The organism is Paenibacillus sp. FSL R7-0163, from assembly GCF_037969975.1.
Taxonomy (GTDB): domain Bacteria; phylum Bacillota; class Bacilli; order Paenibacillales; family Paenibacillaceae; genus Paenibacillus_AQ; species Paenibacillus_AQ odorifer.
Genome location: NZ_CP150224.1, coordinates 3,633,300 through 3,863,985 on the forward strand (window position 1 = coordinate 3,633,300; position 230,686 = coordinate 3,863,985).

The window sequence follows — 230,686 nt, forward strand, 5'->3', positions numbered from 1 at the left end:
ACGAAGAGCTGCTGGAGCTGATTCGTACTTACTCTACCGAAGACAAACGAATCTATGTTATGGCGCACATCAATCATCCTCGTGAAATCACACCTGAAGCCAAAAAAGCATTTAAAGCTCTCCACAACGCAGGGGCAATTGTCGTAAATCAGACTCCCATCCTCAAAGGCATCAACGATGATCCCATTATTTTAGGGGAACTACTGGACCGACTTTCATGGGCTGGCGTTACACCCTACTACTTCTTTGTGAACCGGCCCGTTGCCGGAAACCGGGATTTCGTATTACCGCTCGAGCAAGTCTATCAAATTGTAGAAGAAGCCAAAGCTAGAACCTCAGGACTTGGCAAAAGAGTACGCTTATCCATGAGCCACACCTCAGGAAAAATAGAAATTCTCGCCATTGATAACGGGAAAGCCTATCTCAAATACCATCAATCCAGAGATCAGGAATACGGAAAATTCATGATTCTAGATTGTCCAAAGGACGCCGAATGGTTCGATGACCTGCCTGGGAATGAGCAATATTGGACCCCACCTGTGAAAAAAAACGATGCTATTATTTCTGTTAATCATTTATCAGAGCCTGCGGATTTAATCTGTAAATAAATTAATCGGCTCTGTCAGACTCTGTCATAGGATATTTCTTCATCACCAACAACAAAACTCCTCCCTCCCAAAATTAGCCCGAAAAAATCTATGATATAATCACGCTGTAACACGAAATGAACTAATGGGTGGGAATGCACACATGAAATTGGAACGATTGATTTCTATGATCTACAAGCTATTGAACCACGAAGTTTTATCTGCCTCCAAGCTGGCTGAAGAGTTTCAGGTTTCCCAGCGAACAATCTATAGGGATATCGATGTGATTTGTGCCGCTGGCATCCCGGTCGTAACGTATCAGGGTACTAAAGGTGGATATGGCATTATGGACGGATATAAAATGGATAAAAGCCTGCTCCGTTCGTATGATGTCACTTCTCTGATTACTGTACTTAACAGTCTCTCTTCCGTGTTTGAAGATGAGCATACGCAAGGAACCATTGAACGGCTGCAAACGATAGGAACGGAGCCACAGACTTCTAGTCTCGCGGTGGATCTTGAAACCCGGCGTACGGATCCTGACGCACTTCCTCTTTTACGTGCGGCTATAGCGGAACGAAATGTTGTCCGTTTTGATTACATCAGTGTAAAAAATGAACGTACAACCCGTGAAATGGAACCAGTAAAGCTTCATTTTAAATATAGCAACTGGTACATCTATGGTTATTGCCGGGCTCGGCAGGACTATCGAGAGTTCCGACTTTCCCGGATGCTGAATTTGTTCCTGACGCAGGATACCTTTCATTCGCAACATGAGGTACCCAAAGAGGCTGGCTGTTCAAACAGGGCAGATCAGGTGGAGGAAATAGTGATCCGGGTAGGCCCTGAGGCTTTGGCAGAAGCTTTGGATCAGTTTCATCAAGTCGACAAGGAATTTCATTCCGATAAAAGCATGACGATGCGAATTCCTGTGTATAAGCCATTGGAAGCACGTTGGCTTTGGTCCATTCTGCTGAGTTTTGGCAGCGGCGCCGAAGTCCTCGAACCCCCTGCATTGCGAGGTATTTTAAAAGAGCAGCTTCAAAACACACTCAAACTTTATGAAGAAGTATGACAGTCTGATGTCATACTTCTTCTTTTATATTAACTACAGTAACAAAAAACAAATCCATGACCATTCAAAAGGAGAATGTACGAATGACAAATTATCCAGTAGAAATGTTTAAATACCACACATGGGCAAACCAAACTATCCTGGGGAGAATCAAGGAACTCCCGCCTTCTGTGCTAAGTCAAGAAGTGAACAGCCCATTTCCCACCATCGCTCATGCCCTTAGCCATATCTATGCGGTTGATACGATGTGGTATCTTGTATTAACAGGCACTGCCATGCCAGAGGCTTTTCAACAAAGTATCCCGCTAAATTTGAGCATTCTAGATTCTGTGGATGAATACGTAAATATCTTTGCCCAGCTATCAGAACAATACAAAGCATGGTTACACAACCAATCCGATTTGGAGCAAACCATTCTGCTTGACAATCCATTCGCCGGAATCCGCCAAACACGCCTATCAGAAATTGTGTTGCAAGTCGCCAATCACGGGACTTATCATAGAGGCAATGTATCTACTATGTTACGGCAGTTAGGCCACGCTTCCACCATGAATGACTATTCTCTTTTTTGGTATCAGGTAACAGCGGAAGCTATTTAAACACTAATGGGCAATCTGCCCCACTCCATACCTAGAAAGGAAATTGTATTTTAATTATGGAGATTGAAAATCTAATTACAGTAAAAACGAGAGAAGATTTAAGAGTTTGGCTGCAGGAGAATTGTAAGACTGAACAATCTTGTTGGGTACTCGTTTGTATGACGCCAAACCCAGAAACGTTGCTATATTTGGACGTAGTTGAGGAATGTTTGTGTTTTGGATGGATCGATGGAGTGAAAAAGAAAATTTCGGAAACAGAGCTGGCGCAAAGACTCTCTCCCCGAAGTAAAAAAAGCTCTTGGACTGAATTGAACAAAGAACGGGTCCGCCGCCTCGAAAAGCTGGGGTTAATGAGTGCTGAAGGAAAACGGATACTTCCTGATATGAACCCTGATTCTTTTATAGTAGATAAGATTATAGAGCAAAGGCTAAAAGAGGACAGGCAAGTATATGAGAATTTCCGGGCCTTTCCCCCCCTTTATAAAAGAGTTCGGATCGACACGATCCAAAGCAATAAACATCAGCCAGATTTATTTAAGAGTAAATTAGACAAATTCATAACAAACACTAAAGAAAATAAAATGTACGGGCAATGGCATGATAATGGACGTCTGCTCGATTATTAAGCTGCGCTAGATGCATGATCTCCTGCTGAGGCTTTCGGACTCCAATGACGCTATTTACTAATTTATCGCCTCTTCAGCAATCCATCGGACTCCAGCGCAGCTATTCCTTAGAAACTGGCTCTTATAAGGCGTTTTTTTCGCCAATAGGGGCTATGCGGTCCGATAATACTCCAAATGACGGATTTTCCTGCATTTAAGGTCTGCTGAGTCCGATACGCCGAAGAATGATCATTTGCTGGACTCCTGAGTCCGACACCGCCGAAGTATGATCATTTGCTGGGTCAACTGCTATTGCTATTGCTATTGCTATTGCTATTGCTATTGCTATTGCTACTGCTACCACTACTGCTACCGCTACTGCTACTGCTACTGATACCATGATCTCCTGCTGAGGCTTTCGGACCCCAATGACGCTATTTACTAATTTATCGCCTTTTCAGCAACTCATCGGACTCCAGCGCAGCTATTCCTTAGAAACTGGCTCTTATAAGGCATTTTTTTCGCCAATAGGGGCTATGCGGTCCGATAATACTCCAAATGGCGGATTTTCCTGCATTTAAGGTCTACTGAGTCCGATACCGCCGAAGCATAGTCATTCGCTGGGTCAACTGCTATTGCTATTGCTACTGCTACTGCTACTGCTGCTGACACCATGATCTCCTGCTGAGGCTTTCGGACTCCAATGATGCTATTTACTAATTTATCGCCTTTTCAGCAATCCATCGGACTCCAGTGCAGCTATTTCTTAGAAACAGGCTCTTATAAGGCGTTTTTTTCGCCAATAGGAGCTATGCGGTCCGATAATACTCCAAATGGCGGATTTTCCTGCATTTAAGGTCCGCTGAGTCCGATACCCGAAGCATAGTCTTTCGCTGTCTGATGCTACCGTATCCTAATCATCTGCGGATCAAACACCATCGACTCATGATCATCTGTTATTCCGAAAGTGTTAAGTACGCGTGAATGGGATCGGTTCAAACGTTCAGACGAAGTTTAGAGTTGAGAGCAGTGGTTGGTTTAAGTTCAAAAAAGGAGGTGTCCTAGCCATTTTCATGGCTTTTGGACACCTCTTTTTTTGATTATAGCCCCTCAGCCAGAATCCGTTTCAGGAACATCCCTGTGTAGGATTCCCGCACTTCAGCAACCTGCTCCGGTGTACCTTCAGCTACAAGCTTACCGCCCACAACGCCACCTTCAGGGCCAATGTCAATCACCCAGTCGGACTCCCGAATCAACTCTAAGCTGTGCTCCACAACCACGACCGTATTTCCCGTATCAACCAATTTGCTCAATAAGGTATGGAGCTGCCTGATGTCTGACGGATGAAGGCCTGTTGTTGGTTCGTCGAGCAGATAGAGGGTATGGTTTTTGGAAGGTTTGCTCAACTCTTTAGCCAGTCTAATCCGTTGCCCTTCACCACCAGATAAGGTTTTGACAGATTGTCCCCATTTAAGGTAACCGAGACCCACCTCACACAACGTCTCGATTATCCCCGCCATTTTGGCTTCCGACTTAAGAATTGGCAAGCTTTCCTGCACGGACATGTCCAGCAGATCCGAGATGGAATATCCATCATATTTCACCTGGAGAACCTCATCCGTAAATCTTCTCCCCTTGCAAACGTGGCATTTAACCTCCAAATCGGGTAAGAAATTCATGTCTACAGTCAGCACCCCAAGACCCTGACAGGTTTCGCAGCGTCCACCCGGTGTGTTAAAGGAAAAATGCTTGGAGGTCAGTTTTCTTTTTTTCGCCTCCGGCAATGCAGCAAACAGCTGGCGCAGATGTGTGAAAACATCTGTATATGTCGCTACATTAGAACGCAACATCCTCCCCATGGGCGATTGGTCAAAAATCACTATATTTCCAACCTGATCTAAGCCTGCAATCTCCGCACAGCCTGTTTGCTCATGTTCTTTCGCACTACCTTGCGCAAGAATATCAAAGACTAGCGTCGACTTGCCTGAACCCGAAACCCCAGTTACAGAAACTAGACAACCTAGAGGAAATGTAACCTCCGGGATCTCAATGTTCCGGTATTGAGCCTGTCGGATGGTGATCTGTTTTCCGTCACCTTTCCGGCGAACATATGCAGCAGTCTTATGACGCTCTTCTCTAAGATAGGCTCCCGTAACAGAAGTCTCGCTTGCCATCAAGTCCTCAATGCTGCCCTCGCCAACAACTTGCCCGCCGTCCAGACCAGCACCCGGACCCATATCAATAATATGATCGGCAGCGCGCATCATCTCAATATCATGCTCGATAACGAGCACCGTATTCCCCAAATCGCGTAACTCCTGAAGCACACGAATGAGGCCAACAGTATCCCGCGGATGAAGCCCGGTCGTCGGTTCATCTAGAATGTATAACACTCCAGTCAGACCTGACCCCAGCAATGAGGCAAGGCGCAGCCGCTGTGCCTCTCCACCAGATAAGGAGACCGTCTGACGGTTCATAGAAAGATAACCTAGACCAACATCGATAATCCTTTTTAGTCGGGTAGGCATATCGTGAAGGATGGGTTCAAGCAGATGAAGTCCCTCGGCGGGCAAAGCCGCCTCTAAGCCTTTCGTCCACTCGTAAACATCGCTTAATGACCAATCCGATACCTCCGTAATCGATACGCCAGCTACCCGTACGAGACGAACTTCGTTTTTTAAACGAGCGCCAAGACATTCCGGGCATTGCTGCTCATGAAAAAATCCGCCGTCTTTTTCCTGTGTACCAGCTTCTCCTTCCTTCTCCTTGTAACGCCGCCACAAACCAGGAATGACGCCTTCAAATTTGGTGCCTTGAATCGGCTTAACATTGGGAAAATGGCGCTTAAACGCCTCACTTTCCACTCCGTAATACAACAAGTCGCGCTGAATTTCACCGTAATCTTTTAAGGGCTGATCCGGGTCAAACTCAAAGCCAAAATGCTTGCCAGCAGCCACTAATATACGCATCTGTATATCACGATGAACACCATTCAGCGAGGCCACCCCACCCTCACGCATACTAAGCTCTGGATTAAACACTGCCGCTTCATTTATAGTTGCCACAGATCCAACACCACCGCAGGCTTCACAAGCTCCCTCCGGCTTATTAAAAGAAAAGTGTGACATGCCCAGCTTCTCAAGCTCAGCTCCGCAATGCGGACAACCCATCGTTTGACCATGCATTTCCTCGTCTTCCTCGATCAGCAATCCCCTCGCTTCAAAAGAAGGTGGAATGCTGCCACTACAGGAAGGGCAAACCCGCTCGCCTAATCTGGAAAAGATAAACCGGACAAACGTATAGATGTCGGTGACTGTCCCAACTGTCGAACGGGGATTACGATTGGTGACATGTTGTCCAACACTAATGGACGGAGACAGTCCAATAATAGACTCCACCTTTGGTTTGCTGATCGTATCTGACGTCATGCCCATGGAATCCAAATACTGTCTTTGGCATTCCCGCTGAAGTGTATCCATAGCTAACGTCGATTTCCCTGATCCCGAAGGTCCTGTCAGGACAACTAGCTTATACTTAGGAATCGTGAGCGAGACATTTTTCAGATTATTCTCTCTTGCACCTTTAATAACAATAGTCTCTTTCACATCTATTCCCCTCTCATTTCAACCCACTGGTTTGTAGTTATATCTTCTATCCATATGGTTGCCCAAAGTTGTTGTATTGCAATTATTTTGCAAAACATTTCTAATTTCGATAGAATGTATTTGATAAATCACAAAATTTTCAAATAACTTTATAATCTAATATCTTGACTATCAAGATATAATTATTTTAAAAGGAGCGTTATCTTTTGTCAAGCCACGAACAACCTACACCAGAGCAGGAACAATTCACCTTGCTTATGCGCAGTTTGGGAAACCGAACGGTATTGTACCAACAAAATGTAGCCGCCTCACTTGGGTTATACAATAATGATTTCTTATCTATAGATATTCTACGGGAGAAAGGTCCTATCACTGCCGGAGAACTGTCTAAATTAACCGGTCTGACCACCGGAAGTGTTACAGCATTAATAGACCGGCTCGAAAAAAATGGCTATGTCCGCAGACAAAATGACCCGAATGACCGCCGTAAAGTGATTATTGTGCCATTATATGAGAATAAAGATGATGTCATTAATACGTACCAACCGCTCCATACCGCCATGGTTAAGCTCGCAGCTTCTTATACGGATGAAGAGCTCGCCCTTATTTCGCAGTTTTTAGGCAAAGCAAGTGCGGTTCTAGAAGAGCAGATTGATCATCTTGGATCCACTGCGCGCGGCAAATCTTCTTCCTAAGATACTTATTTATACAAAAAAGGACGATATCCAAAAGTCATACGACTCTCTGGATACCGTCCTTTTTCATTTATTTTCTAATACCAATCGTTACAATTTCGCATGGACCGATCTGTAAGTCAAAGCTTCCTTTCTCTTTCTCATCACTAGAGACAGGGTGGCTCTCCTCTTCTAGGATCGTCGTTTTATAGAAATACTGCTGCGGAATACTTGAACGGAAGGACAGGTTGGTGTTCTGCTGACTCATGTTATACCAACGCAGCAGCAAGTCTCCAGTCTGCTCGTTCATTTTTAGTGAAGAAAATGCGAGTTCCTTACTCTCCCAATCGAATGGAGTATAAACCGGCGCAACTACTCCTGCATGTACATCTGTCTGGCATACAATCCACGGAACCTGGAATTGGTAAGCTTCAGCATAAGCACCAGAAGTTATACCCTCACCTGTGTGCGGGATTAGCTCCATACGAACAACGTGCTCTCCAAGACACTGCGCTTCTGGAGTAGGGAATAGCCCCCAGTCACCAAGTTCACCAACAGAACGTAGCAGTGTAATCGCAATAGTGTTACGCCCATCTCGCAGCACTTCATATTCATTTAATCCAAAATTAGCGACGGTTAGACCCGCTTTCCCATCACTAATATCAACAAAGGCTTGCTGATGTTGCGTGTTACTCGGATTCTTCCATTCTGTGGCTGGTTCAATATTCCGCTCAGCAACCTCGAACATCGAATCTACACGATGCGTAGCAGCGTTCAAATCTGTCGGAAACAGTATACGAATCCGGTGATCTTTGGCCTGGTTATCTATTGTCGTTTCGATATGCAATCCCTTTCCGCCCCGCTCCAAGGTGATTAAAGTACGAAGTTTTAGAATGACTGTGTCACTACTGCGCTGAGCTTTGCGCTCCGGATAGTAAACCAGTGCACGCTGCTCCTCATCCAGCTTATCATCTGCCGAAGCTGGAATCTCCCAGTCATGCTTAATTTCTATAGCGGCGCGAAACGATGTATTTTCCAGTACACAAATATTAGCCTTTAGTCCTTTAGTCGTCAGAGCTTGTTCGGCCTCTGGCTGTTTGTACATATATTCATTGCCGATATCCCCGGTGTTTTCATATACGCCAAGATCTTGATAGGTCACTCCACTAGTTTTGTCACTTAGCATAAACGAACCATCATCATTAATAACTACCTTGATAACGTCATTTTCCAGCACCCGATCTCCTTGTAGCAAAGATTCAGCGGCTATTGGCAGTTTTGCATCTGCCCGGCGAACCCAAGCATATGAACGAAGACCTAGCGCAGGAACTTCTACGGCTTCAAAGGTAAGTCTTACCCGGCGGCACATATACGGCTGACGGAACTTGTCATCTGGCAAATCATAACCAAACTGAAGCCCTAAGTCCTCCATCTGGCAGGCAATATCATTCCCTTGATCGTCTACTAACACACGATCGTGCAAGTCAATTCCGGTCATACGGCTAGCCGTTTCTTCCAGAGAGAACCCTTCTCGCAAATATAGACGCGCCACATCAAGTTCTACGCTCACAGTACCCGTGCGACTCCAACCCGTCATATTCATCGCAACTAGTGGAAGCACGTCTTCACCATATGCTGTAAACCCGGTCGTATCCACAGCTTCTGCAATCTCTCGTTTACTACCCTCAACAATGGTCTCTGCCACATGACGGCTTTTGTCAAAACGGGTGACCATCTCACGGTGTACCTCATCCACGCTGCATCCACAAATGCTATCATGCGGATGATTCTGCATTAATGTCTTCCATGCATAGGTGAACAGATGATGGGGGTACTCTTTGCCCAGTAAATGTGCGAACGAAGCAAGTGGCTCGGCCACCTTTTCAAGCAAGATTTGCCCTTCCTGATTCATCTGTTTCAAATAGACACGCGCAGACGCGGTATTCACTAACGTACCCCATCCATCAGTATGCTGGCTCCGCAGTTCGCCCTTTACAGTCGACAGATTGCTGCGATCCATTACACCCTCTACGGCCTTAAGGTAATCAGGAAAGTTCGAATGAATGAACTCCATATCTGGATACAACCGCTTCGCAGTTTCGATAGCCTCTGGCAAATCCAGTTGAGCCGGCTGATGATCGCAACCATTCATGAACAGCAGCTCACCTGTAGAGGCAAACTTCCGCGCATCTGCCAGCTTTTTCTCCCAGAACACTTTGGCTTCTGCTTCATTTACAGGCACTTCGTTTCCGTTAGAATACCAATTAACAAATAGGATGCCGAGCACTTTTGATCCATCAGGACCTTCCCAAATCAGCTCCGAGAATGAGGATTCGTAACCTCCATCTGACACCGTATTATTGAATCCAGTGGGCTTCACACCTCTTCCAAAAAAGGCATTATTGATGCCGGATTGCCGCATTAATTGTGGAGTCTGGCCGACTAGACCAAAGGTGTCCGGAAAATAACCGATTTTGGAGGGTTCCCCGTAACGCTTCGAATCCTGATGGCCAATCTGCATATTACGAACATTGGCCTCCCCACTAGTAAGGAACGCATCCTGCAAAATATACCAAGGTCCTATTAGAAGGCGACCTTCCGTAATATATTTCTGCAGCCGCTCTTGATTTTCGGGACGTACCTGAAGATAATCATCCAGAATAATCGTCTGTCCATCCAGATAGAAACTCTTAAATTCGTTATCCTCATCCAACCGGTTCAGTAATTCATCAACCAGTTTTACTAAGCGTACATGATGCTTCTCATAGGGAAGATACCATTCCCGGTCCCAGTGTGTATGGGAAATGATATGGGCTGTCTGAGGGCTAATTGATTGTTTTGAGCTTTCCAAAGTGAAGACCTCCTTATATGCAATGCGTTCTATCTACCAAGTTGCTTAATGTAGAAGATGTGGATAATTGACATGAATCTCGACTTCCTGCGGGCGATAAACACCAAGCAAATCTCCTTTACTATCCGTGGCAAAAAGAACAGAACGTTCCTGTTCCAACACGAACGAATAAGTTCGGCCAGTGGCCGAATCCTTCACCTCGATCTTTGCATCCTGGGCATATTCCGACACGAAGGTAAAAAGTGCACCCGTAGCAAAGCTCAGTTTTCGTCCGTAGATACCCGCTAAGTCCCCACCACTAATCCATTCAAAATCACGTTCCACAAAAGCAGCATTAACCGCGTAGCGGTAAAGTGCAGCCGTAGTATCCCTACGCTCACTCAATTCAACTGGCAGTGGACTCCATAGGAGTCGACCCTTGCCCAGCGGAAGGTTCACGACAGTGTCTATAGTAGAACTCCCACCATTTTTTTGAATGATCGTTTCCTTCGTCACCTCAGCTATCCGGCGGTGGCCGAAAGAGACAGGCAGTACTTGACCTTGAAGCATAAGCACTTCTTCGCGGCGCACATTACGCAATTCGCGTTTGCCAAGAATATCACTCAACCGATCCGAAGAACGCCAGTAGGCATCAATGCTTAACGGTCCAGTGGCAAGCAATACCGCTCCTGTCTCTTCAACGATATGTAACAACCGTTCCATCGCTGCATCAGCGAAGTTATGCGCGCTTGGCAGTATAATCAGCTTCGCAGGGTTCTTCTCCAAATCATCTAGGTGGTATTCAGAAGCCCCCCGAAAAGACATCTTGAGCTCATAAGACAGAATGCGGGTAAGCTCTGTTGTAGACGCAAAAGCCAACTTTCGATTAGAGAAATCATTCGAATAAGGGAACACCACCGCAATCTCTTCCAATTTCCGATCACCAAATATATCACGGATACCTTCTATAAACTTCCCGAAATCATAAGATACGTCTGCCTCAGGCTTCTCGGTTCCATCCGCTCTCAGTGCTCCGATATGGGACTCATTCGCATTATCCATATAGAAATTCGTATTCCAGATCCAGTGAATAGCTCCCGCACCAGCCGTTCCAAAAGCGTAAGCATACTTGCGTTCCAGCAAATTCCGCAGCTCTTGTTCTGAACGTTTGGCTCGGCCATCTGGAGTTTCTACATACATGACGCCTGTCTCCTGAATTAGGTTTGGCTTATTGGGGGTTTTGGTAAAAATGCCATCCCATATCAAATAGTCGTTAAACCACCAGGAGTGCACAGTAGTGTAATCTACCGCTTCCTCATAGAAAAACGGCGAAGGACGCTGCGCTCCTAGTCCCTCATCCTGGCCAACCGTAACCATCTGAGCTGGACATTGCTCCTTAATGGTATCGTATAATTGCTTCACCCAACGGTTATGCATTTCCATAGAGAACAAACAATAGTCCAACCAGCGTGTCCCCCTCTTAGCACTGTGCATATCTTGTACGTCGAAGTTCATCTCTTTTGCTTCAGGCAGCCCTGCCGAAGCAAAGGCCGGAAGCTGTGCGGGCGTCATATTCCAGCGTTCCTGCAGCACTTCGATTACACCATGTCTTTCTTGTAGCCATTCCCTAAAAGCTTGTCGCTCAAAGCGATCATGGCATGAACTCGGGCCGTCCGAGAAAATACGGTCCGGATCAAACATCGACGGTTCATTAATAAGATCCCAGTCTACATTCGAAGAATCTTTATGACGAGATACAATAGACCGAATGAACCGCTTCTGAGCCTCAACACTTTGTGGGTCCAGATAAGGATTTACCCCACCCCACGTTTCCGGGGTGAAGGAGAAAAACGTGAACGTCACCTGAAGATCATGCTTTTTCGCCGTCATGATGAAGGCGTCGATCGCCCGCAATACTTCTTCCGAGACATGTCCATCGTCTTGCATCACATTGCGATAAGCTGTCCAGATCCCTGTACGGATCCAGTTAATCCCGGCCTTCCGCATCTGGCCCATATCACGATCCCAAACTCCGACGTTCGGCAGAAATAGAAATTTACGCGCCACATCACTCGCCATATAAGTCATGCCGACCACTGGTAGCGGACGCCCATCTTTTATAAAATAATCTCTGCCGCTCGTTACCGGATGGCCTGCTGCCAGCAGCTCAGGAGCATGACCCCAGAACCCTTGGCGCAGAATGCGAACCTCACCATCACTGGCTTCTGCTTCACAGACAATCTGGTAGAGGCCCCTACTTATCTCCAAAGGAATAGGCAGACGCACCATGTTTAGTTCTGCATTCGCCTTCATTTCCAAACTCTGAGACCACTTCAAAGAGGTATCTGATTCATGCTCTACATGAATTGTGAAATTCCATGTATCTTCATTTCGCATAGAAGGTCTCACTCGTTCAAGCTGCTGAATCTGAAGGGTTAGGGAAGCACGTTCTCCTGATTCATAAGACGCGTAATTGGGCTTAACCCACATTTCCGTAACACCCTTGCTGCAGAAACGCGCCCAATTGGATATCGCGGAAGGACCTTTTTGCTCCCAAAAAGAAGCTGTTGCAGGTGTATTTACGAACAGCCAGCGTGAACCTGCATACAAACCGCTCGTATTCTCCCAAAGAACCACTGGGGCAGCGGTTTCTCGACCCTCGGACGTAATTCCCTTTAAGAGCGGGTAAATCCGTGTGCTCATCGGACCTGCCGAGCCCATTTGATGTGGTAAATCACTCGTCTTTGTCGTATGTGGCACGAGGTTCCATGTGTCCGCACTCGTTAGAAAAAGAGATTCTTGACCCTTAAGCAGAGGAATGACATCCAAGGCAAGCAATGAATGGTTGCGTGAGCATTCAACACGAAGTGCCTCATGAATATACAGCTCCTGATGATAGGAAGTCTGCTCCGCTTCGACATGCCATCGGCCATTTTCCCAACGAACAGGTTGTTTGAAGGGTGCGCCTCCAATGCTAATCAACCCGCCACCTCTTTGCAGGTATTCAAGAATGGCTATCCAGGCCGCTTTCGGGAAATAGGGTGCATGCAGATTGATGAAACAGCCGCCTTTCGTTTCGCATAGCGTTTGTGCAAGCTGATTCTCACTTACAATAGATCCGAACTCACTCATGGATGTAATCGCATCGCTAGGAATGGGACTGGAAATTGGAAAATCAGAATCATAAAATATGATTACAGGTCTACTCAGGCTGCTCATAGTAGTCCTTCCTTCATCATTTTATAGACAAGTTGGGAGAACAGACTATTGGACCAGGCGAACCATTTTCTAGTGAACGTATTCGGATCATTAACATGGAATCCCTCATGCATAAAGCCAGTATCCGCATCCGTAGCTTCTAACATCGCAAGCATCTCCAGCTTTTCTTCCTTAGTTGAAGCCGTCAAACCTTGCATGGTTAATGCCATATGCCAGATGTAGTCTTTGGGAGTATGCGGACTGCCGATTCCCTTCGCTGCGGTTCCTTCAAAATAAAAAGGATTCTCCTTGCTCAGAGCAAATCGTCTCGTATTCTGATAAATTTCATCCTCTGCGGTAACATAGCCGAGATAAGGAATCGACAGGAGTCCTGGTGTTCCCGCATCATCCATCAAGCAGTAGTTGCCATAACCATCGGTCTCGTAGGCGTAGATTGGACCGAATTTCGGATGACGATAAATACCATACAATTGAATTCCGTGATCAATCTCAGCTTCTAATGCTTTAAGCTGTTCCAGAAATTCAAGATCACGGAATACCCATTCAGCGAATTCCTGCATATGACGTAATGCAACAACAGCGAACATATTCCCCGGGATGTTGTAATGAAAGTCGCATGCATCATCACTCGAGCGGAATCCCGACCAGACCATACCCGTGTAATTAACAGGCATACCTAGACCGTTATTACGCAGTGTATCTTCAGGAATCCCATTGTTACGCGTAAACCGGTATGGAGATAATTCACTATGGCGCTGTTCAGTTTTGAACAGGTTGAATATTTTGATCATTGCTGCCTTAAATCCGGCGTCGAATATATCAGCCTTTCCGGTTTCTTTCCAATAGGCATAAGCCAGACGCATGGAAAAACAAAGAGAATCGATCTCGAATTTACGCTCCCACACCCAGGGGGACATTTCCGTAATATCGCTAGTGCTCCAATGCCAATCATTCGCTGTCTCATTAAACGCATTGGCGTACGGATCGATATGAATATACTCGATATGACGTTTAATTAACCCGCCAATAATCCGCTGAAGATCGGGATCGTTTTTAGCAAAGGGCACGTAGTGCATAACCTGCTCCACAGAGTCTCGCAACCAAGAAGCTGGGATATCTCCTGTAATTACAAACGTTGTCCCATCATCCATAAGCTTAGTCGTTGTCTCAAGCGTATTGGGAAAACAGTTCTTAAAAAGCTGCAACAGCTTCGGCCGATGAGCTAACTTCTCCTCTGCTTCGTTCAATACTTCTTGAACCGCTTGAGGAAGCGGCAGCTTCGGCATAGAGATGGTGGGAAGTCGGAATTGTTCCATATTCTCACTCCTTCATAATAAATGGGGATAGATAGAGAGACGGGCAGCATAGCTGCCCGTCTCCACTAATCCTATTTGTGTTACCTTTAGTGATTAATCTTAGGCGTGTTACGTTCATTAGCTTATTTCTTTGTCTGGTTCCACTCATCAAGTTGCTTTTGAACTTCTGCAATGACTTTATCAAGTCCAGCTTCTTTAAATTTCTTCGCTGCTTTTGGCAGATATGTTTTAGGATCAACAGAACCTGTGTATAGCGCTGGCATAAATTCTTTAGTTACGTTGTTGATAGCCGCTACTTCTGTTTTTACAGGTGTAGGATCAAATGCAAAACCGAAGGTAGGGGCTTCTTTTGAAGAATCATTAAACTTCTTGAAAGCATCCCATTTATCAGCAGGGTCATCAGCATGCAGATAAGTCAGTAACATGTTCCCAAGTGTGAAGCCTGGCATTGCATAGCTATCTTGCATAGCTGGCAGATCTTCAATGACATTGTCGGAGATTTTCTTATAATGAGTGCCTTCAATACCATAGTTGAGCAAATTGCGTAAGTACTTATCTGTATTCAAAAGATTCAAGAACATCATCGCGCGCTCAGGATCACCTGAGGTTACGGAAATCGCGTGCATCGAACCTGCGGCGGACTGTGTATATACATAAGGCTCATGCATAGGCGAAGTTACAATTTCATAACCTGCTGAACGAGACCAACCTTTTTCTGCATAAGGCTGTGTGATTTCGCGATCGGCAAACCATTTACCGGTCTTAATGTTATCAATACCTTCAAGTGTCGCAACGTCTGGGCGTAAGTAACCTGCTGTGTAAAGTCTACGCATCGTATCTAACGATGTTGCAAGTTCAGGTGTCTCCAGAATATTAACAACCTTGCCATCTGTGGAATCCATATAGACCCCGATAGGTAGCTCATCACCTAGTACATAGTCAAATGGCATGAATGGTTTAAAGCCTTTAGGAACAGCTAGAGGTGTAATATCAGCCGGCTCGTTCTCTTTAATCGTTTTAAGAAGTGGCTCTAGATCATCCAATGTACGGATATTGGAAATGTCCATGTTATATTTATCAACATATTTCTTATTGAAGCGCCATACCCATTGCTGTCCAAGCTCCTTATTTACAGGAACACCATAGATCTCACCTTTAATCTTAGTTCCTTCTAAGAAACGAGGGTCCAAAACTTCTTTCGTTTCCTTACCATACTTATCTAGCAGATCATTCAGACCCAAGAACGTCCCATTAGCAGCGTTACGACGGAAGTCATTTGTCCAAGAAGAGGTAAAGGCAATATCATAAGGCTCACCGGAAGCGGTGATGACTTGCATCTTCTTATCGTAATCGCCCCAATCGAACATCGTAATGTTCAACGTCGCGTTAATTTTTTCTTGGGTATATTTATTAACTTCTTTTAAGACAAGATCTAAATCCTTTTGAGGTCCACCAATTAAATACATCTTCAACTCATATGGCTTTAATTCTGATGTGTTCCCTGCTGAATTCCCTGCTGCCGCTGAATTGTTTGTTTCTTTAGCAGCATTTGTATTATTATTCGAACCACATCCAGCTAGAAGGCCAGAAAAAAGCATTGTCCCTGCAAGAGCGAGTGTTAAGCCTTTTTTCATTTTCATTTCTATTTTCCCCCTTTAGATTAATGAACGCTTTATTTATATCGATTCCTGTCCTAGCGATTCGAATAAATACATCTTAGTAGTGTTACTCCTTTAAAGAGCCCACGGTTAAGCCTTGTACAAAATACTTTTGGAAGAACGGATACGCTAGTGCTATAGGTAAGGTCGCCAGTACAACCATCGCCATACGAACGGTTTCTGTTGGCAAGGTTGCAGCAATCTCAAAGCTTGATCCCATCTGCATACTGTTCTGAATGACAAACTCCATATTATTCTGAATTCGCATCAGCATCGCTTGGAGTGGAACAAGACTCGCATCATCTATATACAGCAGGGCATTAAACCAATCATTCCAATAGCCCAGCGTACAGAACAATCCAATCGTTGCAATCCCCGGTAAAGAGATTGGAAGTACAATTTGCAGGAAGGTCCGAAACTCACCAGACCCATCAATTTTGGCAGCCTCAATGAGTGCATCAGGTATGCTAGTCTGGAAGAAGGTCCGCATTACTAGAATAAAGAATGCATTCATCGCTATGGGCAATATTAAAGCCCATATCGTGTTGTACAAATGTAAAAACTGCGTAGCCACGATATAGTTGGGAACCATTCCGCCTGAGAATAACATCGTGAAGAAGGCGAAGAAGCTGAAATAATTACGATAGCGAAATGATCTTCGAGAGAGAACATACGCATAAGTTGTTATTAGAAATAAACTAATGAGCGTACCTAGTACAGTAACCATCAAAGTAACTCCAAAGGAACGAAGCAATTGATCACCTGTGTTAAAAACAAACTGATAAGCTGCTAAACTATATTTTTCGGGTAACAAGCTAAATCCATTTAGAGCAAGTACTTTCTCATCTGTAAAAGAAATGGCTATGACAAACAAGAACGGAAACACACAAGTAAAAGCGAAGATGCCAATTATAATATTGAGTACCACATTCCATAAAGGAGTAATGGCGTTGTTGTCGATTTCTTTTGGCTTACGTTTGAATACTGCCATAACGTCACTAACTCCTTTCTAGAATATCGCATTCTCTTTGCTGATCTTTTTCACAATAGAATTCGTTACAAGCACCATGATAAATCCAACAATCGATTGATATAGACCCGCTGCTGTACTCATCCCTAGATTACCTGTCGTACTCATGCTGCGATAAATATAAGTATCGATAACATTCGTTACGGAGTATAGAACACCTGAATCCCGAGGGATTTGATAGAATAAACCGAAGTCCGATCTAAAAATACCACCAATCGCTAAAATCGTTAGCGTTACCATTAAAGGTTTAAGCAAAGGAAGTGTAATAAACTTAATCTGCTGCCATTTGCTGGCCCCATCAATCATAGCTGCTTCATAGTAGGACTTGTCGATACCCGCTATAGCCGCTAAGTAAACAACACTTGAATAACCAATTGATTTCCAAATCCCCATGAAAATTAGGATATATGGCCAAAAGCGAGTATCCCCATACCAGGAAATAGGATCGCCTCCGAAGTAAACAACCACTTGATTCAATATTCCTTTATCTACACTCAGAAAGCTGAAGGTAAAGAAACTAATAATGACCCAAGAAAGGAAGTAAGGCATAAACATCGCCGTTTGATAAACTTTAGCCATCCGTTTGTTCACAAGTTCATTTAAGGTGATCGCAATGCCCACCGCAAGAACTAAACCGAGAGAGATCAACGCCAAGTTATAAAGAATCGTATTTCTTGTAATGATATAGGCGTCCTCCGTCGAGAACAAAAAGTTGAAATTTTCAAGGCCAACCCACTTACTATTTAAAACGCTTGCAAAGAATCCATCCCGATGAATCTTGAAATCCTTGAATGCAATTACTGTTCCAAACATCGGTAAGTAGCAAAAGATCAGGAACCATAATGTCCCTGGTAATACCATAAACCAGAGTACTTTATCCTTAATTAAACTTTTGAAAAATGCAGGCATTATTCCACATCCCCCTTCTCTCTATCCCCAAACAACCCCTATATATCCCTTCGATCTTTTTCCCTCGCCCCTTTAACTACCCTTAATTCTGCGCTATAAAAGCGGTTTCATAAAGTTGAAAAACTCCAGAATCAGATGTAAAAATTAAAGATCCACAGCAGAAGGGACATTTAAAAAGTCTATTTCCCCTTAAATTTGAGCAAAAAAAAAGGAAACATTCTCGTTATCAACGTCCATGAAGCCCGTACTTGAACGTGATACTCAGGAACATTTCCTTTATTTTAGGATTTTGCTTTTTTGTACATATTCCGAAGCTCTGTCGGCGATACACCTACTGATTTTTTAAACTGGCGATAGAAATATGCTGGATCCGGATATCCTACTTCAGCTGCAATTTCGTTGGTTAGTAACGTAGTTTGAAGCAGCAATTGTCTTGCCTTTTCAATTCGAAATTGATTAACATAATCAGAGAAACTACGGCCCATTTCCTTCTGAAATAGCTGGCCCAAATAATTAGGATGCATTTCCATACGCTGACTGAGCGTTTTCAGGGATAGCTCTTCTCTATAGTGTTTGCTTACTTGATCAACCATATATCTCATATTCGGACTGAGCTCATCATTTACTAATGATAATTGGTCTAGTGTTTCTTTCACACTTTCCTGCACATGGTGCACCAATTGCTCAATAGTATGTATGCGCAGCAATGGATTAAACACGGCACTAAAATTAGAGTTTTTCTCCATTTTCTTAGCAATCAACATTAACTCAATCGCTACGTTGTAATTATCAATGCGGGTAATCATGCCACAGCCAAACAGCTTTTCGAACGTTTCTGCGATAAATTGGTTCGTAGCCTCCCGGTCTCCAGATAATAATAATTTGGTGAATTCCTCATAATCAATTTCGAGCTTCTCCTCATGCAGAACCATCTTTGATAGTTGTTCCACATCTATAATCGGGTAACCCGGTAGCATAAGATGATCAACATATAAACTCTTCGCCTTTTTATAACTATTTGGGACTTCCTGAAAAGCATGCTCCTTACTTCCTATCGTTATCCAGACAGACTTTTCTAACTCATGCATAATCTCACATTGCACTTGCTCCAGTACACAATAAAGCTCTTCTTTGTTCTCAGCTTCAGCCCGCTCAGCAATAATAAGAACAAGATCACCTTCCATATCTATAAATACAATAACGGTTCCAAGTTGCTCTAATGATTTCACAGCGATACGATAACATTCATCCATAAGCTGATTCCTATGGAGTTTATCCTGGCCCTCATCGTCATCCTGTTCGGTGATAAGCCGAATCGCAGCCACCGTAAAAAATGAACAGTCCAGTGAGATATTTAAGACTTTTGAACGGTGCTGTAGCTCCTGCCGGCCTATATTGCCAGTTACCCAGCGGTTTAGAATATTATTGCGTAGAACTTGCCAATCCTCTTTAGCATGAAATTGTTCAACATCCTCTTGATTCAGCACTTCAACAATTTGTTCAATGGTTGATTCCAACTCATGTATATTAATGGGTTTGAGAATATAATTTTCAATGCCTAGACTCATTCCAGCTTTTAAATACTCAAATTGCTCATACCCGCTCAAGATTATAAACCTCATTTTTGAATCAAAAACCTTTATTTGCTGAATCAGTTCAAGTCCCGTAAGTTTTGGCATCGTAATGTCAGTAATTAATATGTCGATCCCTTCATTATGATTGCGTAGAAATTCTAAAGCTTCTTCCCCATTAGACGCTTGTCCCGCGATTCTCAATCCATATTTTTCCCATTCAATCACTGAACGTAATCCTTCAAGAATAAGAGGTTCATCATCCACGATAAGTATATTGTGCATTATTAGTACTCTCCCTTACTACTGGTATATTCATGATGACTATTGTTCCTTTATTTACTTCACTAGCGATCGTTAATCCATATTCAGTCCCATAATAAAGTTTAATTCGTTCATTCACATTACATAGGCCTACCGAAGAAGGAGGTTCATCCATTCTCATACTGACTTGAAGCATTTGCTGTAGCTCTGTTAGCTTGCTGGGAGTAATTCCATTTCCGTTATCACTTATAGCAATTTGAATTTCCCCGCCAGATTCAGTAACTTCAATACGGATGAGATTGCCAAAACGGTCAGGTCTAAATCCGTGAACAATATAATTTTCAATAACCGGTTGAATAAGCAATTTAACGATAGAACAATTCATGGAAGCTGGACTTATTTGTGATTCGATTTGGAGCCTATCTTTATGTCTAATCTGGAACAACTCCAGATACAAATTACAATATTCAATCTCATCAGATATTGTAACGACCATACTTTTCTTAATCATCGTTCGAAATAATGTCGATAAAATGTAAATCATCTGACCTACATCCTTCGCTCCTTGCGTAATTGCCCGCATCCTAATCGCCTCAAGTGTGTTATATAAAAAGTGTGGATTAATCTGTGATTGAAGTGCAACTAGCTCAGCATTTTTCTGGGTAAGCTCCGAAATATACACTTTGTTAATATAGAGTTCTAGTCTTTCACACATATAGTTAAAATTGTTGGCAATTAGCTGCAATTCATCTTCTCGATTAAGGTGAATACGTGTGCTCAAATCACCTTCCTGTAAGCGCTTCATAGATTTGACAATGATCTTCACTTTTTTAGAGAAACGTAAAATAATTCCGTATGTAAAAGACATTGCAGTAATAATAAGCGCTGTGGTAATCCCGATAATCCAAGTTCGAACCGTTTTCATTTCGTTGTTGACCTGTGACTTCTGAATGATCCCTGCCATAATAAGACCTGAGCTATTCGTTGTATTTAAGTTAACCTTGGAGATCCCATCCAGTGTTGTCCAGCCATCGGCATGAAGCGCATCGATATGTGGATATCGCTGTCCCATATACCTTCCCAATGAATCATATATAACGTCACCGCTTGGGGTTAAGACCAACAATTGACCATTATTTTCTGCAACTTTTGTGCCAAGCCATTTTGAAATAAGTTCTGCGTCAAAATCTACTATGAGCATACCGATCGTTTTCAGTGTAATCGGATCTTTAATTTCCCTAGTCATTGTATATAAATTGTTATTGTCTTCTCTTATTTCCTTAAGCACTAATTTGGTTTCATGCGAGACCCAGCCATTCTTCGGTAAGGATAATTTTTGCTTAGAACCGTCCATGTCGCTCAAGTAGAATTGCCGGGTATTATTTTTATATAAATAATAAAATTCTTTCTCTGTGCTGTACAAAATAACGTCATAAATCCCATTTTTCTGATTCAAATAGGTTTTGAAATACGTATCGAACGTATGAGGAACGGAGCTCCCTATATCTGCATATTGATCTAAACGGTATTTAAGATAATCCCCATAATCATTTTGCAAAAAGTAGGACAAATCCTCACTGACAGAGGCATCGCTATATATTTGCTGGATAGCCACTTGGATGCTTTCGTACTGCTGATTCATATACAAACTTACATAATCCAGCACCTCCCGATTAGCATCTACATGTTGGCGAGTGATCGTCTGTTCATAGTATTTATATACGGTAATGGAAGAGGCTATTAACGTAATTATGATGATTGAAGAGTATATAGCTAATATTTTATTGAACAGTTTTTTCTGCAAATGGTTTTGATAAAATTTCTTTACATTCAACAAAGCCACCTTCTTTCTGAATATCACCTTTAGGATTAGAAGCTTAACATCACACTTCTTTTTCTGCAATGGAAGCGCATGCATTTTTTATTTATAAATTCTAGCGCTCCAACTTTTCTCTCCACCGAGAGTTTACAACTCACAAAAAATCGTCTATAGTTGATTTCTACCCCCCAAACAAACCTATAATAACCCAAATAGATCTTAATTTCCTCGTCCCCCATCAACATATTGGAGGGGCTATTACTCATGTTTCTAACCAAACGCAAACTCAACTCCCAACTAAACGAAATTTCCGAATATCGTTACCGGGATCGTATACACATTCCTTTTTTCAACTCAATGATTGACGAACAAGGTGAAATTGCAGCCGAACCGCCCGTGGATGGAGAATGGTCTGAGCTACGAGTTGGCGATACCTGGAAAGGCCGCGATTTGTATTTATGGCTAACGACAAATATAGACGTACCCGCTACTTGGGCAGGCCGTAGAGTACTGGGTCGATTTGATTTTGGCGAGACGGGTGCTGGAAACAACTCCGGATTTGAATCCTTATTCTTTTTCAACGGCAAACCCTATCAAGGTGTAGATTCCAATCATACCGAAGTGTTCTTGCCAAATGAAACGGTAGGCACTCAGCTTCCACTGACCTTCCGGTTATGGTCGGGACTCGAAGGAGGCGGCCCTAAAAAGGATCAGACACATGGCATTCGCATGGCTGAAATTTGTTGGCTGGATGAAGCAACGGATGATTTCTATTTTACCGCGCTTGCTGTAGTCGAGACGCTGAACGTACTCGATGCCAAAACTCCAGAATATACACAACTTATGAGTACAGTAGACCGCTCCTTTCTTCTGATCGACTGGTCTCGTCCTGGTTCAGACAACTTCTATGCTTCGATCGGGAAAGCCCGCAATTATTTGCGTGATGAAATTAATAAAATGGAGAAGTCCTCACCCGTCACAGTTACCTGTATTGGCCATACCCATATTGATGTGGCTTGGTTGTGGCAATTGAAACACACCCGTGAGAAATGTGCGCGTTCCTTCTCAACCGTACTACGTCTGATGGAAATGTTCCCGGACTATACCTTTTTACAGACTCAGCCGCAACTCTATGAATATATCAAAAATGACTATCCAGAAATCTACGAAAATATTCGTGAACGTGTGGCTGAAGGACGCTGGGAAGCTGGCGGCGGCATGTGGCTTGAAGCAGATTGCAACTTGACCTCAGGAGAGTCTCTAGTCCGTCAATTACTGTATGGAACTCGCTTCTTACGTAATGAATTTGGGGTTGAATGTGACTATTTATGGCTGCCGGACGTATTTGGCTACAGCTGGTCCTTGCCACAAATTCTAAAAAAATCAGGAATTAATACCTTCATGACCACAAAAATTAGCTGGAATCAATATAACCGGATGCCACATGATACCTTTCAATGGCGTGGGATTGATGGCACAGAGGTGTTAACACATTTTATTACAACGCCAGAGCCTTGGTCCGAAGAAGATTCTTGGTTCTACACTTATAATGGCCGGATTATTCCTAAGACTGTAAAAGGAATTTGGGATACCTACCGGGATAAAGAAGTGAATCGCAATCTGTTACTTTCTTACGGATATGGCGATGGTGGCGGGGGTGTGAACCGTGAAATGCTAGAGATGCGCCGTCGGCTAAACGATCTTCCCGGTCTGCCGAAGATTGAAACAGGAACAGCGGGAGACTACTTCCGTAACTTGCAAGAAACTGTTGCAAATACGGATCGTTATGTCCATGTATGGGATGGCGAGCTTTACTTAGAATATCACCGCGGCACCTATACAAGCCAAGCCTACAATAAGCGGATGAACCGTAAGCTTGAACTGCTATACCGTGAGGCGGAATGGCTAAATACACTGCAAAGTGTGATGACAGGTGACTGGTCGAACTATCGTCAGACCGATTTAGACGAGGGCTGGAGAATTATTTTGCGCAACCAATTCCATGATATTATTCCGGGCTCTTCGATTCGTGAAGTATATGAAGACAGTACGATTGAATATGCACAAGCAGAAGCAATAGGTCAGTCTGCCTGGGAGCAATCCAGTAAGGCACTTGTGAGCGGAAATGAAGCCGGTAAATATACGATCTGGAACAATGCTGCTTGGGAGCTGACAGAACTCGTAGAAATTACTGTTGAAGCCGGGATGGAAACAGGACATTGGATAAGCTCAGAAGGAAAACAACTACAAGCTCAACGTGAAGGTGACCGCTGGATCGTTGAAGTATCTAACATTCCTTCTCTCGGATACACAACCATTTCCTTCGTAGAAAATGTAAATTCTGAGTCTCTAAGCGCTCCATTCAAGCTAAATGAATCAGGAGTTTCAACGCCTCACTTCGAAATTGAATGGAACGAACAAGGGCAATTAGTATCCATCTATGATATAAATGAACAAAGACAAGTATTAGCAAACGGAAGTCACGGTAACGTGTTCCAAGTGTTTGAAGATAAACCCCTGGCCCATGAAGCGTGGGATATTGACATCTACTATCAACAAAAAATGCGCGAAGTAATCGACTGCCGCAGCATTGAAGTCATAGAAAAGGGTTCACTGCGATGTGTTGTACAATTCACATGGAGTTATATGGATTCCACGATTAAGCAGCAAATGATCTTACATGCACACCATCGTCGTATCGATTTCGTGACGAAGGTAGACTGGCATGAGCGACAACAGCTAATGAAAGTAGCTTTCCCTGTTGCGATACGAGCTACCGAAGCCACTTATGACATCCAGTTCGGTAATGTTACGCGTCCAACACATTGGAACACTAGCTGGGATTACGCTAGATTCGAGACTGTGGGGCATCAGTGGGCAGATTTATCAGATCGTGGTTATGGCGTTAGCTTGCTGAACGACTGCAAATATGGTTATGACATCAAGGATAATGTAATGCGTCTATCCTTAATCAAATCGGCAACGCACCCTGACCCTGAAGCGGATCAAGGCGAACATACTTTCACCTACTCTATCCTGCCTCATACTGGGGATTGGCTACAGGGTGACACCGTCCGTCAAGCTTGGTCCGTCAACAACCCTCTACGGAGCACCATGGGGCAAGCAGAAGTGACAACCAAGTCGCTTATTCGCCTTTCTACACAGACGGTTATGGTTTCTGCGATTAAGAAGTCTGAGGATGGTCAAAAATTAATCGTACGTGTGCACGACTATTCCGGAAGCCGCCAGCAAATTGATATGACTAGCGACTTGAATATTATTTCGTGGCAAGAGTGTAATCTAATGGAGCGTCCTGAAGGGGAAGTCCACACTGAACCTGTCATTACTTTTATACTTGAACCTTACGAACTAAAAACATTTGAAATCGAAGCAGCAAAACTAATAAAGTAACGTACAAAAATTGGGGTGTCCCTGTAGCCATAGATCAAAGGTTACGTAGGACACCTCTTTATATATTTTCTCACGATTGTTTCTTATGCTTTTAAGTATACACCTTGTGCAATGAGTAATCTTGACGTATACTCCGAGTAAGGGAGAGATGGATATGAGAAAAATGAGGAAAATCACAATATTCACAGGTATTGGGTTATTCAGCCTTGTTTTGATTGCCATGTTTGCAATCAGCGCTTTTGTAATCAAAAGACCGGCGACTACCACCCCCGAAATCGCGGAAGTGAAGCCTTACAAGTGGAATAAAGTCACGCTAGACGGAAATGTCATATCAAGTGATGGATCAGAGTATTTTTTGTGGAATAAAAAGGGTGAAAATAATAACTGGATCATCTTCTTTTCCGGTGGCGGGGCCAGCTGGGATGCCCAAAGTGCAGCACACCCCATCAAGCTTATGAACTTTATTAAAGGTGGAGATACAGGCAACTATTTCCCCAACATCCCCTTCTATATGCTGACATTGCTGAGAGGCATGATGGATACGGATAACCCTGCCAATCCATTTCATGGCTGGAATGTGGTCTACCTTCCCTATTCGACCGGTGACTTCCATATCGGCAACCGCACAGTTGAATATAAAAAAGATGACGGCAGCCCCTTTACTATGCGTTATAACGGCAGCAATAATGTGCGAAGCAGCCTCGATTGGATATATGCCAACGTGGATAAACCCGGCAAACTACTGATTGCTGGCGAAAGTGCTGGTGGCTTTGGGTCCGCTTTTTGGGCTCCCGAGATCGCCTCTCACTACAAGGACTCCGAGATCTTCCAATATTCGGACAGTTCCTTCTTGAAATCAGACAAGTGGCCAAATGTTGTGAAGCAGGAATGGCAGGCAGACTTCGTGAAGAACTTCGGATATGCCCCTGAAGCGGATATCATCGGGGCAGCTTTTAAAGCGAACGGCCATCTACTTCCTGCGAATGCGATAATATTGCAATCCTACTCGGTATTTGACGAGATTCTGATCCACTTTCAGAACAACATCAACGATTACAAGGGGCCAAGAGATCAAAGCATCATTAATGAGTGGTCACAGGAAATGCGGCAATCTGTTTCTTCTTTGGCAGCCACTTTACCTAATTATTATTACTATCTCACCGACTATGGACTGAACGCAAAGACGGGTACAACTCCGCACACTTTTGCCACCAGAGAGACCTTCTTTCAGGCTGAACAGGATGGTGTGAAGCTTCTGAATTGGTTAGGTGATGCGATCAACCGGCAGAACCCCTATTCAGTGGGCAGCAAATTCCTCATGAATTCGAAGCCAGCTCAGAAATAGTGCTAGAAGCAGCGGAAGAGTTGCAACAAGACAGGAGAGAAAATCAATGAATTTGCGGGAAAAGCAAATGCAAATGACAAGGGAGATCATTAAGGATACAGCGCTTAGCTTATTCTGTGCCCAAGGTATTGAGCGCACGGATATGGCACAGATTGCGGAACAAGCCGGCATCTCCCGGCGTACTTTGTATCATCATTATAAGGACAAGGAAGAGTTAGCCGCTCAAATCTATGCCCTTAATCTGGAGCGGATGTTTGGACAGCTGCTGTTTGATTTTGATTTTGAACACCCTGTACAGTCATTGGAGAACATTCTCGATAAATATCTGGCGTTAAGAGATCATCAGGAAGCCCTGATCTACTATGATGCCATTTTTGGAGTTTACTACAGCACGCTTTCCAAAAATCCCGCGGAACTTCCTGACTTTAAGCAGGCTATGGAAGGCTGGTATTCACGGTTAATTCTCCTTGAGACAATTTCAGTCGCTCCGGAGGAAAAAAATAAGTGGCTGGACATTCTGCACAAGTCCACCCACCTGTATTTCATGTATTTACAAAAAGCCGTCATTATTACTCATCAGCGGGGGGGTGTGGTTACGGAGGAAGATCGGGTTATGGACCGGCAATTCAAGGATTTCATTATGTTTGGCGTACGGCAATCCAAGAATGAGACAAACCCTTAATTTCACTTATGGGGCAAACTGACGATAATCGTCGTTCCCGCTCCAACCGCACCGTCCACTTCTATGTTTCCCTGATGCAGGGAGACAATTTTTTTAACGATTGCAAGTCCCAAGCCATTGCCATTGTTGTTTCCATTCCGTGACTTGTCTATTTTATAAAATCTTTGGAATACGGTGTTGAACTCTTCCGGGGAAATCCCGATCCCGTTATCACTGACGGTGACCGATACATCTGCTGCACTGTCATCTATACTGATGCGGATGTTCCCGCCTTCCGGTGTGAACTTGATGCTGTTGCTAAGCAAATTCATCCATACTTGCTTCAGCTGATCTTCATCACCCTTAATTTTGACAGCTTCCGGCAGCTCAAGATCGATAACGATGCCTTTGGCTGACCATTGTGGCTCACAGGTCACAACGATGGTTCTAATCTGCTCGTCAAGATTGAAGGAATCTGCGTTAAAAGGATGATGTTCAGAATCCAGGGAAGCGAGCTTCAGCAAATTATCACTTAACCTCGACAGACGCTCACTCTCAGCAATGATGATATCAAGATATTCAGAACGTTCCTCTTCCATGATTAGATCATTGTTCTGCAATGCCTTAGCAAAGCCGGAAATAGACGTAAGCGGTGTCTGAATTTCATGAGACACGTTGGATACGAAATCCTGCCTCATCTGTTCTAACTGCTTCAACTCCCCGGCCATCTCCACATAGCTTTGTGTCAGTTCCCCTATTTCGTCTACTCGGTTTACTTTAAGCGCTACCTCGAAATCACCCTTGGCTAGCCTTCTTGTCGCATTCGTCAAAGCTTTGATCGGCTCCACCAAATATCTGGCGGCAATAAGAATGCATAGACTACCCAGTAAAAGCACGAGTAAAAGCACAAAGAGCAGCATCCGATTGACGATATTTTCGTTCTCGGCAGAATACTGCAAGAACATTGCTTGCCACTCCCCGTTAAACATAAAGGGCATCCCGATAAAGGTATCCTTATCTTTCGCAGAGGAACGATAGAGTTTTCCTTGCAGCACTTGTTTCACAGCATCGCGGGTGATAGTGACGGCCGGACTATCCTTGAGCCCATAAAAGGTATATTCCCCGGAATGATTATATAGGTGGATAGGGTATGCAGATACCTTAACCATACTATTCAAGAACTCGTCTGTATCCTCAGGCTTGTTGGCGTCATCATAACGGTGAATGATCTCCTTCCCCACTGTGATCATTTCATTCTGTCCCTCGTAACTTATTTGTTTCTGAAAGACATACAAACCAATGAAAAAGGAACAGATCAGACTAAAGATAATGATGCCTAGAAACGTGAGAACGACGCGTACATACAATGTCTTGATCATAGCGCAGGGATCAGCCGGTATCCTAAGCCGCGGGCCGTTTCGATTTGAAATTGCTCGTCGTTACCGCAGAATTTCTCCCTCAACCGGCTTATATGCACATCTACAGTCCGGCCGTCTCCTTCATAGTTCAATCCCCAGATTTGAGAAATCAACTGTTCTCTTGTGAAGATTTGCCTGGGGTGACTAGCCAACAGAAACAGTAGCTCAAATTCCTTCAAAGGAATCGTTACCGGTTCTTCATCACGCGTAACCTGGAAAGTGCGGCGGTTAAGCACCACATTGCCCAACTGCACAGACTGGGAAGAAACGACCAGCGAGCGTTTAAGCAAAGCTTTTACTCGCATCACCAGTTCAAGCGGATCAAACGGTTTGGTCAGATAGTCATCCGTGCCGAGTTGAAAACCTTTCACTTTATGTGCAGATTCTCCTTTAGCCGTCACCATGAGGAGGGGAATGTTGGCATCAGAGCGCCTGATTTCTCTGCACAGATCCCAACCATCCAATCCTGGCATCATAATATCTAGGATGACGAGATCGACTCGCGAGTTCTCTATAATGGACAGCGCTTTGGTACCATCCCTGGCTTCTTTGAGGCCAAAACCTTCTTTTCGCAAAAACAAAGACATTAGCTTTCGGATGTTATCATCATCATCAGCGATAAGTATAGTAGCCACGATTTGCCTCCTCTCTTAAGCTTACATTATATATGATATATTCTTGACAAGAAACGAAGTTATCCGAACTGCCAACCCAACAGGTTCCAATAGTAGAAAAACAGAGTCATCACTACAGCCGAAAGTGCCACTAGTGTATAATGCACATGCTTGAAAGCTGTCCAGTATTTATTTTTCCAAACCAGTATAGCCGAGATTAGCAAAGCTAAAGTCAGTCCAACCAAAAGGATTGGCATAACTAAACTGAGAGAAAGCAAAAGACTGATACCGCTGAACTTCTGCATCGTGTCCATGGACATAACCACCATAAATATCGTGAAGAAAGATAGCAGCGCCCACCCAGCAGTTCCCGCAGATAAGCGGATGGCCCACTTTTCCGGAGGCGTCATCGCCTTGATCTTGCGTCTGGAGAAGATTAGTCCAAGCAATGCAGTGATGAAAATCAACCCCGAGCCGCCAAGTAAAATAAGCCAAAACTTATTCTGATTCAAGAGTGGCGTACGCTCCAGCGGCATTTCCGGCGCCATACCTAAGAGCATATGTGTAACCTTACCGGACTCATCTGTGCGGAAGCCGATTTGTTCGGTACCTCCCTCGAGCTGGAACAGATTAGGACCGATTTCTCTGTACAGCTGTTGTTCACTACCACTTCCCAAAGATAGCTTATTCTCCTCTACCTTAACATTTAGCTGGGCAAAAAAATTGAAAAATTTATCAATATCACTGTGGTTACGGCGTGTGAATTGATAGGTTCCCGCATATTTCTGAACAGATTCCGCAGAAGTGGAGAATTCAGGCTGCTTCGCTTCAGGATCGGGATAATAGCGCTCAAAAAAGGCATGGACTAGGCCTGCCGCGGAATCACCGCCCTGACCGCCGTTATAGGAAACAAAGATACCTATATGCTTGGCAGGCACAAGATAAAACTCGGTATTAAACATGGGGTCGGAACCACCATGAGTAATTAGTCTAAGACCATTGATGCGTTTCTCAGAGAACCCCAGATCTACTCCCGGCAGACGTTTATCGAATTGGTACGCCGTTGAATGCATTAGTTCTGCGGTCTCCGTTCTAAGAATCTGCTGGTCACCATATTTCCCGTTCTGCAGATGGGCAATCATAAAGTGCGCCATATCTACTGCTGATACTGTACCCGAGCCGGCAGGACGAAAGCCGCCCTCGAAGGTAGGTGTGCCAGGAATAAAGCTGCCGTTCTCACTCGTGTACCCTACAACTTGATTGGGTATGAATGACTCCGGCAAAGGCTCTACCACAGTCGAATATTTCATGTCGAGCGGATCGAAAATATACTTTTGTATATAGTCATTGTAAGGAACACCGCTGACTTCCTCCACAATCAGACCCGCGAGTGTAGCCCCGAAGTTCGAATAAGAACTCATCTCTCCGGGGGGTCTTACCCGTGCCAGCATATGCTTATTGAGTGTTTCCGAGATTGATCCCGGCAATTTGGCAGGGTCGGTAGTGATTTGATAACCCACTCCACCCTCTTCAAACCCCGCTGTATGTGTCATCAAATGGCGCATCGTGATCGGCTCAGGATAAGTAGCAGGAATCTTCACTGATTTCAGGTAGGTGTTAATATCAGTGTCCAGATCTATCTTGCCTTGTTCGACCAGCTGCATCACCGCTGTCCAGGTGAACAGCTTTGTCGTTGAAGCGATTCGAAACATGCTGGTTGTCGGATCAACCGGTGCCGCTTCTTCCAGATTAGAACTGCCATAACCTTTGGCTAAAATAATCTTGCCGTCTTTTACAATGGAGATAACCGCTCCCGGAATTTGCAGCCGGTTCATATCTTTTTCCATAATTCCATCAACGAAGCTAGTCAGTCCCGAGGTATCATCGAGATTGGCAAATGCTTCAATTTGCGCTGCCGGCAGTCCGGTTTGACCCGTTTGGTTCTCAGCAGAGGCCCGTTTCCCGGGAAATACCAAGCTTGCGCCAAAGCCGGCACTAATCACAGCCAATAGGGTCAGACCAGCGATCAGCCTTTTTTTCATAGGTGTCAACATTATTATCCTCCGAGTCATCATTTATTGGGGTGGATGATCATCCGCCTAACACTTATAGAGATTATCAGAGTATTATGAATGGAACGTTAACAAGACAATAAAAAAACTAGACAGCAATCCACCCTTAAAAGTGACGGATCATAGTCTAGTTACATCAGAAAAATCTATAAAAAATCCCATAGCGAACGTATGCCTACAACCTTACTGTAGCTCAGTCCCGATCCCTTTTTCTCTAGCCTTCTTCACGAAGTATACCGCTGTTGCGATATCAAAAACCGCCATCCCCATCGGACAAAAGAAAATCGGCTCATCTGCTCTGAGTTCATTCAGGCAATGGCGCGAGACGACATCGGTAATCATTCGGGTATCGGCACGAGTTAACCCATGTTTCAGATGGAGCTGCTGTATGTCAGTATTTTCGCGGCACACCTCATCCCAGTCGTCGACGATTATGGCCTTCACCGAAGCTAATGCCTCAGGCTTATAATCACGCAGTGAAATATTCAGTAGAAGACTACCTTCCGCCGGAAGCATATCGATATATCTATGATTGGATACGGTACAGGTGATAAAGATATTGGACTTTCGATAAACGTCCGCCCACGTCTCCTCCACTTCTATCCTATTCTTATATATAGATGAGATGTCTGACAAATCTACTTCCCTTATATCAAAAATGCGGACACGTTCAACTCGATCTCCGTACAATGCCATAACCATTTGAAAATGATATTGCCCGATTGGTCCCCAGCCGATAATGCCAAGATGAATCCGTTCAAGTGAACGTGCCTGCAAAAAGTAGCCAATCATCAGTCCACTGATGGAAGCTGTCCTTACGATGCTGGGGAGCGGAGAGCTTAGGACGGATATAGGCTCGCCCGTAATGGGATCATTCAAGACAATGATGCTATGCGCGCGGGGAAGACCAACCTGGATATTATCCGGGAAGCTGGAAATCCATTTGATCCCTGCTGCGTTCACGTTCCCCCCTACGTATGCGGGCATTGCAATAATACGATTTTGAGGATTCTTATACCTTAGGTAAGGTTTTACGGGCTGCGCGTAATCTCCAGAATCAAGTATGCGCACCGTAGTTTCTATCGATTCCACGAGAGAAGGCCAATCAAGCCCCACCTCCCGGATGTCCCGATCGTTTAAATACAGCATTCCACAACCTCCTTTTGCCGTTCGTTAAGCAAGGACAATTCCACCGTCAGCCGAGAACTCCTGCCCAAATTCATTCTGAATCCATGGGTCAGAGTATAATGTATCGAGGTAACGCTCCCCTTTGTCATGCAAAATCACCACACAGACAGATCCTGGAGCTAATTCTTGCTCCATATGCCTAACAGCGGCAAGGTTAGCACCTGAGGATGCACCGGCCAGAATCGATTCATTCTGGGCGAGTGCTCGGCATCCTTTTACGATATCCAAGTCTGAGACATGCACGATACGGTCGATTAAATCCGTTCTGCAGAAAGGGGGTACGATGCCAGCACCCAGTCCCGGGAACCGCCGTTTCTCTTTGTTCCCACCAAAAATAGTACTTCCCTCCGCATCGACGGCAACAATCTTAGTCTTCAGACCCTGATCCCTTACATATTCCGCGAGACCACGAATCGTGCCGCATGTACTTACGCTGCAAAACAAATAATCTACTTCGCCAAGCTCAGTCACGATTTCTTTCATGGTCGTATGGTAGTGGGACAAATAGTTATTTGCGTTTGCATATTGATTCGGCCAGTAGCTGCCCGGTATTTCCTCCAAGAGTCGCTGCACTCGATTCAGTCTAGCAGGCAGATATTCACCGGTCTCGGGATCGGGTTCGCTAACAAAGTCAATTTTTGCAGTTAATGCTTTCAGAATCTGCAGATTTGTTGTGGTAGTTCTTGGATCAACCACGCTAATAAAACGCAGCCCTAAATATTGGCAAATCATCGCCAAGCTAATCGCCATATTACCCGAACTCGACTCAATAATAGTAGTTCCCGGCCCGATTTTCCCTTCCTTCCATGCCTCATGGATCATCCGCAGAGCTGGACGGTCTTTCGCACTTCCTCCCGGATTTAGCAGTTCCATTTTTGCGTAGACTTCGAACTCACTGTTCTGGAACAGATTATTCAGCTTGATTAATGGTGTTTTTCCGATAGTCGACAAGATACCGCCTTGGATATTTATGTCCACCTTAGCTTTGTCCATCTGATAATATAACTTCTTGTTCTTGACCTGCCCGCTGGCCAGCGACTCCCCTTTAGCTACTATAATGATCTCAATATCATCAAGCAGATGGTTGCGAATCATCATCCCGATTTCCGGAATACACTCCCTGATTTCCTCTTTGATTACCGGAATAATAGAGGGCTTCACAGATTTACTCTTGATATAAATAGAGAGCGCATTGTTTTTTACCTTGACCCGAATGATCGCATCTTCAATATGACGGTATACGACCTGCTCGATATCGTACAGGCTGATCTTCTCACCGTGCTTCAGTTCTTGACCCACTCTTTTTACAATAGACTCAAAGCTTTGTTGTTCAACCCCGTCTATCATCACAGGCCTAAAATCCCTTACAACGTCATAAGTAACAAAACGAAGAGCTGGCAGCATCTTGCGGACAGTTGAGGTAAGCACCAGAATACTTTCATTGTTCCGAAGTGGCCTTACTTCTTCGTCTAACTCATGAACCCCGATTCCTTCCGCAAAAATTCCGTCGGCAAAAATGTACCTGCCATGATCATGGGAGTAATAAGCGATCGTACCGATTTCAATGGAGCCGTAAGTATCGATGATGTCTCTAGGATCAATACCGAACAAGCCAGCCATATTCCGCTGCCACTCGGGTGGAGCAATTTCCCCTACCAAAATAATCTTGCGAATTCCGAATTCACGCGGGTTTCCGGCAGCATATACGATATGGTCAAGGATGGACGGCATCGTATAGAGCAAGTCAGGTTTAAAAGCTTTAAGCTGTTCAATATGCTGTTCGATTGGCAGTTCAAAGGGGATTGAACTTTTTTCCAATCCTAACCTTTCAAAAATGGTCAGCGCAGTATTTGCTGCATGTCCAGTGCCCATATCCGCCAACGCTCTGTTACATCCGCTTCCCGCAATAAGCTCGCCGAATAGCTTCGTTTTAATATCCACATAGTGTTTGTCATCTTCCTCAGAGTAGAGGATTGCTTTTCTACGGCCTGAGCTTGTACCAGACGTCCTATAAACAGTCCAAGAAAGATCGATGGGTTGGTTATAATAGAAGGTTTCAAGTGTTTTCGAAGATATAAGAGGTAAGTTCTGCAGGTTATAATTCGTTTTCTCCCCATCGATCAGCCCCTTGTACCAAGGGTATTCGTCCATTACTTCTTGCACCTTATTCTGCAATTTCCCGAGCAGCATCATAGCCGCCTCCCGTTGACCGCATGCTGCAGCCCAAGTTTAATAAATGCCTCCAATATTCATATGTAGAATTCTTTGCATGTGTTCTATTATTCTGTGGTTGCCCAAGCAAAAACTGCGTATTCCCGTAATATAGCCTATAGATATATAGAACGGAGGAACAAAATGAAGGAGCCAATACGGCGGATATCCAATAAGCTGACGAAAACAAGGGTACTGCTTAGAAAACAAGAGCTAAGGAAGTATATCCCGGTAACGAAAAAAATGAATAAAAACGTACTCTATGAGATGTTGCAAAAACATAAAATGGTGTACATTAAGCCCTGCTGTGGATCTTTGGGACAGGGTGTAATTCGGATTGAAAGATCACAAGATCATTCCGCCAAAAAACGACCAGCCTACAGCTATCAGTCCGGTACGCATAAACATACATTTTCTGATTACGAGATGGCTTATCGGGCAATCTTTAACGAGACCCAAGGAAAGTCCTATTTGGTGCAAAAGGGGATTTGGCTTTTGGTTTATGAAGGAAGGCCATTTGATATCCGGGTAATGGTGCAAAGAAATCTTAAGGGCGGGTGGGAAGCTACAGGCATTGCGGGTCGCGTTGCTCATCCTCGCAAAGTGGTTACGAATGGGAGCCAAGGGGGAACGATTTATCCGGTAGAGGCATTATTAGAATCCTACACAAACGTAGAGAATAGTAGCGCGTTGATCCGGTCCATGCAACAAATTGGAGTGAACTCCGCCAGACAGCTAAGCACAGCCTATCCCGGCCTGCAGGAAATCGGTGTGGATATTGCCTTGGATCGACGCCTTAAACCATGGATCTTGGAAGTAAATACAGCCCCCGATCCGTGCCCATTTACCAAACTGAATGACACCAGCATGATTGAGCGAATCGTCAAATATGCGAAAGCCTATGGCCGCACATACAATCTTAAATGCATGAAGTCCAAACAGGGTATGGTCTGAACGGATTTGATTGGTGATAATACAAAAAGCCCTGATATATAAAAGTCTCTACCAGGGCTGTTTGTGTTGTTTTAGAATTCGGAGTCGCTCACCTTAACAAGCATCTTCCCGAGGTTCGCACCTTGAAACAATTGCAGGAATGCTTCAACCACTTTGTCGAATCCTTCAACAACTGTTTCTTCATATTTTAATTTACCTTCTGTTAGCCATTTTCCAAGCTCTTGAAGGCCTTCAGACTGGCGGGCTGCGTAATCACTAAGAACGAATCCTTTGATAAGGGAGCGGGTTTTGATCAATCTGCTCTGAATACGGGGACCCATATCTCCATCTGTACTGTTATAGGAAGAAATAGCGCCACATAGTGGAATACGTGCATAATCATTAAGCAAACTCATCACAGCATCTGAAATCGCTCCACCCACGTTGTCAAAATAAACATCAACACCATTTGGACATGCTTCTTCCAAAGCCTGGCCTAAATTTTCCGTTGTTTTATAATTAATGGTTGCATCAAAGCCAAGTTCTTTTTTTAAATAGTCGCATTTGTCATCGCTACCTGCGATCCCAACGACACGAGCGCCTTTGATTTTGGCTATCTGTCCAACAAACATCCCCACTGAACCCGCTGCCCCAGACACTACGACAGTCTCTCCTTCTTTCGGCTGACCGATATCAAGTAAACCGAAATATGCAGTGAGCCCTGTTAAACCTAGAACACTTAAGTAAGCCGATACAGGTGCAATCGAATCATCGATTTTGGTTACTGCTTTAGCATCTACAGTATTATATAACTGCCAGCCCAGCATACCGATGACTTTATCTCCAGCTTTGAATAGCTCCGATTTGGAGTCTACGATCTCTCCCACAAGTCCTCCAGCGATGACTTCATTAAGCTGATACGGAGGAACATACGATTTAGCATCATTCATTCTTCCGCGCATATAAGGATCCACTGACAAATACAACGTACGTACAACAACTTGTCCTTCTTTTGCTTCAACTACAGGAATATCTTTGAACTCGAAATTTTGCTGGGTTGGCATGCCTACAGGACGTGAAATTAACAGGACCTGTTTATTTTTCAACTGATTCATAGATCACTACTCCATTAATATTTATTTTTGCTGCTACCTATAACTATTAACCAAACCCTGTACATGATTATCAAATAGTTATAAAACTATCAAACTATCAAGAAAAAATTATAGGTTTCCGGACATATTATAAACTGTCCAAGAAACCCGGTAATAATTCGCTAAACGTATCCTCTCGAAGCTGGCTAATCTTATTCTGCCCCATACGTGTGACACTTACTAAATCAGCTTCATACAAAATCTTCAGATGGTAAGACACATTGGATTTGTCCATTCCCATAGATTCACCAATGGACCCACATGTATTGTTCTCCTTATGGAGATGAAGATAACGAATCATTTCAATTCGTTTCACTTCTGCTAATGCTTTAAAAATCTTCACTCGCTTTTCATCATCTTTTAAGGAATATTGTTCGATAGTCATAAAACTATTGTATTCTTCTGATTGCGCAAAGTCAATTTACAATCCCATTTCTTAATCGGTTTCATTTTTGTATAATATACCAATCGGTATTAGCGCGGCTCTATTTATTAGGAAGGAGGAGTGGTAGAAATGGACATTACCAAATATGAAAATCTTGTTCCCCGTGTTTTTTTGTTCGTTGATCGCAGATCCTTCCCGGATTGGGAGATTACGAGGAGTAAAATTGATTTCCATGATCTTACCTTCATCGTAGAAGGGAAGTCTGACTATTTTATTAATGGAGAGAAATTCACCGTTGAAGCCGGAGATATGCTCTATGCCCCTTCTGGCAGCATTCGGGAAGCTCAGACCTTTAAGGAGGCACCAATGCGTTCCTTTGCCTTCAATTTCTTCTGGGAGGGTGAGGACAATCATGTGCAGCTCCCTTTTGAGACTGTAACTAGGAATTGGAGAACTAAAGAGATTCTAGAGGATATTAAAGAATTCTCACATGTCTGGATGGGCAAACAACCTTTCTACAAAATGAAGGCCCGGGCCATCTTTCAACTGATTGTGTACCGCTTATTAAGTATCGCCCACCATCAAGAAACACCTCTGATAGATCTAAGAATCCAAAAAGCGATGACCTATATCATGGATCATTATTCGGAGGAAGTCACGATCAAGGAGCTGGCAGATTTGGTTGCCCTAAATCCCGTATATCTTGGTAAGCTATTTAAGCAGAACACTGGCTCCACCTATAAAGAATTTATAAACAAGGTGCGGGTGAACAATGCTGAGATGATTCTATCGGCTGGTGGTTTTAATGTGTCCGAAGTGGCAGCGCACTGTGGTTATCAAGATGTCGCCTACTTCAGCAACGTTTTCAAAAATATAAAGGGTTATCCTCCGTCATCTGCCCTGAAATAACGGAGGATTCGAAGCAACAACCCAGTTGTTCGCCCTTTTAATTCAACCTAACTAAGAATGGACGCCGTCCCGCTAGTATAAAAGCTCTCCTCCGGCCCTAAATAGGAATAAGGAAGCTGGGCAGCGGACAATACAAGCTTTTGCAGAACTAGACCCGCATCCAATCCGTAAAAGCGGAGGGTATGAAGACCCTTCGTTAAAGCATGGCTGGTGGTCACAGCATGAATATTGTCCATAACCGCGCGGCACCACGGTTCATTATCATGATTACCGCCTTCAAAGTTCGTTGGTAAAGTATCCTTAATCACGGGTGCCTGATCATCGAAACCTATCGCATACTTCAACCCACTAGTTTGTGACAGATTGTTTGTCGGCGCAATATACGCGGTTAAGCTATAATCAGTGTCCTGCTGCACTAGAATCCGATATTCCAGATAAGGTGCATCCTCCGGTTGTTCAAAAGATACAGCATCCGGATACATTTTAACCGAGGATAAAGAACGTCCATAGCTGTCAATGGTCTTCCATACCACCCCTGATTTCGAAACACGAGTTATGGTATGCTCCGCTTCAATGGACACAATATTATGGGTCTCGATGAAAGTCATCGGTAGCACATCCGGAATGTCTATCCAATCCACGGCTGCCTTCACCTTAACTATATTCCCGGCACCGGAGATCGTAATTTCGCCCGTCGATGTTTCTTTGACCTTCTCCCAATCTACGGAAACCTGAAGCGTCTCCCCTGCCTCAATCCAGCCGCGTATTTTCTCAAGCTTGATCCAATCCACGCTGCTCCGCACCTGATATTCAAAACCCGCTTCTCCACCGTTACTGATTGTTATGCGATAGTTTTCTTTTTGGAGATTTGTAATTACCGGAAGTTCAGCTGTGCCGGAAACATACGCTTGTTCCGTTCCTTCCACATCGACAATCATTAAAGAACCTTTGGCGGGAGTTTGGGTGTTTACATCCGGATAGTTCCACCCTTCTGCATTCCAATGTATATACCCAACATGAGGGGAACTCATCATTCCCTGCCATTTTCCATCCGAAATTCCGCTATTATAAACCAACTCCAGATACTTATCCCGTTCGATGGTTTCGCGGGTCAGAGCAGCGTAAGTATTTGCCAACATACTATTTCGTTTAGCGTATAGATGGTTCAGTCCAGCATAAATTTGCATTTTGACCACATTGGCCGAGGCAACAGCAGGGAAATATACGAGCTGGAAGTAAGCATCCTTTAGTTGTTCCGGGATTAGCTCATCGTATTTGCCGGCAGCCTTCTCGATCATCACCACTTGCTCCAGAACTCTGTGCGCCTCATTGTAATGGATAGGACTGAAGGTGGACGGATAAATAATTTCAGGCTTGCGCCGACCGTTCATCCGGGTATAATCACCTAACAATTGTGCGATTCCCAGACATGTCTCTTGTTCCAGCGCATATCCGAATTGCTGCTCTACCCAACGGTTGGTGTATTCCACAGTCCGATTGATTGCACCTGTCCCCCATGCCTCAAAATCGTAGGCCAAATCCAGAAAGTAGGAAATGGGCAATTCCATAGGCTTCAAATCCCCGACGTTCACAATCCATACATCACGGATGCCATAGTCGAATGCCATACACATTTGCTCCCAGACTTTTTCAAGCGGGGTCGTATTTAACCATTCATAGGAATGCGGACCACCATGATAGTCAAAATGATAATACATCCCCCATCCTGCGCTGCGGTTACGTTCGTTTTTCGTCGGGATTTTGCGGAGATTGCCAAAGTTATCGTCAGCAAGCAGGATCGTAACGTCATTCAGAACATCCCAGTCCTTCAACCCTTCCACCCCGGTAGTGCCATACCAGTACTTCTCAACTTCCTTATAAACGGCCAAAATTTGCGGTGCATGTTCAAGATTGTATTTCTTCAATAGTTCTTTTTGCGTAAGTATAATGTCCTTCAGCAGATCAATATTCTCCTGGTCGGAGCCCTCCAGCGCAGAGTCACTTTCCCCCCGCATACCTAGAGTAATCAAGTTATCAAAGTCCTGATTGCGCTTGATTCCGTCTTCCCAGAAATCTGTAATCGCCTGTTTATTACGGGCGAAATCCCATAGGTTACTTGTCCCGTATTGGCTGTATACCTTCTGCCATTCACTGCCTGCCCGGAATAAGGGTTCATGATGGGAGGTCCCCATAATAATTCCGTATTCTTGTGCATGCTTGGCGTTGGCAATCGGGCTGCTTTTACCATTCAGGCTGAATTCGGCGCTCCACATCGCCGGCCATAAATAATTCCCCTTCAAGCGAAGAATGAGTTCAAATACCTTGTCATAGAAATCTTCATTAAAGTCACCAAAGCTTTGAGTTACCCAAGAACCTAAAGACGGCCAGTCGTCATTCAAAAAAATACCTCTATATTTAACCGAAGGCTCCTTGGAGATCACATGAAGCTGGTTATCAGGAATGAACAATGCCGGCTTCTTCTCCGGCACAATATCCGCCCAGTACACCCAAGGACTAACTCCAATCTTTTCGGAGATCGAATACAACCCGTAAATCGTCCCCCGTTTATCACTTCCTACAATGACGAGCGCCTTGTCCACTCCCGCTGTGGGTTGTTCAACCACCTGAATTTTATAACATTCTCTTTTACCTTGGATGGCCGATACATCAACGGTTCCCTCCGCGATTAAATCATCGATAAAATCATTGCTACCTATCGATCCAGCGATTATGACTGTTCCATCCAATTCGTTCAATTGTGTATATATCTCAGGCTCTACCTCTGTTACCTGTTTAACATCTGCTGCAAAAGACTGTGCCACCCGGCGTAATCCCTCATAATCTTTCCCCTTGGGGTCCACGTAAATCTTGGCAGCACTGCCCTGCTTCACAAGGTGCAATTCCTTCGTAGGCATGATAATTCTCCCCTTAAGCATCCTATTTTCGTATGACTAGGCACATTATATAAGTAAGCGATTTCAACTTCCATGTGTAAACTAGCAACTTTTTGTAATTATTAAATGAAACTTTGTTTATCGGTTGAACAATCAGGATATTTGGTGTTACTGTTAACAGGTATTCTATCTAACAGAAGTATGTTTTTTGCAAGCGCATCCATAACAAGAAAAGCTTATACAAAAAGCGAGGATGATCAATATGAAAAACAATAACGGGATCATTACAGTAGGCAAGATTGAAGGTCCAAAAGCGCCCAAGGACCCGGCTGAACGCAGGAACGGTTTTTTTGTGCTCTACGAAACAGCGATTGAGGCGACAGCCCGGAACGAAGGTCCACCTTCACAGGAAGTTTATCTGGAAGGTAACTATCTAATCGACAAGGCCAGATATATTGGCGGCGTCACTGATGAGACAATACTGGAGCTGCTAGGAAACTGTGTTGGATTTCGCAAATTAGTCCATAGTATCGGAGTGTCTGTGAGAAGGGATCATGAGCAGAACGAGCCCATCTCTTTTCTATTGCAGAACTGGGGCAAAACCAGCAAATACGAAACAGGCAGCAGCATACGTGTGCCCTGTCCCTCCGACGGTTCTGAGATTCTCTTGAAGTTGGAGGATTTGGAATGGTCTGAAGAGGATGCAGTGCTCGGCAAATTCGCCTTTGAATTTAAACATGAAGGCGAACTGGCCATCGCGAGTATAATTTTTTATTTGCATGACGGTTATTCTGTACCAGAGTTAATCATTGAACCGCCCGTAGCGTTTGATTCTAACGAATACCGGGAGATCATTACCCAATCCTTGCTTCATCTGGGCAATAATAAAAGATTAAAAACTGCCATCCATAAGGCTATAATAGGTGAGGATGTCACGATCGCTTATATTGGGGGTTCCATTACTCAGGGAGCGGGCGCTAAGCCGATCCATAAAGAATGTTATGCCTACCAATCGTATCTGAGATTTAAGGAATTATTCGGTACGAATGGTGGCGAGAACATCCATTTTGTGAAGGCTGGGGTAGGTGGAACACCGTCCGAGCTTGGGGTCATCCGTTATGAAAGGGATATTCTCCGAGAAGGTTCAGTAACACCTGATATCGTGGTGGTAGAATTTGCGGTAAACGACGAAGGGGATGAAACGAAGGGCAACTGTTTTGAAAGCTTATGCCTAAAAATACTTTCCGCCGATAATAGACCGGCAGTAGTTCTCCTGTTCAGCGTGTTTATGAATGACTGGAACCTGCAGGAACGGCTCTCCCCCATTGGCCGGGCTTATAATCTTCCTATGGTTAGTGTAAAGGATGCGGTATCCGGGCAGTTCCGCCTAAGCAAAAATGAGGGGAACATCCTCTCGAAACGGCAATTTTTCTATGATATCTATCATCCTACTAATGATGGTCACCGGGTGATGGCTGATTGTCTAGCTTATTTATTCTCCGAAACCCACAAAACGCTAATGGACGAAGATGATCTCCTATTGGATCAACATCCGGTCATCGGGAATGATTTTGCGGGAACCCTCCTGCTGGACCGCAAAAGCCATATTGACGCAGGCAGGATCGAGGTGGGCGGGTTTTCGGGGATCGATACCGATTTGCAGCGGGTAGAAATGGATGCCAATCCTTTCGGAACTCCGGAATTCCCTCATAATTGGATGCATTCAGCGTCTTCTGGAGAACACAGCTTCAAGCTGACGATAACAAGCAAAAATCTCATCCTCGTATACAAGGATTCTGGCAGCAGCGAATTCGGCAAGGCGAACATTTACGTTGATGGTTGTCTTGTAGTCACCGCTGATCCACATGAGAATAACTGGACACATTGCAATCCGGTAATTCTTTATCAAAATGAGGTTAGCGGGGAGCATCAGGTAGAAATCAGAATGGTGCCGGAAGATCAGGACAAGTCTTTTACTATACTGGGCTTCGGCTATAATGTTTAATGAGTTGACCTAGTGATATATAACCTAAAAAGAAACCCATGGTCTTTAAATGACCTGGGTTTCTCAATATTTTGAGGAATCTTTTTCTATTTGGTGGGCAGCTTTTTATCTAAAATGGCCTTCACATCTTTAACAAGCTGTACGGACGCTTCAATCTCCAACTTACTTGTTGAAACACTTTCAATACTGCAACCAATAGGAATTCCCTTCTCCAGCCCGAAATCTAGTAATTCTTCAAAGATTTTTTGCGATAGCTGGATTGATTTATCCAAAATATCATTCGAGTATTTCAACTCGTTTTCTAACCATCCCGGGATACTGATCCCTAACCACTTCATAAATTGTAATGTTTTCGCTGTGCCGCATGGTGCAAGATTAAATAAAATAGGAACCATCTCAAAACCGTTATTTGTATAGTAATAATATAAATCAGACAATAAATTCTTAGATGCCTCTACATTATAAGTTGCCTGAGTGATAAAAAAGTTGCACCCATTGTTGGTCTTTTCGACAACCCGTATATGCTCATCATTCTTTTTTATATGTCTTTCCGGAATGACAACTCCACCAAAAGTTAAATTACTATTTAACTGTTTACTTAGCTCATAAGCATCTGGTAAATTCAATTTCACCTCTTGTTTACTTGACGAAGCGCCCACATACACTGAAAATCTATCTTCATTTTCGTCAGTTTTAACCCAATCCTCGAACTGGGCTCTTGTATCATTACCGACGCACCGGTAAATTATCTTTGGGACCTCCACCTGTCTTAGATATTTATCACCATAGACAGCCGGATCAATCGTTGGTAAATAGGGATAAGGTCTTTCATGATCCACTCTGTCTACTTCTTCCTGAACGTCGTACAGAATTAACGCATCTAAATCAAGGTTTTTAAGTCTTTCAACCTGTTTCTGGGCGATTTCCGAGACCTTTTCTGGTGCGTGGCTTGCCTTCGGTGGTGTCATCCCATATGTTATAATACCCGGTTTTTTGCTCAATATTTTTTGTTTAAATGTATTCTCTGCCGCTCCCACATTACAAAACCCCTCTACTCGTCGCTTTTAAGATAAGGTTACCATGGCGGGCTTAATATGTGTAACTTCTATTTACTATATCTAGTTATATTTTAAAGCTATGATTCCTTAATGATACTTATGGAGTAGTACATGTTGACAACCATTTGATGTGACTATAATATTAGAAGTCCTGCCAACCTTAAAGTTGGCGATAAGGGGACCGAAAGGTTCATTCTTATTTAAAAAGGGTGAGTATTATGAATAAAGAAGAATTAATGGAAAGCGCACGTAACACAAAGAAAGCTGCTTATGCCCCTTATTCTAAATTTCCAGTTGGAGCAGCCTTATTGCTTAAAGATGGAAATGTTATTAATGGAGTAAACGTAGAAAATGTATCTTTTGGCGCTACTAATTGTGCAGAGAGAACAGCAATCTTCACGGCTATTACAAAGGGCTATACTAAAGGTGATTTTCAGGCTATAGCTGTAGCAGGTGACACAATGGATTTTCTGCCGCCATGTAGTATCTGCAGACAAGTATTATCGGAATTCTGTTTGCCTGACATGCCTGTCTATTTAACCAATGAGAAAAAAGAAATCTTAGAGCTGAGTTTAAGGGATTTATTGCCTTACGCATTCAAAAATTTAGATATGTAAAAATAATTCCTCTCGTAGTGGAATAACAAAAAACACGCGTACCTGTGTTAGACAAGTACGCGTGTTTTTTGTGTTAAAAAGCTTAGCTAGACACGAGTTCACAGACCAGACACACCGCGTAAATACGTTGTTACTTACCAAATCGCAATTCCAACCTTATCTTTTTCTTTAAATACTACCTTTATCATCTCCAAAGCATTTCTTACCCTAAATTCAATAAATTCTTTATCATAGTCTGTATGTAGTTCTATAGTATCTAAATTATCAAGCAAAATAAGGAATTCACTTTCCAGTTTTTCTATTTCTTCATCAAATGCAAAAATATTCGTATTCTTTAAAGAATATATTAACTCACATCCGAGTTCACTAATTAAATCATTTCCCCAGAGAGTTTTTCTGCATGATTCGAAACCAAATAAATTATTGTGTGGTGCAGGTACCTGCTCCTCCAAAAAATTAGTATCTACAATTATACTTCCCTTTTGAATTACACTAATTATCAAACTCATATAGTTAAAACCTCTTAATGAACATCATCAATAATAAAAAAACAAGCGATTCATTGAGATAAAAGATTAACACTTCCTCTCGATGATCGCTTGCTTTTAGTAGCTATGCATAGTCATATTTCTAGTTTTCCCATAAAACACTTATTGGCTCTAACGTTTACCCACAACGACTATACCCGCAATTGCCACAAGTCTTACAGCCCTCAATATTAATCAGCGAGGCGCTGCCGCAGGATGGGCAAAGGTCACGGGAAGCCGTAGAGTGATTATGTCCATGATGACCACCATGTCCATCTTCCGTAGCTGACGGAACGCTCGATTTTATCTCCGCATTTAACGCTTCATTGAAATCCTCCAGCTCCAAAGTTGCTGCAATCGGAGCAGGTACATGATCATCATGAGCATTGTTCAGCACATGTGATTCCAGTGCCTTAGCTACAGCGTCAGCAATGGATTCAACACGATTCGCGCCGAAGCCGATAGCTCCTGATCCGCCAATGCCTTTCAGATGTTTGATCAACAGCTCAACTTTCTCACCATGATCTCCGTAACGGAGGAACAAGGAGCAGACACGGCCTAATGCTTCTGCCATAGCAAAGACGTCAGAACCTGCTTTACCTACATTCAGGAAGATTTCAGCCGGTATTCCATCAAGGTCATTGATCGTAATATATGCCATCCCAAATGGTGTATTGATCTTATAGGTAGCGCCGCGCAGAACCTGCGGACGTTTTTTGTATTGTTTATCCGCCTCTTTTGTAGTCACTTGAGGTGCAGGACTTGCTGCTACAACACTTGTGCTTGCTTCTACAGTAGTTGTAGCTTCCTCTGCCGCAACCGGAGCGGCTTCTTTAGCTGCGGTATCTTTTTTGTCTTCCTTCTTCGTGGTTTCCAGGACTTGAACGTCACGGCTTCCATCGCGGTAGATCGTAACACCCTTACATCCTAGATCAAAGGCCATTTCATATAGCTCAGCCGTCTCTTCAACCGTAAAGTCAGACGGGCAGTTCGCTGTTTTGGAAATGGAGCTATCTACCCAGCGTTGGATCGCTGCTTGCGCACGGATATGATCTTTAGCTGACAGATCCATCGAAGTTACAAAGTAGTCCGGCAGCTCTTCACCTGGATGAGCTTCAAGCCACTCTTGAGCGATTGGAACAAACTGTTCATCATAGCCAAGACGACTTTGACGGAAATATTTGAAGGCAAAATAAGGCTCAATTCCCGTAGAAGTCCCCACCATTGTACCTGTACTACCTGTAGGTGCTTGTGTAATCACTGTAACGTTACGCATACCGTGTTCACGAATTGCTTCGCCAACCTCTGGATACGCTTCGACTATATTTTTCATAAATCCGCTCATTAAATATTTTTCGGTATCAAAAGCTAGGAAAGACCCCTTCTCTCCAGCAATTTCTGCCGATGCAAGGTATGCTTCACGAGCCATAAAGCCGTATAGCTTGTCCAGAAACTCCAACGATTCCGGGCTGCCGTAACGGATGTTCAATTTAATCATCAGCTCCGCCAATCCCATGGTTCCGAGACCCACGCGGCGTTCCTTTTTCTGATTCGCTTCATTTTCCGGGAAATGATAAGGTGTTTTATCAATTACATTGTCCAGAAAACGGACCGAATAACGTGTTGTAGTCGCAAGATCTTCCCAATCCACATCATGATTTTTCTCATCGTAGAACTTGGACAGGTTCACCGCAGACAGATTGCAGACTCCCCAGCCTGGCAGTCCTTGCTCTCCACAAGGATTTGTACAAATAATCGGGTTGAAATACCAGCTGTTAGACATCTGGTTATAGTATTCCATGAACACGACGCCTGGCTCAGCGGATTTCCATGCCGATTCAATGATCGTACGCCACACGTCACGCGCTTTTACGGTGCGATAATGGATAACGTTTTTGCCGGCAGCTTTCCACTTGTCGAGATCGCCATCCCACATTTCGTTATATTCAGGATCGGTTGTATCCGGGAATACGAGATCCCAGTCCAGATCTTCTTTTACAGCCTTCATAAAACCATTGCTCACACATACCGAAAGGTTAGCATTAGTGACTTGGCCCATCGTTTGCTTCACGGTAATGAAGTCCTCAACATCGGGATGCCAGTCATTAATCATCAGCATGAGCGCACCACGACGGCTGCCGCCTTGCTCAATAAGCCCCGTAGTATAACTAAACAAACCGCCCCAAGATACGGAACCACTGGATGAACCATTAACCCCTCTAACAATCGCACGACGAGGACGCAATGAAGACAGGTTAATGCCCACACCGCCACCACGGGCCATAATCTCCGTCATTTCAGACAATGTCTGCATGATGCCGCCACGGCTGTCTTTTGGAGAAGGGATTACATAACAGTTGAACAATGTTAATTCTTCACTAGCACCTGCACCAGCCGCAATACGTCCACCCGGCACAAGCTTCCAATCATCCAGAATTGAACGGAATTTGCCCGCCCATTCTGCTTGAAGCTCAGGTGTCTTCTCTACAGAAGCCATCGCTGTGGATAGACGGTCCCACATTTCCTCAGGAGTTTTTTCTATATTAAGGGTCAACTTTTCAACATCCGATTTCACAAGTTCGCCACTGCGCGTCTTTACAGTTACGATTCGACCACTGCGCTCTACAATTTCTCCGACTTCCTTAGTTGGAAACTTCGGATCATCTTTGGTCAGCACCAATACAACGTCGCCTACTTTAGCATTGTTGCTGTCTGCATCCTTCCAAGCATAACGATCCAAAAATATTTTTTCACTTAGCCCTTCAAGGCGTTGCTTACGTTCCACTTTACTCAATAAAAAAACCTCCCGCATGTGTAGTAGATATTAGTTTCCGGTCCAAGGTATGGGCCCACAACAAAAACTCCCTTACCATCCTCCGCTGCTTAACAGGTGTATGTAGGAAGCTCATCTTGTCAATAACAAATACCAGCTAAGCACTCTATAAAAAATACATTTTCAAGCTTTTGTCACAATATATTGTGTGCGTCAGCTTTTAAACTATACCACATATTGTATCGAAGGTCTTATTCGAAAATAGAGTCAAGTTGCCGAATTATCGCAAACGTTGCTGCTTTTTCTCGCTCTTGCTCTCTTTTTTAAAGGCTATCGTGAAAAATAAGAGGTTATGAATTCTCTCGTTTACGAGCATACTACTCTTACGAATGGTGATATAAATCCGAGCTTGAGGAGGCTGCATTATGACGCAATTATTCCGTAATTCTCTACCCCAGCAAGGGGGAACACCCGCGCCGATACTGCCTGTTCCTCTTTCTTTTGACCGTAATTGGTTGCAAGATCTGGAGCTCAAACTGGAAAAGGGCGGCCCATGGGGAGACTACCGTTTATCTAAGCTTGCCGTACAAGGAGAGGAAACAGGTCTAGTAACGAGCTTCGATGAGCTGCAATGTATGAAGCATTTATCCGGCTTGTCCCCTCTTCCCCATCAGCTGGATACAGCGCATAAGGTTCTGTTCGAAATGTCAGGCCGCGCGATTCTTGCAGATGAGGTTGGACTGGGCAAGACCATTGAAGCAGGACTGGTGCTCAAAGAATATCTCGTACGCGGTCTTGTCTCCAAAGTGCTTATTCTCGTACCTGCTTCTCTAGTATTGCAATGGGTTCGTGAGCTGAATGCGAAATTCGGCATCACTGCTGTCGCTCAGAAAAAAGCCTATTCTTGGGGTAACGCCATAGTCGTCGCATCGATGGATACCGCCAAACGCGATCCGCATAAGGAAATCCTGCTGGAAAATGAATACGATATGTTGATCATTGATGAAGCTCACAAGCTGAAGAATAAAAAATCGACCAATTATCTATTTGTACAGCAATTACGCAAAAAATATTGCCTGCTGCTCACCGCGACTCCCGTTCAGAATGATCTGGGCGAACTCTTTAATCTGATCACTATACTGAAGCCGGGGCAACTTGGAAATCAGGGCGATTTTGCCTCGAATTTCGTGGTTGATAAACGCCAGCCCAAGAATGAAGGTCAACTGCGGGACGAGCTTTCGAAGGTCATGATCCGCAATCGCCGTGGTGAAGGTCCAGTTAATTTCACGAAACGAAAAGTCCGTAATATTCCCTTAGTTCTCTCCCAAGAAGAGAAAGATTTGTATAACAGTGTTACTTCCTTTGTCAAAGACCAGTATCAGGAATCCGGTGGCAATCTTAGCAGCATGCTTTCTCTGGTAACCCTTCAACGTGAGGTGTGCAGCAGCCGGGATGCCGTCTTTATCACTTTAGTTAATTTGATCAAAAAGCTGCCTACGGATTCACCAAAAAGAGACCGGATGATGGAGCTACTACAAACCCTCCGTACTGTTAAAACAAACACTAAAGCTGAAACAACCTTAGCCCTCATTCAAGAAATGAATGAAAAGGTCATCGTCTTCACGGAATATCGCGCAACTCAAGAATATTTACTGCAGTATTTCCGTGAACATGGGCTGATGTGTGTCTCTTATTCCGGCGGGATGAACCGTGGTAAAAAAGATTGGATGATGGATCTTTTCCGCGGCCGGGCTCAAGTTATGATTGCTACAGAAGCCGGTGGTGAAGGGATTAACCTGCAATTTTGCCACCATATGATCAACTTTGATCTGCCCTGGAATCCCATGCGGGTGGAGCAGCGTATCGGCCGTGTCCATCGGTTAGGGCAAGAAAATGACGTAGTGATCTACAACTTGTCTACTCAAGGCACGATTGAAGAACATATCCTGCATCTGCTACATGAGAAAATCAATATGTTTGAAATGGTGATTGGCGGGCTGGATGTAATCCTGGAACGTTTTGAAAAGAAGGAATCGCTGGAGAAGAGTTTATACAAAATCATGCTCGAATCCCGCTCCGACGAAGAATTGCGGCATGAGCTGGACCATATTGGTGAATCCCTCAGTGAATTGACACAGGGTATTAAAAAAGAAAGTGGGACTGCGACATGACCCTCACCGCACAGGAAGTACGCAAGCATGTGATGGACTATCTTGAAGCCACTGAATGCTCCATCATTGAGGCTTCGCCCCTTCACGTAACTGTGAAATTATCACCTAGAGCTGACAAAATGCTCACCGACCGGCCGTATTATTGGGGATTCGTGGAGCGCACAGGTGTAGATCCTGAGACCCTTTCTTTCACCTTTGTTTTTGATCCGGAAAAATACGACAGTCAAGCTGCAGTAGAGGTTCCCCCCATTGCAAATCGTAGTGCTGGCATCTTGAATCAAGTTGTCACCGGAAGCCTAGCTACAGGTGTAACAAACGATGCAGAGGCCAGCGCTGACTTACTCGATCCGGCCTCCTTGGGCTCAGAGGCAGTGAATGCTCCATCTACTGACCCGGAGGAAAGTATTCTAGCCCGCTACTTCGGCATTGTGCCGGCACTCCCACGAATTGGACCCGGGATGATCCGCAGAGAGGATATTATTTACGGAAGCAAGCGATTACAACAAATTTGGAACGCCGCTCGGGACGAAGGTAAATGCCTTTACTTATTTGAGGACCCGGGTAGCAGACAGCGGAACACGCTGTTCTCTGCCGCTTACGAACCATGGCTAAGTGTCTGCTATAAAGTGGAGATGAGCTGCGATTTGAAACGGGAAGAGCTCCATTATCTTGGCATCTCTCTAACAAAGGGAACCATCATTGATGATTTTAATGCAAAAGTTTCCACGAAAGAGATGATGCCACGCTTGCCGGAAAATGTGCATATCCAGCCTTACGAAATGACAGTAGCAGCCGCTACCGACTTATTGGAAACTCATCTTACCGCTCAGCTAGCCGAACTGGACTATACTTGGGCAGAACAGGCGCGTGAGCGGCTAAGGGTTGAGCTGGACATCATTGATGTCTATTATGGAGAGCTGTTGAAGGAGCCTGATGAAGAAAAACGCCTAGCGACACAAGAACAGTATAACCGTCGTCGCCAAGAGACCATTTGGCAATATGAGCCGCAAATCGCAGTTTCTGCGGTAACCTATGGACTGTTTCATCTGCGGAGCCTATAGAATGCGACCCTACTCGCTAAAAGCAGGCAAAAAAACAAGAGAACTTCCGCCTTCCGGCGCGACAGCAAGCAACAGCCTTTTTATAGCTTGTCCTCTACAATAAAAAGGAAGCTTATACTTTCTGATATTTCATAACAAAGAAAGGTGAACGACGCCATGAAAATAAGTGTACGGCGGAGGCTGCTTCTTGCAGGTCAAAGCTGCTTCCTCCTGCTTCTATGCATCGGACTCATCGCAACGAGCTCCGGTTCCTCTTCTGCGCTTGCAGCTTCCAGAGTAAGTGTAGTTGATTCAGTCACACAGGATTTGATACCTGTACTGCAGATGGATATCTTACCTTCACCCGGTACGGTCCAAGAATTTGCCAAGAGTACACTGAACAAGCTCGCAGCAGAAGCTCCATTTACAGCCTGGAAGGACGCAGGAATAGAATATTATCCTCTGGGTCCAGGTACTCATAGCTGGCTTGTCAACGTTATGAAAGGTGAACAGCGGATCGGTTACATGATCATTTCGGCTACGGATCAAGGTGGTTATATGCTTAGCGAATATGGAGCTGGCACTTACGGTCTCCCCTATAGTTTATTAGAACTGCGCCAATTTTTGGTGCAGGAAGGACTTATACCTTCATCTTTTACAGGCAAAATAAAACTTACAGCCTTATATGCACCACTTCTACCCGTATGGAAAATCGTCATTGACGATAAGACGATATTTATCAATGCTTCCGTGCCGCAAGTTTTGCCGTGGACGCTAAGTAAAGCGGAAGAAGTACTTAAAGGACAGCAGACAGAAACGGATGTAATCACTAACCTAACTACTGATTTGTCGCCGCTTTCTGCTTATCAAAGCGGAGGAACAGATGATCCTTATAAAAATATCATGTGGTTGACCTCCCCAAAACTGCTTGCTGTAGGTGGAGACAATATCGCCGCACTAATTCGTCCCAAGGAAAGTATTGCTTATCAATCCGCTGGCCGAAATGATATCGTAGGGGCACCTTTTATGATTACAGGTTATCAGAACTGGTCGATTGCTTCGAATAATACAAAAGCAATAAACAACATGCCCACCGTTTATGCAGCATCAGGACCAGAAGGTAGAAGATATTTACCCCTCACTGCCTTGCAGGCTATCGGAACACTGCACAAGCTGCCCGACAAAAATATCTATAACTAAACATAACAAATAACCTTCCGCTGCCACCCTCAACAAGGCACTGGAAGGTTATTTGTTATTTGTGAAATTCAATCCTTGTCACTGTGGCTCCATTTGCTTCGCCAGATCGACCAACCCAGCGGAAGCATACCGAACCATTTCTGTGACCACGGCTGCTTAGTAGCCGCTCTTCGAGCATGAATGGCACGCGGATCCTCGATATAAACAACTACCTTCTCAGTGATATACTTTACAAGCTCATCGCCGCCGGAAGCCATTTGTAACACCTCCTACATTATAAGTGAATTAAGATAACCAGCGTCGTTCCATGCTCTTAGTGTGCACCAGCGAGCATATATCTAAACTCTTGTCCCGGATTGTTCGAATAGGTTTACCTATTAAAGCACAATCTAACAAAGAATCTAGGGCACGAGGTTATTCACATGCAAGGAGGAGTTCATTTGAACAATGGGAGAAATAAAGCTTATTCCAAGACAGCAGCTGCAATATGCGGCTTACGTATTACTTTAACTACAGTTGGACTTCTAATGCTGTTTGTGGGGAGTGCATATGCTTCTGCAACTCCATCCAAACCCGTAGTGAATGATGAACGTCAGCATCTCTTAAGCCACGGCCACCGTATGATCTTAATTGATGCAGGACATGGGGGGATCGACGGAGGAACTTCCTACGGAAATATTCTTGAGAAGGATATTACATTAGATATCTCACGCCGATTATTTCTGCTGCTGCGCAGCGATGGATTTGATGTTGCCTTAAATCGTAATGGAGATTATGCCCCAAGTGATGAGAACCGCTGGCTGCGCAGTAAATCCCGACATCTGCGCGATCTTGCCCAGCGTAAAGAACTGGCTGAGACATTACCAGCTACCGTAGTGGTCAGCATCCATGTTAACTGGGCACCTTCTCCTTCCAAACATGGTCCGCTTGTATTATATCGCCAAGAAGGCCGCAGCTTTATCCTTGCCCAGACCATTCAGCAACAATTAAACAGTCTCTATAATATCCGTGCTGAGACAAGACCGGGTAAGCCCTTTTATTTACTCAACAAAATAACCGCCACAACTGTAATTGTTGAGGCGGGTTTTGTAAGCAGTCCGACAGATCGCGAAAAGCTATGCACCCCTAAAGGGCAACAAGAAATTGCAGAAGCGATTGCTGGCGGCATAGTAGCTTATCTTATGGAAGTGTAGGATTCGAGTTCCAGTTCATTTCGTTTTTGACTAGATCAGAAATGCCTATAAATTCAACATCATCTTTTATTTGCTCAACACCGCTGCGGATGCCTGCGGCGGTTTCTTTTCCATATACACCAACATGACCAATGGTTACGCAGAATCGTTGATCCTTCGCCAGGTTATTTACGAGGCCCATTTGTTTCAGGACATGATTGGCTGTGTGTGTATCATCCAAAAAGATATGATTCTCTACACGCGGCAGCCCCATTCGATAAGCCATATTGCCAGCAACAGAACGGTAGTTGGTTTTACTGTCCACAAAAAACAATCCCCGCTCTTTGCACACGGATAAGATCACACCCATAATCCGTTCGTCCCCGGTAATCTTAGAGCCCATGTGGTTGTTTATGCCGATAGCATAAGGCACATTATCGAGTGCTGCCTCTACTTTTTGACGGACTTCCTCATCAGACATCTTGGCCAGTACAGCTCCTGGTCCAAGCCATTTAGGATTACCTTGGCGCGGCTCCATCGGTAAGTGGAGAAGAACATCATCTCCGCGTTCATGCGCGCGTGTGGCATCCTTCACAGATGTAGGCAAAAAGGGCATGACCGCCACCGTGAGCTTAATCGGCAGTGAAAACATTTCATCCGTCCCCTTCATGTCATTGCCGAAATCGTCAATAATAATTACGACCTTATTACGTCGAGATGCCTTCTCTTCACTTGGTGTGTTTGTAGGGTTGTCTCTGGACTCGGCAGCTGAAACAGACGGTACCACGGAACCGATTAAAGTAACCATTAGAGCAGCAACAGCAATCCAAATCAGTAAATAACGTTTGAAACTTCGACTGTCCTTCATCAAGAGGAACGCCTCCTTCGTCTTAAACAATTGTTCTCATTGTTTGGTTCACGAAGGTTAAATATGTACGAGGAAGGTTCGCAATAATTTACAGTCGAGTTTTTTCTATTGTCCCCGTGCGTCTGCGGCAAGAATAGCTTCCAGCACATCCAGTGCTTGAATTTCAATTGGCATATTCCAGATGGGGCTATCCTTAGAACAGCTAGCTTCAGCTACAGTCATCAACTGATCGATATCCTTATTTGTAATCCCAAGATCTTTGAGAGTAACGGGAAGGCCGATTTTTTTGCAGAAATCAATCACCTGATCAATCTCTTCATATGGTGCTTTCTCCAGTACAAGCTGAACGATCGTAGCAAAAGCAACCTTTTCACCATGAAGAGTATTCCTGCATTCCTCATGCAGCGTCAATCCATTATGAATCGCATGCGCTGCAGCAAGTCCGCCGCTTTCAAACCCAATGCCACTTAAGTAAATATTGGCTTCAATAATGTGTTCCACCGCAGGAGAGGTAATGCCTTGCTTAACATCTTTTAATGCCGTTTCACCCTCTGCTAGAAGGGTATCCAGACAGGCACGAGCTAATGAAAGGGCTGCAATTGTGCTAGTCCCACCTGCATGGGTAATAGCCCCAGATTCTGAGCAAGCTCTTGCTTCATAAAAAGTAGACAACGCGTCACCCATTCCAGCAACAAGCAATCTTGCAGGAGCTTTGGCAATGATATCGACGTCTACGATAACCAGATCGGGATTTCTTTTTAATGGAAGATAACAGTCAAAGTCTCCTTCATCCGTATACAACACTGATAAAGCGCTGCAAGGTGCATCCGTTGAAGCCACTGTGGGTACAATAACTACCGGGAGGTTACTCATGTGGCTTACTGCTTTTGCCGTATCCAGGGTCTTGCCGCCACCAATCCCTATAATGACTTCCGCATCCTTCAAGCCAAGTGCTGCAACTATCTCATTAACCTGATTACTGCTGCACTCGCCCTTGAATTCAGTCATCACTAGTGGCATTTCGTTCATTTCAAAACTGTATGTGATCTCTTTTTTGTACACAGAGAAAATATAAGGATCAATAATGGCATAAGCTCTTGTCGCTCCAAGCTGCGAACAATAATCTCCCAGCTTACGAATTTCACCATGTCCTTGTATATATTTAGTTGGTGAGCAGATGATCTGCGTCATGGTTCACTCCTCCTTTTATTTACATTCATATTAGAAGGATTGACCACATTCAGCTATTAAAAAGATCCCTTTAGCCACCAGCTTAAATAAATCCACCATTCACACGGATCGTTTGCCCTGTAACCCACTGTGATTCCTTGCTGGCTAAGAACAACACAATGTTTGAGATATCCTCAGGCTCGCCTAAACGTCCAAAGGAATTCATATTTCCCACGGTTGCAATCTCTTCCGCTGATTTCCCTACGGTAAATAACTCCGTATTCACAGGTCCCGGTGAAACAGCATTGATAGTGATTCCTTTTCGTCCAAATTCTTTGGCCAGCTGACGAGTGATTTGTTCCACTGCTCCCTTAGTTCCTGCATAGACGCTGTAGGTCGGGAACATTTGACCCGTAACGGAAGTTGAAAAATTGATAATCCGTCCGTTATCATTCATATATTTAGCTGCTTGCTGGCAAGCAAAAAAGGTGCCTTTCACATTAATCGCAAACTGCATGTCGAAATCCTCTTCTGTCATATTTAGAATCGGCTTCGTGATCATAATACCAGCGTTATTGACGAGAATGTCGAGTTGTCCATAGGCTTCTAGTGTAGTTTGGAATAACTGTTCAAGTTCTGCCACCTGGCTGATGTCTGCCTGAATAGCGACGGCCTCTCCACCCTTTTGCTTAATACCGGTTACGACTTCCTCGGCTTTGCCGGGGTTACTCGAATAGTTAACGACCACCTTCGCACCTTGTTGTGCCAAGTTCTCCGCAATCTCCCGGCCCATGCCTCTCGATGCACCTGTTACTAATGCTACTTTTCCAGCTAAATTGTGGTTCATATTTATTCCTCCTATTACTTTGTCCTTCTTGTTGGTCTGATTATAAATCGATCGATTACAAATTACAAGTGACATTTTTTAATATTTGTCATTCTAATTCGCTTTTCACATATTTTGCAACAGTCGCTCGATTCAGCCTAATCTACGGGATTTATACCGCTCATTCGCTGCTAGTCGCTCGATTCAGCCTAATCTACGGGATTTATACCGTTCATCTGCTGCTAGTCGCTCGATTCAGACTAATCTACGGGATTTATACCGTTCATCTGCTGCTAGTCGCTCGATTCAGCCTAATCTACGGGATTTATACCGTTCATTCGCTGCAAGTCGCTCAATTCAAACTAAACTGCGGGATTTATACCGCTCATTCGCTGCAACTCGCTCGATTCAGCCTAATCTACGGGATTTATACCGTTCATTCGCTGCAAGTCGCTCGATTCAGACTAATCTACGGGATTTATACCGTTCATTCGCTGCAACTCGCACAATTCAGCCTAATCTACGGGATTTATACCGTTCATCTGCTGCTAGTCGCTCGATTCAGCCTAATCTACGGGATTTATACCGCTCATTCGCTGCAAGTCGCTCAATTCAAACTAAACTGCGGGATTTATACCGCTATAAGACACAAAAAAACCTCCTGAACATCAGAAGGTTTTAATTAGATGCTACAAAGAAATCCCGGAAAGGAGCAAATCCCAAACAGAGGCGAAATCCTGATCAATCGTAGCCGACTGCCACTCTATAGCATGTGCTGGATGATGGTACCGCGAAGTAGCATTAAAAATTGCTCTAGCCGTTACCACTGGTTCCACCACTCTATACTCTTTGGATTGTATGCCTTTTTCAATAATGCCTGCAATTTGCCCAATTAATTGATCTACATGTAGGGTAATCATATCCACCGCTTCTAAAGTTACAGCTGCGTACATAGCAAACATTTCGGCATCATCCACAGCATAGGTGCGTTTACTACGAATCAGCGTGTCCATCCATAATCGGAGCTGCTCTTTGGCATTCCCATCAAAATGCTCTGAAATATTCTTTAAAGGCTCTGAAATATTATACTGCAACCATCTTTCGGTTACTGCTTCTCGCAAAGCAGATTTACTGGAAAAATGTCTATACAACGTACCATGACTAACTTTAAGCACCTTCGCTACATCAACAACAGAAGTCTTGTCCGGGCCAAAACGCCGGAGCACTTGTTCAGCCGCGTCCAAAATGTTTTCTTTTGATAATGGAAGATCATTCGACATATGTATTCCCCTCGCTCTATCTCTGGTGGTAATTATCATAGCATATCATGTTCAAAAACGAACTGACAATATTGCCACTTTGTCATTCGTTAAATCATTATCAGTATATACTCACACCCATTTATTAAACTTAGATACACGTCTGGTGTCTAATTCTCCGTAGCCCCCTTCCTACATGAATTCGGACTGAGGAGCCCTTATTTCCGAAAATCACCGTAATTCACCATGCTATCGGACTCAAATGCAGCTATCCACCCAAATCCCCACCTTTTCGGCGTTCTTATGTGCCAATAAGAGCTATGCAGTCCGAAAAGTTAGCCAAACAAGCTAAATTGAGCAAGGAGCTGCAATACGGTCCGTTACGATGAAGAAGCCCAGCATCTAGCAATCCACCTTCTGCGAACCTAACGATTTCGCCAAAAAACCTCCTTGATCTCTCAAGAAGGCGGGTAATATCAGCTGCTTTTTTCCTCAATTCGATCTAGCCTCGTTCTAACAAACTTACCGATATTCGCGATCGCTTCCTGCGCCTCTGGCAGCATATAAGCTAAAAAGTTAAAGACGCTCCACATGTTCTCCCATATTTCCAGTTCTACATGAACATCCGCGGCTTGTGCTCGTTCAGACAACCTCGTTGCATCGCTTAACAATACCTCGTGGTCGCCTACTTGAACAAGTAAATCAGGTAATCCCTGCAAATCCAACCTTAAGGGAGATAATATAGGAGCTAGTTCTGTCCGAGCACCTAGATAAACATCAATTATTCGTTTATTTCCTTCTATGCTGCCTGTTGGATCAAACTCCGCTCGACTCAGATACGATTCACCATCCAAATGGACGAGATCTGTATGCGGCGAGATTAAAAAAGCACCCGCCGGCAATTCCACACCCGCATCCCGTAAAGTAATCAACGTCATCAGCGCAAGGCTGGCTCCAACAGAATCCCCTCCAAGCACGACATTCCCGGCAGAATATCCATTCGCGAGCAGCCACAGATAAGCGTCTATACAATCTTCGTTAGCAGCCGGATAAGTAAACTCTGGTGCCAAGCGATATTCAATGGCTAGGATCTTCGTGCCACTAGCTTTTGCAATTCGTGTAACCAAATCTCGATAAAATTCACAAGTCCCAGAAATAAAACCCCCACCATGGAAATAGAGGATCACTTCATCAGCGGGTGGAGCAGATTTCACAGGAATAATCCACTCTCCACTTACGGGCCCAATCATGACCCGCTCGACGATAACATCCGTAGGAATGGGCATGTTCGCAGCCGTCGCGGCCATCTCCTGCCGTATTTGCCCGATAGACTTGCTATCCAATCGGTTGCTTTGTCGCAGATAATCTTTGATCGCTGCAAGCTGCTCTGTACTTGACTTTTCCATATAGTTAATCCCTCCTACAATTCTTTTCAACTCAGATTGTAAAGTCTGTAGGAGACTACAAGGTCAAGTTAAGAATCCATTTTTAGGATTTCGAGCGTGGACTGTACGCCTGGATGTTTATCTGTGGCTAACAAATTTTTTCTCAAATCTGCGAGGGCTGTTAGTTTTATTTCCTGTTTTGCAATTTCGCCACGAACTCGATCCATTTTCTTATCCACAACAGTTACAAAATCATCTATGCTAATGCCGCTGCTTTCAGATTTAGTGAGTGCCTTCTTGATTTCCTTTAAAGTGAAACCACACAGTTTAGCATTATGTATAAAAACAAGTCGGCTAAGCACCTCATCCGAATAAAGACGATAACCAGCTTCTGAACGTAAGGGAGTGCTAATTAATCCGAGCTCTTCATAATACCTTAACGTCTCCATATTCACATTCGCCATTTTAGCAATTTGGCCTCGCAAGTATTCTGTCATAATCAGCGCCCCCTTAGAATCCCCTATATTATACCAAACAGAGGCTGCAGAGGACATCAAAGGGACATCAAAAGAACGTCAACAAGTAACCAAGCTCCCTTTTAAAAACTCCTTATTTACGCACAAAAAAAACGACATTTCTGCCGTTTTCTCATCAATCATTTCCCAATTTACTCACTTCACTTCGGACTGCATTTTTCTGTATAAGCGAAATCTGTCCGGCATGAATGCCTGTATGATACATAAGCCTGCCTATCGCTTCAAGCGGTGTAGATGTGCCAAAAGCCGACTCCACACTCACATGCCACGCTTCTTCCGGAAATTCCTGCATCGCAGCAGTTAGATTCTCATTGGAAACAGTCAGCAGATCAACGAGTTCATTCAATGTAGAATATGCCGCCTTGTCGCTTTGAGGATTAGGTCTTGCAAAAAAACACTCTGCGAACATAAACTCAACTTCCGCATTATGCTGAATTAATCCCCCAATCGTAGAGTTCCCTAGCTTAAGGTTAAGATCCTCTTCCGGCAATGCCTTCACCATTTTATGAAATCGCGTTTGCACCGCTTGCCAGATTGGCAACACTAAAGTGAAAGTCATAGATTATTTGCTCCCTTGTACAGTGGCTTCTTCGTCTTTTTTCTTGTCGATCACCACATGGTTGAACAGGTTCGCATCTACGTCGATGTCAAAGGCCAAACCAAAACCAACAACATAACGCCCTTGGAGAGGGGTCAATTCAAACAATGAAAAATCCAATCCACGCAGCAAATTCACCATTGCCGCCCCATGATCAGCATTAAACAATTCAAAGATCTCCTCATGCCCGTCATTCCCGATATTGCTTGAAGTGCAATTCCACCGCACACGCTCCGTTGCAAATTTATTATTCGTTGCAGACTCATCTGCAATTAGAAGCGCATCTACAAACTCGTTATTTTCCATATATCGGTAATGCTCGGCGATCTTACTAATGTAAATATAAAGTTTGCCTTCATGCTTAACAAAAGGAGCATAGCTGATAAAAGGTTTTCCTTCGTCATCTATTAAGCTCAAAATCAGATTTTTACGATTCGCAATAAATTGCAAATAGTTTTCTTTATTTTTCTCTACATCTACAGGCTTCTTCATTATAATATCCCTCCATTAATAGGTTATGTAATCTAGCCACGAATCTAGCGAACGGTACTTAGCAAATGAATACGAGGTTTCGTCTCTGCAGGAACATATTGAACTTCGGCATCCATTCGGTATATATTCCGGATCATATCGGTTGTCATAACTTCATTTGGTGTCCCATACATCGCTTTTTCACCCGCCTGCACCACAACAATACTGTCACTATAGGTAGAGGCTTGATTGAGGTCATGCAACACCATCACGACGGTCATCCCCATGTCTTGATTTAGCTCACGTACTAGCTCAAGAACTTCATGCTGATGCGAAATATCCAAGTAAGTGGTCGGTTCGTCAAGCAACATAACCAAAGGGCGCTGCGCCAAGGCCATAGCAATCCAAGCACGCTGTGATTCACCACCGGATAACGAGGAAACTGCTCGATCCTTATAATCCTTTAAATGTGTCTTTTCCAGTGCCCAGTGGACAATCTCCATATCCTCATGATTTAATTTTTCGAACCATTTTTTATGAGGATACCTTCCATAGGAGACGAGATCGATCACGGTCATATCATTAGGCGCTTGGTTCTTCTGGCTCAGCATGCACATTTTTCGAGCCACTTGTTTGGCAGTCATGGACTTTAGATCCGTACCCTCGAGTGTGACCGCACCCGTATGATATGGAATTAGTCGTGATACCGCCTTAAGTAATGTAGATTTACCTGAACCGTTTGGTCCTATAATCGAGACGATTTCACCCTTTTTTACGGAAAAAGAGAAGTTGTTAATAATGTTTTTCTGCTCATACCGAATCGAAATAGAGTCGACAGTAAACATGTTAGAACGCCTTCTTTCTCATCAGGTATAGAAAATATGGTCCACCGATCACCGCCATAAGGATACCCGCAGGAATATCTAAAGGTGCAAATAAGGTACGTCCACCTGTATCTGCTATCAACAATACCAATGCTCCAAGTCCCATACTCATCGGCAAAAGAAATTTATAGTCTGAACCCACCAACAATCGAGCCATATGTGGCACAACAAGTCCAACAAAGCCAATCATCCCTATAGCCGCTACAGAGATAGCCGCTAGAAATACTGCCAGCAAGGAAAGTAGAATACGAATTCGATCCACATTTTCACCTAAATTCGAAGCCACCTGATCGCCTAAACGTATAATATTCGCCTTGCGGATCGCGAAAAAGGATAAGATCCAGCCTGCAATGGCATACGGGAAAACCATCATCAAGGCATTGTTCCCTTTTGCAGCCAAACTGCCGTTCAACCATTGGACTGCTGCCGGAAGTCTGTCGCTGTACATGATGGTCAGGAGTCCTATTAATCCCCCGCAAAGAGCATTCACAGCAACTCCTGATAAAATAATAGTGATCGGCGAAATGCCGGTTCTTCTCCACGCTAATGCATATACAATCCCTGCAGCGATTAGTCCACCAACAAAAGCCGCAATTGGAATAAACTCCGTATATTGTGGTGCTGCAAGCATAATGACAAGCACACATGCAGCCGCTCCACTCGTTACACCGGTCAATCCTGGATCAGCAAGTGGGTTGCCCATCACAGCTTGCAGCAGAGCGCCTGAAACCGCGATATTTGCCCCAATGATCATCGCCAGTAATACACGCGGCAAACGAATATCCCATATGATGGTGGCATTCACCGCTTTTGCCGCTGACCCAAAGATTGTGCTTAGGATGTCTGGTATGGGGATGTATACTGAGCCTAGTCCAATCGCAATTATGGCGGCAACGAGCGCAAGTGCTAACGTTACAATAACAATAATTCTGCTACGAGATGTATTTATCACTTGCTGTCTCCTTTAATTATTCATAGAAGTATTTTGCAATTTCGGTTAAGGCTGTCTCGGCGTTAAGGATCGAAGTAACACCGAATACGCTGTAATCTAGAATGTTGATTTTGTTGTTTGCATAAGCTGAGAGCTTTGTCCAAGTTTCATTTTTCTCTATTTCTTTTTTGAACTTATCCTCTGTCGCTCCGTGGTCGCCTGAAGCGAGTACGAGAATGATGTCTGGATCAGCGGCTACAATGTTCTCCATATTAATAGGTGAGTAAGTGTCAGTAACTTGCAATACAGAAGTTGCGATGTTATCAGCACCAAGCTTTTTCACCAAGCTACCTAAATAAGATTTCTCACTCATGACCATAAAAGAATCCGCGGTTCCGATTACGAGCAGCACGCTTGGCAGCTCTTTGCCTTCGGCTAATTGACTCAGCTCATTTTCTTTGTCCAAGATCTTAGTTAAAGCAGCATTCATTTCATCTTTTTTATTAAAATAAGTGCCTAAAACTTTGAGGCTAAGCTTTAAATCCTCGAATGATTCTGTTCTCAAATATGCTTTTTGTAGGTCGATTCCTTCTAGCGATTTGTCTAATGTGCTGCGAAGTGATTCCGCTCCCAGCAGCAAGTCTGGTTCAAGTTTTGTCACTACTTCCAGATCCGGTGCCATAGGAGATCCAATACGATCAATTGTTTCGAAATCAGCAGGGATTGGATTCGTTGAAGTAGGTACACCTACCGGTGTTATGCCGAGCAAATAAAGCATTTCTGTTAACGGTACAGAAGTTGTTACAATACGCTCCGGTACTGTAGAAGGGAATTGGCTTAAGGCTTCGTTGAACAACGTTTCATCCACACCATCATTCTCCAGACTGTACACCTTGCCGGCAGCTTCCGCTGTATTCGCTACTTCTGTTGTATTTGCTGCATTCGCTTCTTTCGATTCATTAGCAGTTGTATTCGTTACTGCTTCATTTTTTCGATTGTCCGTTGTATTAGTAGACGAACAAGCAGTCATTGCAGTAACCGCTGCAACAACCAGGAGTACTAATAATTTTTTCAAAATCTATCCCTCCGAATATGTATATTTATACGTTTCATGTAGTGATAATGATTTTCATTTTCAATCATCGATTCCTATGATAATCGTTATCAATGAGAAGTGTCAAGAATTTTATTTAAATTTTAAATAAGAAGGGATTTCATTATTGTCCGTTGAAGCGGACTAGCATTTCTAATAAAAAAAGCCACGCCCAATGGGCGTGACTTCAAATAGTGGTGTATGAAATCCAAGCGTTAGTCAGTAGCTCTCGTATTTAAAATCCCATAATGAATAAGGTCCACAAACTCATTTTCTTTATAAATATGCTGTAACAAAACGCCTTCTTTCAGCATGCCAGATTTTTGCATAACCCGTCCCGAACCAGGATTTGTAGCAAAGAATCTGGCATACACTTTGTGATAATGTTTTTCTGTAAAAGCAAAATTAATGACCGCTTTTGTTGCTTCTGTAGCATATCCATTACCCCAGTGTTCCTCACCTATCCAATATCCAAGCTCGCCGTTTCTGTGTGTCCGGTTATTTCTCAGTCCTATAGCACCATACAGCTCGTTTGTATTTTTATCAGTAATAGCGAATTCATATGAATTATCATTATTGAACTCATCTTCATGTGTTTCAATCCATGATAACGCACATTCAATGGGGTATGGATAAGGTAGAGTTAATGTACTTTTGTAAACATTATAATTATTGCAGAGCTCACTGACACGCTGTGCATCAGACAATGCAAAAGGTCTTAAAATCAATCTTTCAGTAGTAATTGTTCTCTTCTCTGGATTGTACAATGGTATCCCCCCGTTAAACTAAATATTATAAAACAAATACAAGCCAGATAAACAGAAAACTTGGCCACCACTGCTTACCCGCTTTCACAAACAGCCAGCCAAACACCAAAGAAAAAGCAGTAATATACAAGCCGCTTTGCAGACCATGTGTCAAATGACCTAATCCCCAAGTCAGCATTAAACCTATTCCGCCATAAGGAAGAGAAGGATTCTTAAACCATACTTCTCCTGCAGACTGCATTAGCGCAACCAATAGTACAACTAGTACAGCTTCCACAATGTAATATATGTTTTGAACCAAGGCAACCCATACGCCCATAAAACCATGTTCTAACTTGAAGTTTTCATATTCTCTATAAATCTGTGGAATGCTCTCCCCATTAATCCAAAATTCCAACACAGCGAACAAAAAGCTTGATATAAAAGCTACAATTAACAAAGGAATGACCTTAGAGCTCCAACGCAAAGATATTACCTTTTCAATCAACTTCCTCTTCCTGAACCAAAGTAGAAATATCATAGCTCCAACTGACCACAATATGGTGACTATGCTCCAATGAACAACTAGTACGTACCAAGGGCTGACAAAAAAGTCGTCTATATTAAACAAATCCCCCCATAACCATTGATCTAATCCCATGATGAACATATCCATTCCTAACATTAAAAATACAAGCAGTCCTAATAAAAAATATTGAATACCTGATATATTCCCTTTTTCTTTCACGAAACCTCTCACCCGCCTTATGTCCATTTTTGTACTATATTCCCAAAATTATGATGCTGAAAGTATGGCATCCCCCCATTCTGTTTGTCTGTAACAAATCACTCACTTGAATCAAAGTTAGAAAAATACATAAAAAAAAGCACGCATCGATATAAAATCGACACATGCTGTTTACTTGACCTGGCTTGTCCAAACTAGAATCTAGCCACAAAAAATTCGCGGTCTGCGGGAACGTTAAAACTTCTTATAGTAGCTCCACTCTCATCTCTTAAAGTGAGAAGATAAGGTACTGATGTTAAGGTACTAATTGTTGGGAATCTAACTACACCAAATTCGTCAAAATCAGCAGTTACCGTTGTAGTTCCAGCTCTCAATGAAGCTGACCACCCCGTAGTATCTTTAGGTGTACCCGTTGCATTTGTACCAATAGCAACAACAATAAATCTATCCAGAGTCTGTCTAATTCTACGTTTCTTTCTCGTAGGAGCTGCTTTCGCTTTTTTAGCCGCGAGAACTTTGCTAGCCATAACTGCTTTCTTGTTAACTGGTTTTTTAATAATTGCCATTTACTTCACCACTTTCTTTTTAGGATACGTTAGTAAATGCAAGAATCGTAATGTTTGACCTCTCTTTCACCTACAAATCTGAAAATGTGTTAAATCCTAGTTTCATAGTTTCGTGTCCACTAGCTCTGCAGTGCATATAATACCTTCAAGAGGTGATTCATTACTAATGAACGGTCAAAAATGGCTAGAGCAATATCATTCGAAAATGCACCATTCTTTGAGAAAAAGAGTTCAACGTTCCTATCTTCCAGCACATAAAGCAAATTCCATTCCAGTTATCATTAAATTCAAACAAAAAATAACTACAGCCCAGCTACAGTCTTTACAAAACCATTTAAAATCCCACGACCTTCCGATCAGACATCATCTTCACCTGCTCAATTCGATATCATCCAAAGTTTCAAAGAACTGCCTGAACCGGATGTGCCGCTGGGATGGTATCGAAAAAATTTATTTGGATCAAGTCAAAAAAACATCCCTTAATATAGCGACACCATCCATTGGTTCCACAGCTGCCCAAAAGAAAAAGCGGCTTACCGGAAAAGGGATTAATATTGCTATTCTTGATACAGGGGTGTATCGGCACCCTGACCTGTTTCGCCCTGTTAACCGCATAGTTGCTTTTAAAGATTTTATCAATCATAGAAAACAGCCCTATGACGATAACGGCCATGGAACTCATATCGCAGGGGATGCAGCAGGCAACGGTTGGATGAGTAAAGGAAAATACAAAAGCCCTGCTCCAGAGGCAGGGATAGTAGGTGTCAAAGTACTCGATAAAAATGGCGATGGATATGATTCCACAATCATTAAAGGAATTGAATGGTGTATTGCGAATCGGAGAAGACTTAATCTTCGTATTCTTTCGATGTCATTCGGAGGTAAGGTGAATCTTCCTTGTTCAGATGATCCACTCTGCCAAGCTGTAGAAAAAGCAATTAAAGCCGGACTGAACGTTGTAATAGCAGCTGGAAACAGCGGACCGGGACGCAGTACGATCGAATCTCCAGGGATTAGTCCTTCAGCAATTACTGTCGGTGCAGTGGATGACCGTCGCACGCTCACGCAAGCGGACGACCGAATCACTTGGTTCTCCAGTCGTGGACCCGCACCGGGAGGAAGGAAGAAACCGGATCTCGTTGCTCCAGGCGAAACGATCATCTCCCTTCGTGCCCCACGATCCAAGCTGGATCGCGAGCTTCCTTATTTGCGGATAGCTAAAGATTACTTTGTACTGTCCGGTACCAGTGTCTCAACACCTATCGTCTCGGGTGTGATCGCGCAATTACTCCAGAAGAACCCTTCTCTTACGCCTAAGCAAGTAAAATCCATACTAAAAAAGAACACGTTTCGCCTTAAACTAAGTCCTAACACAGCAGGATGCGGTGAGATCAATGCGCGGTTTTTATCGTAAATCCGCTTCTTTTTTAAAGGCAGTAATGATTGAAACCGACAATTCCTCTGTAAATATACCTGTAGGCTCTATTTCTAATAAAGCTGATTTCATATCATCTTCAAAACGTTCTAAGTTATCTCTAAATAATCGCTTAGAGGCATAAGACGTAGAATACAAATTTCCTAGAATAGAATCAACAGTCCAAGTGATGGAATAACTCGATAACACCTGTCTTTCAACATCTGTAAAACTGGATCGCTTTACAACATCCTCATGTCTTTCTTGTGGATGTCTATATGTACTGTTCCCGGCTATTCTTTCGTCACCCAACCAGCGTTTCACTACTTCATCTACCTTTTGTTGCCAAGGTAACGGTTCTTGTTGTTCATTAAAAGTATCAATTACAGCAATACCGCCGTTATCATCTAAACTGTGATAGAGAATTTCAAGAATGGATTCTCGGTCCATCCAGTGAAACGCCTTAGCCATCATGATGAGACGAAAGGAACCCCAGTCATTGGATAGTTCTTCCGCTCTCCCCTGTTGCCAGCTAACATTCTCAACCCTGTTGTACTTTGATAACAGCTTTGCTTCTTCTAGCATCTCTAGTTCAGTATCTACGCCAACAATTTTTTCGAACCAATCCGTAAACCTTTGCGCTAACTGCCCAGTACCACAACCTAAGTCTAGCAACCGGCCCTCTCCGTTAAGTGAGAATTTGTTCACTAGATATCGAATCAGTGAGGACGGATATAGCGGGCGATATCTGGTGTAATAGCTTGCAGTATCTTTGAACAGATCCGGACCATAATCATTCATAGCTGAACTCCCCCTTCTTTTTTACCAAGGACAAAATCATAGCATTTATGTAATGCAAATAAAAGGCTATCCAGAGCATTCTGGGCAGCCTTTATTTATGTGGATACAGCCCAAAATAATTAAAAAATATTGACAATTAACTTCGTTGCATATATGGTTAATTACATAACTAACTAACCAATGAAGTTGGCGGTGAATACATGGGAAACTTAATGGATGATACACGACCGATATTTATGCAGATCGCCGAACGAATAGAAAATGACATCATCGAAGAAACACTGCTGGAGGAGTCACAAGTTCCTTCGACAAATCAGTTTGCTGTTTTCTACCAGATCAATCCGGCTACGGCTGCGAAAGGTGTGAATTTGCTTGTGGATCAAGGGATATTGTACAAAAAACGAGGAATCGGTATGTTTGTAGCTTCTGGAGCGCGTGCAGTATTGATGGAGAAGAGAAAAGAACAATTTTATGAACAGTATGTAGTAACCATGATCCGTGAAGCTGAAAAATTAGGAATTACGTTGGATCAATTAACAATTATGATTCAGAGGGGAGACAACAAGTCATGAATGAAGTCGTTGAAATCAAAGGATTGACTAAGTCATACGGAAATGTCACTGCCATCCATGAACTCAGTTTTTCTTTGGAGAAAAATAAGATATACGGGCTACTCGGCAGAAACGGTGCAGGAAAAACCACAATAATGCATATGATCACAGCTCAGCTTTTCCCTACAAGTGGTGTCCTGAACGTATTTGGTGAACATCCGTACGAGAATAACCGGGTTCTCAGGCAGATTTGCTTCATTAAGGAAAGCCAAAGGTATCCGGACACGTACCGAATCATCGATGTACTGGAGGTATCCGAATTATTTTTCCCAAACTTTGATCGGGAATATGCTCACTCTTTAATCAAGGATTTCAATCTGCCATTAAAAAGAAGAATAAAAAAGCTGTCCCGAGGTATGCTCTCGGCTGTAGGAATTGTAGTAGGTCTAGCCAGCCGTGCTCCACTTACCATTTTTGACGAACCCTATTTAGGTCTTGATGCAGTAGCTAGAAGCCTATTTTACGATCGCCTAATTGAAGATTATGCTGAAAATCCACGTACGGTTGTTTTGTCCACCCATTTGATCGATGAAGTAAGTCAGCTTTTAGAGCATGTTATCGTCATCGACAACGGCAAGCTAATAATTAACGAAGATGCTGAAACCCTTCGCGGGCAAGCTGTTACGGTAATCGGCGCGACAGCGAAGATCGAAGATTTTATCGACGGCAAACAAGTCATCTCCCGCGAGTCTTTTGGCGGATTGCTTACAGCCACCATTATCGGCTTCAACGTGAAGGATCAAGCACATGCTGAAAAGTTAGGCTTAGAAATCTCACCTGTATCTTTACAGCAATTAATTGTTCATCTCACAAATAAAAAATCTCTAGGAAAGGAAGTGACCGTGTAATGAATCCTACGGCAGGTATGTTAAAAATGCATTTCAGAGATAAGTGGTTATGGTTGTATACGCCTTGGGTAATCTTGTTATCCAGCTTCTTGGTAAATGTCATCGTCGCTTCTTTCCTCCAAGAACCGATTTATACCGGCGGTCTGGTTTCTATCTTCATTTATATGTTAATCACCGGTATACTCATTTTGGTGCAGACCTTCCCCTTTGCTCTGGGCTTAAGCCAACGAAGAACGGATTATTTCATAGGCACTTCCTTAATGGCTATTATAACTAGCGCCGTCTACTCAATTCTCCTCTACCTGCTCTCCATCATTGAAAGCAAACTGACAGGTGGCTGGGGTTTGGAACTACATTATTTTCATTTGCCCTATTTAAATGATGGTAATGCCCTCGAACAGCTATGGATGTATTTTGCGCTCTTTCTGCATATGTTTTTTCTGGGGCTAATGATATCCAGCATCTTCCGGAGATTTGGCCGAAGCGGTTTGTTCATTTTCTCAGGGGTTACGTTTATCCTGTGCAGTCTCGGCGTATTGTTAATGACCTATAATCAGTGGTGGGTAGACCTCTTTAACTGGTTTGCTGGATATACCGCATTTGAACTTGCCTTGTGGTCCATGCCTCTGACAGTCGTGTACGCTCTTTTATCGTTTTTGATGCTGCGTAGAGCAACCGTGTAATTCATTATCCTATAAAAAAACAGGTGTGTCCCAATAGCCATGCAATGGTTGCTGGGTGCACCTGTTTTATTTCGGGTCTTAGACTTTGATCTAGACAACAAACTTCATTGGATTCAAGCATAGTTGCGCGCGCGAAGTTGCTATGGGACTCAGCGGGTTAAGTAGCGTAGAAGCAAAATTCAGTGTCACTATTGCAGATAGCGAAGGACCAAAACACAGATTAGTATTTCGCCAATCTGCGCGTACGAAGGCGCTATCGGACTCAGCGGGGCGAGTAGCTTAAAGCAGAACGTAGTGCCTCTATTGCAGATAGCGAAGGACCAAAACACAGATTAGTATTTCCCAATCTGCGCGTACGAAGATGCTATCGGACTCAGCTGACCTTATTCGCAGCTTTAGAGCACATTTGGATTCCTATCGGACCCCACAGTCGCTATCGGCATAAAAAACGCCAAATTCGATCCTTTTCCTATGCGATAGCTGCACTGGGGTCCGATACTTTGCTCAAAAGGTGATAAATGAGCAAATAACGTCAGCTGGGTCCGTAAGCCTTAGGTGATGATGATTCCGCGGGGTGAGTAGCTTAGAAGTAAAACACAAATTAGTATTTCTCCAATCTGCGCGTACGAAGATGCTATCGGACTCAGCTGACCTTATTCGCAGCTTTAGAGCACATTTAGATTCCTATCGGACCCCACAGTCGCTATTGGCATAAAAAACGCCAAATTCGATCCTTTTTCCATGCAATAGCTGCACTGGGGTCCGATACTATGCTCAAAAAGCGATAAATGAGCAAATAGCTTCATCTGGGTCCGTAAGCCTCAGGAGATGTTTCTTAAAGATTTCTTTCGCTTAAGCACTACCGTCTGCTGAAAAACACAAAAAAAAGGATTATAAAACTGCTACTGGAGCAGTTCTATAATCCTTCTTAGCTATGCGGTCAAGAGGACTCGAACCTCCACGATATTGCTACCACTGGCACCTGAAGCCAGCGCGTCTGCCAATTCCGCCATGACCGCGTATTATAATGACTCGCTTATTGCGGTCACAAGATAGATCATACCACGCTGAGAATCCAACGTCAATATATTTCCGTCATTTTCTTATCATTCATTAATTTATGGATAATTATTGCTTTTGTTGCCGAATATAAGGTATAATGAGAACAAAAGTTCGCATAATATAAATGAGGTGATTTATAATGGCGACTACGAAGCTAAACACATCCATTATTGATGAAGAAGTAACTAAAGAAGAACTGTCCCTGGTCAGAAGCTATTTGCTGCTAACGTTTATTCATAAAGTTTTCGAACGCGACTGCCGTGTAATCAGTAGAAGCGGCCTGTTTAAGACCCCTCAGCTATATATGGAGCTCGTATCTGGTGCCACTAAGAAGACGTCACTAATGCTTCAAGAGGTTACGCGCGAGCTGAGCTCCCATGATTTGAAGATTACTACCGTTCGCCAAGATCAGCGAGGAGTCGAAGCATTATATTCCTGCAGAGGATTTCAAGGAGAGATGAATATATTATGGCCAGGCTTCCGTAGAGAAATGATGCTGCGCATGCGCGCGTATCTTGGACTGTCCACAGAACTCTCCATACTCTCCAGAGAAGAGAATGCGTCTGAACTTGCTCTAACTATATAGTCCCAAATGACATTACAGAAATAGCTCCCGCCCAGTAGGGCGAGGAGCTGTTTTGTATTATGAAGATTATTACTGCGGATATTATTACTGTAAAAATTATATATTATCCGGATCTTGTCTTGGTTCACTAAATGGCTGGAATAAATAATTGCGATCCAGCTTCACTACTCGTCTATTCTGACGACGTATCATCACCTGAGAATCATCCCATGCAAGAACTATCCCTTTTACGTCGTTACTTTCCAAGCCATCGCGCACTACACGAATTTTCTCACCGGAAATCCGGTAAGCATCCAATTGCTCATCGCTAATCATCATTAATCCCTCCTGTCATAGCTTGTCCTATTTAGTCTCAGAAAAAAGACCCAAATGATAAATCATCTGGGTCTCATGTAGGCAATTAACGACTTGCATGTCTACTAAAGCATTCTTATATCAGCGCTTCATTCTTCTCAAACCAGAAGTCAAGAACTTTAGCGGACATCACACGTTGCTCCAGATACTCCACTTGGTTAGTAGTGAATTTTTCCCTCCAAGGAAAGGATAACTCTTCACACAAACCTTTGATTGTCAGAAGCTCTGACCAGGCTACATAGCGTTTGTACCAAAAAAACTGAGGATGTTCAATCATATAGGGATACAGATCGTCGAATTCCGTGTGTTTGCAGTCCAGCGCACGCTCGAAATGATCCTTGGCCTCGGTTAATTTATCAATAAAAAATTGTTCAGTCACCGGTTCTTTCCCCATTGTGACGCCTCCTCCCTATGTCTAATTTTTATTATAAAGGAAAATCCATAGGGTGAAAAGCAGTTGTTTAAAAAATAGGCCTGTTCTTATTGCCAATTAGGTTATTCCCCAAATTCGATGGTGCCTCCATTTAGAGAGGTAATTCTTACGAGTGACTCCAGACGAATGCCTTGCTCTCTGATCGTCCGAGCCCCTGCCTGAAAGCTTTTTTCAACTACAACACCAAGACCAACTAGCTCAGCGCCAGAACGTTGAATGATCTTAATCAACCCACGCGCTGCATCACCATTGGCAATAATATCATCGATAAAGAGGATTTTATCCTCTGGAGAGATAAATTGGCGAGACAACATAATATCAGTAACGATACCTTTTGTAAAAGACGGAACTCTTTCGCAAAGCGCATCTGGATCAGCTAACAGAGTTTTTTTGCGGCGTGCAAAAACTAGCGGCACCTTTAATTCATACGCGGTGGCAAATGCCACGGCAATGCCCGAGGATTCAACGGTCACAATACGTGTAATTCCTGAGTCCGCAAACCTCCCGGCAAACTCCCGTCCCATTTCCATCGTAAGCTGTGGATCAACCTGATGATTTAGCAGTGCATCCAGCTTCAGCACTTCATCCGAAACGACGACACCTTCTTCCAAAATCCGCTGTTTCAACACTTCCATGACTTTGAACCTCCAATACCCTTTATAATCGCAGACATTCCGTACAAATTAATCACTGATCATAAAGCAATTACGACGGAAGTCATGTCCTACTGATCCTCATCATAACCTGTACTATACAGAGTACACAAGGTTATCCTGCATAGCACTCGTTATGATTTTTCTTTAGCTTCGTAAAACTATTAGGAGGGGAGCCATGAAATCACATGTCCGAACATTACAGATCGCTTTCACTTATATTGGCACCATTGTAGGAGCCGGATTCGCCACCGGACAGGAAATATTAAAATTTTTCACACGTTACGGGCACTGGGCAGTCCTGACCATCCTGCTCTCAACTATATTGTTCATATGGCTGGGTACAAAAATGATGGTCATTGCTCGGCGAATAGAAGCGGAATCCTATGAAGACTTTAACCGCCACCTCTTCGGGGAACAGGTCGGAAGCACCATCAGTTTGTTCACGATGGTCGTCCTGATCGGAGTAAATAGTATTATGCTTGCAGGGGCCGGCGCTATTTTTCAGGAGCATCTCGGACTTCATTATCAGACTGGACTAATTATCACGTTGCTTGGTTCATACTTTCTGCTAAAACGAGGGATTTCCGGTATTCTGCAAATGAACAGTATTGTTGTACCTTTAATGCTTACTCTGTCACTTATCATTATTTTTAATACTTTTCAAATTCCGGGAGCTGGACGGTTCCTGTTCCTTGATAACGATCGCTCTCTCTTTGGCGCATGGATGTCACCGCTGCTCTACACCGCCTTTAATTTAGGGATGGCACAAGCTGTTTTAGTCCCTATGGCTCGTCACACAGAGGAAGAAAAATCCCTTGTATGGGGCGGTATTATTGGGGGTACCGGGATTGGTTTTATGTTGATCGCCGCACATTTCGCAATGAGCTCACAGATGCCAGGGATTCTCAAATTTGAAATTCCGATGGGCAGCATCGCCGTCCGGTTGGGTACTGTAGTGCAAACTATATATCTCCTGCTGATCTTTTTGGAGATCTTCAGCACTTTTGTCGCCGATATTTATGGAGTAGCTGTACAGCTTAAGCAACGGCTTCCCCTATCAACCGCATTGATTACACCACTTCTGATGTTGGTCTGCTATTTACTGAGCCAGTTTGGCTTTAGTTCACTGCTCTCCGTGTTCTACCCAATCTTCGGAGGTTTATCATTGGTCTGGGCTGTCAAGCTGCTGCGCACGCCATGGTCCTCTCCACCAGGTAGTAATACTTCATCGAACTCAAAGGAGAAGGGGAACAGTCTCGTATCCGTAAAACCAATCACCCGAACTACACGGAAATAACCGCTGCTGTAGGAATCATACGTGCTGCCGCTTCCGCCACATGCTTGTGACAGGTCATCATCACAATCTGGCGGGAGATCGACAGTTCTCCAAGAAGTCCAAGCGCAGCATGAAGACGAGACTCATCAAAGTTAACGAAGAGATCATCGAATAACAGCGGCAGCGATACTTGCCGTGACATGGTCTCTGCCAATGCCAACCGGATGGCAAGATACAGTTGTTCTGCCGTCCCTCGGCTGAGCAGTCCGCTGTCTAGTAATCCCCCATTCTTATGTTCAGCTTTCAGCTCTTTATGCCCCAGTGTCATAACAACCCTTTTATATTCCCCTTCCGTCAGCTTGGAGAAATAATCTGAGGCAAGCAGTAATACCTGTGGCTGCTTCTCCTGCTCATACACACGACGAGTTCGCCCGATTAGTTCGGCAGTTATCGCTGCCACTGCATATTTATCAGCCACGATCCGCAAGGCTGCTCTCTGCTCTTCCAGTTGCTGAATATCGGAATCCTCCACGCAGCGCTCCTTCAGATACTCCCTTTCCTGAAGCAGCTTGCCTCGCTGCTCCAGCAGGGTGTTCCAACCCTCTTCCTGCCGTTCCATCAACTCTTCAGCCAATGACCGCTTCAGCTGCAATGCTTCCGCATCATGATGATTTAATAATTCCAGCAGAGCAGTAACTCGCTCTTCCTCCCAACCACCGAACATAACAAGCTCCCACTGGCGAATCGATTTATTCAGATCACTGCGCCGCTGCACAGCTGCTGACCTGCGTAAGAAGTCTTCTCCACCAGTCGCCCCACCTTCTTGTATCAGAAGCTCACGCTGTTCTCTCAGCTCACCTAATATCCTGTGGCTCTCCTTGAGTTCTTCATCCACATCTTGCAATCTTGACTGCATAGTTTCCCGGCGAATCAAGTCCTTTTTCAGATCATCCCACGCTCTTTTTCGCAGTTCCAGCCAGCTTAGTAAGGATAACGCAGATATTCGTTTCCCCTCTTGCGGATCTATTTCAAAACCAGCTGCCGCTACACCAGACTCGTCGCCAAGATCAGCACCCGACTCATAGATAAGTGTGAGCAGCTCCTCCTCAAACATGTTACATTCTGCTTCCAGCTCCTTCAATCGTAAGGAGAGTTTATTCTCTTGGCGCAGCAGCTCATTCCCTTGTTCAACCATAGCAAAAATATCCGGCAGTCCTTCAGGGGATAACCCTTCAGGCAGCCTGCGTTGGCGAAGCCATTCTTCATATTGCTCAGCAGTTTCCGTAAATGCCGCCTCCGCCCGGTGCATTTCTTCAGCGAGCAGCTTCTCTTGGCCTGCCAGCGTCTCCAGCTCCGTGCGGCAGGCATCACGCTCCGCGGCATAGCGTTCGATACGCTGCCGCCAAGCTGACCAAGCCTCCATCAGCCTGCGAAGCTCCCTCATGGAGGCCTCCAGCCCGCCTGCGTCAGGGCTGGACCCCGGGGCGGCCGTCCGCCGCCCCGGCACAACGCTCTCCGGCTCCGCCCCGGAGAGCAGCTGCCCCCGCAGCCGCAGCATCTCGGCTGCGGCTGCGCTGACGTCCCCGCCATGCTCTGGCGGGGACGATTCCTGCCGGCGCGCTCCGCGCAAGCCGGCCCAAAGGGCCAGATCGGCCGCGCCCAGCAGGCCGATCGCAAGCACGGCGCTGGCCGGCGGAGCACCGGTCAGCCACAGCACTGTGGGCAGCAGCACGGTTAGTGCTGCCCCAGCCCACAGCAGGCGCCGGTAGAGCGCGGCCATGCGCTTCGCGCCAAGGCCGTCACTTGCGGCGCCGCGCGCTGGCCCTTCGCTGAGCTGCGCTTCGCGCCAGCGTTCGGCCGCCTGCTGCAGCTCGTCCCACAGCTGCAGCACTTCACGGGCGCTGCGCGGAGCCAGCTGCGCAAAAGATTCCGCGCCGGTAGCGTGCTCACGCGCGAGCGCCCGTTCTGCCGCTTGGAGCGACGCTGAGGCAGCGGCCAAACGGGATCGCAACGACTGCCGCGTTGCACCCTCCGCCTCCATGCGGCGGTCATAACTAGCGAACGCCGCCGCAAACTTCCGTGCAGCTTCACGATCTGCCGCTGCACCGGAGAATGAAGTCAGCTCTGCAGGGCCCCAGCTCACATCAATGCCGCGCAGAATTCGCCGCAAATGCTCATTCAGCGCCGTTAATTCTCCCTCAAGCCGCTGTCTTTCCGTTCTACGGTTCTCATAACTGCTCCGATGCCGGTCCAGCCGCTCCAAAGCAGGCCCCTGCGCTGCTAATACTTCATCTGGAGGGTTCTTTGCCAGTTCAATAGTAAGCTCGCTTAGAAGACGTTCATAACGTACTACTGATCCCTGTGCATTACGAATTTCTCCTTCAAATGCCTGAAAGCGAGTTGCACCTTCTTCAGGAAAGGCTAAAATCAATGGCAATCCTTGCAGCTCTAGCTGAGCCTCGCTCCACTTTAACCACAGCTCACGGACTTCCTGTGCTTTTCGAAACATCACTAGCTGCTCTCCAGTGAGCTTACGCTGTTGCTCCAATTCATCTAGCTCCGACTCCGTTGCCCTCAATGCCACTATATTATCGTTATATCGCGGGAGATAAGAACGGCTCTCAACCATTTGGCGCTCAAGCTTTTCAATGGCTTGCACAACTTTTGCTGCTTCTTGCAGCTTGCCACGAGGTTTGTACAGCTTCTCAGCTTCCTGCACCAAACGGCGTTCCGCACGCATGATTGCACCTCCACCGCCCATACCTGCATGAAAAAGAAAGCTGCTCATCTCCTCAGATTGAAGGGCAGCAAGCTCCTGCAGCTCGTCCAGTGAAACTGCGAACAATTGCTGGAACATACTCCTAGAGATCCCCCCAAGTAAATGTCGTTCCATTTCAGCTTGTCCTAGCTCTTGAGTCGTTTCATTTGGATGATTTACTGTAATGTTCAGCTTTTCATTTCTTCCTGATCCCTCAGCACCTGAAGCAAAACGGCGAATGGTCCACAAACCATCATTACAGTCACGTATCTTCAGGGTCCCCCCATGCAATCCACCTTGCATAGGTTCATACCTTTCCAAGGGATTTCCACGGCTTGGAATTCCAAACAGCATAGAGCGTATGAATTGCAGTGTCGTACTTTTTCCTGCTTCATTACGCCCATAAAGTACGGTCACTCCCTGCGTTAAATGAATCTCTCGATTGTGAAGACGCCCGAAGCCATTGATATGCAAATGTTCAATTTTCATCGTTTTGCCCTCCGGCTTGTAGATACGAAAGACTTTCCGCCGCTTCAACAGTATCATCCATCCCACCAAGCATCGTGATCCCCTGCTCTGCTGCACCACGTAGCCAGCTCAACTTCTCTTCTTGACTAGTCATAGACAACAGCTTACGCAGCTCCTGATTCTCCAATAGCGGTTTAAGCGCACTATTTAATAGTTCTTCGAGCGCTTCCGGATAATGTTCCGTATGCTCTGCAATGCGCAGCATTTCTCCAAGAAAACTATCTTCTTCCAATAAGCGTTGGCGATCAATAGCTAAGCCGGACTCGATGGCGAACCCTTCGGTCCAGATAAGCCCTTTGTAATCTTTACGCTCAGCCCTAATCGCCTCACGGCGCTGGAGTTCTGACAGCAGATCCTCTGCCGCCCCTTTTTCAGCCAATACTTTATGTACGTCCCCTCGTCCAATCAGACGAAATCTGACCACCGACATGAGCTCCGGGAACTCCGCGCGGATGTCTTCAATAACCTGCTCCACTTTCTGTATCCATTCTGCTTCATTGCTTAATCCTTCTATAGATAGGTCTCTAACCTGCCAGCGAACGAAATCCAGTTCATGAAATTGCAGAGCGGATCTTCCAGCCTCATCTACATCCACAATATAACAGCCTTTAGCACCGGTTTCCTTAATGCTGCGCCCTTGTATATTGCCTGGATACACAATCACAGGCTTCTCATGCAGTACACTCCGTTTATGAATATGTCCAAGCGCCCAATAATCAAAACCCCGTTCGATAAGGTCCCTGCGACTGCAAGGAGAATAGGTCTCATGCAGCAAATCACCGTCTACATTGCCATGCAGCATCGCAATATGAAACAGGCGGCTGCCAGGTATACGAGAAAAGGTTTCAGCTGTGTTGTTCGTCACTTTCGCCGTTGGATAAGAGATTCCACTAACGATGGCAACTTCTTGGCCATCTATACGGCGGTAAGCTGTAGCGTGTTCTGGCTTCTCTCCGCCAAATACGGTAACATGCTTTGGCATTTCCGTTGTCAGACGCAGTCCGTCAAGCGGATCGTGGTTGCCATGAATCAGGAACACGTTAATCCCGTGCTCACCGAGTTCTTTGAGCGCTTCCTGAAATCGCAGCTGTCCCTGTAATGAAGCATCTGAAACATCGTACACATCTCCACTAATGACAATAAAATCAACATTTTCTTGGATCGCAACGCGGACAAGCCGCCCGAGGGCGGCAAAGGTAGACTCACGTAAATAAGCACGAATGGCTGGCGAAATATGCGCCAGCCCGGCAAAACGGCTATCCAGATGTAAATCAGCAGTATGCAGAAAGCGAAATGGAATCATAGCTGCTCACCCTTTCGTTCCTGAGGGATACTGTAAATAGGTTTTTTTAAGTTCATTAGCAACTCGTGTCAACGAATATAGGCTTTTTGCTTTATCCCAAGCGGAACGTGAAAGCTCATAACGATAAGCCGGATCAGATATCACCTTCTCTAATGCATCAGCAAGAGCAATCTCATCGTCCGGACTGACCAATAGACCATTCACACCATCTTCAATCTGCTCCGGTATTCCGCCCACATTTGTCCCCACTAAAGCCAGGCAGCTAAGTGCCGCTTCCGCAAACACTGAACCGAACGCCTCCGCCCGAGAGGGCAATACGAAAATATCAAAGAAAGGCATGAATTCTTCAGGGTGCAGCGTATATCCGTAAAAAATTGTTTCATTATAGATCCCTAAATGTTGGGCCATCTTTTCCAGATCCGCACGTGAAGGACCATCGCCAATAATATGCAGTACATACTCATGACCGCGATTTTTAAGCTCCGCGCAAGCTTTGAGTAATATATCTATTCCTTTAGCCGGAACCAGACGTGTCACGGTCACTAGCTGCGGAATAGCATTATCATGCGGAACAGGCTTAAATCTTTTTTCATCAAAACCATTCGGAATAACACCTATATTAGAAGGATCAATAATATAAGGGGCCACATAATCTGCAAAAGATCGCGACACCGTCATTAATCGATCACTAACATGCTCAAGCTCACGATAAAGTGAGACTAGAAAACGATGCTCCAAGCCATCCTCGGAAATCGCTCCATTTAGAATCAATTCCCGCTCGTAACTGGAATGCAGGGTATGAATTAACGGAGTATCAGGGAACACTTTTTTCATTGCTAAGCCCGCAATCGGATGATGAGAATGAATAAGATCATAGGGCTTACTCATCCGCAGTTTAGTCCACCATAAATAATCACGATAGGTCTGAATATATTTCTGAACGATCGGACTTTCTCCATACTGCGTCCAATCAAACGTCTCGAATATTACTTCCTCATGCCCCTTATTGCGAATCCGCTTAGGCAGCCAAAACAAATCCATCTCCCAACGGCTTGAACGGAATCTTTCCTGAAGATAAGGGATCATAGATGATACACCACCGGGTTGCTCCGGCGGGAAGAAGAGCGCTTGCAGCAAATTCATATGGTACATCCCCTTTACAATTGCCCTGTGTACTGTAAGACTTGGCAATTATGATATAGTTGAATATATGTAGAATTTCAGGTACGATTACGTTCCCCATACCTTGATTTTATCGGTATAAACATGAAACAGCAACTAAGAAAAAGGAGAATGAGCTATGAAGGAAGAACAGCTGCCTGCCTCTTACACCGCATCTATTAAAGAAATGCTGGGGCAAGAGGCAGATGCTTTTCTAGAAAGTTATTCAGCACCACGAACTCAAGGACTGCGCTTTAATCCGCTAAAAAGCACCTCAGCCATAGGCCAAGTTGCGGTGGACCGTACAGTCTCACAATTTAATTTGAAACCTATCCCATGGTGCCAGGGCGGGTTTTATTATGATGAGCCCGCTCGACCAGGCAGGCATCCTTACCATGCCGCTGGACTATATTATATTCAGGAGCCTTCCGCAATGTCCGCAGCTGAACTGCTGGCACCTGAACCCGGTGAAACCGTCCTCGATCTTGCAGCAGCCCCTGGAGGTAAAACTACGCATATCGCTGGTTTAATGCAGGGACAAGGCCTCTTAATCTCTAATGAGATTCATCCGGAACGCGCAAAAATTCTAGCAGAGAACGTTGAACGTCTGGGCATTAAGAATACCCTCGTAACCTGTGCAACACCAGAACAGCTATCTGCGCGTTTCCCGCAAGCTTTTGACCGAATTATGCTGGATGCTCCTTGTTCTGGAGAAGGCATGTTCCGAAAAGATCCAAAAGCCATTCAAGAGTGGTCTCCTGCTCATGTAGTTATGTGCGCAGCGAGACAATGGGATATCCTGCAAGACGCCTACATTATGCTTAAACCAGGGGGTACTTTAGCCTACTCTACCTGCACCTTTAACCGTCAAGAGAATGAAGAAACCATTGCTCGATTGACGGCTAGTTACCCCGATATGGAACTACTCACCTGCAAACGCCTTTGGCCGCATTTAGAAAAGGGCGAAGGTCACTTTGTAGCACTCCTGCGTAAGCAAATTGACACTGCATCCGTGAATGATGATGCCAACCGCAACGCCAAAAAACGCCGAAGTAAAAACAACCCAAAAACTAATTCTTCTGTACGCGATGCCTACCAGCTTTTTCAAGACTGGGCTGCGGTAGAACTGCCTGGTCTTTCATGCCAAGGTGTGCCACTGCTCTTCGGCGAATCCCTTTATTTGCTGCCAGAATCCTTTAATGGCAATCTCCATACCGGGCTGCTGGACGGACTGCGTATTCCACGAGCTGGACTACATATCGCCCATTTGAAGAAAAATCGGATTGAACCTGCTCATGCATTAGCTATGGCACTACAGCCCATACAAGCTTCACGAAGCTTTGATCTCAGCAGTGATGGCCCGGAAATACATGCTTGGCTACGTGGTGAAAGCCTGCCTGTCCCCAGCGAATTACATGGATGGACACTTGTAACTTTAGATGGTTTGCCGATTAGTTGGGGCAAAGCGAGTTTAGGGCAGCTTAAAAATCATCTTCCTAAAGGATTACGTATCCTAAAAGCCCATATTGACGAGCAATAGGCCATAGACCAGTACAACAGGCCCTCTTCGGCATATGATGTCATTATCTCAGAAAGCTGCGACATCAGTCACAGCAATTGAGAAGAAGACATAAGTTGAGGAGGAATAAATCATGGGTGAATTTCATGGAGGAGCCTTCACTTCGACCGGAGCGATTTTGGTACTTTTCATCTTGCTGGTCATCATTTCCCGTTCGTTGTTTGTTTAATACCTTCCCGGCTTAAATAGCTGGTGAAACGAAGCGGCTGTGTCGTCCTTTTTGGGGCGGTGCGGCCGCTTTATTTCTTTCCAACATAACATCTCCATTTGTTATTCTCGTGAATATTTACCGTCTGAAAGCCCGATTTCCGAAATAACTGCTCCATCTCTTCGTTCTTAGTGAATTGCTTCATATGATAATTGATTTTATAGATCTCAGAAATAATAACAAATGTACCGCCTGCCATCAGCACCCTAAATGCTTCACTTATATCGTGTTCGAGGTCCGGCCAGAAATAATGTGTCTGAATCGCTGTGATCGTCCCAAAAAATCCATCGTTGAACGGTAACGCTGACACATCTCCCTGACTAATTTTCACCTTACCAGCGATTACAGCCTTATTGTTTTTTTGAATAGATGTCTCTACAGCTTGTTCTGAGTAATCTATGCCGTAAATTTCATGTTGTTTATTTTGTTTTGCTAACGTATGTATAGTTTGACCGCCACCACAGCCTATGTCCAGGATAGGATCGCCGCTCTTAATTTCTATTTTTCTAAGTCCCCATGTTGTGATGCTGGTATGTGCCTGATTCATGATTTTGATCATGATATTTCCTACGAACCCTCTAGGATTCTTGGCTTGCTCAATCAGCGCATTCAATAAACCCATATTTGTACCTCCCAATCAATTGGCCATACCAGCAGCCTGATCACTTGATATATGTTCCGTAAGATTTTCTGCTGTAACTGCCCACTTATCTACTTGATACTCTATTTTATGAATACTAGTATATGAAGTCGGGAAATGAGCATTCTTATTCGTCCACGTTAGCCCTTTTAAAATATGGTATATAACATTAATTACGCCACCATGAGTGACCACAATTACATTTTCATTTGGATCAGTACTCTCCAGTTCATTACATAGTTTTGAGAAACTTGAACTTATTCGCGTAAAAAATTCCTGAGGACTTTCTCCTCCTGGAAATCTCTCATCCATTCTTAAAGCCGAGAAATAAAGACCCGGGTATCGTTCATTTACGATTTCATGGGGCATTCCAGCGATTACACCATTGTTCGTTTCTCTCCAATACTGGCTGCTTTCAACAGGCAAATCAAGCTCTCTGGCGATCTCATTTGCTGTATCTAACGCACGTTGCAAATCACTACAAAGAATACGGGTTATGTTAAAGCTAGATTGATTTTCCTTAAGATAATATCCAAGACGTTCGGCTTGTCTATATCCCTCTACTACAAGTCCACGTTGACTCCAACCCCCACGAAAGCCTTCATCATCTATTCCATGCCTTATAAAATATATAGCCATCGATTGTATACCTCCTGAACAAGATTGTTATACATTTGCATTAAACTTCGAAAACGCTTGTTTTTTAAGTTGATCCCAATTGGGCGTTGCAATGTTTGCTTGTTGCTTCAAAATATCAAATGAATTAAACAAAGCCGCTATTTCGCTGAAAGAACCGTCCACTAATTTCATAAACGGTAATTTATGAATTATTGTCAGACCATAATATACAGCCTGCTTGTGCTTTCGAACAAAGTTAACTTGACCTGCTGGAGTAACAGTATAGCTTAATTGCTCCATGATTTGAAACCCCTCGTCCATTACTGAAATGGCTTGTTTTAATAGCTTCTTATCTTTAGATACCTTTTTTAAATCCCCGTCATGCAGATAACTAAGGGAGTTCAAAGCCACTATTGGCACGATATGACTTTTGAGCCAAGCATCCATATCCTCATGATAAGTTAGCTTATACTTAGCGTTCTCAAACGCTTTTTCCAGTAAGTGTTTTATTGGAATCTCACCGTCTAAACTGCCAAGTACCATTTGCCCTCCTGCGTGTATTTTAATAACACGACCGCTCGTTTCCCGAATTCCTGCACTAAGTTGAAATCCGAAGAGTATATTTTTCCTCACATTGCTCATTTCCTGGAGATCCTTTTGCATGCCAAGAGCATCGCCATTGTTCCCCACAAGAATTATATTCAGACTCTGATTCTCAGCTAGAATAGGTAACACAGATGGAAAATCATTATATTTCATAACAACAAAAATAAGATCATAGAGATCATCGGATCGAAGCGTAGAGATGACCTTTACTGTATCCACAGTGTTTTTAATTTGAAAATAATGGCGAAGCACAAGCCCGTCTTTCGTCAATTGCTCTGCTCGCTTCCCTCTGGCAAGCATGGTGACATCATTTCCCCCACGCACTAGAACATGCGCAAGATAGCTGCCTAATACTCCCGCTCCAAAAACTAAAACTCTCATATTTAGCTCCTCTATCCCTTTTTAGACATTTGTTGAATTTTGATCAACTGTTCGATAAAATCAGATTATCACATCTCCGGTAGGGTTCAATCGTTAGTTTGACCGGTTTTGTTGATTTTTCAACAAAATACAATACATTGTTTAATAAAAAGGGAGTCTTATCATGGATAGAAGAATTAAAAAAAACCAAACAGCCATCATGAATGCATTAATTCAACTGATGGCTGAAAAAGATTTTGAAAAAATAACGATCAACGAAATCGCAGAGCGTGCTGATGTAAACCGCGGAACGATTTATTCCCATTATGCGGACAAATACGATCTGATGGATAAATGCCTGGAGGCTCAGCTCCAGCAACTAATCGAAAGCTGCTCCGCAGTGGAGGATGAAACCGAACCCAATCCCTCGAAGGCGTCATTGCTCCGCACGCTGGAACAATTGGAGGAGAATGCTCTTTTTTATAAGACTTTATTAAGAAACAAAGCTCTGCTCTCCTTTAGAAACCAATTACAAGAAATGATAAATGAGCAGATTAAGGTACAATTTTTAGAAAACAATTTTAATCTCGATGAGCTGAGTAAAGATATATCTGTGCAATTTTTAAGTTCGGCGACTGTCGGAGTGATTGAATGGTGGTTTACCCATAGTAATCCTTGCTCTGCAAAAGAGATCACTGAAAAGTTATGGTCCATGCTCGATCTAAATCTGCAGATGATCCGTTCTCAAGCTTGAATATGTTCTCCCATATCCATCTCATAAATGGAGCTGATAATTTTTTCAATGGGAATCTCCTTAATGGATATATCAAGGATCTCTACCTTTTCGCTAAGAATATGCAGAAACTCGCCCATTTTACATTGCTCGGTATCGATCAGCAGCTCCACTTCGTAATCCGATATTCTTTCCGATATCTGAGTGCCAGGCAGATCAATATTTCCAATAGTTGTGGCGGCTGAAAGCCTAACTACTTTTTGGGCACCCAGATGCAGTCGAAGTTCAGAGAACTTGTCGTCATATACTTTTTTCCCTTGATGAATTATAAGTACTCTTTGAACCAAACGCTCTACATCTTCCAAGTCATGTGTTGTCAGAATAAATGTGGTGCCTTCCTGATTCATTTGCTTAATGAATTCTCTGATTCTTTGTTTAGCTATTACATCCAGCCCGATCGTTGGCTCATCTAAAAAAACCACAGGTGGTGAATGAAGCATCGCCATAATAAACTCGCATTTCATTCGTTCTCCCAGGGAAAGGGTGCGCGTGGGCTTAGTAATAATATCGCCAATCTCAAACATGTTTACAAATTGGTCTAGTCTTGTACGAAAGTCGTTCGTAGGAATATCATAGATTTCCTTGTTCATATAAAAGCTATCCAAAGGGGGAATGTCCCATATTAACTGCGATTTCTGTCCGAACAATACCCCGATTTGTTTTACATATTGATTTTTCTGCTTATGAGGGTTGTACCCTAGAACATTTATTTCGCCCGAGGTAGGATAGAGAACGCCTGTCAGCATTTTAATAGTCGTAGATTTCCCTGCACCGTTTGGACCCAGAATGCCAATGATTTCTCCTTTTCCAACACTAAACGAAAGATCTTCTACAGAGGTAATTATCGATTTTTCACGGTGAAACAGACTTTTAAATACACTTTTTGCATCTTGTCCACGGTGATAGGTTTCATATTGCTTGGTTAAGTTCTTGACGGTAATAATGTCCAAGTGAAATTCTCCTTCTTAGATCTTAACTAATCTTTTATCCTCCGGCGCTTTTGTAACTGCGAAGCATATATGTATAGAGCCAAATTCCGAAGGCAGCAAATAATACACAAGGAATAATCGCTATAAAAAAATAGGGTTCCCATCGGCCAATCAGTGTAGATGCTGGAAAGTAGGCAATCATGGAGACCGGAAACAGAAAAGAACTCACAGCTACGACTGCCTTAGGAAAAATCGTCCCTGGATAACGTCCAAAAGACTTAATGCTCTCAAACATCTCCGGCAAGCGGGAATTCGCCACCCATTTGAAGGAAATCGCTGCCACAATAAGCGCCACACCGAACATAACAAGCAGCCCTGCACCAAACAACAACAGGAACAATAACCAAGAGCCTATGGTCATCCCATCGATTCCGCTAAGTGCGTATACGAACATGATTACTCCTCCACCTAAAAGCCCGATACTTTCGAACTCAAAAGATCTGGCCAACAGCAGAAAAAGGCTCGAGGTCGGTTTAATTAATACCACTTCCAAAGTCCCTTCTACAACATGAGACATCGTATTCCACATAATTCCGTTAAAAAAAATCCCGGCACAAGCCGTAGACAGAATAAAAACGGATTGAATTAACAGCGCCTCTTTAAAGGTCCATCCTGCAAATGAAGCATTCGAATTATAAATAAATACCGTTACTAGAGGAAACAACACATTCCCTATGAGCATGATAAGACTATTAAGAATAAAGTTAACACGATAAGTGATAGCAGAAGCAATATTCGCCTTCATGCAGGTTTTATATATTTGATACATACGTTTCATGCGCCCACCCCCGTAAAATGCTTAAGCGACACCGCATACAGCACCCGGCAGACAACTCCGGCAATAATTACGGCTATGAGCTGCAGCAATAACACTTGAGGAATAGGTAAGCTTATATCAGCTAAAGTATAGCTACCTGTATAGACCATTGCTGGAAGAAAGGCCGTATATTGAAACGGTAAGAAAAAGGACGCCATTTGTAAGGATTTTGGGAAAAATACTAATGGAATCAGCGATCCTGAAAATATCCCTTCGCAGAGATTAAAAAAATTACGAATACTAGAGGATTGCACCATCCAAAAGGCGACCATTCCAATACTATAATGAATGAAAAAATTCATCATAAACGCCATAGCTATTGAAAGAATCGCGTAGAGTAAATTTGCGGGTAAGACATCAATATGAAAAATAAAGAAAAAGATCATAAAGCAGGGTAAAAATTCAAACAAAAGCCCAAGTACCCTATGCCCTGCCTTCTGAGATAAAGCAAAGAACATATGATTTAGCGGTCTTAACGAAAACGTAATGAATTTCCCGGTACGAATAAGCATTTGTAAATTCCAATCGGCAAAATCCATAGTCAGATAGTTGATCAACATCGTAGCACAAAAATAGGAAAGCATTTGGGAGAGTGACATCCCGTTGATGTAAGATTCCCCGCTATAAACAGCGCTCCATATATAATACTGCACTAAAAAGTACACTGGGCCTACAAAAATAGAAACCATCGAATGCGTCCTGTACGCACTCCATTCCTTATAAGTAACAAAAGCAACCGCCCTCATAATGCGAAAGCGGTGCTTTATCATCTCAAACATAAGTCACATCCTGCCTATCTATAGATATCACATAAAAAAGTCTTTTTCTTATTCGAGTCCGGACCAGATCACATTGTTTGTACCGAAAATCCCTCTACCGTCCCATATATTTTTATGAAAAGGGATATACCAAACGGCAATCAGCTTTTCTACCGGATCAACGACCAAAGAACAAGACCCCCATCCTTCGTGAAAAAAAGTGCCTTCAGAATAAGATGTACTTTCATTATATCGAAGGTCTGGCCCAAGACCGTATGGTCTATCCGCTCCTCCATCTCCCCATGCGTAGTTTGGAATTTTTTCAGAATTGAACCGCTTGGTCATTCTCTGAACAGCCATCCGACTTAAGACATGACCCCCTTCGTATTCCCCATGGTTAAGCAGCATGATTCCGAACTTTTGTAGATCATTAACGGTTGAATACAGTCCCCCACCAGTTCCGGGAGTCTTGATTTCTTCCTCAGACCTTTGTTCTTCATCCGTAATTTCCCCGTTTTGCAGCTTCTGAAGATATTCCTTGGCTTCTTCCGAACGAATAGCGATCCTACCAGCTTTCTCAGGCGGTATATCAAAGAAAGTATCTGTCATGCCTAACGGTTTTACAATGTGGTCCATTATGTAATCTTCTGCAAAAACACCTGTTATTTTCTCAATAATTGCACCAAGAACCACGTATCCAAACGAGGAATACATCCATTGAGTCCCTACCGGAAAACGAATGCCATAGGAAAGTCCAGCTTTAATCCAGTTTTCTTTTCCAAGCTCTGATTCATAAATATACCACCATGCACTTTTATAGTAAGTATCACTTATAGTTCCATGATCAGGTGCGATGCCGGAGGTATGAGTCAGTAAATGAGCAATTGTAATCGGCTTAAAAGGGTCGGCATCAAACTCTGGAAGAATAGAACTAACTGGTTGTCCCATAAAAATTTTTCCATCATCTGCAAGCTGCCAGATCGCTGTTGCCGTAAACAGCTTGGTAATAGAAGCGATTCGAAAAATTGTATCCGTTTTCAATTCTTGGTCGCTATCTTCTTCGTAACTGAAGCGTCCCCCCGCTCCATTGGCAAATATTTTTCCATAACGACTAAGAGAATAAATATAGCCATCGGCTACTTTCTTATTACAGAGATCCTCATAAAAATGATTAAGTGCCTCTAATCGGTCCTCCCTGTAATTCACTTCGTTCAGCTTGCTAAGCTCTGTGGATGATAACATTATTCGCACTCCCCCTTATTATTCAATAAAATACATGATGCATAAATATCTTGCAATAAAACCCAAATAATTGAAAGGGTGATTTTGCATATAACTATTTTATACTGCTCCAATAATTCTGTAACAGCAATGCTGTAATCTCGTTAACGGTTTGTCGTTAGAGATTTAACTAGTGCCATTCCACTAACCAGACCAAATACTACCCCATCATGTATGCTTGCAAATTTGTAAATCTCTATGTTCGAAATGTTAAAATACATTACTAAAATCGGATACATAAGCAGAAGAAAACTTGGAAGAAACACAATAAACAACAGCGGCAAATTAACAATAAAAGCTTTAGGTAATCCTTCTAACAACGCCAGATAGATCCCATAGACAAACGGGACAATAGCCGTGATCCACACAGTATTTTCTAATTGATAGTTCTTTTGTGCCTCTTCAGTGTAATGACTAATTAGCGAGTTGCCATAATGTAATAAGAGCGCCCCCACTATGATCCAGACAAGATAATATAAAAATTTTGAATTCCGCATCTTCATGAAATCACTCCGTTTCTTTTTAGATAGTTCATTAGAATGTCTCTATTTAACTTACCATATAATCCATAATTTGGATATTGCATTAAAGTAAACTGGTCCTAACTAAAAAGGCTACCTCCCGGCAGCCCTTAATAAATCCTTTGCTTTTTATGCTGAAAAGATAGTGAATTCTCTACAACTTTAATTGAATTCCAGCTCCTCTGGAGGGTAAGTTTATCTGCGAGGCATGGTGACGCCAACTTTGTTATTATATTTTTCCGTAGCTTCCTTGATAACATCGTTGCCGCCCTTGGAAAGCCACTCTTCCACAACCTTCGGCCAGTCGCTGATAGGTTCCTTGCCATATACCATCTTTACCATGTGCGTCAGCAGTACCGGAGGAGCCGTGTCCGAGTTAGGTGCAATGTCTGGATTCTTCACCAAGGCATCTAGCCGCGGGTCGAACTGAATTCCGTCACGGCCTTCATTAGCCAGAATAGTATCATATACATTGATCAAGCTTCTGCCTTCTTCTGTCATGTTAAGGACACCCTTATTATAAGTAGTATCCTGCACCATCCAGAGGAAAGACTGGCGGTAGCGCTCCTCATCTATAGCAGCGGAATCCGCAGGAGAAGTGTATACGATTTTGCCGTTCTCTTCCTTATAGGTTTCGTCCTTGATCCCAAAGGTAAAGAAGGTCTCAGCCTCTTCGCTCAACATCCAGTCAAAAAATTTCACGATATCCGCAGCATTTTTCGTACCTTCCTTGATAAAGTAGGTGCGCGTAGCGGAGCCGTACAAGTAGGAGCCTCCTTTTCCATCAGTTCCCACTGGCGAAGGAATAATCTCCAGCTTGGCGGATGGCGTCGTAGCCTTCAATTGTTGCTCCCACTGCAGAAGCTCGTTGGCATTCATCGTCCACATGCCCGCTTTTCCTGAGAGAATCGCATTTTTGTAGTTGGTCGGGTTAATGGTGGCAAATTCCTTGTTGATCAAACCCTCTGTATACATGGTGTTGTAGGTCTGTAACGCCTTCATCATATTTTCGCTATCCATAAACTTCGGCTGAACCTGGCCGTTTACTTCCTCGAACATAGTCAGATACGGAAAAACATCATAAGCGCCAAAGAAAGCATCCGCATATTTGAAGTCTTGACGGCCCATGTACGGGTTCTCTATCCCCAGCTTTTTGAAGGCACGCAACACAGTCAAGTACTCATCGACCGTTTTTGGAACCTGCAAGCCGGTTTGATCCAGCAGGTCCTTGCGAATCCAAGTCGCCCGGCGGGAGGGATTGGACAGAAACTCCGGTATTGCGTAAATTTTCCCTTGATAGGTGACGTTCTCCCAAGCTTCCTTCGGGATTACTTTCAAAAGGTTCTGGCCGTTTTGCTGCAGCAGATCATCCAAGGGCATGAACACACCAGCTTCAACCGAACCAGCCATTTCCTTGCCATTTACACCACCCGAGCCTTGAACGACATCCGGAATATCATTAGTGGCGAACATCTGCACCATTTTCTGCTCGAACTCTTTATGAGGAACCAACACTATATCCAAGTCTGTGTTTGTCATCTCCTCCAGCTTTTTCACCCATTTATCCTTGTTCAAGTCGGGTGATTTCTCAACGTAGTTAAAAGCCAGCGTCCGCATCGAGATCGAGAATTCAGTTTTCTTCGGCGTATTTGACGCGCCTCCGGCAGTCTCTTCTTTGTCCTTGTCCGAGCAACCTGCAATAACGGTAGCACCCATTACAGTAACCAGACAGATGCCAATCCATTTTTTCATAATATAACCCTCTCCTTGTACAATGGGGTGTATACGTAAAATGAAGATATCTTAAGACTAATAAGCTTTTGGGATCTCAACCCGGTGGGTAATTCCCTGATTCGTAAAGTAGACATGAACCCCATGGTCCTGATCGTCCATAAAGTACGATACGTAATCCCGGCTTCCTGATTTTTGGGGAATCAGAAGAGTGACGATCCGATGGCTTACAGCCTCTTGGGTAGAGGCAGTCAAATGCCAATGCTCGGGCAGCCCTTCCCATTCTTTCGGATCTACATCTGTAAATTGATTGCTTTGGCTAAGTGTCATTTCTCCCGAGGAACTATAGACAAATCTGCCCTCCATCTGAGCTTTTTTACCATTTACTTTAAAAGATTGTTCCTTCAACTTCATGGGATACAGTGTATGAAACAGCCAATCCAATTTTCCCGGACGTTCCAGCTCGACACTGTCAGCGATAACAAAGTAAGCGCTATCAAAGAAAAATATTTCCCGCACATACCGCTTGATATAGGGTACATTCTCGCGGTAGGCTTCGGTGGCATCCATTTGCGTGTAGTTGATTCCGGGCGTACTATACGCCTTCAACACCTTGCCGTAGGCTGCCATGTTCTTCGACTTGTCCGTGCCAGCATATTGGCCTTTGCCGTCAATAAGAATTGCGTTCTTGGAGCGGGTCTGCCTGCGCCACTGCATATGCATCGTACTGTTGAATGCAACGTAATAGCCGCTTTCAATAGCCAAAGGCTCGCCGAAGGCATGCAGCAGGAAGGCGTTTTGATCCCCATGGCTATGGCTCACAGAGCCGTAACGGCTGCTCTTGGTCAACAGCATGATATGTTCCTGCGGATCCTCCATCCGATGATGCATGGCGACCCATCCCACATCCTGAAACCACTTCAGAGGTTCTGCAGCCACCGGTGGCTCTGAAGAAATCTGCGGATAATCCGTGCGATAAACCATCTCATCGAACCGGAAATCCCACCAGCCGTAGTTATAGAAGATCATCTGGGTGTCAGGGTTCAGTTCCTTAGTTTGCTCAAAATACCATTGGTACTGGCCATTCCCGGTTAAACCGGCGAATTGGCGGATATTGAAGCCCGTCTTGAGATTGACCGGATCTCCCAGTGACGATTGATCGCCGAAGCTGGCCCTCACGGTATCCGGACTGAAGCAATAGAGCGGAAAGTCACCGGTTTTGCGAAAGAAAGGACGGTCATAGAAATTGATTGCCATGTATTTGCGAATTAGATTGAGCGCCTCCGTAACGAATGCCATCTGAGTGGTCCAATACATCGGACCTTCGGCCCACCCGCCATCTTTGCCACCCCATGGAGTATACATGGCGGAGAAGTACTCCAGCGTATAATCAAGCCATTCCTGCGCCTTCTCCTCCTCACCCAACATGGAAATACAACACGGTACGAGTACAGAGGATAAAGAGCGGATCGCATGGCTGTCATAAGGAACTTGATGGATGCGGGAACGTTCGATGACATGGAATGCGATCTGCCCGGTTCTTCGCAGTAGCGCCTGCCTTACCTTAAGGCGTTCTTCTTCCACCAGAGAGCCGTGAAGCCAATCATAGCCCCATGCCAACGCTCCGGCTATGCGAAAGGAGCATTCATCATTGTAATCCCGGCTGGTGGTACCATCCGTGTTCCAGCTTGCCGCATGAAGCAGCCACTCTTTAGCTTTGGCGATAAGCGCCTCGTCCTCCAACACAACTCCAGCTATAGCAAGATGCCGGACAGCATAGAAAACTTCCTGGCAGTCCATATACATCTGCCGCCATAGTGTGGCGACACGCTTATTATCTGGATACGGTGCAGGCTCGGGAATAAGCTCGCGCTTTGTCCAGGGTAAAACGGAATGCTTCAGGAAGTCATCCCAGCCAGTGGAAATGGGGTCTTGGCGGACAACTTCCCGGTAAGACGGAAGTTGCTCCGCTTGAAGCCATAGCCGCGGATGGTGGGCGGAAGCAGTTGAATATCGTTCTGTACGGGAAGGCAGTGGCGTTAGCGGCAATTCATCCTCCACCACAAAAGCTCTTACTTTACTCCACTCGGAACGGATATCATTCTCCCCGATAAGACTGTATCGCCAATAATACGAGCCGGGCGCCAACGGCTTATCCGGGGTAAACAAATTATAGGGAATTCTGCTGTAGGTCAACGTACCTTCCGGCTCAAATCCAGTGTTTGAGGAGATCTGCAGCTCGTACATACTCTCTTCTAGACATGCAGGCATCCAAGTAAACCGCGGAGGATTCTCTCCAACATCTGTATGTTCATCTGGCCCATATGACAGGTCGAGTACGCCGCTGGTAGGTTGAAATAAAGGTTCTAACATCTCTACTCCTCCGTATTCCGGGACTTTTCCTGAATCAGTCCCGCTTTAGGGTCAAGGCAATAGACCACTACTTGCCCAGTTGTTGCTATTTGGATTCGGGGCGGTTCGCCCACCTGACTCACTAGCTTCAGTACAGCAGGTTCGTGACCGTCCCGATAAACCGTAATAAAATTAACCGACGGTCCTTTGTGCCGAAGCATAATACCTCGTAGCAATCTACTCGGGTCTTCGGCATTACCCGGTGTGCGGATTTCATACATAGTGGAGCCGGGCGCCAGTATAGTACTCGTGGATACTTCATACTCCCGGCCGGTGCTCACTCCATCATAACGGATATTCCACTCCGTATTTAACGGACAATCCGTCTCATTTTTCATTGCGGACAGTACTTCTACTGAGCCATAACCTGCTTCCAGACCAAGGACTGCCGGAGAGTCCGTCTGGACACGGTGAAGGTCGAACGGTAACAGCAAATGTCCCGTCGGATGAAACCATAAGTCCACTTCCTGATCCCGCTCCGTCACCTGCTCAACATGAAACCAATCCAACAGCCAACCGCCGGCCAATACAAGATGCCGGTCTAGAACAACTCCTTCATAGGCGCCGTCTGAGCGAATCCATAAGTACGTAGCATTGCCTTCCTGACGGAATTGACAGCAGCTTCCGGTATGTGGAGCTTGGGAGCGCCCTCCGATGGTAACCGTGTTATGGCTCGCGGTTTCGGAATACCATTCCTTCCGCAAAACAGATCCATAAGGAACCATGCCCAGCTCGGGAGCAACCTCCCCCCATCGGTGCATAATCGTGATATGAAGCTTATCAAAATGCCCATGTGATCCGCCATGCTCTCCGAAATCCGCCAGAACGGACAACGGATTGCCCGGGTGGCGGAGCACGGCGAATCCGGAATCCGGCAGTAGAACAGAGTCTCTCACCCTGTAACTGGTCTGAAGTTCCTTACTCTCACCTGCTCCATACAGCACTGCCTCCAGACCAGTCCTTAATTCCTGTCCATATAGATACCTATAAGCATTCGCCAGTATTGGCTGGAGACTCGGGTCTTTGTAAACCGCAATACCTATTTCAAATACTTCAGCAATTTCTCGGGCGAAAGGAACGCGCGCATAAGGACCATCATGCACGGCTGGAAGCTCCCCGTTATCGCCGCTAAGCTCTACCAGCAACTGAAACATGCCACGGATGGATTGTCCCTGATCTCCTTTGGCAGCATAGAGGTCAACCCCAAAGCGCCCGGACATCTCGGCTGCTATGAGATAAGCCCGCAATACAAAAATGTGGTAGTACGTGCTGCCTTCAAATTCAAAGCCATCTGGCTTCACGCCAATGGACAGATGATGATAGAATCCGCCTTCTCCCTCCAGCAAAGAAGCAAGCTTTTCTCTGGTACCTTTGGCGGCATATACACAAGCCAGGCTAGCGTTCAACCATGCGGTATAATTGTTCTCTGCATTCTTCTTCTCGTAAATGAGGATGTGACGGTATTGCTCCATACTCTCCTCCAGCATCGAGAAGAACACTTTCAGCTTTACCTCTTCCTCCCCAGTGAACGTTACTCCATGATCCACAAGCAGCAGATAGGCCCGAATAAGCGTAGTGGACCAGATAGCCTCTGTCAGCGCCTGATGAAAGGCACGGCCACTAAGCATCCAGGGTTGAGCATCGGGATGAACCGGATACAAAGGGAACTGCTCCGCATAACCGACAAGAATCTTCCGGGCTAAGCTGCTGTAGAATTCTTCTCCGTCTGCGGCGAATACCACGGCAGCTTGCAGCGCGTATCGCGCCATTGCCTGATGCCGGTATACCAGCCATGCTCCCCGGTAGGGCTCACCTTCCAGCTTGCAGCCCTTCGGGCAAGAAAAGACAACCGCATCTTGCTCCATAACATCGAAGATTAGCTCAGTATGATGCTGGGGACATACATATTGGTGCCACCAGCCACCAGGTTCTGTCGGGAGCAGAATCTCTTCTCTCCGGAAGGGATCCAGCTCCATTTTCAATTTATCCACCTCAAGACCAACCCAGGAAAAAGTATCTGCTTTCTCCTTAAGGTTCATCATCGCATGAACAAGCCTCCGTTAATTTCAATAATTTCGCCTGTCAGATAATCCGACAGCTCTGAAGCGAGGAAGAGTGCCACATTGCTCACATCCTGTGGAGCACCTTCCCGGCCCAGCGGAATCTTCGCAATCGTTGCCTGTCTTGCCGCATCCGCAGTAAAGGTAGCATGGAAAGCGGTCTGACCGATAAATCCAGGAGAGATAGCGTTTACATTAATCCCGTGAGGACTCAGCTCTTTGGCAAGTCCCTTGGTATAAGACCATACCGCAGCTTTGCCCGCTGCATAAATGGAAGCCCCCGGTCCGCCGCCGTCATGGGCCGCAAGGGAAGATACATTGATGATTTTACCGCTTTTCTTGGCAATCATCCCTGCGGATACGGCTTTGCAGGCAAACACGCATGATTTAAAATTGACGTCCATCACCTTGTTGTAATGCTCTTCGTTCATTTCAGTATTGGGAACCCGATTGATCATGCCGCCTGCATTGTTGACGAGAATGTCGATGGTTCCGCCGAAATGCTCCTCTATTTCCTTTACCATATTTTCCAATTGGGCAGGACTTGTTGCGTCTGCCTGAAAAGCATAAGCTTCTCCTCCGGCCTGACGGATCGCTTCCACCGTCTCCTCCGCAGAACCGAACAAATAGTTTACCGCCACTTTGGCGCCGGAAGCAGCCAAAGTCTCCAAGATTTGTCGGCCTATCCCTGCATTGGACCCTGTAACAAGCGCAATTTTACCAGTCAAATCAATTTTCATTGCCTATTTCCTCCTAATAGTAATTTTTTCTGAAAACATCTTTTTCCTCACTCCGCAGGCATGGATAAGATCAACCGGGTTCCCTCATTCTCCACGCTTTCGACACTTAATCCGTATTGTTCACCGAACACCATTTGAATTCTCCGGTGCACGTTCATGAGCCCGATTCCACCTCTATGATAGAGGGAGTCTCCTTCCGTATCCGCCAGCTGATTCAGATTCAGCTTCTCACGAAGCTTATCAAGCCGTTCGCGGGACATCCCTGCGCCGTTATCCTCTACAAGAACTAGAAAACGATCTCCCTCTTTTCTGGCGTCGATTCTAATATAGTGCTTGTCTTCAATTCCCTCGGGAAACGCATGCTGAAAAATATTTTCGATCAAGGGCTGAAGTGTAAGCCTGACCATCTTAGCCAGTAGCAGCGTCGGCGGAATCACTACGTCAATTTCGAACTCCCTGCCGATCCGGTGCTTGAGAATCGTCATGTAGCTCAGTACATGATTAAGCTCATTGGCAATCGTAATTTCCTCCAGATTAGTTTGGATGGAGTAGCGAAGCATGAATGCCATGGCCTCCACTATTTCTGTGATTTCATCCGAATCCTGAACGACCGCATAACATTTGATAGTCTCTAATGTGTTATATAGATAGTGCGGATTAATCTGCAGCTGGAGTGCCTGGAATTCAGCTTGATGACGCTCCAGAGCCTCCTTCTGGGTGGTAAGCTCCGCTTCGTATACCCGCTCAATCATTTCGGACAGCCGGGTCACCATGAGATTGTAGCTGCGCATCAATCCCCCCAGTTCATCCTGACGGCCGTTCATCTCAAGCCTGCGCCACTTGCCTTTTTCCGTCTCCCTCATGCCCTCCTTAAGAATCAGGATGGGCTTCGTGATGGATCGTCCGAACCAGGCTGCAAGGAGCAGTGTGCCGACAAGCGTGAGAACTCCCACCACCAGCGTGGTCGTACGAATGGTAGAAATAGGCTTGCGCAGCTCACCAACGGGTATGGATACTACAAGCTGCCATTTGGAATATTCGGATTTTCTCGACACGAACAAATACTCTTTCCCGTCTACTTTTTCCACCACAGAGTCATTTGGGTGTTGAAATACATTCTGAATGTGCTCAGCAGATAACCCAGGGTGGTTATTATTCCCTTCCGCCCGGTAAAGGAGCTTGCCGAATTCGTCCATGATAAAATAGGACCCGCCCTGTCCCAGATCAAGAGGTTCCCATATACGGGCCAGATCCTCAGCCTTGAATTCAATGGCGACTATACCTTTGGAACGATAGGAAGAGACCCCTCTGATTCGGCGGACCATCGTAATAATGTTCTTATCCCCTTCATTCATCACATTCGTGTTGAGAATGGTAATGCGGCCGCTCTCCGGCGTATGTTCGCTTAAGAAACGGTAGCGTTCCTGAGGATGAAACTGCAGGCTATGTGCCTGATAGGAGTTATCATCGCTAATGGCCTTGCCGTGTTCACCGATGACGTACATCAGATTAATCTGGGGATACAGAATAAACAAAGAACGAAACAAATACTTCTGAATGTCATTCGTATATTGATAGTAGGAGAAGCTATCCTCCGGGTCCATATCCAAGAACTCCTTGACTTGATTGTAGGACAGGATGGAATCGCTAGCCTTTTCATAATTTTGCAAATACAGATCCGTTTGATAAGACGCACTTCTGATGACTTGAGCAATGGACTTCTCAGAAGACTTATCCAGCTCAGCCGAAGCCTGAAAATAAGAGATAAATCCAACCATGGACAAGGATAGAAGAATGACGGTGAGAAAGGAGGCAAACAGCTTGTTTGACAGACTCTTTCTCATTAATCGATCCCCAGCTGGTTGCGGTACTCAGAAGGAGCCAGCCCGGTGAACTTTTTGAACGTCTTCGTAAAATGAGGATGGTCTGCATACCCGACTTCATAGGAAATATCGGTGATCCGATAGCTTGCATCGGCAAGTAATCTTTTGGCCTTCTCCATCCTGCGTTTTATGCGGTAATGCACAAAGGTCTCTCCTGTTGAGTGCTTAAACATCTGGCTGAAATAAGAGGCATTTAGCCCAAGCACTTCCGCCACTTCTTCCAGCGATACTTCCTGGGCGAGATGCTTTTCAATAAATGCTTTAGCTTCCTCTATCGGATCCTTCGCTTTACCCTTGCGCTTTCTACGAAGCTCTTCCAATATAGCTGCTGACGCTTCTGCGAAGCAGTGAAATAACTGCTCAGGTCCAGCTGCTGCGGACAAGTCTAACACGCTTTTACCGGGTGTAACTGAATTGACAAGCAGCTTCTTCACGAGTAAAGCATAGCCCTCTTCCAGAAGCTCTTTTTGCTGAATTCGGCTCATCTTACGCTGGAGGAAGTCAGTTTCCCATTCCTTCAGTACAAGGTACAGCCTTTCTTTATCCAAGGTCCAGATGGCATCATCCATACGCACGACCCATTCATCGAGCTTAGCGACAGAGACAAAACTCTCTAACTTCTCTCTATGCGCTTCCAGTTTGCCGATCACATTTTGAAGGTTCCCTTTGCTCACGGGTTTCAGGAGATATTCTTTCACTCCATAGGACAAGCATTGGCGGGCGTATTCAAAATCCCCATAACCCGAGATGACAACAGTCTGAATATCCGTCTCCATCTCCGACAGCCGCCGGCACAGCTCCAGTCCGTCTACCTTGGGCATACGGATATCTGTAAAAAGAAAATCCGGCTGCTCCTCCATAATGAGCTGAATTGCCTCTTCGCCATTCTGGGCCAGCTTAATGTTATACGGATGCTCGCCGCATTGCTGGATCATGATAGAAAGTCCCTTTCGAATCATGGGCTCGTCGTCTACGATTAATACACATCTCATCCATGGATACCACCTTCCGATTCGTCTCGCTTAACGCGTTCCTATTCTACCACACTATGATAGATCAGGATTTGACGGATCCGACCATCATTCCTTTAACGAAATGGCGTTGAAGAAACGGGTAAATCATGATAATCGGAATAGTAGCGACAATGATAACAGCCATTTTAATGCCCTCAGGTGAGGTGTGGGCCAAAGAGCTATACACTGAGGAAGCCGGATCAATGCTGATATCGTCCGTCTCGAAGAGCTTCTTCAACATCACCTGCAGAGGCCATAAAGACGGCTTGTTGATATAATACAGAGCGCTCATGTACGTATTCCAGTGCCCGACGGCGTAGAAAATCCCCAATGAGGCCATTACCGGTTTGGACAACGGCAGTACCATATTGACTATGATCCGCAGCTCGCCACACCCATCGATTCTAGAGGAATCTATCAGCTCCTGAGGCAGCTGCATGAAGAAGCTTCTCATCACGAAAAAGTTAAAAGCGCTGATGGCGCCCGGAATCATAAGTGCCCATAAGGAGTTCATAAGCCCCAAATTTTTTATCAGGATAAAATTTGGAATAAGAGGGGCGCTGAATACCATAGTGAACAATACCATCATGACGATGTATTTACGTCCTAGGAATTCCGGCCGCGACACCGGATAAGCGAGAGACGCTGTCGCAATCAGATTAATTGCGGTGCCCAGTACCGTAATATAGACGGAGACACCGAACGCCCGCCAAATGGAATGATCGCTGAAAACGTACTGATAATTGATCGCGGTAAATTCCTTTGGCAGCAAACCTACCCTGCCATTAATAATTGCTTCAGAGCTGCTAAAGGACTGGGCAATCACATTCAGAAACGGCAGAAACATAGCCAAAGCGAGAGCGGTCAGAAACAAAAGATTGAACACATTAAATAGATTCTGGCCGCGAGTATAGCGTACTCTCATCATCCCTACCTCCATAAAGAGCGATTAATACAGCGATTCACCGGTTGTTTTTTTGCTCAAAATGTTGCCGATGAGCACCAGAATGAGTCCAACTACCGACTTGAATAGCCCCACTGCTGTTGTATAGCTGTATTGCTGAGACAGCAGCCCCGCCTTATAGATATAAGTGTCCAGAATCTCCCCGTTCCCGGTATTAAGCGCGTTCAGGAATACCCATACCCGCTCGAAGCCAAGATCAAGAAATCTCCCGATATGGAGAAGGAACAAAATCATAATCGTCGGTATCAGAGACGGCAGTGTAATGGCTAAGGTTTGTTTCCAGCGCCCGGCTCCGTCTACTTCAGCAGCCTCATAAAGATCTGGGTTTATTCCTGCCAACGCGGCCAGATAAATGATCGTACCGTACCCGGAATCCCTCCAGATACCGGAACTGATCAAAATCGTGCGAATGTATGAATTTTCACCAAGAAAATAAATTGGTTCAAAGCCGAAGGCTTGTAAAACCTGATTCACAATCCCTGTTCCTGGGGAGAGGATACCCAAGGCGATACCGCTGACAATTACCCAAGACAGGAAATGGGGCATATAAACCACCGTTTGCAAAAACCGTTTGTAAAACACAAGCCGAATTTCATTCAGCAGAAGTGCAAGCAATATTGGAGCCGGAAAGGCGAATATAAGATCATACAAGCCTAGAAGAATTGTATTGCTCAAGATTCTTCCGAAATCCTGGTATTGAAACATCGTCCTAAAGTGCTCAAGTCCCACCCATTCACTGCCTGTAAAGCCTTTAAAAATGTTGTAGTTTTGAAATGCAATAACTGAACCAGCCAACGGCAAGTACTTGAAAATGATGAAATACAAGATCCCGGGAATCGCTATCACATAGAGTGCTCTGAATTTCCACATGTTTAAAAGCAAGGATCTTTTCGTGTCGGCTTTGTAGTTAATAAGGTCAACCCCAGTTAACTTAGCTTTCATAACCGTTTCCTATAGATCCTGTTTTCAGCAGGTTCGCCGGAGCATTCTCATCCAGGGGAATTTCTTGAAATTCGACGGTAATAAATCGTTCATCCCGTTCAATAATTCGGGATAACTCCCGCGTGAATACGGTGACTATCTCCTCCTTTTGCTCACTCGTTCGGCCTTCGTACATCCTAATCTCAATATGTGGCATCGGCCTTCCTCCATTTCCTTGAATAGTGAATGAATCTAACCTCATTCTACCTACAATAAAGCGCTTGCAATATGGAGTTTCTATGAGTGAGCTTGTGTTTTCTTTAGGGTATATTCGGTAACGGCCAACCCTCTACTACCACATGATCATTTTTGAAATAATTGCGACTTATACTGTCAATAAGATTCCCCTGCAGGATGATCCCTTTTCCAGCAAGAAGTCGAATGCCGTTCGTATTACCAATCAGCGAATTTCCGATCAATTGAACGTCCTGCGGGTCGCCCGCTCCGATATCATTTGCTTTGCTGTCGCCGGGATCATGCTCAAGGGATACAGCCCAATAATTCGACGCAGTATTGTTGCGAATGATATTCTCCTTAATGATTGTACCTGGCCCGTTCAAAATCTGAATGCCTTTGGCGTCCTCTATATGAGTTGTATTTTCAATCACATTTCGCTCGATGACTGTATCCGGAGTGCCCATAGTTACATTGATTCCTTCTCTTGTATTACGAATCGTATTGTCATGGATATAGTTGCGCGGTCCTGACTTACTGTGATTGCTGGGTGCTGTACCCCCGGTGTTTCCCAGTCCGATCGCCGCGCCGTAGGGAATATCGCTAATCACATTGCCGTATATCTCGTTCAAATATTCGAGTTCTCCGTGCAGATCGATGGCATCCAGCTTTGTATTCATAAACTGATTGTTTCGCAGGACATTGTTATGGGCAACAAATTGGATCAGCGCCCCATGCCGCAAATAAGGGCCTTCGAAATGGGAGTCCTCCACAACATTCCAAACCGTGTCGTTCTCATACCCGTTGCGATCCTGCTTGGCCATGCCCTGAATCGACACACCATAGCCAGCACCGCCCGGACCTACATCTGTCGCATTTCGGAACGTGCTGCGGCGTACGACGATATCACGGCTGTTGTCGATACGCACACCCATACGTGAATACTTCTCTACAGTAACTCCATCAACCGTGACGTTGTATGACGGAACTTCACCAAAATTTGCGATGGTAATCATGCTGTCGGGACCACCGGCGTCCGGGTTGTTCACTTTGTGATCCGTCGTGTAGACACCGTTCCATGTAGAAGTCAATGTGAGATTAGTTATGGACAGATCATGCTGTCCGGATACTTTCATCAGGGCGCTGTTTTTTACCTTATTGAGAGATGTCTTGAGGATGGTTGTTGATTGATCCTCACCGCGAAGGTTTACTCCTGACTTGAGCTTCAAATTGACAAGAGTATCCAATGTTGAGTTCAAATTATAAACCCCAGACGGCAAATAGACCTCATCGCCGGACTCAGCACTGTTTATGGCAGCTTGAATAGCAATACCGTCATCTGTGTCGTTATCGGCGAGATCAGCATTATAGTCCAGCACGTTCAAGATGCGCCCAGTGGTTGTAGGTGAGGAATGAACCGGATGCACCGTACCCTCAGGTTCGGTTAATCCGGGAGCTTTGAATGGGATCGGTTCCCGGGGTGGATTAGGCGTGTAGTTCGGGATGCTGGCTACAGGTGTATCGCCATTTGCGAACGGCGCATAGATGTTTATCTCCGATAAACTTGTAAACGCGCTGCCATCAGAATTCCCAAGACCTACGATACGCACATATCTGGCTTCTGTGTCAGGAAAATCAAAAGGTTGCATCTCTATGGTTCTGTACATGCTTGCACCAGTCCATATGGTAGTCCAAGCCAAACCGTCATTTGAAGTTTCGATACTCAATTGAGCCGTACGCGTGTCACCTTTATAAACGGCAATACCTAAATAACTGATCTGCTTCCGTTCGCCTAAATCGTATTGGATCCACGGGCTGTTACCTGCGGCGGACCAACGGGTGAACAAGTTATTATCGATGGTATTCGTTGCGATATTGCCATCGCTGTCGCTAGCTGTCACGTTTGCAATCGCGTAAGGAATGATGGGTTCTGTAAGCGTTGACCGGGTAAAAGAAAGCGGTACGGATGTATTGCCCGACTGATCCACCGCTTCAACCTTAAAACTGTACGCCGTGCTAGGGCTAAGCCCGACGGCTGTATACGTTGCATCGGTAACATTGGATAACAGGGTGCTATCCCGGTATACGCGATAGGAGCCGATACCTTGATTATCGCTGGCGGCCGGCCAAGAAAGTTGAATGAACTCTGTACCTATATTGACAGCTTTCAGAGAACTTCCATCCGGCCAGGAAGGTTTCTCATGGTCGCTTGAAGGTGCAACCGCTTCTTGAACAACCAGCTGTGGACGGGGGTTGCTGTTGCCATTAGCTTCTTTCGAATAGACATTGAGGGAAATTCCAGTGCTTGCCGCATCACCAAGCAGAAAAGCGATATTACCGCCCGATGCGGACAATCTTTCTCTGACAAACTCGGACACATCGATGCTGTAAACCTGTGGAGCTCCTGATTTGTCTGCCGTTACGGTAAATTTCCCACTTAACGAAGCAATGGTCAGATCCGTGACAGGCGCATTGCTCCAAGTCAGCTCCGATTCAGTCCAATTTGTATCCTTTAGGCCGAATAACGAAAGTTCGAGGTCCGCATTGGATGAACCCTTTTTGGCAGCAACATTAAAAATATACCTGTTTGCAGGATTGCTATATGAAGAGACATCAAATTTAAAATACACATATTTCTTGTTCTCGGCGCCAGAAGAAATACTGAACAATCCATTGCTGCTGCCCGTCGCGCTATTGAAGTTTACAGTGGGCTTGCTGCTGTCGATGACTGCATCGTCGCTCGGTGCCAGAATGGCTAGATCGCGATATACAACCTCATCATCAGGTGTTGTTGCCGTTCGATTCTTTACATATTGATCCATAAAAGCCCAAGCCTCGGCGCTTGCTTGCTCAGCCGCTTCGCCTATAAAACCGTGACCTTGTTTAGGTACAATTTTGACATCGACCACTTTCACGCCTGCATCCTTCAATTGATTGGAGAACGTAATACTGTCCGTATATGGGATCGTCGAATCCACATCCCCATGGCGGATGAAAAAAGGCGGATCGTCCGGTGACGCATAAGTGCCAGGCATAGCCAACCTTGCCTGGTCTGGCACAGAGAACGCGTCGTTCCCGCCTAAAAGCGCTTTTACAGATTTATAGCTATTAGCGAAGTTTGTTGTAAAATCCGCTGGACCGTAGAGATCGACAACGGCTTGCACTTGATCAGAATATTGCTGCCAACCGCCATTCCCTGCCAAATCCGGAACATTTACGGTATGTCCTGTATCCAATGTGATTGTCTCGCCTGACTTAATGTTCCCAGTCGTACCGAGTAGTGAGGCCAGATGCCCCCTGATGACGAACCCCATACACCGATCCGACTCGGGTCCAGATGGTATTCTGCCGCATGCGCGCGCAAGTAACGAATAGCAAGCTTCACATCCTGAATTTGCGCCGGGAATGGCGCTTCCGGGGTTAAGCGGTAATCCAGCGATACTCCGATATATCCTCGCTTGGTTACATAGTTGCAGATACTGGCAAGGGCTTGCTTCCGGTCTCCGTGATTCCAACCTCCGCCATGAATGTATACCATCACTGGCACGGGTGCTTGAGGCAGGATCTTGGGTACGGCAATCGAAGTATAAATCGGCCGCGTTCCAGCATTCCCAATCCGCACATCTTCATACAGCTTAACGCCTTCAGGAACCACAAACGGCTTAGGTTCAGCCGGTGTAGGGATTGGCACCGGTGTCTCTGCGGGTGGTATTCCGGGAATCGCTTGAGCTTTGAGGGCGACACTATCAATGTACATATTCGCGCTCATAAGCTCCCCCACACGAACCCGGATTTTGACGTTCGGGTTGTTGTCAGCTCCGCTGCCCAAGTTTTGGACTTTGAGTTGGTTCGGCTCACTGTTCTTTTGTTCCAGCGTTCCTGGGGGCAGCTTAAATTCCTCCAACGTTGTCCAATTTATCCCTCCGTCACCTGACCATTCTACGATGACGCTTCCTCCGATGTAGGAGGATGCCCGTGTATAATAACTCAATTGAAGATTGCGGTACCCCGTCGAATTCACTGGCAGCGCCAATGCATCCTTGCCATCGATTTTCACCAGATTCGGTACGGACGGGGCCGTGGACGAAACCGAAGTTTTCGCCATGCTGTTTCCTTCACCTTCCTGCAGCCAAGGCCCCGGAATGGTAACGCCACCGGTCGATCCAAAATTGTCAGGGTCATCGAAGTTTTCCTCGTAGAGCGTAACATAGTCATCGTTTATTCCGTCTGCATAAACTTTGGTAAGCGCTTGCATTTCCAAAGGCGAGTATAACAAAGCCAACGCCAACAGTACTCTAATGCCCACTCGAAAAGCTTTCCTATATAGTCCGTTTCTCAAATGAATTCCTCCCTGACATGGTATAGGTAATCACAAGCATTATGGAGTTCAAACCTCTTTTGAGATGCAGCTTATTAATGTCGGGACAAAATTACACCGTCGTTATTGTTATAACGTTCTGTTGCTTCCTTGACGACGTCACTTCCCCCTTTCTGCAGCCATTCCTCCACCACCTTCGGATAGTCTGAGATCGGCTTTTTGCCGTATACCATATTGATCACATGCGTCAATATAACAGGCGGCAATTTATTTCACCTGGAGTGATGTCCGGGTTTTTCTGATAGCCTTTTACTTGCGGTTCAAATTGAATCCCGTCGCGTCCCTCATTCGCAAGTACTGTGTCGTAGAGCTTCATCAAATCTTTTCCTTCGGGTGTGAGACTAAGCGCGCCTTTATTGTAGGTAGTATCCTGTACGAACCACAGCAGGATTTGACGGAACGTTTCCTCATCAGCTTCATCGGCTGTTTTCGGTCTGTTATAGTTAATATTTCCGTTCTCTACAGTGTAGTTTTCCCCTTCAATTCCGAAGGTAAAAAACTTTTCCGCTTCGTCACTAACCATCCAGTTGAAAAACTTGACGATCCCGGCAGGATCTTTCGCATCCTTGTTAATTAAATACGCTCGCGGCACCGTACCGACAAGTCGAAGTCCCCCCTTACCGTCAGGTCCTGTGGGCGAGGCGATCAGCTTCATTTTACCAGTAGGCACCTGTTCTCTTAGCTGCTGATCCCATTGGATCAACAGGTTGGCATTCATGTTCCAGATACCCGCCTTGCCTGCAAGAATATCGTTCTTGAATTTCGTGGGATTAATTGTGACGAACTCTTTGTTTATCAGTCCTTCGTCGAACATTGTCTTGTACGTTTGGATCGTCTTTTGCATATTTTCGATATTCATAAATTTCGGGACAATTTGATCCCCTTGTTTCATAAAGAAATTGGCAAAGGTATCGTAAGATCCGAAGAACATATCCGAATATACAAAGTCCTCCCGGCCCATATAAGGATTCTCCACACCCATCTTCTTAAAAGCACGCATGACATTCAGGAAGTCATCGACTGTTTTAGGCTCTGGCAGCCCTGTTTGTTCCAAAAGATCCGCACGAATCCAAGTTGCCCGGCGTGACGGATTGGACAGCCATTCCGGAATCGCGTAGATATTACCTTTCGCATCGGTCTCCTTGTCCCATGCCTCCTTCGGAACTTTCTTGAGAAGATCTTGCCCATACTGCTCAAGCAATTCATTAAGTGGCATGAATACTCCAGCCTCCACGGAACCTGCCAACTGAGGGTTCGTCAGCCCAGAGCTTGCTTGCACGACATCCGGAATGTCGTTGATCGCGAACATTTGAATCATTTGGGAATCAAAATTTTTCTGCTGCATCAAACGGATGTTAATATCTGTATTTGTAAGTTCCTCCAGCTTTTTGACCCATTTGTCATCATTGATATTCGGATGATTGTCTGCATACGAAATGTTTCCGCTCCGGAACGATATGGAGAAAGCAGTGGTTTTTTCTGGACTCTCCCCAGCTTGCTCTTCTCCCCCCTTATTAGAAGAGGAACATCCATTCATAGAGGCGGCTAATAATGAAACTCCCACCATGGTAAGCATCCAACGCTTCATTTCCATCAACTCCCTATTACAAAATTTGGGACACGGCACTAGAATGACTAGAAGTTCGGAGGGGCTCGATCATGGGCCGCAACAGTTTTGCTAAATGCTCGCTCATTAGCGTGTGTCCATAATCGGAAGGATGAATCAGATCGGAGGTCAGCGAGGTAAGATCGCGCATGACTGATGCGCCATCCAGCAGATGTAGTTGTGGATGTTTATTGCTCTCACAGTAACGAAGCAGCACTTCGTTAAAAATCCCCTCTTGGACATGAAGAAGATGGCCTGCATCAAGAAAATACGTTGCACGATTCGGATAAATCGTAGTAACAAACACAGGTTTGTCAGGATGATTTTCGATAACCCGGTCCAGCATGTAAGACACTCTACGCTTGAATTCCTCGGGAGACACTACAGCACGCATATTGACACCAAGTTCCAGAAACAGAAAATCCCAATCCTCACGTTCAGCCAGATGATCGGCAACTACGTCCTCGCAATAACAAGATCCGCTAAGCGCAAGATTTAGCACATCCACACCAAGTCTGCGCGCTGTCTGCTGTAAGTAACCATTGAAATGATGCGTGGATCCCGCGCTCTGGCTGATGGAAGATCCATAGGCGAGCATCGTAAGCTTCGGTACCTCATCCGGTCTAGGCGCACGTGCTTCACAACCAAAAGCATCCACATCGTAGAAAACAGCTCCGAAACGATCAAAATGCAAACGCCATACGTTAGAGGAAAATCCAGACTGATTCAGCCGCTTACTTGATACCTCTGTAAAACGTTCCGGCTCCTCCAAGTGCAGAGTGGTTACCGTACCCGCCTGCAAAAAATGCTGAGAATGAAAAAAATCCCCTCTGCATACCACAACTCGGCCGTTACTATCATTCGATCCGACAGTGACCCTAACATGCTTGGATTCGGTGACAAACCGCAATTCGCAGCCGTTCGATTGTATAGCTTTGGTTCTTCCTTTCTCTGACAAGCCATTGCGCACATGCTGTGGAAAACGCTGGAGATGTAATCCAGATTGATAGGGTTTATGAACCAGCTCCGAAACATTGTGAAAATAAACGCCTTCCTTTTCCATCGTTGCAGCTACACCACCTTAATAATAATTAGTTCGCGTTAACTCATATCTGACTTCTATTGCATCATATAATAATAATAAAAGTATAGTCAACATGTTTTTATGAGTCATATATGAGTCAATTATTGTGCGACAAACAAATACTTCAGCATAACAAAAAGCACAGGTTCAGAATTGAACCTGTGCCGGAATTTTCGAAAAAACTTTCAGCCCTCAAGAGTGCTGAGTCTCCTGATTTACCGTATTCAATATCTCCTCAAGCCTGCGGCATAACTCGTCGTTGTCCAGTAGGCCTGATACAAACATCATGATATCGCGTTGAATCTCTTTCAACTGGAGGTTGCTTAAACCCAGCTCTGTAACCAGACGATAGGTAGGGAAGATCTCACGGTAAAGCTGAAAACGGGCCGGACGATAACCCACTTCCTCACCTTCCCAATCCATCACCAAACGGTTGGCTGCAATATTCAGTGTCTTGCGCCTAATGATCAGTTGCGCCTCGTGTGAGGTGAGAAAATCAACGAGTAGCATGGATGCATCCTTGTTCTGTGATTTGCTGTTAACCGCCAGTCCATTTATAATCAGCAGCGTATCAGCATTTTGCAGCCGAGGCAATGGAGCAATATCGAATGCCAAATCGGATTGACGCAATTGATTCAAGAAATAATAGGTCGTCATTATCATGGACACTTTGCCTTGCAAGAACAAGGCTTCCGCATCCGCATCGCTCTCGGACAATACGGCTGGAAATACATCCTTCATGCCTATCAGCTTTCGGATGGTTCCTAAACTGTCGAGTAGCTTTGAGCCACTGAACCGGTATTTGCCTTCGTCATCCTGTTCTGCCGCAAACGTTGTGCCGCTTTGAAGCAGGAACAACGGCCACCGGTTACGAGAAGGCAAATAAAAATAAAAACCGTACCAGTCATGACCTTCTGCTACCTTTCGACCATTAGCGAACAAATCGTCCCAGGTCCAGCTACTGTCGGGTGGTGATACGCCGGCTTCCTTAAAGTGCTGTTTATTATAACAAAGCACGACTGGAGAATAAATAAAGGGGCGAACACGATTATGGTCACCGTACCGGAACGGGTCGGAAAGAAAACGATACGTGTCCGGCTGTTCCTCCATCGGCTCCAGCAGCTCTGTACAGCCTTGCTCCAAAAAATCCTGGTAATTGTTATTATTCATCAGTACGACATCCATGATTTCCGATTGCAAATATTCTTTCAAAGATGTTGAGTAGTTTCCTGAAGACAACTCGAGCGGCTGAACGTCGATATGCGGATAGCGTTTGCCGAACTCATTCAGTAGCTCTTGCATCTCTACAAGCTTGGGGATGGTGTTCACATATCCGAACTTGATCGTCGTTCTGCCTTCCTCTACCGGAGGGATGACCCGATTGCCAACACGCGGAATTTTCTCAATTAAGCCTTCATCCACCAGCACCTTGAGCCCGTTGCGCACAGAAGCGTTACTAAGTCCGAAACGCACCTCTAAGTCGCTTTCTGAAGGAAGATAACTGCCGATCGCTATACTTCCCGAACGAATTTCATGTCGCAAGGTTTGAATCATTTCCTCTAGCCTAATCCTGAAAAATTTTCTGCTATTCCTTTTCTGCATTGGGTTTCCTCGCCATCTTCCGATTAATCGAGCCCATAGGGACAAGTTTATATAGTATTCATCATACTGAAATCCTTTGGGAACGACAAGTATTCGGAGTCTGGCCCCATATAGCGTATGTTCTGCACCAACGGTGTCATACAGGACAGTCAATACACCGTAATCCTCTTAATACCCCATATAACTCTCCAAACCGGCTGGATCTATAATGATCATTTGCTTGTTTCCGATTAGCTCAATAAGACCTGAATCTTCGAACCTTGAGAATTTTCTGCTAATAGTTTCGCGGGTGACCCCAACATAACTGGCCAGCTCTTCACGAGACAACGGAAGGTCAATATGAATATGAGCGCCACGCTGCTTACCATATTTGTCGCTGAGTTCCATGATCATATAAGCAATTCGTATTTCGGGATCTTTGGTCGCCAGGCTTTGCGCCAGATTTTCCGTATGGGCTAGTCTTTTGGTCACACTCTTCAGTAGCCTGAGCGAAATATCCGGATTATCCCTCATCAGCTGCTCCATATCCGTTCGGGTCAGCATGCAAATGTTAGTGTCTTTCAGAGCATAAGCACTGAAGTTACTCAGCTCATCGCTGTTAAAAATGCTCAGTTCCCCGAAAAAGTCTCCATTCGTCAAGATGTGCAAAATTTGTTCCTTGCCCTCAGGAGTTGTTTTGGATAATTTAACATGCCCTCGCTGAATAATGTAGAGCGTATCCGACGGCGCCCCTTCCAGAATTAAAGGTTGACCTTTAGTAAACTTACGATGCTTGATCATAGCGCTGATCCGGGAGAGATCGTCATCGCTTAACGCAGCAAAAATAGGCACCTTGCGGGTACAAGGTTCAGCAGCGTATCGGCAAGAATACTCCTTCATAACTGTCCCCCCTGTTGTTCATTTTTTTTGTACAACTTTTACTTTCCTTTAGGATACAAAAGTTTTTTTGTCTTCAACCGCTGCAAAATGACTGGTATCTTCACCGCATACCGGACAGACCCAATCTTCAGGCAAGTCTTCAAATGCAGTGCCTGCAACAACATCCTCATCGGGATCGCCTACTGCCGGATCATAGATATAACCACAGGGTAGACAAATGTATTTTTTCATCTTTATCATCTCCTAAAAAGTTAATAGTTTAGTTCAACCTGGCTTGTACTTCAGCCATAATCTCCTCGATGCTGCTCCCGTTAACATCGATCCCCTCAAGGGGGATGCCTTGCTCTACAGCGGTTTTATACCCCAGTGAAGCAGCTGCTCCTTGCCAGGATATCGCACCAATCATTGTGTTATCTTTCACATAGATTCGCGTATACGCCCCATTTTCTTCTCCGCGTACCACCGTATCGCAATACCGTTCATCCACGTTGCCTATCGAAAATAAAGAGATGCCAAAGGCATTAAATAAGGTAACCGGAACAGCTCTACGATACGCAGTCAGATTGGCAACCATATTACTGCCGGCAATCCGGCCCTGCTCAATCGCTCCGCCCCACAGTCCTTCCACATGCCCGTTAACTTCAGCCACATCTCCGGCTGCGTACACATGTGGATCATTTGTTTGCATTTGTTCATTTACGATAATGCCCTGCCGGACTTGAATACTCGAGCCACTTACCAGTTCCGTATTCGGTACAATACCAATGGAGTAGACCACATGGTCACAGGAAAAATGAGATTGGTCGCCCAGCGTAATTCCGGTAACAAACTCTGTTCCTGTAATAGACGCCACATCTGCTTGAAGAATAACCTTCACACCTGCTTGTTCAAGGTTCTCCTTAAGTAGTTGTGAGGATTTCTCATCAAGCTGTCTGCCCATCAACCGGTGAAAAGCTTCGATCACCGTTACCTGATATCCAGCTTCATGCAGCGCCCAAGCGGTTTCGATTCCCTGCACTCCACCACCGATTACGGCTACATGGCTGCCATCCTGCAGGTTTTCTTTCAATCTGTCCGCGTCGTTCATGTCCCGGAGGGTATGAACATTGTTCAGGCCGGAGCCCTCAAGGGAAAGTTCACGATTCTTCGCTCCCATGCACAATAAAAGCTTATGATAAGAAACACTCTGCCCATCTTCTGTCACAATAATTTGCCGGTCCGGATGAACAGAACGGATTCGGGTCGAGGTTTTTACGGATATACGGTTATCTCGGTACCATTTTTCCTTCTTAATCAGTACCTTCTCACTGTGCAGGTCGGTAAACAGCCCTTTAGTCAGCTTAATCCGGTTATAGGGCAGTTGGCTTTCCTCCCCGAAGATCGAAATTTCCGAATCTGCGTCTTGATCACGGATGGCTTTGGCGGCATGGACGGCGGCTACTCCGCCGCCAACAATAACGTAATGTTTTGTCATCCTATGCTCCCCTCCCTAAAATGAACTCAGCAGCAAATCCGATACAAATTCAGCCGCATTTTTAATTTTTTGAACTTTCTCAGGCTCTTTCGGGGAAAACCTGATTCGTACAGGGAACTCTACATGTGTCATCCCCGTGGATTTAATAACCTCAGATGTGCTTTGCACCGTCATGTTTGTTCCATTCAGATAATCCTGAATGACTTCAATGGCTTCACCACTCCAACCGTAGGAGCCAAAGGCTGCAGCAAGTTTGCCTTCCAGATTCATATTGTGCAATTCTTTCAGAATGTTCTCCAGATTCCCAATCATGTCCGCGTATTTAGTGGAGCTGCCAATAAAGACCGCGTCAGCTGACGTTATGCTGTTCAGAATATCGGTGGCACTGCTTTTATCTGCATCCCAGACCTCTGTCTCAATATTATTTTCCTGCAAGCAATCCTGTATAATTTTGGCCATCTTCTTGGTACTGTTTTTGATGGTGGTATAAACGATGGTTGCCTTTTTTCCTTGCGTCGTTTCGCGGCTCAATGTGGCGTACATCCCGATATATTTACGTATGTCCTCCCGGATCACAAACCCATGGGAAGGAGCGATCATCCGGATCTCAAGATCCTTAACAGCCTCTAACAGGGTTCTTACATATCTTCTGTGAGGATGAATAATTGCTGCGTAATAGCCCTGGAAATCTTCCGTAATATCAAACCCGGCTTCATCGCTGAATAGATTCTCCACCGCAACATGCGTGCTGAAAATATCACAAGGAAATAAGATTTGATCTTCGATACAATAGGTGATCATCGTTTCTGCGGTATGGAGATACGGTGTTTCTTTAAACAGCAGCGTTTTCCCGCCAATATCCAGCTTATCTCCGTCTTTAACCACCAGGAAGTTCCGGCTATGAAGCTTGTACATTTCCTGCAATTCGGGAACAGCAATCTCGGTGCATACGATCGTGGCATTTGCAGCCTTGGCAGCGAGAGCTGCCAGTCCACCAGAGTGATCAGGCTCTGTATGATTAATTACAATGTAATGGATATCTAGAAGATCAATCATTTCACCCAGACACTCGGCATATTCACGTCCGAATTCCATATCTACGGTATCAATGACAGTTGGTTTACCTGTTTTTAATAAATAAGAATTATAGGTAGTTCCTTTTGCCAGAATCAGGCGGTGAAATGGAACCTGGCGGTTATCGATTTTGCCTATCCAGTAAGTATCCTCGGCGATTTTTTTGAATTGTGTACTCATTTCTTTAACCTCCAATGTTTGATTGATAATGTTTATCAACAACCTTATTTTATTATGGCTGCCAAACAAAAAAGAGGATTTGAATCAAATTATAAAAGTTTGAAAAAAATGAATACCTTAAATTTAGACGATCTAAATAAAGTGATTATGCGTTGAGTCACATTTTAAATAAAAAGCCATACAAATGTTTGCACTTCGCCTTAAAGAAAGAATAACCCCTAACAACTTTATGCCATATCCTAATGAAAATAATAAAAAGGTGGATATCCATGACTGAAATACAAATAGCTGCTGTGGGAGATCTAATGGTCAAACGTTATATTATTTCGGATGCTAAACAGCCTGACGGAACCTATTCGTTCAGCCCCCTGTTTGCAAAAGTAGCTCCTTATCTGAAACAGGCTGATTTGACGATTGGCAATCTCGAAACCACCTTTGCTGGAAGTGGCCCCGAATGCCGGAAAAGCCCACGATCAGGCGGTCCGATATTCAAATGTCCAGACGAACTGGCCCCTGCACTTAAGGAAGCCGGATTCGACGTATTAGTAACGGCCAACAATCATTGCATGGATTATGGTGCCCCGGGTCTGGTTCGGACGTTACGAGTTCTGGACCGTAATGGAATCGACCACACGGGAACAGCTAAATCATTAGAAGAATCCAAGAGAACGCTTATTAAAAACGTCAAAGGAATTACGATTGGCATCCTCTCCTACACAGCAGGAACTAACCGAATTCCTGTACCAGTGAGTAAGCCATGGCTGGTTAACCGGATATCTACGCCCAAGATCATTCGCGAGATTCGAGATTTAAAAAAGAAAGTCGATCTAGTCTTGCTTTATCTGCATTTCGGAAGCGAATATCGTTACACTCCAAACAAGAGACAAAAAGAACTGGTCAATCTCTTCTTTAAAAATGGCGCCGACATCATACTGGGGTCTCACCCACATGTTCTTCAACCGTTAGCGCTTCGTGGAAAAAAACAATTCGTTATTTACTCATTGGGGAATTTTGTTTCGACTAAACTAATGAATATTCCTTATACACAAAGCGGTGTCATTCTTACGCTTAAAATAAAGAAGGATGAAAAAGGACACACGAGTATAACCAACGTAGGTTACATCCCGACTTGTGTAGATCGAAGAATAAAAAGCGGCAGGAAAATTACAGAGGTCATCCCCATCCGCGACGCATTAAAGAGAAGCGACACCGACATAAAAACAGAGCGGCGAAATCTCATGAATCGAATGTTGAAACATACGACAACAATTTTAAAGAGGGAATAGAAGTCATTACACAAAAATAACGTTCCGCGAAATTTACCGCGGAACGTTATAGATTTAGCGCTCAAAACTGTGTTTGGGTTTAGCGTAAACGATCAGGCATCATTAATTTAAGGAATTCTAGAATACCATTCTCTACTACGAGTTCTTCTCTATCTTGATCAGCAAGTACTCTTCTGATGATATCTTCTTTACCCTCCAGCACTTTACTTGTCCAATGAGGATCAATGATAAGAGATCGTCCTACTGCTACTAATTCAGCATTTGTCAACGTTTCCTCTGCGTCCTGTTTGGTACGGATATCTCCTACCCCAATTAAAGGTACACGGCCATTGATTTTCTCATGTACATATTGCAGGATTGATTTTTCTTTAAAATCTTCTGATGCAGAAACTTTCTTAAAATCCCCTAATGAAATATGCAGATAATCCAGCTTTTTATCAGCTAATTTATCAATAAGATAAAAGGTGTCTGTGATTTTAATGCCAGGCTCTTCATATTCTTCTGGAGAAAAACGATAACCGACAATAAAATCCTTAACCTTTGAATTGTCAACGACAGCAATAACTGCATCCACTAATTGGTTAATGAAATTAAATCTTTTCTCTAAGCTTCCGCCCCATTGATCATCACGACGGTTGGAGTGTGGAGAGAAGAACTGTTGGACTAAATATGTGTTTGCTCCATGAATTTCTACCCCGTCAAATCCAGCTTGAATAGCACGTTGAGTCGCTTTTTTAAAATCCTCAATTACACCGAAAATTTCATCTTCTGTTAATGCTCTTGGAATTTCTGCATTCGGACGTTCGGCAGCAATGGCGCTGGAGGAAACTGGTTGTACGCCACGTAGTATTTTTGAATCTGTCATTCTTCCTGCATGGAATAGTTGTAAAATAGCTTTTGTTCCATTTCGTTTAATAGTAGATGCTAATCGGCTAAGGCTAGGAATAAATTGATCGGAGGAAACACTAAGTTCACCTTCCCATCCTTTTCCACCCTCTTGTACATTTGCTGCCGCAGTGATGACCGCACCTACTTCGCCCGTTCTTAGTGAATAGTATTTCAATTCATCTTGTGTTACTACACCGTCATAAAAGCTCATTCGCGTGGTCATTGGAGCCATAACCACTCGATTTTTTAATGTCAGTCCTCTGCGAAAATTTAATGTTGTGTCTAGTGCTATCATCTTTTCCCCAACTTTCATTAAATTATATTTAAACAAAATATTATATACATGCGCATACATATAAATTACAGCAATGATTTATTCTTGTCAACTAATAAACAACTGCTGTTGAATACAACAAAAAGCGCTGTTCAGCGGAACAGCGCTTTTTGCTCGATATGAATCGTCCTTATTATTCTAGTTCGGCCGGTTTTACAATGGCTGTACCTTTATTATTCTTGGAATATTTAGCTTCAATTTTCGTGGTGTATGTATCTTTGGCTCCGTCACTTACCAGCACATAACTCAGATCGACTGTCAGCTTTTCCGTTTGCCAGGTCTTAGTATTGACGAATAATTTCCACGTTACGCTTTTGGGTTGAACTGTCTCACCATCCCAGAGGTTCTCCTGGTCATAGAGTTTGATTATCCCCTTAGCTGCTGTCGGATCGGTTACCGTGAATTGTAAGACCGTTTGTGCGCCAGCCGTGCTGACTTTCATGGATTTTTTATAACTTTTGACCGAATCAAGCATGGAAACAGGATCGTATTGGCCTTTAGAGTAAAAGGCATCCCATTCCGTTTTCTCCAGTCCAAGCCAATACTGTGCATCAGGATCGATCGGCTCCCCGTCATCGTCGTAACCTTCATCTTCAGATTCATCGATCAGTTCACTTCCGTCTACAAGATAGTAAAACTCCTTGTCATTGGCATATAGACTGTACGATGTTTCTAAAAGACTACTAGCGACAGTGCCTGCTGCGGCAAAATTCGGCAGACGGTTGATATCCAGCTTCAGAGTGTTGGTGTTGCTGATACGCACCCCGCCGCTTTGAATATCCTGTTTTTTGGTCACATCCAGATGGAAATTCTTTATTGCTTTGGAGGCTGCCGTTACTTTGCTGATCATCTGATCCGCGGTTACTACTGTTGAGGTAGCTGCAGACACTACTCCTGGATTAGACATCCATCCGATCGTTCCGGACAGCAATAAAGCACCTACTGCCAAACTAGTACCTATTGTTTTGAAAAAACTATTCATGTACTTCCCCTTTCGGCCCCTTGCGATAATGTAACGCCGTATAGGTCGAAATAATAAAAGAGCTCAAAATAGACTACATATTCTTAGAGCTATCCTTTATGCTTCATAAGACATCCCTATGGCGGCCTGGCGATCATTTCCTTCTGTCGAAAGGCTTTAGACCCATGGCTTTGTGTCATCATCTTTCGATGATTTTACCTTTAACGCGGACATTCAATTAGTTTTAATAGATTAGGGACGCATGTCCCACCGCTAATTTTATCATGGTTATAATTACCTGTAAACGACTTATCTTCCATTCGAATTCGCTATGATACTCAGAAGAAATACTACAATCAAAATGAAAAATGAACGATTACATACGCTTATAAGTCTTATTAATGAGAACAGCAGAGACAGGGGGTGCAGCAAAATGAGTGACCGGGAAATTTTCGAGCTCTATAAAGAACAAGTATATTATTTTTGTTACTACTTAATGAAAAATCAGGCAGATGCGGAGGATATTTCCCAAGAGGTATTTGTAAAAGTTATCTTAGCGGATAAGTCGAAGGTAAGAAACTTGAAAGCTTGGATTTTACGAATTGCTTCGAATGAGTGCAACAGTGTGATCAAAAGGCGTAAGACGGGGTGGATGAAAGAAGTACGTAATTATTTACTATCCAGGTCTGAGGAATCAAACCCTGTAGAAAAACGTTTGGATCGACAGGAAACTAAAAAAGAATTACAAGGGTTATACAGTCAGCTTCCTGACAAAATCAGAATGGTAGTAGTCCTTCGTTTTATAAACGAATTGACTGTACCCGAGATTTCTAAAGTTATGAGCATACCCGAAGGAACTGTAAAATCCAGACTGAACAAGGGACTTAAAATACTAAATAGAATGGGTGGAACCCAACTAAAGGAGCTGAATAGTAATGAGTCTCTATATTGAAAAAGATAAACATATTCCCCGACCAGATTATGATTTGATGTGGACTGCCATAGAACAAGAAGCATATACACGTCAAAGAAATCTGCATGCCTCCCAGAATACTCCTAGGCCTAATAAAAAGGTTATTCCTATCAGTATTGTCTTTTCTTGCCTCTTACTTGTAGCCATTCCTGTATTCGCTAGTATGACGATTAATTGGGATAAAATTGGTGGTCGAAGTGTGAGTAATGCATTAAATAACGGCATCGGTCAACAGTATAATCTTCAAACTTCCAGTTCAGGAGTAACAATGAATTTGAACGGTGTTGTAACTGATGGAGAAAAAATGAAAATGCTGTTATCACTTGATACTAAATCTGATCTATCCCAATATATTGGATTTGCTACAGAGGAAAACATCATCACTAGTGAATCCGGTGCCAAGGCAAAGGTATACGGTTATTTAGAATACGATCCTGAAAGCCAGAAACTCATTGGAGTATATGAAACACCTGATACATTAAAGGATGATAAAAAGGACTACAAGTTTGAAGCACGGAATCTCATTTTTTACCGTGATCAGAATATTCCCTTACAATCTAATCATCAAGCAGGAGATACAATAATTGATACTGGAGTTAAGCAATACCCAAGCATTCAAATCGAATCCGTTCGACATGTTTCCAATCAAACCATTATCCGTTACAAAGTCGCTGCATCACCATCTGACTTAGGACGGGGTAACCCACATTTGGTAGTTAGTACTGGTGGTCAAGAGAATGAAGCAATTCCAACCATCATGCCTAACGAAGGATCGGATTTATTTATTGAACAGGTTTTTAATATAACTGAATCAGATTGGAAGGAAGCTAGTCTTCATTTTAGTTACATTGAAGAAGCGAAACGATTTTCAGGTACGTGGAAGTTCGATTTTAAAGCAGATGGACAAAAAGCAAGTGAGGCGATTTACACTAAGAAACTGTATAACAGTCCTGAATTTCAAGAAAAGACCGGTATAACCTTAGATCAGCTAGTGGTTACCCCTTTGGATATCCAAATTCTAATAGATGAAAATGATTCGCTTAAAAAAGGAATTGTCCACTATAATACCGCTCAGTTGGTTATAGGTGATAAAACAATCACTGGGGGTTGGAATTTGAAAGGTGATCATTCCGAAAGCTACCAGCATTTATTTCAATTCGAATCTCCGGAATGGTATAACGACTGGTCCGATGTTCCAATGAAACTTATATTAAAGGATGCTGTTATTGAGAAACGTGATACTACTAAGAATTGGATCACTATAAACAAACCTAAAGAAGAAAAGCAGTTCACTTCACTTGATGTCGATGGGTTAAAAATTGAATTCACTTACTATACTGAGGGCGAAAATTTGATTGTCGAATCAACATCCAAATCTTCTGGCTTCAAAAGTGTTAACCAAACTACGTTACGGATTAATGGCAAAGAGGTGGTGCCTGAAATTACGCCTAAGGGCATGATATCTGCAGGAACTAATATTGATAGCTACAAAGATATTCCTTTCGACGAAAAAATCGAACTGAACCCTGGTATCTATAAATATAGCGATCCTAGCCGGAACGAGGAAATTAAACTTTAATACAGGAAGTTAATCTATGTCCCGCCCTTTCTAGTTAATCCTAAGGGCGGGTTATTTTTGGATAGAATCATTTCTGTTTATGTATCTCTTTTATTTCCTTCACACCAAAAAAAGCATAGAACGGACTCAAGTCCGCTTTATGCTTTCCATTATTAAGATAAACAATATTTAACCAGCGCATCTCGCACACCATGCTCGTTGTTTGACCCCGTGACAGCATTCGCTGCCGCTTTGACCTCAACCGGAGAATTATCCATTGCAACGCCCATACCCGCGTATGTAAGCATAGAAATATCATTAAAATAATTACCGATCGAAAGAACTTCCTCTTGCGGAATTCCCAGCTTCACAGCCAGATTCTTTAAGGCGTTGCCCTTGGAGGCTTCCGGATGCATCAAATCAACGAAAAATTCACCACTGCGCAAAATATTGTACTCATGGGTCCAAGTACGCCATTCACGTTCAGCTTCGTCAAGGATTTCTGGTTGTGTAAATACAGTAAACTTAACAACCGGTTCACGGAAATCTTCCCATGCTGGCAGTGTAGCCGGCACGATACGGAAGTGTTCATACATATAATTGGCTTCTTTGGTCAGGTTTTCTACATTATCTACATACATATCAAAAGCCGTATTCACATCATAATGAATATCATGCTTTCTACAATAATCAATATAAGGGTCAAGACCACGAGCATCCATACCGTATTGATGCAGCACTTCCCGATCTTTCACACGAACCGTTGCAGCTCCGTTATGACCTAGCACATAACCAGACAACCCCATTTCCTCCATAAAAGGAATCGAGTTCTGCGGACTGCGGCCGGTACATAACACGATTTGCCCACCAAGACGCGTAACCTCAGCAATGGCTTCTTTATTCTCAGTGCTCAAGTGGTGATCATCATTCAACAGTGTACCATCCACATCTAGTGCAATCAGTTTGTATCTCATACTCCCACCATCCTTGTCTTTCTTTTTCTATATATATTGAACCTGGCTATTTGAGTTAAGTTTCAGTCGCAACTGCGGTGAATATTTGGACTTCCAGCCGCTGTTGTTTCCAGATTTCTTGATTTATACCGTTTAATAGTGGTTGAAATCCGGAAACAAAGGCGGTCGCTATCGCTCTTACAGTTCCAAATTTCCCCTCCGTCACTCCATTCCCTTATCCCAAGTTTCCAAATTCAATTTATATACCATTTTTTCTATATATTATTGTTCTGGTGCTTCTGTACTTAAGAGTGCCAGTTCCTCTAGCGTAAGTTCCCGGCTAGCTCCCAGTGGCAGACTTTCGTCCAGCCTCAATTCTCCCATAGATACTCGTTTCAGAAAAGTGACTTTTTTGCCGACAGCTTGGAACATTCGCTTCACCTGGTGAAACTTTCCTTCTGTGATGATCAGCGAAATATGTGAGATTACTTTACTGCCACGTTCTCTTCCCAATATAGTTAGCTGTGCAGGTAAAGTAACATATCCATCTTCCAGCTCGACACCTGCCGCAAAAGCCGCTACATCGTCTGCATCTACGTCTCCCTCAACTGTAGCTTCATAAGTCTTAGGGACATGCTTGCGTGGCGATAGTAGTTCGTGGGCAAGCTGTCCATCATTGGTGAGCAGAAGCAGCCCTACTGTGTCCTTATCTAACCTTCCTACAGGAAAAGGTTCAAACTGTACATATTCCTGCTTTAAAAGATCCAGAACAGTCCGATCCCGCTTGTCCTCTGTTGCCGACAGAACTCCCGGTGGCTTATTCATCATAAGATAAATAAATTCACGATAGGTAACAAGCTCGCCGCCAACCACAATTTCATCGTGATAAGGGTCTACATGAAATCCACTATCCTTGACGACTGCACCATTCACGGTAATTAAACCTTGCTTGGCTTGTTTACGAATATCGCTGCGTGATCCTACCCCCATATGGGACAATACTTTATCTAAACGCTGCTTTTTTGCAGTTTTCCCTGATAGGCTCATTCTTACATCCACCTCCAGCCTGCGGGATATTCATTCTTGAGCACACCGTCCTGCCACTTCCCCCAGCCTGCACTATAACCATCTATGCAGACCAGTACGTATCCTTTTTGGGTAGTTCCTATTTTAATAGAGAGACGTTCTTGACTAATCAACAATGTCTCTCCTTTAAGATAGGAAATAGCTTCATTACTCGTACTGGAAAGTGAGACACTTCGGCAGCTCTCTTCAGGGTGTAACGCGGTAGCCATTGGATGTCCTGGGATAAATCTGCCGTTACGGACATGTCCTACATACCATCCTGGACGAATCGCCTTTAATCCATTTAATCTTTCCTTAGGTAGTGGGGAGATGTACAGATGATCACCGAAGAAAATCGGATACCCTTTTGGCTCCCAGCCAAGCTGATCTTTTATAAAATCTCCATATGCAGCCAATGCTTGCTCTTCTCCTGAACCTTGACGGCCACGTTCAGCGCCAGCAGCAGATTTATTAGAGAACTTACCTTCTTTCCCTCGTCTGGCTTCTGGTTTGTTTGAGGATTTAACATGAGCAGTGCCTTTTTTATTCGTATTCCGTGTAACTGCGCTCAACTTAACTTCGGCTTGATCACGTTCCTCCGCAGATACCTTTGGCCCTACATGCTGCAGCACAGCCATGAAATGTCCTTCACCTTTTACTTTATGCGGCCATAGTCTTGCCGTCCCTGATAATTCTCCAAAACCTGGAGCAAACGAGCCAGTGCCTCCAACTGTAATCACCGAAAACTGTGGATGTTCAGAAATAAACTCCGCTATAATTTCCTCATTTTCTTCGGTAGCAAATGTACAGGTGGAATAGACAAGTGTACCTCCCGGTGCCAACGCTGTTGCAGCAGAACGTAAAATATCCCGCTGCATGGCAGCATATTTGGCAGGTGTACCTGAATCCCACTGCTTCACCATGTCTTCGTCTTTACGGAACATCCCTTCACCTGAGCATGGAGCATCAATCAAGATTTTGTCAAAATAAAGCGGGAATGCCGCTGCAATATGATCTGGACTTTCGTTTAATACGATACCGTTGCGCACCCCATACAGCTCTAGATTTTTGGCTAAGGCTTTCGTGCGTTCTGGATGAAGATCATTGGTAACCAACAAGCCTTCTCCTGAGAGCTTGGCAGAAATCTGTGTGGATTTGCCCCCAGGTGCAGCGCATAAATCAAGGACACGATCTCCTGGCTGTACATCAAGCAGTTCCACAGGTGCCATAGCGCTTGGCTCTTGAATGTAATACAATCCCGCGTGATAATGTGGATGTTTACCTGGTCTAGCCCCATCCTCTGTATAGAATCCGGTTGGACACCACGGAATGGGTTCCAGCTCTAAAGTGGAAAGAGCTTGCAATTTCTCCACTGAAATTTTCAATGTATTAACACGAACGCCTCCGTTAGGGGTCTCCTTGTACGAATCCGCAAATTGATTATAATCCGTTCCCAGCAAGTCCATCATACGCTCGCTGAAAGAACTGGGCAGTTGTGCCGCCATGATGCCGTCCTCCTGATAGTACTGCTAAAATTTAGGTGTTTAAAGATTCAAGGAACACCCTTACGGGTGTCCCTTTGGCAATACTCATTTATAGAGGATCATTATTTACGATGAGAAGAGGTCGGTCTCTGAGGACCTCGTCGTTGAGGATTATTCGGTGTGATCGCCATAGCCGCAGAGTTCACTTCGTCCGCCAGACCTTGATCAATGATTTCTATAGTCAGATCATAATAAGAAAATGGCTGCTGCTCACACGACTCCAAGCGGCGAACATAATCCTTCACTTCCACCACTAGCTTAGCCAAATTAATGCCAAGTGTCACTGCTGAATATTCTTCCAGCTTGGCAGCAGCCCCACTTAGCATAATCGTTGCACCACGCATATTATTATTGCGGCAATGGTACAACCCAACAGCTACTTGGAGAAGTGCTTTGTACAATGGGTCGCGTTGCTTGGCAAGCCATAGCTCTTCGAGCACCTCGTGACATTCGAAATAATCCCGGTCACGATTAAAGTACACTAGATAAGCCAAGTACAACGGATCATAAGCCATCCGGCAAACTATCCTTTTTAGCTGCGGAGAGAAGTCCCCGTACATGATCCAGAAGCTCCTTCATCGCTTCCATGTCCTGAGCCTGCCATATTTCGTTAAATCGAGCCTGAGTATCTATAGCCTCATTCACCAAATGATAGAAATACAATTGATGAATAGATTTGAGAATTTGAGTCGTCATATTCGAGTTTTCCTCGAAGGTCTTTTGCGCTTCCAGAATTTCATCACGAATACTGGACATTTCGCTGTCCAAGATGGAGGCTGCTTCAGCTGCGGTTTTCAGGCGCACTCGCATTTCATCCGGCAAGCTTTCCCGATATTTATAATTCAGAGAGTGCTCTATGGTTGCCCAGAAATTCATAGCTAGTGTACGAATTTGGATCTCTGCGAGCACTATTTTTTGTCCCAGAGCTGTCTGCACAGGATATTTAATAATCATATGAAAGCTGCGATAGCCGCTCTCTTTATAATTGGTGATATAATCCTTCTCATACAGGACTTCAAGATCCTTACGAGCCCGGATATATTCAGCCACTCTGCGGATATCCTCCACGAACTGGCACATAATCCGGATCCCGGCTATATCTTCAATGCCCGTCTCCAGATCTTCCATCTTCACATTCAGGCGCTTAGCCTTTTCCAAAATGCTTGACAGCCGCTTTACACGACCAGTTACGAATTCAATCGGCGTGTATTCCTCTCTTTTCTTCAACTCCGAACGCATTGTTTTGAATTTAACTTTCAATTCTTCCACTGTCTGTTCATATGGAAGCAAAAAAGTTCCCCAGTCCCTGCCGTCCATCGCCTTCGTCCTCCTGTCCTTTCGACTCCTTCAATCAGTGATGATCAGCACCCACTGCTTCAGAGATATGACTGAATCCGTCCCGCCGTAAGAGCTGCCGTAATCCGGCATGCAGCCTGCGGTTAACCTCCGGTCCTTCGTAGATAAGTGCTGTATAAATTTCGACCAGACTTGCGCCTGCTCTTATCTTGTCATACGCATCCTGACTGGTGAATATGCCCCCTGAACCTATGATCGGCATCTTCCCTTCAGTCTGGCGATAAATCCTACGAATAATTTCCGTTGACCGGTCACGAAGTGGCTTACCGCTTAATCCACCTGTCTCATTAGCCTTTTCATGACTAAGTCCATCCCGGTTCAATGTAGTATTCGTAGCAATAATACCATCCATACCAGCTTCTGTCAGTGATTGAACCATATACTCCAATTCAGAATCACTTACATCTGGAGCAATCTTAACCAACAAGCTCTTATTCATGCCGGTGGCTTTACGCTGAATCTCCATTTCTTCCTTTACTTGTGCTAGTAGGAACGCTAATTCGCTGCCATGCTGGAGACTGCGCAGCCCCGGTGTATTTGGTGAGCTGATATTGACCACAAAAAAATCACCGTACGGATAAAGCGTACGGATACACTGACGATAATCTTCATGAGCCGCTTCATTACTAGTTATTTTATTCCGTCCAATATTTACTGCTATTGGAACTCTGCGATTTTTTAATTTTTTTAGACGCTCTGCCATAGCGTCAGCCCCTTCGTTATTGAAGCCCATACGATTGATCAGAGCTTCATCAGAGGGAAGACGGAACAAACGCGGGCTATCATTTCCCGGTTGACCCTTAGGGGTAACCGTCCCCACTTCCATAAATCCGAATCCGATCGAAGAGAATCCAGAAACGGCCTCGGCATTCTTATCCAAGCCTGCTGCCAGTCCAACTGGAGTCGGAAAATGTATGCCAAACAGATCAACTGCTAAATCTGCCGTTTCAGGAACGCCATACATTAAACGCAATGCCGCGCTTCCCCCTGGAACTGATGATGATTTATCCAATCCACCTATGACGAGATGGTGAGCCTTCTCAGGGTCCAGCTTAAAGAAAATTGGTTTACCAAAATTACGATACAACACCGTTCTCGCTCCTTAAGGGGTACTTCACTAATCCACGTGTCTACCCGATTCTGTAGGTTTCTTCTTAATTTTAGCCTTTTCTTGAACAAAAGAAAAGCATTTTACCCTGTAAGTGTGCAGAGAGCTTAACCCAAAGTATAGTAATTTTCTTGTAAACGCATTACAATATAGGGGTAATCAGCGATTAAGAGAGAAAGAAGGTATGCTGGATGTCAACTAAACGTAAACCACCAACTTTGCAGCAAAAGAAAGAAGAAGTTAATCGTAAAGCGCTAATGTGGATCGGCGTAAGTTTAACTTTACTAATTCTTCTCATCATCGTTCTGTTTATAGTTGCCGGGAACTAATTCAGCCAGTGATATAATTTGTGGGGGTTGGTCTGATCATACGGAGCAGCAGGGTTGAAGCGTTTCGCCGGCAGCAGCTGCTTTTCAGGCAGAACCCCTTTACTGATCACCACTTTTGTTCCTTTTGGAATCATAGCGAATAGTTCTTCCACATCTTCTCGACTCATCCGAATACAGCCAAGGGATTCATCCTTGCCGACACTTTCTGGCTCATTGGTGCCATGAATAGCGTAATTACTATCTGAAAGTTGTAGTCCGCGGCTTCCGAACTCCCCATTATCATGACCGTTTGGATTGACCACTTTATCTGTAATGATGAAGTTGCCTTCTGGAGTCTTGTCTCCCCCAAGACCTACCTCATAATTCCGCAGAATAACAGAGCCGCTGACTACTGCCAAGCGGTGTTTTTGTTTATCCACAATCACTCTAAGCGGCTGGTCAAAAAAGGGAACGCCCTTTCCATTACTTCCACTCTCGCTTAACGCCGTCGGTATGCCCATTCCCGCCTCAACAATTGAGCTTGGAGGCTCCTCCGCAACTTCTGGTATCCCAAGTGCCTTAGCAGTTGCTACTTCCTTTAGAGAATTGAAATCACGCTTCATGACTGGTGTCGTCCCGCCAATCCAATTCTCCGGAAAAGGTCTAGTCAATTCCGCCAAGGAAACCGGAAGCTTGCCTTTATGATTCTGATAAGCCCTCATTGCACTCCATAATGTAGCTAGCTCCTCTTGATCACCCTGCCACTCAGCTGCATCCTCCGCAACTTCCCCTTGCTCTGGCGGTTCGCATGCACATGCCGCTGAATCATAGGATTGGTATACCAACCGTCCATTCCCATTCTTCTGCAGTGTGGAATTAAGCGGAAGCTTCTCTTTCCACAGCAGCCACTTCCCTTCCCGCTCCATGCCCAAAATAGCAGCTTCAAACGGTTCCTCGCGCATTAGCATAGTTGCCATCAGCTTCCCTGACGAAGCCGAAGCTCCACTCTCTTGCGCTGTATACATCATTTTTCGTGCCTCTAGAACGGGTTCCTTCTCAATATCTTTTTGATCAAGCGGATCTTTAACTTCAGAAGTAACCGTGTCTTGGACCGTATCCTGATCTCCCGCAATATCTAGACCCGGAGCCACAGCCGATGGCACCATAACCAGTAATAGAAGCATCAGCCCAAGCATAATGTAGCGGAATCTTTGCTGCCTTCGGTCCCGCTGGCGGCTTGCCTGAAGCAGCCCTTCCTCATATTCCCGCAGCGTTTCCGCAGGCACCTTACTATGCTCGAAAGCTTCATATACTTCTCCAGCCTGATTGAAGCAATAGTTAGCTTTCCCCTGTTGACCGTTCTTATAGTATTCCTTACCCAGCAAGTACCATGCCATCTTATTGTCTGGATGCATCTGTACATATGCTTTGAGGTGCTGAGAATTTTTCATCGGAACCTCCGAAATTTTATAATTCCTTCCTACATTAATATCGGTCAGACATCGCAAAAAAGACATCCCTAGCTGAACAAAAGTTCGCAGGAGATGTCTTTATGTTGTGCTGGAAGTTACAAAATCCCGGTTAATTAGCCCTCTTTGTTAAAAGGCTCATCCGCAATTTTAATAGAATCGGTTGGGCATCCATCACAAGAATCCTGGAGATCATCAAACAAATCATCCGGAATCGCTGTGATGCCGTGGTTTCCGTCATTTTCATAAATAACTTCTGCCAAACCTTCATCATCGTAATCAAAAATATCAGGAGCCGTTGCGCCACATGCACCGCAAGCGATACAAGTGTCTTTTTCGACCCAAGTGTACTTAGCCATTTTATCTCTGCCTCCCGTTGAGCAATACAGCGCTGTTGTACCAGCGTCTTATTTTTCTCATATTAATATAAAAAGAATACAATTTCAATCGATTTTCAATACGTTTGCATTTCTGACGCATTCTACGACACCTATTTTGACATGTCATAGAATGTTCTTGTCACTCTTTATCAGACTCGACAGATAGAAGATTATCCTTTTGCAGTGAAGTGCCCCGTTCTTTATGATTGCGGAGCCTTGCAGAGTGAGAATCGCTTAACATCCCGGCAGTTAACACTGCATTTTCACCGAATTTATTACGCAGCATATCCATAGTCTTGTTAAGAGACTCTTTCTTAGGCTGACGTTCGTAATCGAACAAATCAAGCTGAATGGCGGAATCCTCTTTAGCAATCAAGCCCTGCAGGGTCACACCCAGCAACCGCACAGGCTTCTCCCCATTCCAATGACGAACATATAGATCGCAGACGGACTTGTAGATATCCTCCCCACTCTCCGAAGGAGCCTCTAGCTGACGCGAGCGGGTTATAGTCTTCATATCGGGCGTCCGAATAGTCAGCTGTACCCCTGAGGCAACAAGACCTTGCTTACGCAATCGCCGAGCTACCTGATCACTTAAATTCAGCAAAATCGGTCGTACCTCAGCAAGACCTACGACATCCCGCGGCAATGTTGTGGTGTGCCCAATCGACTTACTCTGCTCCCGCTCAGGGTTAACGATCCCATGATCAATACCGTTGCCGGCACGCTTTAGCCATGAGCCCATAACTCCGAAATTCTCAACCAGCATATTTTCATCAGCCGCTGCTAATTGACCAATACTGTAAATGCCCAGTTTGCGGAGCTTTTCTGCTGTTTTTCCACCAATGCCGAACATTTCATTACAGGGCTTGTCCCATAAAATCTTAGGCACATCCCGCAGCCGCAGCACCGAAATGCCGTTTGGCTTTTTTAAATCGGAAGCCATCTTCGCAAGCAGCTTATTGGGAGCGATCCCCACTGAGCATGGCAAGCCCAATTCTTCCATTATACGGCGCTGAATCGTCTCCGCTATTTCCATGGGTGTACCGAATTGTCTGGAGCCAGTTATATCAAGGTAACATTCATCGATGGACACTGCTTCCAGTAACGGAGTATAGCTATATGCAATCTGCATAAAAGCATTAGAATATTTGCGGTATAAATGGAAGTCCGGTTTAATAACGATAAGCGATGGACAAATACGAAGCGCCTTCTGAACTTGCATTCCCGTCGAAATCCCCATTCTGCGGGCGACGTAGGAACAAGTCACTATGATCCCTTTCCGCAATTCAACACTACCCGCAACCGCTGTAGCTTTGCCTCTATATTGGTCAGGGTCCTCTGCCTCATGCACAGAGCAGTAAAAAGCATTCATATCGACATGCAGGATAACCCTGCCGCTCGTTGGATAATACTGATCAACATTCTGCACAATATCTACCTTCTTATCCTCAGGTTTTCTATTGTCCAATTTAGAATAACTCTCCGCTGCGGTTAGGTCAACTTAAGAGGCTGTAAAGTTCTTTGTTACATTCCCGCGTAAAAATGCTATAATATATAAATTCATTTCCCTATAAGGAGGACTCTCATGTCTAAGTCCATCTCCATCTTCGATACTACATTACGCGACGGCACCCAAGGTGAAGGCATCAGTCTGTCGGCTGACGACAAACTGAAGATTGCCAAGAAACTCGATGATCTGGGTGTGCACTATATTGAAGGTGGCATCCCGGGAAGCAACAATAAAGACATTGAATTTTTCAAAAGAGTCAAGGAGCTTCATCTGAACGCCAAAATTACAGCGTTCGGCAGCACTCGGCGTAAGAATTCCTTGGCCGAAAACGATGACAATTTAAAACGTATGATTGACGCAGGGGTTCCTGCTGCTACACTCGTCGGAAAATCTTGGGATTTTCATGTACACACTGCATTACAGACTACGCTTGAGGAGAACCTCGCCATGATCGGCGACTCCATATCCTACTTGAAACGCCAAGGCCTTGAAGTGATTTTTGATGCCGAGCATTTCTTCGACGGATACAAGAATAATCCTGAATATGCAGCAGCTGTTCTGTCCAAAGCCCGGGAAGCCGGAGCAGATTGGCTTGTAATGTGCGATACCAACGGTGGAACCTTACCTTATGAAATTCATGAGATTGTTACCGCTCTAAATCAACAATTACCCGGAGCCAATTTCGGAATTCACACTCATAATGACTGTGAGCTGGCGGTTGCCAATGCACTTAGCGCCATCGGAGCTGGAGCACGGCAAGTACAAGGTACCATTAATGGTTACGGTGAACGGTGTGGCAACGCCAACCTATGTTCTATTATTCCTACACTACAGATCAAAATGGGTTATCACTGTATTCCAGGCGATTCATTATCACAGCTTACCAACACTGCCCGCTATATTAGTGAAGTGGCCAATGTTAATCTGCCGGTAAATCAGCCTTATGTCGGAAATGCAGCTTTCGCCCACAAAGGTGGAATCCATGTCTCCGCCATCATGCGTGATTCACGGACCTATGAGCATATCGCTCCTGAGCTTGTCGGGAACAAGCAGCGTGTGCTGGTCTCCGAACTGGCTGGACAGAGCAATGTACTCTCCAAAGCGCAGGATATGGGTTTAAATCTGGATCCAAGCAGCGAGCAGGCTCGCCGGGTGATCGAGAAGATTAAAACGATGGAACATCAAGGTTATCAATTTGAAGGTGCCGATGCCTCACTGGAGCTACTCCTTCGGGAAGCTACCGGCGAGATGAATGAAACCTTTACCTTTGAATCCTTCAAGATGTTAGTTGAGAAAACCGCAGAACATCCAGTAGTATCTGAAGCGTTCGTTAAACTGAAAGTTGGCAGTGAGAATCTTTATACTGCTGCTGAAGGTAACGGTCCAGTCAACGCACTCGATAACGCGCTTCGTAAAGCATTACAGACCTATTTCCCACAATTAAAGGAAATGCATCTATCCGACTATAAAGTCCGTGTAATAGATGAACAGGATCAGACTGCAGCGAAGGTAAGGGTATTGATTGAATCCAAGAACTTCACAGACACCTGGAGTACGGTTGGTGTCTCCAGTAACGTAATTGAAGCCAGCTGGGAGGCACTTGTTGACAGTATGCGCTACGCGCTTCTCAATGAGCTCTCATTGGAGAATGAGAAGACAACCAGCAATGAACCTAGAGGCCTGGTCAATCATTAATTGATCACTTATAGACTTTTGTAAGACAAAAAAAGAAGCTTCCCAAAAGTAGAATTCTACTTATAGGGCAGCTTCTTTTTTATTAAATAGGCTATATAACGGACTATTACTTTAGCCCATAGACTATGGGTGGTGGGCAGTGGGCGGCGCGGGATGTACGGATGCGCGGGGTGCGCGGAGTGCGGGTGCGGGTGCGGGTGCGGGTGCGGTAGAGTAATTAGGGAAAAACTCCCTGAAAGTAGCCGATATTCGCTATAAATGAACAGAAATAGGGAATTCCTCCCTAAAAATTAGGGTGATTTCATTATTTTTTACCAAAACAGCTAAATTAGAGGGATATTTTCCCTAATTATTCGTTGAATGACCCGAGATCTCAAATTTATGGGGAGAAATTCCCTAATTGTTCTAACGCGGCTTTCTTCGGGGTTCCAGCCATTTCTGCTCCACGGTATAGTGAAATTAATGCTTGTGGTCCACTAAAGCAAATCGCGTATGACCAAAAACGCAGATCAGCGATCCTCCAATAAGAAGAATCGCTGATCTTTAGACTTTTGCTGTTTGGAGAAAAAAGCAGATCTGTCTCTTATATGGACAGCCCGCTTCATGATTCGGTAAGCTTGATTATTTTCTTTTCCAACTCTTCAGGGCTAAGAATACCTAAAATAATCTCGGAGATCACTCCATTCTTATCTATGAGCACATTGGTGGGAAAAACAGCTCCATTATATTTGCTGTACACCTCATCTTTTACATCAAACATAACCGGAAACACAAGACCGTATTTCTTGATAAAACGTTCAGCATTGGGTTTATAATCCTGACTGCTCACATTAATACCGTAAATATCTAGAACATCCTTATACTTAGTGGCCATGGTATTAAGTTCAGGAGCTTCCTGCTGGCAGGGATCACACCATGAAGCCCAGAAATTAAGGATTACCGCTTTATCTCTGGGGCCATCAACAACATAGGTAGTCCCATCTGTTCCCTGAAGTGAAAACGAAGGTGCACGCAGTCCAGCCTTAGGTCCACTCTTCATCGGCAGCTCATTTTGCTGCGCAAGCACAGCTTCTGCTTTTGGCTCACGATTATGCCACACCGCAAACACAGCAACACATACAACTATGAGCAACACTGTTATATTTAATTTGTTACTTGCTTTCATAGTCATCTGTTCCTTTACAATTGGAATAGTTTTCTACTATTGTACCCTCATTAGGTTAAATTTCAAACCATTCATATTTTACACAATAATATATACTTTTATAATAAAAAAGAGGGTTTCGTCTGCGACGAAACCCTAAAGAAGAGAGAGGGGTGAACAAATGGCAGCATTCCAGGGAAATGTCCAGCCAATAAGACTGAAATATTCCGTACAGCAAGCACTGGGGAAGCACCTGCTATCCTGTTATCCGCATGAAGCATGCGGAATCCTGCTGGGTGCTGCCGCAGCGGGTGGCATGCTCATTGATACTTACGTACCCTTGCGCAACGTAGCGCCAGACCCGCTGCACACCTTCACTCCCCACCCCGAAGAGTGGATTAATGTTCTTTACAACGAACCGACAATCATCGGTCTATTTCATTCCCACCCACATTCAGCACCTATCCCTTCAGTTGCCGATTATAAAGGATTAACAGCACTAGGACCTGAGTTTGCCCTCTATCTTATAGGTTCTCCCAACACCAAAGACAGCGGCAATCCAATTCTGAACGGATTTTATATTGAGCGTTTGCCTGATGACCACGGTAATTTGTCCCGCGGTTTATCCCAAGCCCCGCTTCACGTTCTACTTAAATAAGCATAGAGATCTCCCAAGGTATCCACTTGGCCGCGCTCCGAAATTTCCCGAAGGTAGATCACCCACAGCTGCGCTGTCATCTTTGCGTCTTCCAAGGCATGATGACGGCCATGAATCGGAATTTCGTGCACATATAGCAGCTCATCCAGCGAATAATTACTTCGTTGTGGCTCAAGCCAACGCGCTAACATCATCGTGTCCAGCACACGGTGTGTAAGCTGAACTTTAGAGGTTTTCCATAAAGCAGCATTAAGAAAAGCCTTATCATGTGAGCTTGCATGTGCCACCAGCACATTCTGACCTACAAAGGACATAAAATTATGAAGACCATCCATTAAGGAGGGAGCGGATTGTGTCATTTCTTCCGTAATCCCAGTCAGCCTTGTAATATCCTCCGGAATAGCCGTCTGACAGTTCACCAGTGTATAAAAGCATTCTTCTTCTTTAATCTGCTCTCCAACAACCTTGACGGCTCCAAAAGACATAATCTCATCCCCATGCTGATGGGAAAAGCCTGTCGTCTCTAAATCAAATATCACTGTCTCTAGCTCAGACAATGGGGTATGCAGGACCTCAGGACGCCGCTTCTCTCGCATCAAAGATCGAATAAAGGCCATTTGCTGCGCAGTCTGTTGCGCAGTTTCCCCACCTCTCATCGAAGCGATAGCCGAGGGCATTCCACCTTGTCTTAGATTACTCCAGAATCCTCCGCTTTTGTTCGGCTCCCTCATGACCGCCACCTTTCCGCTGAGCGGAGCTGACGCTGCAGCGCCCGGTGAAGGCGTCTGACAAGCAGCAGGCTTTCACGCAGCTCAGACAGCAGCTGCTTATTCTTCAATTCACTCTCAGCTACATAATCACTGCTGATTAACAATCCATCCTGAACACTATATGGCGTGTTCACTCGCAACCGCATTGCTAATAAGAAAGCTCTGCGAATATCCTCTAAATGTTGATATTTCCCAAGCCTATCAAGCGCTTCAATCCGCTCTAATGTCGAGCCAGCTCTAATGCCATGTAGTAAGGACAACCGTCTAACAATGTTCACTAACGGAATATAGACCCCATACTTAACATCAAATCCGCCTGCATAATCACCAAACCGCTCTGTTAACACCTGTCCCAGTAAATTCAAAGTCGCTTTATGGCGTACTGTATTGCGAAGAACAGCATTAGACAGCTGCTCATTGTCCGCAAAGCCTTCATAGAAAGCTTCTTGCCACTTCGCTGATAACTCCACGCTTCCTGCCACATGACGCATATCAGAAGAGATAATAAGATACCGGATCGGCTCCCATTCCAACTGATTTCTCCAGCTATCAAGCTGCTCTATCCATTCAGATAATGTCTTACGCCACATAACTTGGGAGCACATCACCTTCCCCGCACATTTCTCATACCCTACTTCTTCAAGCATATCGGATAACAAAGTTCCGAAAAATTCGAAATAGCGATTTTTTTCCCCATCAGGCTCTCCTTCGACTATCAGGCCATTATCCTGATCGCTCCAAAGCGTTGCCTCCTGTCTCCCACTGCTGCCAAACACAATAAAGGAATAAGCACAGGGAGGCGGGCCATAGCCCGCCTCTTTCATCTGCGCCTCACATATGAGTACTGCGGTTTGGGCAATAAGATCATGCATAGTATTCACACGGAACATCCATTCCTCTATAGGAATAACATTCAACTGTTCGAGAAGTACTTTTTGACAGGCAACACGCCTCTCCCTAAGCTCCTCTGACGAACCGGCCAATACGATGGTCCTAAAGCTTTCTTCATTATACTCATCTGTTAACTCCATCGATGCCACACGGTCCGCCTCCCTGTCCGAGGTGAAATATTATTGTTTAAGGGTTTTGGATTCCGAATCTGCGATCAATTTCATTTGTTCAGGGTATCCGTAAGTACCATGCTCACTGATATCCAGACCCATCAATTCTTCTTCTTCTGTAACACGAAGTCCGATAGTTACCTTCATTACATACAAGATGATGAAAGAAAGAACGGCTACGAAAACAAATGTTCCAACCACACCAAGCACTTGAACCCCTAGTTGATGGAAACCGCCACCGTAGAACAACCCAGCTTCACCTACCAAGCCGCCTTTAGTAATAAGCTCAGGTACAGCGAACAGACCCGTTGAAACTGCACCCCACATCCCCGCAATACCATGCACCGAGAAAGCATAGATTGGATCATCAAGCCCTGCACGTTCCAGCCATTGGGAAGTCATGAATGTAAAAGCACCGGCTACAAAGCCAATAATGATTGCTGCCCATGGATCAACGAAAGCACATGCTCCTGTGATTGCAACCAATGCAGCTAGAACACCATTCAGCATCGCTGGAATATCAGATTTACCAAAATACAACCAAGATGCAATTAGAGCTGCCAAACCACCTGCTGCTGCTGCAATGTTCGTTGTTAGGGCTACGTGACCGAAGAAACCGCCCATTGGGGACAAAGCACTACCTGGATTGAATCCGAACCAACCAAACCAGAGGATAATAACACCGAGTACAGTAAATACTTGGTTATGACCTGGAATAATCACTGGTTTTCCTTCTTTATTAAACTTACCAAGCCGAGGCTTAAGCAGTATGGTTGCTACCACTGCTGCCGTTGCACCTGTAAGATGGACAACTGTGGAACCTGCATAATCTTGCATTCCCAGCTCAGCCAACCAGCCACCGCCCCATACCCAGTGAGCTACAACTGGATAAATTACGACGGAGAACAAAATTCCGAAAATGATATACACGCTTAGCTTCGCACGTTCTGCCATACCACCAGATACGATAGCCAAGGAAACTGCTGCAAAGGCCATTTGGAATAAGAATTTAACATTTAAAGTAACATCAGAAAATGCAAGTGATTCAAAAGAAGCTGCGGTTGAATCTCCTCCGTACAAGAAGCCTGTAGTACCGAAGAAGCCATTGCCGTTACCGAAACCAAGTCCAAAGCCGATAGCCCAGAAGCAAAGACTTGCGATAGCCAGGGTAAGTACTGTCTTACCTGCTACGTGCCCTGCATTCTTCATCCGAACCGAACCCGCTTCGAGCATTGCAAACCCTGCTTGCATAAAGAATACTAAAATGAATGCCAGGAAGGTAAACGCTGTGTCCAATCCGACTTGTAAGTCAACGTTCGTCGGACCATCCGCTGCAAAAGCACTTACCGGATAAATCATCAGTGTAATCATGGCCAGTAACATCATCAACCATTTCTTTTTCATTTTTACCCCACTCCCCAATGTTATATTTTCTAACAAAGCGTGAAACTCTTAATGTCATTATAATCAGAAGTCAGGTAAATTGACAAGACTATTTTGGGAATGTTTTTATTTTATTTTATTTGAGCACACGAAATTTTCACAGTACTAATGGACTGGAGGTCCTAAAGGCCTGATTCTAGCTGCATTTTCATTAAAATAACTACGTGTACAATCTCAATTATATTACCTAATTATTGAACGCATCTTTTACCAAAATTACAAAATACATAACATTTAATGTTATGTATTGGGGTAACTTATAGTTTTCATCCCCAATCATTCTTCAAATTTGATATCCCTTTGAGTTTGAGTGTATTGTATAGAAACTACAGATCACCGTTCATGAATTAACCCTTCTTTACTGCATATACTTTATGAAAGTATGACGTTTGACTGTATGGTTTCCAGTTTGTTATCATTACAGATAGCATAAGAAACCATCAATTTAGAAGATGACCGCCACTTATCGGCAGTCGTATTCAATTAGTGAGGCGAGATTAAATGGGGATATGATTTTGTATCGAATTGGAGAATTAGCTAAGGCTGCTCACATTAGTGAACGAACTATTGATTATTACACGAAACTGGGATTAATCTCCCCGGAATCTAGAAGCACCAAAAATTATCGGCTATACAGCCATGAAACCTTGGCTGCTTTAGAACGTATTACTCAATTAAAGCATGACAAGTATTCATTGGAAGAAATCAAATCTATGCTAGGCAAATGGAATGAGGCAACACCAGAAACCGACGTCTCTGATAAATTAGTCGAGTTAGAGCAGCAAATGCAGCGGCTAGAACGGGAAGTAAAAGCCCTTGAACCTCTTATAAGTGGTTTGAAGCCAGGACAGGCCAGTCGCGTACTTTCAAATCTGCTCCCTCAGGGATTAGCCTGCATGGAAGCGATCCGGCTATTGCTTACGCAAGGACCGCCAATGTAAATACCATATTTACAATACAGTGGAGGAATGCACCTATGTTTATGTACCTGTTAGTAATTATTGCCTTTCTTTTCTCATTGTGGGCACAGTTTAGAGTTAAAGGAACCTTCAGCAAATGGTCGAAGGTAGCTAATTCGAACGGCCTGACTGGATATGAAGCAGCTAGACGTATGCTCGACGCCAATGGCTTACACGATGTTCCGATTGAACCTGTAAGAGGCACACTTTCAGACCATTATGACCCCATCCACAGGGTTGTACGCTTATCAGAGCCTGTGTATTATGAAAGCTCCATCTCTGCAATCTCCGTCGCTTGTCACGAAGTAGGCCACGCGATTCAGCATAAAGTAAGTTACCCTATGTTGACACTTCGTCACCGGATGTTCCCGGTAGTTAATTTCGCATCAGGTGTCGCGCCTTTCATGCTGATGGCAGGTTTCATCTTCGGTTACTTTAATCTTATAGGCTTGGGTATCATTTTCTTCTCAGCTGCTGTTGCATTCCAGCTCGTAACCCTGCCTGTAGAATTCAACGCCAGTAACCGGGCTCGTCAGGTCATGGTAGAACAAGGTTTCATCCGTAACGAAGAAGAACGCGGAATAGCAAAGGTTCTCAACGCCGCTGCATTAACTTATGTTGCCGCTGCTCTAGTATCCTTGCTTGAACTGCTTCGCTTAATCACCGTCTTTTTAGGCAACCGCGACTAATATCGCATACCTCTAAACAACAAAAACCCCGGAAGGCTAAGAGCCGACCGGGGTATTATTTTGTCTAGCTTTAAAGTAGGAGATTAAAAAAGTCCGAAAGGAACGTGCCACCAGCGGCAATTTACTATCTGTACGGTAGATCAAGCCAACCGTTCTCGTCACCGCAGGCTCCACAACCCTCACCTGAGCTGGTTGAAGAGGATTCGTCTGATAGAACGCCATCTCCGGAAGCAGGCTTACACCCATCCCTGCGGCCACCAAACCACGAATGGTATCGGTCTCTCCGCCTTCAAATGCAATCTGCGGTTGAAATCCCGCCTGCAAGCAAGCTTGCCAAACGATAGGTCTTAACGAATAGCCTTGGCTGAATAGAACAAACTTCTCTTTTTGCAGCTGTTCCAACCGGATCTCAGACTCTCCTGCCAACCTGTGATTCTGAGGAAGAATCGCAAACAACTCTTCAGTCATTACAATATCCCCCGAGACATGCTCATCATTCTCCGGAAAAGGCGAAATGAAAGTTAAATCCACTTCTCCAGACAATACGTCTTTTATCAAAGAAGGGTAAGATCCTTGTTTAAAACGAAATTTGACATGAGGATAATATTTACGAAAATCTGCAACGATAGTCGGGATGAGATGTGTGCCAAGACTATGCGGGAATCCGATCCGAATCTCTCCACGCTCAGGATCCAGAAATTCATGCACCTCATTTACCGAATGCTCCAACTCTTTAAGGATACTCTCAACCTTCTTGCAAAAGAGCTGTCCAACAGGCGTAAGCTGCAGATTGCGCCCTTTTTGCATGAATAGATCAACCCCAAGCTCTTGCTCCAGCTGATGAATCTGACGGCTTACCGCAGACTGCGCTACATGAAGCTCTTCTGCCGCTCTTGTTACGTGTTCTTTTTGAGCTACCTTTAAAAAATATTGCAGCTGTCTTAGCTCCACTCCATCATCGCCCCTGTCTTAGGCTTTTTTTGAATATACGAATAATTAGCCCATATACGAAAAAGCCAGAAACCAAACCTCCGAGATGCGCAACCCAATTCACATTTGGTGTAGCAAACGACATAATGATCCCGATTATTAACAATCCATATAAAGTTTTACGCGAGCCCTCATCCATCATGGCCCGTTGAATAACTGCAATGTATAAAAATGCACCATAAATGGCGTAGATTGCTCCAGAAGCACCAACCGAGACCGTACCAAACTCTACTACTGAGCGAGCACTAATCGCAATTGTAAGCACATTTGCCAGAAATCCGCCCGCCAGATAGAGCAGCGCATAACGCCACCAGCCCAGCAATCGCTCCAGAGGCGGTGCAAACACCAGGAGAGCGAAGCAATTAAAGAACAGATGGGAAAACCCATTATGTAAAAAAATAGCGGCTAGATAGCGCCACAGTTCCTCTTTGTACGGACTCACATCAACTATAGCACCAAAATCAACAAGCGTTTGAATATTTGTTGATCCTCCGTTAACTGCCATAAGGATAAACATGATCACATTGGCCAATATGAGCAGACAGGTTACCGGATAATACCGGACATAACTTTTCCAATTTTCGTACCGAATAAATATCATAACACCCATCCCTTTACATATATATCTTGTCCGGTTGGACATCTTCCTGCTATTAAGATTATAATTTATTGTGGCAGTAAGAATCCAATATTATAATTCGAGGAGGAAAACAAGGATATGACGCAAGAAAAAACAGGCGTAGCTACTTTTAAAGGCAACCCCATCACTCTCGTAGGACCTAAGCTAACAACTGGTGATCCTGCACCCGATTTTGTTCTGAGCAAAAATCTCCTGGAAGACGTGTCTCTAAGTGATTATGCCGGTAAAATCAAGCTGATCAGTGTTGTCCCTTCTCTTGATACCGGGGTATGTGACGCACAGACCCGCCGGTTCAACAGTGAAGCCGCAGAGCTTGGTGACGATGTGGTAATTCTCACTGTAAGCACGGACCTGCCGTTTGCCCAAGCTCGCTGGTGCGGTGCTGCCGGCATCGATCGAGTTATTACTCTATCCGATCACAAAGCAACCTCATTCGGACAAGCCTATGGTGTGCTGATTAAAGAATTCCGCTTAGATATGCGCTCCATTTTTGTTCTGGATAAGAACGACAAGATCGTATATGTTGAATATTTGAGTGAAATGACCGAGCACCCTAACTATGAAGATGCTATTGCTGCTGTGAAGAAGCTGCTCTAATTCTCCAATCAGTAGTGGTTATTACAACAATACTTAATAATCTCTGTTAAAAAAGCGGCAGAAGGTCCATCCTTCTCCCGCTTTTTTTGTAATAGAAAGATTTATCGATAACACACTGAGCAGCTCACCGTTTACGTAAACGCATTCATACTATCCCTAAGCAAGAAGGGTTTGACGGGCCTCTAAAAATCAGTCTGCTTTGTATTTTCCTAATTTTTTGTCCAAAGATGCATACAAGCGTTGAATCACACGGTAATTCGCCCCGAGATCACCAAGTGAACCTCTAGATGCAGAATACATATCTACACCACAACGAACAGGCGTCGTATTAAGCACCGATACCGTAATGTCCAGCGTACGGCCAAATGCCGTTCTCTTCTCAAGAGTAATCTCACCTACAGACTCCACTTCGTGAAGCACCTTAAATCCAGGAACTTTCTTTAAAGTCGATGAAACTTCTTCCCATGCTTTGTCTTTAGTTAGATTGTAATAACGCGTTTTTAATGTCGGATCTTTGGCGCGGTCGCTTGTTCCATCATGACTGCGGAATAAGCCAACCAAGGTTCTTTTTAACGACAAAATTCTTCCCCCTCTACAAATCCCAAGTTCATTATTCTAAGTGTAACACTCTTGTCTCAGGAACAAAAGGGTATAACTCACTTTCCCTTTATTCCAGACATACAAAAAAGCGCCCGCTCCCATTATTCACGGGAAACAGGGCGCCTTGGCTTAAACAAGAGAAAACCCGCTTATGCCGTCCGGCTACAGTGTCTTCTGAACCTGCTAGAGCAGGTGGGTGATCGCAGAAAACGTTTTTGAATTCCCCAAGTCATATAGACAGGGCGGTTCAGCTGCGCTTCGTGTAGATCTCCCAAGACATTATCATTGGTTCAAAACAACGAGTAACCGTAACGTACATCGCAGGATTTGTTATTATTATATTGCGTTTTAACGAAAAAGTAAACCTGTATGCGCTTTATTTTTACACAGGAATTAATTACCTGGAAATATCCAACGCTAATCCAGTTTTTTGTTAAATGCGTTTGGTGTCCTTTTCATCAATTTCATCCTCGTAGTCATCATCATCGTCGTCATCGTCGTCATATTCATTCCGATTGTTCAATGCTGCTGCTTCTGCTTCTTCCTGCTCTTTCAGCTTCTTCTTTTCTACTTGCAGCTGTAGCTTATTATAAGTAGCGTAGAAGTTAAAGAAGGCCGCCATTGCAATCAACGTTGGAATACAAATGAAATAAAGAGCCGGATATCTAAGACCGATATAAACAAGAACTGCGGCTGCAATCAATGTAGAGAACACACGAATTGGGCGTGCTATAGTCAGCAATATAGAATTGGTCATCACTTGCTTGAAGCCCATTTGGTAATGAACCACAATGGAAAAGAAGTTAAACATGGATACCGACAAAAGTATCATCAGCACCAACATCAAAATACCAACAATTCTGAAGTTAGGCATTTGTGTCATGTAAACTGTTACATCAACGTACATAACAACGAACATCAATGTATAGATAACTCCTCCGAGCATACTTTTTACATAGTTCTCTTTATACCCCTGAAAAAATGTACGAAAAGTTCCTACATCCGTATTCCCCATTACCCATTTACGCACTACGGTAAATAAAGCGGCTGAAGCTGGAAACACCGTAAAGGGCGCTAAAATCCCCATTGCCCAGTTCAATGTAATTTGCTCGTTCGCTCCACCTGCGCCTGTCCCTAACATAATCATCTTTAAAACACCAAAAAACAAAAACGGGGCGGAACATAGTGCCCATAAGATATTACTGCCTGCGATACGTGAAATCCATTCTGTCACGCGGTATAAGCCGCCCATTGCTCCTTTAAACTCCAATTCCCTTCCTCCTCTGTCTCTTACATACTACATATCTTAACTATACCTCATTTGACCTCCTCATTTCCATAGCCCAACTTTCTGAATTATAGACTATCGTCTATACGTAAAGCCTTTATAGTCCATATATTAGGATTGTAACCATAAGAAATACCAAAATCCCCACATTCTAAAGGAGGTTATCTCATGTCTACACCTGTTGGCTTCGGCGGTTGGACTTCTACAGGCACGATCCTCGTATTGTTTATCTTGCTCGTTATCATCACTCGTACATTCGGATACTAATATCACACAAAACAAATTCGCGCCCTACTAAGGACATAACAATTCACCAAACATCCTTATATTTCAGCAAAAAGAAGACGAGAACCGCAATGCGGCATCTCGTCTTCTTTGGCATCTTGACGAAGTATTAATTATCGAAATCTTCACGTTTTGCAGGACGAGTGCTCGTGCTGCTTGGACGAGTGTATGGTTTACGCTCTGCGCTGCGGTTTGCACCACCGTCACGAGCTGGTGCGCCATCACGGTTGCCTTTATAGCCACCGCCATAGCCGCCACTGCCGCTACCGTAGTTGCTGCCACCGCTGCTATAGCCACCACGACTACCGCCACCGTTATTATCACGGTTACCACGGTATCCGCCACCGCTACCGCTGCCACCGGAAGTACCACGGTTTCCGCCATAACCACCATTAGGTTTACGGCCACTGCGGATATCGTTTTTGCCACCACGACGTTTAGCACGAATTGGATCTTCAGGAGTCAATTCAATTGCGGAATCCTTCTTGTCGCCAGTGAGAAGCTTCATAGCTGCGGACAACAATTGTACGGAATCATATTGCTCAAGCAATTGAATAGAAATTCCTTTGTACTCGTTCAACTCTCCACTTTCTACCACTTCAAGCAAACGCTCAGCAGTAACGCGTTGTTTACCTTCAATAGCTTCAGCCATTGTTGGCAAAGGTTTACGAGTAATCCGGTGACGAGTAACACGTTCGATCAAATGCAGGTGATCAATTTCGCGTGGAGTAACGAATGACCAAGCCGTACCTTCTTTACCTGCGCGTCCTGTACGACCAATACGGTGTACATAGCTTTCAGGATCTTGTGGCAAGTCAAAGTTAATTACGTGAGTTACGCCGGATACGTCCAGACCACGTGCTGCTACGTCAGTAGCTACCAGCACGTCAATGCTGCCATCACGGAATTTACGCATTACAGCATCACGTTGGTTCTGTGACAAGTCACCATGCAATCCATCAGCAGAATATCCGCGTTTTTGCAAAGCTTCAGCAAGCTCATCAACCCGGCGCTTAGTACGTCCGAATACGATAGCTAATTCAGGTGATTCCATATCAATCAAACGACTAAGAGCTTCAAACTTTTGACGCTCAGGCACTTCCACATAAGCTTGATCAATCAGTGGGGCACTGATTTGTTTCGGAATAACGGAGACATGTTGCGGGTTGTTAAGAAATTGTTGAGCTAGGCGTTGAATGTTTGGTGGCATTGTAGCAGAGAACAACATGGTTTGACGTTCTACAGGAACGAGCTTCAGGATAGTCTGAATATCTTCCATAAAGCCCATATCCAGCATTTCATCTGCTTCATCCAATACAACGGTTTGAACATCATCCAAACGGATCGTTTTACGGTTGATGTGATCGAGCAAACGACCAGGTGTACCAATAATGATTTGTGGTTTCTTTTTCAATCCACGGATTTGACGTCCAATATCCTGTCCGCCATAAATCGCCAACGAGCGAAGACCTTTGAAACGGCTTAGTTTGCCAATTTCTTCTGACACTTGGATGGCCAACTCACGTGTTGGTGCCATAATAAGGGCCAAGATTTTTTCGTCTTCACGGTTAATCTTCGAAATGAGGGGGATACCAAAAGCAGCAGTCTTACCTGTACCAGTCTGAGCTTGACCGATCAGATCCGACCCAGTCAATGCTAATGGGATCGACTGTTCCTGTATCGGTGTTGCCTCCTCAAATCCTAACTCTGTGATTGCTTGTAGCACTTTTGGCTCCAAGCCAAATTCTGCGAATGTTTTCAAATTATTCATGCTCCTTCTATACAGTGGACATTCCACATGCTTGTCTGTATTCTTAAGTAGCGGTAAACACATTTATAGGCTGTCCAATCATGCTCTATTTTCTGCATGATATAGCGCTTTTGGGACGAAAAGCCTCCCTAATCATCAGGTACCTTGTTGTACCTGAGCAACTGTAGCTTTACATCCGATGCAATGCAAAAATACCATTGTAACGTTCTACTCAAGAATATCCTATACATTATATCACAAACACATGTGAGAATACCAGTGGGTTCCTTTCTTTTCATTGCTTTCATGTTTTATTTTTTAAAATATATATATAAGGGTGGATTTACTTGTTAAGACAGATTTTGAATTGTTTGGTTGTTTTTTTAGGGGCAGCACTGATCGCCAGTGGATTTAATCTATTTTTAATTCCACACCGTTTACTAAGTGGTGGTGTATCTGGGCTTTCCATGTTAGTGGGTTATTTCACCCCATTAAACATAAGCCTTCTATACTTGCTCTTTAATATTCCTCTGTTGGCTGCAGGCTGGTTCCAGTTAGGCCGGAGATTTATTATTATGAGCATGTTGTCTGTTGTGTTTACAACCTGGTTCTTAACGGTGATTCCCGAGTATCTGGTAGCTACAGATATGCTGCTGTCCTCTGTATTTGGCGGAGTTCTCGTTGGGATTGGCTGTGGTATCTCCTTCCGTGCAGGAGGTTCTTCCGGAGGTTTTGACATCTTGGGTTCAATTATCACTAAATACCGAGATTTCCCGGTCGGCAATGTAGTAGTAAGTTTAAATGGACTTGTTATCCTGGCGGCCGCTTATCTTGACCAGAACTGGAATTTAGCACTTTCATCAATGGTATCTATATATGTAACAGGTAAAGTGTTGGATATGATTCATATCAGCCACTTAAAGGTAACCGTATATATTGTAACAAACCGTACAGATGAATTACTGCAACATCTAATAGGCCTTCAACGAGGTGTCACAAAGATTAAAACAGAAGGCGCTTATTCTCACGTTGAAAAGGACATGCTAATGACGGTAACAACCCGCTACGAACTTGCAGAGCTGCAACGTATCATCCGCACGACAGATCCTCAAGCTTTTGTAAATATTGTTGAAACAGTTGGTGTTATGGGTTCCTTCCGGAAAGACAAAATGAGGAAATAAAAATTCCTAGTATTGGAAAATGCACCAACCTCAGAATTATGATATATTATACACACGCAGAACCCTAACAATTTCATAAAGATTGAGATTTACCCCTCTTTTTTCCAAAGCACTTCGTTTTCCGATGAACACTGAATCTATTCAGAACTATCGAAAAAGGAAAGGGTGATTTTTGTGGAAATGGAAACGGTAAAACTGTCAGCAATCGTCATGAGGTGGTATCCTGATATGATGCCGTTTCTCAAACAGGACGAATTAAATTCAGTAATCGTTCTGCGAGACGGGCTAAGTATTCTGGAACCTGCAGATGCCATGGATATTATCCATTACAGCATCTGTGAACATCAGAATTCTGCGTATCTTCAATGAGCAAGCCGCAAGAGAAGTCTTGATAGTTGCCGCCTTGGGTTCGGCCCTGTTGCCGATTTAAGGCGGCATTTACTTTTTTCATACCGTTTCGAATCCATACATCTCGTTTATAAACAACAAAGGCGGTTTTTTATTCCCAATCTGAGCTAATATTGTTACAACACTGTTCTTTTTGGGAGCAACCGTTCCTATATAATTTAGGGGAAAGTACATAAAGGGAGAGAAAAACGAATGAACATCACCTGGGCTCTACTGATGATGGCCTTGGGAAGCGTAGGCGTACAACAGAACCAACATGACGCTGAAGTGGCGATCGCTTTGAAGTCCGCCATGAATCCCCCCATCATTGCACAACAAAACAACAATTCGAATGTAGCAACTCCAGCTCCAAGCGCTTCACCTGAAGCAACAAACTCAGAAAGTATGTTACACACCGATCCACAACCAGACGCACCCAAAGTAAAAGGCATTTATGTTACCGCCTACAGTGCTGGTGGGGAACGAATGGAAAAGCTGCTTACATTGCTTGACCAAACCGAACTTAACTCAATGGTTATAGACATTAAGGACGATGCGGGTTATATCACGTATAAGACCGATAATGCCGACCTCCAGAAGCTCGGTAACCCTCAGCCTTTTATTGGAGATATCAATAAGTTAATGGAACGTTTGAAGAAACATGATGTTTATCCTATCGCCCGGATTGTTGTTTTTAAAGATTCTATTCTTGCCAAGAAGAACCCGCAGATGTCTTTTGTTAATACTGACGGCACTGTATGGAAGAATAAGGGCGGCGACAGCTTTGTTAATCCTTATAATGAAGATGTGTGGAAATACAATGTGGATATCGCCAAGGAAGCTGTTAAGCTCGGCTTCAAAGAAATTCAGTTCGACTATGTTCGCTTTCCGGAAGGATTCGAAAAACGTGCTGATACCCTTAAATACACTAAAACCACTGACTCACGCGTAGAAATCGTATCTAATTTTGTTAAATATGCCAAAGCAGAGCTAGCTCCACTTGGTGTCCGTGTGTCCGTAGATATTTTTGGATATGCCGCATCTGCCCCTGCTGAGGGTATCGGCCAGGACTTTGTTAAAATATCCAAGAATGTGGATGTTATCAGTCCAATGGTTTATCCAAGCCACTATTCAACGGGATGGTTTGGCGTGAAAGAGCCCGACTTAGATCCTTACGCTACAATCAAAGGTTCCATGGTTGATACACATAAGAAACTTGATCCACTGGGCAGCTATAAACCCGTTATTCGACCTTGGATTCAAGACTTTACAGCAAGCTGGCTCGGAAGTGGTCATTATGTGAAATATGGTAAAAAACAGGTGGAAGATCAAATCCGCGCTTTAAAAGATGAGAACGTGGATGAGTTCCTTCTATGGAACGCCAACAATCGCTATACTGCCGATGTTGATTACGAAAAACAATGAATACAGCCCTTATTATTTATAGCTGATCTGATATACGTATGCTAAAGACCCGGCGTCTGCCGGGTCTTTTAACGGAAACTTATTGAACTATTTAACCTATTCCTTGAAAAACCATAAAGAATGAGGCACATAATTATGATACAGACCACCTCTTTAAAACAAAAGGCAGGACAATTTTTTCATATTTTATTCCCAATCCTTGTTACACAAATTGCTTTATCCGCGATCACCTTCTTTGATACTAATATGTCCGGTAAATTCGGAACCGTCGATCTGGCAGGAGTTGCGATAGGAACTAGTCTTTGGATTCCAATCCAAACCGGTCTCAGCGGTATTCTTATGGGGATCACACCTATTGTTTCACAGCTCATCGGGAGCAAAAAGGATAAGGATGTTGCCTTTCAAGTCACACAAGGTATTTGGCTGTCACTGATTGTTTCGATCATCGTCTTGCTAATTGGCAGCTTTGCCTTGTCACCTATTCTTAATTTTATGAACTTGGAGTCTGGTGTAAGAGATGTTGCTTTCCGCTTTCTCAGTGCTATTTCGTTCGGAATTATCCCCCTGTTTGGATATACGGTACTTCGTAGCTGTATAGACGCTTTAGGGCAAACACGCGTATCCATGTGTATTACACTAATAGCTTTGCCTGTAAATGTAGGTTTGAACTATTTGCTCATCTTCGGGAACTTCGGATTCCCTCGTCTCGGGGGCGTTGGTGCTGGGGTCGCTTCAGCTATTACCTATTGGGTTATATTTGCCGTTGCTCTACTGTTCATATATCGTTCTCAGGCCTTTGTAAATCTCAGATTATTCCGTAAGTTCTATTTTATATCGTTAAACAGCATTAAAGATTTGCTCAAAATCGGAGTACCCATCGGTTTCTCGATTTTTTTCGAAACAGCTGTCTTTTCCGCTGTAACCTTGTTAATGAGCCGATTTGATACCGTAACAATTGCCGCGCATCAGGCAGCAATCAATTTTGCAACAACACTTTATATGATTCCGCTCAGTATTTGCATCAGCCTTACCATCCTCGTCGGCTTCGAGACCGGGTCTGGCAGACAAAAGGATGCACGCCAATATGCCATAATGGGTATCGGACTGGCGGCAATCCTTTCACTGGCCACAGCTTTATTACTCTTGTTTGCCGGAAATCATGTAGCTGGTCTATATTCAGATGAACCCGATGTCATCTCGTTAATTCAGCATTTCCTGATCTATGCAATCTTTTTTCAAATCTCAGATGCGATTGCTACACCTACTCAAGGTGCGCTTCGCGGATATAAGGATGTTAACCCAGCCTTTATCATTTGTTTTATTGCCTATTGGGTAATTGGCTTACCTACAGGTTATGTACTTGCAACTTACACAGATCTAGGAGCATTCGGCTACTGGATTGGTCTTATCACCGGTCTTGCCATCGGTGCGACCCTGCTATTGTCTCGGCTTATCAAGGTTCAAAGACGTTATGCCGCACAATACGCACAGGAACAACTTCAGAGTTAACGATCCATATTACACAAAAAAGGAACAGTGCGAATCTCGCAGCTGTTCCTTTTTATATATAGTCGCTAATTATTGGGAAAGACGGGAAGCCAGCTCATACAGCTCCAGGTCAAAGCCCTTTTTCGTATTTACTACGAGATCAATATCCGTAAGGGTTAATTCACCTTTGATGATACCACAAGCCTTGTCGGATTCACCTTCGATTAGCTTACGTACGGCAAAATCGCCAAGACGGCTAGCCAGATTCCGGTCTCCAGGAGTTGGTGTTCCACCACGTTGGATATGTCCGAGTACAGTAACACGCGCATCCAGAGAAGCATGACGGTCTTTCAGAGCTTGAGCCACATCTTCACCTTTGCCAACGCCTTCGGCAACAATTACGATACTGTGGCGTTTACCTCTGATAAAATTATCGCGCATCCGGTCAGCAACTTCATTCAAATCATAAGGCATTTCCGGCACAAGGATTGTTTCTGCTCCGGAAGCCAGTCCAGCATGCAGCGCGATATCGCCACAGTGGCGTCCCATAACCTCTACAATCGAAGAACGTTCATGGGAGGACATAGTGTCACGCAACTTGTTAATAGCGTCTACAACAACGCCAACCGCTGTATCAAACCCGATAGTGTAGTCTGTGAAGGAGATATCGTTATCAATCGTACCTGGCAAAGCCATAGTCTTGATACCGAGTTTACTTAATTTGTTAGCTCCTTTATAGGAACCATCTCCACCGATAACTACTAGACCATCGATACCCAGTTCATTAAGGATATCCGCGCCTTTTTGCTGTCCTTCCGGTTTCGTGAACTCCAGACATCTTGCAGACTGCAGAACAGTACCGCCACGTTGAATAATATCTCCTACACTGCGAAGATCCATTGGGAAGATATCGCGATTCAGCAGACCTTGATAACCACGTTGCACCCCAAATACCTCAATACCGAAATAAAGTGCGCTTCTTACAACCGCACGAACAGCGGCGTTCATTCCCTGTGAATCTCCACCACTAGTCAATACTGCGATTTTTTGAATTTTAGACATTCTGTTGTTCCTCCTTAAAATTGTGCGAAGCCTGATACTTCTTATAAAAATAACTTCGCGACATGGTTACAAAAAGCGTTTGCGTATCCAACGGCTGTTAGCGAAGAAGAACAGTCTTGTAAGCGGACTGCCTTTCATCAGGCTTTTAGATACAGAGCGAACTTCCCGCTGTTCGCTAACTTTCGGATCAGATAAATAAAGTGCCAGCAATCCCTCAATCACCATACGATGCATCGAAGACTCTGGAAGATTACGAACATCCTTACGGGCCCACTCAACCATTGCAGCGATCCGACTCAGCATGGTATCCGTGTCATCATAATAATTGCAGAAATTAAGATCACCGCCTGCTCGGTCCTCTTCCTGATCAATCAGATAATCCAGCATAATGTGCAGACCACATACATGCGGAAAATACGCGGCTCGAATCGAAGCCGCAGAAGCTTGGTTCAGCTTCGGATCACATGCGGATAGAAATAACATAAATACACCTAGCGTTGATCCCGTTGCAGCCGAAAATTCATTCCATTGCAGATGTGGTGCTCGACTGCCCTGTTCCTCCCACCACTCCTTCAGGGCTGTTTCCCTGAGTTCCGGGCGGATGTGCTTATACACTTGTAAATCTGTATAGAGCACAGCCAGTTCTCGAATCTCCGCTGCAGCAGCGGAATAACCTGGCAACAAAGAAATCATCTCTTGGCATTTGCGAACCAGCCTGTACAAATATCCGCCGTCATTCTGTTCACTTCGAAGCGCATAATAATTACCTGGCTCAGCATTTGGATCAATAGCATCCAGCATAGATTGATGCAGCAGCCTGAAATCTGCAGGATCAAGCGAAGTACTGCGATCACATAAGTTGTCCAGATAATCACTGATAGTTTGATAAGCAACAATTAGCGGAATCAGTATATGTTTCATCGATAAATTGCCGGCGGCATAAATACCACCGCCTATGCAATGAAACTCTTTAGTTTCAATGCTGGCAAGTGCTTGCTTCCGGAGCTCGGGATCGGGAATCCCGTTCGCATCTTGGCGCCAGAAATGGAGACATTCTCTCACTTCCGGCAGCACGTACTTATAGACCCTGTTCATAAGTCCCAGTGGACCACGCGGGCTAAGGTAACGGCCTTGCTCTAATTCACTCAATGACAGTGCCTCCACATTGTTGTCTCCTTATCCAAATCACCACTTATTATAATATGATCAGGCGTATTTGTACAAACAACAAAATCACTTTCGTAAAATCATGAAAGATTCAGAAATACAGCAGTTTTTAAAAACATCTCCCCATTGCTTTATGCTATACTAGGCATATTTCAATTTCGGAGGAGTGCAATCCATGTTTTCAAAACGGACCGGCAGCCTTTACAGCGATCAAAACTGGCTGCGTTCCTTTCTCTTTACCATATATGGTACCAGCGTCCTTGTAGTATCCTACTTTCCTTTATTCTACACACATTTAGGGTTTAGCAGTTCTCAGATAGGCTACTTGTATTCCCTCGGCCCCCTTATCTCCATCCTATCCAATCTATTCTGGAGTATGATAAGCGATAAGTTAGGCACCATTCGAAAGATCATGTTCATATTACTTGCGGGTCAATTAGTAACTGGTCTTCTATTAGCCAGAGCGACGGAATTTTCATCTGTCATGCTTATTTTGTCCTTCTTCTACTTCTTCTATTACCCAGTTTTTCCGCTTGCCGATACAATGGCTATCAAAGTTGCCGAAAGACACGGACGGAACTTCATTACCATTCGCGTTTTTGGCTCCTTAGGCTATTCTTTCTTTGCTCTAACCGTTGGCTATGCATTAAGAGCATTGGGCTCTACTTGGAGCTTGACCCTATGTATCATCATCATTATTGCTGCACTTTTAATTACCCTAGGACTTAAGGATGTTAAAAGACCTGCTGTTATAGAAACAACGAATCAAGATAAGGACACAGCTGAAGCTGATAATAGCAAAAATGGACTTAAAGATATATTGTTGCAAAAAGAGGTGCTGTGGTTCTTCGGGTGTGTGTTTGTACTCGCGTTAGGCCATAGAATGAACGAAGCCTTTCTGACGATCAGTCTAAAACAACTAGGCGCTGGTGAGGAAATCATTGGCTGGGCACTGCTCGCGTCAGCTCTTAGTGAGATCCCTGTATTATTTATCCTCAGCAGATACGGCGACAAATTCAAAGAATTGCCCTTGCTGGCCTTGGGGAGTCTGATGTATGCTCTGCGTTTTCTTTTGATGTCCCTAGCGGATCATCCAGGCTCAATGATTGCCATTCAAGCCATGCACAGTATATCATTTGGTGTTTTTTATGTAACATCTGTCCGTTATATCACCCGGATTATTCCGGATCGCCTTCGGGCAACAGGTCTTGCCATTTTCACCGTCGTTTGGTCAAGTGCGTCTGGGCTGCTTAGCGGTACCTTTGGCGGCATTATTTATCAAGAGGCGGGGCGTTATATTTTTTATATAGTGGCTACGGGTTTCAGCTTACTCGCTTTTGCAGGGTTTCTGGGACAGCATTTATTGAAATCCAACCTGGATCCGATCAATTATTTCAGAAAAAAGAACAAAAAAGCCTCCCTATAATTAGGGTTGGTATTATTTCATAATACAAAAAGGTCGTTGCACTCCCCTTCACTGGAGTGTAACGACCTTTTTCATTTTGGATAACTTCTATAGTGGGCGTAAAAAAACACAGTTCCCGAAAGAACTGTGTTCTGTAAGTTGGTAACCACTCTTGCAAGGGCTTGCCAAGTAAATTATATATTTGTAGCAGACAGCTTAACTGTCCTGCTGTTTCTTATAATTTTACTACGTTTTCAGCTTGCGGTCCACGACTACCATCAGTGATGTCGAATTCTACTTCTTGACCTTCGTCCAAAGTCTTGAATCCTTCACCTTGAATTGCTGAGAAGTGTACGAATACATCTTCGCCGCCTTCTACTTGAAGAAAACCATAACCTTTTTCTGCGTTAAACCATTTTACTGTACCTTTCAATTGAACAACCTCCTAAAAATAACCGCCATATATGGCGTATAACTATAGTATACTGCAATCTTCTGTTCAAATCAATCAAACCCAACCCTTAATATATGATTTAATTTGCTTTTCCCTTCTCCAGTGCGTTATCATTGAGCCAAAAGCCAAAAATCGCCAGGGTGGTAATGATAATGATCAAAAAACATGAAATATACAAAACAGACAAATGGAATATGATGACGGTAGAAGTTCAAGGCCGCTACATTGTACTCCGCGAAATTTCCGATCAATGGGGAGAAGAAACACATACCTTCCTGAGTCGTCCAGCGATGATGCAATGGGTGAATAACCGCTTCAACAAAGAATCTTATAAAGACAATGAAGAAGAGTACAAAAACATCATTGCAGCTTTCAAACAGGTATAACAGGAAATGAATAACGAAAATCTCACGATTTATGTTGTCCTAGTCCTCTGTCTAGGCGCAGTATTAATTATGACCAAGGATCGTGTCCCGCCGAAATTAAAGCGGGGCATGGCCATGGCTGCGGTCGTAATGATTCTGTTTGCTTTCATCTTTGTTATTTATAGCTTGTTGGCATAACTACCATATAAAGAAGACTAAATATTAATAATCAGGACTTAGCAGGACATAATAAGCTGACTCTACTTTTCAAAGAGGAGGACGTCATGCCTATTACACTCAAGTCCATCCCTCTTCTACTTGTGCTCAGCTTGCTACCGGGTGAAATATCATCCACAGTATTGCCGAGGGAGATTATGCCTACTACATCTCATCATTCTAGGAGGGTTTCTATGGAACAATTATTGAAGAGAAGTGAAGTACCTGCTGAGAATCGTTGGAAGCTTGAAGATATATTTGCCTCTCAGAAGGATTGGGATGCAGAATATGCTGAAGCTAAATCACTGATCAAAAAAGCTGCTGATTTCCAAGGTAAACTTGATTCCGCAGAAGCTGTGAAACAATGTTTTGAGCTGGATGACAAGCTGTCCGTCTCCACTGAGCGACTCTTTGTCTATGCTCATATGCGTCAGGATGAAGACACTGCTAATCCTGAATATCAAGCTTTGTCCTCCAAAGCGAAGAAGCTTGGGATCGAAGCAGGCGAAGCCTTTTCTTTTGTAACCCCAGAAATCTTGGCACTGCCTATTGAGAAGCTGGATCAATTTATTGCTGATCCTGAACTGTCCGCTTACACCTTCACTTTAAAAGAGATGAAACGTGAGAAAGCGCATGTATTGTCCAAGGCTGAGGAAGCTCTGCTTGCCCAAGTTGGAAACCTAGCACAAGCGCCTCAGAACATTTTTAGTATGCTGAACAACGCAGATCTGAAATTCCCTAAGATTAAAGATGAAGATGGCAAAGAGGTCGAGCTGACTCACGGCAACTATATCAAGTTCTTGGAAAGCTCCGATCGCGAGGTTCGCCGAAATGCTTTTAAAGCAGTCTATGACACCTATCGTAAGCAAAAAAACACCATCGCAGCAACGCTTAGCGCCAATGTGAACAAAAACGTCTTTTTCTCACACGTCCGCAAGTATCCATCTGTAATGGAAATGTCTCTTTACGGTGATAACATTCCAAAAGAGGTATATACCAACCTGATCGATACGATTCATGAGAGTCTTCCTTTAATGCACCGTTACATGAAGTTGCGTCAAAAGCTGCTTGGTGTGGATGAGTTACATATGTATGACCTATTTGCACCACTAGTAGATGAATATAAGCTGGATATCACGTACGAAGAAGCGAAGAAAATTACCAAAGAAGGCCTCAAACCGCTGGGTGAAGATTATCTGAATGTGCTGCAAAAAGGCTACGACAATGGCTGGATTGATGTCTATGAGAACGAGAATAAACGCTCTGGAGCTTACAGCTGGGGCCCTTATGGCACACACCCATACGTCCTGCTGAACCATAACGATAATCTGAACAGTATGTTTACTCTGGCACATGAGATGGGTCATGCTCTACACTCTTATTTTTCAGACAACGCTCTGAACTATCGGGATGCACAGTATACCATTTTCCTTGCAGAGGTTGCCTCGACTACCAATGAAGCTTTGCTTATGGATTATCTACTCAAAAAGTCTACAGATCCTAAGGAAAAAATGTATCTGCTCACCTACTATGCCGATCAGTTCCGGACAACGATTTTCCGGCAAACGATGTTCGCAGAATTCGAAAAGATCATTCATCAGCGTGTTGAAGAGGGCGATTCGCTTACCCCACAAGATCTTTCGAGTATCTACTACGACCTGAATGTCAAATACTACGGCAAAGAAATGGTTGTAGATCAGGATATCGAGATGGAATGGGCACGAATTCCGCATTTCTATAACAGCTTCTATGTTTACAAATATGCAACAGGCTTCTCGGCAGCGACTAGCTTTGCCAAACAAATCCTTGAAGAAGGTAAACCGGCGGTAGATCGTTACCTCGGCTTCCTGAAGAGCGGTGGCAGTGATTACTCCATCAATATTTTGTCAAAAGCAGGCGTTGACATGTCGTCTCCTGAGCCGATTCGCGAAGCGATGAGTGTGTTCGAAAGTGTTATCGCGCAAATGGAACAGTTGACCAAATAAGGCAGAGAGCTTAGTATTACATTAATCCCTTGCCCTATCTGGGCAGGGGATTTTATATTGTTATATCCCCCTGAGGAGGAAGAATTCAATGAGAATTCAATGGTCACTAATTGCGGGTCTAATCTTCGCGCTGCTAACCGCCATATTCGCAGTCATCAACGTTGATCCCGTTCAAGTCAATTTCGGTTTTGATGTGGTTAATATACCACTTATACTCGTTATTCTTGGCTGCGCGTTAATTGGCGGAATCATCGTGGGCTCTTACGGCATTTTTCGTCAATACAAACTACAAAAGCAAATTAAAAGCTTAACTGCTGAGCTTACCAAGCTTCGTGATGCCGACACTTCACTGGATTCTTTTAACACAGACAATGATGGCTTAACAGGAGGGCTTAACTAATGATTACCATTCAACCTAATGAAGACTACATACTTTCCATCCTAAAAAAATTACTCGATACCCCCAGCCCAAGCGGTTTCACCGCACAGGTAATGACACTAGTTGCTGAAGAAGCAGCTGCGCTGAACATACCTTTAAGCTGGAATGAAAAAGGCGGCGTAATTCTTAACGTCCCGGGCCTAGATCCCTCTCGTACTATTGGCATCAGCGCTCACGTGGATACACTTGGTGCCATGGTCCGCTCGATTAAAGCTAATGGTACACTGCGTCTGACCTCTGTGGGTGGCTTCGCCATGCACAGCATTGAGAATGAATACTGCACGATCCATACCCGTAGCGGCAAAACTTATACAGGAACCATCTTAACCAGCCATCCATCTGTTCACGTATATCCAGACGCTCGTGACTTCAAACGATCAGAGGAGAACATGGAAGTACGTATTGATGAGCTGGTATCTTCTAAAGAAGACGTACTCAAGCTTGGCATTTCCGTCGGAGATTTCATTTCTTTCGATGCACGTGCAGTGATTACGCCTAGCGGCTACATTAAATCCCGTCATTTAGATGACAAGGCAAGCGTGGCTGCCCTTCTCGGATTGCTGGAAAGTATTAAACGTGAAGGCTGGAAACCTCTCCACAACCTTTCTTTCCTCATCTCTAACTACGAGGAAGTGGGACATGGTACAGCTTGGATTCCTGGTGAAATCAATGAAATGATTGCTGTCGATATGGGTGCCATGGGTGATGATCTCAGCTGTAAAGAAACCGATGTATCCATCTGTGCTAAAGACTCTTCCGGCCCTTACGATTATGTTATGACAGGTCGTTTGATTGAACTGGCAGAAGCACTAGCAATTCCTTATGCCGTTGATATTTATCCTATGTACGGCTCCGATGCTTCCGCAGCGCTCAGAGGCGGAAACAATATCCGTGCAGCATTGATTGGCCCAGGTGTACATGCCTCTCACTCCATGGAACGTACGCATAAGCAAGCTGTAGTGAACACTGCTAAGCTTCTCGCTGCTTATGTGGGGACAAACTGAGGGTAGCTCTGGCAAGCTGAACCAGCTCTGGAGGCGCAGACAGGGACTTATCGTCTCACTTCTGGTGTTATTGATAGTGGGGTTAGCGCTATCGTTGTTTCTGGTATTTAGAAATCATAAGGAAGATCCCTTTAAAGGTCTTCCTCACGCCTATAGCTTTTTGGAAACAGTGAGTACAGATAACGTGCAGCTCTATATGATGTCACTTTCACCTGAGGATATTAAGCTCAGGGCCGCGGGTGTCCCTTTACGGCAAGTTAATGCATATGGGATTAACGGTGGTTTTTTCTATCAAGATGCGCTTTTATCCATGGCTATCATGAATGATACTCCAGTCAACGGAGCCCAGAAGGGTTATGGGTCTGGCTGGTTCAATGCTAAGTACGCACGTGGAACCCTTGTCTGGGATGGTGCCAGCCGTAGCTTCTCCGTACAGGTTGTCTCTTCTGGAGAAGAATTGAAGATTACTGATCGCCAGCATTATTTTGCGCAAGGTGGCATTAGTATGAATCTGGGACACGAAGACTTATGGGAAGCGGCAGTAGCTGAAGAGCATCTTCCTTACGCTGATGAGAAACGCCTGCGCTCAGGCATGGTGTATGACAACACAGGAAAGCTCTGGCTGATTGTTACCCCAACGCTCTCAACAGCGGCAGAGTTCCGTTCAGCGATCCTCCAGACAGTTCCTGCTAAGGGTCTGGAAGGCATCTTCTTGGACGGAGATGGCTCTTCCCAGATGAATGCGAAGGAAATCATTGTACCTGGCGATTCTCGGTCTGTAGTACAAATGATTGCTGTGGACGGAACGATATAAATAAGTAGAAAAATAAAAGAGTAGAATTCTCCAATTAGTGGAGGATCCTACTCTTTTTTTATTGGTGGTTCGCTTGTTCTTCAACAGACATTGCCGGAATTTCCGGTGGTCATCACTTTCGCCTGGTGCTTACGGACCCAGATGATGTTATTCGCCAATTTTCAGCCTATGGGGCACTGTTTCGGACCCCATTGACGTTATTAGCTTGAAAAGCTACGTATTAGGAGCTTTTTGTGCTAATAGTGACTGCGGAGTCCGTAAACATTCCAAATGTGCAATAATGCTGCGTTTAAGGTCAGTGGTGTCCGGATAGTACTTCGTAAGTATTAATGCGATATAAAAGCTAGCATCAATCCCAGACTTGCTCCAGCTTATCTGAATAATAAGAAATGGCCTTACTGTAACTTCTTATCCCTTCATCCGCAGAGGTTTCTGCCAACAGCTTAAGCAGCAGCTCCATCGCTTGACTATGCTCTCCAAGATTGTGCAAGGTCATGGCTAGGAACGCCGGAAATTCCTTATTCTCCGGGTACTCCTGAACAGCCTGCATCAGAAGACCTTTTGACTTCTCGTATTCTCCGAGTGTCCGGTAGGTGCTGCCCAGTCCCAATAGAGCGCCAACTCTCTGCTCAGAGGGTAATCCTAACGCCAAGCTTTTCTCATAAAAGGGTACTGCCGCCCGCTCCAAACCCAGCACATCATGCGTCCAGGCCAATTGATATAGAAGTTCAGCGTCCCCAGCATTCTGCTCATATAGCTCAAACAGCATCATTTTGGCTTCTTCCGCTTTACCAGCGTTGCGTAGGGCTACGGCAGCTTTAAGTTTATCTTCCACACAGAGCCCTCCCATATTTTCATTCAAAACCATCCAACGGGTTTAAGCCTTACCAGCGATTTTCTCCGCAAGCTCGTTCAGATAGGTCCAGCGTTCCATAAGACGCTCCAGCTCTGCTTCGGCTAGGCGTTGCTCCTCTACTAGCTCCTGCAGCCTTCCAGAGTCAGCAAAAGCCGCCTCCATCTGTACACTAATATCCGTCAAACGTTGCTCTGCAAGCTCAATTTGCTCATCAATGCCCTCATATTCACGCTGTTCCTTGAAGCTGAATTTGAGTTTTGTTTTGGGAGCCGTTGAAGGTGCAGGGTTGCTGCCAGTGTCCGCGGCCTCTTTTCGCTTTGAGCTTCCATCTTCTTTGTTCGATTCTCCAATGCGTGGCGGTACATTTTTGGCCAGCCATTCTTCATATTCCGTATAATCGCCCACATGAATCCGGATATCGCCATTTTCAAAAGCAATCAGCTTATCTATCGTACGGTCCAAGAAATAACGGTCATGGGATACGGTAAAGACGACACCCGGAAATTCATCCAGATAATCTTCCAATACAGCCAATGTGCCGATATCCAAATCGTTCGTAGGTTCATCCAAAAGCAATACGTTAGGTGCTCCCATCAATACACGAAGCAGATACAAGCGTCTTTTTTCGCCACCGGACAGCTTCGAGATCGGTGTCCACTGCATCGCAGGAGGGAACAAGAAGCGTTCCAGCATTTGACCAGCCGTAATCACACTGCCGTCTGCTGTCCGTATCACTTCTGCTTCTTCCTTCACGTATTCAATGGCACGCATACTGTCATCCATATCCTGATGCTCTTGTGTAAAGTAACCAAGCTTAACCGTAGCGCCAAGCTGAACTTCACCTTTATCGGGTTGCAGCTGACCTGCAATCATATTTAAGAGTGTTGATTTGCCGCTGCCGTTCGGGCCGACGATGCCCACTCTATCCTGGGGTACAGCGATATAGCTGAGATCTTTGATTAGCTGACGACCATCCAACGCTTTCGACAGGTCATTAATTTCAATGATCTTGCGACCTAAACGTGTAGAAGCCACAGAAATATCCAACGAACCGTTCGAGCTGCTTCCTGTACTCTCTTTCAGCTTTTCGAAGCGGTCGATTCTTGCCTTCTGTTTTGTTGAACGGGCTTTGGCACCGCGACGAATCCAAGCCAGCTCTGTACGCAGCAGGTTCTTACGCTTCTGTTCGGCAGAGGCTTCTCGTTCTTCGCGATCGGCTTTAAGCTCTAGAAACCGTGAATAGTTAGCTTCATAACGATAAAGCTGGCCACCATCTAGCTCTAGCATGACACTAGCCACACGCTCCAGGAAGTAACGATCATGCGTCACCATCAAAAGAGCGCCGCGCCGTTTCTGCAAATATTGCTCCAGCCAAGCCACGGAATCCGTATCAATATGGTTGGTAGGCTCATCAAGAATCAGCAGTTCAGAGGGGGTAATCAGTGCAGCTGCCAGAGCTACACGTTTACGTTGTCCACCAGAAAGTGTGTCCATTAGCGCATCAAACTTTAAGATGCCTAGCTTGGTAAGCACGCTTTTGGCTTCACTCTCCAAATGCCATGTTCCCGCAGCGTCGATCGCCTGCCCAATCTTTACTAGTTTTCCTTCCAGTTCAGCATTACCAGGCTGCTGTTCAAGCTGGGACATAGTCTCCATATACTCACGCATGGTAGCAAGGTCTGGATCATCCCCGGCGAACACTTGCTGCAAAACTGTATTCATAGGATCATAAGGAGGATTCTGCGCCAAATATTGTACTCTTACATTATTCCCGATGGCAATTTGCCCACCATCCGGAGTATCCAGACCGGCAATAATCCGTAAAAAGGTTGATTTACCCGTTCCATTCACACCGATCAAGCCAATTTTATCCCGATCGTCCATACCAAATGAAGCGTCGCTAAAGAGTACTTTCTCGCCATAACTCTTGGAAAGATGTTCCACGGTCATAATATTCATGCTATTTCCTCGCTTGCCTTATATTTTCATAAAACCGGCCGCATCTAACCAATGCTATTTATCCGGTCTATCATCCTATCCAAAATTCAGGTGATCATGGCCCCTCTAATAAAAAGACCAGCAGCGAAATCAGCGCGTTTATACGCGTCCTCCTCCGTAAAAGACGGATCAAATAAGATATCCATCTTCAAACGATCCAACATCCCTATGTAGGACTGTGCCATAAGCTCAGGCTCGGATGCTCCACCTTCTAATAATACCTTGACCACATCTTGCATGTATTGCTCCATAAATTGTGTCATATACGCCACTAATTCAGGATTATTGTTAGGGGCACGGAAAAAGAGCTTCGTATGCCTCTTGCGTTCATAATAATAATTCAGGTGATGTTTAGCAATGATCGACAGTTTACCGGCCAAAGTATCACTAGCCTTCAGCCTTTCCTGTAATTGCAGGAGAAATCCCTCACAATCGCGGCGCGTCACTGCCATGAATAATTCTTCCTTGCTCTTGAAGTATAAATAAACGGTGCCCTTTGCTATCCCGGCTTGCTCCGCCACTTCCGACATCTTCGTTTCGTAAAATCCACCTGAACCGAAGAGCTCGTATGCGGCATCCAGAATAGCAGTATGTTTTTGATTGGATGCGCTACTCATCGGTCCCTCCCTAAACTGTGCCGTTCAAAGCTTAAATTCAAATGCTAAATGATCATGCTCAGCAGTAAGGCAGCTGCACCGCCGAGGATAGAGCTGATGGCATTGACTGCATCATTGCTCATCCACTTCCAGCCTCTTGCGTGTACAGCTGGAGCCCCACAATGCTGTGAGCCTTCCACTTCGCGGCCGCATACCGTACAGCGGTTCATCTGCTGCACGGTTGCACCAAGGATAGAGTCGGCAAAGGCGCCGACTAGTCCTCCGGCAAGTCCTGCTAGGGTAAGCAGCACGAAAGAGTGATCCGGCATGCCGGATATCATTCGCAGCAGCCAAGCTGACGCACCGATGAGTGCGCCTCCTGCTGCTGCCGCCAGCGTACCCAAGCTGGATACACCTCCCGAAGCTCCGGCAGCAAGAACTTTACCCGTAAGGACAGAACGAGGCGGTTTCTTGCTCAGTGTTCCGATCTCCGTAGCCCATGTATCCGAGGTTACTGTAGCCATTACACCAATAAATAGGAACCCCCACAGCTCATGCGGGAAGATCGCATTCAGGAGAACCAGAACCATGCCAAGTCCACCGTTAGCAAAGACCTGCCCGGCATCGCGGCGGCCCGTCTTAGCATACGTCAGCTCTAATTCTGCTTTATTATCATGATGAAGTTTGGACAGCAGGCTTGAAGTGATGAAGAAGATCAGCAATATCCCAAACCAAAAAGCATTTCCGGCACCAAAATAAATAGTGCCCATCACTACCGCGGCAATCATGCCAGAGAGACTTAAAGACTGCTTCCAATATGCCGCTCCCGCAACAATCAAAGCGCCTAAAGCGCCAATAACCCACTGCATAGATTCATCTCCAACAGATCTATTAACCGATCAGGCAAGTCCCCATCAGCTTGTCGCCCCAGTACAGCTCGAAAGCGTCGCCAGCTACAGTAGGACCCACGCCTGCCGGAGTACCTGTAAATATCACATCGTCTTTCCCTAACCCGTAGCGCTCGGCGATAAAATCAACAATTTTTTGAAGTGAAAAAATCATGTTTTTAACATTGCCGCGTTGTACTTCCACCCCATTTTTCACCACTGTAAAATCAGTTCCCTCCAGCTCTTCCTTATCTGGAAATGCTATGTAAGGGGTGAGTGGTGCGGCATTTTTAAAGCCTTTAGCTGGCGTCCACGGCAAACCTTTCTTCTGCAGATCATTATGCACATCACGCAGCGTGAAATCCAGTCCCAGTGCCATTACATCTACCAGATCCTCCACGCTCATGCCGGGTGTATAATCACGTGCAATACGCAGTACAAGTTCACCTTCATAATGAATCTGACCCGCATCCTTTGGCAGCTTAATTACTGCTTTATCGAGGGAAACAGCCGCATGTGAGGGCTTCATGAAGATGAGCGGCTCCACTGGCACATTGTTACCCAATTCCTCCGCGTGTAGCTTGTAGTTGCGTCCAACACAATATAGATTATTAACAGCAGCGCACATAAACAGTCAGCTCTCTTTCCCATCGATTTGGATTATTTATACCTTCAGAAAGGTGTCGCCCCATATATCCGGGCGGTTTGTACAGATCATTATATCAGAATGCATGTCGGCTAAGCGACGCATCTCTTTCGCTTTGTTCACAGTCCAAGCCATAATTTCCACCCCACGCTCGGACAAAAGCTTAGCCAGTCTAGGATTCAGACGCGAGAAGCTAATCGAAAGTAAAGAGCAATCCAGTTCATGCAGCCTGCGTGCAGGATTGCCAAATCTGGAATCAAAGATCAATCCGGTGCGAAAACGGGAATCAATTTCCTTGACTTTTTTTAATGCTCCAGTATCAAAAGAGGTCAAGATCACGTCGTCCCGCATACCTTTTGCAGAAATAAGATCCGTCACCGTCTTCTCAATGCCAGGATACATATCTCCCACTGTTTTCAGTTCAATATTCAGACGCAATCTTCCGGAGGCTAGTGACAGCACCTCTTCCAAAGAAGGCACCCGCTCGCCCTGAAAAGAACGCCCTTTCCAGCTCCCCGCATCCAGACGCCGGATATATTCCCAGTCCATGTTCTTCACCTTGCCATGACCATTGGTCGTCCGGTCCAACGTATAATCATGAATGACAACAGGAACGCCGTCTTTGGAGAGCTGGACATCAATTTCCATCCAGTGCACATAGGGCATGGCAATCGCCATCCGAATGGCTGCCAATGTATTCTCTGGAGCTTTACCGGAAAACCCTCGATGGGCTACACACAAATTGTTCATCATAAGGACCTCCCAGGAACCCTATTTGGTAACTTGAGTGACTTTACCGTCGCTGCCGATCTTTACCCGTCCTGCGGATAGAGCTTCTACTCTTTTTAACAAAAGTTGTCCATCCACTGTGTTCATCGGCACAGGCTGTGCTAGCTCGGCTTTCATAGGCTTCAGCTTTAGGGAACATTGACCTTTTACACTACATTCCGCCTGAAAAACCGCAGTTTCCCAAGTGGCAGGCACTGTAGATCTCGTAAAAATAAAATTCCCGGTGCTGTAGGCAATCCATTTGCCCTTATATGGCTCCACGCCTTGTAGCACGTGTGGATGGCCGCCAATGACAAGATCGGCTCCTGCATCGATAAAGCTATGGCCCAGCGACTGTTGCGTTTTATCATATTGTTCTACCCGTTCTTTACCCCAATGGACAACTACGACCACCAAATCGGCTTTCTTTTTGGCTGCAGCAATAGCCTTCAGTCCTTCTGCACTATCGTATACGGAGGCAAGTCCCGGCTTATTTTTTCCTGCCATCCAATCCGACGCAGGAATCACCCGGGTGAATCCCAGCAAAGCGATCTTAATGCCCTTACGTTCAAAATATTGCGCCGAATATGCTTCTTTACTGTTAAGCCCCGCACCCACATAAGGAATTCCTCTTTCAGCAAGGTGGTTAAGGGTATCCCGCAAGCCTTGCTCTCCTTGATCAAGCGTGTGATTATTCGCCATATTTACTGCGTCCACACCAGCTGACTTAAGCGCATCCAGAGCGAGTGGTGATCCTTTGAATACAAATTGCTTATTAGTGGCACTTACGCCACCTGTGGTCACTGGAGTTTCCAGATTCAAGATCGTAAGATCATCTTTCTTGAACAGACCATCCAATGCGGCATACGAATAATCATAACCTTTCTTCTCCAGCAGTTCTCCAGCTTTCCCGGAAAATATAACATCTCCACCAAAATTCAAAGTCACCGTCTTACCAGACGCGTCATCATCTGACGGCAGACCAGACACTGGATCATTATTTGCTGCTTCCGAGCTGTCCTCATCCTTCGCAGGGGTCGCTGTCGCTTCAGGAGCTTGTGTTTCAATGATCTCTTCGGGCTCCTCCTGCGGTGTAGGCGTTGGCTCTGGAGTTGCCGTAGGAGAAGGGCTTGGCGTGTCTGTAGCTTCAGGCGTTGCAACTGCAACCACCGGAGGTGCTGTCTGAGGCTGATCACTACTCTCCGGTATAGGCGTAGCTGTCGCTTCTGCAACCGGAGGCGGTGAGGCGCTTTTCTTGTCAGGGTCATTCGTAAAGCTATAAGTCAATAACACGGTAATCATCAGAAGAAGACCTGCATTGATCCAAGCCCAGGCCGTTCTGCGCTTGCGTTTGCTCTTATGTTTGTTCTTTTGTCTAGAACGCGATCGCGGCGGATACATGGTTTCTGTGATCTCCTCTACTCTCAAATTGTTTTTATTATAGCATATCTATCACAGCACCCTACAAATAAGAGAGTCGATAGAAATAGAAAATTTTACTAACTAAAGAAAAACAGTGAAGCGCCTCATGCTTCGCTTCACTGTTTTATTTAGTCATCGTACTCACATTTCATTCATTAGCTGTTTAGCAACGCTTTCCGCAATAAGCTTGGACTGCTTGATGCAATCCGGCATTGCTATGCCATTAAATCCGGCGCCAATGACATACACACCAGGAAGCGAAGCCGCTAATTCTTTGCGGAATTCGGTAATATTATCAAGATGTCCTATAGGATACTGCGGCATGGAATGCTCTAAGCGGGTGATTTCCGTAAATATTGGATTCGCAGTAATGCCCATGATCTCTCGCAAATCTTTAAGTACAAGCTCCGTCAAAGCCTCATCAGGCAGCTGAACATTCTGTTCATCATCAGAACGACCCACATAACAGCGTAAAAGCACCTTATCATCAGGAGCCGTATGCGGCCATTTCGTAGATGTCCATGTGCAGGCAGTAATATTTCGCCCTTCTTTACGAGGCACAAAAAAACCCGATCCATCATATTCGTTAACAATATCCTTTTTGTTAAAAGCCATGACTAGATTCGCCACTGAAACATAATCCACCGCTTCCAGCGCTGTAACATCCATATAGGGACGAAGTAAGTCAGCAGCCGAAAAATTAGGCGCAGTGATATATACATCATCCGCAAGCAACCGTTCGCCATTCTCCAGCTCTACCTCATAGATAGAAGGACTCCCAGCAGCCTGAATAGAAACTACGTTAGACTCCGTCCGTTGTTCTACATCATGCAGCTCATAAATCAGACTATGCACGAGACTTTGCAGCCCTTTGCGGAACGTGAGGAAGGTACTCTGTGTAGTACCTTCCTGTGCCTTTTTATTCTTTCGCCCTGTGCGCATTCCACGAATAAGGCTCCCATACTGCTGCTCTAATTCTCCAAATTGCGGAAATGTAGCTTGCAGGCTAATCTTTTGTATATCTCCGCCGTACATGCCAGAAAGGAGCGGCTCAGTTAAATTCTCCAGCACTTCAGATCCTAGACGTCGCGCAATAAGCTCACCAAGCGATTCGTCCTCATCATTACGCCGCGGAGGAAGAATAAAATCCATCATCGCACGTATTTTGCCCCCAAACGAAACTAACCCACTTGATAAAAAAGGTTTCAGTTCGGTAGGGATACCGAGTACAAGACCGGTTGGCAGAGGATTAAGCTTGTCCCGCTGCAAGATATATCGCTTCTTAGCAAGAGGGTTGGAGGATACCAGCTCGTGATCCAATTCCAATTCCTTAGCCAGCTCGCACATCTCCGCCCTTTCCGCTAGAAATGAATCTGGACCCTTTTCAATCACAAAACCATCGCGATGTAAGGTTTCAATCTTTCCACCGAGGTTTTTCTCTTTCTCAAGCAAGACTATATCAGGCTTAATACCCGCTTCTTTATAAAATTTACGAATATAAAAGGCGGCGCTGAGTCCGCTCAGCCCTCCGCCTATGATAACAATTTTTCTTGTGGGGCCAATCATGATTGAGCGGCCTTCATCTGCTCCAGTCGTTTACGAATTACATCGCTCAATACAGACATATATGCGGGATCACTATTCAGTGAGTCAATCCGCATAAGACGCATATCAAGCTCTGCAGCTACGGCTGTTGCCTCAATATCGAGATCGTACAGTACCTCTAAATGATCGGATACGAATCCGATAGGGGCCACCAATACGTATTCCACCTGTTCTTTACTAAGCTGTTGCAGCGTGTCCAGAATATCTGGACCAAGCCACGGTTCAGCTGTGCGGCCAGCACTTTGCCAAGTAAACTGCCAGTTGGTTACGCCTGCTTGAGCTGCAATTGCCTGCGAAGTTTCCAGCAGCTGATCCCGATATGGATCACCCATAGCCAGAATACGTTCTGGAAGACTATGAGCGCTGAATAATACGCGAATCTCATCACGGGTCGCGCCTGCTTCAATATATTGATCCAGCTTCGCCGACACTCTTTGGCTTAACACATCGATCAATTCAGGATGCATATGGTAACTCTCTACAAAACCCATGTCAATCTTGCATGCATCAGCCTTTTCCTGAGCACGCTTGATGTAGCTCCCCACACTCATACTGGAATAGTGTGGCGCCAAAACAATACCCACTGCTTGAGTAATGCCATCCTTCGCCATAGCCTCAACGCCGTCCTCAATAAAGGGACTGGCATGCTTCAAGCCTTGATAGCAGACAAATTCAACATCTGCTCCCGCTTTATCCGCATTTAATGCTGCTTGTAAAGCTTCTACTTGCCGGTCTGTATTCTCCCGCAGTGGGAATACCCCCCCGACGATTGCTTCATAACGGTCGGTTAACTCTTTAAGCTGCTCCGCTGATGGCGGATTCCCCCGTCTAATATGCGTGTAATAAGCCTTAACATCTTCTAGGCTCTTAGGAGTGCCATACGACATGACGAGAACACCTATTTTTACTGTCACGGATTCCGTCCCCTTTACAATTTAATAGCGTGGAACATATAAATTCTTATATTTTTACGAACGTTGCTTGGACGTTTTTTGTAATACTTCCTGAGAATAAGCGTGAATATACTCCGTCAATTCTCTAAGTTTGTCTAATGAGGCCTCCGGGAATAATCCATGGCCCAGATTGAAGATATAACCTGGCTCAAGTACACCTTCATCGATCAGTGCTTTCGCGCGTTCCTTCAAGAGGTCCATCGGAGCTGTAAGCAAATATGGATCAAGATTTCCTTGAATCGCAAATTTATTGCCTATTCTGCGTCGGCCTTCAGTCAAGCTAACTCGCCAATCCAGCCCGATTACGTCTGCTTGAAGCTTCGTAAGACTTGGCAGCAATTCTCCAGAGCTTACGCCAGGAAAGTATATTTTCGGTACATCAAGATCAGATAATTCGGAAAAAATACGAGAAACCGTCGGCAGCACATACGTTTCAAAATCGCGTGGAGCAAGCGCACCAACCCAACTGTCGAACAATTGGAAGGCCTTTCCTCCACTCCGCACATGACTTCGGAGGTACGTGATAATCATATCGCCCAGCTTGTCCATCAGCATTTCCCAGACACGGGGTTCACTGTACATTAGCTCTTTCGTACGGATATATCCTTTGGAAGGTCTACCTTCGATCAAATAGCTGGCAATTGTAAACGGCGCGCCTGCAAAAGTGATCAAAGGAACGTCCAGTTCCTTATCGAGAATAGCAATCGTTTCCAAAATGTGGCTCAGATCACCCTCCACATCAATGGGTTTTAGTCTCTCCACATCAGCTGCACTACGGATCGGATTCTCAATCACTGGACCGATATCCTTAACGATATCGAATTTCACTCCGATTGAAGCAACTGGATTCATAATGTCGGAATACAAAATGGCCGCATCCACACCCAGCTTGCGAACGGGCATCATGGTTACTTCTGCCGCCAGCTCAGGCTGCTTGCAGATTTCAAGCAATGAATACTTTTCCTTAATTTTACGGTACTCGGGATCATAACGGCCGGCCTGCCGCATGTACCATACGGGAACGTGCTCCGTGTCCTGCTTTCTGCAGGCGCGGATAAAAGTGTCATTGTAGGTCATGATAAGATCTCCATTATATTTTATTAGATTTTTTTAATCGGCATATCTACTATTATGCCCTTTTTAAAAGCTTGTAACAACTAATACGAAGAGTTTGGAATGACAATCCTATGACATTACTATGACATGTGTTGCACACATTAAGCTGCAAAAAATGATATACTGATAAAATGGCATTTTTTCCGTGAATCATATATTCTCTGAAATTCTTTGAAAGGATGTGAAAGCACTATGAAGAAATGGGAGACCTGGAAGGTCAACCTCTTAGTGCTTTGGTTCGGGCAATTTTTGGTGAATGCTGGAATGACAATGATTACACCCTTCCTGACCTTGTACCTTGCGAAGGATCTTGGTGTCCAGGGTGAACATGAAATTGGAATCTGGGCGGGACTTATTTTTGCCGCAAACTTCTTAACCTCTTTCATATTCCAGCCATTATGGGGCAAGCTTGCAGACAAGTATGGCCGTAAGATCATGTTGCTGCGTTCCAGCTTTGGGATGGCTATTGTCATGGTATTAATGGGCTTCGCACAATCCCCTTTACAGCTGCTCCTGCTCCGTCTCTTAAACGGTACAATCTCTGGCTTCAATCCCGCCTCCATCGCACTGGTGTCAGGTACTACCCCCAAAGAACGTATGGGCTTCTCCATGGGATTAATGCAATCAGGATCTGTAGCAGGAACAATTCTAGGGCCACTGATTGGTGGCTTACTTGCCGATTTAATCGGATTTCGGCCGATTTTTTATGTCGTTGGGGCCTTGCTCTTTATCGCCTCTCTCCTGGCATTATTTCTTGTTAAGGAAAAATTCGACCGCGCCGAAGCTGCACAGGAGCCGCAGGTTTCTGTACTCGCAGGTTTGAAGGAATTAATCAAAATCCCTCAGCTGCCAGCTCTATTCGGTGTAACCTTTCTGCTGCAATTTGCAATGATTAGTCCTATGGCCTTGTTGCCACTTTATGTAGAAAAATTAAATGGACCCGCCGAGAATATAGCCTTCTTGGCCGGAATGGTCAGTGCCGTTACAGGGATCTCCAATATGCTGGCTTCTCCCTTGCTTGGTAAGCTAAGTGACAAAGTCGGCGCACATCGTATTCTGACCTATGCGTTAATTGGCGCTTCACTATTCCTAATTCCGCAGGCATTCGTAACTAGTGTCTGGCAGCTGATTATAGTCCGTTTCCTAATGGGAGTCTTCATGGGTGGACTGTTGCCCAGCGTTAATGCGCTTATCCGCTCCTATACCCCTGACGGAAAAGAAAGCCGCGCATTCGGCTTCAACAGCAGTACATTGGCGCTAGGCAATATGCTGGGAGCTATCTTGGGCGGCTTTCTATCAGGTTACATCGGAATTGAGGGGCTTTTCATTATATCCGGCTGCTTGCTGCTGGTTAATACGATTTGGGTTCGATTGAAGCTGTACAAAGTAACAACACCGCGGTTATTTCGCTAATCAGCTATTTCACCATCGCTAGCGCCAATCCATCATAGGCAGGCAGACATGTACTGATAAGACGTTCATCCGTGGCGATCATCTCATTGAAGTGGCGCACAGCCAGGATGGCAGGACCATTTCTATCTGTATTTAAGGTCCGTCCACGGAGAAAAATATTATCACCCGCAATGATCGCTCCTGGATTGGCCAGCTTGATGGCATATTCCAAGTAGTTAGTGTAGTTCAACTTATCTGCGTCAATGAAAAAGAAATCGAACCTAGCGCCCTCTGCTTCCAGTGCCTTCAGGCTGTCCATTGCGGGTCCTATTCTATACTCCGTAGTATCGCCGAAGCCTGCCAGCTCTAAATTACGTCGGGCAAGCTCGGCATAGTCGGCTCTCAGCTCTAGCGATGTCAGTGTGCCACCTTCAGAGAAACCGCGGGACAAGCAAATTCCGCTGTAACCGCCAAGTGCGCCAATTTCCAAAATACGCTTAGAGCGAGACAGTCTAACTAGCATGGTGAGCAGTCTTCCGTACCCCGGCTCGACAGACACCGGCGGCATGCCTGCTTGGACGATTGCTTCTTTTACTTGAAGCAGAATTTCGTCCTCTGTATAAAGTTGTTCACTGTATTCTTCTTGCGTAAGCATAAAGATTCTCCTTTGAGGATCCCCCGTTTGCTCATAGTAAGGGATGACGGGGAACATTTTATGATTTATGGAATGCCGGGCATTGTGAAGTGTCCCACATTCCCCTATACTTGTATGGATGCTTTAAAGGACGACAATGTCGTCTCTTCTTATTGTACTGGCTTTTTGTATTTATCTACAAGTTAAACGGAGTTGAGAGTATTTGAGCAAATTACAATTAATCGCTACTGCCCCTATGGGTTTAGAAGCTGTGGTAGCGCGCGAATTAAACGAACTGGGTTATGAGACCAAGGTCGAGAACGGACGAGTATTATTCAGCGGTGATTACATCGATATCTGTCGCTGTAACTTGTGGCTGCGTACATCTGACCGCGTATTGGTTAAAATGGGCCAATTCCCTGCTAAAACCTTTGACGAGTTATTCGAAGGGGTTAAAGCTTTGCCTTGGGAAGACTGGATTCCAGAGAATGGAGAATTCCCGGTTGAAGGACGGTCCCATAAATCACAACTAACGAGTGTACCCGCTTGCCAAGGGATTGTCAAAAAAGCCATCGTCGAGAAGCTGAAGCTTTCGTATCATACAGACTGGTTCCCGGAGAACGGTCCTCGATATGTGATCGAAGTGATTTTATTAAATGACATCGCTTTGATCACATTAGATACCACAGGACCCGCACTTCACAAACGTGGTTACCGCAGACATGCAACAGAGGCTCCACTGAAGGAAACAATGGCTGCTGCACTAATCCAGCTTAGCCGCTGGAATGGCCATCGGCCGCTGTTCGATCCATGTTGTGGTTCGGGAACACTGTTAATTGAAGCCGCCATGATCGCTTGGAATATTGCACCAGGACTACGCCGCTCATTTCCATCTGAACATTGGCCAGTCATTCCGAAACATCTTTGGGAAGAGGCTCGCGAAGAAGCTTTCGATGCTGTGCGCGACGATTATCCTTTGCAATTAACGGGTACGGACATCGATCCAGAAGCAATTGAAATTGCTGAAGCCGCCGCCAAGAGTGCTGGACTGTCCGGAGAAATCACCTTCAAAGTGATGGCTGCCGCCAAAGCAAGACCTGAAGGAGAATATGGTTGTATCATCACCAACCCTCCATATGGTGAACGGATCAGTAATGACAAAGAAGTGGAGAAGCTGACCCGCCAGTTTGGTGAAATGATGATATATCTGCCAACATGGTCATTTTTTGCGATTAGCCCTTACAAGGAATTCGAACAATTTTACGGTCGTAAGGCAGACAAACGCCGCAAACTGTATAACGGACGTATCGAGTGTCAATATTATCAATACTTGGGTCCACTTCCACCTAGAAATCCGAAATAATTAGGATCACCATTGGTTTGAATGCAGAACGGACATCTACCTCGTATCGTATGAGGAGGGTGTCCGTTTTTCTCCGAGTATAAGACAGTTTTAGTTTAACACCCATCCTTTACGCTCTTATATTTCTAAGAGAAACGTTTGTCATCTAAAAAAGACAACAACGTTGTTTCTTCTCGTTTTATTTATTTTCTGTGCTAGGAGGCTTCAAAATGTCAGTTTTTCCATCAAGTCGGAGCAGCACAACCGTAACAAGTACAATAGCTTCTGTGATTCGCTCCCGATATATCGGTTATCTCCTTTTTCTTGGCATCATGCTGGCCAAGTTATTATTTCTGCATAGTGGGCTGCATGCTCCCAATATAGATATGAACCAGCAGGACAAATGGATCGCTGTAGGTTCAGTCATGTTATTGTCTTTTTGGACCCTGTGGCTTCCCCGCCGGGGACAGACGATAACGTTGTTAAGTATAAACTTGCTTCTGACGCTGCTTATTTATTCGGATATCGTCTACTATCGTTATTTTAAGGATTTTATCACGGTACCCGTATTGTTTCAGGCTGGACAGATGGATGCGCTTGGTGGAAGTATCTTCGCCCTACTGCGTCCTTCCGATCTTTATTTGTTCGCTGACTGGCTATTTCTTATTGCATACGGAATCGGCGTAGGATTATACCGCCGCAAATCCCATACATACTTGTCTAATGCCGTCCCTCGCCGTTATGGGCAATCTCACTCTTATTCTCAAACCGGTTATTCCCGCCGCTCTTCACGCCTAAGCAGGACGCTAAAAAGAAGCGTGAATGGGATCGTTGCTCTGGTGCTAGGTTGCGTGCTGACCTTTGGACCTATCCACACCTACGCTACTACCTGGGCTAAAGATCTATTCACTGGCAACTGGTGGAGTCTCGCCATGTATAACGTAACCGGACTAATCGGTTTTCACGGTTATGATATTTACTTATATGCTAAAGATCATCTTGGTCCGCAGCCCGAGCTTTCACAAGAAGAAGCCACCTCGATGCAGCTCTGGTTCAATGAACAAAACACTGAGCAAAGTGCCAATAATGACAGCTTTGGAGAATACAGCGGAAGCAACATTGTTGTTATTCAAGCTGAAGCTTTTATGAACTTTGTAGTTGGACGCTCAATATCCGGCCAGGAGATCACGCCTAATCTGAACGCTCTAATCAAAGAAAACACCTATTTCAGCAATTACTACCATCAGACCTCACAAGGCCGAACTTCCGATGCGGATTTCACGTCCAACGCTTCCCTGTACCCGCTGGTCTCCGGCTCGGTATTTGTCCGTTACCCGGATCATCAGTTTGACACGCTGCCTGCTATTTTGAAATCAAAGGGCTACAGTACCAATGCTTTTCATGCGTACGAAGGTAGCTTCTGGAATCGGCAGATTATGTATAACGCGATGGGTTATGACCATTTTTATAACAAAAAAGACTATACAATAGACGAACCTCTAGGCTGGTCTCTGGGTGACAATTCTTTTTTGCGGCAATCCCTCGATATTATGGACACTTCAGAAACGATACAGCAGCCCTTTTATTCATTTTTGACTACACTATCCAGCCATCATCCTTATTCTCTCCCTGCAGATAAACAAGGGCTTGATACTGGAGAGTTCAAGGGCACGATCTTCGGAGATTATTTGCAGGCTGTTCACTATACGGATGAAGCTTTAGGGGAAATGGTCAAAGAGATGAAGCAGCGTGGGCTGTGGGATAATACCCTTGTTGCTTTCTATGGAGATCATGATAATTCGATCCAGGAGATCGCTTATTACGAACAATTTCTCGGCAAAAGCCTTAGCGCACTCGATATGCAGCAAATAATGCATCAGGTTCCCTTGCTCATTCATCTGCCAGGCTTTAACGCCTCTGTCCTAGATTCAGCTCCAGCTGGTCAGTTGGATCTTACACCTTCCTTGCTCCATTTGCTCGGGATCTCACGTGATCCTTATTATCTCATGGGCAATAATCTGTTTAGCGGGCATGAGCGTCTTGTAACGCTGCGATCCGGCGCCTATGCCGATGCAAAGCTGTCTTATCTCCCCAGCGAGAATGGGCAATTTGCCAGCGGAACCTGTTATAGCCTCGAAAGCCGCGAAGCCGTGGACGTAGGGGAGTGCAGCATCGGGTATGAGACCAGCAAGCTCCGCCTACAGATCTCCGACGATATCATGAAATATGATGGAATCAAAAAGCTTAAGAATACACAATCTGCACCTTAAGCTTATATCCCGGTAAATGAAGAGACTGTCCACAAAACTATCGAAAAGGGCTGCTGCGACATCCTCTCTATGTTGGACATTCACTCCTGATCGTTGTTGGAAGCACGTTGGGTTTTCCGACTTAGATACGCGAAGTATCTCACTAACGGACACAGCTGACCTTAAACCCAGCAATATCCGAGGTTTGGAATGCTAACGGACTCCAGAGCAGCTATTAGCCTGAAAAACGCCGATATGAGCCTCTTTTCTGAGGAATAGCGTCCATGGGGTCCGAAATCTTGCATTAACAGCTAAAAACACGCAAATAACGTCATCTGAGTCCGTAACCCTTGTAGGATGAGGAGATGGTGGGATGGTGGAATGATAGGATGATGGGATGAGGAGATGAGGAGACGGTGGGATGATGAGATGGTGAGATGATGGGACGATGGGTCGATGAGATGAGGAAACGGAGAAATGATGGGATGATGGACACGATTGAAGTAAGCCACCAATGACCAAAAAACACAGAGCAGCGATCCTCCAAATAACAGGAGAATCGCTGCTCTGTTTACTTTTACTTATTCTGAGAATGAAGAGGGATCGACCCTATTATCTTAGTTGATAAGAACTCAGTATTATTTCTGAACGGAGGGCTGTTTGATAAAAGCTTCTGCTTTCTTCAACACTTCATCCTCCGTTGGAGCACTCACATAACGACCATTCACATAAACAAAAGCCCGTTTGCCACATGGACCGCAGTACGACTTGCAGCCGACCTTGATCTCGGCATCAGGTGCCATTTTTTGCAGCTTAGGGATAATACTTTTCAACTTCATGAAATTACATTCATCGCACACTTGTATTTCGTTAGCCATGGAGCAACCCTTCTTTGTGTTCGAAATTTACAGGCGAGTGTTTAGTGATCGCCGTGATTACCTTTAGAGGGATTCGTAATGACAAAACCTTCTTGTGGAAGATACAAATAATCAACGACCACGCCATCAAGGAGTGGTTGACTCGGATCAAGAATAACATCGATTTCCTTATCTGTCGACACTACAACATCGTTCTCTTTAGGCGTGTCCAAGTCCAGTCCGTAGTGAGCATGATCACCGTGTGCATGTGTAATTGCTACGCGCAGCTTCAACTCGCTGTTTCCTTCAAGCTCCATTTGTTTCTTTATCACTTTAGCCGCATTGCGGGTAATTTTGACCTTCATCTATATTCCATCTCCTAGTCCGAAAATTAAATACTCAATTACTTATTTTAAAGGTAAATGACATCTAAAAGCAACTATATTAGCTAATTAGCTCTGAAGTTCTTGTCGAAAATGTGTGGTGCGATCCTATTCACCCTGCTGAAGTGTAGGATATTTCCGCCCCATTCGTGACACGAACCAGCCCATTAGCAGCATGGTCACTCCAATATCATCGATCGGAATAAATGGCATGAAGTCCGGCAAGACCCAATAGAGCAGTACTGGAATTGTAAATAACAGCTTGTCCCCCATTGCTACTTTAGGGGAGCGGATGTATTGCCAGGAGCTACTGAAGATATGGGACCATTGTTTTAGTGACAGTATTTTTTTCAGTTTCATGGTGACCCTCCTCCCAAGTAAAAAGGATACAGCCGCGGATAACGTGTAGTGACGACAGCGGCCATACCCCATGTTTTATTTTACGCAAGTTTACTGCAAATGTTTCATAATTATTTCACATTAGAAAGGAGCGTTGCCAATATAAGTCCTGTTTCCAAGGCCATATCTTCAAAATCTGCTAGTGGCAGCGGATTTTTGCCGATCCCCAGCTCCACCGTAAATCCAGGTTTGCGGAAGGTCTGAATAAACCAATCCTTATATCCGGCATCACTTCCAGTCAGCTCCACTGCCCGGTAACTGCTCGCAACTGCCAGCTGCGCGGCTAATTCACGGCTCTCGGGAGGTTCATACCCCCGGTAGTTCCAATAAATCTCTCCTCCTTGGCTATGCAGAGACACTGCAGCTTCGCCAGGCGCTGCCTCAGCCAGGGCAGCCAGAGCGGCTGCTTCTGGCTCACTCAGCGGCTCAGGGCCGCTGTAATCCCGCGGTGAGGGCAGCCTTACTCCCCGACGTTCCCGCTCCTCTTCCCAATGAGCGGGAAATTGATCCCCAAGATCCACACCGCGGATGTTAGCTTTCCAATGCCGGAAGCTGCTTCGTCCACCATTCCATTTCATGAGGTCATCATAAAACGGATGGTCTGGCAAAACCCCTTCCTGAACCAGCTCCACGCCATCTGGATTAGCCATAGGCACGACCCATAATGTCCAGTTTTGGAACCAAACCTCAGGACTGTGTCCATTCCATTCCAAGCCTTCAGCATAAGCTGTTGCATACTCCTCTATGAAGGACATCAAGCATGGCGAAGTCAGCCATTCATTGGCATGCAAAGCGGCGTTAACATGCAGATGACGAGTGCCATTCCCGATCTTGAGTACATGGAGCGGCTTGCCGAGCACGCTCGTGCCTATTGTGGCTGCTTGTATAAACGGGTATTGGACAAGCAAGCTGTCAATGTCGCTCTCAACCTCAGCCGGACCGTACTCCCCGCGCAGAAACACCACGCGGTCTGGAATTGGGGGTGGAATGACAAGTATTTTTCCAGGTGTACAGCAGCGCCCTGAGGTCACACCAGGATTAAGCTTCTCCAAATCCTCTAAATTCACCTTAAATAATGAGGTTATCCGTTCTGGAGTGTCCCCTTCCTGCACAGCATACCTTTTACGCGGCGAAGATGGCAGAAATAAAACCTGACCTGGGTATAAATAAGATTGTCTCCCAACCCATGGATTACCTTGAATAACATGCTCAGGAGTTAATCCATGTAGAGCGGCAATTCGGCTTACGGTATCTCCCCTGTTTGCAATATATTGTCGCATTAGGTCTCATCCTCTCGGCCTTAAATTGCTGATACAGCAATACAAAAACAGCGGCATACAGCACTTAACTCTATTGTATGCAAGCGCCACTACCCGGCATGAAGGAGAAATGAATCACAAGAAAAAACAACGTCATCGCCCTTTATAGATGGCAACCGTTTCTCATGAAAAATAAGGATATTACAGTTCCGCAGCATATAAGTGCTTATATTTCAAAAAAACAGACTGGGAAATGTGCTTTCCCAGTCTGTTTTTCTTTTACACTCCCATGGAGTTTGTCCCTATTCAATTCAACATTGCTCCTGCTTATAACGTGGATACTTGCCACACTACTGGGGTGCGTCTAATTTGTTCTCCAAGCCAGTCTCGCGCGATGCTTTGAAACATCTCAGCATCACCGCTGCAGAAAAACTGGTGAATTGGACTTTCATCCCCGATGGACAGCTTGCCTTTATCATATAAAATTGTGCTGATCTCACGAGCGGTCTCATCTGCAGAACTGATCAGCTTGACTCCCGATCCCATAGTCTCACCAATGGGTTCTACAAGAAATGGATAATGAGTGCATCCTAAAATTAAAGTATCGATGTTAGTGTCTTTAATGCCTTCTAGTGCCTCTTCTACGATATCGTAACTTTTCTCTGAGCGGAACTTGCCTTGCTCGACGAGTGGGACAAGCGCTGGACAGGCTTGACTTACAACCTCAACAAAAGGGGACAACTGCTTTAATGCGTTAGTATAAGCACCGCTGTTGATAGTTCCTACCGTACCGATCACGCCGACATGTCCGCTTTTGGTTGCGCTAATTGCTGCGCGGGCTCCGGGATGAATCACCCCAATTACAGGGATGGAGACCTTAGCTGAGATATAATCGAGTGCCGCAGCTGTTGCGGTATTACAAGCGATAACGATCATTTTAGGATTAAACTGGATCAAATAATCTACAATTTGTTCAGTAAACAGTTGTACTTCCTCGGTCGAACGGGGTCCGTACGGAGCTCGGGCAGTATCTCCGAAATAAATGATCTTCTCCCGCGGGAGTTGCCTCATCACTTCTTTGACAACTGTTAACCCTCCCACACCTGAGTCTAATATTGCTATAGCTTGCTGCACGAACACACCGCTTCCTTCTACTTGTTTTGTGTAGCTTATGTAAGGTGAAAACAAAATGTACCTGGCTTTCAGCCCCAATTGCAGATATTACTCCTTTTGCCCTCTGAGTTCAAGACTAGTCTTCTTCCATCATTTAACAAGCGGGTGCAAACTAATTAAAAAAGCCACCCTCCGCCCAATGCGAAAAAGCGGCTCTATTATAAGAGAATGAGTACTCTTTTACCACTGAAACAGAGGATTTAAACCACGGTTCCATTATAGAATTTCTTTATTAACCTTGTCATCTTGAACGACTTCTTCAAAGCTGGCTTCTTCACTTACATCTTCACTTATAGTGGCCTCAACCAACTCAGTTTCCACTTCCAAAGTGGCAGTAGCCTCTTCAACAGCTTCTACAGCGTCAACTGCTTCTACAGCTTCTTCTGTAGCGATGCCGCTGACAGTTACTGTAATTTTTTCTTCTTCATCAACAGCATTCGCACATGATTTGCTCCATTCCCGAACTTCATGCACTACATGCCCAATCGAATCTTTTGCCTTGTCATAAATCTCAATGCTCTTATCTCCCGCTTGAACGGCAAGTTCTTGAACCTTTTCAATACCAGCGGTAGTTCCTTCTGCAATATCCTTGCGCAGCTCTTTACCTGGTTTAGGCGCGAACAGCAATGCTGTCACCGATCCAACCACACTGCCGACTAAAGCGCCCCATAATAAACCTTTGGTGTCCTTTTTCATCGTTTCATCTCTCCTTTAAATTCATTGCTCCCCGCTCTACCGGGCTAATGCCTATATCTGCTATATCATAAGCAGCAGGGGATTGTCTTGTGACTAATTATTATAACTTTTCAGAAGTTTTGTCTGTAACATTTTTGGGTACGATAGCGTAGCGGCAGCAATGGCCGCCCTCTGCCATACATTCATTACGTGTTACCTTAGCATCCAGCAGTTCTTCGAAAAGACTATGCTCACATTGGCAAGCCTTACGATACTGGGTAGCCACTTGGCGAATCGGGCAATTGTACTCCCTTATGACATATGAGCCATCCTCTTCACGGTTCCATTCTGCCATATATCCACCGGCATTTTGGATAGAAGATAATTCGGCGACGCGTTCTTCCAAATTGCGCCGTTCCATCATCGGAGCATACTGAGCGAGCATCCGGCGGCGGCGGCCTTCAAATAATGTATTAACAGCATCCAGTCCACTGCCGTAATCCAATTCACGCAGAAGCTCCAAAGCCAAGTTGTGATAACTTTTTGGAAAATATTCTTCGGCTCTCTCCGTTAATGAGTACATATGTAAAGGCCGCCCCATCGCTTGCCGGACCACTTTTGTCTTTGCAAGCCCTTCTTGCTCCAGCTGAAGCACATGACGACGGACACCCATCTCTGTAATTCCCAACTCTTCTGCCAGCGCGCCGATGGTCAGTGTTCCTTTCGTCTTCAGGAGCGTCATAATCATTTGTCTTGTCGATCCGTTTTCCTGCCCCATCTTCATCATAAAGGAACCCCTCTCTTTCACGGCTATCGCCTATTCTATGTGATTCTATCCTATGCTATTATAGCGGTACACTGGCTCCAAGCTCCTGGTCCAAATATTTCCGTACCTCAACGGCAAACTGCTCAAGCACTTCCGAAAGAATGGGGGTAAGTGGATGCAGATCACCTCTCTCCCAGGCATAATAATCCTGAACGAGTGGCTTACGCAGAGCAACTAATTCTATCAATCTTTCATAAATCTCACTTTGACCTAGCACTTTCTCTTCATGAATAATAGAAATTATATCCTCATAACTTCCAGCATCACGCATAATAAACCCGTCAATGAGACAGCTACCAACGTCTGTTACAACCTCTATTGCCAGATGGAGGCTGCGTTCCTGTATTAGTCCGGTTAGTGTTGTACCATCCCAGGAAGCTGCTACAGTCCGAAGACCAGCGGTAATATCAGGGATTTGAGCAAGAATGGTTTCGATTTGATTGCGGTTGACATAATACACAGCAATACCCCCATATCGATAATAGTTAGAGAATCGTCCTAATCTCTACTTACCGCGTTTGCCACGGCGTTTCAGCCAGAAGAACATTACGAAACATGCTCCGAGAAAAACGACTAAATAAGTTAACGCTTCCATTGGATACTCAAGCTCACGCATTCCTGTCACCGCTTCCGGTATAAAATGATGATACTATATTCAAGCAGCAGCTTAAATTTCGTAATCTACAGCAATTGAGAGCTCTTTGACTTCATTAATGTGAGCAATAACTTCTTTATGAGCCGGATGAACCTGATACGCCTGTAAATCCTCTAGAGAAGCCACTTCTGTGACTAGAGCAATATCAAAGGAACGATCGGAATGAATGATGTCAGCACCCACCTCGATGGAGAGAAGCTGCGGAATCTTGCCTTCCATATTACGCAATACCGCTACCGTTGCCGCTACGCTTTCTTCGGACCGATCTTTTAATTTGAAAAACACAATATGTTTGATCATTCTATATCGCTCCCTAATGTAATATTGTAATTAGATATTAAAAATATATCATAAGCGTAGCTGTTCTGAAAGAAACTTAAACAGTGTTGTCAGAAATAGCAGCATTAACCATTGCCGATATACCAGAAAGTGTTGTAGTATATTTTTAAAAAATCGGAGGAATTATGCCTAATAACCAACAAGAAACTCATAATATCCAGGCGTGGTCTCTGATCAATCGCAAATACCTTGGACAAGGCGTTCGAGTCAAAAGATTTCGCCGTCCAAAGCGCAGCCAGATTAGAAACCGTGTGCTGCTTGCTGTATTGATGGCTAAGGATATCAAGCTGTCACGACTCGCAGAAGAGCTTGGTATATCCTCACGCAGTGTAAGCGCTTGGGTATACGAAGGTCGTATCCCTTCCAACAATAACATTGACAAGACCTGCCGCCTATTGGGGTACCCACCCCACATTCTGTTCAATGAAGCATTGATTCGTCAAAGCCCCATTGTATGTCAGCCTACACCCTCACGATTTATGAAAAGAAGTATTACCAGTTCACCGCGCAGCAATGTTATCCTGACCGGACTTTGTATGGTTTACGATTTCTCAGTAACGGATGTAAGTATTTGGATAGGCGTCCATCCCGGAACGTTTCGGAAATGGCTCCACAACAGCCATCTGCCGACCCCTGCTCTGCAGGAAAAAGCCGAAGCTTTCTTTCGGATTCCACGCCATATTCTATTTGCAGACTGCGGAACGCTCTAATACAATCCTCTCACAGAACACGTTTAACACAGCCCTTCTTCAAGAAATCATGAGAAGGGTTATTTGCCATACCTTTTTTTCTTAAAAAGAGGTCATACTACTGTATGTAGATACATTGTGTAGTACTAAAGAACGGGTCAGGAGGCGCAAGATGAAACTTAACGGAATACTGTCAAAGGGCTATACCGATACTTGGAATGTGGCCCCTGGTGTCATTGGACTTCGCACTATGTTTGTAAATGTCGCATTAATTGGCCAGCCCTCTTCGGATTGGGTTCTTGTAGATACTGGTCTTAGCTCATATACAGGCAATATTATTGATTTTGCTACGGAGCATTATGATAAGCCTCCGGTGGCAATTATCCTGACGCATGGGCATTTTGACCATATTGGGGGTGTGAAAAGGCTTGTTGAGGAATGGAACGTGCCTGTATATGCTCATCCGCTAGAACTACCTTTTCTGACAGGTAAAGAAGATTACCCTCCAGCCGATCCGGCCGTAGGCGGCGGGCTTATGAGCATGATATCCCCTTTATTTTCACATCATGGCATTGATCTTGGTTCAGCCGTTCACCCCTTGCCGGAAGACGGGACTGTCCCTGGTGCGAAGGGCTGGGAATGGATCCATACCCCTGGACATAGTCCCGGGCATATCTCCCTGTTCAGGCCTGAGGATAGAGTCCTGATCGCTGGTGATACGTTCCTTACGGTCAAACAGGAATCCGTATTTGCAGTGGCTACGCAGCATCAGGTGGTGCATGGCCCACCCTCTTATTTCACGACAGACTGGGAAGATGCCGAGAAATCAGTCCGTACCCTTGCCTTGCTGAATCCACATCTTGTTCTTTCGGGACATGGAGTACCCATGGAAGGTGAGGAGCTGTCTACCCAGCTTGCTCATTTATGCAAAAATTTCAAAGAAATGGCGCTACCGGTTCAAGGTAAATTTGTGTAAATAAGGTATTCCTGATCATCGAGCAGAGGTCTAGGGAAAAAGTCCCTATAATTCATTTGATATAGCCGATTCTACGGATATTCAACGAAATTATAGGGAGTTCCTCCCTATATTATTTGCTAAGTGCAGATTTACGTGCGACTATATATCTCAGTATGTATTGATGGTTTTTTCCAAGCGGCCCACATAAAGTCTCCACACATGAGCCGGTCGTAATTATTTTCGTACCTGCAAAATGTTGTCTTAAATCTTCATCACTAAAAAAATGGGCATATTTTCCCTCTTTGTATTCGTAGGTTCCCGGTTCCAAAAGTGTTCCACAGCCGTTGTTCGCATCCTCATCGGAAAAACTGGTAAAATAGAGCAAGCCATCCGGCCGCAGCTGTTCCAGACAATTAGCTACGAGCCTGCGGCGATCCTCTTCGAGAAATAAATGCAACACGTCATAGCAGTAGACAGCATCAACCTGTACTTCAGAAATAGTATCTAATACGGAACCTGAGATAAAATGGCTCTTGGGATCCCATTCTGCCGCCATCCTTAACGCATCCTCGCTTAACTCAACGCCTAAGGTCTTAAACTCATCTGAGAACACCTTCGTATTTCTTCCGTATCCCGCACCCGGGACTAAAACTGATTTCACGTCATATTGCCGAAATATCTCCCTTGCTGCCTGGGCTGTAGGACTAGGTTCACTCCCCCAGATCATGCCTTCCTGAGCAAATCTTCGACTCCAGTATTCGGACATAGATTAGACCTTCTTTTTAAATTTATTCGCTAATTTCATCGCAAGGAATTGAGGGATCAGGTTTAGCATACTAAAAAATAAAAACGATCCTGTAGGTCCAAGTGGTTTGAAAAACGTCCCGTCCCAACCGCCTTCTCCTGACAATTTGCTAATAAAATAATACGAAACAAACGCAGAAGCGATATTCCCAATGACTACAGCAATTATATTATTAGACCATTTTCCCAAAAAAGCTATTAGCGATGTTATGACGATCATCATTAAATAACCAACCATTGAACCATTATTGAAATCTTTATCCATCGCGAAATATACAAATGGAAAACAGTACACACTAATGATCAGGAGATTTAATCCTAATTTTCTCACCGCATCCCCTCCTCAGCTAGTTTTTCACTCTATACCAATACTGATAAATCTCCTTAAAACCCAGCTTGTCATACAAGGCTGAAGCCCGCGTATTCGCTTGCACAACTTGCAGAAAGGAAGTTGTTGCTCCCTTTGCTCTACCCCAATTAAGCAACGCTAGCAGCAGCTGTTCCGCCATTCCCTTTCTACGATGAGCAGGGGAAGTGACAATATCATACAGACCCAAGTATCCATTCTGAATCACACCAAGTCCGCAGGCGGCAGGAACACCATGATTAAACAACAGGACATAACCCTGCTGCAAATGTGATGCAGACAACATTCTAGTTAAGGTTTCCCGGTTCTTGCCAGACAACCCGGTAAGCTCACTGAAGGCGTGCAGCCACTCTTCAGTCAAGCTCTCCTGCATCTGAACCGTATAACACAGATCGGGGCTCGCTAAGCCCCCCAGATCAAGAAGCCTTACCGATGAAGGCTCGACAATTGTATAACCGCGATCCGCAAGCATCTCATCAAGCTTTGCCGGCTGGATATAGGGGGTTATTTTGAACACTGGCTGTAGTCCAGCATGCTCATAATACCGCTCCGCAAGCTTGATTTGTTCTGCGAGATCAACCTGAGAGCTGTCAGCCCCGTATAATGGATTGACCGAATTGGCCCTTTTTGTATAACCAGCTGCCGTACGTAGAATCCAGCCCTGCAGGAGAACACTTTGCTCCGCCGGCCAAGTATTAAGTGTGATTTCTTCTATGAATTTATACAGCTTAATCCGCTCCTTTTGAAGCACGTTTGTTACGCATCGCAGGCAGTAATTTCACAGCTCCATCCCCTTGGGAGGTAAAATAGTCATATTCGGGAGACTCTTTGCCATAGAGAGCTATTTTCCCCTCACCGTTATAATGAATACCCCAACCAAAACGCTTTGGCAGCAGTGAAGCCCTTAGACAAGGATGGTTTTTGGAAAATAGTTCTTTCCATATTTCTTCCTTACGGACCAAACGTTCTTCCTGTGGAATTTGTTTATGGCGCACATGAACCTCGTACAGAAGTTCTTCATGATTGTATTTGTAGGGCTCATTAATTAACAGTTCATATTGAATCACACGTGCAGGCGGGAGTGTTCGGCAAGACATCGGAGGAACTCCGATTTCCTCAGGGCAGTCCTCTGCTACACGAATAAAAGTATCGGTATAGCTCATTTGCATCACCTCCATATTAAATAGAAATATATTCCTTCTATGATAAATCATTTTCCTATTCTTAGCATAGCCGAATTTTCTAAAGTCCATGATGGATGAACAGCAAAAACGGCCAATCCTCTAAACTACGGAGGATTGGCCGTTCTCATTTACCAACTCGACTTGGTAATACCCGGAATCTGGCCTTTATGCGCCAATTCGCGGAATACAATTCGGGAAACATTAAATTTGCGCAAATAACCTCGAGGTCTGCCAGACACTTGGCATCTATTTTTTTGACGAGTTGCGGAGGAATCACGTGGCAGCTTTTGCAAAGCCATATAGTCCCCTTGTTCCTTTAGTTCTTTTCTTTTAACAGCGTATTTGGCGACTAGTGCTTGTCTCTTCAATTCTTTCACAACTTTAGATTTCTTGGCCATGTTCGTTCTCCTTCCATCCTTTAAATCTACTCGTTCAATGCACTCTTCAAGGCTTCCAGGTTCTGACGCATGATTCCTAAATAATCCAGGTTTTGACTGCGATCTTCCTCTGTTAATCCTTCAATTGGGTTTAGAACGGCTGCTTTGGCACCAATCTCTTTTGCTATTGTGTCTGCCACACTGGAGGATACAAGTGTCTCGAAGAAAATCGTCTTCACTTTATGCTCTTTCGCAAACTCCACAATCTTACTCATATTTGCGGCAGAAGGCTCCTGCTCCGGAGATAGTCCGGCAATCGGGACCTGAGTTAATCCATACTGCTTGGCAAGGTAACCAAAAGCCGCATGCTGAGTGATAAAATCCTTGCGTTTAGTATCCTTAAGACCGTCCTTAAATTCTTGATCCAGTTGCTCCAGCTTAGCTACATAAGCATCTGCATTTGTCTTAAAATCCTCGGCATGTTCAGGTGCGGCAGCAGCTAAAGCTGCTTCAATGTTACGCACTTCTTGAATGGCTAGTGTAGGATTGAGCCACACATGCGGATCTAATCCACCGTGATCATGCGAATGCTCTTCATGAGCATGTTCTCCTTCTTCATGCGCATGTTCTCCTTCTTCATGAGCATGCTCCCCTTCTTCATGAGCATGCTCCCCTTCTTCATGAGCATGCTCTCCTTCTTCATGAGCATGTTCTCCTTCTTCATGGTGGTGGTCAGCTTCTTCCTCTTCCGTGCCTTCCATGATGTCCAGACCCTTGCTCGCTTCTACAGTAATTAACGGAGTGCCAGATACACTTTCCAGCACCTGGTCTACCCAGCCTTCCATTCCTGCGCCATTATAGATCAGCATATCCGCATCTGAGATTTCTGCCATATCTTGTGCAGTCGGTTCCCAATCATGGGGTTCGATTCCTGCCGGTATGAGTGCTTCCACGTCCGCCAGATCTCCTGCCACATTTTTGGTAAACTCGTAAATTGGATAGAAACTGACTTTAATATTTAGTTTAGATGACTCTGGAAGGGCTGTGGCTTCTGCGGCTCCAGAAGCATTCGTAGTAGTAGAAGAATTACTGGCATTATTATTACCGCAACCTGCGGCAATAAGTAACGCGGACAGGGACAAAATGGCTAAATGATGGATTCTAAATTTCATTGAGAGTTGTAACTCCTTTTCTGGAAATAGATTTATGAATTCGCCGACGATTTCTAAGTCGGATCAGCTTCTGTACCAAAATTGCGATTAATAAGAACGATAGCAGTATAAGAGCAATCGTCCCACCAGGCGGTGTATTGATGTAATACGAGGCACTTAGGCCACTAAAAACGCCGAGTAACCCTACGCCAATTGATATCAATATAGCTGTCGTGAAACCAGACGCTATACGCAAGGCAATCGAAGCTGGCAAAACAATAAGCGCTGAGACTAACAGCACTCCAACAACTGGCATCGCAGCAGCTACTGTCATTCCAGTTAGTACAGCAAACGAAAATGATAACCAGCCCACATGAACTCCACTAATACTAGCGGTCTCTTCATCAAAGGTCAGATTATATAAAGATCTGCGTAACACAATAAAATAGACCAGACCGATTACAGCAACCGCAGCGATAATCTTTAGTTGAGTGTCGCTGACCGCAACGATGGAACCAAACAGATAGGAACTGAAGCTTTTACTTAAATTCTGCTTTAAGCTCATAAGTACAACTGCCAATGCTAATCCAGAGGTCATAATAATAGCTACCGGAAGCTCGCTATATGTACGATAAGAACGTCGAAGCTGTTCGATGACAATACCACCGAGAATCGCCACCATGAAACCACTTAGTGCCGGATTAAGCTGAAGTATTGAGCCTAGTGCTACTCCTGCAAGCGAAACATGAGAGAGGGTATCCGCCATTAGGACCTGACGGCGAAGCATGAGATACACCCCGAGCAGCGGACCAATAATGCCAATTAAACCACCGGCCCAAAATGCACGTTGCATGAATTCGTAACTAAACATTGCCAACCCTCATTCTCCTTTCGTTCCAGGCTGATCAACGTATCCAGATAGGAACTGGTCTCTTCCAGGCCATGCGTCACCATGATTACGGTCCGGCCGTGTTCACTGACATCATGGCGCATCAGCTTATAGAACCCAATGCGACTGTCCAGATCCATTCCCGTAGTAGGTTCATCGAGAACCAATATCTGCGGCTGTTGTGCCAATGCTCGAGCGATGCAAATCCGCTGCTTCTGGCCGCCTGACAGTTCTCCTATCTTCCGGTCTCGCAAATGCCACATATCCACCTGCTTTAAACTTTGCTCGACGATCTCGTCCTGCTCAGGTGTAAAGCGTCTAAATAATCCCAGCCTTGGATAACAACCCGAGCGAACCAGTTCGATCACCTTACTTGGGAATCCTGCGTTAAAAGAAGCTACCTGCTGTGGAACATAGCCGATAACCATCTTTCCGTTATCTGATAACTCTTTATTCAACTGAACCGTTCCACTCCATGGACGAAGCAGGCCGAGCATTAGCTTCAGCAGGGTGGTCTTAGCAGCTCCATTGGGTCCCGTTATACCAATAAACTGTCCGGTATGAATATCTAATGAAATGTTATCAAGGACAGCTTCATCCCCATACCCGAACACTACATTCCGCATGGATGATAGGATCATCGTGCCTCGCCTCCCTTCTGACTGATGTTATGTCCATCTCGGATTAAATAGTAAGTATTACGATTTAACAAATTTGATAATATCGTAATCATTACGATTTGTAAACCCAAAATTAAAAATTAATCGTAATAATAACTATTAGACCTCTTTTTCATACAGCAAAAATCCGGAATCCCACCTTCTGGATTCCGGATTTCCATCGCTAATTTACTAAGTATCTATTCCTCAGCAGCCGCAAGGAGTTCTTCAACAGGCCACGGAAGTGGATTGTTGAACTTTGTCCAATCCTGCTTCAGCTCCTCCACCGTCAGCAAACATCTGTCCAATCTGGCTTCGAGTTGTGCCTGATCTATATTTACACCGATAAATACGATTTCATTTATTCTATCGCCCCACTGCTCGTCCCATTTCGCCTGCAGCTCAGGTTCGCTTTCCAGTACCTCCAGCTGCTGATCCTTAGGCATTGTAGCCAACCAGTAGCCAGCAGGTCCGAACTGAATAGAAGGTCCTGCCTGACTTATAGTAGCTGCAAGATCACCTTTTGCAGCTACCCATGCCACACCTTTTGCCCGAACGACCTCTTCCGGCCAGTTGCTAAAGAAAAAACTTAATCTTTGCGGGTGGAAAGGTGTTCTCCGGCGATAAACAAAGGAAGAAATTCCGTATTCCTCCGTTTCAGGGGTATGGGTCTCTTTATTCAGCTCCGCGATCCAACCAGAGGATAAGCTTGTTTTCTCAAAATCAAACAATCCGGTATTCAGAATTTCCTTCGGATCTACTACGCCGTTAATCGTTCGGATCAGCTTGGCAGACGGTTGAAGCTTACGGAGCACAGCTTCAAGCTTGTTGAGTTCATCTTCTTTCAACAGATCACACTTATTAAGCAGCAAGACATCACAAGTTTCGATCTGATCAATAAGCAGATCCACAATATCGCGGAAATCTCCTTCGCCAGCCGTTTGGTTGCGGTCCATCAGACTATCACCAGAAGAGAAGTCATGCCAGAAACGCCCAGCATCCACAACAGACACCATCGTGTCTAATTGAGCAAGCGAAGTCAAATCAATATCCAACTCGGGATTGGCATAGGTAAAGGTCTGTGCCACTGGTACAGGTTCGCTAATGCCTGAGGATTCAATCAGGATGTAATCAAATCGCCCTTCCGCAGCCAGCTTTTGTACTTCGACAATCAAATCATCACGAAGCGTACAACAGATGCAACCATTAGACATCTCAACTAATTTCTCTTCTGTTCTAGAAAGCGTATTTCCGGACTTCACCAGATTCGCATCCACATTGACTTCACTCATGTCATTTACAATAACAGCTACTTTAAGCCCGTCACGGTTGTGCAGAATATGATTCAGCAGCGTTGTTTTCCCAGAGCCCAAATATCCACTGAGCACGGTAACAGGGAGCTTTTTCATCTATACCACTCCTATCGTTTATAAAATCAAGATTAAAATCCTCCGCCCTTAACGGGTTTCGCGATGTAAGGTTACTCTCTTTAGGCGTGGACAATATTTTTTCATTTCCATACGCCCTGGATGATTTCGCTTATTCTTGGTAGTGGTATAGTTGCGATCTCCTGTCTCCGTACATGCCAAAGTAATGATTACTCTCATCGTTTCCATCTCCTTTTGATCAAATCGTAATAATTACGATTAACACATCGTACACGGTTTATTCACAATCTGTCAACTATGATCTTGTAAAAATTTCAACTCTCTTAATTTTGTGGTCTTTCTGGTGGACAAATTACGTATAGATGGAATTATAAAAAATATGATTCTTGTAATTCCTAGAGAATCAGGCAGGAGTGGAGATCATGAAGATACCAGTAATTATTTTGAGCGGGTTTCTGGGGAGCGGGAAGACAACTCTGCTGTTGTCCCTGCTGAAAGAAAGCAAGGTAAGAGGGCTGAATCCAGGAGTAGTAATGAATGAACTGGGCAAACGGGATGTGGACGGGTATATTCTGCAGGAGCATACCGGTACAGCTGTAACTAAACTGCTGGACGGATGCGTATGTTGTAGCCGTAAAGAGGATTTGGCAGATAGCCTGATGGTGCTGCTGAGAGGACGTCCAGATGCCATTTACATGGAGTTGACCGGCGTCGCCGATCCTGAAGAAATCGCCAAAACGTTGCAGGAAACCCCTCTACAGGATCTGGTGGAGCTGCACTATACCATCACTCTGTTAGATGCGGAAAATGCTCTGGAATATAACAGCAGACTCTCCTCTGACAAACAGCTCGTTCGGACCCTGCGTAAGCAGCTCTCCACAGCTGATCTTATTGTCGTTAATAAAAGCGATCTCGTAGAGCCGGAAACCTTATGGAGAATTGAAAAGGGAGTTCGTAAACAAAATACGGAGGCTGAAATTGTATACACCCATTACAGTGAAATCAACCTGTCTCCGATATTGTCAGGAATAATCCCACGTAAAATTATAGCTCCGGCTCCACAGCGAGCGCCTCAAACCTTCAAAGGAGCATCACTGAAACAAATGCATTCAGAGCATGGGGGAACCGCTGTAAAAGAGCTGCATGAGGAGCAGCACGCTTCTTTCTCGCAGGTAACAGCCATCACGTTAACCATTCCGCAGGTAAGGACAACTATGCCTTCTAAAGAACGCCTAGAGGCCTTCTTCCAAGAATGGGGTGACAACCTGTTACGTGCCAAGGGGCATATTCTTTTGTCCGAACAGGAGCCGGTTCAGCTTGTTCAATATGCGGGGATGCGTACTACCTGGGAAGCCTCTCGTTATCCTGGTATGCCTTATGTGGTGTTCATCGGGATGAATATAGATGAAGAACAGCTGGCAGATCGGTGGTCCGCCTTATTCGAGTTTTGACTACCTTTTCACCATTAAAAATACTGCCGTTGCTCCTCCCGATCTCGTTCCTGATTATCATTGGCTTTGTATGGCTGCCGAATCATCTGGAGCTGCTGGATAATGCATACATCGACACCTTCAAAACCGCTTTTATCGGCATATTGCTGGAAGCCTTGCCGTTTGTATTAGCAGGAGCATTGTTATCTTCACTGCTTCGCGTCTTTATCCCGGATGAAATGATTTCCCGGTGGATTCCGCGGCGACCTCTTCCGGCCATTCTGTTCGCATGTCTGCTCGGAATTATTTTTCCGGTCTGCGAATGTGGAATGATCCCGCTCGTCCGCCGACTTATCCATAAAGGTATGCCTGTTTACGTGGCTATCGTGTTTATTTTGTCCGGACCGATCCTAAATCCTGTCGTCTATGGGGCGACCATGACAGCATTTCGCAGCCACTCGGAGCTGGCCTATGCCCGTATGGGTCTGGCTTTTGTTGTAGCCTGTCTCATAGGTTTGATAATCTACGCAACGGTTAAAAAATCTCCCATCCGCCTAAATGTTCAACGTGAAACAGGGGAAGCTCATCACAATAATTCTCGTGGGGGAAAAATAGCCGCTGTCTTCGTCCATACCTCAGATGAGTTTTTTGAGATGGGAAAATATTTAATTATCGGTTGCTTATTAACCGCTGGCATTCAGACATTTATGGTTCAAGACAGTCTGGCTGCGATCGGAGCCAAGCCGCTGGGTTCATATTTTTTCATGATGGGACTGGCATTTGTGCTCTCACTTTGCTCCACCTCAGATGCCTTTGTAGCTTCCACCTTCGTACATTCTTTTCCATCTGGTGCTCTGCTCGCTTTTATGGTATTCGGACCGATGCTGGATTTCAAAAATTCATTGATGTTGCTCTCACTGTTTAAGACCAAATTCGCTCTTTATTTGTTCTTTCTGATCTTCGCAAGCGTGTTTATTGGGGCGGTATTCATGTCCTTGTGGCTGTAATTCATAGAGGTGGTAAGCTGTTGCTTACAATATGGGTAGGAGGATAGAGCATGAATGACTCTCGAAGCATCCGGTTTCACTATTTGTTAAGGGCGGTCATTCTGCTCGCTTTCGCCCTCTATATCGGGCATCTGGTACAGCAGGACGCTTTGCATTATTATGTAGCGCCCAAGCTGGCACGCTGGGTTCAATTATGTCCAATCCCGCTGACACTTATGGCGCTCAGTCTGGCCGTACAGGCTTTATTTGGCAAGGGTAGTGTTCTCTGTGACTGCGAGCATCGGCTTCCACATTCTTTTTTCAAAAGTACAGCGCTATATGGATTATTCCTTTTTCCACTGCTGCTCGGATTTCTCCTTCCGGATCGCGCTTTGGGAAGTATGGCCGCTGCTAAAAAAGGAATCTCCCTATCCTCCTTGCCCACTGAAGCTAAAAATTCCGCGAGATTCGAGTCCATTGATCCTTACCATGAGGAGCTTACCGAGCTGGCCAAGATCCTTTATGCACAACCTGTGGTCCCAGTTTATTCAGCGATTTTCTCCGAAACCTTAGGTGCCCTTGAGATGTATAAACAACAATTTGCAGGCAAAGAAATTACTATTTCCGGCTTTTTATATCGTGATCAAGGTGAACATTCAGAGAATTCTTTTGCCATAGGTAGATTTCTGGTCCAATGCTGCACTGCCGATGCTACACCCTTTGGGATATTAGTGGATTCCGGCAAACTAAAAAGCCTGCCTACCGATACCTGGATAGAGGTCCGGGGCAAGCTTCAAGTTGTTCCCTATAAAGGTCAAGAAATTATGCAAATTAGTGCTGAGTCTATTACACCTATCAAACAACCCGCAACACCTTACATTTACACCAGTCCTGACTCTATCACCGCATGGAAAGAGTTAGAAGGTTCAACTAAGATTACTAAATAATCGCATCTAGCTCATCCTCATCATTCTCAGACTTATTAGGATTAAATACTTCTACCATAATACGGGCTGGAATACAAATAATTTGCTGTTTGGGTCTTGAGATGAACCCCATTTCCAAAGCGATTCTCAAGGGAGCATCAGAATAGGTCATTTGGATTCCATAATCAAACACCTTTAGTGTATTGTGGCCGAATTTCGTTTGAATATCTATAATTTGTTCTTCTTTAGTCAAAGAAACGGTTTTGTACTCTTTACCATCCACCGTAATTATAGCTTTCAAATCCCCTTGCTGATACTGCTCATTGCTGCTGTCCCACCACTTCATGCCATAAATCAAGCCCGCAGCTAACAAGGCTATCACAATAATTAAAATATCCCCGCGCTTCATTGTTAACAAGGTAAGAGTCCTTTCATGACAAATAATATACGTAATGATTACGATTAATATCAATATATTAATCATAACCCTATTTGTCAATGATGCTCACCTAAACGAATTTGGGCAGACCATTCTCTTAATACCCGGTCGAGCTCTTTTATCGAGATGGGTTTAGAAATGAAATCCTGCATTCCAGCACTAAGACACATCATCTTATCTTCATCTCTTGCAAAAGCTGTAGCCGCAATGATAATTGGAGTCAGCCCAAGCTTCTCACGTATGATTCCCGTTGCTTCAATTCCATCCATAATAGGCATCTGAATATCCATAAATACCAGATCATAATGATTGGAAAGCACAGCCCGAACCGCTTCCTCACCATTTAAAGCGATGTCAGGAACATATCCCCTCTTTTTCAGATAAGCCTGCATAAGCTGCTGATTCACAGGATGATCTTCAGCAATAAGAATGGACATCGGTCCATACTCACCAGTAGTTAACTCTTTAACAGCAGATTTATCATTTCTGACCACATCTGTTGAGGCGTTGACGGTTACTTTCTGATCCCATTCCTCTTTGGGTAGAGAGACCTCCACTGTAAAATAAAACTCCGAGCCTTCATCCTCACAGCTATTGACACCGATAGATCCGCCAAGAAGCTCGGCCAGCTTTTTACTTATGGCAAGTCCAAGCCCAGTTCCACCATATTTACGATTGATCGACGGATGCAATTGCGAGAAGGATTGAAATAATAAACCTTGGCTGGAAACTGGAATCCCCAATCCTGTATCTTTTACGATAAATTTCACGATAAGATTTCCGGATGCCTCTGAAGCTTCTAACATAACAGAGATACTGATTTCACCTGTCTCCGTAAATTTCACTGCGTTCCCAACCAGATTTACGAGAATTTGACGCAATCTCGCCCCATCAGTCATGATGACGGCTGGAAGCTCAGGAGATAGCTCGCTAGTAAGTAAAAGCCCTTTCTCCTTAACCTTCGGATAAAACAGTTCACAAACGTTCTGTATCACTTCATGCAAATCCACCATTTGTAGTTCAAGCGTCATCATGCCTGCTTCAATTTTGCTGAAATCCAACACTTCATTCAGAATATGAAGCAATGCCTCACCGCTTTTGTTAATGATCTGTGTGTAGTAGCTTTGCTCTTCATCCAGCTCCGTCCCAGATAAAAGATCAGCCATCCCAATAATGCCGTTCATAGGCGTGCGCAGCTCATGGCTCATGATCGCTAGAAACTCCGATTTTGCCCGGTCCGCTTCCTCGGCAGACTCCTTCGCCCGCACAATCTCCTTCTCCTCCGTAATATCTCGAAAGACGACAACCGCCCCAATCCGTTCATCACCATCAAACAGTGGGGTCATTCGATATCTGACTAAAAAGCTTGAACCATCCTGCCTCCAAAACACACCCTCCCTATCTTCAATAGTGAGATTACTGGAGCGTGAAGGAAGCAGCGTCTTCTGAATTCCTGTAAAAGACTCGTTATCCAGCCAGGTTTGGTGAATCGCATGAAATTTGCTGTTTCCCCACTCAGTAGGATCGAATCCCAACATAGTAATGGCTGCTGGATTAATGAACATCGTGTTGCCTTCAAGGTTCATCCCAAATATGCCTTCAGAGACCGAATTCAAGATCAGCGCATACTCGTTACTTAATTTCTGTATTTCTTCAAAATGACGCGTACGTTCCCCAATGTCGCGGGTTACACAGACAAGCTCCTGATTCCCGCAGGTCTCAGAGTAAATATACCGCAGAGTCGTTTCTGTCCAAATAAAGGTTCCGTCTTTGCAAAAAAACCGGAGAATAACAGGCTCAAGCTTCTTCCCTTCCATACAATTGCTGAGATATGAAGTTAATTTGATTCTGTCCTCCGGATGTATGTAATCAATCCCTCTAGTTCCGCACATTTCTTCTGGTGCATAGCCAAACATAGTCTGGCAGATGGGTGAGGCATACAGATAGGTAAAGCTCCCGTCCGCTGCATTACGTGAAATGAAGTCCATAGAATTTTCTGAGATCAGACGATAGTTCTGCTCACTTTCCCGCAGTTGTTCTTCCATTCGTTGACGTTCGGTCACATCCTGGGCTATCCCGCTGATCTGCAGCAGTCTTCCTTCTTCATCTGTAATCACTTCCCAGTGCACATCCAGAAACTTCAGCTCTCCATCCGCACTATGAATACGGACCGTTGCTTCGCCATTAGTCCCATTCTCCATGGATTGATGTACTAACTGTTCAAGTCTGATGAAATCGTCAGGATCAATGCAAGCAAAAACACGTCTGTAATCAAAATAAGAATGATTGCTCTCATCTTCCAAAAAGCCAAAAATATTACGCATCTCTCTGGAAACCGTCAGCCGTGATTTTGTCATATCCCATTCCCAGGATCCCATCTTCGCAAGGTGTTGAGCTTTAGCCAGCATATCCTCGTATTTCTTGCGCTGAGTAATATCGCGACCAATGGTTAATATCTGTTTAATGTTCCCCTGCTCATCACGTACCACTTGGGAAGAACTCTCGATCCACAAATAATGTCCATCTTTATGACGGGCTCTACGAGTAAATACGTCCGTATCCGAATATAGCTTGCCTTGTTCAATCATCTCAAGAGCATCATCTACGTGATAATACTCGGGTCTTTTGGTACCTATCATTTCTTGTGCAGAATAACCTAACAGCAGCTCCACTGAGGGAGATACGTAGTGCAGTGTTCCGTCAGGATCGCCAAAAGAAATCATATCCGGTGTATTTTGCGTGATCAAATTATATAAATGCTCATCTTCCTGAATCTTCTGTTCAGCAAGTTTTCGGTCAGTGATATCCGTTAACTCAGAAATCAGGACATAGGGTTCACTGGAATTCTCCTGATAGATTAAAAATATATGTTGGGCTACCCAGATGATTTCGCCATCCTTACGCAAAAACCGCCGTTCTTTCTCCAATGCAGTCCCAGGCTCAGCTAGCAGATCGTTCAGGATAACGGAATGATCGTTATTAGTTTTATCTTCCGGATACACAAGATCCAGATAATTTATATTCAAAAGATCTTCTTCTGCATAACCAAACATTTGGCATAGCGCAGGATTCGATTGTAATAACGTCCCATCCTTCGGAGAGACTACCGCAATCCCGATAGAAGACCGTAAGTATAGCTGCTTAAAAAGAAAATCAGACACCTGTAAGCCTCCTCTTTTGAAAATGGGGGACTATATTAACAAACTTGTAATAATTTCAGTATACCTTTTTTTCGGTAAATAAGCTTGATAGTTGAGTCCTAAATGATAGACTGGTAAATTTCGCAGTAAAACTGCGCAAAAATAAACAGCAAGTCTCCCTTTGAAAAGGAAACTTGCCGTGTGTGCATGTTACAACTCTAAAGTCCTATTCTATTATCAAATTTTCCAGCTGAAGCTTCTTAATTTTCTTACGGATAGGTGCACCAATAATTAAAAAAACAAGACCTAACAAAATCAACATTCCGCCCATTATTACGTTTACTATACTGAGATCCTGTGATGAAAAAGAATAATTTATTACACCAATCATCACATTAAATAGACCTAAAATCAACTCTAGCCACATTACAGATTTCCATAACCTGTTGATTCGCTTATAGTGTTTTATTCTGGATTCCAGATCTGTGTAAATATCAAACGGACCTTCTCCCGACTTCTTTCTAAGGTAAACCCAGCGCATGTAAGTACTAACACAATCTATACCGTTTTCCTCTAAAAACTTGAGATATTTGATGCTATCCGGATGATCAGGCATGTTATCTAAAAGCTCAATTCTATACGTGTACTCATTATTGGGGGTCTCTGTAAACACATATTTGCACCAAGATAATTCTGATAGAGCCATCCCCTTCGCAGACATTTCATTAAGCCACTTTTCTTCCTTCTCATAATCCCAAATCAGCTTGCGAACCACATGTTTCATTTGGACTCACCTCCAGCTATTCTCTTCCCATTCGCTATCAATTCTTCCAGACGGATAATCTCTCCCTGAATCACTGACTTTCCTAAGTCGGTAATTTCGTATTCTTTTCGACGGGAACCTTGCTCCCCTTCCACTGCTTTTATCCAGCCTTTTTCCAGTAAAGTGTTAAGTGCTCCGTATAAAGTGCCCGCGCCCAGATCAACCCGACCGTTACTTAAGTCCTTCACATTCTGCATAATTGCGTATCCGTGCATTGCTGTATATAGAGACAATAAGATATAAAATACAGCTTCAGTTAATGCGCCTCTTTCTGTGCTTTCAGGCATCATTTCATCCCCATTCTATTACTGTTGTCGATATATCGGCTTCCGTAATACCATTATTACGGAAGCCGATATAATTGTCAATACAAAAACACCCATTTTATTCTTCGCAGCGATTATGAGCGCAACAAAAAAACCGCCCAGCACTTAGCTAAGGACGGATTTGTTGGGGGGGCTACTCAGCAGCTAGATACTCCCACGTGGAAACTATTCCATCCTCATTATGATGTATCGGACTGAAACACGCTATTTCTGAAAAATAGCGAGTTTCAGCTTACATTCGGACTCAGATGCAGCTATTCGTCTCCAAACACTCGCTTTCACACGATTCCTTAGCAATAAGAGCTATGCAGTCCGAAACCCCTGTAAAATGTGCAAAATATCAATAATAGCGGCCATACGGTCCGTTAGTTTAACACCGTTCACCTAGGTTCCGTTTATGGACCTTAAGAACACCATGCGCTCTGGCGGTGACTGTATTTAGAGATAGTTTCGTTAATTTGTTTGAGAACGCTGAGATTCATCAGTTGGATGCTATTGATCTACATGACTGCTGCTCAGCTACATAATTGCTAATTTAGCTACATGATAATTGCAAATAAGAAAGCCCCCAAATCGCCATAGGAGCGAATTTAGGGGCTTTCTATTAAGCTATGATGCGGTCAAGAGGACTCGAACCTCCACGATATTGCTACCACTGGCACCTGAAGCCAGCGCGTCTGCCAATTCCGCCATGACCGCGTATTATGTAACTGGCGACCAAAACCGCCTGTACATAATACTATACTCCCTTTGCATATAAAACGCAAGGTTTTTGTATTATTGAATTGGACTATATATAGACCTCATAGGCACAACCAATCAATATTATTCAGTTTATATATTTCTATTATAAGATCTCATATGGTACAACATAGATAAAGTATGGCGTTATGACGGAGATGTCTGAATAATCTATCAATAGAAAGGATGAATACTTATGAACCAGCAGTGGAATACCCAAACCTATGATACTGATATGGCCTTTGTGTCTCAGTTTGGAGAGTCTTTGATTGAGCTGCTTCGCCCACAGCCTGGCGAACAGATTATCGATTGGGGCTGTGGAACCGGAGATTTGGCGGCAGCCATTGCTGCTAGAGGCGCCACTGTGACAGGTATTGATGCCTCTGCCGAAATGATTCAGACAGCCCGTGACAAACATCCCCATCTAAGCTTTGTCTTAGCTGATGGGCAAACTTATGTCGCGGAACAGCCAGTCGATGCTGTGTTCAGCAACGCTGCCCTTCACTGGCTAACAGACGCAAACGGAGCGGCGGCGTCCATCGTTGCCAGCTTGCGGGTAGGCGGCCGTTTCGTGGCCGAGTTCGGTGGACTGGGCAATATTGCTTCCATCGTCGCTACACTTCCACAAGCTTTTGCAGCCATTGGCTGTAGTCATAAGCTGCATTTGCCCTGGTACTTCCCCAGCATTGGCGAGTACGCAACTCTACTAGAGAAGCACGGACTGACCGTGGACCTCGCTCTTTGTTTTGACCGGCCAACACCACTGGAAGGCTTGGAGCAAGGATTTCAGCGGTGGTTGAATACTTTTGCCGATGGAATCTTAAGTGTGCTCACACCCATTGAACGCGCAGAAGTTCTCTCTTCTATGGAACAGAAACTGAAACCCACGCTATATCAGGACGGCCGCTGGGTAATGGACTATCGTAGAATCCGGGTTGTTGCTTACAAACGAAGCTAATATAGATGAGAATTACTGCCCATGTTCAATAATCAAAAAAAGAGTGCACTGGCGCTTAGTACGCGTTAGTACACTCTTTTTACACGGGATCCTATTTTCTATCTCCAACGTACCGATCACTGCCAGCACCAAGTCCGACAACCATCAACAGCACACTTGCACCCAGCAGTAAAATCAATGGCACCGTCCAGCTGTTCGTTACATCATGCAGCCAGCCGAATAATGCCGGTCCCATTGCTGCCAGTACATAACCCACAGATTGGGCCATTCCTGACAGCTCCGCCGCTTCTTGCGTGCTTCTTGTTCTTAGACTGAAGAACATCATCGCAAGACCGAAGGCAAATCCCCCGGCAATACCAAAGCATATCGCCCATACAGCCATTAAAGCGCCGCTGCCTTGCCAGATGCCACCTAATGCGATGAAATAAAGAACAGCAGTGATTATAACTAGAATACGTTGGTTTTTCATCCGGCCTGCCCACAGCGGTACGAAGAAAGTAAAGGGTAGCTGTGCCAATTGCATGAGCGAGAGAAACCAACCCGCATTACTCGACGACATTCCCCGTTCACCGAGGAGAACCGAAAACCAGGCAATAAAGACGTAATAAAGCAGTGACTGTAAGCCCATAAAGATCGTGACTTTCCAAGCAAGAGATGAACGCCACATATTTTTGCTTGAGGCTGCACTCTTAGAGCCGGTTCCTTGATTAAGCTTACGCATTTGCGGAATCCAGAACACTGTTGCTAGAGCTGCGATCATAAACCAGATGGCCAAGGTCCCTCTCCAACCGAATCCAGCATTCGTTGCCAGCGGTACACTAATTCCTGAGGCAATAGCTGCGCATAAATTCATAGAAACCGTGTAGATACCTGTCATTAGCCCGATTTTGTGAGGAAACTTCCCCTTAATAAGACCTGGAAGCAGGACATTACACACGGCAATAGATAATCCAAGTATAGCAGTACCTGTGAACAACAGACCTGCTCCAGATCCCGAGCGAATTAGAATTCCCATAGCCAGCATGACCATGGCAACTAATAACACATTAGCCAAACCAAAACGGCGGGCCAGCTTTGGAGCAAACGGGGACAAGATGGCAAAAGCTAATAATGGTAAAGTAGTAATAGCTCCCGCTAAAGTATTGGATAAGCCGAGGTCATCCTGAATCAATTGTATTAATGGACCCACAGAAGTAAATGGAGCCCGCAGCGCTGCAGCGATAAAAATAATTCCCAGCACAAGCAGCCAGCGATCATATTTGCTATCCATTAAGCTATTATTCTGAATCTGTCCTTCGCGTTGTGATGCTTTCATCGTGTATCCTCCTAAATTACAAACAAATAACCCCGCCAAGCAGAAAGCTTGTCAAGGATCTGAAATATTTAAACACTATGAACCATCATCTACTATTCTATTAGAAGTTACAACCCTTAAGTAATTTTATACCCGAATTATTGACAAAACCGCTGGCCATCTTTAGTATCCATATCATCGGGTAGTTGAGAATTAATTTCAATTGGACTCATATTTAAACCACAGAAAAGAGTGAACAGAATGCTTCGAAGGTTTTTTTCCTACTATCGTCCGTATAGAAAACTATTTATATTGGATTTCTCCTGCGCTGTTTTTGCGGGACTGCTAGAACTGGCTTTTCCGGTAGCCGTCAATAAATTTATTGATGATTTACTTCCTGGTCAAGATTGGCCGCTTATTCTTATCGCTTGTGTTGCGCTGCTGGCGATTTACGCCTTAAATACAGTGATGCAGTATATTGTCACTTACTGGGGTCACATGCTGGGCATAAATATCGAAACTGATATGCGCAAAAAAATGTTTGACCATATTCAGAAACTCTCGTTCCGATTCTTTGATAATAATAAAACAGGCCATCTAATCGGACGAATCACCAATGACTTAAATGATATCGGCGAAGTTGCGCATCACGGTCCTGAGGATGTATTTATTGCAATCATGACCCTTGTCGGAGCCTTTCTCCTAATGGCTGATATTAATCTGAAGCTGGCGATCATTACTTTTATTATCGTTCCAATTATGGCTTGGGTAATCATCTACTTCGGGCGCAATATGACTTCCACTTATCGTCAGCTATTTGGAAATGTAGGCAGTTTCAATGCCCGTATCGAAGACAATGTCGGTGGGATTCGGGTCGTGCAATCTTTTGCCAATGAGCAGCATGAACAAGAACTATTCGCAGTAGATAATCAAATGTTCCGCAAAACAAAACTTCTGGCTTATAAAATCATGGCTAGAAGCTTGTCCGTCAGCTATATGATGACCCGCCTCATTACCATCCTGGTGATGATCTGCGGCGCATGGTTCTTCATCAATGGCGAGCTGCAAATCGGTGAATTTGTGGCGTTTATCTTGTTGTCGAATATCTTCTTCCGCCCTATCGAGAAAATCAATGCAGTGATCGAAAGTTATCCTAAAGGAATTGCCGGCTTCAGACGTTATCTGGAGATCATTGACACGGAACCTGACATCAGTGACAAACCGGATGCCGTGGAGATCAACGCTTTGCGCGGTGATATTACATTCCAGGATGTATCTTTTGGATACGAAGAGAATCGTCCGGTTCTGCAAAATATAAGCCTTAACGTAAAGGCTGGCGAAACCATTGCCTTTGTTGGACCGTCCGGCGCAGGTAAAACAACAATCTGCAGCCTGCTTCCGCGCTTCTATGATGTCACAGCCGGGGCCATCACGATTGATGGCATCGATATCCGTGACATGAAGCTGGAATCGCTGCGCAAACAAATCGGGATCGTGCAGCAGGATGTTTTCCTGTTCTCCGGGACAATTCGCGAGAATATCGCCTATGGGAAACTGGATGCAAAGCTGCCTGAAATCTGGGAAGCCGCGCGACGTGCTCATCTGGAGGAGCTCATTCAGAATCTGCCAGATGGAATGGAGACAGTCATCGGGGAGCGCGGTGTGAAGCTGTCCGGTGGACAAAAGCAGCGCCTGGCTATCGCTCGCATGTTCCTCAAGAATCCGCCGATTCTGATTCTGGATGAAGCTACTTCCGCGCTGGACACAGAGACCGAAGCCGCGATTCAGCAATCCCTGGCTGATCTGTCCGTAGGCAGAACCACACTCGTCATCGCTCACCGTTTGACGACGATCAAAAATGCCGACCGGATTATGGTCGTGAATGAAGAAGGAATCGCTGAGCAAGGCAGACATGAGGAATTAGTCCATGCTGGTGGAATTTACAGCCGTCTGCATCAGGCGCAATATAACTTTTAAAAAGTAATTTGCCACAGCTGGGCAAAAATGAAGCAAGCCTAGTCACCATGTTTTTGGCGACTAGGCTTGCTTTTTCGCGTAACTCCTCTATTTGCAGCAAACGTGATGCTTGATTAAGGAATTCCTCCCTGATTTTCTTTGGTTTTTTGCTCTAATCCTTGCAATCAGGGAAAACCTCCCGCAAATTCACCCCTATTTGCTCATAATAGTGGAATTCAGGCGATATTTAGGGAGGATTTCCCTGAAAAGCTAAGTAACCAGCATAAATCAGCTATTTTCAGGGAGGTTTTCCCTAAAAATTAAAAACGGCACAATTAAAGCTCAGTTCCCCTAGTTTCGCTATTGCGGCTCTGTTCCCCATACCAGCACTCCGTTCCGATAAAGGGTCACCTTGTTCCAATCCGCATAAGCGGTCTGAAGTGAATTAAACGAATAATCATTGGCCTCGTTAAAATTGCTCCAATCTGTCTTGTGTATCCGGGTCTGAATATCCCCGGAAGCACCTCCAGCTGCAAGCATGCCCGCACCTGCGTTGAATTTCACTTCCAAATAGTAATCTGCTCCCGTTCGAGGCGTGTCCAGCTTTACAAAACTACCTGCTACCTTGCTGTTGCCGATCTGGGCATAATCGCAGAAAAAGGATTGCGGCTTGTCTCCATCGATCGTATACCAGTAACGGATGCTCAGCTCGCTAAGATCGACTGCAGTTGTGCCGTTATTTTTAATATTAAAATAGGGCTTCATCTGGTTGTCATTTGGGTTAGTATCCGCTGTCCGATACGCCACTGCAAGCCCGGTGAACGGTTCGACAGGCCCCGAGCCTTGCGGTGTAGCCATCGCTTGTACAGAATTGCTGCTCGTACCCGCACTATTGACAGCATTCACAACATAATAATAAGTCGTTCCGTTCCTAACGGCCGCATCGCTATAGCTCGTCCCGGTAGCCGTAGTCAGAGTGGTATAAGGGCCACCACTCGTAAGTGACCGTTTCACCGTATAGGAAGTTGCGCCCGCCGAGGTGCTCCAGCTAAGATTCACGAGCCCATTGCCTGCAGCTGCATTCAAGTTAGCAGGAGCAGCTGGAACTACGGGAGCTGCCACTGTCTCCAATACGGACCAGTAGGCCGGCTTAGATTGAAGGCGCTCATCAAATAATAAAGGCCAATTGTTGCGGGCTACCGGATAAGTGCGCAGCCAAGTATTACTGTCATCCTTCCCCCAGAGAGTAACATTCGTGACCGTATCCGTGTGCCTCAGGAAGATTTCAAATAATGATTTGTATAAAGCCGCTTGGCGCTGCTTCAAATGATCAGGGAAGGTCTCATAGGCTTGTGAATTATCAGAATACACACTAATATCCAGCTCAGTAATATGAGTTTCCAGCCCTAAAGCCTTGAACTTGATAATCGAATTTTCGATTTCAGAGAGCGAAGGATAATACAAGCTGATGTGCGTTTGATGCCCTACTCCGTCAATAGGAACCCCTTTAGCCTGAAGTCGTACAATCAGATTGTATAGTGCTTGGCTTTTGGCTGGCTCATGCGTATTGTAGTCATTGATGAATAGTTTTGCGTTAGGATCAGCTTCATGAGCGAACTGGAACGCCTTCTCAATATACTCTTCACCCGCGATCTGGTACCACAGGCTGCGGCGCATGCCATCAGATTGCGAAGTGTCAATCACTTCGTTGACGACATCCCAAGCATAGATTTCACCTTTATAACGTTCCATAACGGTCTTAATATGACTCTTCATCCGCTCATATAACACCGTTTTGGAGACCAAATTACCACTGGCGTCACGGAACACCCAATCCGGTGTCTGCGAATGCCAGACCAGGGTATGTCCACGTACCTGCTGCCCATTTGCGGTAGCAAAAGCTACTGCCGTGTCAGCGTCAGCGAAATTAAACACACCTTCCTGCGGCTCCGTGCTGTCCCATTTCAGAACATTTCCTGGCGTTACACTATCAAAATGCTTGGATAACAATTGCCGATCCGGAGCTGTCAGCAGCTCACTATTCGTAAAAGCCGAGCCGATCAGAAATTTGTTTGCAAACACATCCTTCAGCGAAGGAATCGCATCCTCGATGACAATTGGACCGAGATCCGGTAGCTTTTCCAATCGAAAATCATCCAAATAAAAAGAAGTTGTCGCGCTACCCGGCACTTCAAAATAAATAGAAAGTTGATCTGCCGGCTCCAATAGCTTGTACTGCGCCTGAAGCTTCACCCAACCGTTCGCTGTCACTGCACCAAAGGTCAAATTGTCATAATGAATGGTAGAAGGTAATGTCCGCTGCAATGACATATAGATATTCGCGTTAGATGATCCGGCCGGCAGCTTCACCCATCCAATAAACACATAAGTTTGTCCCACTTCTAGCTGGCTAGTCACATCCAGTGAAGGTCCATGCCACGTTTTTGTTCGGCCGCTTACCTCCAGGCCATATGTGCCGCTGCGTGCCGCATCTGTTTTGGCCGTAAGCACCTCAACTTCCCCACGTCCACTCCAGCCCTGAACAGTACCATCTTCAAAATCGCTTTGCTGAATAAGCGTGTTCTCCGCATGTGCGGGTGCAGCCCAATACACAGGTACAAGCAAACATAAAACCAAAACAAAATTAAGCGCTTTCAAAAAAGTTCCTTTTTTCATCGCTTCGATTCTCCCTTCTGAATTAGGTTCGAACCTTATTGCTTCGTTTCTTCCTGTCCCCGATACCGCTCGGGCCACACCACCTTCCTCATAAAAAAATCAGAGCCTATCCTCAGGAGGAACCAAGCTAGGCAGGTCATCCGTGAAGTATGGGCTCTATATCGCCATAATATCACATTTGTTTCCATTTATGGAACTAAAATTAATTATTTTCGATCTTATTTTACTTAAGCTGAACGGATCTGCGTTATCAGATCCGTTTAGCGTCGAAAAAACCCAAGAGACGACACCATTATGGTGTTGTATCTTGGGTTACATAATATGCTGGCTGAATGTACGGGATTTCTACCGTTCATTTCGCCACTTCCAGCTGGATCAGCTCATTATACGGGAGTTATACCGTTCATTTCGCCACTTCCAGCTGGATCAGCGCATTGTACGGGATTTCTACCGTTCATTTCGGCGTTTCCAGCTGGATCAGCGCATTGTACGGGAGTTCTACCGTACATTTCGGCGTTTCCAGCTGGACCAGCACATTGTACGGGAATTCTACCGTACATTTCGCCACTTCCAGCTGGATCAGCGCATTGTACGGGAGTTATACCGTACATTTCGGCATTTCCAGCTGGATCAGCTCATTGTACGGGAGTTATACCGTTCATTTCGCCACTTCCAGCTGGATCAGCTCATTGTACGGGAGTTATACCGTTCATTTCGCCACTTCCAGCTGGATCAGCTCATTGTACGGGAGTTTTACCGTTCATTTCGGCATTCCTAGTGCGTACAAGAAAATTATGCTAGTCAGCTATTGATTTTTTCTTTCGTTACTATCATGATCAATAGTAAAAAAATCAAAACTAGTTGAATACCTAAATATATTATAGGGAAAAAATAAATAAGACTTATCTGATCAAAGTCAGGCTTCATATCAAAAAACCTTAAATCAACAACCCCTGAACCTCTAGACTCTTTTCCTTGTAATTCTTTTAAATAAAATAGAATTCTCGTGCTAGGAACAATACTAATAACTAACCAAGAAATGTTGTACCTAAGCTTTTGCGTCTTTAAAGCTATCTTGCAAGACACATTCAGAAGAATTATTGGTGCTGCATACATTATAAACATTTGTTTTACTACTTCTACTTCCAACTTCCCCGTTTTCATTCCCAAAAGGTAGATAATTATTAAATGTAAGAAAATAACAATGGTAACTTGTAGGATTGCTTTCATCCTTGTGCTTCTAGATTCAGCTTTCAATCTATCACCTCTCACAAGTTATATTCTAATTTCTATAATTTCACAACGAAAACATAGAAATGCTGAGATAAAACAACAAATTAAAGAAGGAGCCGTGTAGTGAACACGACTCCCTCTTCCTATAAACCGCATCAGTAGCGGCATATTTGCAAGGAGCTTAGCAATAAGCTGTCATCCTTGATTTATTTTTTCGCAATATGAACCTTCAGCTGCTTGCCCTTTACGGTGGTCTCTCTCATCGCTTGCAGCACCATTGCGCCTTTACCGTTCAAAATATCCACGTAGGTCACATTGTCCTGAATCGAGATAATCCCGATATCTTCGGCGGAAATACCTTCAAGCTTTGCTATTGTGCCGACAAAATCCACGGCTCTTAGCTTCTTTTTCTTGCCGCCGTTGAAGTATAGCTTCATAATCTCTTTGTTTAAGCTTTCGCTTTTGTCCTTTTTGCGGACAGGCTGCTTATTGATCTTCTGCTCGAACGCTTCCTTTGCGTAGGCAACTGCGTCGTCCGAAGGAGCTTTCATATGCGGAATGCTGAAGCCAATATAGCTTTCAATTTCAGTTACCCACTTCTGCTCATTCGGAGTGACAAAAGTGATCGCTTTACCCGTCTTGCCTGCACGCGCGGTTCTGCCTGTACGATGCACGTAGCTTTCTTTTTCCAGTGGAATATCGTAATTAATCACATGGGTGATATTCTCGATATCAATCCCTCTAGCCGCCACATCGGTAGCGATTAAATAGCGGAATTGCCCTCTTTTAAAAGCATTCATGACCTCAAAGCGCTCATCCTGCTCCATACCCCCATGGATCTTATCACAAGGATATTCCAGATCCGCCAGTCCTCTGAATACAGCATTCACCTGCTCCTGCGTACGGCAAAAAATAATACAGCTATCCGGATTCTCCACCGTTATGATATCGCTTAGCAAAGAGAATTTGGCAGCTTGTCTCACTTCAATCAACGCATGTTCAATCGTAGCCGTCGTAATTCCACTTGCCTGAATCTCGATATCCGTTGGATCGTTCATATATTTTCGGCACAAATTCTTAATGACTTCGGGTAAGGTAGCTGAGAATAACATGGTTACTCGTTCTTTGGGCAGCTGCTTGATGATCTTCTCGATCTGCTCAATAAAGCCCATGCTCAGCATTTCGTCAGCTTCATCGATGATCAAATATTTGATTCGATTTAGCGGAAGTGTGCCTCTTTCAATATGGTCAAATACGCGTCCAGGCGTACCTACGACAACATGTGTTTTTTGCGTAAGCTCTATCTTTTGGGGGGCAAAGGGCTGCTTGCCGAAAAGAGCAACTGCCTTAATCCGTTTAAAACGTCCGATGTTCGTAATATCCTCTTTCACCTGCATCGCAAGCTCTCGAGTTGGCGTAAGAATCAAAGCCTGCGGCTTATTCTCCACCCAATCCACCAGATCGCAAAGCGGAATACCATAAGCTCCCGTCTTGCCACTGCCTGTTTGCGATTTCACAATCAGATCCTTTTGCTGCAAAGCCACAGGAATTACCTTGCTCTGTACCTCCGTAGGTGTCATAAATTTCAGAACATCCAGTGCTTTAATTATCTCTTCGTCTAACTCATAATCTCTAAATTGCAATTCACTCATCGTTCAACCTCTTCTATGCCGATTGTTCTGGTTAAAGCGGAAACTCCGCGATCCTTCCATCTTGTGCATACTTATCATTATAACAGTTATTGGCGTCCTTGATTCCATTCCTTATAGAACTGGTCCAGAAAATTCAACATGAAATCATGCCGTTCTTCCGCTAACTTGCGTCCATAAGCCGTATTCATTAAGAATTTTAGTTTCAACAGCTTCTCATAAAAATGATTCACAGCCGTCCCCTTGCTATAATCCCTGTATTCCTTTTGCAGCGACTCCTCGCGTGGAGCCACTTCTGGATCATAAGCCGGACGTCCCTTTGCACCTGAGAAAATAAAGGTTCTGGCAATGCCAATCGCGCCAAGTGCATCTAGTCGATCTGCATCCTGCACCACTTGACCTTCCAGAGTCTGCATAGGTTCTCCTCCACCACCACTAAAGGACATCGTTTCAACGATCAGCATGATATGACGAATTTGCTCCTCCTCTGTAAGGTTTGCCGTGAGCCAAGTGTGGACTTTAAGCAGACCTGCTTCTTTTGACGGATTAAGCTTCTCGTCTGCAACATCATGCAGCAAGGCTGCCATCGTACAGATAAACACATCCGCACGCTCGATCTCAGCAATTTCACATGCCGTGCTGCGGACCCGATGGGTGTGCCACCAGTCATGACCCGTAGTATCTTGTCCCAGTTGTTCTTTAACAAATTCTTCCGCCCGGGCTATTATTAAAGGTTGATTCATCGTCAACAAGCTCCCTTCGCCTATGAAATATCGAAGCCCTATTATAGCTGATTGCCTGTCCATTCGCCTACTAAAAATCTTCGTTATAACAAATTCTTACTTGCACGACTCCAAATGATCCGCTATAATCGGCAGTAATCAAAATGTCGAAGGGAATTGATTCTGATGAACACCATAACAATCATGCTGAATCAACTTCATTATTATCACAAACAGCGTTAGCAACCCTGAAATTCTCAGGGAGGCTAACGCTACTCGCGTTGGCCTCCCTGCGGCATAGATCACGCGCAGGACCATGAGGTCCTGCGCGTTTTTTTATTCTCTAAACTATGCCAATTCAAAGGAGCTACTAATGATGCAAAACATTAAAGGAACTTATGATTACTTCGGAAAAGAGCAGGCGCTCAGAAAGAACATTCAAAATACGCTGCAGGATTTGTTCGAACTCTATGATTTTGAATCCATGGACACCACATTATTAAATGAACTGGATTTATTAACCTCGAAATATGCAGGTGGGGATGAAATTCTCAAGGAGATGTACCAACTAACCGATCAAGGCAACCGCAAGCTGGGCTTACGATATGATCTGACCATCCCTTTTGCCAAAGTGATCGCTTTAAATCCTGGAATAGAGTTTCCCTTCAAGCGTTATGAGATCGGAAAAGTATTCCGTGATGGTCCCGTGAAACGTGGGCGCCTGCGTGAATTTCTGCAATGCGATGTTGATGTCGTTGGTATTTCAGGACCTGAGGCGGAAGCTGAATTGATGCAGCTGGCCACAGAAGCTTTTCGCAAGCTGGATATCCCGATCATCCTAAAATGGAACAACAGACGTTTTCTCGGTGAGATTCTGGAATCGATTGGTGTACCTGCTGAGGACCAGTTGTCCGTTATGCTAACCTTGGATAAATTAGAAAAAACCACCCTCAGCGGCGTGAAAAATGAATTGATCAGCAAGGAAATCAAACCTACAACCATCGCTGCTATCCTAGAGCTTATCGAAACGGACAATCCAAGCTTTGAGCAGTTATGCGAAAAATATAGTCTTACCGGACAACCGGGAGCGATGGAGGTTCTTGTCCTGCAAAAGCTGCTCCAAGACATTCAGCTGCAACAGACTTGTCGTTTCGATCCTTTTTTATCCCGCGGGCTTTCTTTCTACACTGGAACCGTCTACGAGATCTTTGATGCATCCGGTTCCTTTACCTCAAGCTTGGGGGGTGGAGGCAGATATGACGCTATCATCGGACAGCTAGTGGGCAGAGAGGATATTCAATATCCTACGGTTGGCTTATCTTTTGGTATGGAGTCTATCATGGCGCTCCTTGCAGAACGTCCTATCCAAGAGCACAAGACAGCAGAGGTTATGGTCATTCCGATTGGCGAGACGCTCCCACAGGCTTTAATTGCAGCCGCCGAGCTCCGTGCCTGTTCTATCCGAACCACTCTGGTATCCGGTAAAAGAAAACTTAAAAAGCAACTCGCCACAGCCTCATCCAAAAAAATTCGTTACGTTATTCTGATCGGCGAGAGTGAATCCAGTGTGGATAAGGTGCGGCTGAAGGATATGAAGGAACAAACAGAGGTTATAGTTCCATTAGATGAAGCCATCTACCTTATTACTGGCTAAACTACTGCCTGATATTCTTTTAGAAAGATTCGCATAAAAAAAAAGACCCCGCCGGCGACCGGCGGGGTAAAGTCTATATATAGGGGAGGTTATACATGTACTATAACCCTGCAAGCTTAATATTTTATGAAAAATAGATAAGGATTCCCTTAATTCATTTCAAACCCTTAGATCTTAAACTTATCTACTAACCCCTGAAGTTCTTTGGCACTTTGAGTATTTTCATCAGCCATAGTAACCTCTAGGAATGTTTTTTCCACGATATCCGCCGTTTTCACCGCGATATCCTGAATCCCTATAGCTCCTTCGTTTACTGTAGCAGCTACTTCATTAACGGCAATATTAATACTTGATATGGCCATACTCAAATGATCGGCTGCGCTCTCGAATTGTTTTAACAGCGTATTTACAGTAGCAGCATCACTGTTGTATTGCTGACTTACCTCAGTTAATCGTTCATAATCTGCTAGAACATTCTGGTCAATAAAAGAAAGTAATGCCTCAGAATTCTCCTTCATGGATTCAACAGAGGAATATACACCTGTTACCACACCTTGAATTCCAGCCGCAATCTTAGACGATTTCTCAGCCAACTTCCGAATCTCACCAGCTACAACCGCAAAACCTTTACCTGCCTCACCCGCTCTTGCCGCTTCTATAGCTGCATTCAGGGCCAGCAGATTGGTCTGACTGGCAATGGATAGAATCGTATCTGTCAGTACATTAATCTCTGCAATCGCGCTCGACTGCTCAATCGCTTTTTCCATATCGATTCGCACGGATTCATAAATTTGTTTAGCATTCGTCGTAGATTCTGTTGCCTCATCTTGGAGAGTCAGCGCCCGCTCACTAATTTGTCTAGAAACGGCAACGCCTTCCTTCACATTATTGGTGATCCCGGATACATTGTTATCAATTTCAGTAATTGCTGCTGTCATTTCCTCTGTGGAGGCTGCGGTCTCTTCCATACCTGCCGATAGCTGCTGCGTAGTCGCTGAATTATCGTGGGCATTTTCCCGCACATCTATAGACAGCTTCTCCAGCGTTTCTGCATTTTCAAGCACTTTGGACGAGATCGTAATTAAGCTTCCAGCCATCTCACGAAGTGTAGCCCGGGTGCGGAACATCGCTTTGGCGATCGTCCCTGTCTCATCTTTGTTTTTAGTCAAATACTCATACTCTGAGTCATGCGTCAAATTCAATTCTGCCGTTTTATTAATCATGTCCGTTAGTTTAACAATCGGAGAAGAGATTTTTTTAGCAAAATAAAGAGCAATCAGCAAGGCAATAATTAAACTTCCCACACCAAGAAATAAGTTGAAATTTCTCATATCAGTGACAGGTTTCACGATTTCATCAAGGTCTGCGGTTAATACAAGCAACCAGTGCGTCTCAGGCAAAACTGTATAGGTAGATTTTTTTTCCACACCATTATATGTATTATTTAGCAGGCCATCCGCTACCTTCTCACCAGATTTCACACGCTCCATAACAGCTGCGATCTGCGTATTCTCAATAGGCTGACCAATTTGTGTTTTATCCGGATAATATAATTTATTGCCGTTCTCATCCAGTAAATAAGCGTAAGAGCTCGTCGTGTTTACCACTTTGGTATCGGCCAAATACTTAATCATACTATCTGCGGAAACAGCTGAAGCAATAAATCCAATCATCTTTCCATTACTCTTTACGGGCTGTACAAAAGCCACTACATAAGCTCCTGTAGATTTTGATTTCAGCGTTTCACTGATCACAGGCTCAGCCGTCTCCATTACTCTTTTCGTATAATCTCTTTCACTAAAATCTGTCCCTATAAGCTTAGTATCACTGTCAGCCACACTAATACCTTTCATATCACTGACAAGAATGTGCTCAAGGTTCCCTGCTTCCTCCACAATGCTTTGAAGACTGGCGTTCACCTCATTCTGAAGCTTATCACCTTTACTAACTCCACCATTCCCAGCTTGCAGCAGTAGATCAACAATTTCCGAGCGGCTCGCAATAAGCTCTGTGCTTCTCTGCTCTTTTGCTATCATGGCTGATATGGTCTGAGCTTTGTTCGTATTGACCTGCTTCATAGAATTCTCAGTAAGATTCACAATCGCCTGAGTTGATTTCAAATACGTAAATATCCCCATTACAGAAATACATAAAAGGGTCACACCTATCATAACAAGTGATAACTTTAGGCGAATCTTCATATTCTTTTCATCCTTCCGACTCCTTGTTCATTTGCGAACAATGAAATTGTAAATAATACAATTACTATCGGGTGGCAAAGTTGAATAGTGAATATAAATCGCGCAAAAATAAGAAATATATCATAAAATGTCGAAAATTTTCATGTAAATGAATAAAATATCACAGCTTTTAGGTCATATATCCTTCACAAACCGGCTAACAAGACCTATCATCTGTCCTAGAAGAAGCAGAGGGTTCTATCTGAGAGGCAGTATTCACTTGCATTAATGCACCCTCACTTAACAGTCGTTTAGTTCTACTACGTAAAAATAGACCAGACATCGCAGCGAGTATTTGTTGGAACAACATCCCCGAAATTACTGGAAGCGCGACAGCAGGAGGAAAATATTTCACTGCTAATACAGCTCCCGCACTTAAATTCCGCATACCCGAATTAAACTGCACCGCCACGGAATCTTCATAACTAAAGCGGAAACGGCGTGACACCAAAGCTCCGATTACATAGCCAAGCACAACGGTTATGAAGGTCACTCCAATTATGATCGCTAATTTGCCATCCGGATGTTTCAGATAACGGGCAATACTGGCCCCATTAATAGAAACAACTATAAACAATCCGACTTTAACAAACGGAGCAAGCGGCGGTCCACATACCGTATTGACTTTCCCTTTTGTCCATTGATTCAGCAGCATCCCAACTACAGAAGGAATGACTACCATCCATAGCAGCCCTTTCATCATATCAGCTAGCTGAATTTCCACACTCGCTCCCATCAGCAAATATAAGGTACCCGGGACAACAATTGGCGACAAGAGCGTATCAATCAGAATAAGGGCTAATGTCAATGCAATATTTCCTCCGTACATCGACACCCATACCACACTTACAACACCTGTAGGAATCGCGAACAGCAATACATAACCAGTCACTGTATATGGATCTCCCGGAAAAAAAGCCATGGCTGCAAGCCAGCCGATCAGCGGCATTACAATATGTAAAATTACCATTAGAATAATCAGCTTCTGGGGTTTCAGAAGTACCCCTAGCAGGTCCTTTAGGTTGGACTTCAAGCTACCGATCAGCGTCATTACAGCGAAAATCCAGGGCACGAGACCTGTGAACGGCAGCAGTCTGCTTTCGTTAAGCACACCGACCACGATGGCTGTGGGTGTTAATAACGGCATAATCTTTTCTAGAACAACATTAGATTTGATAAGTCCATTTCTTATATTAGCAAACACTTGGCAGTACACCTTATGTATGAAGCTCATACATTCCTTATCTGTGTTTTTTATTAAGTCTACCATAAAAAAATAGGAACCAATTCTTAAATTGGTCCCTCGAAGTAATCTATATAGAGTGTTAAACTTCTAAGCCTTGTGGAAACAATGCATCCAGCGCTGGGCAAGGTTGCTTATCCAAAAACTGTGCCAATGGCGCTGGCATATTATTGTATAAATCTTTTAGTGAAGTTCCTTGATAAATGTTGCCGATAATCACCGGATGGCAAAGCTCTGAAATCAAAATGTCGCCATTTCCATGCAAATGAAGCTGCTTCTTCCCCTCTATACAGTGAGGAAAATACACACCCGGCTGCTCTTCGAACCCAAGGGCGTCCATAAAGCGGTCCATGCAGGTGAAATACAGAATCGTATCTTCTTTCTTCCGTGCGATCAGCTCACTCACTGCATTCTTTAATTGTTCCCGCGCAGCTATCGACTTCCACCCTGTATGATCCATGATAATACTGTTCTGAATTTCATGTGTGCGCACGCCCATTGCGTAGACATGATCGCTGATCTCCTTCATATTATCCTGGGTTTCACTGAACAGCAGCGTCTCCAGCACAGTATCTACACTTGTTGCGGCGAACAGGGTAATATTTTCTCTTATTTTCTCATAAATGCTTGGATGAATATTATAATATTTTGAGAAAGCTTCCGCAGTAGTAAAATTGAAGGAAATATGTATGGTCGTTAATCCTGCGGAAACCAATTGGCCAATTCGTTCAGCATTTAAAAGACTGCCGTTGGAATTCAGTTGTGTCTGAATCCCTCTGGATGCGCAGTAGGTTACAATCTCCACACAGTCATCGAACTTCAGCGTCACTTCTCCACCTGATAAACGTACTCTTTTAAGGCCTGGAAGTTCGTCCAGAATGCGGATGACCTCTTTGGCTTTGATGCTTTGTCCATCATTTCTATTATATGCACAGCAATAATCGCAGCGGAAATTACAGTTCGAAGTTACCCCTATTTCTAACCCTTCCAGCTCATAAGTAAGCGGTTTGTCGAGCTCTAATGCTTTATATCTCATACTCTAAAGTCCTCCTGAAAAATAATGAATTTAGTTCAAAAGTTCAACCTTAGAGATTATATAGGTTTATAGCTTAGGTTAATGTGAGTTTTATAACATTCGAGTGTACGGTTTGATTAACGAATACTGATCTGCCGCTGCTTATTTCCAGATTTCTATGATCTCACTTGATAAACGAGTCCATTGAACAACACTCAAATTTTCACCATAATCGTAGTCGGAAGCGCATGCGTAATCACTTTCAGATACGCGTAGTAACCTGTAACGGACTCCAGTGCACCTATTGACCGAAAAAACGCCCAATAAGTGCCTTTTGCAATGAATAGCGTCAGCGGAGTCCGAAATCATGTTTTGATAGCTGATAACATACAAATAACGTCATCCGAGTCCGGAAGCCTCGTGGAGTGATGGATAAACCGATACGCATTCAGGCATGTATATTACAGGTTATCTTCAAACTGGTGAAACCTATAAAACCTGGGGTTATGGGCTTTACAAGGATATAGTTAACGAACCCAATATTAAAGATGCTTATTCACGAGTATTTACTACCATTTCGTCCATCGAGAATGGAACTGTAATCGAGTAGTAGAGTTTGTTTTTAATGTCCACCGACACTTTTTATAGGGATATAAAGATCAACTTTTGCTTTACCTTCAGGGTCTGTATATGGATCATTCATACAAAATTCGAGCGCATACCGATCATCCGGTTCATAATCACTATTAGGTAGCCATTGACCGTACACACTTTGATAGGCAATAGCCAATTTGTCGATCGTATCATAAAACGGATATAAGGCATAAAGACCACCAGATAAAGTTTTGAACTCTACGCTCGAATCACCCTCTTTAACAAACTCTTCTGGAATGGTTATGCAGGCATCATATCTACAAGAGTATTCGTCAGTCACGCTGGGATCATCTAAAGAAATACCAATGAAGTATTCTGTTGAGGGTAAATCATTTTTCTCAACCCACTTGCTGAGTGTTCCCCATGCCTTATACGTTTCAAGATAGCTGCCAACATGCCTTACGTATGCCACTTGATAACTTGGAAGTTCTTTTACCTCAATGTTCATTTCCCATACTCTCCTTAAAAAATTATTATTTATGTTGATACTCACATCATAATTTTTAGAAGGAGACAATTCTTCCTGATTATTGCTGGACATTAACTGATAATTGCTATGTTCTTGCATTGACCTTCTCATCTCGCTTGGGGTTGTCTTAAACAGTTTCCTAAAGGATGAATTAAAACTTGAGATGGAACTAAAACCGCATAGAATTGAGATATCTAGCATGGTTTTATTGGTTGTTTCAAGATAGGTAACCGCGTGATGTAGACGTCTTTCCGTCAGATAGGTCATTGGTGTTTTATTTGTAATTGCAGAAAAAACTCTAGAAAAATGATACTTAGAAAAATTAGAAACTTCAGCTAGCGTTTCTAGATTTATCTCTTGATCTAAGTTGTCCTCGATAAAATGAAGAACCGTCTGAATACGCACCCTGTAATCATTGTTCACTAGACCTACCTCAATCCCGTGATGATAAAATGATTTTTCCTTATTTATTTTCTTCGCCCTATATACAACAGATGAGAGGAAATCCCCAAAATGGATGGATCCTTTGCTGCGTTAATGAGAAATTCAAAGAGCTCCTCATGCTCACCCCGGTCTGTCCAGTATTGTTTCTGCTCATTTGTCAGTAATGCTCCGAGGCTAGAAGAACCAATTAAATCAATGGTTCGAAATCCATTCTCCTCCATGAAAGGTTTTATATCCTCAATATTGAAGTAATAAGCTCCCGTAAACCTACCTTCATCTTTATGATTAAAAATCCCGCTATCATAAAACTCTTGTATTGAATCCATGTTGTCATTAGGCTTCCAATGTTGTGGGAACTGTAAGGATGTAAGAGTCATTCTCATCCGACTTTGAAAGGCTACAAATACGATGCCATTCTTCCTTGTCACACGAAACAATTCCTTAACTGCTAAAATCCGATCCTCTTCTTCTTGCAAATGATATAAAGGGCCTAACATCAGAGAAGCATCAAAGCTTTCGTCAGATACTCCCTCTAAACTAGTTGCATTCAGCACATGAAAACCTTTAAATTGCTCAGTTAATCCTAATTCATTAACCTTCTGCTGAGCTATTTCAACTAACTTAGGGGTAAGATCCGATAACGTTACGTTATAGCCCAGCTTCGCCAGCTCCATGGCATATTTACCGGGCCCAGCACCATTATCCAGTATAGATTGTGCGGTAGTTAAATACTGTTTTATATAATGCAGATTAATGATGAACTCCAGCGGCTCCCTATCCAATCTTCCCCACTCATCAAATTGGGAGTAATATTCAATAATATTGCCCATTACCAAAACACCGACCTTCAATTGTATTTTTTACTGTAGAGAACAGAAAAAACCTATCGCCTCCAAAGAGGCGATAGGTTTAACCTTCGCGGTACCACTCTTTTTGATCGTTGCGTATTGCTTATAATAAACAACGAATCTTAGAACCCGATTACGGAGGGTTAGCCGTTAAGATCTACTGAGGTTCGATCTTACCGCTCATGGGTGAGTTGGGGAACCTACTCCGCTGTCTTGCACCAACCGGCAGCTCTCTGGGCAGTAGTTATTCCTTAATACTCCCAATCATTACGTTTATTCCGTATTGTATTTTGACCTAGTATATATTTAGAAATTATTCCCTGTCAATACAAATTCCACTTACAGCTCTACTGACTTACCCATTTCGTTCCAGACAGGCTGTCCGATCAGACCTAAACGCCAGATCGCAATTCCTTTAAGACCATAACGTTTAGCAAGTCCTACCTTCGAATTCACTGAAGATTCGTTTTCGCTATACACAGAGATCCCGAGGATCAGCTTATCCTTACTCACTTGCTGAAGCGCAAGCCGGATGCCTTCATCAACTAAACTCATCGGCTCTGGAACTTTTTTCTCTTGTAAATAATCGTACGCCATAATGACCAAATCATCTGCAAGTGTTCCTAAAGTTTTGTAATCATATCCTTTATAAGAACTATTTAATGGATGAAGAATAACGGTAAGTTTAAGTCCTGCTGCATGTGCTTTTTGTGATAGGTTTTTAACAAAAGCATTGTAATCTGCTTGCACCTTCGCCTTATCACCTGTTAGACCTAGGCCCTCCAGATCCAGGGTAATGCCTTGGAATCCTTTTTGCGTTGCAAGATCTACGATTCCAGTAATCGTCTGTTCTTGAAGCTGCTTATCTTCCAGGTTCTTAGTTAACTCTGATGCGGTATCTCCAGAGAAGACCATCAGATAAGGAGCTGTTCCACCTGCCGCTGCATTCGTGACAATCGATTCTGGCGTTACGTCACCAGCCGCTTGAGGCCATTTGAAATCAGTCCCCGTTGTGGTGAATTGCCCGCTTTTATCAATCCCACTCCAACCAAAGGCCACAGCATCAAAATTAGGAAGTAAGGAAATCTCACTATAAGAACTCAGAGCATAGAAACCAAGAGTGTACAGCTCAGTCTTCGGCGAAGTAATAGATACGGTCTTCGTAGATTGATTCCAAGCTACACCCGCACCAAACTGCTGGCCGAAGAAGCTAAGGGGAATCATCGTTGTATCCCGGATCGTCTGCGGAGCAACTCCTAACTTCACAACCGCGCCGTTAACACCTGCATTTTTGCTGCCAAGGGTCAGGGTTACCACTTTGGTCCCTGCAGTATCTGTTTTGGTAGCCGTAATTTTCTTCTGCGCTTGATTCCACTCGACATTAATTCCCAAAGCTTCAGATATAGCTCGGAATGGCACCATCGTTGTTCCGCTCATCACAACAGGTTCTACTGGAAAGGGTAGTGGATAACCATCCAGCACAATACTAACTCCACCAGCTGTGGCTGCCTGTGTGGTATTGTGGAATAAAGCCGTGGTGCCTCCTAGCGAAATAGCCAAACATAATACTAATTTACCGATTCGCTTGTTCATGAATGATAAGTCTCCCTCTTCTATGATATGAAGTCTAATCTTGTAAACTCTTATATGTCCTCTACCATTTTACCAAAGATTATCCAATTGTAAAATTAATAGATTGTCATCTATGAGCTTCGAAATTATTTTTCATATTAGAAGAGGTCGGCAAAATTACATAAACACGCTCAAAAAGGTTCCCACTGCTCGTTCAACATCTACATCCACTGCAACTTGTATAGGTTTACCTACTTTTGGCTGAGCCCGCAAGTCCGCTACGACCATTCCCGATGTAAACTCACCTTTGTGCTCCACACGAACATTCATCTCTTTGTAGGTTACTAGATCTGGTTGCAGCGCAACCATAAGTGCGAGTGGATCATGCAGCGGTGCGCTGTTGATCAAAAAGTTCGCTTCACGATAGAAATTAAAATAATGAGTAAGCGATTGTTCCATGAACGAAATGATCGCTTTATTTTCTTCACGTCCAAAACGGTTTAATAAATCGATATGCTCTTGGGTAATCCGCGTCTTAAGCGTAACGTCTAGACCCACCATCATAACAGGAAGTCCAGATGTAAATACATGATCAGCAGCTTCCGGATCCCCAGCAATATTCGCTTCCGCAACCGGTGTTCTATTGCCGGGATTGAAGATCGTACCGCCCATCACCACTACTTTTTTCAAAGTATTCTTAATACCAGGGTCCATGTCAAGCGCCATAGAAAGGTTAGTTAGATGTGCCAGTGTGACTAATACAATCTCTCCGGGATTCTCATTAGCCATCCGAACAATAAACTCAGATGCAGTTTCGCTAATGGGACGCTGGCTGGCTGGAGCAATTTCCACATTACCAATACCGTTCTCACCATGCACATGAGTGGCGTAGCCTGAGTGCTCACGAACAAGTGCCTTGGATGCTCCGATCGCTACAGGAATCTCATAACCAGGCTTAGCAAGCTCAATTAGCCGCAGTGAATTGTCCGCCGCCTTTTCGACATCAATATTCCCAAAAACGGTTGTAATTCCTTCTACAATTACGTTTGGAGCGCGTAAGGCATATAGAATCGCCAGTGCATCGTCAATACCTGTGTCTGCATCAATAATAATTCGTGTTTTGCTCATTTATGTTCTCTCCCATTATGCTTTTTTCATAAAAGTTATCATATCACGGCCAACGAGGATCGCTCAATTCTTATTCAATTCCTGTTCTTTAAAGGCTTCAATAAACCGCTCGGGATCACACTCTATCAAATAAGCATACACACCCTTACTCGTGTGCAGATAGAACATGCCGCCCATATCCCCCATTGAACGATAAGACATATCGAAAATATCTTTTAGCGGGAATTCCCGATGACGAGTTACAATTCTATCTTGATATAGATACATTAGCCGATTGGAAGCAACACTTCGTTGTTCTCCATCCCTAATTTCTCGTTGTATCTTATAATACGGAAGCTGGGCTACCCATTTCATTTGCAGTCCTCCTGCTTGTCGTAATGGACTCCATTTTATTATTCTTTTTACCCTATTGCAAAATAAAGAAGCTTAACGACCCCATTAGCGGAATCATCAAGCTTCAGTAATCACCGTTTATTTCTTTGTATAAGCTGCGGCTGCCTTGCAAAAGCGTTCCAATGCCTCAACTAACGTAGATCTCGGACAAGCCAGATTGATCCGCAGATGGCCTTTGCCCTCTGTTCCAAAAACAGAACCTTCATTAAAAGCAACTTTAGCCTCTTTGTGCATCAGCTGCTTCAGACCGTCTATTTCCAAGTTCAGTTCGCGGCAATCTACCCATAACAGGTAGGTTCCTTGCGGCTGCATCACATGAACCTGTGGTAAATGCTCCGACAAATAGCTAATAGTATAATCCACATTATCTGATACATATTGTAACAGCTCATCCAGCCATTCTTCTCCGTCGTTGTAAGCGGCTTGTACTGCTCCTTGCGCGAAGAAACTAGCCATATGTAAGCTCAAGGCTTTCATTTTTTGATCAAATTTACGTTTCAATTCCGGATTCGAGGACACGATAAAAGAGGATTGAAGCCCCGGAAGATTGAAGGTTTTGGTCGCGGCAAGTGTGGTTAACGTAATATTGGCAATTTCCTCAGACAAAGATGCAAAAGGAATATGCTCATACCCTGGAAGCGCCAAATCACAATGGATCTCATCAGAGATAACTGTCACTCCGTGGCGCAAGCACAGTTCACCGAGCTTCAACAGTTCTTCTCTTTCCCATACTCTACCGCCTGGATTATGCGGACTGCATAACAGCAGCAGCTTAGCTCCACCCAACATCAGCCCTTCCAACTGCTCATAATCCATCTCAAAGCGCCCATTACGGACGATAAGCGGATTCTTGGCAACCTTCCGGTCATTCATCTGGATGACATCATAGAAGGGATAATAAACTGGCGATTGTAAAATAACCTCGTCCCCAGGCTCAGTAAAAAGTTCAACAGAGAGGCTTAAGGAAGTTACAATTCCGGGAGAATCTGAAATCCACTCCGGTTTGATCTGCCAATCATGCCGTCTTTTAAACCATGACGTGATGGCTTCTTTATAAGTATCACTAGGTACACTGTAACCGTAAACTCCTTGTTCTGCGCGGCGCAGAATGGCTTCCTTCACTGCGGGAGGACTTTCAAAATCCATGTCTGCCACCCAAAGCGGCATAATATCCTTCTCACCAAACAACTTCTCGGATTGGTCCCATTTGTAAGAGCTAGTATTACGGCGGTCAATTACGCGATCGAAATCATACTTCAACTAAAGTCACCTCATCCTTATAAACTTATCTTTTATTGTATCATGAGGAAAGCGATATGGCATCTTAAGATAGAATCAAAAGAATTCACATAAATAGATGATTAATTTCAAGTCGTTAGACGATAGAAAAACAATAGAATGTTAATAGTAAATACTCTGAATAAAGAGGAGGACCTTCGTTCGTCCTCCTCTTTACAATAATCATAAGTAAAATCACCAATATTAAGGTGACCAACTTATCTATACGAAATACACCTTATTACGCTAATTGTGTAATAACGAGATGTGCTGAAACAGATCTTGTTCCTCCAGCGAGAGGAGTAATAGTAAGTGCAGTAGAGTTACCAGCAGGATTCCGAACGGTCAGGATGGTGTTAATAACCGTTGTTTGCACTATAGCCATTTCTACGATTTGTGATGTACCTGTTGCGCGTCCAACTACAGTATAGGCGAGATCCGCGCCATTAAGAGTCAAGATGAGTTGTCCTGCTTCGGTTACACTAACCTGAAACAACACCTGATAAGTCCCTATTGCTGCTAAATTAAAAGAACTAGGACCCGTTCGTGCAATTGTCGTCCCGCTGGTAGGTCCGTTTTGAGGAAAACTTACGTCTGTGCCCGGTGCTACAGTTGCTGCATTATCAGGAGGCATTAGGGCAAAAAAATCAGCAAAACCTAATACACCTCCTGGTGCTCCGGTTGCCCCCGTTGCTCCTGCTGCTCCCGGTGCTCCCGCAGCTCCTGCTGCCCCCGGTGCTCCAGCTGCTCCCGGCGCTCCGGTTGCTCCCGTTGCTCCTGCTGCTCCCGGCGCTCCTGCTGCTCCCGGTGCTCCCGGTGCTCCGGCCGCTCCCGGTGCTCCGGTTGCTCCAGCTACTCCTGGTGCTCCTGGTGCTCCTGGTGCTCCTGGTGCTCCTGTTGCTCCGGTTGCTCCCGGTGCTCCCGGTGCTCCCGGTGCTCCTACAAAACCTTGTGGTCCTATAGCTCCTGCAGGACCAGGTAAACCTTGCGATCCCTGAGGACCTACAACTCCTTGGGCACCCGGCACGCCTTGGGCACCCTGAGGACCAACGGGTCCCGCTACACCCTGTGGACCAATCGCTCCCGCTGGCCCTGGTTCACCTTGAGGTCCTTGGGGTCCTGGAGGTCCGCCGGCGGGCCCTGGAGGTCCTTCAGCTCCTTGGAGTCCTCGTGCTCCTTGAGCTCCGGGAACGCCTTGGGCCCCTTGTATTCCTTGGAGACCTTGTGCTCCTTGCGGCCCTTGCGGTCCTGTAGCACCAACGACTGTCGGTGTAGTAACATTCACTTCTGGTGGAGGACAAGTGACTTTTACAATCTTCTTAATAACTTTTCGACGATGTTCTTTTCTTTTTCTTTTCGAAGGAAATACAGTGGCGACTTTTTTCTTATGACACTTTTTATCGTCTGGACAACTCAATGCGTACACCTCCCTATAAATATAGTTCAGTGTACGCATCTTACTAATTTTAGACATGGATCAATAACTAGTTTCTATTAGACTGGAACCTATTTTCATAAAAAAGGGCTAATAAAGTAGGAGGTGGCCCTTAAGTACATTACAATGTCCACACCATTTTTATTTACTTTTCGTATTTTATGATTAGGACAACTGACACTTCCCTATTAGGCCCAAATCATAGATTTGGGTCTTTTTTATGAGCACATAAAAAAACAACCCCCAAACCACGGGAGCTGCTAATCATCAACTATTATATTTTATCAACAGGCTTACGAATGGTGTTGCCTACCTTCGTGAGAATATCCGCCATTGATGCCGAGTCATTTACGTCATAATCATCAATGTTCAGACGAAGCACTGGGCAAGCTGTAAACTCATTGATCCATTTCGAATATCTGCCATGCATATGCTCCCAGTAGGACACGTCCGTTTGAATTTCCATTTCACGGCCGCGTTCATTAATTCGCGCTAAAATAGAAGGAAGACTGCCTTCAATATAAATCAGCACATCAGGGTGTGGGAAATAGGGTGTCATGACCATGGCTTCATACAAGCTTGTATAGGTTTCATAGTCTGTCTTGGACATCGTGCCTTGATCCGCATGCATTTTAGCAAAAATACCAGTGTCCTCATAAATCGAGCGATCTTGAACAAAACCACCGCCCATTTCGAACATTTTCTTCTGTTCTTTAAAACGTTCGGCTAGGAAATAAATCTGTAGATGAAAACTCCATCTCTCAAAATCATGATAGAACTTTTCAAGATAAGGATTATGATCAACTTGCTCCAGCGAGGTTTGAAAATCTAACCTTTTAGCCAAAGCACCTGTTAAAGTGGATTTCCCCACCCCCACGGTTCCTGCCACGGTAATTATGGCGTTAGCTGGGATGTTATATGGATTCATTTCATTAGCTCCTTTATGTGAGAGGCAATTTCGACGAAGTGTTCTGGGTTCTCCACGAAATCGACTGCATTTCCATCTATGGTAATAATAACGGTAGACGGCTCTTGAATCGCTAGAGAGCCCATCGCATCATCATAATCTTCTATCAATTGCTGCAAATACGCAGTATCCATATCCCCTTCAAAAGGGCGTCCGCGTTTGGCGATTCTTTTTAACAAGGTATCGAGATCTGCTTTTATATAGAGAATAATATTTGGCTTCGGCAGGTCATCCGTCAGCACATGATAGATTTGTCGATACTTTTCTCGTTTCGTTCCCTTCAGCGTTCGTTCCCCAAAGATAAGGTTCTTATAAATATGATAATCCGAGATCACCGGTTTACCTTTATCTATGTACTGAGTTACTGTATCTTCAAGCTGCTTGTACCGATTACAGAGAAAAAACATCTCCAGTTGAAAGCTCCAGTCATCCATGTTCTGATAAAATTTAGCCAGAAACGGATTCTCATCCACAATCTCCTTAATAATCGGTAAGTTTAATTCCTCTGCAAGCATCGAAGCTAATGTTGTTTTTCCAGCCCCGATCGGGCCTTCCACTGCAATAAACGGTGCATGTTCCATTGATGCTGACTTCCTCCTCAGATACGGACCCTTCAATAACTAATTTTAAAAAACAGACTAAATTATTGTATCACATGAGACCTTACTTGTGAGCGGCTAATTATGAAGAAACTTTTCCAGTAATACAAGTGTCCAACTGTAAGATAAACGCATATATAAGAGAGTTATTCCTCTGAAAAATCGGTTCGACATCTATCTTCTCCCCACGAGGATGAATCGGACCGAGGAGACTCTATTTCCGAAAAATCGGCTGTTTCAGCATACAATCGGACTCAGTTGCAGCTATTCTACCAAATGCGCCCTAATAATAGTCACTATCCGACCAATAAGAGCTATACAGTCCATAACCTTAGCTAAATGAGCTAATAAACACCAATAGTTGCCATACGGTCCTTTAGCATCACTTCTCTTTTCCTAGATGTAATTGTGCATTCAAAGGACTGGAACCATAGCAAAAAAAGGTGTCCCTGAAGGAACACCTTTTTAGATCATTCTATTAAGATAAACGTCCGCTGAAATCTTCGAAAGCGAACTGTTTAATTACTTTAATTCCCTCTTCGTCATTGTAGCTGACGATAGCTGGCAGATTCACGCCGTTAAACATATGGTTCTTCACCATAGAATAATGCGCCATATCTAGGAATACGAGTCTATCGCCGTATTTCAAAGGCTCCTTGAAGGAATAATCTCCAATAACATCTCCGGCTAGGCAAGTCATTCCACCTAATCTGTACGTATAAGGATATTCCCCAGGTTGTCCAGCATCGATAATGTTCGGACGGTATGGCATAGCCAGTACATCTGGCATGTGGCATTCAGCCGAAGTATCGAGAATCGCAATGTCCATTCCGTTATGCATAACATCCAGAACGGTAGCTACCAAATATCCAGTATTAAGCGCAACGGCCTCACCTGGCTCCAGATAGATTTCCACACCGTAAGTCTCTTTCATATGCAGAATGCAGCGGACAAGGGTCTCCAGATCATAATCGGGACGTGTAATATGATGACCGCCACCAAAATTAAGCCATTTCATCCCTTTGAGATAAGGTCCGAACTTCTCTTCGACTACCTTGAGCGTACGCTCCAGTGTGTCTGAATTTTGTTCGCACATGGTATGGAAATGTAATCCATCAATTCCCTCAAGCTCTTCAGGTCTAAAGTTAGGGAGAGTTACTCCCATTCTGGAATAATTGTAGCATGGATCATACAGCGGAACTTCGATCTCGGAATACTCCGGATTCACCCGAATGCCGCAGCTGATATGCTTCGGTGCATTTTTCACACGATCCTTGAATCGATTCCACTGGTCAAAAGAATTGAACACAATGTGATCGGAGTATTCAAGAAGCTCATCGAATTCACTTTCCACATAAGCTGGTGCGTAGACATGAACCTCTTTGCCCATTTTTTCATAGCCAAGTCTGGCTTCGAATAAGGAGCTGGAAGTTACGCCATGCAAGTACTTGCCAACTAGCGGATACAAGGAGTGCATTGAGAAGCCTTTTTGCGCGAGCAAAATCTTAGCTCCTGTACGTTCTTGTACAGAATTCATAATCTCAAGATTGCGGGTAAGCAATCTTTCATCTACAAGGTAACATGGTGACGGGACAACGCTGATATCAATATCCATCAATCGCGCCTTAGTCTAGCAGCGTTGGCGAGAAATCTTCTTGCCAAGGCAGACCATGTTTATTCAAAGCTTCCATGAATGGATCTGGATCGAACTCTTCTACGTTGTACACGCCTGGTTTCTTCCAGATTCCTTTTATAATTAACATTGCTCCGATCATTGCAGGAACGCCTGTAGTATAGGAAATGGCTTGGGAGCCAACCTCTGCATAACATTCTTCATGATCGCAAACGTTGTATACATAATAAGTTTTTGGCTTACCGTCTTTAGTACCTTGGATGATACATCCAATGTTAGTTTTACCTTTTGTTCTTGGTCCCAGGGAAGCCGGGTCAGGCAGCATTGCCTTCAAGAATTGCAAAGGAACGATCTCTTTGCCTTCGTACATGATAGGCTCGATAGAAGTCATACCCACATTCTCAAGCACTTTCAAGTGAGTCAGGTAGTTCTGCGAGAAAGTCATCCAGAAACGGATCTTTTTCACGCCCTTGATGTTAACAGCCAAGGATTCCAACTCTTCATGGTACAAAAGATAAATATCTTTAGGTCCGATTTCCGGAAGATCGTAAACTTTCTTCTCAGAAAGTGGTGCGGTTTCAATCCACTCGCCATTCTCGAAATAACGGCCATTAGCTGTAATTTCACGAATATTGATTTCAGGATTAAAGTTTGTAGCGAATGGATATCCATGATCGCCAGCGTTGGCATCTACAATATCAATGGTATGGATCTCGTCAAAATAGTGTTTTTGCGCGTAAGCCGTGAACACGCCAGTTACACCTGGGTCAAATCCACTGCCGAGCAAAGCGGTAAGGCCAGCTTTCTCAAATCTTTCTTTGTAAGCCCACTGCCAGGAATATTCGAATTTCGCTGTATCTTGTGGTTCATAATTGGCAGTATCCACATAGTGCACTCCTGTTGCCAGGCACGCATCCATGATCGTCAGGTCCTGATATGGGAGAGCGACATTAATAACGACATCCGGCTCAAAGCTCTTGATCAGTTCAATGACTTCGTCCGTGTTATCTGCATCGAGCTGAGCAGTAGAAATCTTCGTGCGGCCTCCGGCTAATTTATCTTTCAGAGCGTCACATTTCGCGACAGTTCTGCTGGCAATGCAGATCTCTTCAAATACATCCGGGTTCTGGCAGCATTTATGAACAACAACACTTGCTACGCCGCCAGCGCCAATAATTAACGCTTTTCCCAAAATAAAAACCTCCTAAAATTCCATTTGCAAAATCAACAAGGCTGATTATACATAATATTTTTGAATAAATCAATAAAAACCGACAAAAAATGATGTGTTTTGTGTAAAATCTCTAAGAAATCTTGTTAATACTCTTAAATGCTCATATTTCCTCGATTATCCACGTGTATAGATCAGGTGTTTTGCTGGAACAGAGTGGATTTTCAGAAACTAGAGCAACTAGATTATTCTATCACAAGAGGGTTATACTTCATACGATTTATTTTAAAATCAATGAAAAACCTCACCATCCTTTCAACTCCGCCTAAAAACGTTCGGTTTCCACCATTCCAATCAACAGCACTGCAACAAATACAAAGAGGCCGTAATATATACTCTTACCCGTTTTTGTCGCAATATTAATCGTTGTTGCTATGCCCATCCGTTTCGCGACCAGAATTGAACGATCATTGGGATAATTATAAGTTGTCCCATTTTTCCAATATTCATCATCATCCGTATAAAGAATCCTCGAAAAGATTCCCGCTTACATTCTTCAAAATCGCATACGCTTTGTTTACCGTTATTGCATTTCCCTCTAAATCTTCTGCGCTCCACGCAAAAAGCTGAACTCTCCAGAAGGAGAATTCAGCCTAAAGCTTCTAATAAATAGTCAACTTATTTATTGGAATTTATTCGAACTGCATAAGCATCTGCATCCCATTCTACCTGCGCCCCCAACATTTCGCTTATCAATCTGAGGGGTACATAAACGCTATCATTAATGAAGACCGGTTTTTGATCTGTTGCTATTACCTTTCCATTAACAGTCGTTTGTCCAGTTACCGAATTCAAGATCAGAGTTGTAGATCCCTTTACAGCGACCACAGCTCTCGATGGAACATCCCAACGAACATTAACTCCCATCTGCTCGAAGACTCCTCTTAAAGGAACATATGTCGAATTATTAATTAGTAGTGGCGGCATAGTCAGTTCCATTTCATTCCCATTCAACAATACTTGAATAGATTTCTTCACGAGCTGAGGCGTATTCACCTCGATCTCTCTGACCCCCAGACCCGTCTGCCCAAATTCATTTGCTCCCCAGGCAAGGACATGACCATCTTTTAAGAGTACATAATGATTTCTGCTCCCTTTAGAAATGGAAACTGCATTCTGAATACCCTTTGACTGTGTAACATTAATCTTGTTCTTATCGCCAACCGTCCACTGCCACACGGTCCCATCCGCCTTCACCGCGGAATCTGTTGTCAGCGAAATGACGTCTGAAAGCCCTGGAATCTGAACGGGTTTTAGAGTTTCTCCCAGATATGGATCTATGTAATTATTCCAAATCCATACTGTACCATCCCATCTCAATGCTGCCCCATAGAGCCCATAGGCTCCGTCCATATCAACCGCTCTATATTCTCCGCTTCCTTTAATAAGCGTAGGCTTTAAGATTACGCCTTTTTGCGTTCCCAGCGGTTGCTGCGATCCCCACACCCATACCTCTCCACCATTACCAAGCGCCACTGAATTATTCGATCCCGCTGCTATAGACAGGACAGAGGGTAGTCCCTTTACCTGCACCGGGGTTAGCTTGTTTTTCCGCGAATCGTCACCGAGTTCACCTTGTTCATTGCCTCCCCATGCCCAGACCGTTCCATCTTTAAGAAGAGCTAAGCTAAAGGTGCCCCCCGCAGAAACAGCTTTCACATCTGTTAGCCCTTGCACTTGAACAGGCTCTACAAGAATCTTAGAGGACTGTGTTCCAATGCCAAGTTGTCCATGCTCGTTCCCCCCTACTGCCCACACTGTTCCATCGTCCTTCAACATCAAGTTATGACGATAACCACCTGAGATTTGCTTTACATGATCGATATGCATTTTGACGGGAGTATACGCTGGTGTGGTCGCCCCATTACCAATAGAGCCGTACCCACCACCCCACGCCCAGGCTGTTCCATCCGCAGTGACGGCATACGCACTTCTGTCACCAGCGTCCAGTTGGGTGATGCCAGACAATAATTTCTTTTCTTCAGGTGAATTCACATTATCTGCTGCTGCCACTAAGGGTGAGACCATAGCCAAGCTAAGAACAGTCCCGACAACAACTCTACATATCCGCCTTACCTGCACTTTTGACATCAAACTTTGTTTAAACACTTGAGATCACTCCTTTTATTAATAAATAGATAACGCAACAACTCACGGTCCCGTTCCAAAACCTCCAATCTTCCAGCCGTTAGCGTGTTTGGTCAACACTGCGAAGCGAGTCTCCCGGCCATCTGGGGTATTGAAGACGGGATTTAGTGATTTCATATACAGATCGACCACAATATTTAACGTTGTGCGATCACCGATGTCTTTGATTTCAGAGCCAGTATCATAATCCATCACTTTATAAGAGGTAGGCTTAGCCTCAACAATACTTTCACTGAGAGCATTTTCACCACCAAAACCCGGGTTATAGAGTTGATGCTCTTGACGGTTAACCGTCAATGCAGTGAGTAAGGCATTAGGATTCAAACATGCGCGGGCGCGGGTATGATTACCCACCTGTATAGCCTGGAAAAAAGCATCCAGCAGCTCGAAATGGCCTAATGAGGCTAAATCACCATTCTCACCTTCCTTAGCAAACAAACCTTCTCTCTCCGTCCACTCCTCAAATGTATATCCTGTAATGTCGGTCAAGCTACGCTTCTTAATAGAAGGGCCGATACTTTGAATATTAAATTCCAGCCAAGCCCCAACGGTATTTCCTGATTGAACAAGCAAAACGAGATTGGAGGGATAAGAAAATTCTTTTTGTTCGCCAGAACCAGGTAAACCATCGACTAAGGAATACCGCTGTACCTCTACCGTGGCACCCTTCAGGAGGGTCAAATCCAATCCGGCATCTTTAGAGAACTCATTCGCTAATCGCCAGTAAAGTCCCACTGGATACTCCCCCAGCTTAACCTCCCAGTTCTGTGGTACCTCAACTGCAAATGTATCCGGATGGTTCTGAACTTTATAATCCAGTGTTAGCAAAAAGTCTTCGGGAACCTGTGGTACAGACGTTGAAGCTATAGAGCCAGAAGGCTCCACACCAATGGAGTTCTCCCCTTGATTACAACCTGAATTTAAGAGCACAAGAAAACAAATCGTTACCATCGTTATGAACTGCCGCTGGGTCATCTAATTCCCGCCTCTCTAATCACTCCTCTATATTTAGACTGAGGAATATTATACAAAGTTGCGGGAAACTGGAAATTATTAAAATCATTTTATACGCATAGGACCCTGTAGTTTGGGATTGGCGTTGATTTTACCTGCTTATGCGGCATAAATCGCTTGTTGCTTCACTCTAGGACTCTCGTCCACCTTTTGACACTTGATAACTTCGGGAGCATAATAAGCTTCGGCATATTGCAACGGATTTCCATGAAATACAGGTATATGCAGGACCTTGGTGTAATTGCATCAGAGAGGATGATAACGAGTGAAAAAAGATTTTGATATAAAAAACAAACCCTTCCTAGTCTTTAGCTTCGTCCTGCTGCTAAAATGCGCAGTGGCCTGGTTCGTAGTTTTTAGCGACGGTCCTAACTGGAGCATGCTGCTGACAGAGATCCCATTTTTCTTTATCGTATTTGGACTTATTGAATGGATGGCTTCCAAACGAAAATTTCTGTATTACATGATAGCCAACCTATTGATTTCAGTCATATATTTCGCCGTCCTAATGTATTACAAATATTACGGTGTAATTGCTACTTATCATGCCTTGGAACAAGCAGATAAAGTAACTAAGGTGGGAGAAAGCACATACTCGTTGCTGGACCCTTACTATTTGTTCATTTTTGTGGATATTGTAGTGTTCATGTTTTTTATGTTCCGTCCGAAATATATTGCGATCTGGAAAGAAAGAGGTATGAACCGCCGCATGAACCGGACCGCTTTGTTTGGGATCATCAGTGTTTCCTTAGCAGTTTGTGTCTTTAATGTTTGGCCGAATCATGCCAGT

General features: G+C 44.4%; 207 protein-coding genes, 2 tRNA genes, 1 other RNA gene, 1 riboswitch and 1 other annotated feature (2 of these 212 only partly in view). Of the genes, 60 read left to right on the plus strand and 150 right to left on the minus strand.

Annotated features, from left to right (window positions below; genetic code table 11):
- The 4 genes from NST45_RS16250 to NST45_RS16265 form a co-directional block, all read left to right on the plus strand.
- Positions 1-608, plus strand: partial view of a KamA family radical SAM protein gene (locus tag NST45_RS16250; RefSeq protein ID WP_339823176.1) — the 3' portion only. It extends 559 nt beyond the left edge of the window; only the last 608 of its 1,167 coding nucleotides appear in the window; its start codon lies beyond the left edge, outside the window; the stop codon is at positions 606-608.
- A gap of 142 nt (positions 609-750) precedes the next feature.
- The gene (locus tag NST45_RS16255; protein WP_076225158.1) at positions 751-1,662 is read left to right on the plus strand and encodes a YafY family protein; all 912 of its coding nucleotides are present in this window, start codon (positions 751-753) and stop codon (positions 1,660-1,662) included.
- A gap of 83 nt (positions 1,663-1,745) precedes the next feature.
- The gene (locus NST45_RS16260) at positions 1,746-2,261 is read left to right on the plus strand and encodes a DinB family protein (protein ID WP_076225157.1); all 516 of its coding nucleotides are present in this window, start codon (positions 1,746-1,748) and stop codon (positions 2,259-2,261) included.
- A 56-nt stretch (positions 2,262-2,317) separates the two neighbouring features.
- A complete protein-coding gene (locus tag NST45_RS16265) occupies positions 2,318-2,887 on the plus strand; it encodes a YdeI/OmpD-associated family protein (protein ID WP_076225156.1) in 570 nt (189 codons plus the stop codon).
- Between the two features lie 1,079 nt (positions 2,888-3,966).
- On the opposite strand, the gene uvrA is transcribed toward NST45_RS16265, so the two are convergent.
- On the minus strand, positions 3,967-6,471 hold the full coding sequence (uvrA, locus tag NST45_RS16270; RefSeq protein WP_339823183.1) for an excinuclease ABC subunit UvrA: 2,505 nt from the start codon (positions 6,469-6,471) through the stop codon (positions 3,967-3,969).
- A gap of 257 nt (positions 6,472-6,728) precedes the next feature.
- On the opposite strand from uvrA, the gene NST45_RS16275 reads away from it, so the two are divergent.
- Positions 6,729-7,166 carry a MarR family transcriptional regulator gene (locus NST45_RS16275; RefSeq protein WP_052097458.1) on the plus strand — a complete coding sequence of 146 codons (438 nt, stop codon included), beginning with the start codon at positions 6,729-6,731 and terminating at the stop codon, positions 7,164-7,166.
- Positions 7,167-7,236: 70 nt separating this feature from the next.
- Here the strand turns inward: NST45_RS16275 and NST45_RS16280 are convergent, their stop codons facing one another.
- The 8 genes from NST45_RS16280 to NST45_RS16315 all read right to left on the minus strand — a co-directional run bounded on the left by NST45_RS16280 (position 7,237) and on the right by NST45_RS16315 (position 21,776).
- A complete protein-coding gene (locus NST45_RS16280) occupies positions 7,237-9,996 on the minus strand; it encodes an alpha-mannosidase (protein ID WP_339823184.1) in 2,760 nt (919 codons plus the stop codon).
- Positions 9,997-10,041: 45 nt separating this feature from the next.
- Complete coding sequence (locus NST45_RS16285) at positions 10,042-13,194, minus strand: beta-galactosidase (RefSeq protein WP_339190531.1); 3,153 nt, start codon at positions 13,192-13,194, stop codon at positions 10,042-10,044.
- Positions 13,191-14,510: a glycoside hydrolase family 125 protein gene (locus NST45_RS16290; RefSeq protein WP_339190529.1), complete on the minus strand. Its 1,320-nt coding sequence runs from the start codon at positions 14,508-14,510 to the stop codon at positions 13,191-13,193. Before NST45_RS16290 ends, NST45_RS16285 begins: the two co-directional genes overlap by 4 nt.
- A gap of 122 nt (positions 14,511-14,632) precedes the next feature.
- Entirely contained in the window at positions 14,633-16,150 is a 1,518-nt protein-coding gene (locus tag NST45_RS16295; RefSeq protein WP_076129999.1) for an ABC transporter substrate-binding protein, read from the minus strand.
- Between the two features lie 85 nt (positions 16,151-16,235).
- Positions 16,236-17,159, minus strand: coding sequence for a carbohydrate ABC transporter permease (locus NST45_RS16300; protein ID WP_339823187.1), 924 nt, complete (start codon positions 17,157-17,159; stop codon positions 16,236-16,238).
- 18 nt (positions 17,160-17,177) lie between these two features.
- Positions 17,178-18,107: an ABC transporter permease subunit gene (locus tag NST45_RS16305; protein ID WP_076129998.1), complete on the minus strand. Its 930-nt coding sequence runs from the start codon at positions 18,105-18,107 to the stop codon at positions 17,178-17,180.
- A 281-nt stretch (positions 18,108-18,388) separates the two neighbouring features.
- Positions 18,389-19,963, minus strand: coding sequence for a response regulator transcription factor (locus tag NST45_RS16310; RefSeq protein ID WP_076195203.1), 1,575 nt, complete (start codon positions 19,961-19,963; stop codon positions 18,389-18,391).
- The gene (locus tag NST45_RS16315) at positions 19,938-21,776 is read right to left on the minus strand and encodes a sensor histidine kinase (protein ID WP_170914166.1); all 1,839 of its coding nucleotides are present in this window, start codon (positions 21,774-21,776) and stop codon (positions 19,938-19,940) included. The genes NST45_RS16310 and NST45_RS16315 overlap by 26 nt, the downstream gene beginning before the upstream one ends.
- Before the next feature lie 249 nt (positions 21,777-22,025).
- Between NST45_RS16315 and NST45_RS16320 the strand changes: the two genes are divergently transcribed.
- The 3 genes from NST45_RS16320 to NST45_RS16330 all read left to right on the plus strand — a co-directional run bounded on the left by NST45_RS16320 (position 22,026) and on the right by NST45_RS16330 (position 27,199).
- Positions 22,026-25,172, plus strand: a complete 3,147-nt coding sequence (locus NST45_RS16320) for an alpha-mannosidase (protein WP_339823191.1) — start codon at positions 22,026-22,028, stop codon at positions 25,170-25,172.
- A gap of 154 nt (positions 25,173-25,326) precedes the next feature.
- Positions 25,327-26,517 (plus strand): pectin acetylesterase-family hydrolase, encoded by a 1,191-nt coding sequence (locus NST45_RS16325; RefSeq protein WP_339823193.1) that lies wholly within the window; start codon positions 25,327-25,329, stop codon positions 26,515-26,517.
- A 46-nt stretch (positions 26,518-26,563) separates the two neighbouring features.
- Positions 26,564-27,199, plus strand: a complete 636-nt coding sequence (locus NST45_RS16330; protein ID WP_051491631.1) for a TetR/AcrR family transcriptional regulator — start codon at positions 26,564-26,566, stop codon at positions 27,197-27,199.
- A 2-nt stretch (positions 27,200-27,201) separates the two neighbouring features.
- Here NST45_RS16330 and NST45_RS16335 read toward each other — a convergent pair whose 3' ends face one another.
- The 5 genes from NST45_RS16335 to sbnA all read right to left on the minus strand — a co-directional run bounded on the left by NST45_RS16335 (position 27,202) and on the right by sbnA (position 34,663).
- Positions 27,202-28,557, minus strand: a complete 1,356-nt coding sequence (locus tag NST45_RS16335; RefSeq protein WP_339823196.1) for a HAMP domain-containing sensor histidine kinase — start codon at positions 28,555-28,557, stop codon at positions 27,202-27,204.
- Positions 28,554-29,231, minus strand: coding sequence for a response regulator transcription factor (locus tag NST45_RS16340; protein ID WP_076140963.1), 678 nt, complete (start codon positions 29,229-29,231; stop codon positions 28,554-28,556). Before NST45_RS16340 ends, NST45_RS16335 begins: the two co-directional genes overlap by 4 nt.
- A 59-nt stretch (positions 29,232-29,290) precedes the next feature.
- Positions 29,291-31,264, minus strand: a complete 1,974-nt coding sequence (locus NST45_RS16345) for a serine hydrolase domain-containing protein (RefSeq protein ID WP_339823199.1) — start codon at positions 31,262-31,264, stop codon at positions 29,291-29,293.
- 201 nt (positions 31,265-31,465) lie between these two features.
- A complete protein-coding gene (locus NST45_RS16350) occupies positions 31,466-32,431 on the minus strand; it encodes a 2,3-diaminopropionate biosynthesis protein SbnB (protein ID WP_076129992.1) in 966 nt (321 codons plus the stop codon).
- Positions 32,432-32,455: 24 nt separating this feature from the next.
- Positions 32,456-34,663 carry a 2,3-diaminopropionate biosynthesis protein SbnA gene (gene sbnA, locus NST45_RS16355; RefSeq protein WP_306068413.1) on the minus strand — a complete coding sequence of 736 codons (2,208 nt, stop codon included), beginning with the start codon at positions 34,661-34,663 and terminating at the stop codon, positions 32,456-32,458.
- A 162-nt stretch (positions 34,664-34,825) separates the two neighbouring features.
- On the opposite strand from sbnA, the gene NST45_RS16360 reads away from it, so the two are divergent.
- Positions 34,826-35,635: a YheC/YheD family protein gene (locus tag NST45_RS16360; protein ID WP_038569944.1), complete on the plus strand. Its 810-nt coding sequence runs from the start codon at positions 34,826-34,828 to the stop codon at positions 35,633-35,635.
- Positions 35,636-35,706: 71 nt separating this feature from the next.
- Here NST45_RS16360 and NST45_RS16365 read toward each other — a convergent pair whose 3' ends face one another.
- Together NST45_RS16365 and NST45_RS16370 are read right to left on the minus strand one after the other, a co-directional pair.
- Positions 35,707-36,729: an NADP-dependent oxidoreductase gene (locus tag NST45_RS16365; protein WP_339823204.1), complete on the minus strand. Its 1,023-nt coding sequence runs from the start codon at positions 36,727-36,729 to the stop codon at positions 35,707-35,709.
- Positions 36,730-36,856: 127 nt separating this feature from the next.
- Positions 36,857-37,153: a metalloregulator ArsR/SmtB family transcription factor gene (locus tag NST45_RS16370; RefSeq protein ID WP_038569940.1), complete on the minus strand. Its 297-nt coding sequence runs from the start codon at positions 37,151-37,153 to the stop codon at positions 36,857-36,859.
- Between the two features lie 129 nt (positions 37,154-37,282).
- Here NST45_RS16370 and NST45_RS16375 point away from each other — a divergent pair, with 129 nt between their 5' ends.
- On the plus strand, positions 37,283-38,062 hold the full coding sequence (locus NST45_RS16375; protein ID WP_076274987.1) for a helix-turn-helix domain-containing protein: 780 nt from the start codon (positions 37,283-37,285) through the stop codon (positions 38,060-38,062).
- 47 nt (positions 38,063-38,109) lie between these two features.
- Here NST45_RS16375 and NST45_RS16380 read toward each other — a convergent pair whose 3' ends face one another.
- Positions 38,110-40,977 (minus strand): glycosyl hydrolase 115 family protein, encoded by a 2,868-nt coding sequence (locus tag NST45_RS16380; protein WP_076274988.1) that lies wholly within the window; start codon positions 40,975-40,977, stop codon positions 38,110-38,112.
- A gap of 241 nt (positions 40,978-41,218) precedes the next feature.
- Here NST45_RS16380 and NST45_RS16385 point away from each other — a divergent pair, with 241 nt between their 5' ends.
- Positions 41,219-42,961, plus strand: a complete 1,743-nt coding sequence (locus NST45_RS16385; protein ID WP_339823208.1) for an SGNH/GDSL hydrolase family protein — start codon at positions 41,219-41,221, stop codon at positions 42,959-42,961.
- Between the two features lie 86 nt (positions 42,962-43,047).
- Here the strand turns inward: NST45_RS16385 and NST45_RS16390 are convergent, their stop codons facing one another.
- Positions 43,048-43,998, minus strand: coding sequence for a methylenetetrahydrofolate reductase (locus NST45_RS16390; protein ID WP_249267666.1), 951 nt, complete (start codon positions 43,996-43,998; stop codon positions 43,048-43,050).
- Positions 43,999-44,237: 239 nt separating this feature from the next.
- Here NST45_RS16390 and NST45_RS16395 point away from each other — a divergent pair, with 239 nt between their 5' ends.
- Entirely contained in the window at positions 44,238-44,636 is a 399-nt protein-coding gene (locus NST45_RS16395; protein WP_036689594.1) for a cytidine deaminase, read from the plus strand.
- Positions 44,637-44,770: 134 nt separating this feature from the next.
- Here the strand turns inward: NST45_RS16395 and NST45_RS16400 are convergent, their stop codons facing one another.
- Together NST45_RS16400 and NST45_RS16405 are read right to left on the minus strand one after the other, a co-directional pair.
- The gene (locus NST45_RS16400) at positions 44,771-45,145 is read right to left on the minus strand and encodes a hypothetical protein (RefSeq protein ID WP_076143249.1); all 375 of its coding nucleotides are present in this window, start codon (positions 45,143-45,145) and stop codon (positions 44,771-44,773) included.
- Between the two features lie 157 nt (positions 45,146-45,302).
- Positions 45,303-47,975 carry an adenosylcobalamin-dependent ribonucleoside-diphosphate reductase gene (locus tag NST45_RS16405; RefSeq protein ID WP_076100819.1) on the minus strand — a complete coding sequence of 891 codons (2,673 nt, stop codon included), beginning with the start codon at positions 47,973-47,975 and terminating at the stop codon, positions 45,303-45,305.
- Between the two features lie 386 nt (positions 47,976-48,361).
- Here NST45_RS16405 and NST45_RS16410 point away from each other — a divergent pair, with 386 nt between their 5' ends.
- The 3 genes from NST45_RS16410 (at position 48,362) to NST45_RS16420 (ending at position 52,347) form a co-directional block, all read left to right on the plus strand.
- Positions 48,362-50,107 carry an SNF2-related protein gene (locus NST45_RS16410; RefSeq protein ID WP_076100821.1) on the plus strand — a complete coding sequence of 582 codons (1,746 nt, stop codon included), beginning with the start codon at positions 48,362-48,364 and terminating at the stop codon, positions 50,105-50,107.
- Positions 50,104-51,168, plus strand: coding sequence for a YqhG family protein (locus NST45_RS16415; protein ID WP_076100822.1), 1,065 nt, complete (start codon positions 50,104-50,106; stop codon positions 51,166-51,168). Before NST45_RS16410 ends, NST45_RS16415 begins: the two co-directional genes overlap by 4 nt.
- 156 nt (positions 51,169-51,324) lie before the next feature.
- Complete coding sequence (locus tag NST45_RS16420) at positions 51,325-52,347, plus strand: hypothetical protein (RefSeq protein ID WP_076100824.1); 1,023 nt, start codon at positions 51,325-51,327, stop codon at positions 52,345-52,347.
- A 68-nt stretch (positions 52,348-52,415) separates the two neighbouring features.
- Here the strand turns inward: NST45_RS16420 and NST45_RS16425 are convergent, their stop codons facing one another.
- Positions 52,416-52,604, minus strand: a complete 189-nt coding sequence (locus NST45_RS16425; RefSeq protein WP_036689445.1) for a YqzE family protein — start codon at positions 52,602-52,604, stop codon at positions 52,416-52,418.
- 183 nt (positions 52,605-52,787) lie between these two features.
- Here NST45_RS16425 and NST45_RS16430 point away from each other — a divergent pair, with 183 nt between their 5' ends.
- Complete coding sequence (locus NST45_RS16430; RefSeq protein ID WP_235219580.1) at positions 52,788-53,540, plus strand: N-acetylmuramoyl-L-alanine amidase; 753 nt, start codon at positions 52,788-52,790, stop codon at positions 53,538-53,540.
- Here NST45_RS16430 and NST45_RS16435 read toward each other — a convergent pair.
- From NST45_RS16435 to NST45_RS16445, 3 genes are all read right to left on the minus strand, one after another.
- Complete coding sequence (locus tag NST45_RS16435) at positions 53,527-54,387, minus strand: divergent polysaccharide deacetylase family protein (protein ID WP_076100825.1); 861 nt, start codon at positions 54,385-54,387, stop codon at positions 53,527-53,529. The two genes, NST45_RS16430 and NST45_RS16435, sit on opposite strands and share 14 nt — an antisense overlap.
- A gap of 105 nt (positions 54,388-54,492) precedes the next feature.
- Entirely contained in the window at positions 54,493-55,578 is a 1,086-nt protein-coding gene (locus NST45_RS16440; protein ID WP_339823214.1) for a glycerol dehydrogenase, read from the minus strand.
- Between the two features lie 82 nt (positions 55,579-55,660).
- Positions 55,661-56,404 (minus strand): SDR family oxidoreductase, encoded by a 744-nt coding sequence (locus NST45_RS16445; protein WP_036689442.1) that lies wholly within the window; start codon positions 56,402-56,404, stop codon positions 55,661-55,663.
- Positions 56,405-56,472: 68 nt separating this feature from the next.
- Here NST45_RS16445 and NST45_RS16450 point away from each other — a divergent pair, with 68 nt between their 5' ends.
- Positions 56,473-57,048, plus strand: a complete 576-nt coding sequence (locus NST45_RS16450) for a hypothetical protein (RefSeq protein ID WP_339823220.1) — start codon at positions 56,473-56,475, stop codon at positions 57,046-57,048.
- A 24-nt stretch (positions 57,049-57,072) separates the two neighbouring features.
- Here the strand turns inward: NST45_RS16450 and NST45_RS16455 are convergent, their stop codons facing one another.
- From NST45_RS16455 to NST45_RS16505, 11 genes are all read right to left on the minus strand, one after another.
- Entirely contained in the window at positions 57,073-57,663 is a 591-nt protein-coding gene (locus NST45_RS16455) for a TetR family transcriptional regulator (RefSeq protein ID WP_036689440.1), read from the minus strand.
- Positions 57,664-58,118: 455 nt separating this feature from the next.
- A complete protein-coding gene (locus NST45_RS16460) occupies positions 58,119-59,048 on the minus strand; it encodes an alpha/beta hydrolase (protein ID WP_051491620.1) in 930 nt (309 codons plus the stop codon).
- 68 nt (positions 59,049-59,116) lie between these two features.
- Positions 59,117-59,524, minus strand: coding sequence for a MerR family transcriptional regulator (locus NST45_RS16465; RefSeq protein WP_051491619.1), 408 nt, complete (start codon positions 59,522-59,524; stop codon positions 59,117-59,119).
- Between the two features lie 154 nt (positions 59,525-59,678).
- On the minus strand, positions 59,679-60,122 hold the full coding sequence (locus NST45_RS16470) for a DinB family protein (protein WP_036689438.1): 444 nt from the start codon (positions 60,120-60,122) through the stop codon (positions 59,679-59,681).
- Positions 60,123-60,125: 3 nt separating this feature from the next.
- Positions 60,126-60,653 (minus strand): pyridoxamine 5'-phosphate oxidase family protein, encoded by a 528-nt coding sequence (locus NST45_RS16475; protein WP_036689436.1) that lies wholly within the window; start codon positions 60,651-60,653, stop codon positions 60,126-60,128.
- A 44-nt stretch (positions 60,654-60,697) separates the two neighbouring features.
- Positions 60,698-61,477 (minus strand): ABC transporter ATP-binding protein, encoded by a 780-nt coding sequence (locus tag NST45_RS16480; RefSeq protein WP_036689433.1) that lies wholly within the window; start codon positions 61,475-61,477, stop codon positions 60,698-60,700.
- 1 nt (position 61,478) lies between these two features.
- Positions 61,479-62,468: an iron ABC transporter permease gene (locus tag NST45_RS16485; RefSeq protein ID WP_051491618.1), complete on the minus strand. Its 990-nt coding sequence runs from the start codon at positions 62,466-62,468 to the stop codon at positions 61,479-61,481.
- A gap of 16 nt (positions 62,469-62,484) precedes the next feature.
- Positions 62,485-63,522 carry an ABC transporter substrate-binding protein gene (locus tag NST45_RS16490; protein WP_051491617.1) on the minus strand — a complete coding sequence of 346 codons (1,038 nt, stop codon included), beginning with the start codon at positions 63,520-63,522 and terminating at the stop codon, positions 62,485-62,487.
- A gap of 233 nt (positions 63,523-63,755) precedes the next feature.
- On the minus strand, positions 63,756-64,307 hold the full coding sequence (locus NST45_RS16495; RefSeq protein WP_076214314.1) for a GNAT family N-acetyltransferase: 552 nt from the start codon (positions 64,305-64,307) through the stop codon (positions 63,756-63,758).
- A 25-nt stretch (positions 64,308-64,332) separates the two neighbouring features.
- Positions 64,333-65,034 carry a hypothetical protein gene (locus NST45_RS16500; protein ID WP_076214312.1) on the minus strand — a complete coding sequence of 234 codons (702 nt, stop codon included), beginning with the start codon at positions 65,032-65,034 and terminating at the stop codon, positions 64,333-64,335.
- A gap of 194 nt (positions 65,035-65,228) precedes the next feature.
- A complete protein-coding gene (locus NST45_RS16505) occupies positions 65,229-65,600 on the minus strand; it encodes a hypothetical protein (RefSeq protein ID WP_051491616.1) in 372 nt (123 codons plus the stop codon).
- A gap of 166 nt (positions 65,601-65,766) precedes the next feature.
- Between NST45_RS16505 and NST45_RS16510 the strand changes: the two genes are divergently transcribed.
- Complete coding sequence (locus tag NST45_RS16510) at positions 65,767-67,014, plus strand: S8 family peptidase (protein ID WP_076140946.1); 1,248 nt, start codon at positions 65,767-65,769, stop codon at positions 67,012-67,014.
- On the opposite strand, the gene NST45_RS16515 is transcribed toward NST45_RS16510, so the two are convergent.
- Entirely contained in the window at positions 67,006-67,815 is an 810-nt protein-coding gene (locus tag NST45_RS16515; protein WP_036689424.1) for a class I SAM-dependent methyltransferase, read from the minus strand. The genes NST45_RS16510 and NST45_RS16515 overlap by 9 nt on opposite strands.
- Before the next feature lie 200 nt (positions 67,816-68,015).
- Here NST45_RS16515 and NST45_RS16520 point away from each other — a divergent pair, with 200 nt between their 5' ends.
- Genes NST45_RS16520 through NST45_RS16530 form a run of 3 tightly spaced genes read left to right on the plus strand, consistent with a single transcriptional unit; the run spans position 68,016 to position 69,957 of the window.
- On the plus strand, positions 68,016-68,387 hold the full coding sequence (locus NST45_RS16520; protein ID WP_036689422.1) for a GntR family transcriptional regulator: 372 nt from the start codon (positions 68,016-68,018) through the stop codon (positions 68,385-68,387).
- Positions 68,384-69,274 (plus strand): ABC transporter ATP-binding protein, encoded by an 891-nt coding sequence (locus tag NST45_RS16525; protein WP_076204727.1) that lies wholly within the window; start codon positions 68,384-68,386, stop codon positions 69,272-69,274. The genes NST45_RS16520 and NST45_RS16525 overlap by 4 nt, the downstream gene beginning before the upstream one ends.
- Entirely contained in the window at positions 69,274-69,957 is a 684-nt protein-coding gene (locus NST45_RS16530; RefSeq protein ID WP_038569897.1) for a hypothetical protein, read from the plus strand. The genes NST45_RS16525 and NST45_RS16530 overlap by 1 nt, the downstream gene beginning before the upstream one ends.
- A 935-nt stretch (positions 69,958-70,892) precedes the next feature.
- Here NST45_RS16530 and NST45_RS16535 read toward each other — a convergent pair.
- Positions 70,893-70,976 (minus strand) — tRNA-Leu (locus NST45_RS16535).
- 182 nt (positions 70,977-71,158) lie between these two features.
- On the opposite strand from NST45_RS16535, the gene NST45_RS16540 reads away from it, so the two are divergent.
- Positions 71,159-71,605, plus strand: coding sequence for a hypothetical protein (locus tag NST45_RS16540; protein ID WP_051491615.1), 447 nt, complete (start codon positions 71,159-71,161; stop codon positions 71,603-71,605).
- Positions 71,606-71,701: 96 nt separating this feature from the next.
- Here NST45_RS16540 and NST45_RS16545 read toward each other — a convergent pair whose 3' ends face one another.
- The 3 genes from NST45_RS16545 to NST45_RS16555 form a co-directional block, all read right to left on the minus strand.
- On the minus strand, positions 71,702-71,920 hold the full coding sequence (locus NST45_RS16545; RefSeq protein ID WP_036689413.1) for a hypothetical protein: 219 nt from the start codon (positions 71,918-71,920) through the stop codon (positions 71,702-71,704).
- 115 nt (positions 71,921-72,035) lie between these two features.
- Entirely contained in the window at positions 72,036-72,353 is a 318-nt protein-coding gene (locus NST45_RS16550) for a hypothetical protein (protein ID WP_036689410.1), read from the minus strand.
- A gap of 101 nt (positions 72,354-72,454) precedes the next feature.
- A complete protein-coding gene (locus tag NST45_RS16555) occupies positions 72,455-73,027 on the minus strand; it encodes a xanthine phosphoribosyltransferase (protein ID WP_038569895.1) in 573 nt (190 codons plus the stop codon).
- 196 nt (positions 73,028-73,223) lie between these two features.
- On the opposite strand from NST45_RS16555, the gene NST45_RS16560 reads away from it, so the two are divergent.
- On the plus strand, positions 73,224-74,345 hold the full coding sequence (locus NST45_RS16560; RefSeq protein WP_038569894.1) for a membrane protein: 1,122 nt from the start codon (positions 73,224-73,226) through the stop codon (positions 74,343-74,345).
- On the opposite strand, the gene NST45_RS16565 is transcribed toward NST45_RS16560, so the two are convergent.
- From NST45_RS16565 to NST45_RS16575, 3 genes are read right to left on the minus strand one after another with little or no spacing between them, the layout of a single operon-like run.
- Entirely contained in the window at positions 74,332-77,571 is a 3,240-nt protein-coding gene (locus NST45_RS16565; RefSeq protein WP_339823225.1) for an AAA family ATPase, read from the minus strand. The two genes, NST45_RS16560 and NST45_RS16565, sit on opposite strands and share 14 nt — an antisense overlap.
- A complete protein-coding gene (locus tag NST45_RS16570) occupies positions 77,561-78,913 on the minus strand; it encodes a DNA repair exonuclease (protein WP_339823227.1) in 1,353 nt (450 codons plus the stop codon). Before NST45_RS16570 ends, NST45_RS16565 begins: the two co-directional genes overlap by 11 nt.
- A gap of 6 nt (positions 78,914-78,919) precedes the next feature.
- On the minus strand, positions 78,920-80,056 hold the full coding sequence (locus NST45_RS16575; protein ID WP_036689393.1) for a glycosyltransferase family 4 protein: 1,137 nt from the start codon (positions 80,054-80,056) through the stop codon (positions 78,920-78,922).
- 157 nt (positions 80,057-80,213) lie between these two features.
- Here NST45_RS16575 and NST45_RS16580 point away from each other — a divergent pair, with 157 nt between their 5' ends.
- Positions 80,214-81,614 carry an RsmB/NOP family class I SAM-dependent RNA methyltransferase gene (locus NST45_RS16580; RefSeq protein ID WP_339823229.1) on the plus strand — a complete coding sequence of 467 codons (1,401 nt, stop codon included), beginning with the start codon at positions 80,214-80,216 and terminating at the stop codon, positions 81,612-81,614.
- A gap of 112 nt (positions 81,615-81,726) precedes the next feature.
- Positions 81,727-81,822 carry a sporulation protein YjcZ gene (locus tag NST45_RS16585; RefSeq protein WP_197069771.1) on the plus strand — a complete coding sequence of 32 codons (96 nt, stop codon included), beginning with the start codon at positions 81,727-81,729 and terminating at the stop codon, positions 81,820-81,822.
- 70 nt (positions 81,823-81,892) lie between these two features.
- Here the strand turns inward: NST45_RS16585 and NST45_RS16590 are convergent, their stop codons facing one another.
- The 3 genes from NST45_RS16590 to NST45_RS16600 are packed head-to-tail and all read right to left on the minus strand — an operon-like array spanning position 81,893 to position 84,106.
- Complete coding sequence (locus tag NST45_RS16590; RefSeq protein WP_076100850.1) at positions 81,893-82,483, minus strand: class I SAM-dependent methyltransferase; 591 nt, start codon at positions 82,481-82,483, stop codon at positions 81,893-81,895.
- Positions 82,484-82,498: 15 nt separating this feature from the next.
- On the minus strand, positions 82,499-83,140 hold the full coding sequence (locus NST45_RS16595) for a histidine phosphatase family protein (protein ID WP_036689381.1): 642 nt from the start codon (positions 83,138-83,140) through the stop codon (positions 82,499-82,501).
- 27 nt (positions 83,141-83,167) lie between these two features.
- Positions 83,168-84,106 carry a 2-dehydropantoate 2-reductase N-terminal domain-containing protein gene (locus tag NST45_RS16600; protein ID WP_339823231.1) on the minus strand — a complete coding sequence of 313 codons (939 nt, stop codon included), beginning with the start codon at positions 84,104-84,106 and terminating at the stop codon, positions 83,168-83,170.
- 163 nt (positions 84,107-84,269) lie between these two features.
- On the opposite strand from NST45_RS16600, the gene NST45_RS16605 reads away from it, so the two are divergent.
- On the plus strand, positions 84,270-84,839 hold the full coding sequence (locus NST45_RS16605) for a TetR/AcrR family transcriptional regulator (protein WP_036689376.1): 570 nt from the start codon (positions 84,270-84,272) through the stop codon (positions 84,837-84,839).
- On the opposite strand, the gene NST45_RS16610 is transcribed toward NST45_RS16605, so the two are convergent.
- From NST45_RS16610 to NST45_RS16725, 24 genes are all read right to left on the minus strand, one after another.
- Positions 84,830-85,828, minus strand: a complete 999-nt coding sequence (locus NST45_RS16610) for an ATP-binding cassette domain-containing protein (protein ID WP_244886461.1) — start codon at positions 85,826-85,828, stop codon at positions 84,830-84,832. The genes NST45_RS16605 and NST45_RS16610 overlap by 10 nt on opposite strands.
- A gap of 34 nt (positions 85,829-85,862) precedes the next feature.
- Entirely contained in the window at positions 85,863-86,645 is a 783-nt protein-coding gene (locus NST45_RS16615; RefSeq protein ID WP_036689373.1) for an ABC-2 family transporter protein, read from the minus strand.
- Positions 86,642-87,463: an ABC-2 family transporter protein gene (locus tag NST45_RS16620; RefSeq protein WP_036689371.1), complete on the minus strand. Its 822-nt coding sequence runs from the start codon at positions 87,461-87,463 to the stop codon at positions 86,642-86,644. Before NST45_RS16620 ends, NST45_RS16615 begins: the two co-directional genes overlap by 4 nt.
- 48 nt (positions 87,464-87,511) lie before the next feature.
- The gene (locus NST45_RS16625) at positions 87,512-88,684 is read right to left on the minus strand and encodes a serine hydrolase domain-containing protein (RefSeq protein WP_038569878.1); all 1,173 of its coding nucleotides are present in this window, start codon (positions 88,682-88,684) and stop codon (positions 87,512-87,514) included.
- Positions 88,685-88,827: 143 nt separating this feature from the next.
- Positions 88,828-89,226 (minus strand): hypothetical protein, encoded by a 399-nt coding sequence (locus NST45_RS16630; protein WP_339211764.1) that lies wholly within the window; start codon positions 89,224-89,226, stop codon positions 88,828-88,830.
- A 213-nt stretch (positions 89,227-89,439) separates the two neighbouring features.
- Positions 89,440-90,996, minus strand: a complete 1,557-nt coding sequence (locus NST45_RS16635; protein ID WP_076316551.1) for an extracellular solute-binding protein — start codon at positions 90,994-90,996, stop codon at positions 89,440-89,442.
- A gap of 57 nt (positions 90,997-91,053) precedes the next feature.
- Complete coding sequence (locus NST45_RS16640; RefSeq protein WP_076272643.1) at positions 91,054-93,348, minus strand: DUF4962 domain-containing protein; 2,295 nt, start codon at positions 93,346-93,348, stop codon at positions 91,054-91,056.
- Between the two features lie 2 nt (positions 93,349-93,350).
- A complete protein-coding gene (locus NST45_RS16645) occupies positions 93,351-95,429 on the minus strand; it encodes a heparinase II/III family protein (RefSeq protein ID WP_076316550.1) in 2,079 nt (692 codons plus the stop codon).
- Complete coding sequence (locus NST45_RS16650) at positions 95,426-96,187, minus strand: glucose 1-dehydrogenase (RefSeq protein WP_076186672.1); 762 nt, start codon at positions 96,185-96,187, stop codon at positions 95,426-95,428. Before NST45_RS16650 ends, NST45_RS16645 begins: the two co-directional genes overlap by 4 nt.
- 47 nt (positions 96,188-96,234) lie before the next feature.
- Entirely contained in the window at positions 96,235-98,031 is a 1,797-nt protein-coding gene (locus NST45_RS16655; RefSeq protein WP_076316549.1) for a sensor histidine kinase, read from the minus strand.
- Positions 98,031-99,062 carry a response regulator gene (locus tag NST45_RS16660; protein ID WP_076316548.1) on the minus strand — a complete coding sequence of 344 codons (1,032 nt, stop codon included), beginning with the start codon at positions 99,060-99,062 and terminating at the stop codon, positions 98,031-98,033. The genes NST45_RS16655 and NST45_RS16660 overlap by 1 nt, the downstream gene beginning before the upstream one ends.
- A gap of 64 nt (positions 99,063-99,126) precedes the next feature.
- A complete protein-coding gene (locus NST45_RS16665; protein ID WP_094902792.1) occupies positions 99,127-100,011 on the minus strand; it encodes a carbohydrate ABC transporter permease in 885 nt (294 codons plus the stop codon).
- Positions 100,012-100,032: 21 nt separating this feature from the next.
- Positions 100,033-100,989: an ABC transporter permease subunit gene (locus NST45_RS16670; protein ID WP_036689353.1), complete on the minus strand. Its 957-nt coding sequence runs from the start codon at positions 100,987-100,989 to the stop codon at positions 100,033-100,035.
- Positions 100,979-101,185 (minus strand): tautomerase family protein, encoded by a 207-nt coding sequence (locus NST45_RS16675; RefSeq protein WP_051491612.1) that lies wholly within the window; start codon positions 101,183-101,185, stop codon positions 100,979-100,981. Before NST45_RS16675 ends, NST45_RS16670 begins: the two co-directional genes overlap by 11 nt.
- Positions 101,186-101,288: 103 nt before the next feature.
- The gene (locus NST45_RS16680) at positions 101,289-104,516 is read right to left on the minus strand and encodes a DNRLRE domain-containing protein (RefSeq protein ID WP_339823237.1); all 3,228 of its coding nucleotides are present in this window, start codon (positions 104,514-104,516) and stop codon (positions 101,289-101,291) included.
- Positions 104,417-105,541: an alpha/beta hydrolase gene (locus tag NST45_RS16685; RefSeq protein WP_339823239.1), complete on the minus strand. Its 1,125-nt coding sequence runs from the start codon at positions 105,539-105,541 to the stop codon at positions 104,417-104,419. Before NST45_RS16685 ends, NST45_RS16680 begins: the two co-directional genes overlap by 100 nt.
- A gap of 74 nt (positions 105,542-105,615) precedes the next feature.
- Positions 105,616-105,786: a hypothetical protein gene (locus NST45_RS16690; RefSeq protein ID WP_339823241.1), complete on the minus strand. Its 171-nt coding sequence runs from the start codon at positions 105,784-105,786 to the stop codon at positions 105,616-105,618.
- Positions 105,768-107,168 carry an extracellular solute-binding protein gene (locus tag NST45_RS16695; protein ID WP_339823244.1) on the minus strand — a complete coding sequence of 467 codons (1,401 nt, stop codon included), beginning with the start codon at positions 107,166-107,168 and terminating at the stop codon, positions 105,768-105,770. Before NST45_RS16695 ends, NST45_RS16690 begins: the two co-directional genes overlap by 19 nt.
- A gap of 16 nt (positions 107,169-107,184) precedes the next feature.
- Positions 107,185-108,249 carry a GDSL-type esterase/lipase family protein gene (locus NST45_RS16700; RefSeq protein WP_038569861.1) on the minus strand — a complete coding sequence of 355 codons (1,065 nt, stop codon included), beginning with the start codon at positions 108,247-108,249 and terminating at the stop codon, positions 107,185-107,187.
- Positions 108,250-108,462: 213 nt separating this feature from the next.
- The gene (locus tag NST45_RS16705; protein ID WP_170914164.1) at positions 108,463-109,824 is read right to left on the minus strand and encodes an extracellular solute-binding protein; all 1,362 of its coding nucleotides are present in this window, start codon (positions 109,822-109,824) and stop codon (positions 108,463-108,465) included.
- A 216-nt stretch (positions 109,825-110,040) separates the two neighbouring features.
- The gene (locus tag NST45_RS16710; protein ID WP_076104615.1) at positions 110,041-110,751 is read right to left on the minus strand and encodes a Crp/Fnr family transcriptional regulator; all 711 of its coding nucleotides are present in this window, start codon (positions 110,749-110,751) and stop codon (positions 110,041-110,043) included.
- 48 nt (positions 110,752-110,799) lie between these two features.
- A complete protein-coding gene (gene rd / locus NST45_RS16715; RefSeq protein ID WP_076140931.1) occupies positions 110,800-110,982 on the minus strand; it encodes a rubredoxin in 183 nt (60 codons plus the stop codon).
- Positions 110,983-111,010: 28 nt separating this feature from the next.
- Complete coding sequence (locus NST45_RS16720) at positions 111,011-112,225, minus strand: FAD-dependent oxidoreductase (protein WP_076140930.1); 1,215 nt, start codon at positions 112,223-112,225, stop codon at positions 111,011-111,013.
- Between the two features lie 15 nt (positions 112,226-112,240).
- Positions 112,241-113,479: an FprA family A-type flavoprotein gene (locus NST45_RS16725; RefSeq protein ID WP_076100878.1), complete on the minus strand. Its 1,239-nt coding sequence runs from the start codon at positions 113,477-113,479 to the stop codon at positions 112,241-112,243.
- Between the two features lie 269 nt (positions 113,480-113,748).
- Here NST45_RS16725 and NST45_RS16730 point away from each other — a divergent pair, with 269 nt between their 5' ends.
- Complete coding sequence (locus NST45_RS16730; RefSeq protein ID WP_076140929.1) at positions 113,749-114,765, plus strand: CapA family protein; 1,017 nt, start codon at positions 113,749-113,751, stop codon at positions 114,763-114,765.
- Positions 114,766-114,844: 79 nt separating this feature from the next.
- Here NST45_RS16730 and NST45_RS16735 read toward each other — a convergent pair whose 3' ends face one another.
- Positions 114,845-116,008 (minus strand): NADH-dependent flavin oxidoreductase, encoded by a 1,164-nt coding sequence (locus NST45_RS16735; protein WP_256719395.1) that lies wholly within the window; start codon positions 116,006-116,008, stop codon positions 114,845-114,847.
- A gap of 112 nt (positions 116,009-116,120) precedes the next feature.
- Positions 116,121-116,969, minus strand: a complete 849-nt coding sequence (locus NST45_RS16740; protein ID WP_036689342.1) for a DUF6612 family protein — start codon at positions 116,967-116,969, stop codon at positions 116,121-116,123.
- A 117-nt stretch (positions 116,970-117,086) separates the two neighbouring features.
- A riboswitch (cyclic di-GMP riboswitch) is annotated at positions 117,087-117,178 on the minus strand.
- Between the two features lie 203 nt (positions 117,179-117,381).
- On the opposite strand from NST45_RS16740, the gene NST45_RS16745 reads away from it, so the two are divergent.
- Together NST45_RS16745 and NST45_RS16750 are read left to right on the plus strand one after the other, a co-directional pair.
- Positions 117,382-117,900 (plus strand): RNA polymerase sigma factor, encoded by a 519-nt coding sequence (locus NST45_RS16745; RefSeq protein ID WP_036689341.1) that lies wholly within the window; start codon positions 117,382-117,384, stop codon positions 117,898-117,900.
- A complete protein-coding gene (locus NST45_RS16750) occupies positions 117,884-119,500 on the plus strand; it encodes a DUF4179 domain-containing protein (protein WP_076104610.1) in 1,617 nt (538 codons plus the stop codon). Before NST45_RS16745 ends, NST45_RS16750 begins: the two co-directional genes overlap by 17 nt.
- 152 nt (positions 119,501-119,652) lie before the next feature.
- Here NST45_RS16750 and NST45_RS16755 read toward each other — a convergent pair whose 3' ends face one another.
- The 6 genes from NST45_RS16755 to NST45_RS16780 all read right to left on the minus strand — a co-directional run bounded on the left by NST45_RS16755 (position 119,653) and on the right by NST45_RS16780 (position 125,487).
- Positions 119,653-120,453, minus strand: a complete 801-nt coding sequence (locus NST45_RS16755; RefSeq protein WP_036689337.1) for a Cof-type HAD-IIB family hydrolase — start codon at positions 120,451-120,453, stop codon at positions 119,653-119,655.
- A gap of 261 nt (positions 120,454-120,714) precedes the next feature.
- Entirely contained in the window at positions 120,715-121,479 is a 765-nt protein-coding gene (locus NST45_RS16760) for a pseudouridine synthase (RefSeq protein ID WP_036689333.1), read from the minus strand.
- Positions 121,480-121,481: 2 nt separating this feature from the next.
- The gene (locus tag NST45_RS16765; protein WP_036689330.1) at positions 121,482-123,002 is read right to left on the minus strand and encodes an RsmB/NOP family class I SAM-dependent RNA methyltransferase; all 1,521 of its coding nucleotides are present in this window, start codon (positions 123,000-123,002) and stop codon (positions 121,482-121,484) included.
- A 101-nt stretch (positions 123,003-123,103) separates the two neighbouring features.
- Positions 123,104-123,556 (minus strand): DUF309 domain-containing protein, encoded by a 453-nt coding sequence (locus NST45_RS16770; RefSeq protein ID WP_036689328.1) that lies wholly within the window; start codon positions 123,554-123,556, stop codon positions 123,104-123,106.
- Positions 123,546-124,358, minus strand: coding sequence for a GTP pyrophosphokinase family protein (locus tag NST45_RS16775; RefSeq protein ID WP_036689325.1), 813 nt, complete (start codon positions 124,356-124,358; stop codon positions 123,546-123,548). The genes NST45_RS16770 and NST45_RS16775 overlap by 11 nt, the downstream gene beginning before the upstream one ends.
- A gap of 34 nt (positions 124,359-124,392) precedes the next feature.
- Complete coding sequence (locus NST45_RS16780) at positions 124,393-125,487, minus strand: quinone-dependent dihydroorotate dehydrogenase (protein ID WP_036689322.1); 1,095 nt, start codon at positions 125,485-125,487, stop codon at positions 124,393-124,395.
- 209 nt (positions 125,488-125,696) lie between these two features.
- On the opposite strand from NST45_RS16780, the gene NST45_RS16785 reads away from it, so the two are divergent.
- On the plus strand, positions 125,697-125,834 hold the full coding sequence (locus tag NST45_RS16785) for a hypothetical protein (RefSeq protein ID WP_167348489.1): 138 nt from the start codon (positions 125,697-125,699) through the stop codon (positions 125,832-125,834).
- Here the strand turns inward: NST45_RS16785 and NST45_RS16790 are convergent.
- From NST45_RS16790 to NST45_RS16800, 3 genes are all read right to left on the minus strand, one after another.
- The gene (locus NST45_RS16790) at positions 125,831-127,264 is read right to left on the minus strand and encodes a L,D-transpeptidase (RefSeq protein ID WP_339823251.1); all 1,434 of its coding nucleotides are present in this window, start codon (positions 127,262-127,264) and stop codon (positions 125,831-125,833) included. The two genes, NST45_RS16785 and NST45_RS16790, sit on opposite strands and share 4 nt — an antisense overlap.
- Positions 127,265-127,398: 134 nt before the next feature.
- Positions 127,399-127,641 (minus strand): ferredoxin, encoded by a 243-nt coding sequence (locus tag NST45_RS16795; protein WP_036689316.1) that lies wholly within the window; start codon positions 127,639-127,641, stop codon positions 127,399-127,401.
- 160 nt (positions 127,642-127,801) lie between these two features.
- Positions 127,802-129,094 (minus strand): DNA polymerase IV, encoded by a 1,293-nt coding sequence (locus NST45_RS16800; RefSeq protein WP_036689656.1) that lies wholly within the window; start codon positions 129,092-129,094, stop codon positions 127,802-127,804.
- A 156-nt stretch (positions 129,095-129,250) separates the two neighbouring features.
- Between NST45_RS16800 and cimA the strand changes: the two genes are divergently transcribed.
- Entirely contained in the window at positions 129,251-130,870 is a 1,620-nt protein-coding gene (gene cimA / locus NST45_RS16805) for a citramalate synthase (protein ID WP_339823254.1), read from the plus strand.
- A 601-nt stretch (positions 130,871-131,471) separates the two neighbouring features.
- Here cimA and NST45_RS16810 read toward each other — a convergent pair.
- Positions 131,472-132,035 carry a TlpA disulfide reductase family protein gene (locus NST45_RS16810; RefSeq protein WP_076100887.1) on the minus strand — a complete coding sequence of 188 codons (564 nt, stop codon included), beginning with the start codon at positions 132,033-132,035 and terminating at the stop codon, positions 131,472-131,474.
- A 160-nt stretch (positions 132,036-132,195) separates the two neighbouring features.
- Here NST45_RS16810 and NST45_RS16815 point away from each other — a divergent pair, with 160 nt between their 5' ends.
- Positions 132,196-132,672: a M67 family metallopeptidase gene (locus NST45_RS16815; protein ID WP_076140922.1), complete on the plus strand. Its 477-nt coding sequence runs from the start codon at positions 132,196-132,198 to the stop codon at positions 132,670-132,672.
- On the opposite strand, the gene NST45_RS16820 is transcribed toward NST45_RS16815, so the two are convergent.
- Genes NST45_RS16820 through NST45_RS16830 form a run of 3 tightly spaced genes read right to left on the minus strand, consistent with a single transcriptional unit; the run spans position 132,654 to position 135,907 of the window.
- Entirely contained in the window at positions 132,654-133,403 is a 750-nt protein-coding gene (locus tag NST45_RS16820; RefSeq protein ID WP_038569828.1) for an exonuclease domain-containing protein, read from the minus strand. The genes NST45_RS16815 and NST45_RS16820 overlap by 19 nt on opposite strands.
- The gene (locus NST45_RS16825; RefSeq protein WP_076107547.1) at positions 133,400-134,473 is read right to left on the minus strand and encodes a DUF294 nucleotidyltransferase-like domain-containing protein; all 1,074 of its coding nucleotides are present in this window, start codon (positions 134,471-134,473) and stop codon (positions 133,400-133,402) included. Before NST45_RS16825 ends, NST45_RS16820 begins: the two co-directional genes overlap by 4 nt.
- Before the next feature lie 39 nt (positions 134,474-134,512).
- On the minus strand, positions 134,513-135,907 hold the full coding sequence (locus NST45_RS16830) for an ammonium transporter (RefSeq protein WP_036689307.1): 1,395 nt from the start codon (positions 135,905-135,907) through the stop codon (positions 134,513-134,515).
- A 548-nt stretch (positions 135,908-136,455) separates the two neighbouring features.
- On the opposite strand from NST45_RS16830, the gene NST45_RS16835 reads away from it, so the two are divergent.
- Together NST45_RS16835 and NST45_RS16840 are read left to right on the plus strand one after the other, a co-directional pair.
- On the plus strand, positions 136,456-136,887 hold the full coding sequence (locus NST45_RS16835; protein WP_036689305.1) for a MerR family transcriptional regulator: 432 nt from the start codon (positions 136,456-136,458) through the stop codon (positions 136,885-136,887).
- Positions 136,888-136,922: 35 nt separating this feature from the next.
- Positions 136,923-137,594, plus strand: coding sequence for a zinc metallopeptidase (locus NST45_RS16840; protein ID WP_339823257.1), 672 nt, complete (start codon positions 136,923-136,925; stop codon positions 137,592-137,594).
- Between the two features lie 36 nt (positions 137,595-137,630).
- Here the strand turns inward: NST45_RS16840 and NST45_RS16845 are convergent, their stop codons facing one another.
- A complete protein-coding gene (locus NST45_RS16845) occupies positions 137,631-138,545 on the minus strand; it encodes a LysR family transcriptional regulator (protein ID WP_036689300.1) in 915 nt (304 codons plus the stop codon).
- A 4-nt stretch (positions 138,546-138,549) separates the two neighbouring features.
- Positions 138,550-139,185: a rhomboid family intramembrane serine protease gene (locus NST45_RS16850; protein ID WP_038574339.1), complete on the minus strand. Its 636-nt coding sequence runs from the start codon at positions 139,183-139,185 to the stop codon at positions 138,550-138,552.
- Between the two features lie 117 nt (positions 139,186-139,302).
- Between NST45_RS16850 and tpx the strand changes: the two genes are divergently transcribed.
- Positions 139,303-139,821 (plus strand): thiol peroxidase, encoded by a 519-nt coding sequence (tpx, locus tag NST45_RS16855; RefSeq protein ID WP_038569826.1) that lies wholly within the window; start codon positions 139,303-139,305, stop codon positions 139,819-139,821.
- A 189-nt stretch (positions 139,822-140,010) separates the two neighbouring features.
- On the opposite strand, the gene NST45_RS16860 is transcribed toward tpx, so the two are convergent.
- The 3 genes from NST45_RS16860 to NST45_RS16870 all read right to left on the minus strand — a co-directional run bounded on the left by NST45_RS16860 (position 140,011) and on the right by NST45_RS16870 (position 141,691).
- The gene (locus NST45_RS16860; protein WP_036689295.1) at positions 140,011-140,400 is read right to left on the minus strand and encodes a DUF1499 domain-containing protein; all 390 of its coding nucleotides are present in this window, start codon (positions 140,398-140,400) and stop codon (positions 140,011-140,013) included.
- A gap of 159 nt (positions 140,401-140,559) precedes the next feature.
- Positions 140,560-140,751, minus strand: a non-coding RNA gene (ssrS, locus tag NST45_RS16865) — 6S RNA.
- Positions 140,752-140,854: 103 nt separating this feature from the next.
- Entirely contained in the window at positions 140,855-141,691 is an 837-nt protein-coding gene (locus NST45_RS16870) for a DUF624 domain-containing protein (RefSeq protein WP_036689293.1), read from the minus strand.
- 186 nt (positions 141,692-141,877) lie between these two features.
- On the opposite strand from NST45_RS16870, the gene NST45_RS16875 reads away from it, so the two are divergent.
- Positions 141,878-141,976, plus strand: coding sequence for a hypothetical protein (locus NST45_RS16875; protein WP_036689290.1), 99 nt, complete (start codon positions 141,878-141,880; stop codon positions 141,974-141,976).
- A gap of 127 nt (positions 141,977-142,103) precedes the next feature.
- On the opposite strand, the gene NST45_RS16880 is transcribed toward NST45_RS16875, so the two are convergent.
- The gene (locus NST45_RS16880; RefSeq protein WP_036689288.1) at positions 142,104-143,756 is read right to left on the minus strand and encodes a DEAD/DEAH box helicase; all 1,653 of its coding nucleotides are present in this window, start codon (positions 143,754-143,756) and stop codon (positions 142,104-142,106) included.
- 335 nt (positions 143,757-144,091) lie between these two features.
- Between NST45_RS16880 and NST45_RS16885 the strand changes: the two genes are divergently transcribed.
- From NST45_RS16885 to NST45_RS16900, 4 genes are all read left to right on the plus strand, one after another.
- Positions 144,092-144,925 (plus strand): YitT family protein, encoded by an 834-nt coding sequence (locus tag NST45_RS16885; protein ID WP_076140920.1) that lies wholly within the window; start codon positions 144,092-144,094, stop codon positions 144,923-144,925.
- Positions 144,926-145,105: 180 nt separating this feature from the next.
- On the plus strand, positions 145,106-145,294 hold the full coding sequence (locus NST45_RS16890; protein ID WP_036689649.1) for a hypothetical protein: 189 nt from the start codon (positions 145,106-145,108) through the stop codon (positions 145,292-145,294).
- A 231-nt stretch (positions 145,295-145,525) separates the two neighbouring features.
- On the plus strand, positions 145,526-146,737 hold the full coding sequence (locus tag NST45_RS16895) for a putative glycoside hydrolase (protein ID WP_076098402.1): 1,212 nt from the start codon (positions 145,526-145,528) through the stop codon (positions 146,735-146,737).
- 135 nt (positions 146,738-146,872) lie between these two features.
- The gene (locus tag NST45_RS16900; RefSeq protein ID WP_038569819.1) at positions 146,873-148,246 is read left to right on the plus strand and encodes an MATE family efflux transporter; all 1,374 of its coding nucleotides are present in this window, start codon (positions 146,873-146,875) and stop codon (positions 148,244-148,246) included.
- A gap of 69 nt (positions 148,247-148,315) precedes the next feature.
- On the opposite strand, the gene pfkA is transcribed toward NST45_RS16900, so the two are convergent.
- Entirely contained in the window at positions 148,316-149,287 is a 972-nt protein-coding gene (gene pfkA / locus NST45_RS16905) for a 6-phosphofructokinase (protein ID WP_036689277.1), read from the minus strand.
- A 66-nt stretch (positions 149,288-149,353) separates the two neighbouring features.
- Positions 149,354-150,436 (minus strand): tetraprenyl-beta-curcumene synthase family protein, encoded by a 1,083-nt coding sequence (locus NST45_RS16910; protein WP_036689648.1) that lies wholly within the window; start codon positions 150,434-150,436, stop codon positions 149,354-149,356.
- A 193-nt stretch (positions 150,437-150,629) separates the two neighbouring features.
- On the opposite strand from NST45_RS16910, the gene NST45_RS16915 reads away from it, so the two are divergent.
- Positions 150,630-151,880 (plus strand): MFS transporter, encoded by a 1,251-nt coding sequence (locus tag NST45_RS16915; RefSeq protein ID WP_076107451.1) that lies wholly within the window; start codon positions 150,630-150,632, stop codon positions 151,878-151,880.
- A 214-nt stretch (positions 151,881-152,094) separates the two neighbouring features.
- Here NST45_RS16915 and NST45_RS16920 read toward each other — a convergent pair whose 3' ends face one another.
- Positions 152,095-152,292 carry a cold shock domain-containing protein gene (locus NST45_RS16920; protein WP_036689272.1) on the minus strand — a complete coding sequence of 66 codons (198 nt, stop codon included), beginning with the start codon at positions 152,290-152,292 and terminating at the stop codon, positions 152,095-152,097.
- Positions 152,293-152,465: 173 nt separating this feature from the next.
- Between NST45_RS16920 and NST45_RS16925 the strand changes: the two genes are divergently transcribed.
- The 6 genes from NST45_RS16925 to NST45_RS16950 all read left to right on the plus strand — a co-directional run bounded on the left by NST45_RS16925 (position 152,466) and on the right by NST45_RS16950 (position 157,136).
- Entirely contained in the window at positions 152,466-152,699 is a 234-nt protein-coding gene (locus NST45_RS16925) for a hypothetical protein (protein WP_036689271.1), read from the plus strand.
- A 6-nt stretch (positions 152,700-152,705) separates the two neighbouring features.
- Positions 152,706-152,876, plus strand: a complete 171-nt coding sequence (locus NST45_RS16930) for a hypothetical protein (protein WP_036689267.1) — start codon at positions 152,706-152,708, stop codon at positions 152,874-152,876.
- A 212-nt stretch (positions 152,877-153,088) separates the two neighbouring features.
- Complete coding sequence (gene pepF / locus NST45_RS16935; protein ID WP_036689265.1) at positions 153,089-154,879, plus strand: oligoendopeptidase F; 1,791 nt, start codon at positions 153,089-153,091, stop codon at positions 154,877-154,879.
- An 88-nt stretch (positions 154,880-154,967) separates the two neighbouring features.
- Complete coding sequence (locus NST45_RS16940) at positions 154,968-155,279, plus strand: lipopolysaccharide assembly protein LapA domain-containing protein (RefSeq protein WP_042126298.1); 312 nt, start codon at positions 154,968-154,970, stop codon at positions 155,277-155,279.
- A gap of 2 nt (positions 155,280-155,281) precedes the next feature.
- Positions 155,282-156,322 (plus strand): M42 family metallopeptidase, encoded by a 1,041-nt coding sequence (locus NST45_RS16945; protein ID WP_036689645.1) that lies wholly within the window; start codon positions 155,282-155,284, stop codon positions 156,320-156,322.
- Positions 156,323-156,398: 76 nt separating this feature from the next.
- Positions 156,399-157,136, plus strand: coding sequence for a hypothetical protein (locus NST45_RS16950; protein ID WP_256715968.1), 738 nt, complete (start codon positions 156,399-156,401; stop codon positions 157,134-157,136).
- Between the two features lie 349 nt (positions 157,137-157,485).
- Here NST45_RS16950 and NST45_RS16955 read toward each other — a convergent pair whose 3' ends face one another.
- The 10 genes from NST45_RS16955 to hemE form a co-directional block, all read right to left on the minus strand.
- Positions 157,486-157,971 (minus strand): tetratricopeptide repeat protein, encoded by a 486-nt coding sequence (locus NST45_RS16955; RefSeq protein ID WP_249267663.1) that lies wholly within the window; start codon positions 157,969-157,971, stop codon positions 157,486-157,488.
- Between the two features lie 42 nt (positions 157,972-158,013).
- A complete protein-coding gene (locus NST45_RS16960; RefSeq protein WP_076140917.1) occupies positions 158,014-159,951 on the minus strand; it encodes an ABC-F family ATP-binding cassette domain-containing protein in 1,938 nt (645 codons plus the stop codon).
- An 86-nt stretch (positions 159,952-160,037) separates the two neighbouring features.
- Positions 160,038-160,607, minus strand: a complete 570-nt coding sequence (locus tag NST45_RS16965) for a TetR/AcrR family transcriptional regulator (protein WP_076098408.1) — start codon at positions 160,605-160,607, stop codon at positions 160,038-160,040.
- Positions 160,608-160,651: 44 nt separating this feature from the next.
- Positions 160,652-161,455 (minus strand): DUF92 domain-containing protein, encoded by an 804-nt coding sequence (locus NST45_RS16970; RefSeq protein WP_076140916.1) that lies wholly within the window; start codon positions 161,453-161,455, stop codon positions 160,652-160,654.
- Between the two features lie 22 nt (positions 161,456-161,477).
- Positions 161,478-162,101 (minus strand): fumarylacetoacetate hydrolase family protein, encoded by a 624-nt coding sequence (locus NST45_RS16975; RefSeq protein WP_036689251.1) that lies wholly within the window; start codon positions 162,099-162,101, stop codon positions 161,478-161,480.
- Between the two features lie 36 nt (positions 162,102-162,137).
- A complete protein-coding gene (locus tag NST45_RS16980; protein ID WP_244886457.1) occupies positions 162,138-162,872 on the minus strand; it encodes a glycerophosphodiester phosphodiesterase family protein in 735 nt (244 codons plus the stop codon).
- Positions 162,873-162,890: 18 nt separating this feature from the next.
- Positions 162,891-164,288 (minus strand): CapA family protein, encoded by a 1,398-nt coding sequence (locus NST45_RS16985; RefSeq protein WP_339823266.1) that lies wholly within the window; start codon positions 164,286-164,288, stop codon positions 162,891-162,893.
- Positions 164,289-164,450: 162 nt separating this feature from the next.
- Positions 164,451-165,875: a protoporphyrinogen oxidase gene (gene hemG, locus NST45_RS16990; RefSeq protein WP_076143308.1), complete on the minus strand. Its 1,425-nt coding sequence runs from the start codon at positions 165,873-165,875 to the stop codon at positions 164,451-164,453.
- Complete coding sequence (gene hemH / locus NST45_RS16995; RefSeq protein ID WP_076143310.1) at positions 165,872-166,828, minus strand: ferrochelatase; 957 nt, start codon at positions 166,826-166,828, stop codon at positions 165,872-165,874. The genes hemG and hemH overlap by 4 nt, the downstream gene beginning before the upstream one ends.
- 54 nt (positions 166,829-166,882) lie before the next feature.
- Positions 166,883-167,944, minus strand: coding sequence for a uroporphyrinogen decarboxylase (gene hemE, locus NST45_RS17000; protein WP_339823272.1), 1,062 nt, complete (start codon positions 167,942-167,944; stop codon positions 166,883-166,885).
- A 231-nt stretch (positions 167,945-168,175) separates the two neighbouring features.
- Between hemE and NST45_RS17005 the strand changes: the two genes are divergently transcribed.
- The gene (locus NST45_RS17005) at positions 168,176-169,396 is read left to right on the plus strand and encodes an MFS transporter (protein WP_038569803.1); all 1,221 of its coding nucleotides are present in this window, start codon (positions 168,176-168,178) and stop codon (positions 169,394-169,396) included.
- A gap of 4 nt (positions 169,397-169,400) precedes the next feature.
- On the opposite strand, the gene NST45_RS17010 is transcribed toward NST45_RS17005, so the two are convergent.
- Positions 169,401-170,030 (minus strand): O-methyltransferase, encoded by a 630-nt coding sequence (locus NST45_RS17010; protein ID WP_036689230.1) that lies wholly within the window; start codon positions 170,028-170,030, stop codon positions 169,401-169,403.
- A gap of 202 nt (positions 170,031-170,232) precedes the next feature.
- On the opposite strand from NST45_RS17010, the gene NST45_RS17015 reads away from it, so the two are divergent.
- Positions 170,233-171,372, plus strand: a complete 1,140-nt coding sequence (locus NST45_RS17015) for a class I SAM-dependent RNA methyltransferase (protein ID WP_036689227.1) — start codon at positions 170,233-170,235, stop codon at positions 171,370-171,372.
- A 209-nt stretch (positions 171,373-171,581) separates the two neighbouring features.
- Positions 171,582-173,621 (plus strand): LTA synthase family protein, encoded by a 2,040-nt coding sequence (locus tag NST45_RS17020; RefSeq protein ID WP_339823275.1) that lies wholly within the window; start codon positions 171,582-171,584, stop codon positions 173,619-173,621.
- 617 nt (positions 173,622-174,238) lie between these two features.
- Here NST45_RS17020 and NST45_RS17025 read toward each other — a convergent pair.
- The 9 genes from NST45_RS17025 to NST45_RS17065 form a co-directional block, all read right to left on the minus strand.
- Positions 174,239-174,478 carry a DUF1450 domain-containing protein gene (locus NST45_RS17025; RefSeq protein WP_036689224.1) on the minus strand — a complete coding sequence of 80 codons (240 nt, stop codon included), beginning with the start codon at positions 174,476-174,478 and terminating at the stop codon, positions 174,239-174,241.
- Positions 174,479-174,519: 41 nt separating this feature from the next.
- Entirely contained in the window at positions 174,520-174,822 is a 303-nt protein-coding gene (locus NST45_RS17030; protein WP_036689223.1) for a heme biosynthesis protein HemY, read from the minus strand.
- A gap of 126 nt (positions 174,823-174,948) precedes the next feature.
- On the minus strand, positions 174,949-175,200 hold the full coding sequence (locus NST45_RS17035; protein WP_036689222.1) for a hypothetical protein: 252 nt from the start codon (positions 175,198-175,200) through the stop codon (positions 174,949-174,951).
- A 110-nt stretch (positions 175,201-175,310) separates the two neighbouring features.
- Entirely contained in the window at positions 175,311-176,519 is a 1,209-nt protein-coding gene (locus tag NST45_RS17040) for a M14 family metallopeptidase (RefSeq protein ID WP_036689219.1), read from the minus strand.
- Positions 176,520-176,825: 306 nt separating this feature from the next.
- Complete coding sequence (gene racE, locus NST45_RS17045) at positions 176,826-177,632, minus strand: glutamate racemase (protein WP_036689641.1); 807 nt, start codon at positions 177,630-177,632, stop codon at positions 176,826-176,828.
- 255 nt (positions 177,633-177,887) lie between these two features.
- Entirely contained in the window at positions 177,888-178,367 is a 480-nt protein-coding gene (locus NST45_RS17050) for a YtxH domain-containing protein (protein WP_339823278.1), read from the minus strand.
- 100 nt (positions 178,368-178,467) lie between these two features.
- A complete protein-coding gene (locus NST45_RS17055) occupies positions 178,468-179,133 on the minus strand; it encodes a metalloregulator ArsR/SmtB family transcription factor (RefSeq protein ID WP_038569796.1) in 666 nt (221 codons plus the stop codon).
- A gap of 58 nt (positions 179,134-179,191) precedes the next feature.
- A complete protein-coding gene (locus tag NST45_RS17060; RefSeq protein ID WP_038569794.1) occupies positions 179,192-179,632 on the minus strand; it encodes a HepT-like ribonuclease domain-containing protein in 441 nt (146 codons plus the stop codon).
- Between the two features lie 207 nt (positions 179,633-179,839).
- The gene (locus NST45_RS17065; protein WP_036689213.1) at positions 179,840-180,127 is read right to left on the minus strand and encodes a Dabb family protein; all 288 of its coding nucleotides are present in this window, start codon (positions 180,125-180,127) and stop codon (positions 179,840-179,842) included.
- Between the two features lie 164 nt (positions 180,128-180,291).
- On the opposite strand from NST45_RS17065, the gene NST45_RS17070 reads away from it, so the two are divergent.
- Positions 180,292-180,876 (plus strand): helix-turn-helix transcriptional regulator, encoded by a 585-nt coding sequence (locus NST45_RS17070; RefSeq protein ID WP_036679391.1) that lies wholly within the window; start codon positions 180,292-180,294, stop codon positions 180,874-180,876.
- 151 nt (positions 180,877-181,027) lie between these two features.
- Positions 181,028-181,831 carry an MBL fold metallo-hydrolase gene (locus tag NST45_RS17075; protein ID WP_339823280.1) on the plus strand — a complete coding sequence of 268 codons (804 nt, stop codon included), beginning with the start codon at positions 181,028-181,030 and terminating at the stop codon, positions 181,829-181,831.
- A 112-nt stretch (positions 181,832-181,943) separates the two neighbouring features.
- Here the strand turns inward: NST45_RS17075 and NST45_RS17080 are convergent, their stop codons facing one another.
- The 10 genes from NST45_RS17080 to rpmG all read right to left on the minus strand — a co-directional run bounded on the left by NST45_RS17080 (position 181,944) and on the right by rpmG (position 188,851).
- Positions 181,944-182,579, minus strand: a complete 636-nt coding sequence (locus NST45_RS17080) for a class I SAM-dependent methyltransferase (protein ID WP_038569790.1) — start codon at positions 182,577-182,579, stop codon at positions 181,944-181,946.
- A 3-nt stretch (positions 182,580-182,582) separates the two neighbouring features.
- Positions 182,583-182,948, minus strand: a complete 366-nt coding sequence (locus tag NST45_RS17085) for a hypothetical protein (protein ID WP_038569788.1) — start codon at positions 182,946-182,948, stop codon at positions 182,583-182,585.
- 16 nt (positions 182,949-182,964) lie between these two features.
- Entirely contained in the window at positions 182,965-183,735 is a 771-nt protein-coding gene (locus NST45_RS17090) for a GNAT family N-acetyltransferase (protein ID WP_081383585.1), read from the minus strand.
- On the minus strand, positions 183,713-184,147 hold the full coding sequence (locus tag NST45_RS17095; protein ID WP_339823283.1) for a DUF6157 family protein: 435 nt from the start codon (positions 184,145-184,147) through the stop codon (positions 183,713-183,715). Before NST45_RS17095 ends, NST45_RS17090 begins: the two co-directional genes overlap by 23 nt.
- A gap of 149 nt (positions 184,148-184,296) precedes the next feature.
- A complete protein-coding gene (rpsN, locus tag NST45_RS17100) occupies positions 184,297-184,566 on the minus strand; it encodes a 30S ribosomal protein S14 (RefSeq protein ID WP_038569786.1) in 270 nt (89 codons plus the stop codon).
- A 26-nt stretch (positions 184,567-184,592) separates the two neighbouring features.
- Positions 184,593-185,717, minus strand: a complete 1,125-nt coding sequence (locus NST45_RS17105) for a metal ABC transporter substrate-binding protein (RefSeq protein WP_076140913.1) — start codon at positions 185,715-185,717, stop codon at positions 184,593-184,595.
- Positions 185,707-186,573: a metal ABC transporter permease gene (locus NST45_RS17110; protein ID WP_036679378.1), complete on the minus strand. Its 867-nt coding sequence runs from the start codon at positions 186,571-186,573 to the stop codon at positions 185,707-185,709. Before NST45_RS17110 ends, NST45_RS17105 begins: the two co-directional genes overlap by 11 nt.
- Complete coding sequence (locus NST45_RS17115; RefSeq protein ID WP_038569783.1) at positions 186,519-187,226, minus strand: metal ABC transporter ATP-binding protein; 708 nt, start codon at positions 187,224-187,226, stop codon at positions 186,519-186,521. The genes NST45_RS17110 and NST45_RS17115 overlap by 55 nt, the downstream gene beginning before the upstream one ends.
- A gap of 218 nt (positions 187,227-187,444) precedes the next feature.
- Entirely contained in the window at positions 187,445-188,653 is a 1,209-nt protein-coding gene (locus NST45_RS17120) for a GTP-binding protein (RefSeq protein WP_339823286.1), read from the minus strand.
- Between the two features lie 48 nt (positions 188,654-188,701).
- A complete protein-coding gene (gene rpmG / locus NST45_RS17125) occupies positions 188,702-188,851 on the minus strand; it encodes a 50S ribosomal protein L33 (protein ID WP_076098468.1) in 150 nt (49 codons plus the stop codon).
- Positions 188,852-189,054: 203 nt separating this feature from the next.
- Here rpmG and NST45_RS17130 point away from each other — a divergent pair, with 203 nt between their 5' ends.
- The 3 genes from NST45_RS17130 to NST45_RS17140 are packed head-to-tail and all read left to right on the plus strand — an operon-like array spanning position 189,055 to position 191,995.
- A complete protein-coding gene (locus NST45_RS17130) occupies positions 189,055-190,083 on the plus strand; it encodes a GTP-binding protein (protein ID WP_036679372.1) in 1,029 nt (342 codons plus the stop codon).
- Positions 190,080-191,069, plus strand: coding sequence for a permease (locus NST45_RS17135; RefSeq protein ID WP_038569780.1), 990 nt, complete (start codon positions 190,080-190,082; stop codon positions 191,067-191,069). Before NST45_RS17130 ends, NST45_RS17135 begins: the two co-directional genes overlap by 4 nt.
- A 50-nt stretch (positions 191,070-191,119) precedes the next feature.
- Positions 191,120-191,995, plus strand: a complete 876-nt coding sequence (locus tag NST45_RS17140; protein WP_038569778.1) for a TIGR03943 family protein — start codon at positions 191,120-191,122, stop codon at positions 191,993-191,995.
- On the opposite strand, the gene NST45_RS17145 is transcribed toward NST45_RS17140, so the two are convergent.
- From NST45_RS17145 to NST45_RS17165, 5 genes are all read right to left on the minus strand, one after another.
- Positions 191,988-192,383: a NusG domain II-containing protein gene (locus NST45_RS17145; RefSeq protein ID WP_036679457.1), complete on the minus strand. Its 396-nt coding sequence runs from the start codon at positions 192,381-192,383 to the stop codon at positions 191,988-191,990. The two genes, NST45_RS17140 and NST45_RS17145, sit on opposite strands and share 8 nt — an antisense overlap.
- An 86-nt stretch (positions 192,384-192,469) precedes the next feature.
- Complete coding sequence (locus NST45_RS17150; protein ID WP_038569776.1) at positions 192,470-195,574, minus strand: PAS domain-containing hybrid sensor histidine kinase/response regulator; 3,105 nt, start codon at positions 195,572-195,574, stop codon at positions 192,470-192,472.
- 205 nt (positions 195,575-195,779) lie between these two features.
- Positions 195,780-196,337 carry a DUF2812 domain-containing protein gene (locus tag NST45_RS17155; RefSeq protein WP_036679361.1) on the minus strand — a complete coding sequence of 186 codons (558 nt, stop codon included), beginning with the start codon at positions 196,335-196,337 and terminating at the stop codon, positions 195,780-195,782.
- A complete protein-coding gene (locus NST45_RS17160; RefSeq protein ID WP_036679357.1) occupies positions 196,334-196,663 on the minus strand; it encodes a PadR family transcriptional regulator in 330 nt (109 codons plus the stop codon). Before NST45_RS17160 ends, NST45_RS17155 begins: the two co-directional genes overlap by 4 nt.
- A gap of 654 nt (positions 196,664-197,317) precedes the next feature.
- Positions 197,318-197,401, minus strand: a tRNA-Leu gene (locus NST45_RS17165).
- 238 nt (positions 197,402-197,639) lie between these two features.
- Here NST45_RS17165 and NST45_RS17170 point away from each other — a divergent pair.
- Positions 197,640-198,401, plus strand: coding sequence for a methyltransferase domain-containing protein (locus NST45_RS17170; RefSeq protein WP_076107474.1), 762 nt, complete (start codon positions 197,640-197,642; stop codon positions 198,399-198,401).
- 91 nt (positions 198,402-198,492) lie between these two features.
- On the opposite strand, the gene NST45_RS17175 is transcribed toward NST45_RS17170, so the two are convergent.
- The gene (locus NST45_RS17175) at positions 198,493-199,671 is read right to left on the minus strand and encodes an MFS transporter (protein ID WP_244886503.1); all 1,179 of its coding nucleotides are present in this window, start codon (positions 199,669-199,671) and stop codon (positions 198,493-198,495) included.
- 285 nt (positions 199,672-199,956) lie between these two features.
- Between NST45_RS17175 and NST45_RS17180 the strand changes: the two genes are divergently transcribed.
- Positions 199,957-201,672 (plus strand): ABC transporter ATP-binding protein, encoded by a 1,716-nt coding sequence (locus tag NST45_RS17180; RefSeq protein WP_036679350.1) that lies wholly within the window; start codon positions 199,957-199,959, stop codon positions 201,670-201,672.
- Between the two features lie 339 nt (positions 201,673-202,011).
- Here NST45_RS17180 and NST45_RS17185 read toward each other — a convergent pair whose 3' ends face one another.
- A complete protein-coding gene (locus tag NST45_RS17185) occupies positions 202,012-204,327 on the minus strand; it encodes an endo-1,4-beta-xylanase (RefSeq protein WP_076140909.1) in 2,316 nt (771 codons plus the stop codon).
- A gap of 142 nt (positions 204,328-204,469) precedes the next feature.
- Here NST45_RS17185 and NST45_RS17190 point away from each other — a divergent pair, with 142 nt between their 5' ends.
- The gene (locus tag NST45_RS17190; protein ID WP_339823289.1) at positions 204,470-205,105 is read left to right on the plus strand and encodes a hypothetical protein; all 636 of its coding nucleotides are present in this window, start codon (positions 204,470-204,472) and stop codon (positions 205,103-205,105) included.
- A 23-nt stretch (positions 205,106-205,128) separates the two neighbouring features.
- On the opposite strand, the gene NST45_RS17195 is transcribed toward NST45_RS17190, so the two are convergent.
- From NST45_RS17195 to NST45_RS17205, 3 genes are all read right to left on the minus strand, one after another.
- On the minus strand, positions 205,129-205,584 hold the full coding sequence (locus NST45_RS17195; RefSeq protein ID WP_076140907.1) for a hypothetical protein: 456 nt from the start codon (positions 205,582-205,584) through the stop codon (positions 205,129-205,131).
- Between the two features lie 182 nt (positions 205,585-205,766).
- On the minus strand, positions 205,767-207,212 hold the full coding sequence (locus tag NST45_RS17200; RefSeq protein WP_036679344.1) for a DEAD/DEAH box helicase: 1,446 nt from the start codon (positions 207,210-207,212) through the stop codon (positions 205,767-205,769).
- Between the two features lie 86 nt (positions 207,213-207,298).
- A complete protein-coding gene (locus NST45_RS17205) occupies positions 207,299-207,952 on the minus strand; it encodes an HD domain-containing protein (RefSeq protein ID WP_036679342.1) in 654 nt (217 codons plus the stop codon).
- 352 nt (positions 207,953-208,304) lie between these two features.
- On the opposite strand from NST45_RS17205, the gene NST45_RS17210 reads away from it, so the two are divergent.
- Entirely contained in the window at positions 208,305-209,585 is a 1,281-nt protein-coding gene (locus tag NST45_RS17210) for a histidine--tRNA ligase (RefSeq protein ID WP_305953602.1), read from the plus strand.
- Positions 209,586-209,752: 167 nt separating this feature from the next.
- On the opposite strand, the gene NST45_RS17215 is transcribed toward NST45_RS17210, so the two are convergent.
- From NST45_RS17215 to NST45_RS17290, 16 genes are all read right to left on the minus strand, one after another.
- Positions 209,753-211,786: a methyl-accepting chemotaxis protein gene (locus tag NST45_RS17215; protein WP_339823294.1), complete on the minus strand. Its 2,034-nt coding sequence runs from the start codon at positions 211,784-211,786 to the stop codon at positions 209,753-209,755.
- A gap of 196 nt (positions 211,787-211,982) precedes the next feature.
- Complete coding sequence (locus tag NST45_RS17220; RefSeq protein ID WP_235219427.1) at positions 211,983-213,029, minus strand: bile acid:sodium symporter family protein; 1,047 nt, start codon at positions 213,027-213,029, stop codon at positions 211,983-211,985.
- Positions 213,030-213,150: 121 nt separating this feature from the next.
- Complete coding sequence (locus NST45_RS17225) at positions 213,151-214,104, minus strand: radical SAM protein (RefSeq protein ID WP_036679337.1); 954 nt, start codon at positions 214,102-214,104, stop codon at positions 213,151-213,153.
- A gap of 601 nt (positions 214,105-214,705) precedes the next feature.
- A complete protein-coding gene (locus NST45_RS17230) occupies positions 214,706-215,629 on the minus strand; it encodes an AraC family transcriptional regulator (RefSeq protein WP_080742455.1) in 924 nt (307 codons plus the stop codon).
- 44 nt (positions 215,630-215,673) lie between these two features.
- Positions 215,674-216,480 (minus strand): class I SAM-dependent methyltransferase, encoded by an 807-nt coding sequence (locus NST45_RS17235; protein WP_036679449.1) that lies wholly within the window; start codon positions 216,478-216,480, stop codon positions 215,674-215,676.
- Positions 216,481-216,543: 63 nt separating this feature from the next.
- Positions 216,544-216,775: a binding site (T-box leader), on the minus strand.
- A gap of 62 nt (positions 216,776-216,837) precedes the next feature.
- The gene (locus NST45_RS17240; RefSeq protein ID WP_036679335.1) at positions 216,838-218,091 is read right to left on the minus strand and encodes a stalk domain-containing protein; all 1,254 of its coding nucleotides are present in this window, start codon (positions 218,089-218,091) and stop codon (positions 216,838-216,840) included.
- A gap of 156 nt (positions 218,092-218,247) precedes the next feature.
- Entirely contained in the window at positions 218,248-219,198 is a 951-nt protein-coding gene (locus NST45_RS17245) for a nucleoside hydrolase (protein WP_036679333.1), read from the minus strand.
- A 63-nt stretch (positions 219,199-219,261) separates the two neighbouring features.
- The gene (locus NST45_RS17250; RefSeq protein ID WP_036679330.1) at positions 219,262-219,552 is read right to left on the minus strand and encodes a hypothetical protein; all 291 of its coding nucleotides are present in this window, start codon (positions 219,550-219,552) and stop codon (positions 219,262-219,264) included.
- A gap of 117 nt (positions 219,553-219,669) precedes the next feature.
- Positions 219,670-220,851: a MalY/PatB family protein gene (locus tag NST45_RS17255; protein WP_036679326.1), complete on the minus strand. Its 1,182-nt coding sequence runs from the start codon at positions 220,849-220,851 to the stop codon at positions 219,670-219,672.
- A 259-nt stretch (positions 220,852-221,110) separates the two neighbouring features.
- Positions 221,111-222,295 carry a collagen-like protein gene (locus NST45_RS17260; RefSeq protein WP_339823298.1) on the minus strand — a complete coding sequence of 395 codons (1,185 nt, stop codon included), beginning with the start codon at positions 222,293-222,295 and terminating at the stop codon, positions 221,111-221,113.
- Positions 222,296-222,578: 283 nt separating this feature from the next.
- Positions 222,579-223,232: a deoxynucleoside kinase gene (locus tag NST45_RS17265; RefSeq protein ID WP_036679320.1), complete on the minus strand. Its 654-nt coding sequence runs from the start codon at positions 223,230-223,232 to the stop codon at positions 222,579-222,581.
- Positions 223,229-223,852, minus strand: coding sequence for a deoxynucleoside kinase (locus tag NST45_RS17270; protein ID WP_036679318.1), 624 nt, complete (start codon positions 223,850-223,852; stop codon positions 223,229-223,231). The genes NST45_RS17265 and NST45_RS17270 overlap by 4 nt, the downstream gene beginning before the upstream one ends.
- A 496-nt stretch (positions 223,853-224,348) precedes the next feature.
- Complete coding sequence (gene nspC, locus NST45_RS17275; protein WP_036679316.1) at positions 224,349-225,485, minus strand: carboxynorspermidine decarboxylase; 1,137 nt, start codon at positions 225,483-225,485, stop codon at positions 224,349-224,351.
- A 10-nt stretch (positions 225,486-225,495) separates the two neighbouring features.
- Complete coding sequence (locus NST45_RS17280; protein WP_036679313.1) at positions 225,496-226,695, minus strand: saccharopine dehydrogenase family protein; 1,200 nt, start codon at positions 226,693-226,695, stop codon at positions 225,496-225,498.
- 657 nt (positions 226,696-227,352) lie between these two features.
- Positions 227,353-228,843, minus strand: coding sequence for a stalk domain-containing protein (locus NST45_RS17285; RefSeq protein WP_076107489.1), 1,491 nt, complete (start codon positions 228,841-228,843; stop codon positions 227,353-227,355).
- 42 nt (positions 228,844-228,885) lie between these two features.
- Positions 228,886-229,857 (minus strand): DUF4830 domain-containing protein, encoded by a 972-nt coding sequence (locus NST45_RS17290; RefSeq protein ID WP_076107491.1) that lies wholly within the window; start codon positions 229,855-229,857, stop codon positions 228,886-228,888.
- Between the two features lie 304 nt (positions 229,858-230,161).
- On the opposite strand from NST45_RS17290, the gene NST45_RS17295 reads away from it, so the two are divergent.
- A protein-coding gene (locus NST45_RS17295; RefSeq protein ID WP_076107493.1) for an LTA synthase family protein crosses the window boundary here: on the plus strand, positions 230,162-230,686 show its 5' end (the start). The gene runs 1,353 nt beyond the window's last position; the window shows 525 of its 1,878 coding nt (coding positions 1-525); its start codon is at positions 230,162-230,164; the stop codon falls past the right edge of the window.

Excerpts from the sequence above, each read along its gene's own strand:
- NST45_RS16255 (WP_076225158.1), top strand. The coding sequence starts at position 751 with ATGAAATTGGAACGATTGATTTCTATGATCTACAAGCTATTGAACCAC.
- NST45_RS16260 (WP_076225157.1), top strand. The coding sequence starts at position 1,746 with ATGACAAATTATCCAGTAGAAATGTTTAAATACCACACATGGGCAAAC.
- NST45_RS16265 (WP_076225156.1), top strand. The coding sequence starts at position 2,318 with ATGGAGATTGAAAATCTAATTACAGTAAAAACGAGAGAAGATTTAAGA.
- NST45_RS16275 (WP_052097458.1), top strand. The coding sequence starts at position 6,729 with ATGCGCAGTTTGGGAAACCGAACGGTATTGTACCAACAAAATGTAGCC.
- NST45_RS16285 (WP_339190531.1), bottom strand. The coding sequence starts at position 13,194 with ATGAGCAGCCTGAGTAGACCTGTAATCATATTTTATGATTCTGATTTT.
- NST45_RS16290 (WP_339190529.1), bottom strand. The coding sequence starts at position 14,510 with ATGGAACAATTCCGACTTCCCACCATCTCTATGCCGAAGCTGCCGCTT.
- NST45_RS16295 (WP_076129999.1), bottom strand. The coding sequence starts at position 16,150 with ATGAAAATGAAAAAAGGCTTAACACTCGCTCTTGCAGGGACAATGCTT.
- NST45_RS16300 (WP_339823187.1), bottom strand. The coding sequence starts at position 17,159 with ATGGCAGTATTCAAACGTAAGCCAAAAGAAATCGACAACAACGCCATT.
- NST45_RS16305 (WP_076129998.1), bottom strand. The coding sequence starts at position 18,107 with ATGCCTGCATTTTTCAAAAGTTTAATTAAGGATAAAGTACTCTGGTTT.
- NST45_RS16310 (WP_076195203.1), bottom strand. The coding sequence starts at position 19,963 with ATGCACAATATACTTATCGTGGATGATGAACCTCTTATTCTTGAAGGA.
- NST45_RS16320 (WP_339823191.1), top strand. The coding sequence starts at position 22,026 with ATGTTTCTAACCAAACGCAAACTCAACTCCCAACTAAACGAAATTTCC.
- NST45_RS16325 (WP_339823193.1), top strand. The coding sequence starts at position 25,327 with ATGAGAAAAATGAGGAAAATCACAATATTCACAGGTATTGGGTTATTC.
- NST45_RS16330 (WP_051491631.1), top strand. The coding sequence starts at position 26,564 with ATGAATTTGCGGGAAAAGCAAATGCAAATGACAAGGGAGATCATTAAG.
- NST45_RS16335 (WP_339823196.1), bottom strand. The coding sequence starts at position 28,557 with ATGATCAAGACATTGTATGTACGCGTCGTTCTCACGTTTCTAGGCATC.
- NST45_RS16345 (WP_339823199.1), bottom strand. The coding sequence starts at position 31,264 with ATGTTGACACCTATGAAAAAAAGGCTGATCGCTGGTCTGACCCTATTG.
- NST45_RS16350 (WP_076129992.1), bottom strand. The coding sequence starts at position 32,431 with ATGCTGTATTTAAACGATCGGGACATCCGGGAGGTGGGGCTTGATTGG.
- sbnA (WP_306068413.1), bottom strand. The coding sequence starts at position 34,663 with ATGATGCTGCTCGGGAAATTGCAGAATAAGGTGCAAGAAGTAATGGAC.
- NST45_RS16360 (WP_038569944.1), top strand. The coding sequence starts at position 34,826 with ATGAAGGAGCCAATACGGCGGATATCCAATAAGCTGACGAAAACAAGG.
- NST45_RS16365 (WP_339823204.1), bottom strand. The coding sequence starts at position 36,729 with ATGAATCAGTTGAAAAATAAACAGGTCCTGTTAATTTCACGTCCTGTA.
- NST45_RS16370 (WP_038569940.1), bottom strand. The coding sequence starts at position 37,153 with ATGACTATCGAACAATATTCCTTAAAAGATGATGAAAAGCGAGTGAAG.
- NST45_RS16375 (WP_076274987.1), top strand. The coding sequence starts at position 37,283 with ATGGACATTACCAAATATGAAAATCTTGTTCCCCGTGTTTTTTTGTTC.
- NST45_RS16380 (WP_076274988.1), bottom strand. The coding sequence starts at position 40,977 with ATGCCTACGAAGGAATTGCACCTTGTGAAGCAGGGCAGTGCTGCCAAG.
- NST45_RS16385 (WP_339823208.1), top strand. The coding sequence starts at position 41,219 with ATGAAAAACAATAACGGGATCATTACAGTAGGCAAGATTGAAGGTCCA.
- NST45_RS16395 (WP_036689594.1), top strand. The coding sequence starts at position 44,238 with ATGAATAAAGAAGAATTAATGGAAAGCGCACGTAACACAAAGAAAGCT.
- NST45_RS16400 (WP_076143249.1), bottom strand. The coding sequence starts at position 45,145 with ATGAGTTTGATAATTAGTGTAATTCAAAAGGGAAGTATAATTGTAGAT.
- NST45_RS16405 (WP_076100819.1), bottom strand. The coding sequence starts at position 47,975 with ATGCGGGAGGTTTTTTTATTGAGTAAAGTGGAACGTAAGCAACGCCTT.
- NST45_RS16410 (WP_076100821.1), top strand. The coding sequence starts at position 48,362 with ATGACGCAATTATTCCGTAATTCTCTACCCCAGCAAGGGGGAACACCC.
- NST45_RS16415 (WP_076100822.1), top strand. The coding sequence starts at position 50,104 with ATGACCCTCACCGCACAGGAAGTACGCAAGCATGTGATGGACTATCTT.
- NST45_RS16420 (WP_076100824.1), top strand. The coding sequence starts at position 51,325 with ATGAAAATAAGTGTACGGCGGAGGCTGCTTCTTGCAGGTCAAAGCTGC.
- NST45_RS16425 (WP_036689445.1), bottom strand. The coding sequence starts at position 52,604 with ATGGCTTCCGGCGGCGATGAGCTTGTAAAGTATATCACTGAGAAGGTA.
- NST45_RS16435 (WP_076100825.1), bottom strand. The coding sequence starts at position 54,387 with ATGAAGGACAGTCGAAGTTTCAAACGTTATTTACTGATTTGGATTGCT.
- NST45_RS16440 (WP_339823214.1), bottom strand. The coding sequence starts at position 55,578 with ATGACGCAGATCATCTGCTCACCAACTAAATATATACAAGGACATGGT.
- NST45_RS16445 (WP_036689442.1), bottom strand. The coding sequence starts at position 56,404 with ATGAACCACAATTTAGCTGGAAAAGTAGCATTAGTAACAGGTGCATCG.
- NST45_RS16455 (WP_036689440.1), bottom strand. The coding sequence starts at position 57,663 with ATGTCGAATGATCTTCCATTATCAAAAGAAAACATTTTGGACGCGGCT.
- NST45_RS16460 (WP_051491620.1), bottom strand. The coding sequence starts at position 59,048 with ATGGAAAAGTCAAGTACAGAGCAGCTTGCAGCGATCAAAGATTATCTG.
- NST45_RS16465 (WP_051491619.1), bottom strand. The coding sequence starts at position 59,524 with ATGACAGAATACTTGCGAGGCCAAATTGCTAAAATGGCGAATGTGAAT.
- NST45_RS16470 (WP_036689438.1), bottom strand. The coding sequence starts at position 60,122 with ATGACTTTCACTTTAGTGTTGCCAATCTGGCAAGCGGTGCAAACGCGA.
- NST45_RS16475 (WP_036689436.1), bottom strand. The coding sequence starts at position 60,653 with ATGAAGAAGCCTGTAGATGTAGAGAAAAATAAAGAAAACTATTTGCAA.
- NST45_RS16480 (WP_036689433.1), bottom strand. The coding sequence starts at position 61,477 with ATGTTTACTGTCGACTCTATTTCGATTCGGTATGAGCAGAAAAACATT.
- NST45_RS16505 (WP_051491616.1), bottom strand. The coding sequence starts at position 65,600 with ATGGCAATTATTAAAAAACCAGTTAACAAGAAAGCAGTTATGGCTAGC.
- NST45_RS16510 (WP_076140946.1), top strand. The coding sequence starts at position 65,767 with ATGAACGGTCAAAAATGGCTAGAGCAATATCATTCGAAAATGCACCAT.
- NST45_RS16515 (WP_036689424.1), bottom strand. The coding sequence starts at position 67,815 with ATGAATGATTATGGTCCGGATCTGTTCAAAGATACTGCAAGCTATTAC.
- NST45_RS16520 (WP_036689422.1), top strand. The coding sequence starts at position 68,016 with ATGGGAAACTTAATGGATGATACACGACCGATATTTATGCAGATCGCC.
- NST45_RS16525 (WP_076204727.1), top strand. The coding sequence starts at position 68,384 with ATGAATGAAGTCGTTGAAATCAAAGGATTGACTAAGTCATACGGAAAT.
- NST45_RS16530 (WP_038569897.1), top strand. The coding sequence starts at position 69,274 with ATGAATCCTACGGCAGGTATGTTAAAAATGCATTTCAGAGATAAGTGG.
- NST45_RS16540 (WP_051491615.1), top strand. The coding sequence starts at position 71,159 with ATGGCGACTACGAAGCTAAACACATCCATTATTGATGAAGAAGTAACT.
- NST45_RS16545 (WP_036689413.1), bottom strand. The coding sequence starts at position 71,920 with ATGATTAGCGATGAGCAATTGGATGCTTACCGGATTTCCGGTGAGAAA.
- NST45_RS16550 (WP_036689410.1), bottom strand. The coding sequence starts at position 72,353 with ATGGGGAAAGAACCGGTGACTGAACAATTTTTTATTGATAAATTAACC.
- NST45_RS16555 (WP_038569895.1), bottom strand. The coding sequence starts at position 73,027 with ATGGAAGTGTTGAAACAGCGGATTTTGGAAGAAGGTGTCGTCGTTTCG.
- NST45_RS16560 (WP_038569894.1), top strand. The coding sequence starts at position 73,224 with ATGAAATCACATGTCCGAACATTACAGATCGCTTTCACTTATATTGGC.
- NST45_RS16565 (WP_339823225.1), bottom strand. The coding sequence starts at position 77,571 with ATGAAAATTGAACATTTGCATATCAATGGCTTCGGGCGTCTTCACAAT.
- NST45_RS16570 (WP_339823227.1), bottom strand. The coding sequence starts at position 78,913 with ATGATTCCATTTCGCTTTCTGCATACTGCTGATTTACATCTGGATAGC.
- NST45_RS16575 (WP_036689393.1), bottom strand. The coding sequence starts at position 80,056 with ATGAATTTGCTGCAAGCGCTCTTCTTCCCGCCGGAGCAACCCGGTGGT.
- NST45_RS16580 (WP_339823229.1), top strand. The coding sequence starts at position 80,214 with ATGAAGGAAGAACAGCTGCCTGCCTCTTACACCGCATCTATTAAAGAA.
- NST45_RS16585 (WP_197069771.1), top strand. The coding sequence starts at position 81,727 with ATGGGTGAATTTCATGGAGGAGCCTTCACTTCGACCGGAGCGATTTTG.
- NST45_RS16590 (WP_076100850.1), bottom strand. The coding sequence starts at position 82,483 with ATGGGTTTATTGAATGCGCTGATTGAGCAAGCCAAGAATCCTAGAGGG.
- NST45_RS16595 (WP_036689381.1), bottom strand. The coding sequence starts at position 83,140 with ATGGCTATATATTTTATAAGGCATGGAATAGATGATGAAGGCTTTCGT.
- NST45_RS16600 (WP_339823231.1), bottom strand. The coding sequence starts at position 84,106 with ATGAGAGTTTTAGTTTTTGGAGCGGGAGTATTAGGCAGCTATCTTGCG.
- NST45_RS16605 (WP_036689376.1), top strand. The coding sequence starts at position 84,270 with ATGGATAGAAGAATTAAAAAAAACCAAACAGCCATCATGAATGCATTA.
- NST45_RS16615 (WP_036689373.1), bottom strand. The coding sequence starts at position 86,645 with ATGAAACGTATGTATCAAATATATAAAACCTGCATGAAGGCGAATATT.
- NST45_RS16620 (WP_036689371.1), bottom strand. The coding sequence starts at position 87,463 with ATGTTTGAGATGATAAAGCACCGCTTTCGCATTATGAGGGCGGTTGCT.
- NST45_RS16625 (WP_038569878.1), bottom strand. The coding sequence starts at position 88,684 with ATGTTATCATCCACAGAGCTTAGCAAGCTGAACGAAGTGAATTACAGG.
- NST45_RS16630 (WP_339211764.1), bottom strand. The coding sequence starts at position 89,226 with ATGAAGATGCGGAATTCAAAATTTTTATATTATCTTGTCTGGATCATA.
- NST45_RS16635 (WP_076316551.1), bottom strand. The coding sequence starts at position 90,996 with ATGAAAAAATGGATTGGCATCTGTCTGGTTACTGTAATGGGTGCTACC.
- NST45_RS16640 (WP_076272643.1), bottom strand. The coding sequence starts at position 93,348 with ATGTTAGAACCTTTATTTCAACCTACCAGCGGCGTACTCGACCTGTCA.
- NST45_RS16645 (WP_076316550.1), bottom strand. The coding sequence starts at position 95,429 with ATGATGAACCTTAAGGAGAAAGCAGATACTTTTTCCTGGGTTGGTCTT.
- NST45_RS16650 (WP_076186672.1), bottom strand. The coding sequence starts at position 96,187 with ATGAAAATTGATTTGACTGGTAAAATTGCGCTTGTTACAGGGTCCAAT.
- NST45_RS16655 (WP_076316549.1), bottom strand. The coding sequence starts at position 98,031 with ATGAGAAAGAGTCTGTCAAACAAGCTGTTTGCCTCCTTTCTCACCGTC.
- NST45_RS16660 (WP_076316548.1), bottom strand. The coding sequence starts at position 99,062 with ATGAGATGTGTATTAATCGTAGACGACGAGCCCATGATTCGAAAGGGA.
- NST45_RS16665 (WP_094902792.1), bottom strand. The coding sequence starts at position 100,011 with ATGATGAGAGTACGCTATACTCGCGGCCAGAATCTATTTAATGTGTTC.
- NST45_RS16670 (WP_036689353.1), bottom strand. The coding sequence starts at position 100,989 with ATGAAAGCTAAGTTAACTGGGGTTGACCTTATTAACTACAAAGCCGAC.
- NST45_RS16675 (WP_051491612.1), bottom strand. The coding sequence starts at position 101,185 with ATGCCACATATTGAGATTAGGATGTACGAAGGCCGAACGAGTGAGCAA.
- NST45_RS16680 (WP_339823237.1), bottom strand. The coding sequence starts at position 104,516 with ATGGGGTTCGTCATCAGGGGGCATCTGGCCTCACTACTCGGTACGACT.
- NST45_RS16695 (WP_339823244.1), bottom strand. The coding sequence starts at position 107,168 with ATGAAGCGTTGGATGCTTACCATGGTGGGAGTTTCATTATTAGCCGCC.
- NST45_RS16700 (WP_038569861.1), bottom strand. The coding sequence starts at position 108,249 with ATGGAAAAGGAAGGCGTTTATTTTCACAATGTTTCGGAGCTGGTTCAT.
- NST45_RS16705 (WP_170914164.1), bottom strand. The coding sequence starts at position 109,824 with ATGATTCAAACCTTGCGACATGAAATTCGTTCGGGAAGTATAGCGATC.
- NST45_RS16710 (WP_076104615.1), bottom strand. The coding sequence starts at position 110,751 with ATGAAGGAGTATTCTTGCCGATACGCTGCTGAACCTTGTACCCGCAAG.
- rd (WP_076140931.1), bottom strand. The coding sequence starts at position 110,982 with ATGAAAAAATACATTTGTCTACCCTGTGGTTATATCTATGATCCGGCA.
- NST45_RS16720 (WP_076140930.1), bottom strand. The coding sequence starts at position 112,225 with ATGACAAAACATTACGTTATTGTTGGCGGCGGAGTAGCCGCCGTCCAT.
- NST45_RS16725 (WP_076100878.1), bottom strand. The coding sequence starts at position 113,479 with ATGAGTACACAATTCAAAAAAATCGCCGAGGATACTTACTGGATAGGC.
- NST45_RS16730 (WP_076140929.1), top strand. The coding sequence starts at position 113,749 with ATGACTGAAATACAAATAGCTGCTGTGGGAGATCTAATGGTCAAACGT.
- NST45_RS16735 (WP_256719395.1), bottom strand. The coding sequence starts at position 116,008 with ATGTATGCGCATGTATATAATATTTTGTTTAAATATAATTTAATGAAA.
- NST45_RS16740 (WP_036689342.1), bottom strand. The coding sequence starts at position 116,969 with ATGAATAGTTTTTTCAAAACAATAGGTACTAGTTTGGCAGTAGGTGCT.
- NST45_RS16745 (WP_036689341.1), top strand. The coding sequence starts at position 117,382 with ATGAGTGACCGGGAAATTTTCGAGCTCTATAAAGAACAAGTATATTAT.
- NST45_RS16750 (WP_076104610.1), top strand. The coding sequence starts at position 117,884 with ATGAGTCTCTATATTGAAAAAGATAAACATATTCCCCGACCAGATTAT.
- NST45_RS16755 (WP_036689337.1), bottom strand. The coding sequence starts at position 120,453 with ATGAGATACAAACTGATTGCACTAGATGTGGATGGTACACTGTTGAAT.
- NST45_RS16760 (WP_036689333.1), bottom strand. The coding sequence starts at position 121,479 with ATGAGCCTATCAGGGAAAACTGCAAAAAAGCAGCGTTTAGATAAAGTA.
- NST45_RS16765 (WP_036689330.1), bottom strand. The coding sequence starts at position 123,002 with ATGGCGGCACAACTGCCCAGTTCTTTCAGCGAGCGTATGATGGACTTG.
- NST45_RS16770 (WP_036689328.1), bottom strand. The coding sequence starts at position 123,556 with ATGGCTTATGATCCGTTGTACTTGGCTTATCTAGTGTACTTTAATCGT.
- NST45_RS16775 (WP_036689325.1), bottom strand. The coding sequence starts at position 124,358 with ATGGACGGCAGGGACTGGGGAACTTTTTTGCTTCCATATGAACAGACA.
- NST45_RS16785 (WP_167348489.1), top strand. The coding sequence starts at position 125,697 with ATGTCAACTAAACGTAAACCACCAACTTTGCAGCAAAAGAAAGAAGAA.
- NST45_RS16790 (WP_339823251.1), bottom strand. The coding sequence starts at position 127,264 with ATGAAAAATTCTCAGCACCTCAAAGCATATGTACAGATGCATCCAGAC.
- NST45_RS16795 (WP_036689316.1), bottom strand. The coding sequence starts at position 127,641 with ATGGCTAAGTACACTTGGGTCGAAAAAGACACTTGTATCGCTTGCGGT.
- cimA (WP_339823254.1), top strand. The coding sequence starts at position 129,251 with ATGTCTAAGTCCATCTCCATCTTCGATACTACATTACGCGACGGCACC.
- NST45_RS16810 (WP_076100887.1), bottom strand. The coding sequence starts at position 132,035 with ATGAAAGCAAGTAACAAATTAAATATAACAGTGTTGCTCATAGTTGTA.
- NST45_RS16815 (WP_076140922.1), top strand. The coding sequence starts at position 132,196 with ATGGCAGCATTCCAGGGAAATGTCCAGCCAATAAGACTGAAATATTCC.
- NST45_RS16820 (WP_038569828.1), bottom strand. The coding sequence starts at position 133,403 with ATGAGGGAGCCGAACAAAAGCGGAGGATTCTGGAGTAATCTAAGACAA.
- NST45_RS16825 (WP_076107547.1), bottom strand. The coding sequence starts at position 134,473 with ATGGAGTTAACAGATGAGTATAATGAAGAAAGCTTTAGGACCATCGTA.
- NST45_RS16830 (WP_036689307.1), bottom strand. The coding sequence starts at position 135,907 with ATGAAAAAGAAATGGTTGATGATGTTACTGGCCATGATTACACTGATG.
- NST45_RS16835 (WP_036689305.1), top strand. The coding sequence starts at position 136,456 with ATGATTTTGTATCGAATTGGAGAATTAGCTAAGGCTGCTCACATTAGT.
- NST45_RS16840 (WP_339823257.1), top strand. The coding sequence starts at position 136,923 with ATGTTTATGTACCTGTTAGTAATTATTGCCTTTCTTTTCTCATTGTGG.
- NST45_RS16850 (WP_038574339.1), bottom strand. The coding sequence starts at position 139,185 with ATGATATTTATTCGGTACGAAAATTGGAAAAGTTATGTCCGGTATTAT.
- tpx (WP_038569826.1), top strand. The coding sequence starts at position 139,303 with ATGACGCAAGAAAAAACAGGCGTAGCTACTTTTAAAGGCAACCCCATC.
- NST45_RS16875 (WP_036689290.1), top strand. The coding sequence starts at position 141,878 with ATGTCTACACCTGTTGGCTTCGGCGGTTGGACTTCTACAGGCACGATC.
- NST45_RS16890 (WP_036689649.1), top strand. The coding sequence starts at position 145,106 with ATGGAAACGGTAAAACTGTCAGCAATCGTCATGAGGTGGTATCCTGAT.
- NST45_RS16895 (WP_076098402.1), top strand. The coding sequence starts at position 145,526 with ATGAACATCACCTGGGCTCTACTGATGATGGCCTTGGGAAGCGTAGGC.
- NST45_RS16900 (WP_038569819.1), top strand. The coding sequence starts at position 146,873 with ATGATACAGACCACCTCTTTAAAACAAAAGGCAGGACAATTTTTTCAT.
- pfkA (WP_036689277.1), bottom strand. The coding sequence starts at position 149,287 with ATGTCTAAAATTCAAAAAATCGCAGTATTGACTAGTGGTGGAGATTCA.
- NST45_RS16915 (WP_076107451.1), top strand. The coding sequence starts at position 150,630 with ATGTTTTCAAAACGGACCGGCAGCCTTTACAGCGATCAAAACTGGCTG.
- NST45_RS16925 (WP_036689271.1), top strand. The coding sequence starts at position 152,466 with ATGATCAAAAAACATGAAATATACAAAACAGACAAATGGAATATGATG.
- NST45_RS16930 (WP_036689267.1), top strand. The coding sequence starts at position 152,706 with ATGAATAACGAAAATCTCACGATTTATGTTGTCCTAGTCCTCTGTCTA.
- pepF (WP_036689265.1), top strand. The coding sequence starts at position 153,089 with ATGGAACAATTATTGAAGAGAAGTGAAGTACCTGCTGAGAATCGTTGG.
- NST45_RS16940 (WP_042126298.1), top strand. The coding sequence starts at position 154,968 with ATGAGAATTCAATGGTCACTAATTGCGGGTCTAATCTTCGCGCTGCTA.
- NST45_RS16960 (WP_076140917.1), bottom strand. The coding sequence starts at position 159,951 with ATGAATATTATGACCGTGGAACATCTTTCCAAGAGTTATGGCGAGAAA.
- NST45_RS16965 (WP_076098408.1), bottom strand. The coding sequence starts at position 160,607 with ATGAGTAGCGCATCCAATCAAAAACATACTGCTATTCTGGATGCCGCA.
- NST45_RS16970 (WP_076140916.1), bottom strand. The coding sequence starts at position 161,455 with ATGCAGTGGGTTATTGGCGCTTTAGGCGCTTTGATTGTTGCGGGAGCG.
- NST45_RS16975 (WP_036689251.1), bottom strand. The coding sequence starts at position 162,101 with ATGTGCGCTGCTGTTAATAATCTATATTGTGTTGGACGCAACTACAAG.
- NST45_RS16980 (WP_244886457.1), bottom strand. The coding sequence starts at position 162,872 with ATGATGAACAATTTGTGTGTAGCCCATCGAGGGTTTTCCGGTAAAGCT.
- NST45_RS16985 (WP_339823266.1), bottom strand. The coding sequence starts at position 164,288 with ATGTATCCGCCGCGATCGCGTTCTAGACAAAAGAACAAACATAAGAGC.
- hemG (WP_076143308.1), bottom strand. The coding sequence starts at position 165,875 with ATGATTGGCCCCACAAGAAAAATTGTTATCATAGGCGGAGGGCTGAGC.
- hemE (WP_339823272.1), bottom strand. The coding sequence starts at position 167,944 with ATGACCTACAATGACACTTTTATCCGCGCCTGCAGAAAGCAGGACACG.
- NST45_RS17005 (WP_038569803.1), top strand. The coding sequence starts at position 168,176 with ATGAAGAAATGGGAGACCTGGAAGGTCAACCTCTTAGTGCTTTGGTTC.
- NST45_RS17010 (WP_036689230.1), bottom strand. The coding sequence starts at position 170,030 with ATGCTTACGCAAGAAGAATACAGTGAACAACTTTATACAGAGGACGAA.
- NST45_RS17020 (WP_339823275.1), top strand. The coding sequence starts at position 171,582 with ATGTCAGTTTTTCCATCAAGTCGGAGCAGCACAACCGTAACAAGTACA.
- NST45_RS17025 (WP_036689224.1), bottom strand. The coding sequence starts at position 174,478 with ATGGCTAACGAAATACAAGTGTGCGATGAATGTAATTTCATGAAGTTG.
- NST45_RS17030 (WP_036689223.1), bottom strand. The coding sequence starts at position 174,822 with ATGAAGGTCAAAATTACCCGCAATGCGGCTAAAGTGATAAAGAAACAA.
- NST45_RS17035 (WP_036689222.1), bottom strand. The coding sequence starts at position 175,200 with ATGAAACTGAAAAAAATACTGTCACTAAAACAATGGTCCCATATCTTC.
- NST45_RS17040 (WP_036689219.1), bottom strand. The coding sequence starts at position 176,519 with ATGCGACAATATATTGCAAACAGGGGAGATACCGTAAGCCGAATTGCC.
- NST45_RS17050 (WP_339823278.1), bottom strand. The coding sequence starts at position 178,367 with ATGAAAAAGGACACCAAAGGTTTATTATGGGGCGCTTTAGTCGGCAGT.
- NST45_RS17055 (WP_038569796.1), bottom strand. The coding sequence starts at position 179,133 with ATGATGAAGATGGGGCAGGAAAACGGATCGACAAGACAAATGATTATG.
- NST45_RS17065 (WP_036689213.1), bottom strand. The coding sequence starts at position 180,127 with ATGATCAAACATATTGTGTTTTTCAAATTAAAAGATCGGTCCGAAGAA.
- NST45_RS17070 (WP_036679391.1), top strand. The coding sequence starts at position 180,292 with ATGCCTAATAACCAACAAGAAACTCATAATATCCAGGCGTGGTCTCTG.
- NST45_RS17075 (WP_339823280.1), top strand. The coding sequence starts at position 181,028 with ATGAAACTTAACGGAATACTGTCAAAGGGCTATACCGATACTTGGAAT.
- NST45_RS17080 (WP_038569790.1), bottom strand. The coding sequence starts at position 182,579 with ATGTCCGAATACTGGAGTCGAAGATTTGCTCAGGAAGGCATGATCTGG.
- NST45_RS17095 (WP_339823283.1), bottom strand. The coding sequence starts at position 184,147 with ATGAGCTATACCGATACTTTTATTCGTGTAGCAGAGGACTGCCCTGAG.
- rpsN (WP_038569786.1), bottom strand. The coding sequence starts at position 184,566 with ATGGCCAAGAAATCTAAAGTTGTGAAAGAATTGAAGAGACAAGCACTA.
- NST45_RS17105 (WP_076140913.1), bottom strand. The coding sequence starts at position 185,717 with ATGAAATTTAGAATCCATCATTTAGCCATTTTGTCCCTGTCCGCGTTA.
- NST45_RS17115 (WP_038569783.1), bottom strand. The coding sequence starts at position 187,226 with ATGATCCTATCATCCATGCGGAATGTAGTGTTCGGGTATGGGGATGAA.
- NST45_RS17120 (WP_339823286.1), bottom strand. The coding sequence starts at position 188,653 with ATGAAAAAGCTCCCTGTTACCGTGCTCAGTGGATATTTGGGCTCTGGG.
- rpmG (WP_076098468.1), bottom strand. The coding sequence starts at position 188,851 with ATGAGAGTAATCATTACTTTGGCATGTACGGAGACAGGAGATCGCAAC.
- NST45_RS17130 (WP_036679372.1), top strand. The coding sequence starts at position 189,055 with ATGAAGATACCAGTAATTATTTTGAGCGGGTTTCTGGGGAGCGGGAAG.
- NST45_RS17140 (WP_038569778.1), top strand. The coding sequence starts at position 191,120 with ATGAATGACTCTCGAAGCATCCGGTTTCACTATTTGTTAAGGGCGGTC.
- NST45_RS17145 (WP_036679457.1), bottom strand. The coding sequence starts at position 192,383 with ATGAAGCGCGGGGATATTTTAATTATTGTGATAGCCTTGTTAGCTGCG.
- NST45_RS17155 (WP_036679361.1), bottom strand. The coding sequence starts at position 196,337 with ATGAAACATGTGGTTCGCAAGCTGATTTGGGATTATGAGAAGGAAGAA.
- NST45_RS17160 (WP_036679357.1), bottom strand. The coding sequence starts at position 196,663 with ATGCCTGAAAGCACAGAAAGAGGCGCATTAACTGAAGCTGTATTTTAT.
- NST45_RS17170 (WP_076107474.1), top strand. The coding sequence starts at position 197,640 with ATGAACCAGCAGTGGAATACCCAAACCTATGATACTGATATGGCCTTT.
- NST45_RS17175 (WP_244886503.1), bottom strand. The coding sequence starts at position 199,671 with ATGGATAGCAAATATGATCGCTGGCTGCTTGTGCTGGGAATTATTTTT.
- NST45_RS17180 (WP_036679350.1), top strand. The coding sequence starts at position 199,957 with ATGCTTCGAAGGTTTTTTTCCTACTATCGTCCGTATAGAAAACTATTT.
- NST45_RS17185 (WP_076140909.1), bottom strand. The coding sequence starts at position 204,327 with ATGAAAAAAGGAACTTTTTTGAAAGCGCTTAATTTTGTTTTGGTTTTA.
- NST45_RS17200 (WP_036679344.1), bottom strand. The coding sequence starts at position 207,212 with ATGAGTGAATTGCAATTTAGAGATTATGAGTTAGACGAAGAGATAATT.
- NST45_RS17205 (WP_036679342.1), bottom strand. The coding sequence starts at position 207,952 with ATGAATCAACCTTTAATAATAGCCCGGGCGGAAGAATTTGTTAAAGAA.
- NST45_RS17210 (WP_305953602.1), top strand. The coding sequence starts at position 208,305 with ATGATGCAAAACATTAAAGGAACTTATGATTACTTCGGAAAAGAGCAG.
- NST45_RS17215 (WP_339823294.1), bottom strand. The coding sequence starts at position 211,786 with ATGAAGATTCGCCTAAAGTTATCACTTGTTATGATAGGTGTGACCCTT.
- NST45_RS17225 (WP_036679337.1), bottom strand. The coding sequence starts at position 214,104 with ATGAGATATAAAGCATTAGAGCTCGACAAACCGCTTACTTATGAGCTG.
- NST45_RS17235 (WP_036679449.1), bottom strand. The coding sequence starts at position 216,480 with ATGGGCAATATTATTGAATATTACTCCCAATTTGATGAGTGGGGAAGA.
- NST45_RS17240 (WP_036679335.1), bottom strand. The coding sequence starts at position 218,091 with ATGAACAAGCGAATCGGTAAATTAGTATTATGTTTGGCTATTTCGCTA.
- NST45_RS17245 (WP_036679333.1), bottom strand. The coding sequence starts at position 219,198 with ATGAGCAAAACACGAATTATTATTGATGCAGACACAGGTATTGACGAT.
- NST45_RS17250 (WP_036679330.1), bottom strand. The coding sequence starts at position 219,552 with ATGAAATGGGTAGCCCAGCTTCCGTATTATAAGATACAACGAGAAATT.
- NST45_RS17265 (WP_036679320.1), bottom strand. The coding sequence starts at position 223,232 with ATGAATCCATATAACATCCCAGCTAACGCCATAATTACCGTGGCAGGA.
- NST45_RS17270 (WP_036679318.1), bottom strand. The coding sequence starts at position 223,852 with ATGGAACATGCACCGTTTATTGCAGTGGAAGGCCCGATCGGGGCTGGA.
- nspC (WP_036679316.1), bottom strand. The coding sequence starts at position 225,485 with ATGGATATTGATATCAGCGTTGTCCCGTCACCATGTTACCTTGTAGAT.
- NST45_RS17290 (WP_076107491.1), bottom strand. The coding sequence starts at position 229,857 with ATGACCCAGCGGCAGTTCATAACGATGGTAACGATTTGTTTTCTTGTG.